A 229,438-nucleotide genomic window follows, 5' to 3' on the forward strand; every position below is an offset into this window, starting at 1 on the left:
CGCGAGTTGCATCGTCTCCTTGGCCTTCTCAATCGGGAAGCCGCTCATGGAACCGGAGGTGTCGAGCACGAACACCAGTTCCTTCGGCGTGACGTCTTCCTGCGTCACTCGTTCCGGCGGCTGCAGGATCAGCGAGAAAAACCCGCCGCGCTGCGCCTTGTGTGTCAGCACCGCATCCTGGATCTTCGCGCCGGCCACGTCGTACTTCAGGACGAAGTCCTTGTTCGGGATCACTGCATTCTGCTTGAGTGTGACCACCGCCTCATGCGACGACCGCCGGTCCAGCGCCACTTCGTGCGTCTTCGAGCTGAAGCTGTCGATCGCCACACCGGCGTCGAGTTTCACTTTCAACGAGACATCATGCCCTGCCCTGGTCTCCGGCGGAGCATACTTCGGCGTCACCGCCTGGGCCTCCTGCTGGCTCATGCTGGCCGGGCTGTAGCGCGGTCCCACCGTCATCGGGAACGAGAACTCGTAGGAACCTTCGTCGTACTTCAGCGTCTCGACATAGCTGATGACGATCTTGACTTTCGCGCCCGGCTCGATATTGGTGACCGACTGCGTGAAGATGTTCGGCCGCTGCTGTTCCAGCAGCGAAGCCACCTGGCCGCGATCGCGCGCCTGCTCGTAAATCTGCCGGGCTTCCTCCCGCCGCTTGATCTGCGCCTTCACCGTCCGGCTGCCCACCAGCATGGTCATATCGTCCACAGCCGCCATGCGCGGCAATGGAAACGTGTAGATCGCTTCGATCTTGTCCGGAGTGGAGTTCTCGAACTCCTGCGTCACGGTGACGCGGGCCAGGAAGCCGGAGATCTCCGCATTGACGTCGGTGTGTTTCAACGGGCAGAGCTCGCCCGTATGCTTGCTATACGGATCGACGCGGATCAACGATCCCTCGCTCACTTCGCCATTGGCAACCGCTCGATCCGCTGGTTTGGGTGGGGTGGGCCGGCCGCCGGCGCCGGAGAGAATCAGGGCGGCGCCCATCAGGGTGGCCGCGACGAGTGTGATGTCGGCTTTTTGCATCGGGCAAACTCCTCAAAGTGTCTTGCACCCGGGAAATGCCGTGTTGCCGCCGATCCTTTCAGCGATTTATTCGATTTTCAGGAGAATCGAACGCACCAGCGGCCCAGTGGCCGTCAACGCTCCCTGGGCCTGTCCGCCGGCAGCCAGCGCGGCAGGAGCCGGCGGAGGAGGCGGTGGTGGAGCCGGCATCGCCGAAACACGCCGCTTGGCGCGCGAACGCGTCTCGTTTGACCGGCGGTCCGCACGCGACGCAGACTCCTGTGACGGCGCGGCCTGCGTGTCGCTCACTGAAACCATAAGCGGCACTTCGCCCTTTTCACGGGGCGGCAGATACAACGCCAGCGGAGTCCCGCCCTGGATCGCCCTTGGCGGCGCCAGCGGTGGGGTCAGCGAGATCATCCCGCTACGCTCGCTCGTCACGGTCAGCCGCAAGCCGCGGCCCGAAGGAACCGCGGCCCCAACGGCCACATCGTGCCAGGTTCCATCCGGCTGGAGAAACGCCAGGGCAAGCTGCAACGGCTCGACGGCCGCCTTTGCCTTGGCCAGTTCGCCCTTCCGGGCGCTGACCTCCGGCACGGCGACCGTGGGCGAAATCGTGACACTCTCTGTCGCTGCTGTCGCACGTAGCGCCTCGTCAGCCGCCTTCTTCGCTTCCTGCTGCCGGATAGGCTGTGGCGAAGGTGGTGGAGGAGGCGGAGCCGAGGCATACGAGCGCTGTACGATGAGCGGCTCCACCGGATTAGTCGGAGGCGCGATGATACCGCCGAACACACCGCCAGGGGCACCGCCCGGGATGCCGCCGGCTACGCCCCGTGGCGCCTGATCCCGCTCCGCTCGTTCCCTCACAGGCTGTGGTGCATTCCCTGGCGTGGCAGGCTGCATCGTGCCTGTTCCGACGCCAACGCGCTTGTCCGCCAGGTCCTGTTTCTCCAACCGGTCGCTCACGCTGCGAGCCTCGGGCGTTGCCGTCAGGGTCTTCGGAGTTGCGACAGATGAGGCGACCGGCTCGGGCTTGGGCAGATTTTGGGCGATCTCCTGGACTTTCTCTTGCGCCGGCGCCTGCGCCAACTCCGTCGTGGGAGCAGGCTTCCGCACCACCAACAACACCAGCAGCGCCACCACGGCCGTCGCCGCCGCCGCCCAGGGCCACGGAGCCCGCCACCAGGCCCGGGCCTTTTCGACAGGACGCAGCGCCGCCAGCAGCGCCGCCCGCGTATCGCCATCGGCCAGGGTCTCGCGCAGGGCTTCCTCGTCCATCAGCGCATCGAACAGCCGCTGGTCGTGCAGGGCCGCATCCATCAGCGCCTTGTTTTCTTCGGGCGTGAGCGTGCCCGTGGCATAGCCGCCCAGCAGCATCTCAATCTGTTCGGGAGTGAAGCGTTGGTTCATCGCGATCTCTCCCAGCGCCCGCCCAGCCGCTCCAGCAACGACTTCCGGCAGCGCGAATCCCACGTATAGATCGTGTTAATCGAATCCACCTCGAAGTGGACCCGGATCTCCTCAAAATTGCGGCCCATCAGCTTCAGCCGGAAGATGTCCCGGCAGCGGTCGCCCAGGCCGCGAATCGCCTCCAGCAACTGACGGCGCAGCTCAGCGCGCGAGGCCGCCTGCTCCGGATCGTCACCCTGGCTGGGCAGCGGCAACTCGTCCACCGGCACCGCCGTGTGCTCGCCGCGCCGTACCGCTTTTCTGACCGCGCTGGACATCTTGAAGCGCACGATTTGGAAGGCCAGGGGCAGAAGTTCAGCGGGCTCCGCCACTTGCGGGTACTTTTCGTGGAGCACGAGCAGCGTCTCCTGCGTCACGTCTTCCGCGGCCTCCCTCGATAGACGTGATGCCGCGAAGTGGAAAATCCTTTCACGCAAAACGCCGAGAGTCTCGTCTGCTGGCACTGAAATGGCTCACTGCCAAGATAGTCGAAGCGGAGGCTCATGGTAAAGTTGGTCTGAGGTCCTATTGATGCCCGAAGCAGCCCACGGCGCCGGAACCGGAATAGCCAAAGACTCTTTGAAGCAGCGTGGAATCCGCCTGACCCGGCAGCGCCAGCTCCTCCTGGACCTGCTGGACAAGTCGGGCCAGCACCTGGACGCGGAAACGCTCTACCAGATGGCCCACCAGCGGGATCCCAAGCTCAATCGAGTTACCGTCTACCGCACTCTCAAGTTGCTGAAAGAAGGCGGACTCGTCGACGAGCTCGACCTCATGCACCACACCGGGGACCAGCACTTCTACGAGACCCGGACCAAGCAGGAACACGCCCACATCATCTGCCTGCGCTGCGGCAAGGTGGAAGAGTTCTTCGGCGATCCGCTGCAACGCCTGCGCCGCCAGGTGGAAGCGCACTTCGGCTTCCAGATCATCATCGCCCGCACCGAAATCGGCGGCTATTGCGCCCACTGCCAGGTGTTGAGGCTGCAGGAAGTGGATGCCGCCCGCCAGCCTGAAGTAGTAGAAAAAACCACAAAACGTAAGAGTTCCTGAAACTCTCTCTAGATCCCGCCATCTAAATAAGTGAGCCAGCGGGATGTTACACTGGTTCTGGAAGTAATGAAGCGTCTGATCTTTTGGGAGTTCCCGCGCGGGAGCCGTCCCTACGACATTGCCGTCGCGCTGATCTTGCTGTTCATCTTCGGCGTGCCCCGGGACGTCTTCAAGGATCAGCCCCGGCCCGCCAGCATAGTCCAGATGCCCTCTGAACAAGGGGCCATCATCTACTGGATAGAAACCGGACTCTTGGCCGATACCCCTGAAGCGATGCGCCCCAAAGTAGCGACTGACCTGCTGGCTGCCCGAACCGGAAAACGACTGAATGTGGCGCGTGTCGAGCCTTTCTACGACGCCGAGCAGGAAGTCCGGGGCTTCATGGTCATCGTGAAACAGTGAACTCCTACCATTCCTCTTCGCCCCTCCCCAGACTTGCCATCCCGTTCATGGCCGCACTCCTGCTTGGCGCTTCCGCCCAGGCGAATACCTTAGAAGAAGCGCTGGCCCGCATGGACAAGGCAGCGGTTGGCTTTCGCGGTCTCACCGCCTCGCTCAGCAAGACTTCCTATACCGCACTCATCAAGGAATCCACGGTCGAGAGCGGCACAATGACTCTCTTCCGGCCCAAGCCGCGCGACATGCGCGTGCTGATTGAGTTCAACAAACCAGAGGCCCACGCCGTTGGTTTTCAGAACAAGAAAGCCCAGATCTATATGCCCAAGGCCAATGTGGTCCAGGAATACGATCTTGGCAAGCAGAGTTCCCTCGTAGACCAGTTCCTCCTGCTCGGCTTCGGTACACCCGGCAGTGAGATCAAAAAGAGCTACGCCGTCAAGTACTTGGGCACTGAAACCGTCAACGGCGTCAAGTCGGACCATCTCGATCTCGTACCGAACTCGGAAGAGGCCCGCAAGGCCTTCCGCCATTTTGAGGTTTGGGTCTCCCAAGCCGATGGGGTTACCGTGCAGATGAAGGCGCACCAGCCGTCCAACGACTACGTCCTCTTCGTCTACACCGACATCAAAGTCAATCCTCCAATCAATGATGAATCGGTACGGCTAAAGCTGCCGAAAGGCGTAAAGAAGGAGACGCCGCAAAAGTAAGCGATGGGTAATTCGACTAGCAGGAGCGGCCAACGGCTCGCGTTTCTGGACTGGACACGAGGCTTCGCAGCCATGATCATGCTGCAGGGCCATGTCTTCCACTCCTTCACCAGCAAGGAGTTACGCGCAGATGGGCCGTATACGCTCTCGCAGTTCTGTGGCGGCCTCACACCCGCGGTTTTCCTCTTCCTCACCGGCGTCACGCTTGGTTTTCTGATGGATTCCGGCTGCCGCAAAGGCCTTTCGGGCTGGCAGCGCACCACCGCCGCCCTGCGCCGGGCCGGCTACCTCCTCGCCGTTGCCATCGCCTTCCGTTTCCAGATGTGGGCCTTCGCTTTCGGCCAGAGCCCCTGGACCGACATCTTCCGCGTCGACATCCTCAACTGCATGGCCCTGGGCATCGCAGTCCTGGCCCCCTTGGCCATCTTCGACACCCGCGAACGCATCCGCTTCGCCGCCATCAGTGGCCTGGCCATCGCCTGCGCCGCCCCGGTCATCAGCGCGCTCAACCTGGACTGGGTGCATCCCTTCGCCCGCCACTGGTTCGTGCCGGATTCCAATTTCTTCGCCTTCTTCCCGTGGGCCGCGTTTATCGCGTTCGGCCTCAGCGCCGGCTCCATCCTGCGCATGGCCGCCGACGCCGATATGCAGCGGGTCATGCAGTGGGCCGCGCTCGCCGGACTGGGTATGATCTTCGGAGCTCAGTACTTCTCCAATCTGCCCTATTCCGTATATTCCAACTCGGACTTCTGGGTGAACAGCCCCGGCTTGATCTTCATCAAGATGGGGGTCATTCTGTTGCTCGCCAGCTTCGCCTACCTCTGGACCACCTTCATGAACCCCGGCTGGAGCTTTGTCCGCCAACTCGGCGGCACTTCCCTGCTCGTCTACTGGGTTCACACCGAGCTCGTCTACGGCCGCTGGTTCGGCTTCTGGAAGGAATCGCTCACCGTCCCGCAGACCGTCGCGATGGCCGCCTCCGTCATCACGCTGATGATCACTCTCAGCGTCGCCCGCACCGGCTGGAAGGGTGGGCCCGGCTTCCATGTCTGGTTCCGCCAGCAGTGGAATGCCTGGCGCTCCATGACTCCGGACCAGGCAACCGGCGATTGATCTCAACTTCGCCGCAACGCTGCACCCCGCCTCGTCCGTCCATCCTTAGGAGGATCTCGCGCATGAGGAACCTGGATGCCCGCAAGTCCTAGAGATGGCTACAATTGGAAGGTGATCTCCCGCCTTCCGTGGCTCGTCCTTACCGGCGCGTCAATCCTGGCCTGTGCCGCACCCATGCCGCCCCTGGTCTGCCCGGCCGGCGCGCCCATCGGAAACGTCGACCTGCGCGTGATCTCGGCCGGCAATGCCGAACCGCTCCCGCTGCGCACCATCAACCGCGTCCAGGAAGGCGACCGCCTCCAATACCGCCCCATCCTGCGCTCCGGCGAGGAGCGCAAGGGCAAGGTGTCCATTGTCCTGGTCCCGGCCAACCGCCAGGCGACCGGCGGCAAGCTGCTCATTCTGGAGCCCAAGGACGCCAAGCAGGTTCAGGAATGGACCGTGCCGTGGCGCGTCAGCGTCGTGGCTTTCGTATATGGGCCATCCGGCCTGAACGAAGGCAAGATCAAGAACTTCCTCTCGCGCGACGACGAACTGGTGGCGCAGTTGGCCGAGTACGCCGAGAAGACCGCTCAAACAGAAGCCCTCATCTCCGCGCTCTCTTCCCCCAACTCGTCCTCCGCGCTCGTCCAGTCCGCCCTGCAGGGCTTCTCGTCGCAATTCGGCATCAACGTCCAGATCGACAAGAACGCGCCGCCCAACCAGCAGGCCATGGCTTTGTTTCGTACCTTGAACCCGGCCATCGCCAACTACGACCCCATCGCGCCGCGCGCCAGCCAGCAGGTGGGACAGACCGCCAGCCTGGCCACTTCCGTCGCCGCCCTGTTCTTCGGCAGCCCCGTGGGCCTGGCCGCCGGCGGCACCGCGATGGTCCTGGAACTGCGGTCCATCGCGTTCCCCAAAGCGGAATTCCGCTCCCTGCTTTCCCAGACGATGCCCGGCGATGCCATGGGTCTCTGTGGCCGCATCGATCCCGCCGCGCCGCACACCAAGGTCGCCTACCTCTGGGCCGCCCGCCTGCCCAACCTGACCCTTCCGGAAATCTACGTCAAGGAAGCCAATGTCCTGCCTCCGGGCGTCAAATCTCCCCTGCCGGTAACCGCCTCCGACGAGGAGTGGAAGTTCATCGACCGCGCCCGCACGTGGGCACTGGAGCCGGAGACTGGCCTGCCCATCCCCGTCACCGTCCACAAGCTCAACGATCCCAAGCAGTTGGAAATCGAGCTTCCCTCCAACCTCAAGCCCGGCAAGTACAAGCTGGCCGGCCGCTGGGATTGGGATCCGTTCCAGCTTCGCGGTGACGTCCTCATCCGGCCGCTGGCCGACTTCCAGGCCGCCCGGCTCACCCCCAGTTCGCAGGACCTGCTCGTCGCCCGAACCGGTAAAGTCCCGCTCACCCTGGAAGGCGCGGACTTCGAATTCGTGAACAAGATCGAAGTCGTGAAGGTAAACGACAAGTTCGCCTCCCCCTACGCCGTGCCGTTCGTCCTCCCCAACGGCATCCGACGCGGGCAGCAGGATCGCATGGACATTCAGCTCAACACCATCGACATGGATCCCGGCCCCTACAAACTGCTGCTCTCCCAGGTCGATGGACGCGCTCACCCAGTGCCGCTGCAGGTGCTCCCTGCCCCGCCCCAGGTGGAGAACTTCCCGGTCACCCTCAGCCAGGGCACGGGCTACACGGAGTTCACCCTGCGCGGCCACCGGCTGGACCTGATCACCGGCATCGAAGTCTCCCGCGGTAAGGCGGAACTGGCCCCGCCGTCGTCCGATTCCACAAGCCGCCGCGTGATTCTGCGCATGGCTACCGATATTGACGCCGGCACCAGCCTGGCCGTCCGGGCCTTCACCAACGGACGCACCGAGCCGCTCACCTTCGCCGATGCCGTCCGCATTGTCGGCCCGCGCCCGCGCATCAACGAACTGCGAGTGTCGCAGTTGCCCTCCACCGACGTTCAGCTCGATCGCGGCGAACTGCCCAGTTCCGTCCTGCTCAGCAGCATGATCAAGGCCGACCACCTGCAATCGAACAGCGTGGTGAAACTCACCTGTGCCCAACCCAACTCCGCCGTGGTCACCCTGCGCCTGGGCGAACGGTCTGGCCAGATGAGCCTACAGCAACTTGCGCCCGGCCAATTGTTTATGTCGTTCGATACGGGCATCTGGCTGAACGGGTGCGTCCTGGGCGCCACCATCCTGAACGGCAACGAGAGCGAATCCGAGGTCTATCAGATCGGCCGGGTGATCCGGCTGCCGCGGGTCGAATCGCTCACCGTCACCACCGAGGGTCTCACCCCCGGCGCGACGCTCTCCGGCCAGAACCTGGAGACGATCGAGAAAGCCGGCTGGAGCGACAAGGAGGGTGTCACCGTCCCGGGGCTCCCCCTTACCGTGAACGGCGAAGGGCTTAAGCAGACCCTGGAGATCCCGCTGCCGCCGCCCACTGCGGAACAAACCCAACTCTTCGTCTGGCTGCGGGGTGAGGAGAAAGCTCGGCCGACGCGCATCCGTCCGCCGGCCCAGCCCGCCAAACCGCCGCAGGCCGCGCAAACGCCGGCTCCTCCGGCCCAGCAGGCGCAGTCCCAAGCCATCAAGCCCGAGCAGCCGAACCAGTAGCACGGACGCTACTTGCCGTTCTTCTTGAACGGTCCCGGCGTGCCATTCGGCAGCACGGTCGTCTCGTCAGTACGTGCCTGTCCCAGTTGTTGCGGAGTCAACTCGCGCGCTCCGCGCAGATTCGCACCGCGGAAGTCCGTTCCAAACGTCTTGGCGCTCTGGAAACGCGCCCCCTCCACCTTCGTCCCCTGAAAGGCGCAGCCGCCCAAGTCTGTTTCGCGCAGATCCGCGCCGCGCATGCTGCAGGCGCGGAACGACGTGCCCCGCAGCGATGTCTGCGCGAATCTCACGTTGTCCAGCAGGCAGTGGTCAAAGGAGCAACGCTCGAGCTTTGAGCCCGTGAAGTTGGCCCCCAGTGCGCGCGTCTCGCGAAAGCGGCAGAATTGCAGGGATGCCTTGTAGAACAGCGCAGCCTCCAGGTCGCTCTCCACAAACGCGCACTCCATCAGCGAGACATGGTGCAGGGACGCCTGCCGCAGGACGCACTGCGTGAAATCGCACCGCGACAACCGGGCCTCCAGCCAGCGCGATCCGGGCGCCTTCACCTGCTGCAGGCTGGCCGTCTGCATCTCGGCCTCGCACAGATTGGCCGCCGACAAACTGGCATCGTTCAACCGCGACTTCAGCCACACGCTGCCCGTCAGGTCAGAGGAAGAGAGGTTCGACATCGACAGGTCGCACTCTTCAAATTCCACCCGCGCCAAGTTGGCGCCGTTGAAATCGGACCCCGGCATCTCCAGGTGCCGGAAGATGGCCGAGCGCAGCCGCACCAGCGGAGCCTGCAGGTCCACCAGGTTCAGGTGCTCCAGCACAGCCCGCGTTCCACCCGGCCGCTGCTCCAGCCACAGTTCGTGCGGCCCCAAAGCCTGTTGCCACCGCTCCATCGACACCGGTCGATCCTCGTTGTCCGTGCTGTGTCCCGCAATTCTCATTGGCATGCAAATTGCTCATCGGTATGAAGACGTACTTGTTGAACGCTTCTGGGAACAACAAACATGAAGAACTGGTTATCCGAATACGAAAGCCGCCGCCGCACCGCCGCCCAGGCGCTCGAAGCCGTGCAATCCGGCCAGCGCGTCTTTGTTCACATGGGCGCAGCGGCTCCCCTGCCCCTGCTGGATGCCCTGTGCGGCCACTCCGCCCGGCTGCGGGACGTGGAGGTGCTGCACTGCATCACCATCGGCAATGCTCCGTATACGGACCCGGCCTACTGCGGCAACTTCCGCCACAACGCCCTGTTCGTCAGCGGCAATACACGCTGCGCCGTGCAGCAGGGCCGCGGCGACTACATCCCCGTGTTCCTGCACGAGATCGAGGGCCTCTTCTCCAATGGAACCCTGCCTATCGACGTCGCCCTGATCCAGTGCACTCCGCCCGACCGTTTCGGCTACATGAGCCTGGGCACCGACATCGACATCTCCCTCACCGCCGCCCGCCAGGCCCGGCACCTCATCGTGCAGGTGAATCCGCGCCTGCCGCGCACCTGCGGCGACACCATGATCCATGTCGAGGAGTGCCACGCCATCGTCGAGGCCACCCACGAACTGCCGGACTTCCTGCAAGGCGAAGTCACGTCCGCCCACCGCGCCATTGCCACCCATGTTTCGGCGCTGATCCCCGACGGTGCGACTATCCAGATCGGAGTCGGCGGCATTCCCGAGGCGGTCCTCGCCAGTCTCTCGAATCACCAACACCTCGGCGTCCACACTGAGATGTTCAGCGACGGCATCATTCCGCTCTTCGAAGCGGGCGTCATCACCAACGACCGCAAGACGCTCCACCCGCACAAGGCTGTCACCAGCTTCGTCCTCGGCACGCGCGCCATCTACGACTACATCGACAACAACCCGGTCTTCGAGTTCCTGCCCAACCGCTATATCAACGATCCGTATGTGATTGGCCAGAATGACCGCATGGTCGCCGTCAACGCCGCACTGGAAGTTGATCTCTCCGGCCAGGTCTGCTCGGATTCCATCGGCTCCATTCCGTTCAGCGGTGTGGGCGGGCAGGTCGACTTCATCCGCGGAGCCGCGCGGTCCAAAGGCGGCGTGCCGATTATCGCCTTACCCGCGACCGCCAAGAACGGGGCGCTTTCGCGCATCGTCCCGCGCCTCAAGCCCGGAGCCGGCGTCGTGACTTCCCGCGCGGACGTGCATTGGGTGGCCACCGAATTCGGAGCGGTCAACCTGCATGGCCGCAACCTGCGCCAGCGCGCTGAAGCGCTGATCGGGATCGCCGATCCCAGGTTCCAGGCGGAATTGCAGCGCGAGGCCGCCGTTATGTTCCAGAAAAGCTAAACACTCACCACCGGGCAACACGACTGCCGGATGATCGAGTAGGCGTTTGCCCGCAGCCGTCCAAAGACGCCTGCCGCTGAGCCGCGTCCAATCACCAGGACGTCCGCTTTCGCCTCCTGCGCCAAATCGCACACGGTCGACGCGGTTTCACCACAGGCAACCAGCAGCGGAGCCTGCACGCCGACGCGCCCCATCAGTTCGGCCGCCTCTTCCCGCACGGCCGATTCCATGTGCTTCTGCCAGTTGGGGTCGAAGTATTCTCCGGCATAGCCCTCGAGGTTTGGAGTGGCGTGGAGCACGGTGAGCTCCGCGCCGGCCAGCTCGGCAAACCGCTTGCCCCACATGAGTGCGCGTTCACTCTGCGGCCCCATGTCGATGCCCACCGCGATCCGCTTCCACTGCAAGGCATCCACCGCGTCGCACTCCAGGTGTACGCCCGTCCACACAGGACAATCCGCGTCGTGCAACACCTTCGCGGTGACGGAACCCAGGATGAACCGGCGGAAGGTCCCGTAGCCGTGTGTCGGCATCACAACCAGGCCGGCGCCGCGTTCGTGCGCCAGCTTGATGATCTCCGTCGCGGGATCCCCCTCCTGCAGCAGCCGCTCTGTCGATTCCGGTGGGAGTTCTCCCACCAGAAACGACTTCAGATCCTGCTCAGCCTGTTCCACCCGGCTCCGGAACAAGTCCTCCAGAACACTGCCGCCCACTTCCATCGCTCCGAACTCGTAGTGCGGAGCGGGCAGCACGTGCAACAGGGAAACCTTGCTCCCAAAGCGGCGCTGCATTGCTTCGGCGTAGCGCGCCGCCCCTTCGCTTTTTTCCGAAAAATCGACCGGAACAACAACATCGCCGAGCGGCATAACGCGCCTCCCTGCTTCTTAATGACCCACGGCCCTGGGCTTGTCAAGCCCCAGATCCGCCAGCACCTTGGGCGATTCCTCGTCCTGCGCCAGCGTCTTGTGGCACGTATCGCAATCCTGCGGAATGGTACGGTTTCCCTTGGTGGAAGGACGCTCGTCATGGCACCGGAAACAACCGTCGAAATCCGTATGCCCGAGGTTCACCGGATAAGCGCCCCACTGCACATTCATCTCCGGGAACACGCTGCGGCTGAATACCGCCAGCACGTTCCTGGCGCTGCTCTCCACCGCTGCTTTGCGGCTGGCCCAAACCTGCGGATAGTTCTTCTCGTAATAGGCCTTGAACTTCGCGGGAATGTCGCGCTCTGAGTCTTCGGTCGTGGCGTACTTCGCCTTCAGGATCTCCAGGGCCACTTTGCGGACATAGGGCAGGTCGCGATCGAGGTCGCCCGCCGCCAGCGCGCGGTTCACTCCGCGCTCAGCCAGTTCATAGGTATGCGAGGGCCGGTTGTGGCAGTCCATGCAGTCCATGGTGCGGACATCCAGGTTGCCGGGTCCGTCGGCCTTATACCCATCCGCCTTGAACGTGAACGTCTGTCCATCCTTGCCCGTATACTCCACCCACGGGATCTTCTGCCGCTGTTTGTCGCTATGCGCGTAGCGCACTTTGACACCCGGCCCCATATGCGCGCCGTGGATGCCTTCATAGCCGTTGCCGCCGCCGATGTGCATCAACAGCACCGACTTCGTCCACTTCGACTTCTCGTCATCCGAGAAGTTGTTGAACACCCGGATGCGGTCGCCGCCGAACTTCTGCGGCCAATGGCAGACTTCGCACGTCTCGCGCGCGGGCCGCAGGTTCTCGATGGGCGTCGGGATGGGGCGTGGGTACAGCTTCAACGTGACCGAGATCACCTGCCACGAGCCGGAGATCTTGCTCTTCACAAACCAGTTGGCGCCCGGCCCGATGTGGCACGATACACACTCCACGCGGGAGTGCGGTGAATTCTGGTAGGCCGTGAATTCGGGCTTCATCACCACGTGGCAGGTCTGGCCGCAGAAGTTCACACTCTCCATGTAGCTGACGGCCTTGTACGTCAACTGACCGCCAATGATGAAGTTGGCCAGCGTCGTGGCACCGAGAAACGCCAGCAGGCGGCGGAAGCGCGGATTGCTGAAATCCAGAGGGGGGAAGACATCGGGCAGCTTGCCCTTATTCCTCTTCTTGAACAGCCAGACGCCGGCCGGGATCAAGCCCAGGCCGAGGAAGAATACGGCCGGCAGAACCATGAACTGCAGAATGCCGATGTAGGGATCCGGCGAGTGCCCGCGCAGGGTGCTCGGCAGAAGAAAAAGCCACAAAATACCGGATGTCGTGACCAGGACCACACCGATGAGGCTGATCCAGTTGCTGGCCAGATAGACTATGGGCGCCAACCATTCTTTCAGTTTCATAAGACCTTGTTAGCTTACTCGCTTTTTCTCCTCAATCACGCACGCTCAATGGCCGTGCTTCTTATCGTTTTCCGGACGCGGGCTGTGGCCGGTCAGCCACGCCGGGTCCATCGGGTAAACATCCGGGTCAAAGATTACCGAGTAGAAGTGCCATACGAAGATGGCCAGGGTCGCCAGCACGGCTTCAAAGAAGTGCACTGACCTTGCAAAGTCGATCCAGAGCTTGGGCAGGAACTTCATGGTCCAGTTGTTGGCCCACAGCAGGATGCCCGTCGCCGCCATCACCATCGTGCCCCACACCAGCGCCCAGTATTCGATCTTCTCGATGTAGGAGTGGGACGACTGATACGGCTTCTGCTTGCGCATGCCCAACCGCCACAGCGTGCCTTCCACCATCTCGCGCAGGTCGCCCACAACCGGCAGGAACTCTTTCCAGTGGTTGCGCAGGCGGCTGCTCACGAACAGGGTGATGATGTGCAGGATCGAGGTGAGCACCAGCACGGCGCCGGCAGTTCTGTGGATGACGCCGCGCACCGGATAGGCTTTCTCCCATGCCAGCGTCGGGCGAGCCCACCAGGAATCTGGGAAATGCAGCGCAAAGCCCGTATAGGCCAGCGTAATGAAACTCACCGCCAGCAGGATGTGCTGGATCCGCTCCCACTTATACATCCGTTCGTGCTTCGGCTGTTCGGGCCGCAGCATCTGCAGGGGAATCATCTTGCCCTGGAAGCGCATCCTCATCGTCTTCTGGACGAAATCGCCGCCATGGTGCAGCAACATGAACCCAATGGTGCCGGGGATGACCAGCACATAAAACAAGTTCGCCCACTGCAGCGGCAGCGGAGCCGTCTGGCCCTGCACCTCGTGAATACTGCCAATCACGAACCGCGATCCGGCTCCGGGGTGGCAGGCTCCGCAGGTGGTGGCCAGATTCTTTGCGTTCGTGCGGGATTTCGGATTGTCCGAGGGCAGAATATCGTGAAAACCGTGGCACGACGAACAGTCGGCCACGCTCTGGCTGCCCGCTTTTAGCGCCAGGCCATGAAAACTATCGTTGAACGAAGTGATCCGGTCGAGCGGCAAGCCGAACCGGGACATCAGCCGCACATCGCCATGACAGCGTCCGCAGGTATCCGGCACACTGGCTGAGAAAACCGTCGACTTCGGATTGTCCGGCTTGAGAATCTTGTGGCCGCCGTGGCAATCCGTGCACACCGGAGCGTCCTTTACTCCCGCCGCCACAGCCTTCCCGTGCACGCTGGAGTTGAATTGAGCCGCTTCCTTGTCGTGGCACATGCCGCACGTCTCAGGCACGCTCTTGTGGAACGCCTCTGAGAGAGCCGGAGCCAGTTCATGCACGCCGCCGTGGCAGGTGGAGCACTCCGGCGCGGCCCCGTTGCCCTTCTTCATCTGTTGCGCATGCTCACTCTGCGAATAGTCGTTGGCCGGCTGTTCGTGGCAGGTGACGCACGCCGGTTTCGGCAGGTTTTCCGGGTGAGGGTACTGGTCGTGCTTCAAGTGGCACGACGCGCAGGCAACCTTGTTATGTGCCGACTTCTCCAGCTTCGCGCCCTGATCGTGACAATCCAGGCACACGGAGTTCGGGCTGGTGGGCGCCGGAACGGGCTTCTGGCCCGCCCACAACCCGGCTGCCGCCGCCAGACACAACACTATTCTTCGCGTAGTTACAGTTATCCCCAGTCGCATCCAGTTATCCTTCGCCGCGGGCGCAATCGAACCCCTCTTCGCCGCGCCGGCGACCCTCAGCCCAATCCGTAGTCTTTCAGATCAGGCCGGCAACCGTGCGGCTGCCGGCCCATGGTCGATTACTTTTAACCCAAGCCGGCTTTCGAGGTGGCGTCCCACACCTGCATACCATACAGGATGGCCAGGACCAACCCGGTCACCGCAAGCACCACAGTGAGCAGCTTGCCCCACTTGTCGATGGCTTCCAGTTTCTTCGCCGTGGTCATCTGCTGATCAATCGCACCGCTGGCCGCCCCCAGGTGGATCGAATCGTCCTCGTTGGCAGAAACGCTCCTTCTCATGAGCGCCAACGAAAGCACAATGACACCTAAAACAGCCCAGACAATCGCAAAAGGCAGTAGGTTCATGATCGTATCTCCTTTACAGCAACTGCGGACAGCCCGGCTTCAATGTTCGTTCCGGCCACCCGCCGACTTCGGTCTCGTTGTCCCCGTGCGCAAACAGGCGGCCAGCACAGCCAGCACCACCGTGTTCATCGGATCCTGCTCAGAGAGCACGGAGTTCACACCCGCCTCCCAGGCTTCCCGGAGATGCCCGGCATCATTCCTGGTAATCAAAACGATTCGCTCTGGATGCCTCAGCGGCGGTGTCATCGCCCCAAACCGCTCGCCATCCATCACCACCACACACGCAGAGTCAAAATCGGGACATTCCACACACTGCACCGGCACGTGCGTACTGCGCGCCAGCATGGAGCGCAAGGCATCGGCCCGGGCCGTGTCGCACATCGCTACTTGAATGGATCCCATAGTTCCCGCCTGCTCTCTCGCCTCGATCCGGCTGGCCTCCGCGCGGCAATCGCGATATTCGTCTCCAAAACTATTTCCGTCCGGCCTACCCGCCGGAACCCGGTTCCTTTCCACTCCGGCTACTCGACCGGCTGCTTCCGCCGCCGTCCGAAGCCGCTGCCTGGCTCCGCTTCGCCTGATTCTTTCAAGAACTCTCTTTCACACCTGCAATCAAAAGGCCAATGCGGCAAATATAAGCAGACCCTCATATCCTTATTTCAATGTTCAACTTACAGACCTTGCCCCTCGCGCAATCTCCCACTGCGCTTCGCCCTCAATGGGGCAATTCCCCCACTTATCTGCGTGAGTCCCTTTCATCTCCCCCTCAAGAGCCATACAATAGGTCTTCACAGGGGCATATGGCCAAACTAACGGCAACCTGGCAGAACGCAAACGTTCTCAGCCACGTATTCGACCAACTCTCGGACGCTTTGGTGCTGTACGACACCAACCACCTCATCACTGGGGTCAATGCGGCCGCGGAGAAGCTGTTCGGTATGGGCGCGGAGGAACTCGTCGGCAAAGACTGTCACGAAATGTTCCGATGCCAGGATTGCGAACCCGGGTGCGGCATGCACACCGGCCTCACCCAACCCTCAAACGGCAATTCCACGGTGCGGCTCCGCACCCAGAACGGCATGGAAAGGCTGGTTGTCATCCGCACCAGCCAGATCCACAACTCCGAGGGCGAACTCGAAGGCGCCGTCGCCGCTATCAAGGATGTCACCGCCGAGGTGGAACCGCAGAAGCGCGAGATCATCTGCGAATCGCCGGCCATGCTCGAGATGATGCACTTCGTCCGCCGGGTCGCCATCAGCGAAGCCACCACCATCCTCCTGGAAGGCGAAAACGGCGTCGGCAAGGACCTGATCGCCAAAACCCTGCATTACCAGAGCACCCGCCAGGCGGAACCGTTCATCGCCATTAACTGCGCAGCCATCCCCGATACCCTGCTCGAAAGTGAGCTATTCGGCTACGAGAAGGGTGCGTTCACTGACGCACGGGCCCAGAAAAAGGGCATCTTCGAGCTGGCCGACAAAGGCACACTGTTTCTGGACGAAATCGGCGAGATTCCTCTCATGCTGCAGGCGAAACTCCTGCGCGTGCTGGAAGAGCAGTGCTTCCGCCGCCTGGGCGGCCTCAAGGACATCAAACTGGAGCTGCGCGTCGTCGCCGCCACGAACAAGAATCTGCGCGAAGCCGTCAAGGAAGGCGCGTTCCGGCAGGATCTGTTCTTCCGCCTCAACGTCATCCACATCACCATTCCCCCGCTGCGCGAGCGGCCGGAAGATGTCCCCCCACTGGCCAACTTCTTCCTGCAGCACTACAACAAGAAGTTCAAACGCCACATGGACGGCATCGCGCCCGATGCCATGCGGCTGCTGATCACCCACGACTGGCCGGGCAACGTTCGCGAACTGCGCAACGCGATCGAACGGGCCATGATTCTGGAGGATTCCAGCTACATCACCGCGCCCAGCCTGCCGATGAGCGTCAGCCACAGCAATGCCATCGCCGCGGCGGCCGCCCCCGCCGCGTTCGCACCCGGCTTCCCGGACGAAGGCATCTCGCTGGAAGATAGCGAACGCCGCCTGCTGGTCTCCGCCCTGGAAAAGACCAGCGGCAACCAGACGCAGGCCGCGCGCCTGCTGCGCATCACCCGCGACACCCTGCGCTATAAGATGAAGAAATTCGACCTGCGCTAGCCGTCCTCAGACCAGCGCCATTTCCAGGTTCTGCTGGACCAGGTCGAAGAAACCGCCCGTGTCGACGTTCAGCGCCACACGGTGCCGGGAACCGGTCCCCAGCGTGGTGCGGCCCCGTTCCGGCCCGGCACCCGCTTCCACGGCCACCGTCGCCTGTACGGTCTCATACAGCTCCGGCGATTCCAGATAGGCGAGGACATTCGGATCGTGCAGCGGCCCGCCCGCCGTTCCGCAGCGTGACCTTGTCCACGCCCCATACGCCCGCAGGGTCTCCGCCAACCCGCCGCCCCAGGTCTCCAACCCCGCAATCCGCACCAGCCGGTCTTCCGTCACCAGCGTACGGTGCGAAGTGTCCAGCGGAATGAAGACCAACTCCAGTCCGCTGTTGACCACCTCCTGCGCCGCCTCGGCATCGGCCCAGATGTTGAACTCAGCCCACTGGGTGACATTCCCCTGCGACACCAGTGCCCCACCCTGCCCCTGTACGGTGTACGTCCCGAAGCCGCCGCCCATCACCACGACGGGGCCCAGCAGGTCCACGATGCCCGGATCCAGGCGCAGCGCCAGCGCCACATTGGTCAGAGGACCCAGGCAGGCCAGGCGCAGGCTGCGCGGCGGGCACTTCCTGGCCGTACGGCAAATCAGCTCGGCCGCGGACCACCGGCCCGGCTGCGCCAGCGGGGCCGGCAACGCCAATCCGTGCAGGCCGTCATCGCCATGGACTTCCGACGCAGTCCGCAAGGGAACCGATAGCGGCCCTGCTGCTCCGGCATAGACCGGCACATCCGGACGACCCGCCATCGCCAGGATCCCGAGCGCATTCCGCGTCACCTGCTCCAATTCGACGTTGCCGCCGATCGTCGTCAGGGCCTTCACCCTCAGCCGCTTCGACCCGAGCGCCGAAAGAATGGCGAACATGTCATCGACACCTGGATCCGTGTCAATGATCACGCAGTCGTATTGTTCGTTCATTGGACCGTCAGAACTCCCAGATCGCCGTCTTGTCCGGCCTCAACGTCAGCACGGATCGGGCCCCAAACCGCACCGTCATCCGCTCCGCCGGCGCCTTTCGCAAGCGGAACGACACACTGCGCAGCCCGTGCGGACCCTGCCCCATGGGCAGAAACCGGATCGTCACCGCCGGTTTCACCTGCCCCATCCAGTGCATCATGCGCTCCATCTCGTCCGCCGGCAAGGCCAGCGTAAGGCCTGTGACATCATCAAGATACGCGTCCGCCGGAGTCTCCGCCAGGACGCTCTTGTAGCGTTTCAGCACCTCGGCCCGAGTCACACCCTGCCCCACGCCGCCTTCCGGCCGCCACTTCGCGAGAAACTCCGGCGTGTACTCCATGATCCAGGACTCCAGCCCCTTAGCCAGTTGCGGCACGGGGCTCAGGCGATAGAACCAGGGGATCTGTTGGTCGTTCCAGCCGCGCGTGATCAGGTCCCGATGCGCGCCTTCGATGTCCGGCATGGCTCCCACGGCGTCGACACCGAAGGCAACGGCGGTCTCCCCCACGGCGCGTTTTTCCTGTGCGGAATCGAAGAACTCAAAGTACGTTTTGGTGCCGTAGAAGTAGATGCCCGTGTAGCTGCGGTCCGCGCGCACGGTCGTGCGTTTCTCAAAATTGGCGAACTCCTGCTTCAGAAAGGAGCTCTGCTCGATCGCCGCATAGGTGGCCGAATCGACTGTCACATAAAAGTGGTTCAACTCTATCGAACTTTGGGCCATTGATGTCGACATCATTAGTATCAATAGATAGGGTTTCGTCAGAAGATTCATTGTATCTTTATGCGCACTTCACTGGCGCATGATCTTGTCCATCTTAAAATGGTTTCATGCCTAGATTGCTTCAACTCGCTCTTGGTGTGTTTACACTCACCGGAGTACTCTTCGCCCAGTCCGAGGCCGGTGGGGCAACCGTCACCGGCACCGTGACTGATCCCAGTGGAGCCGCCGTAACGGGCGCAAAGGTGACACTGAACAGCGACCAGACCGGCTACACCCGCGTCTTCGAAACCAACGCCAGCGGCCTGTACAACTTTGCCCGCGTCCCCGTCGGACGCTACAGCCTCGTGATCGACAAGTCTGGCTTCAAGAGCGTCAAGCGCACCGACATGGACCTGACCGTGGGCGCCATGCTGACCGTCGATGCCGCCCTCACCGTCGGCTCCACCTCGGAAAGCATTACGGTCAGCGGCGACCTGCCCCTCGTCGAGACTACCCGCTCCCAGACCTCCACGAATGTGGACGAGCGGGCCGTCAAGGATCTGCCCATCAACGGCCGTAACTTCCTCGATTTCACACTGTTGACGCCCGGTGTCAATCGCGACACGCGCGGCGGCGACCTCACCTTCGGAGGCCAGCGCGGCACCGCCAACAGCCTGCTGGTCGACGGCATGGACTCCAACAACCTCTTCTTCGGGCAGAGTTCCGGCCGCGCCGGTGTGCGCAATCCGTACTCTTTCTCGCAGGATGCCGTCGAGGAGTTCCAGGTGAACACCAACGGCTTTGCGGCGGAGATCGGCCGCGCCGGCGGCGGCGTCATCAACGTGGTGACGAAGTCGGGCACGAACACCTTCCACGGCAACGCCTTCGAGTTCTTCCGCGACCGCGAATTGAACGCCAACACGTTCATCAACAAGTCGCGTGGCATCGTGCGCCAGCCCTACCACTACAACCAGTTTGGCGGCACGGTCGGCGGCCCCATCAAGAAGGATAAGATTTTCTTCTTCCTCAGCTACGACGGCCAGCGCAACCTGAACCCGAATCCGGTGTTCTTCAACTTCACCGTTCCCACCGATTCGCTGTCCCAGGCCGGCGCGGCTGAGCTCTCGAAGTATCTGACGCCCTACACCACCGGGTATCGCAACGACATCGGCCTGGCCAAGGTCGACTGGAACCTTTCCAACACCCAGCGGCTCAGCGTCCGCGCCAACATCCACCGCTTCACCGGGATCAACTTCGAAAACGGCGGCAACCAGAGCGCCCAGGAGCACACCGGCAACTCGCTGGTGTCCACCAACAGCCTGGCTGTGAACTACAGCAAGGTGTTCGGCTCGGCGGTCGTTTTCGACTCCCGCTTCAACTGGGTGAAGGACGACGAACCCGGCGAGGCCAATTCCACCGCGCCCGAGACCGTCGTCAACCAGAGCGGCGGCAGTTTCACCTTTGGCCGCAACAACTTCTCGCCCCGCTACACCAACTCCAAGCGCTACCAGTTCATCGAATCCGTCAGCTACCTGCGCGGCAAGCACGCCTACAAGATCGGCGGCGACCTGAACTTCGAACGGATCGACAACTTCTTCCCAGGCAACTTCTCGGGCGTTTACCGCTACAACAGCCTGGCCGATTTTGCCGCCCGCAAGCCGTTCCAGTTCACCCAGGGCTTTGCCGGCGACGGCACCGACGGGCCGCTCACCAAGCCGAACATCGCCGAGTTTGCCTTCTTCGTGCAGGATGCGTGGCGCGTCACGGACCGCCTGACGCTGAACTACGGCTACCGCTACGACATCGCCTCGTACGCGCAACCCAAGGTGTTGAACCCCGACGCCGGCCTCGCCGCCCAGGGCCTGGCCACCAATCGCATCAACACCGACAAGAACAACCATGCGCCCCGCTTTGGTTTCGCCTATCGCCTGGACGACAAAGGCCGGCAGTTGCTGCGCGGCGGCTATGGAATCTTCTACTCGCGCACGCCGTCCATCCTCACCGGCACCGCGATGTCCCAGAACGGCATCCAGGTGCAGACCTACACGCTCAGCGCCAACCTGCCCACCTACCCCAACATCCTTTCGGCGCCGCCCACCGTTTCGCGCACCCCGGACATTTATGTGGTTGCGCCGAACTACGTGTCGCCGCTCACGGCCCAGTGGAACTTTAACTACGAAGTCCAGTTAAGCAAGGACTACGCCGTGACCTTCGGCTACCTTGGCCTGCACGGCTACCACCTGTCCCGCACGCGCGACATCAACCTGTTCCCGCTGTATGCCGACACGGCCACCTATGCCAACGGGACCCCCACGGTGATCTACACCCGCCTGGCCAACCGCCCGAACGCCAACTTCGGCCGCATCAGCCTGTTCGACTCTGGCGCCGACTCCATCTACCATGGAGCCTTTGTCCAGGGCACCAAGCGTTTCTCCCGCAACTTCCAGTTGCTGGCCAGCTACACCTTCTCCAAGGTCATCGATACCGTACCCGACGCCACCAGCGTCGTTGTCGGCAGCGATGACGGCAAGGTCGCGCTGGACACCCTCAATCCGAACAACGACCGCGCAGCGGGCGACACCAACGTGAAGCACCGCTTCGTGGCCTCCGGCGTGTGGGACCTGAACTACTTCCAGCGCTACAACAACGCCTTCGCCCACTACATCCTGAACGGTTGGCAGCTTTCCGGCATCTTCAATGCCCGCAGCGGCCAGCCTTACTCGGCCACGGTTGGCGGCAATGCGGATATCAACCGCGACGGCAACACGCGCAACGATCGTGCTCCGATGACGGGCCGCAACATCTACACGCTGCCCAGCGTCTACACGCTCGACGCCCGCGTGACCAAGGTGGTGCCGCTGTACAAGGAGAGTGTCCGGCTGCGCCTGGTCGGCGAAGCGTTCAACCTCGCCAACCGGGCCAATGTTGCCAACGTGAACCGCACTCCCTTCAACTACAACTCCACCACCAAGGTCTTCAGCCCGGTGGCGATCTTCGGCACCGCCTCCACGGCTGGTGATCCGCGCATCCTTCAGATCGCGGCCAAGATCGAGTTCTAGTTTCCGGTCCACTCCGAACGCAAAAAAGGCCGGGCATGGCGCCCGGCCTTTTTGCGTAGTTTGTGAGAGTTCGTCTAACCGGCGGATTTCTTTGGATCGGCGCCCACCGAGGAGTAGCGCGAAGGCAGGATGGAGAAGTACTCCACGAACCGCTTCTTGGTGTCGATTTCCATGGTCTTCTTCTCGAGGATGGCGTTCGCCAGGTTGGTGAACTGCTTGCCCAGTTCCGTGGTCGGATCCACGGCGCGGCCCGACTGCAGCGCGCGATGGACGCCCTGGTAGTCGTTCGAGAAGTTCATCATCACCGGCACGCCCAGCAGATCCTCTATCTGCGCCGGGCTCACGACGCTGCGTTTGTGGCCGCGGTTGAGCAGCACACTCACGCGGTCGCCAAGCTCCAACCCATTGAGGAAATTGAACTTCTCCCGGGCTAGGTGCAGCGAAGGAATCTCCGGTGTCACCACCAGGAAGATGCGCTTGGCCTCGTGCATGATTTCCAGCGAATAGCGCTCCAGGTTGCCCGACAGATCCACGCAGATGGCGCGGTAGTGGCGGCGGGCGAACTCCAGGAGATGCCGGACCTGGGAAGACTCGATGCGGAAGTCAGGATTCAACCGGCCGGAATGGAGCACGTCCATCTGGCCGACACGCGTCACCAGTTGAGGCCAAAGGGATTCGTCGAGAGTCAGGGCGTTCTCGGCGGCTTCCACGACAGAATGCGCATTGTTCAGCTTCAGCATGAAGCCGATGATGCCCGACGTCAGGTCCATGTCGAGAAGCAGGACCCCGGTTTCCGGATTGCGCGACAGTGCCACCGCGGCGTTTAAGGCGACCGTGGAGGTACCCACTCCCTGCTTCGAAGGCAGAAACGCGAAGAGCTGATCAGTCGCGTTCACCGCCGCCGGACGCTTCTGCGCCACCGCCTCGACTCGAGCCAGGGTGTCGTAAATGGCTTGATTCGCAAACGGCAGGGACAAAAACTCGCGGACGCCTGCCCGCATGATATCCAGCAGAACTTCAGCGTCGGTCGAACGATGCACCGCGACCAACTGCAATCCAGGGAATTCGCGATCCACCAGACGGATGATCTCGGTCGCTTTCGGCAGCGACTCGGTGCTGAGAAATACTACCTGCGGTGCATGCGCCCGGGCAAACCGCATGAACTCAAGTTCCGTCGGGTACCGATCCAGATCGCGAACGAGTACGATCTGGCCCGTTTCCGACAGAGCTTGTTCCAGCCGTTCCGCCAACTCGGAATCCGGACAGATGACAAGTCCCCTCAACATAGTCCAATATCCTAGATATCAAATTAGAGCGGATGCTCGATTTCATCAATCGAACGTTCCCCTTAGCCCTGCCCCCCAGAGTGATCCACACTCTAAGGTGCCAGCTAAGGTTTATGCCGGACTAACCCTGCTGCCGTTCGAACTTCTACACTCCACGCCGATTGCCGTAAATCAGCACATGCAGCCGCGGGCAGAACCGGTAACCGTTCTGCTTGCAGATCTCTACAAGCCATTCGGTACGCTCTTGCAGTCTATCGGCGGAAACACCTTCGGGCATAAGGAGGATGCGCTCAGGATTCGCATCGATTTCGGTGACGATCTTTCGGATCTCCTCCAGGTCGCCTGGCTGAGCCACCACAAACTTGACCTGGTAGTCGTAATCCGCCATCAGGCGTCGCAGCACATCCGGCCGGTAACGCAGCCGTTCGTGGCCCACCGCATACCGTCCGCCTTCCCGGTCCCAGGGCGTCGAATTGGCCAGCTTGGGACTCAGGCTCATCAGGTCGCATTCCACGGGTTGCCACACCGTGCCCGCGGTTTCGATGGTGATATGCCGGCCCAACGCCCGCAGTTGCCGCGTCAATTCGACGGTTTCGGCAAACAACATCGGCTCCCCGCCCGTGATCACCACATGCCGGTAGCCGGGCTCCGATTCGACCCGCCGGACCAAGGAGTCCAGATCCGCCTCTTCCCCCTCCGGCTGCCAGGAGGTATAGGGCGTGTCACACCAGGTGCATCGGAGATTGCAGCCGGACACGCGAAGGAACAGCGAAGGCACTCCAGAGAGGATTCCTTCTCCCTGAATAGTGGTGAAAATCTCGGAGACTCTCACCCCGCATACTCCAGCGGATCCCTCAGCCCGGCCTCCACGAAGCCGGCCAGCCGCAACTGGCAGGAATCGCAGCGCCCGCAGGGGCGGCCTTCCACCGGGTCGTAGCAACTGTGCGTCAACCCGTAATCCACGCCTAATGAGACACCTAGCTGGATGATCTCGGCCTTGGAGAGGCTGATGAGAGGGGTATGGATTTTGAGTGCGCCATGCCCTTCGACGCCCGCCTTGGTGGCCAGGTTGGCCATCTTCTCGAAGGCCTCGATGTACTCGGGCCGGCAGTCGGGATAGCCCGAGTAATCCACCGCATTGACCCCTAGGTAGATATCGGTGGCCCCGAGCACCTCAGCCCAAGCCAAGGCAATGGAGAGGAAGACCGTGTTCCGGGCAGGTACGTAGGTGATCGGGATGCCTTCCCCCATTTCGGCGGTGGGACGCCCCTTGGGGACGTCGATGTCCGCCGTCAAGGCGGAGCCGCCGAAGGCGCGCAGGTCAATCTTGATCACTTTGTGCGCGGCGGCGCCAAGTGCGTCAGAGACGCGCTGCGCGCATTCAAGTTCCACTTGATGTCTTTGGCCGTAATCAAATGAAATACTATATACTTCAAAGCCATCACGGAGTGCACAGGCGAGGGTCGTCGCCGAATCCAATCCGCCGCTCAACAGGCACACTGCCCTCATCGGCCAATATCCTCCGGCAACCTTCTCGTCAAGACAAAACCCAAGGCGGGAAACACCAGCAAACCGAACAGCGCCGTATGCAACGAAGCGTGGTCCGCGATCCAACCCGTCAGCGGAATAAACAGCATACCCGCCATACCCCAGGCAAAACCCATCAGCAAGGCCGAAACGGTAGCTGCCTGAGATGGAACAAGCTGTTGCGCTACAACAACATTCACAGGAATCGTAAACAAAAGGATGAACCCACCCAAAATCAAACTCGCCACGCCGACGGGTCCCGGCACCAGGAAGAAGACGGCCATGCAGGGCACCGACCAAAGGAACGAATGGACGATAATCCGCTTCGCCCCAAAGCGCTCCGCCAGGTGTCCGCCGAGGAATCCACCGACGGCTCCAAAGCTCAAGTACAACGTGACCAAATAGGCCGCATCGCTCAGAGAATAATGCCGTTCCCTGCTCAGGTAGAGAATCAGGAATTGGCCGTAGGTGACCTGCACCGCCGACCGGAAGAACACGCCGAGGTACAGAATCGTCATGGGCCCGCGTACCGCCTGAAGCGCCGCCCAATCGAAGCTTCGAACTTTGCGCGGCCCGGTCTCGCCGGGAGCCCGGACAATCACGAGCATGACCACGCTGAGGAGTACGCCCGGGACCGCGGCCCAGACCAGGTGGTCGACGCCGATGCGCTGGATCACTTCCTTGAAGAAGGCCGGCGACAGCGCCATGCCGAGGGTGCCCGCGCTGATGAACACCGCCATCCAGCCGCCGCGATCGCCGCGCATGCCGGAGGTGGACCACGACGAGCCCTGCGGATGGAAGGCGCTGACGCCCGCTCCGCCGAGCATCATGAGTGCCAGCAAGGCCCCGTAGCCCGGAGCCATGGTGGCCCCGAGGATGAACAATCCGGCCACGGCGGGCCCTAGACAGGAGAAGAGCTTCGACCGGTACCTATCCGAAAGGTAGCCATAAATTGGCTGCGTGACGGAGGAGCTGAAGACCAGGAGTCCGCCGATTAACCCCGCTTGCGACAGGTTGAGTCCGTAACGGGCGACCAGGAAGGGCTGCAGGACGCCCAAGGACCCGGAGTAGACGTCGACCAGAAAATGGGCGAGCGAGAACAAGGTCAACGTGATAGCGCCGGCGCGGAGCCGCGACCACGATGACGCCACGGGCCATGCTCCAGTGCCTGCGCTCATCGGTGAAAGGTGGGGTGAACTCTAAGTATAGCGGGGTACGGCGCCGGCCCCTTCTAAGGTTGCCCTCCCAGTGAGTCACCTCGCTACAATAGCCTCTGATGTCATTCTGGCGGGGTGCCGCGCTTTACGCCGCGCTGGTGCTGTTCTTCCTCATCGCAAACCGGGGTGCCTACAAGGGCTACTTCAACGACGACGACCTCGACAATCTGGTCCAGACGCGTGGCGCCGCGGTCTCCCTGTTCGCTGAAGGCCTGGTCAGCCCGCAGCTTTCGCCCAGCAACTTCCGCCCCGTGGGCCACTTCTTCTACAAGGCCATGGGCCCGCTCGCCGGCCTGCAATACGCCCCGTATGTCGCCGTGCTCCAGTTCGTGCACCTGCTGAACGTCCTGCTGCTCTGGTTCGTGCTGCGCCGGTTGGGCGCTCCACCCCTGCCGGCTGCCGCCGGTGTCCTCTTCTATGCGTTCCACATGGCCTGCTTCGACGGCTACTGGAAGCCGATGTTCATCTTCGACGTCGCTTGTGCCGCGTTCCTGCTGGTTACCCTGCTGCTGTACCTGCGCGGCCACTGGCTGCTGGCGCTGATTCCGTTCTGGATCGCATACAAAACAAAGGAGCCGGCCGTCGCGCTTCCGGCTGTTCTGCTGCTGTACGAATTCGTACTGGGGGAACGCCGCTGGAAGCGCGTGCTGCCGTATCTGGGCATCGCCGCCCTGTTTTCCGTCCAGGCGATCTTCCAGAACCATCAAACCGACAACGACTACACGCTGCGGTTTACCGCGCCTGCGGTGTGGACCACGTTCTCCTTCTATTCTTCCAAGATCCTGCTGTTGCCTTATGCCGGAGCAGCCCTGCTCCTGCTGCTGTTCCGCCGCGACCGCCGCATCCTTTTCGGGCTCGGCGCGCTGGTGCTGCTCATGGGCCCGATGTGGTTCCTGCCCGGCCGCCTGTTTGGGGTCTACCTCTACATCCCGCTGATCGGGCTGGCCGTCGCTTTCGCGTTCCTGACGGAGAATTGGAAGCCGGCCTGGATCGCCCTGTTCTTTGCCGTCTGGATTCCCTGGAACTACTACTGGCTGCGCGAGCAGCGCCGGACGACTCTGACCATCGCATTCGAGAACCGGCCGTATGTCGAGGCGCTGGGCCAGTTTCTAAAGGGCGAGAAGGACTTGCGAGCCGTACTCTACGATGGCGGCCCGTCCGGCATGCGAAATTGGGGCATCGAAGGCGCCATCCGCTGGTTCCTGCCGGATCCCGAGCTCAAGACCGGCCCGCTCGAAGACCAGCAGGCTCGGCAGTATTTGCAGTCGCCGCAATTGGCTTTGATCAGTTGGGACCCGGTGAAGAAGCACCTGATCACGAGTACCCGGCGGCAAGGGCAGCCGGATCCCTCGCAGATCGTGATGGCGACGGGCAATCCGGTCTGGCTGCTGGGCGACGGCTGGTTTCCCCTGGAGAACGGTTTCCGCTGGATCAAACCCACGGCCACCGCACACCTTGCGCATCCGGCCGCGGCGAAGGAGTTCTTCGTGCGCATCAACCTGGGGCCAGTTCAGTACAAGGACCAGGGCCGCGTCGAACTCGAACTGTTCCTGGACGGGCACTCGCAGGGCAGGCGCGTCTACGATCAGGTGGCCTGGCTGGAGCGCCGGTGGCCGGTTCCTTCCGGGCTGCCGGCGGAGGTCGAGGTCACGCTGCGGTCAGTGAATCCATACCAGCCTTCGAACGGCGACCCTCGGGTGCTGGGGGCGGCCATCGCGGGTTTTTGGGTTCGTGGAGTAACCGCGGCTCCCAGTTGGTGGCGGGTTTGGCTCTAGCGAGTTGGTTGGGCAGTTTGGCGGGCTGCCCGTTCGTTGACACTCGCGGCTCAATGGGGTGGTTCACGGTAGTGGGAGAACAGTCTCGCATAGAAACGATATCGGGGAAAGAATCACATAGCAGGGAGTAGAAGGAGGAGCGGACCGCACCGCCGCTAGCCTATGGCGAATCAATCCTCACTGCCCTGGGGCGTCGCGCTGATCCTGTTCATCGCTTACGCGCTTGTCAGTTCCGGCACCATCACGCCCGGGCCACCTGTCTCGGCGGGGGCCCAACCGGCCGCTGCCGCGCCCCCGCCGCCAGCGAATCCAAAGGAAGAAGGCGATCTCGCCTGCCTCGATGTTCCGCCGCCGCTGCGCCCGGCCTGCCGCCAACTGACCCCTGCGCGCACCGTCTCGGGTGAGTTGCTTTCCCCTGCCCAGCAAGCCCCCGACTGCAAGACGAAACCCTGTCCAGAGGCAACGAAACACTGGGAGAAACAACCCTGGGTGACACGCGCCCACAAGAACCTGAAGGTGGTGATCGCCCTGGTTCCTGATCCGGAGATGACCCGCCTGGCCCTCTACTACGGACGCGCCCTGGACAGCATCACGCTCGCCGCTGAACGGGCCGATTATCTCTTCGATTCCTATTGGGTGCCCTGGAAGACAGCAGGTTCGCGCAGCGCCGCCGACACGACGAAGGGGCTTCCTCCGTTGGTGCCCGCCGGCCTGGATCCTCCTTCCACCCTGCCTGGAGCACTCCTGTTCCGCCAATCGTCCTCTTCGTGGGAGCCGGCGGCACAAACCTCGGGCACCGCCTATCTGCTCGTGCTGCTGGTGGGGGAATCCAATGTCTCCGGCCTGTGCCGCGATCAGTTCAAGGAAGCGCTATACTACCGCTCCACGCTGACGCCAGACGCACCGGAAGTCCCCATCATCGGGCCCTCCTACTCAGGCACGTTTGCCTCCCTGCACAAGTGTCTGCGGGAGGACCGGCTGAGTTTCCCGGCGCACACCTACCGCATCGTGTCCTCCAATACGACCGTCAAGGAGGCGAGGCGCCAGATGCGCGAAAGTGACCTGCACGTGCAGCTCACCGCCATCCAGCGGGACGACGAGAGCACGATGAACGCGTTGCTGCACAACGTCAGGGGGCTAGGGCGCATCGCTACGCTGTCAGAGGGCGACACCGCGTTCGGGACCACCAAGCTGCCGCAGTGGGGCGCCAAACGCGGCGCGCCGGTGATCACGCGCATCTCGTTCCCGCGCGGCATCGCCCAACTGCGGGATGTGTATCCGGAAGATACTCCGTCCAAACCGGCGGCCGGCGCCGGCCCTTCGACGGAGCAGTTGCCGCTCTCGCTGCGCGGCAGTCCCGCCGGCAGCGATACGCCCGAGGTTTTCAACGTGAAACATCTCACCGTCGCCCAGGAAGCCCAGATGCAGACCATCGCCGGCATCCTGAACCGGGGCGGCTTCGAGACGGCCTTCATCTTCGCCTCGGATGTTCTGGACCTGACCTTTGTCACCGGCTACCTGCGCCAGTCGTGCCCCAATCTCAGGGTGATCGTGCAGGACTGGGATCTGCTCTTCGTCCAGACCACCACCAAGTGGTCGATGGACGGCGTATGGGTCGTGACCAGCCTGCTGCCCCCTCCACAGAATCTGCTTGTCCCCGAACGCCACCACTTCGACGTGCCCTCCTATTGGACTCCGTTGTTGGCCGCGAGCCAGTTTGAGCACGCCACTTACGACGCCGCCTATACGGTGTTGAGCGAGATGTTTCCGCCGCGCTGTAAGAACACGCCGGCGGACAAACCGCAGCCGCCGCCCGGGTGTCCTGACGAACACAGCCGCTCTTCGATCACGACGCTTGCCTCGGAGCAGCGTGAGCCCATTTGGCTCAGCATCGTCGGCCGCAGAAGTCTTTGGCCCGTACGCGATCTTGACGATGCCGCCCCATTTCTGGAAGCTGCATCCGACCAGGCGCAAAGCGAGGACTCCCCACCTGTCTCGGGCCGCCTCAGCCGGCTCACCGCGCTGCTGGTTTGCGTGATCTTCTGCGTGGCGGCCCTGTATCAATCCCTGGCCGCATACAGCATCCTCCATCCGTTGCTGCCCAGCCGAGTGTACTCGGTCGCCGTACCCCGGCCTTTCCGGAGTTTCCGGTGGTGGGAGGAGGGCTTCGAAGGCCGGGTCGGGTATCACGCCCTGGGGATCCTGCTATTGGGCGGAATGTCCTATGTGCTCACCGCCCCCTTTGCCCATTGGCGGATCGAGCATCTGCCGCTTGCCTCCCTCGAAAGTGTGGGTCTCGTGCTGGCGCTGCTGTCACTCCTGCTGGCTGCGCTGGGAGTGGTGCGCCTGCTGGGGCCAACGGTCCGCAGGCTGCTGCGCCACCCCGAACCAGAGCCCCGAGCCCAGCCGGAGGGGCTCTTCCAGTGGCTGGTTTCCGGCGATCGCCGCATCCCGATGCTGATGGCGATCCTCACGGCGATGGGCGTGGCGCTGTCGTTCCTCTACTACTGGCGCGACCTCATGGGTGATCCCACCACCGTGCGCAGCCATTTCCTGGGGCTCCGCGCGTTGGATGCGTTCAGCGGGGTGGCCCCTTCCCTGCCCGTGCTGCTGCTGGGCTGCGGCTTCCTGACGCTTGCCTGGACCCAAATGAGCCGCCACGAGCTGTACATGCGGGTCCGTCCCGACATTCCAGAGGTGTTTCCCGCTGCCTTGAGCGCCTTCCAACCCGGCGGACCCGCGGCTGGACCGCTCACCGTGGCGGGCTTCGTGGCCGCGGCCACCCTCATCGCCACTACCCTGCTGCAGCTCTTCGAACGCCAGTCGTTCGACGGCCCACGGTTCGACCACCTGTACTTCGCCGGCCTGTCCGTGCTGTGGGCGGCGTTGGTGGTCGCCGCGGTCCGTCTCTACCGGCTGTGGCGCCCCTTGCAGTGCCTGCTGCTGACGCTGGAGCGGTCGCCGCTGCGGCGCGCGTTCACGGCGCTGCCGCCAGAGTTCGCCAGTTCGCCGCTATTGCCGTCGTCGCGCCGCCAGGACCATCGGATCATGCTGGCCCGGTCGCTGGACACCCTGCGCGCGCTGGCCGTTGAAACGAAGTCGACCGAGTTCGCCGCACAATTGCGGGCGGCACTGCCGCCGATGACGAGGATCTGCGATCGCTACCTTTTCTCGGAGGCCTGCGGACACCGCTTCTCGGCCTTCTATTTCCGTTGGGTCCAGCGGGCTCTCGCCGAACAGGCAAGAGCGGCGGCCCTCCTTCTTCAACCCGTGTGGGCCAAGGGCATGGCCGTGAAGGAAGGCACCGAACCGCCACCCAAGGATTCCTCGAAGGAAACCAGCCTGGCCGAGGAGTTTCTCGCCTTGCGGTTCCTGGCCGTCATCCGGTACTCCGTCAGCCAGATGTGGTGCCAGATCTGGTTTCTGGCCCTCGGTTTCTTCTTCGCGGTTCTGTCCACTACCGCTTATCCGTTCCGGTCGCAGGGTTCCATCCGCTGGATGACGAATCTGTTCCTGGTCATCCTGGGCATTCCGGTGCTCATGATTGTCCTGCGCGCGGAACGGAGTTCCATCCTGCGCCGCCTGTCGGCCAATCCCGACGGCAAGCCGGGCGGTCAACTCGTTCAGTTGCTCACGCGCTTGCTGGTGCTGGGTGCGTTGCCCCTGTTGAGTGTGATCAACAGCTATGTGCCGCTGCTGGGGCGGTTCCTTTCCAGTTGGATCGAGCCCCTGGCCGCCGTCCCGAAATAATCCTTCACGCTCCCCTTGATTACCTACAAGAGCAGGTGTATGCTCCTTCTTGTAGATAACCAAGGGGGCGTAATGAGCAAGCCGACCGACCTCGTGCAGGGCACGTTGAATCTTCTGATCCTGAAGACACTCACGCTTGGACCGCAGCACGGGTGGTCGATCGCGCAGCTCATCAAGGAGCGGTCTGAAGAGGTGCTGCTGGTCCAGCAGGGATCGCTCTATCCGGCGCTGCACAAGCTGGAGACGCTCGGTTTCATCGAGTCCGAATGGGGCGGCAGCGAGAACAACCGCCGCGCCAAGTTCTACTCGCTCACGCGCAAGGGCAAGCAGTATCTGAAAGAGGAAGAGGCGAATTGGGAGCGTCTTTCCCGCGCCATCGGCCTGATTGTCAAGATGGCCTGAATTCATAAGGAGCAGCACCATGAACTGGATTCAGAGACTTCGCTTTCTCGTACGGAAGAACGAGACCGATGTTGAGCTCGACGAGGAACTGCGGTTCCATCTCGACCGCCAGATCGAGCTGAACCTCGCGAACGGCATGCCGCCCGCCGAAGCGCGCTATGCCGCAATGCAGGAATTCGGGATCGTTGAACAGATCAAGGAAGAGTGCCGTTCTTCGCGCGGGATGGACTGGTTGAACGGGATCGCTCAGGACGTCCGCTATGCCCTGCGCAACTTCCGGCGCAACCGGAGCTTTGCCCTCACCGTACTGGCGGTCACCGCCATCGGCATTGGTTCTTCGACGGCTGTTTTCAGCGTTGTCGACCGGATTCTCTTCAGAAGCCTGCCGTACGCGGATGCCAGCCGCCTGGTCTCGATGGGCATCTCGATTCCCTGGATGGATTACGACTTCCTGACTTGGTCCGACTATGCCGAGTTCAAGCGAACGCCCACGAAGCTGCAGAGTGTCACCTCATGGACCGGAGTGGTGGACTGCGACCTGACAGGCGATCGGCCGTTGCGCCTGGCCTGCGCCCGGGTCGAGGCGTCCTTCCTGCCCGTGCTGGGCATTCAACCGGTGCTGGGCCGGAACTTCGTAGCCGAGGAGGATCGCCCGAATGTGCCCGGGGTCGCACTGATTACGCATGCCATGTGGCAGAACCGCTTTGGCGGCCTGCCGTCCACGATCGGGCACAAGTTGACGATCGATGGAACTGAGCGCCAGATCATCGGCATCCTGCCGCCCGATTTCGAGCTACCCACGCTCGAGAAGGCGGATTTGGTCATCCCCCAGGCGATGCCGCCGCTGCCGGCCGGCGGAGGACGGCCCATGCAGGTTTACGGACGGCTGCAGGCCGGCGCGACACCGCAGCAGTTGAGGGACGCCGTGATGCCGCTGGCGGATCGCCTCTTCTCGTTCGCTCCGCCGGCCGCGCGGAAGCAGTTGAAGTTCCAGGTGAAGCCGCTGCAGGAGATGCAGTCCGGCAATATGTACCTGGCTGCCTGGACACTGCTGGGCGCCGTCCTCGCCATGCTGCTGATTGCCTGTGCGAATGTCGCTAACCTCCTGTTGGCGCGTGCCTTGGCGAGACAGAGGGAGCTGGCCGTGCGGGCCGCCCTGGGGGCCTCGCGGGGCCGCCTGGTCCGCCAGACTCTGACGGAGAGCATGCTGCTGAGCCTGTCCGGAGGCGCCGCGGGCATCCTGCTCGCCTACGGTTTGCTGCGCGTCTTTGTGTACATCGCCCCAGCGGGGTTGCCGCATCTGACCGGAGCCCGGCTGGACTTGCGGGTTCTCGGCTTCACAGTCGCCGCCTCGCTGCTCTGCGGGTTCATCTTCGGACTCGCGCCCTCGCTGCATACGCCGTCCGCTTCCACGATCTCCGGAACCCGCGCCACGCCGCGGTCCAGCATGATCACCCGGCACGCCCTCGTCAGCGCCCAACTGAGCTTCTCGCTGATCCTGCTGACCTGCGCCGGGCTGCTGCTGCAGAGCCTGTGGAACCGGCAGCGGCTCTCCCTGGGGATGAGGACCGACCATGTCGTGACGGCGGAGATGGCGTTGACCATCCGCTACTCGCAGCCGTCCGCCCGGCTGGCGTTCTTCGAGTCGCTGGAACAGCGGCTGGCCCGCCTGCCTGGAGTGGAGACGGTTGCCCTGAGCGATTCGCTGCCGCCCGGCGGTGTACCTCGTTCCCAGCCTTTGTACGCGCTGGAAGGCAGCGTCCGGACGCAGGCCGAGCCGAGCAGCGGCATCGTCGTCTGGCGGCATGTTTCCCCCGGCTATTTCAAGGCCCTGGGAATTCCCATCCTCAAGGGCCGGCCGTTCACGGAGGAGGATCGCGGTCCGAAACAGATGGTCGTGATCCTGAGCCAGTCGCTGGCGAGTCTGCTGTTTCCCGGTGAAGATGCGCTCGGCAAACAGATGCGCCGCTTTCCGAAAGGGCCACTCTACACGGTGGTGGGTATCGCGTCGAGCGTACGAAACGGCGGCCTGATCGATGCCAACCATCCGGAGTACTACATGGTGCGCCGGCATTCCGACGAAGATGCCCTGGCTGCGTCCGCGGTGATTGTGCGCGGCCAAGCCAAGCCGGAGTTATTGGAATCGTGGATCCGGTCGGAGGTGGCGGCGCTGGATCCCGTCATTCCGCCCCTGATCCAGACCTTTGACCAGCACATGGGCGAACTGGCGGCGCGGCCCCGCTTCCAGGCGCTGCTGCTGGCGCTGTTCGCCGCGATTGGCCTGATCCTCTCCGCCTCGGGCCTGTATGGCTTGATCTCGTACCTGGCCGCCCAGCGGGAGCGGGAGATCGGGGTAAGGCTGGCACTGGGCGCAACGCCCTCACAGATCCTGAGGATGATCCTGGCGCATGCGTTCCGCTGGACTTCGGCGGGCCTGGTTTTTGGGATCGCCGGTGCGGCCGCCGCCGCTTATGGATTGAGAGGGTTGTTGTTCCACATCCAGCCGGCCGATCCGGCGGCGTTTGCGTCGGCGGCCGTGAGCCTCGCGCTGGTGGCGCTGCTGGCGGCGCTGCTTCCGTCGCGCAGGGCATCGCGAGTGGATCCGATGACCACGCTCCGCCAGGACTAAACGGCGTGGGCACCGGGAAGGGCGTTTTCGTTGGGAAATGTGGCGATTCGACCGGTACACCCTCCTGGTGGTGGGCTATACCGCCATAAACGCATTTAATGGCGATCACATCTTGCATTTTCCGGACTAACACCCTAATCTGTAGAAGATGACTCTGACCGAACAGCTCTGGAACCACCAGCAACTGAGCGGCAGAGCCGTGCAACTTTTCGTAGTAGTAGGGATTATTCAGATTGGGGTCACCGTACTGGGACCTGCCTGAGTGAGCCTTACCTGAGTTACAAAAAAGGCCACCAGGCGGAAAGATCCCGCCGAGGTGGCCTTTTTCAATTCACCCCAGTCCCTGATAGACAAGAGAGGATTCCTCAGACCGATGTCCAACCTGATGAGTGGTGCACGCATTTTATTGGAGTGCCTGGCGCGCGAAGGCGTTGACGTGATCTTCGGCTATCCCGGAGGCGTCACGCTACCTTTGTACGACGTCATCTACGACAACCCCATTCGCCATGTTCTGGTGCGGCACGAGGAAAACGCAGCTTTTTCCGCCGCCGGGTATGCGCGAGCAACGGGCAAGGTGGGCGTGTGTTGCGCGACCTCCGGCCCCGGCGCGACCAACCTGACGACCGGCCTGGTGGATGCCATGATGGACTCCATCCCGGTGGTGGCCCTCACCGGCCAGGTGACCAGCAAGCTGATCGGCAGCGACGCGTTCCAGGAAGCCGACACGTTCGGCATCACGCGGCCCTGCACGAAGCACAACTTCCTGGTCAAAGACATCAAGGAACTGGCGCAGATCGTTCACGAGGCCTTCCACATCGCCTCCACTGGCCGTCCCGGGCCGGTGCTGGTCGACATCACGAAGGACGTGCTGCAAGGCCAGGCGCACTACACGCCGATCAACGAGATTCACCTGCCGGGCTACAAGGTGGTCACCGACGGCCATGCCGGCCAGATCCGGCGCGCGGCGCAGATGATGTGGGAAGCGCAGCGGCCTTACGTTTACGCGGGCGGCGGCATCCTGGCGGCGGGCGCATCGCCTGAGCTGAAGGAACTGGTCGAGACGCTGGACGCGCCGGCGGTCTGCACCCTGATGGGTTTGGGCGGCCTGCCGGGTTCGCATCCGAACTTTATCTCGATGCCGGGCATGCACGGCTCCTACACGGCCAACATGGGCATGTATGAGTGCGACCTGCTGATCGCCCTGGGTGTGCGGTTTGACGACCGCGTGACGGGCCGGCTGGCGGCGTTCGCTCCGCATGCCAAGGTGATCCACGTGGACATCGATCCGGCCGAGATCGGCAAGAACCGCACGGCGGATCTGCCCATCGTCGGCGACGTGAAGAAGGTCCTCGGCAAGCTGAACCGGAACCTGAAGGAACTGGAACCGGAGATGGCCTCGAAGAACTCGGAAGGCCGCAATGCCTGGTGGAAGCAGGTGCGCGGCTGGCAGGCGGAGCATCCGCTGGAGCCGGTGTTCTCGGCCGACGAGATCAAGCCGCAGCACCTGATGTACGAGATCAACAAGCTCTCTGACGGCAAGGCGATTGTGAGCGTGGATGTGGGCCAGCACCAGATGTGGGCCGCGCAGTTCATCAAGTTCGACAATCCGCGGACCTGGATCTGTTCGGGCGGCCTCGGCTCGATGGGCTTCGGCCTGCCGGCCGCGATCGGCGCGCAGATGGCGCATCCTGACCAGACCGTCTTCGCGATCTGCGGCGACGGCGGCTTCCAGATGGCCCTGCCGGAACTGGCGACCCTGGTGAACTACCAGCTGCCGGTGAAGGTGATCATCATGAACAATGGCTACCTGGGCATGGTGCGCCAGTGGCAGGAATTGTTCTACAACAACCGTTTGTCGTCGGTGGAGTTGAGCGCGTTCCCGAACGTGGAACTGCTGGCCGCCGCGTATGGAATGAAGGGGCGCATCGTGCACACCCCCATGGAACTGGCTTCGGCGTTGAAGGAAGCGGTGGACGAGCCGGGTCCTTACCTGATGGATGTGCGCGTGTCGCAGTTTGAAAACGTCTACCCGATGGTTCCGGCCGGAGCCGCCATCAACGAGATGGTGCTGGCCCCGCCGCAACCGGTGGCTGTGCCCCGCTAAGGAGTAATTGTCATGCTGATGACCATATCTATATTGATGGAGAACAAGCCGGGCGCCCTGATGCGCGTCACGGGCCTGATCAGCCAGCGCGGCTACAATATCGAGTCATTGACAGTGGCTCGGACACTTGATCCGACGTTGTCCCGAATGACGCTGATGGTGGACGTCGAGTCGCGGCTGCGGGGCCTGGTGATTAAGCAGATGAACCGCCTGGTGAACGTACTGCAGGCGGCGGATCTGACGGACGCACCGGCCGTGATGCGCGAGATGGTGCTGCTGCGGGTGCGCGCCACCCAGGAGAACCGGACGGCTATCTTAAAAGAGTCGGAGATTTTCGGGGCCCGCGTGGTGGATTCCTCCGTGGAGGGCTTCGCCCTGGAGGCGACCGGCGCCTCGGAGAAGATGGAAGAGTTTATCGCCGTCATGGAAACTTACGGCGAAATCGAAGTCACGCGATCGGGGATGGTGGCGGTGAGCCTGGAAGCCAAGAAGCTCCGGCTGGCGCCGCCGATCTCCAAGGGCCAACCGGAGACGGTGGGACAGGTTTAGCGGGGAAGATTCCGCTGAGGGGTGGGCGCTGCCCCCAGATCGAGGCGCGCCCCGTCCTGAAGAGGCGGAATCGGTGAGAGTCCCCTGGTTTTGAATTGGAAAGGAATCTGAGTATTCGTTATGGCAAATCGTTTTTATGAGAAGGACGGCTCGCTCGCTCCGCTCGCGGGCAAGACAGTGGCCATCGTCGGCTACGGCTCGCAGGGCCACGCGCACGCGCTGAACCTGCGGGATTCGGGCGTGAACGTGATTGTGGGCCTGCCGCCCACGTCGAAGTCCAAGGCGAAAGCCGAATCCGCCGGTCTCACCGTGGTGACCCCGGCCGAAGCGGGCGCCCAGGCCGACGTCATCATGGTTCTGGTCCCGGATCACATCCAGGCCGACCTCTACAACAACGACCTGGCGCCGTCGATGAAGCCGGGCAAGACGCTGATGTTCGCGCACGGTTTCAACATCCACTTCGGCTTCATCACTCCTCCGGCCGGCGTGGACGTTTCGATGATCGCGCCCAAGGCCCCCGGCCACCGCGTCCGCGAAGTCTTCACCGAAGGCCAGGGCGTGCCGGCGCTGATCGCCGTTGCCCAGGATGCCTCCGGCAAGGCCCACGAGAATGCCCTGGCGTATGCCCTGGCGCTCGGCTCCCTCAAGGCTGGTGTGATCGAGACCACGTTCAAGGAAGAGACCGAGTCGGACCTCTTCGGCGAGCAGGCTGTGTTGTGCGGCGGCGCCTCCGAACTGATCCGCGCCGGTTTCGAAACCCTGGTGGAAGCCGGCTACGCGCCGGAAATCGCCTACTTCGAGTGCCTGCACGAGCTGAAGCTGATTGTCGACCTCATCTATGAGGGCGGCCTCAGCTACATGCGCTACTCGGTTTCCGACACGGCCGAGTATGGCGACTACACGCGGGGTCCGCGCATCATCAACGAGCAGACCCGCGCCGAGATGCGGAAGATCCTCTCCGAAATCCAGTCCGGCGAATTCGCCAAGACATGGATGGCGGAGAACAAGAGCGGCCGTTCCGGCTTCCTGGCCATGCGGGAAGGCGCGCGCAAGCAGCGTATCGAGACCGTCGGCGCCGAGTTGCGCGACATGATGACCTTCCTCAAGAAGAAGAAGGTAGAAGAGTAAACTGCAATGCGTATCTGGACATTTGACACCACCCTCCGTGACGGCACGCAAGGCGAAGCCGTGTCTTTCTCAGTGGAAGACAAGCTGCTCATTACCCAGAAGCTCGACGAACTGGGTATCGACTACATTGAGGGCGGCTGGCCGATGTCCAACCCGAAGGACAAGGAGTTCTTCCTGAAGGCGCGTGAGCTGAAGCTGAAACATGCCAAGCTCACCGCCTTCGGGGCGACCCGGTTTGCCCGCAACCCGGTGGAGAAAGACTCCAACGTCCTGGCGCTGCTGGAGGCGGAAACGCCGGTCATCAGCATCTTTGGCAAGACCTGGGATATCCACGCCACGCGCGTTCTGGGAATCTCGCTGGAAGAGAACCTGACGTTGATCGCCGACACGGTGCGGTTCCTCAAGGACCATGGCCGCGAAGTGGTCTACGACGCCGAGCACTTCTTCGACGGCTACCAGGCGAATGCGGACTACGCCTTGAGCACGCTGGAGGCCGCAAAGGAAGCGGGCGCGGACGTATTGTGCTTGTGCGACACCAATGGCGGGACGCTGACGCACCGCCTGGCCGAGATCGTCAGCATTGTCCGCGAACGGTTTGACGGCATCCTGGGCATCCACTGCCACAACGATTGCGACCTGGCCGTGGCCAACACCATGGCGGCGGTGGATCAGGGCGTGACGCATGTCCAGGGCTGCATGAACGGCTATGGCGAGCGCTGCGGCAACGCGAATCTGTCCAGCGTGATTGCCAACCTGGAAGCAAAACTGGGCCACTCCACCATCGGCCCGGAGAAGCTGACTTCGCTCACTTCGGTGGCGCATTACATCGCCGAATTGGCCAACCTGCCGGTACCGGCGGGCCAGCCGTTTGTGGGCCGCAGCGCGTTTGCCCACAAGGGCGGCGTGCACGTCAGCGCGGTTTTGAAGGACTCGATCACCTATGAGCACATCCGGCCGTCCGTTGTCGGCAACCGCCAGCGCGTCCTGTTGAGCGATCTAAGCGGCCGCGGCAACATCCTCTACAAGCTGCAGCAGTACGGCATTGGCGACCGCCTGAAGGACGATGCCAAGCGCGAACTGCTCGACCGCATGAAGACGATGGAGTACCTCGGCTACGAGTTGGAAGCCGCCGAAGGGACCTTCGAATTGCTGGTGCGGGAAGCCCTGCAGCCCGGCATGCATTTCTTCGAAGTGGTGAGCTTCGAAGTGGGTACTCGCATGATCGGCAGCCGGCCATCAGAAACGACGGCGACGATCATTCTGCGGATCAACGAGGCGATTCATTCGGCCACCGCGTCGGGCGAAGGTCCGATGAACGCGTTGGACCTGTGCCTGCGGCAGTGCATCTCGGCCACGTATCCGGCCATCGCCAGTGTGCGGCTGACCGATTATAAGGTGCGCGTGATCTCGACAGAGAAAGGCACCGCCTCGAAGGTGCGCGTGCTGGTGGAATGGTCCGATCACCGGCGCTCCTGGGCCACGGTGGGGGTCAGCGACAACGTGCTGGAAGCGTCGTGGAATGCGCTGGTCGACGCCATCCGGTTGGAACTGATGCGGCTGGCGGACAAAGACGAGTCGATTGAGAAGGCCGTCGAGGATTACTGCTGGGGCGTGTAGGTTTAGATCGATTGCGTAAGATTGCCGGGGCTGCCTGCCGATGCGGGCGGCCCCTTCGCTTTGGAATGCGAGAATGGTTCGGATGCAACGGATTCCCAAGGAAAAGATCGTCCGGGCCCTGATGAAGGAGATTCAGAGGCCCAATGAAGAGCGGGATTCCGCCATCATGCGCGTGATCCGGTCGATTCCCAAGGGCAAGGTGGCGACGTACTCGCAGATTGCTGGCGCAGCCGGATATCCGATGTACCACCGGCTGGTGGCGCGCATCCTGCGGCACTCCGGCGGGCGCCTGCCCTGGCAACGCGTGGTTGGCGCCGGCGGCGAAATCAAACTCCATCTGGACGCCGCGCTGGAGCAACGCCTGCGGCTCGAGATGGAGGGCGTGACGTTCCGGGGCCGGCGCGTGAACATGGAGCAGCACCAGCACGTGTTCCGGATGTGGGAAGAGGAGTAAGACCGCGCCGGGATGGACAGGCGAACGAACAGTTAGAATTGTAGTTTGCGCTTATTCTTTTCACGGCATATCCCGCACTTCCGGCGCGTGCTGCTGGTTGAGAGCGGCTCGCGGTATCTGGTGGAGGGTCTGCTGCCCAGCCTCTACGCGAAGTTCGCTGAAGGGCAACAGGTGGATCTGGTCACCTGCTTCCCCGGCGTACCGAAGGGTTTCGACGCGTCGCGCGGGCGGGTCCACCGGGTGACCGACTATATCGGCTCCGAGGCGCGCACCCGCTTCTATTCGAAGCTGCGGGCGCAGGGCTACGAGATCACGGGGATCATCTGCTCGGGCGAGCCGATCATGACGAAGTGGAAGTGGGTGCTGGCCTGGCAGGTGCAGGCCAAGGTCTTCATCCTGAATGAAAACGGCGACTACTTCTGGTTCCAGAAATCCGAGTGGCGCACGATCAAGCACTTCATCCTGTTCCGGGCCGGCCTGAGCGGTTCTGCCGGCATCAGCACCGTCCTGCGGGTGCTACTGTTCCCATTCACGTTCACTTACCTGCTGCTGTGTGCAGCGTATTACCATCTGCGGAGGATCGCTCGAACATGAAAGCTGTATTTGTTACGGAATTCGGCGGCGTCGACAAGCTGCAGTATGACGATCTGCCCGTGCCGGAACCGGTGGAAGGCCAGGCGCTGGTACGAATCCATGCCATCGGCGTGAACTTCATCGACATCTACTTCCGCACGGGCCTGTACCCGGCGGCCCCGCCGGTGATTCTCGGCATGGAAGCGGCTGGCGTAGTGGAAGCCGTCGCCCCGGACGTGAAGAGTGTGAAGCCTGGCGACCGGGTGGCCTTCGGGACGGTGCGCGGCGCATACGCCGAGTACGCCGCCCTTCCGGCCTGGCAACTGGTGCCGGTACCGGACGAGGTGGATTTCCAGACGGCGGCGGGCGCCATGCTGCAAGGCATGACGGCGCACTACCTGACCCATTCGACCTACCCGCTGAAGCAGGGCGACACCTGCCTGGTTCACGCGGCGGCAGGCGGCGCGGGGCAATGGATTGTGGCGGCCGCCAAGCTGCGCGGGGCACGCGTCATCGGAACCACCTCCTCAGCGGCCAAGGCCACGGTGGCAAGGCAGGCAGGCTGCGACGAGGTGATCAACTATTCCGAGCAGCAGTTCGACACGGAAGTGCGCAGGCTGACCGAGGGCCGAGGCGTCGATGTGGTTTACGACTCAGTGGGTGCGGCGACCTGGGAGCGCAGCCTGAACTCGATCAAGCCGCGCGGCATGATGGTGACGTTCGGGAACGCCAGCGGCCCCGTGCCTCCGATGGCTCCGCTGGTGCTGAACCAGAAGGGATCCCTCTACCTGACGCGGCCCAAGCTGGGCGACTACACGTCGACGCGGGCCGAACTGGAATGGCGCGCTTCGGATATCCTCCGCTGGCTGAAGGACGGCACCTTAAAACTGCAGATCCACAAGGTGTACCCATTGGCCGAAGCGGGCCAGGCGCAGACGGACCTGGAGTCGCGCGCAACGACTGGCAAGTTGATCCTCATCCCTTAGAAATCGAGAGCGCCCTTGGCAGAAGTACGGCCGAAACGAGCGCTGGGCGTGTTCGACGCGACGATGATCGTCATGGGCGGCATCGTCGGGTCGGGCATCTTCATCAACCCTTACGTAGTCGCCCTGCACGTCCATACGCCGGTGCTGATCCTGGGTGCATGGCTGATGGGCGGCGGGCTGGCGATGATGGGCGCGTTCATCTGGGCGGAACTGGCCACGCGCCTGCCAGACTTCGGCGGACAGTACATGTACCTGCGGGAGGCGTACCATCCACTGGTCGCGTTCCTCTACGGCTGGGTGCTGCTGCTGGTGACGCAGACCGGCGGCATGGCTGCCGTGGCGATCACCTTCGCGCGCTACTTCCGGGAGATTTCGGGGCTGGACTTCAGCGACGGCGCGATTGCCGCGGCGGCGCTGCTGGGCCTGACGGCCATCAACTGCCTGGGCGTACGGGCCGGCAGCAATGCCCAGACGGTGCTGATGCTGCTGCGCGCCGGGGCGATTGCCGTGATGGTCCTGCTGGGTCTGTTTCTGGGCGGAGGTGAGCTGCATTGGTCGCCGGTGCTCGACCAACCGGTCTCCTTCGGGCTGATCGCCGCGATTGGCGCCGCGATTGTGCCGATTGCCTTCGCTTACGGTGGTTGGCAGACGGCGAGCTTCATCACAGGCGAGATGCGGAACCCCGGGCGAGATCTATCCCGTGGCCTGGTATTGGGCGTGACCGGCGTCGTGGTGCTCTACCTGTCGGTTAACTTCGTGTGCCTGAAGATGCTGGGCGCGCAGGGCCTGGCCGCGACAAAGACCCCGGCTACGGCGGTGATGCGCGCCATCCTGGGTGACCGCGGAGCGTGGTGGATCGCCATCGGCATTGCCACCTCGACGCTCGGCTTCCTGAGCCAGGGGATCCTGACGGCTCCGCGAGTCTACTACACGATGGCGCGCGACGGCCTGTTCTTCGAGAGCGTCGGCCGGCTCTCCCCCAAGTCAGGCGTCCCCGTGGTAGCCATTGTCCTGCAGGGCGTGATGGCGACGCTGATCGCGCTGTCTGGGCGGTATGAACAGATCCTCAATTACGTCGTTTCGGTCGACTTCATCAGTTTTGGGCTGACGGCGGCGGCTTTGTTCGTGGTGCGAGCCAAGCGGCGCGGCTTGACCGGCGAGGGTGTGTTCCACACGCCGGGCCATCCCTGGACGACCTCCGTGTTCGTACTGGCCTGCGCGGGCATCGTCGCCAGCACGGTTTCGAGTTCGCCGGAGAACAGCCTGGTCGGGCTGTCCATCCTGGCCGGCGGCATTCCGGTGTATTTCTATTGGGGCCGGTGGAAACGCCGGCCCGGCGGGAAGGAAGCATGATTCAAAAGCATTCTGATTACATGAACTGGGCCAAGACCCGGAGCCATGCAAAGTTCAATCTGGCCACCAGCGGCGTGGGTTCGTTTCCGCTGCGGGCGTTGCCGATTGGGATGGACGACCTGGAGATCAACGGCGATACCAAGTATGGGTTCCTGCCGCTGCGCGAGGCGCTGGCCGCGAAGTGCGGCGTCAGCGCCGAGTGCGTGGTGACGGCCGATGGCGCATCGCAGGCGAACTACCTGGCGATGGCCACGATCCTTAATCCGGGCGATGAGGTGCTGATCGAGCAGCCCGCCTACGAACTGCTGGTCTCGGCGGCGCAGTTCACCGGAGCCACCGTCAAGCGCTTCCTGCGCCGCGAAGAGGACGGTTACGCACTGGATTTCGAGGAGATCCGGCGCAACCTTACACCGAAGACGCGGCTGATCGTGATCACGAACCTGCACAATCCGACCAGCGTGCAGGCGGCTGCTGGTGTCTTCGAGCAGATTGGCGCGCTGGCGCGCGAGGCCGGGGCCCGGGTGCTGGTCGATGAGATCTACGTGGACGCGATCTACGAGAATACGCCGCCGAGCGTGTTTCACCTGGGGCCGGAGTTCGTCGTCACCAACAGCCTGACCAAGGTCTACGGTGTAAGCGGCCTGCGCTGCGGCTGGATCCTGGCCGAGCCGGAACTGGCTTGGGCAATGTACCGGCTGAACGATCTGTTCGGGTCCATCCCGTCGCACCCGGGCAACCAGATCGCGCTGCGGGTGCTGCAGCATTTGGATATGGTGCGGACGCGGGCCCGCAGGGTGGTGGAAGCGGACCGCGCACTCTTCAACGCGTTCCTCGATGAACACCCTCAAGTGGTGGCGCCCCGGACCGCCCACGGCACGACGGCCTTTGTTCGCCTGGCCGGCGGCGGCTCTGCCGAATTCGTCGACCGGTTACGAGCGGAGTATGAGGTCTCGGTGGTGCCTGGCAGATTCTTCGACAGCCCGGAGCATTTCCGCATCGGCATGGGCGTGAACACCGGGATGTTCCAGGAGGGTTTGCGCCGGATGGGCGAACTCCTGGCGCGGTTCCAGCCTGTCTAAAGTAGCGGTAACCGTTCGCCGTGCGGGTCCATATAATACCTATGGGGGCCTACAGTATGCGGCGTTTCGGTAAGCTTGCGGTTCGAGGGATGCTGGCGGTGTGGCTTGCCGCCGGAGCTGGCGAGGCGCTGGCGCAATACCCGCAACAGTATCCGCAGCAGTATCCGCCGGGCCAATACCCCCCGGGCCAATACCCGCCAGGGCAGTATCCGGGCGGTCAATACCCCGGTGGAAGCGGCGGTGGGCTGCCGATGCCGCGCATCAAGTGGCCGAAAAAGAAGTCCAAGGACGACAAGAAAGACGAGAAGAAGGAAGGTTCCGACCAGGAGCTGAAGATCGCACTCCGTTCGGTGGACGGAACACTGCGCAACTTTGGCGAGAAGGACCTGCTGCTGGAAACATCGACGACGCGGGTGCTGCGGTTCCGCCTGCTGCCGAAGACGCAATTCCGCAATCCCGAAGGCGAATCGATGCGCGACTCCCTGCTGCATCCGGGCGACCGGCTGATGGTGCAGGTGAGCGCCGATGACACCGAAACCGCCTACCGGGTGACCCAGGTCCGTGTAGGAACTCCGGACGAACGCAAGGAAGCGGAGCGGAAGGTGGAGGCGGCGCTGATCCACCCCCCAACCTCGCAGGATCTGGACGGGACGGCCCCGGCAGAGCCCGAAGCTGCCGCGGCAAAGCCGCCTGAAGACGAAGAGGGTCCGCCCAAGAAAGAAGCGCGCGGGGAGCCCCAGGCACTGGAAGATGCGCGTCAAGCCTCCGCCAGCATCCTGCAGGACATGCCCAATTTCGTGGCGGAACAAACCACGACCCGGTCCAGCGGCTTCACCGATCCGCCACGCTGGCGCGTCGTCGACATTGTGGCTGCGGACGTGTCGGTGGTGAACGGCAAGGAAGAGTACAAAAACCTGCGGATCAATGGCCGCCCCACACAGGATCCGATCGGCAAGACAGGTGCCTGGACGACAGGCGAGTTTGTCGTGACGCTGCAGGACATTATGTCTCCCGTCACGAATGCCAGGTTCACGCGGCATGGCGAGGAGCAGATCGGCGGCAGGACTGCCCTGCTCTTCGATATCAGTGTGACCGCGGCGAATTCGCACTGGATCCTGGTCAGCCAGGACGGCAGGCAGGTGCGGCCCGCATATACAGGCCAGGTGTGGATCGACAAGGCGACACACAAAGTACTGCGTATCGACCAGAAGGCCATCATCACGCGGGACATGCCCTACGAAAGCGCGGAGACGTCGGTGGAGTTCGGCTTCATCAAGCTTGATTCTGGCACCTTCCTTTTGCCGTCAAAGGGCGAGAGCGTGGGATGCGTGGGCGGGGACGCTCCGTGCTTCAAGAACCAACTGGTCTTCAAGGGCTACCGCAAATTCGGATCGTCTTCGACCATCACCTTCGATAAGTTTGCACAGTCGCGGTGAGCCGAATCCGGCGGTGAGCCGAATCCGGCGGTGAGCCGAATCCGGCGGTGAGCCGAATCCGGCGGCAAGCCGGCGCGCGATGCTTCCTCTCCGGTCAACTATATCGCGTTACGATATTATCGTAGTACGATATAAACATGATCACGACAGGCCGCAAGCCGTTGTCGGCGGTGGAGTATCAGGAGCTTGCCGAATTCCGGTACCAGATCCGCCGCTTTCTCCAGTTCAGTGAAGCCATAGCGAAGGCGGAGGGACTCGAGCCGCAGCATCACCAGGCACTGCTAGCCCTGAAGGGGCTGCCCTATGGCTTGGAGCCCACGATCGGGGCGGTGGCTGAGCGGCTGTTCCTGCGGCATCAGAGCGCCGTGGGTCTCGTGGACAGGATGGAGCGCGGCGGCCTGGTGCAGCGTGTCGCGGCCAAGGCCGACGGCCGGCAAGTGCTGGTGAAACTGACGCCGCATGGCGAAGAGGTGCTGGCCCATCTCTCATTGACGCACCGTGAAGAGTTAGAGGAAACGGCTCCACAACTTTCCAAGGCTCTGCGGGCGATCATCCGCCGGTCGGCGCAGGGCGGGCTGGCATGAGTAAGGGCGCCGGAGAGTTGGGCGATTTCACGGCATCGGCCCGCCTGGTGCCGATTTCGGCGCTGGCAGTGGTCATCGGGCTGGTGAGTTCGGTCGTAGCCCTACTGCTGTTGAAGCTGATCGGGCTGTGCACGAACCTGTTCTACTTCCAGCGCTGGTCGACGGAACTCGTGTCGCCGGCGGGACACCATCTGGGCGCCTGGTCGGTCCTGGTGCCGGTGGCGGGCGCGCTGGTGATCGGGCTGATGGCGCGCTACGGGTCGGAGCGGATTCGCGGGCACGGCATTCCAGAGGCGATCGAGTCGATTCTTTTGAACGGCAGCCGCGTACAGCCCCGCCTGGCCATCCTGAAGCCGCTGTCGTCGGCAATCTCCATCGGCTCGGGCGGACCGTTTGGAGCGGAAGGGCCCATTATCATGACGGGCGGCGCATTCGGCTCGATGATCGCTCAGTTGTTCCACCTGAGCAGTGCGGAGCGGAAGACGCTGCTGGTGGCCGGCGCGGCCGCGGGCATGTCGGCCACATTCGCGGCTCCGTTATCAGCCGTCCTGCTGGCGGTGGAACTGCTCCTGTTTGAGTGGAAGCCGCGCAGCCTGATCCCCGTTGCGCTGGCGAGCGCGAGTGCAGGCGCAGCACGGCGGTACCTGATGGGGCTGGGTCCGTTGTTCCACACGGCCGCGCATCCTGTGTTCATCGGCCCGGCGGGCCTGGCAGGCTGCGTCGTGGCGGGACTGCTGGCCGGGTTGCTGTCTGCGGCTTTGACCCGCGCGGTCTATGTGGCCGAGGACTCGTTCCAAAAGCTGCCGATTCATTGGATGTGGTGGCCGGCGATCGGCGGGTTGGTCGTGGGCCTCGGAGGACTCGTGTTCCCGCAGGCTTTGGGCGTGGGCTACGAAACAATCGGCGCGCTGGTGCAGGGCGATGTGCCGAAGGCCACGATCATCGGGATTCTGGTGGTGAAATCGATCATATGGGCCGTGTCGCTGGGCTCGGGGACGTCAGGCGGGGTGCTGGCTCCGCTGCTGATGATGGGCGGAGCGCTGGGTGGAGTGGAAGCCATGTTCCTGCCGGCCGTGGGCGCAGGCTTCTGGCCGCTGGTGAGCATGGGCGCGATCCTGGGAGGCACGATGCGGTCGCCGTTCACAGGGATCGTCTTCGCACTCGAACTGACGCACGACTTCAGCGCGCTGCTGCCGCTGCTGGTAGCCAACGTGATCGCCTATGCGGTGACGGTGCTGATGATGAAGCGCTCGATCCTGACTGAGAAGGTGAGCCGGCGCGGGTTCCACCTGAGCAGGGAGTACGAGGTGGATCCGCTGGAGATCCAGTTTGTCCGCGAGGTAATGCGGGCCAACCTGGTGGCATTCCCTGAGAGCGAGACGCTGGTGCAGATCGCCGGCTGGTTCCGGCCAGACCATTCGCCGCGGGGGCAACATCTGTTTCCCGTGGTGGATGAACAGAAACGGCTGCGGGGCGTGATCACGCGAAAGGACGTGCGGCTGTGGCTGGCGGACGGAGACGGAAAAGGCCGACAGACGGCGGGCCTGCTGGCACGGCGGGATCCGGTGGTGGCTTACACGGATGAACCACTGCGCGTAGCAGTGTACCGGATGGCGGAGAGCGGTTTCACGCGCATGCCGGTAGTGGACCCGGCCAACGGAGATCGACTCGCCGGCATGATTTCGCTGGAGGATCTGCTGCGGGCACGCTCGAGGAACCTGACCGAGGAGCGGCACCGCGAGCGGGTGCTGCGGATCCGGTTGCCGTTTGGAAGAAGGGCGGAGGAGGCGAGGCAGGGGCGCTGATGAAGCTTCCCTGCCCCGTGAGACTAGACGAGGATGGCGAACGTACTCTCGGTACGCTGGACGCGGTTGTAGGCGGTATCGCGCTCGACCGGTTCGCGGCCGGCGGCGCGGATCAGGCTCAGCAGCTCGTTGCGGCGCAGGCCCTGGCTGGTGTCGGCTCCGGCATCGTGGTAGATCTTCTCCTCCACCACGGTACCGTCGATGTCGTCGGCTCCGAAGCGCTGGGCGATCTGCGCGATCTTGGGCGTCATCATCACCCAATAGGCCTTGATGTGCGGGATGTTGTCGAGCATCAGGCGGGCGACGGCGATGTTCTTGAGGTCGTCGAAGCCGGTGGTCTTCGAGATGTGCTCCAGCGGCGTGTTGTCCGGATGAAAGGCCAGCGGGATGTAGGTGACGAAGCCATTGGTGTCGGACTGGACGGCGCGCAGGCGGACGAGGTGATCCGTGCGATCCTCCTCGTTCTCGATGTGGCCGTACAGCATGGTGCAGTTGGACTTCAGGCCCATCTTATGGGCGAGGCGGGCGATATCGAGCCACTCGTTGCCGTCGATCTTGTGATCGCAGATAATGCGGCGGACTCGCTCGGTGAAGATCTCGGCTCCACCGCCGGGCATGGAGTCCATGCCGGCTTCCTTGAGGCGGCGCAGCACCTCTTCAATCGGGATCTTGAAGCGCTTGTGGAAGTAGGCGATCTCCACCATGGTGAAGGCCTTGAGGTGGACCTGCGGATAGCGCTGCTTGAGGCCGCGCAGCATCTCGCAGAACCAGTCGACCGTGAGTTCGGGGTGGAGCCCGCCGACGATATGGAACTCGGTGACGGCTTCGCTGACCCCGTGCCCGGCACGAGCCCAGACGTCCTCCAGCGACATGGTGTAGGCGGTGGGATCCTTGGCCTTCTTGCCGAAGGCGCAGAGCTTGCAGGAGGCCACGCAGACGTCGGTGGGGTTGATGTGGCGGTTTACGTTGAAGTAGGTGACGTTGCCGTGCAGACGCTCGCGAACCAGGTTGGCCATGTGGCCGACGGCGAGGAGGTCGGGCGAGCGGTAGAGGGTCAGCCCGTCTTCGTAGCTGAGCCGTTCGCCGGCCTTGACCTTGTCGTAGATGGGCAGCAGGCGGCGGTCGTCGAAAGTGGGCTGAGAGAAATCAGGCAGCATAGGTGTGTCAGTTTCCCAGGAGATGCAGTCCGGGCATGGCGGAGAGGATGTCAAAGGCCCAGAAACCAAAGAATAACATGCCGACCCAGCCGTTCACGGTGAAGAAGGCGGCGTCGACACGGGAGAAGTCGTTGGCATGGACCAGAGAATGTTCGTAGAGCAGCAGGGCGGCCACCACGCCGATGCCGAGCCAGGACGAGATGCCGCCGCCCAGCGAGAGGGCCAGCAGCACCAGGCAGCCGATCATGGCGAGGTGAAAGAAACGGGCAACGATGAGCGCATTGGCGAGGCCCAGTTTGGCGGGCAGGCTGAAGAGGCCTTCGCGCTGGTCGAAGTCATAATCCTGGCAGGAGTAGATGATGTCGAAGCCGGCGGTCCAGAGGGTGACGGCAGCAGTGAGCCAGAGGATGCGCGGATTGAGCGAGCCGGTCATGGCGATCCAGGAGGCGGCCGGGGCGATGCCCAGCGCGAAGCCCAGGACCACGTGGGAGAGAGGCGTGAAGCGTTTCGTCCAGGAGTAGAAGAAGACGACGCCGAGCGCGACCGGGGCGAGGCGGAAGCAGAGCGGATTCAACATGCCGGCGGCCAGCAGGAAGACGGCCGAGGTGGCGGCGATGAAGCCCCAGGCAAAGGTCCGGCTGAGCAGCCCGGCCGGGATGTGGCGGGCCTTGGTGCGCGGATTGCGGGCGTCGATATCGGCGTCAAGGACACGGTTGAAGGCCATGGCGGCCGAGCGCGCACCCACCATGGCGACGACAATCCAGGCGAGCTTGGCCGCCATGCCGTCCAGCGGGTAGCCGATGGAGCGCCAGCCGAGCAGGGCGCCGGTGAGGGCGAAAGGCAAGGCGAACACCGAGTGCTCAAACTTGATCATGTCGAGCGTCAGGACGAGGCGGCGCCAGATGGCTGGGGGACTAAAAGTAGAGGTGGCTTGGTGCATTCCGGCTGGCAATCCAGCTACCATTTTAATCGATGCATGTAAGACGCTTCCGGATTTTCTGGCTGGCGACGGCGGCCCTGTCATTTCTGATGGCCGGCTGTGGCGGCGGCGAGAGCGGAAACGGAGTGGGTTACAACTCGCGCCAGGTGACCTTCCCGAACGGCACGAAGATCCGGGCGGAACTGGCGATTCAACCGGCGGATGTGATGCGCGGCATGAAGTTCCGCGATTCGCTGCCGGAGAACGAGGGCATGTTGTTCGTCCACCAGAAGGAGGGCAAGTACCCTTACTGGATGTTCGAAGTGAAGGTGCCGCTCGACATGATCTGGATGGATCGCCAGCATACAGTGGTTCAGCTGGTACACAAGGTGCCGCCCTGCCCCGGTCCGCAGGAGAAGTGCCTGTCGTACGGTGGGGGCTTCAACGCCGCCTACGTGTTGGAAGTGGCCGCCGGCGTGGCTGCGAAGAACAATATCAAGCCGGGCATGACGCTGGATTTCTAGAGAGGCGCAAACACCGAAATGGATCAGGATCACCTCAAGTCACTGTTGGAACAGGTGCGTTCGGGCGCGGTAGAGATTGACGCGGCGATCGAGCGCCTGCGGCACATGCCGTTCGAGAATCTGGGCTACGCCACGGTGGACCATCATCGCGCCATTCGCACCGGGATGCCGGAGGTGATCTTCGGCAAAGGCAAGACCACTGAGCAGATCCTGGGGATTGCGGAGCGACTGCTGGAGCGGGCTTCCAATGTCCTGGTGACGCGGACCAACGAAGAAGTGGCGGGCCGGATGAAGGCGTTGTACCCGGAGGCCGAGTATTTTCCCGCCTGCGGGGCGCTGCGGGTGTGGCGCGACCGGACCATGCACGGCAAGGGACCGCTGGCTGTGATCAGCGCGGGTACAACGGACATGCCCGTCGCCCTCGAAGCGGTGGTAACGGCCGAGGTGATGGGCAACGATGTGGATCAGATCCATGACGTCGGCGTGGCGGGGATTCACCGGCTCTTCGGAAACCTGGATCGCATCACAAAGGCGCGCGTGATCGTCGTGTGCGCAGGGATGGAGGGTGCCCTGCCCAGTGCCGTGGGCGGGCTCGTCAGTTGTCCAGTCATCGCGGTGCCGACCAGCGTGGGTTACGGCGCCAGCTTCCATGGACTGGCAGCGCTGCTGGGGATGCTGAATAGCTGCGCCAGCAACGTGAGCGTGGTGAACATCGACAACGGGTTCGGCGGCGGCTATGTCGCCAGCCTCATCAACCGTCTGTAGCGGCGCCAGCGGTTAGCCGGCGGCGCCCATTACACCTTGGCCAACAGCTTCGGCGAAGACGTACATTCCAAATAAGGGCGTCGGCTCTCCCCGGCCCCAGCGGCTGACTTTCCAGTCAACACGCAGGAAACGAACGTCCGGCCGGTCAGAGAGATCCACAATCAAGCTATACACACCGCAATAAAACTTCTGCGGAAAAGCGGCCAGAGGCTTGTCGCCCCAGTTTTCACCGTCCACTGAGCCGGAAATCGACAAGTCCAGGCTCTGTTGTTCAATGGTTCGATGAATCCCCAGCGTCAGGCTGATTACATCGCCTGCGGAATCGCCGATCTCGAGCGTGGGACCGGACCCGTTCTGACGGACTACCTGTTCCGGCAGGAGGAAATTCGGCAGCATCGTTTCTCCTTCAGCCAATCGAATGCACTTCAACTGCTATGACGCTTGTTAGCGTCAGTTAGTCGGCGGCACCACGGAACGCACGCTGTAAACGGCGCCCCGCCTCCTCCAGCGTCTCATACTTCTTACAGAAACAGAAGCGAATTAAGTGCGATCCCAAACCCTGCCGGCTGAAAAATGACCCTCCAGGTACACATGCAACTCCCACCGTTTCAACAAGATGACGGCTAAGGAGAACATCATCCGAATACCCGATGGATTTAATGTCGCTCATGATATAGTATGCGCCGGCGGGCCGATAGGGGGCCAATCCGGCAACTCGGAGCAGCCCCATTAGATAGTCTCGGCGCTCAGCATAATGCACTGCTAAATCAATGAAATACTTGTCAGGTAAAGATAGGGCAAACGCGCCCGCCTGCTGCAGCGGTGTGGCCGCGCCCACAGTCAGGAAGTCGTGTACCTTCCGGATGGACGTAGTGAGGTGGGGAGCCGCCAGTACCCAACCGACGCGCCACCCGGTCACTGAGAACGTCTTGGACATGGAGTTGACCAGGATGGTGCGGTCCCGCATGCCGGGCAGGGTCAGCACAGGAACGTGGACGGCGCCGTCGTACAGGATGTGCTCGTAGATCTCATCTGTGATGCAGAGGGCATCATGCTCCTGGCACAGTTCGGCAATCAACTCCAACTCCGTGCGAGTGAAAACCTTACCCGTCGGATTGTTGGGCGTATTGACGATGATGGCCTTCGTCTTTGAGTTGAAGGCAGCGCGCAGTTCGTCGGGATCAAACGTCCAGTCCGGCGCGTGCAGCGTGACATACCGCCGCTTGGCCGAGCAGAGATCCGCGTCGGGCCCGTAGTTCTCGTAGTAGGGCTCGAAGATCACGATCTCGTCGTCAGGATTCGTCGTGGCGAGCAGCGACGCGATCATGCCCTCGGTGGAGCCGCAAACGACGGTGATCTCGGTCTCGGGGTCCAGTTCCAACGCGTAGTGCCGGAGGTACTTCGCCGCAATGGCGTCGCGCAGCGGCTTGGCGCCCCAGGTGACGGCGTACTGGTTGAAGTCTTCCTCGATGGCGCGGGTGGCCGCCTCTTTGAGCTCGGCCGGCGCGGGGAAATCGGGGAACCCCTGGGCCAGGTTCACGGCGGAGTGGCGCAGGGCGAGGCGGGTCATTTCGCGGATGACACTTTCGGTGAAGTGCTCCACGCGGTGGGCGCGAAAGCGCTCAGTTGTTGGTTCGAGTGGCACTCGGCTTACCTTTTTTGGAGTTGGAGTGTTTCGACTTCCTGGTCGTCGCTTTGACTGGTGCTTTGGCGGTCTTCCTGGCCGGCGGGGCGGCAGTGATGGTGGCCGGCGGCGGGGGCGGCTCGGGCTCGATGGAATACGGTTCGTTGGCGTAGATCCGGCGGTACATCTCCGCGTTGCGCATGACGATCTGGACGTATTCGCGGGTCTGCGTAAACGGGATAGTCTCCACGAATTCGCTGGATTCGCGGAAGTCCCACCAAGAGCGCCAGACGGGCACGCGCGAGGGCCCCGCATTGTAGCCGGCGAGGGTGTCCTCGACACTGCCATTGCGGGCGGCCAACTGGTGCTGCAAATAGTAGGTCCCGATGTTGAGGTTGATATCCGGGACCTTCAGGGAGCTGGGCATGACGGCTTTGAGGCCGACGCGGCGGCCGAGTTCTCGGCCGGTGCCGGGCATCACCTGCATCAACCCCACAGCCTTGGCCACGGAGATAGCCGCCGGGTTAAACTCCGATTCCTGGCGGATCAGCGCGGCGACGAGGAAGGGATCGAGCGACCGCTCCTTCGCAAAGCGTTCGATCTTGGCGCGGTAAGGAAACGGGAAGGCGAGCTTCCAGAAGCTCTTGGGCGCGCCCTCCGCGGTCAGCCACAGGTAATCCGGGATGGTGCTCTTGATGTAGCGCAGGCCGACGTCGGGGGCTCCGCGGCGATGGGCGGTTTCGGCCAGTTCGACGGCCAGGGGGAAGCGCTTGCCGCCGTTGCGGATCCCGAAGCGCAGTTCGCCTTCGGCCCACTGGTCCAGGCCGGCACGGGCCAGCAGGCGAGCCCGCTCGATCCGGCGGCTGGTGAGTTCATCCGCGTTGAAGTCGGCCTGGCGAATGCGGTCGGGCCAGGCGATGGTGCCCAGCCAGCGTTCGGTCTCCGGCGAAGCCGCCGCGAGGGCGACCTGCGAGCGTTTCAACTGCTCCCGGGCCAGCGCGGTGTAGTAGTAGTTCGGGAAGCGGCCCAGCACCTCGTTGTAGAAGCGTTTGGCCGCCGGCAGGTCGGAAGCCGACTCGGCCAGGCGGCCCAGGTAATACAGCGCGGCGCCGGCCTTGTCGGAGGACGGGTACTGGGTGACGTGCTGGCGGAGCAGTTCGCCGGCGTTCGCCTTTCGTTCGAGATACACGCGCCAGGTGTACTTCCAGTGGCAGCCAGGCCCTTCCTCGGAGTTGGGGAAGGCCTCGGCGCAAGCCTGGAAGAGAGGCGTGAACTTCCTCCAGTCGTTGGCGACCAGGTAATTGTTAGCCGCGAGGATCAGTGCCTTCAGCCGCCAGGGTGAGGAGGGCGCCTTGGGGCCGATCTCCTGCACAGTGGCCAGCATCTCGGCATCGCGATCGAGACGGCGGTAGCAGGCGGCGAGGTAGTAAAGGCGTTCGGCTTCGGCCTCGGGATCGTCCACCTGCAGGCTGCGCAGGTAGGAGGCCGCTGTTTCCGTGCGCTTCATCTGATAGTCGGCAGCGCCCAGCCGGACGCGGGCCTGGTCTCGTTCCAGGCCGCCCAGCAGGGGGATCATGGCTTCGAGTTCGGACTTGGCGCGGGTCGCCTGGCCGCCATCGATCAGCTTTTGCGAGCGCTGCAGGCGGGCTGTGGGCATGGCCGGCGGATAACGCTCACCCAGTTCCCGTTCCAGCCCGGCCAGGGCCGTACCGGCGTCTCCAGCCTCGGCGGTCAGCGGGTAGTAGAAGTAAACAGTCTGGTACTGCACGGCTGCTGAAACTGAGTCGCCCGTGCCCGAGTAAGCCTGGGCGAATAACAAGGCGGCCTGCGGCATCGGCAACTGATCCATTGCGACGCGGCTGAGCGCCTGCAGGGCAGGTCCGAAGGAGTTCAGTTCGACCAGCGCGCGGGCCGCCATGATCGCGGCGCGGCCGGCCAGGGGCGATGCCGGAGTTTGCCGGAAGACGGGCTCCAATGCGGGCGCAACGGCGGCATAATTCCTGCTCTGCAGGTGCGCCTGGGCCGTCCAGAAGGCGAGGTAGTCGGCAATCTGGGGCAGGCGGGCAGGCAGTCCGGAAAACTGTCCCAAAGCCACCGCGGACGCATTCTTGTCCAGGGCTTCCACACCGGCTTTCAGGCGCAGGGCCGGGTCTGTCTGCGCGCCCGCGGTGAGCGCGCAGACTAAGAGCGGGATGAGCCCGCCGCCCGCGCGTTTGGCTTTAGACGAGTGGGCCCGGATATTCCGGCCCCAACAGCGAAGCATCGTCATTGGCAAGAGTACGGACCAGCTCCATGTGAAAGTAATCGATCATGGACGGGATGTGGAGAAACTCGTGCTTGAACTGCGCGCGGCCGCGATCCATCTCGCCGCGCAGGGCCACGTAGAGCCTGGCGTCTTCCCTGCCCTGGCGGACAGCCTGGGCCTGATACAGGCGCATCTCCGCGACACGGACGCGGGCGAAACGCTGTGCTTTGGCGTGGAGTTCCTGCTCTTCACGAGGCAGCTTGGACCAGTCAGGACCGGTGGCGGCGGGGGCGGCGACCGGCAAGGCAACCACCGGTGCGATGCTCATCAGGTTGCCGGCCGGCGCTGAGGTCGCCTGGCGCTGGGAGGCCTGGCGGGCGTCCAACGTGTTGCCGGCGATGGCGGTGATCACTTCCAGCACATTCACATCGATCGGTTCGGAATCGTTCTCAGCGTAAAGAATCGCGGCAACGCGCCGTTTGCCCTGGCTCTGGCCGACGATGACCGGCAGCAGGGAAACGCGGCGGTCTTCGCTGGAGCCGAGGACGTCAGCCAGGCGCGCCGAGATTTCGCCCGCGGTGGCCATGCAGATGACGGCATCCATGGTCTCCAGCACGCTGCCGAAGGCAGGCGCGTCGCTCAGCGCAATCCGGCCATCCAGGACATCGGCCAGACCCTGCTCTTCATTGGAACGATGGTCTTCGTACTGAAGTTCGCCATTGATCACGCTGAACAGGATGGCGCGGGAGGCGTAGGCGGCGGCTCCGTCCAGCAGCGCGGCAGCCCACGTGTGGCCGTCTTCCGCCTGGTCCAGCCGGCGGGCGGTCTGGTTGAGACGTTCGCTCATGACGCGCAATGAGGCGGCGCGGACACGGTCTGACGCCTCCGCCACACGGGCCGCGGTGCGAGTCTCGATCTCTGCCTCGAAGCCGGCACGCAGGGCCGCGAAACGCTCTTCGAAGACGCGCTCGATGTTCTCCTGCCAGCCGCGTTCGATCTGCTCCTGCAGCCGTTCGACATGCAACTGCCAGGCGGCGGTTATCTGCTCGCGCGCCGTGTCTCGTTCCGCATCAACGAAGTCGCGGGCGGGTGGCAGCGCTTGAAGTTCATCCATAGACAAATTCATCAACCCTCGCTCGAATTTTAGCGCGTTCGGCTGCTATCGCCTGTTGCGGACTCAAACTGTAGGGGCTGCAGGGTGCCCGTCAGCCGCAGGGCACGGTGAGCGCCCGTCAGATCCACGATGACTTTCTGGTCGCCTTTGGGATCGGCCGCGGCCCATCCCTGGCCCTGCATCCACTCGCCGCCATGCTGGGCTTCCAGGCAGCCGATCTTCAGTCGCTGGGCGCGTTGGCCGTCAAAATCGAGGCAGCCGGAGACCTGTTTCAGTGCATCGTCGCCCAGATCCACTGAACGGGCCGTGAACTGGCCCGTACCCCGAAGGTTTGGCGAAAACGGTGTAGCCAGGCTGGAGGCGCGAGCATCCAGCTCGAAGTCGAGCGTCCCCTGTTTCCATTCAAACCCATCCACGTGGCCCTTCAGCCGGTAATCGAACCGTTCCCCCCCAAGGTTCAGGCGGATCCGGCCGGAGACGGCTGCGTCATCCCAGCGGGCCGAGACGTCGGGCAGTTCCAGCGCGGCGCCGTCCCAATAGGCGTGGCCGGCAAAGTTGGAGAGCGTTTCCTCGCCGAGCTTGAGGGCTGCGATGTGGATGTCCCCCTCGGCGTGGCGGGCCCGCAGCCAGGCGGGTACGGGCTGGGCGCGGCGCAGGGTCCTGTCGATGAAACCGCGCCGGGTGAGGAGTGCGGGCCGCAGAAACTGATCGATGTCGGCACCCTGGATCTCATCGATTTTCAGGTTGAACTTGTAGGGGCGCCGCGCATTGACGAGCCCCGAATGGGCCAGTTCGAGTTGAAAGGGCTGTTTTCCGAAGAGGCCGCGAGCCTTCCGCAGGCTCCACTGGGTGGGCTTCAGCGCCAGGGAGCCAGCTTCGAGAACGACGGGCTGGGCAGCCCCATCCAGGGCGCACTGGACGCGGTCAAGCCCAACTTCTCCAGACCAGCCTCCGGCAACAGGGTGGTCGACATTCTGGGCCGTACGCTCGTAACTGAGCGCGCCGCGCAAGTCGCCTTCTGTGCAGGCCGCCAGCAGCGGGACGGAGGCGACGTCCTTCAGGCTGGAGATGGCCGCCTGGAGCTCAGTTAACGCCAACCCTTCGGAATCGATCTGGAAACTCAGCGCCTCGGAGGTCATCTCCCACGCTCCGGAGATCTCCGCCTGGTGGCCGCCGGGTGTGGCGACCTTGACCGGCGCGAGCGAGACGCCCTCGCCAGCGAGGGAGACCTGGGCGGTTTCGAAGGCCAGCGGGCCGGCCGCCCCCAGAGTGACTTTCCCCTCGCGCAGCTCGACGCTGCCTTCCAGCGGCTTCGCCTGGGAGTAGGTGATGGAGCCGACTACCTTGCCGAGCACCGTGAGCTCTTCCGGCAGTTTGGCGCCCAGGCGGCGGCCGAAGTCCAGCAGCGCGGGCGCGGGGATCTCGTCGAAGGCGAACGCGGCGCTCCATTGGGGATCCAGCAGCAGGCGGCGGCACTCGAGTTGAACCATCAGCGGCAGGGGGGCCTTCTCACGCGGCTTGCGGGTGGCGATCTGGAGGGTCTCGCCGGGCAGGTTCAAAGTCCCTTCGTAGGCCAGCGCCCACTGGTTGCCGCGGAGTCCGAAGAATGTGGAGCGGTCGACGTCTTCGAGTTCGACCGAACCTTTGACGGTCATGTTATTCAGCGGGCCGTCGAGGGAGGTGCGGGTGCTGAAGCGGCCCTGCACGCCCAGGTCGTGGCCGGTGAGCAGGGTGAGGAACTCGCCGATCGGGCTGCGGTCGAGTTCCAGTTCCACCGCGAGGGTGCCGTCGCCGCCGCCCGCGGCGCGCCATTTGCCGCTGCCGGTGAAGCGGCCGAAGCCCTCTTCGGCGCGGTCCGTGCGGGCAGGCGAGGCCTCATAACGCCACTGCAGCGAGCCCCCGGTGGCGTCCGGCGGGTCGATGTCGAGGTCGACCCCGTTCAGGAAGAGGGGCGACTTCAGCGTGCCGGTGCGGAAGTTGATGCGGCTTTCGCGGATCTCAACAGCCGGAGCGGACCCGCTTTGCTTGACGTTCGTGGCCATGCGGCTCAGCAGCCGGGCAAAGTTCCAGCCCAGGTCGTCCTTGCGGGCGAGGTTGACGCTGGCGTCGACGAGGCGGACAGAGGAGATGCGCAGGCGGCCCGTAAACAGGCTGGTGAAACTGATGCCGGCCTGCATCTCACCGACATAGGCGAGGGGCTCCAGGCCAAAGGCCGGTTCGTCGGGGATTACGAGGTCGGTCGCGGACAGGCCCGGCTTCGGGAACACCTGATAGCGGACTTCGCGGACTTCGACAGGCCGGCCGAGCGTCTCGCGCAGGGCGGATTCGAGCGGCGCGCGCATGCGGCCCGCGTCGAGCTCAGGCGCGACCAGGCCGGCCACTCCGGTCAGAACCGCAATTCCGGTGCAGATGAGGGCGACGCGGCCCCAGCGGATGGTCATGGGCGGACCTCCGCCAGCAGCGCCTGGTAGGCGGCCGGATCGTCGATGTCGAGGTGGATGGCGGGGTCGTCGACGTCCACGTAGAGCGTCGTGCCCAGGTGGGCGTGGACCACTTCGCGGGCGGTGGCGGACGGAGCGAGCGCGAGGAATTCAGGGATCAGGGTATAACGCATCAACACAGGGTGGCCGCGGCGGCCGGAATGTCTGGGAATCACGATATCGGATTCGGGCGAAGAGTGGAGCGCCGCGAGCAGGCGGCGTAGCGTGCCGGGCTGGACGCCGGGCGAATCGATGGGCAGAAAGAAAACGGACGAGCAGGGCGGCAGGGCGCGCAGGCCGCATTGGAGCGAACTGAGCTGGCCGCGGGCCGGCTGTGGGTTGAGGACCAGCGTCGCGAGGTCGGCGTTCAAGAGTCCGGCGGCGATCTCGGGCGCGGCGTGGCCCAGCACGGCAACTACGGGAGCGCAGACTGCGCGGAATAGCGCAATTTGGCGATCAAGGAAGGTCTCGCCATGGAATTCGAGCAGCGGTTTTGGGCGCCCCATGCGCGAGGAGGCTCCTGCGGCGAGGAGCACGGCCGCGGGCTGGAGTAAAGCGGGGTTCACTTCTGGAGCGCTCGCACTTCGTCGCTCGCATGCAGGGACTTGGACAGGGCGCGCCAGCCGGACTCGGAGTTCCGGCGGACGGCAATCATCTCGGCGGCCACGCTGACTGCGATCTCTTCCGGCGACTGGGCGCCGATATCCAGACCCATGGGGGCCGAAACGCGCTGGAAGCTTTCGGCGGGGATGCCCTCTTTTTCGAGCTCGCGGACCACGCCGATCACCTTGCGTTTGCTGCCGATCATGGCGATGTAGCGAGCCGGGGTGGTGACGGCCCAGCGCAGGATGCGCATGTCGTCGCGGTGGCCACGGGTGACGATCACCAGATAAGAGGAGGATGTGATTTCGAGCTGCGGGAAGAGTTCCTCGTACTCTCCGGCGAGGATGTCGTCGGCGATGGGGAAGCGCTCGCGGTTGGCGAACGACTCGCGGTCGTCGACGACGGTGGTGGCAAAGCCGATCAGCGATGCGACCTGGCAGAGGCTCTTGGAGATGTGTCCGGCGCCGAAGATGAAGGCGCGCGGCTGGGGCTCGATGGGTTCGATGAAAACCTCCAATTGGCCTCCGCAGATCAGGCCGTTGTCGTAAGCGGCATCCTGGCCCAGTGAGAAGTTCAGGCGGCGCGGCTTGCCGGTCTCCATGACTTCGCGGGCCGCGGTCCAGACTTCGGCCTCGACGCAGCCACCGCCGATGGTGCCGGTGATGGAGCCGTCCTCACGCACCAGCAGTTTGGCGCTGGTGTAGCTGGGGATCGACCCGTTGGCTTGTACGATAGTGGCCAGGGCGCACTTCTGGCCGGCACGGCGCAATCGCACCAGTTCTTCAAGTACGTCCATTCCCTAGAATTATATCGTGTGGGCGAGGAAAGGCAGGTTATTCCTCTCCGGGGGCGGGCGCGGGCTGGATTGGGCTGACGGAGACAAGCGTGGCTTCGTTCGGAGAATGTGCAGCGGGGGAATCCATGGCGCTCCTCGATTGCAGCCGGAGCCGGGGCGTGAGCGGGGTTCCTGCCAATCCTTTTGGGTTGTGGTTGACTCCACGGCAGAAGCAGGGTGAACTACGGCCGGGCCGCATCTCTCGCGCCGGAAAGGCCGTTCTCCAACCGGTGGTCGGCGATGATGGTTCGGCCAGACGGCTGCTAGCCTTAAGCAATGCGCGTGGATCTACACAGGCCGGCGGAAACGCGATGGCAACTCTCCACCGCCCAGCAGGATGCGGCACGCGAGCTGCTAGCTGTGTATCAACGCGATCTCGGATTGCAGCCAGCGGTTGTCGCCGGGATGGCGCGGCCCATCGTTCGGGCCGACTATTGGGCCGAAATGGAAGGCATCGCGAGCGCCGCCGGAGTGCCCGTCGACGTAGTGGTCACTGGGAATCTATACTACGACGCCCTGAAGGCCGTCCTGGTGGGATGCACCGCGTTTGCCGTGGACACTCCCAATGGGCCGCTCCACGCAAGGAACCTCGATTGGTGGAGTGAAAACGATGTCCTTCGCCGCCACACGCTGGAAACCGAGTTTGTGGGCGGGCCGGCCGGACGCTTCAGGACGGTCGGTTGGCCGGGTTTTGTGGGCGCATTCTCCGGCGTCGCGGAGAACCGGTTTGCCGTCACCCTCAATGCCGTGATCAGCGATGAGCCCCTGCAGGCGGCGGCGCCGGTGGTGTTTGCCCTGCGGCAGGTGCTGGAAGAAGCGGAGAACTTCGAAGCCGTGCTGCACACGCTTCGAACAATCCCCCTGGCCTCTGACTCGTTGTTGCTGCTGACTGGCGTTCGCGAAGGAGAGATGGTGGTCATCGAGCGAACTCCGACGCGCGCCGAGGTGCGCCGGCCGGAGAACGGAGCCATCTTCGTGACGAATGACTACAGAATGCTGCGAACAGGGTTGCGCGGGTTCGAATCCGAGTTGCAGGCGAGCGCCTGCCGGCGTTACGACCGGGCATCGGCATTGGTGGCATCCCAAAAACCGAAAGATGCAGCGGAGTGCTTCGCGTGCCTCAGCGATCCGGAAGTGCGGATGGGGCTGACGGTGCAGCAGATGGTATTCCAGGCGGGGACGGGGTTGTGTGCGGTGAAGTGAGGGGTTTTTTCGGCGGGTAGCTGGGCGGGGCGCTCAGTGATTGCCCGTGACGTGCCGCTGCCCTAGCAGATGGCAACTGGCCCTGGCCGGTGACCGGATGCGCCGTCCAGCGAACGGGAGCAGTTCCACGAGATGAGTGAGTGGATCGGCTCTCACCACCGATTTGGATACTCCGGAAAGGCGATGAGCATTTCAGAGCCCCGGTAGGGACAGACCTTAACCGGGTGGCCACTCCCGTGAAGCAACGTGGCGAGCCCAACTCTAAAGTGGGCAGCTAAATACTTGGCACATCCAGAGTCCCGCCCAAGTATTCACGCCATGACTGGACGACTTCCTTGGCGAACAGGCCCACGATGCACCCTTCGAGTCAACGAAGAAGACGTATCCATCAGCTTCTTCATCTTCATCCCCGACATCAGCAGTGATGCGCTCCGTTGTGCCGTCCTTATAGGATATGACAAACCGTTTTGGGGCCATGGATCGTCAGTCTGCAGCGGAGCGCCCCTGCGCTGGTGAGTTAGGTATACAAACGCCTTTATGGGACTGGGGCCGAACGTCTACCGGCCTCTGCTTTGGCGGCGCGGAGGGCACAGCGGTTTCTGCGCCCCCCCCGGCACTGGCGCACGATCCGTTCAGACTAGTTTTTGCGAAGGCGATAGCGCAACGGCAGCTTCCGTCGTCAGCACGCGGAAGACAAACGTCTCCTGAAGATAGAGCTGCACGGTGGAATCGTTGTGGCTGAGATAGCCGATCGAAATGTCCTGGCCGACGTTCAGCTCAAAGTCGCCGCCTCTGGTGGTCAGCACAAATGCGCCTTCAATCGCCGGAGCCCAGATCAGGTTGCCATCCACGATGCGCTTCACGTGCTCGAGCACAGGGTATCCGTGATCTCGGGTTTCCGCAAGCGCCGTATACTCTTCCGCGCCCAGCACCACGGAGTAGGGCCCGTTGACGCCCATCAGCCGTAACTGGCTCAGGGCATGCGCCACCACATCCGGATAATCCCGCACATCGGCGGGCAGCGTATCGATGGGATTGCTGGTGCACTCGCGAATGCCCCGGATGCCGGCGTCCGGGTAGCCGTTGAAGACGGCCCGGTCTTCCGCAAAGGCCAGCTTTTTCGCGGCGTCCTTCGCAGGCTGCCAGTCGGAGTCCTCGGAACCGCGCTCCACATCGTCGATATCCTGGCGGGACAATTCGAAGGGCACCCGCAGTTCCACCAGCGGCTTCACCTCACGCTGTTTGGCGAGGATCCCCTCAGCAGGAGCGGCAATCGTCTTCAGATGTCCGGTGGCCACTCCAGGCAAGGCGATTCCGCCCGGGGCGGGCACATCCACGACGCGCCGCGCGGCTAGATAGCGCTTCAGCGTTCTCGATGTCTCTTCCTCAATCTGAGCCCATGCGGCGTCGGAAATCGGCGCTAACTCCCGGTGGAGGTTATTCATCCTTCACTCCCTTCAGAGATCCTATTCCTAGTGATGAATCGCGCGGCGCGCTGGGCTCAGGTAAAGGTGCGGGCGGGGTTGGGCCGGTGGCCGGCGCCTCCGCGCTTTCCTCCACCAGCGGCGTGCCGTCAGTGACGTTATCCAGAAAAGACGCCGTCGGCACGAAGAACAGGCTGCCCGTCACGGCGCGGCTAACGTCGAGCAGCCGGTCGTAGTTGCCCGGCGGCCGGCCGACGAACATGTTCTCCAGCATGAGCTCAGTGGGCCGCGGTGTCCGGCTGTAGCCGATGAAGTACGTTCCGAATTCGCCCTGTCCAGGACGCCCGAACGGCATGTTGTCCCGCAGAATCTGGAGCTGTCGTCCGTTTTCTTCAATATTGGTGAGCGCGTTGTGCGCGTTTGTCGGCTTCTCGGCGTCGCTCAGTTCCACATCGGAGAGCTTGCGGCGGCCGATGATGCGTTCCTGCACCTCGACCGGCAGCGCATTCCACGCCTTCATGTCGTGAAGATACTTCTGCACTATGACGTAGCTGCCTCCCGAAAAGGAGGGATCCTCGCTGCCGACGATGGCTGCTTCGCGCGCCGCATCCGCACGCGGATTCTCGGTGCCGTCGACGAAGCCAAGCACGTCTCGATCGTCGAAATAGCGGAAGCCGTGCACCTCGTCGGCCACAGACACCACGTCCCCGATCCGGTCCATGATCTGCATGGCCAATTCGAAGCACAGGTCCATCCGTTTGGCGCGAATGTGAAACAGAATGTCGCCCGGAGTAGAGACGGCGTGGCGGGTACCGGAGCGAATCTCCCGGAACGGATGAAGTTCGGCGGGACGAGGCGCCCCAAAGAGCTTGTCCCAGGCATCGGAGCCGAATCCGGCGATGCAGGTCAGGCCCGCTTCTATGTCGCGAAACTCCACTGCGCGAATCAGCCCGGAGAGGTCCGCGCAGAAGGCGCGCAAGTCCGTATAGGCGGCCTCGTCCTGGCGGATGCACACCACCAGGAAAATCGCCGCCCGCGTCAGCGGACCCACCACAGGCTGTGGGAGAACGACCTCGTTCAGTTCGCTGGGAGTGTCCATAAGTGCAATTTCGATCTGCCCGGTCTTTCGTCGTATTATCGCATTTTCATGATGGGCAATCTCCGCGTTGGCACTCACCCGGACGAACGTTTCGCACCTGGAAGGCGGCCCCACAGCAGGATCCGGGGAGGAAGAGGAGTTGGGCCGGCGACCTCTGTCCGCGATCGGAGAAACCGGCCAGGCGATTCGGCCCTCCATGTCGATGCCTCCAGCCCTGGACACAGCCGTCGCCCGATGCTGCCTGCACTGGAGAACTCGGCCTCGCATTCGTCCGCGGGACCGCCGCCCGGCTATGCTATCATGCCCGCAAGTGTTCGAGAATCTACACGTTGCCCCGGGTCTCGCATTCCTTTTCGATATGGACGGCGTGATCGTTGAATCCACTGTGCTGCACACGCGCGCCTGGGAACTCTATCTTTCCAGGCTCGGCATCGATTCCAAAGGAATCATGGCGCGCATGTTGGGGAAGCGGAACGACCAGATTGTCCATGACATCTTCGGACCGGATCTGCCGGAGCACGAAGTTTTCCGCCATGGCGCGGACAAAGAACGGCTCTACCGAGAGATGATGGCGCCCGTGCTGCAGTCGCAGTTGGTGCCCGGCGTGGTGGAATTCGCCCGCGCCGCGCACGCCCTGGGCGTGCCCTGCGCCGTGGCCACCAATGCCGAGCCCTTGAACGTCGAATTCGTTCTGGAAGGCGCGGGCTTGGCCGGATGCTTCCAAACGATCGTCGACGGATACCAGGTGGCCCGGCCAAAACCGGACCCCGAAGTATATCTGACGGCTGCGGGCCGGCTGGGCGTGAACCCGGCCAATTGTGTAGTGTTTGAGGATTCGCCAGGCGGCATGCAGGCGGCACAAGCCGCTGGAGCCCACCTGGTGGGCCTGCTGACGACGCTGACGGAAGCGCCGCTGGCCGGCCTGGCTGTACCCGATTTTCTAGATGAGCGGTTGTTGCCATGGATTTCAGCTCTGGAGCCTCGTTAGACCGGACGACCGTCGGCACCGCGGTGGTGTCCATGCTGCTGGCGTCACTGGTATGGTGGCGGCGGCTGGGCCGGCTGACGAAACAGCGCCGCACCGTCGGACAAATCTACGCCTTGAGTGAGGAGGCCTTCCGCGCCCGCTCCGCAGCCGAGATCCTCAGCCAACTGGCGGGCAAACTGCGCGAATCCGCCGGACTGGAAGCCGTCACCATCTTCGTCGCCGAATCGGGCAGCGAGCAACTGGAAGTGGTTGCAGGCAAAGCAGTAGATGCGAAGGCAGCACAGCGCTGCCACGATTCCGCGGAAGCGGTCCTGACCCCGAACTCCTTGAGCCTCCCGATGCTGTCGCAGGGCGCCGGCAGCGGCGTGCTGCAGTGTACTGCCCACCAGGGCGTACATCCGCCGGCCGATGAGATGGCCGCCCTCCGGCATCTGGCCAATCAGGTGGGGATCGCCCTGCAACTGCTGGAGCAGCGTCAGTTGCGAGACCAACTGCTGCGCAGCGAGAAACTGGGCGCGGTGGGTCAGTTGATCTCCAGCATCGCCACCGAGTTGCAGCCTCCCCTGCAGCGCATCTCGGCTGCAGCCCGCGGCCCGGCGCTATCCGAGGTGGCGGGCGATGCAAACCAGGCGCTGGACACCCTGGAGCGGCTGATCTCCTTCGGACGTCCGGATCAGGCGCGCGTACGCCCCGTCGAACTAAACGAACTAGTCCGGAATCTGGCGGCTTTCCGCGCCCAGCCGTGGCGCCTGCAACTCGTGGCAGCCGACGTCAACCTGGCGCCTGGCGAACTGACGGTGCTGGGTTCCAGTGGTCAACTGGAGCAGGCCGTCTTGAGTGTGCTGGTGCATGCCGAACAGTCTCTCCAGCACGCGAGCACCAAAAACATCATCGTCACGACCACCCAGGTGGAGAGCCAGGCTGTTCTCTCGGTGGAGTTCTCGGCGGCCTCCAGCGCCTGGAATGAAGACACCGAGTCAGGAGCCTGGAGCCTCGGCGTAGCGCGCGGCATCATCGAAAGTCACGGCGGCGAACTGCGCCGGGATCCGGCATCAGATGGAACCCGGTTCGAGATTGAACTGCCATTGACGGAATCGGCCGCACGCCCCTCGGCGCGCCGCGTCCGGCAGCAGTCCAAGCCCTTGACCCTGCTGCTGGTTCATCCGGACACCAACGTGCTGCGGCCCGTGGTGGAGGCGCTGGGCAGGCTGGAGCATCGCGCCATCCCGGTGCTGACCGCGGCCGAGGCCCTGGAATACGCCTCACGCCTGAAATTCGACGCCGTCCTGGCCGCGGCGCAGCTACCAGACCTGGCCTGGAGCGAATTCGCCGAAAAGGCCCGTGCGCACGCCGCGCATGTGGGTTTGATCGCCACTGCGTCCGACACCGCGCAACCCGGAGCCCTGACGCTGCACCTGCCGGTGGACGAACTCGAACTGGAGCGAATTTTGACCGGTCTTGACGAAACCGCGTGACGGACACGTCCATCTGTAGTCAGTGAGACAATACAGCTTATGCGTATCCAGGTTTTGCGTCTTGCCGCGGCCGTCGTGATACTGGCCGGCGTGGCTTTGGCCCAGAAGAAGTACACGGGGCCCAGGCCGCCCAAGCCGGACGTGCCCTATATCGTCCATGCCGGAAAGCTGGTGGAGACGGAATCGAACACGGCCACCGAGTCGCAGGGCAAGGACGGCGCCATCTACACGGTGCCGGGCACAACTTCATCCGCGAAGACGCCGATGCCCGAGCCCATCATGATCTTCCAGTCCGACAAGATCAATCCGGACCGCCTCAGCCTGTACAAGATGGAAGTGAAGGGCGGCAGCCGTTCGCTGGTGATCCCACCGGCGGGCAAACGCGGCAAGAAGGACGCCGTGCGCCCGCTCTTCCTGATGGTGACGCCGCTGGCGCCCTCCCTGTTCAAGGTGGAAGTGAATGAGGTGATCGGGGACGGCGAATACTGCCTGTCCCCGGAAGGTTCCAATCAGGTCTTCTGTTTCACGACCTACTAAGCGAGAGCCGCGCGGCAGAAGTCCGCGCATTTCTTCACCTCGGCGACCGTATCGGGCGCCTTGTACTCATACTCGATCATGGGCGGATTGTCATAGCCCTTCGTCTTCAATAGCTGCAGCACCTGGCGGATCGGCGTATCCCCTTGGCCGAACGGCATGTTGTCGCCCTGATTCTTCTTGCGGTCCTTGATGTGCAGCGTCAGGATGCGGTCGTGGTGCTTGTCCAGATACTCCACCGGATCAAAGTTGGCGGCGCAGAAGTGGCCGATGTCGAGATTGATGCGGATGTACTCGCTCGTTCCGGCCATCGCATCGGCGAAGTTCTGCGGCGTGGCGAACTCATTGGGGGCGATGCGCGAGTGATTGTGCATACCCACCATGATCTTGGCCTTCTTGGCGAAGGGGTCGATGCGCTTGGCCGTGGTCACGTTCGAGGACGCGGTAATCCACTCTACGCCGAGCGCCTTGGCAATCTCGAAGCCGCGGGCAATTTCCGGATCGGTGAAGTCCTCCCGGAAGCTGTAGTTATACGCGACCAGCGTGAGCCCGCCCGCGCGAATCTTGGCGGCAGCGTCCTCGAAGTGCTTGAAGGGCGTTTCGAGCCGCCATTTGCGGATCTCGTCGCGGCTCACCGGCTTCTCCCGAGTTCCGGTGGGCTCGATATGGCCGGAGAAAAGCTCGACGTATTTCAGGCCCGTCGCCTGGTAGCCGGCGATGGCGCCCGCGAGATCGCGGTCGCGGAAGCTGTAGCTCTGCGCGCCGAGGCGCACTTCATTGGTCCTGGCCAGGGCGGCTGCGGGCAGCGCGGCCAAAGCTGTCTTTAGGAAGTCTCTGCGATGATTCATACTGAGTCCCAGTGGTTGCGAATATCCTATCATTTGTGACCTGGATTCTTGCAGGGGCAGTACTGGTGACGGCGGGTGCGCTGGGCGCGGGCAGAGCCGCGTGGCGGTGGCGCGAGCCGCACTGGGCTTACGCATTGGCCTGCGGGGCTCCGTTGCTCAGCCTGGGGGTTTTCCTCCTGCTCCTCTTCGGCCTGGCCTCCAAAGCCGCGCTGATCGCACTGTGCCTGGGCGGGGCCGCCCTGGGGACACCCGGATGGCGCAGGATCCCGCACTGGACCCGGCCCCCCTGGATCACACTGGTCTTCGCGCCGTTCGTGGTCCTCTATGCCGTAAACGCACTAGCTCCGCCGGTCCAGCCGGATGCGGTGACTTACCACCTGGGGCTGGTGGCGGAGTGGTTGCGGCTGCACGGCTTCGCGGCGCGCATTGGGTTCTACGAGATGCTGCCCCTTGGCCTGGAGACGCTGTTCGCGCCGGCGGTGGCAGTCGGCGGATACTCGTCCGCCAGTGTCTTCCACTTCTTCCTGCTATGCGCCACCGTTCCCCTGCTCTGGCGGATCGGCACGCAACTGGGCCTGCAGCGCGAGACCGCGGCCGGAGCCTCCGCGCTCTACGCGCTTTCGCCCATCGTCGGCATGAGCGGTACGGCCGCCTACAACGACGCCGCCGGAGTCTTCTTCACCGTGGCAGTCTTTGCTCTGCTCCTCGAAGACTGGCGCGAACCGGGCACCCACTGGTTGGCCTACGCCGGCCTGGCCGCCGGTTTCTGCTACGCGGTAAAGATCACGGGCCTGCATGTGGTGATCGTGGCGCTCGCCTGGATCCTCTGGAAACGCCGCTGGCGCGGCGCGGCCGTCTTCCTGACCGCGGCACTGGTCTCGATTCTGCCGTGGATGTTGCGCGATCTCCTGCTCACCGGCAATCCAGTCGCGCCTTTAGGGAACAACTGGTTCCCGAATGACGCGTTCCACGCGGCCACCGAGAATTCCCTCAGCTCCTATCTGCGCGACTATGGCGCCTCGTGGCGCCAACTGCCATGGTCCATCGCTGTGGACGGCGTGGCCCTGCAGGGCCTGATCGGGCCAATATTCCTCCTATTGCCGCTGGCCTTGTTCGCCTGGAAGAAACCAGCAGGCCGGGCGGTGCTGGCCGCTGCGGCCGTACTCACGCTGCCCTGGACGCAGAACGTGGGGGCGCGGTTCATCATGCCTGCCCTGGCGTTCTATGCGCTGGCGCTGGCGATGGTGCTGCCGCGCCAGTTGCTTGCTGTGGTAGTGCTGTTGCACGCTTTCTCTGCCTGGCCGGCGGTGATGAATACCTACACCAATCAGTGGGCCTGGCGGCTGAAAGGGCTGCCCTGGGAAGCAGCCTTCCGAGTGCAAAGCGAAGATTCCTACCTGACCGCCAATTTGTACGAATACAGCTTTCTGAAGAAGGCCGCGCAGCATCTGAAGCCGAACGAGCCGCTGCTGGATCTGTACGGGCTGCCGTATGCCTACCTGCCCACCGCTCCCCTGGGCCCGCTGCCTTCCGCCGCCTTCGACAACATCGCCGGCGCACTCGACCTCGCCGCGGGGCGACTGCCGGAGCAGTTGTACTCCATGCAGTGCGACTGGCCGCAGCAGTTCGTCCGGGCCGTGCGCATCCGCATGGAGAATCCCTTCCCTGCCGCGTGGAGCATCTCGGAAGCCGGCCTGCTCAGGGATGGCCGGGCCGTGAAGATCTCCAGGGATTGGTTCCTGCGCTCGTGGCCGGAACAGGGCGACGCCTGGCTGGCGGTGGATGGAAACCGGGCCTCCCGCTGGCAGTCGTGGTCAAGATCGAAAGCGGGCATGACCTGGGAACTGCGGTTCGACCGGCCCGTGCCGTTGGACGGGATGTGGGCCATGATGGCCAACGTGGATTCAAACCGAGTGGTGGCGATGTACGTTCAGCGCATGGACCGGCAGTGGAAAAAGGTGTCGGACCGGGCAGTGATGCAGGCTCCGGCGAATCGGATGTACCGGCGCTCGGCTATCCTGTTCGCAAAGAACTCGGGCTACCGCTGGATTGCGGTCAGAATCGGACCCGGCGGCCGCGGGAGTGTGGGCGAGTCGTTTCTGGCTTCGCCCGACGTGTGGGGCGTCGAACTGGTCGATCGGGTGGAAAGCATCGGCCTCTTTCGTATCCGGTAGCGAAGCGGCTACACGCGGTCGAGTTTCAACGCGACGTCGTCGGCGATCTGCTTGCCGTGAAAGCGCCCGTTCTCGATGAAGATCTCGTTGGTGTGCATGCCCGCCACCAGCACACCCGCCAGGTAAACCCCGGCCCGCTCGCTCTCCAAGGTCTCGGGATTCAGATTCGGCCGCTGGCTCTCAGGGTCGAAGCGGATGCCGTGCCGCGCCAGGAAATCGGTGTCCGGGCGGTAGCCGGTCATCGCAAAGACAAAATCGTTCTTCAGGCGGACCGGCCCCTCGGGTGTCATCAGATTAACCGCATCCGGTTCGATGCTCGCCACCGAGGAATCGAAGTAGGCCTTCACTTCGCCGGCCTTGATGCGGTTCTCGATGTTGGGTTTGATCCAGTACTTGATGTTGCCGTGCAGCTCAGGATGGCGATGGACCATCGTGACGCGGGCGCCGGTCCAGAATAGCTCCAGCGCGGCAATCGCGGCCGAGTTCTTGCCGCCCACCACCAGCACATCGTGCGCGTAATACGGATGCGCTTCCTTGTAGTAGTGGATCACCTTGGGCAGGTCCTCGCCGGGCACGTTCAGGTAGTTCGGCCGGTCGTAATAACCCGTGGCAAGGATCACTTTGCGCGCCCGGTAGCTGAGCTTTCGGCCCTGCCGGTCTTCCGTATGGATCGAGAAATCGCCGTCTGACCCTTCAAAGCCAATGACACGCTCGTACTGGTGGATGTCGATGCCGTAATGGTCGGCCACGCGGCGGTAATACTTCAGAGCCTCGACGCGCACCGGCTTCTCCCCCACGCTGGTCATCGGGATGTTGCCGATCTCCAGCAGCTCCGGCGTGGTGAAGAACATCATGTTCGTGGGGTAGTGGTAGAGCGAGTTGGTGAGGCAGCCCTTGTCGAACAGGACACACGACAATCCCCGCCGCTTCAGCTCGATCCCACAGGCGAGGCCGGTTGGCCCCGCACCCACTACGATGGTGTCCAGCACCTAGAGCATGCCCTCGACACTGGCGCTGGCCGCCGCAAGCGCAGCCGGCAGGGCCGCCGCATCCTTGCCGCCGGCTTCCGCCATGTCCGGACGTCCGCCGCCCTTACCGCCCACCGCCTGGGCAATCGAGCCGGCCAGTTTGCCGGCATGCACCTTGGCCGTCAGGTCCTTTGTGACCGCCGTGACAATCGCCACGTTGCCTTCTTCCCCCGAAGCCAGCAGGATCACCGCCGACTTCCAGCGGTTGCGGAAGTCGTCTGCGAGATTGCGCATCTGGGCGCGATCCATGCCCTCGGCCACGGCCGAGAGGATCTTCACCCCCTTGACCTCGCGAACCTGCGATTCCAGCCCGGCGGCGGCCGCATGGGCCACCTTCTCCTTCAGCGTTTCGATCTGCCGCTCCAGCGTCTTCTGCTGTGCCAGCAGGCGGTCGATCTGGTCGAGGAACTCCGACTCGGAAGTGCGCAAGGCCGAGGTCGCCTTGTGCAGCGTATCGGTCGTCTCCTGGAAGCGCTTCAGCGCGGACGCGCCGGTCACCGCCTCAATGCGGCGCACACCGGCCGAGATGGAGCCTTCGTAGACCACCTTCAGCAGCCCGATCTCACCGGTGCGATGGACGTGCGTACCGCCGCAGAGTTCGCGGCTGAAGCCCGGCACCGAGACGACGCGAACCTTCTCGCCGTACTTTTCACCGAACAAAGCCATCGCGCCGGTGTCGATAGCCTTGTCGAGTTCCATGACATCCGTGGTAACAGGCACGTCGAGCAGGATCTGCTCGTTGGCCAACCGCTCCACCTCGGCCACTTCCTGGGCGTCCACGGCCGTGTAGTGCGAGAAGTCGAAGCGCAGCCGGCCGGGTTCCACCACGCTGCCGGCCTGTTTCACGTGCTTGCCCAGCACCTGCCGCAGGGCAGCATGCGCCAGGTGCGTCGCCGTGTGATTGCGCATGGTGGCGAAGCGGCCGGTATCATTCACGCGGGCCGCGACAAGTTGATCGGTCTTCAGCTCCCCCAGGCTCCGCGCCTTGTGCACGGTGAGCCCGGGCACAGCCGGATAGGTGCGCGTGACGTACGCCAACGGTTCGCCGGTCTCAGGGCTCACCAGGATGCCCGTGTCGCCCACCTGGCCGCCGGATTCGGCGTAGAAAGGCGTGCGGTCGAGCACGATTTCACATTCGGTCTCGGGGCCGACGCTGTCGACGCGCTGCTGGTCGACCAGGATCGCCAGCACCTGGGAAGCGCCGTGCTCCAGGGTCTCGTAGCCCAGGAACTGGGTGCGGCCGCCGCCCAGCAATTCCTGGTAGATGGGCGCAATCTGAGCCTTCTCGGCGCCCTTCCAACTGGCGCGGGCCCGTTCGCGCTGCTTCTGCATCGCGTCTTCGTAACCGGCGACATCGATGGAGAGGCCAAGTTCGCGGGCCATCTCCTCCTGTTCGTCGAGGGCCATGCCGTAGGTATCGTAGAGCTTGAAGGCGGCCGGACCGGGCAGCACTCCACCGGCGGCCGACCTGGCTTCGTCGTGGAACACCTTCTCGGCGACCTGGAACGTGGTGGCGTAGCGGTGCTCTTCGTCCTTCACGACGCGGGCCACGCGCTGCACGCTCTCCAGCATGTCCGGATAGGGGCCCTTCATGAAGTCGGCCACAAACCCCGTCAGCTTATACAGGAACGGATCACCGGAGCCGATCATGCGGGCATTGCGCATCGCGCGGCGCATGATCTTCCGCAGAACGTAGCCGCGGCCTTCGTTCGACGGCAGCACGCCGTCGTTGATCAGGAAAGCGGTGGCGCGGGCATGGTCGGCGCAGATGCGCAGGACCGTGTCCGTGCGGGTGTCCTCACCGACGCTCTTGCCCAGCAGATTGCCGGCCTCTTCGACGATGGAGTACAGCAGGTCGCACTCGAAGTTCGAGAGCTTGCCCTGCATAATGGCGGCCACGCGCTCCAGGCCCATGCCGGTGTCGATGGAGGGCCGGGGCAGCGGAGTGAACTTGCCGCTGAGGTCGCGGTCGAACTGCATGAAGACGAGGTTCCAGATCTCGACGAAGCGCCCGCCGCCGTCGTCGGGGAACTTCTCGTGTTCACGGCCCGGGGCGGCGGTGTGCTCGCCCAGGTCAAAGTGGATCTCGGAGCACGGTCCGCACGGGCCGGTCTCGCCCATCTGCCAGAAGTTGTCCTTCTCGTCGAGGCGGAAGATGCGGTCCTTGGGGACCCCGGCGACCTTCTGCCAGAGCTCCTCGGCTTCGTCGTCTTCGCGGAACACGGTGACGTACAAGCGGTCCTTGGGCAGGCCGTAGCCGTTGGTCACCAGATCCCAGGCAAAGTCGATGGCGTCGGTCTTGAAGTAATCGCCGAAGCTAAAGTTGCCCATCATCTCGAAGAACGTGTGGTGGCGGCGGGTATAGCCGACGTTCTCCAGGTCGTTGTGCTTTCCGCCGGCACGGACGCACTTCTGGGCGGTGGTGGCGCGCGAGTAATCGCGCTGCTCCAGCCCGGTGAAGACGTCTTTGAACTGATTCATGCCTGCGTTGGTAAACAGCAACGTAGGATCGTTGCCGGGCACCAGCGAAGAACTGCGCACGACGCGGTGGTTGCGGGCGGCGAAGAAATCAAGGAACTTCTGGCGAATCTCGTGACCTGTCACAACATTATTGTGACACAGCGACCCGCGCGGGCTGACCAGTGGAGGGTGGATTGCGGAGAGGAAAAGGGCCCGCGCCACGGGGACACGGGCCTTTGACGGTATGTACTAATTCGTCCAGCTAATTGGCGGTCTCGAGCACGATGACCGAATCCACCGCGTCGGGCGCCTCGGCCGGCAGGGCGACGGACAACTTCGTGCCATCCTGCGTGACTTTCAATGACTTGCCGCGCTTCGACAGCAGATAAGCCTTCTTCACCTTGCCGGAGAACTGGTCCATCTCAAACTGGCCCGCGGGCCACTTGAAGAGGTGGATGTAGAGTTTGCCGGGCTTCGTCGTGCAGCGCCAGTCGGTCTTGGCATTGATCACAGGCTTCCCTTCCCGGTCTTTCTTCACCGGATCGGGCGTGCCGAGCTCGGGTCCGAAGGGCGTCGGGCCGGCGCCATAGATGGATTCGCCGTTCACTTTCAGCCACTTGCCGACGCCGCGCAGATTGTCCTGGCTGGGCTGGGGGATGACGCCTTCGGCCGTGGGGCCAACGTTCAGCAGGTAGTTCCCGCCCTTGCTCACGATGTCGACCAGCTTGAAGGTGAGGTCCGGAGTCGTCTTCCAGTCGTTGTCGTCTTTCTTGAAGCCCCAGGTGTGGTTCAGGGTCGCTGGGACTTCCCAATCCTCCTTGACGACAGTGCCCGGAATCACATTGTCGCCCATGGAGCGGTAGTCGCCGGAAGCGCCCAAACGGCCGTCGATCAGACAGGCGGGCTGCATCTGGTGGATGGCGTCGATGAAGGGCTGCGAGCGCTCCTTGGTCATCATGCGGGGCGTATCGAACCACACCAGGCACATCGGCCCGTAGTTGGACATCAGCTCCTTGAGTTGCGGCAGGGCCTTGTCGCGCAGGTACTGGTCGAAGTCCTTCTGGGGATCGGGGCCGAAGTCCCAACTATTCCCTGCGCCGTTCTTTTCGTGCCAGTCCTGCGCCTGGGAATAGTAGACCCCGAACTTCAGGCCGTGCTTGGCGCAGGCCAGCGCGAGTTCCTTGACCACATCGCGTTTGAACGGGGTGGCGTCGACCACGTTGTACTTGCTCACGGCCGACTGGTACATCGCAAAGCCGTCGTGGTGTTTGCTGGTGATGACGACATACTTCATGCCGGCATCCTTGGCCATCTTCACCCACTCCTCGGCATTGAACTTGACGGGGTTGAACTGGGTAGCGAGCTGTTCATACTCGCCCACCGGGATCTTGGCGCGATTCATGATCCATTCGCCGATGCCTGGAACGGGCTTACCCTTCCATTCTCCGGCGGGGATCGCGTAGAGGCCCCAATGGATGAAGAGGCCGAACTTGGCCTCGCGGAACCACTGCATCTTCGCGTCCTGGGACGCGGGAGCCGGCAGCGCGGGCGGCAATTTCTGGGCGGCGCACGTGGCGGCGAGGACCAGGCAGGCAGTAAGAGTACGTGTCAAATAGGGAATCCGGGGTTTCAACGGAGACTCCTTCCTTTCGATGCGTTAGCGTTAACATATCAGAAAAGAAGAAGGCCGTCATGCGCATTTTTTACGCAGGACGGCCCCACAATCCGGACCCGTTAGAACTTGTACGCCGGCGGCTTGATCCCCTTCACACGCAGGTAAACCTCGGCCTGCCCGCGATGGTGTGCCGTGTGCGTGAAGTAGCTCCACAGCCATTCGTAGCCGGTCAGGTTCCGCGCCGGAGGGCCCACTACCTTGTCCAGTTGTTCCAGCGTGACCCCGGCGATCGCCTTGTCGCAGAACGCGAAAGTCGAGGTCAGGAATTCGAGTGCGGCCTCGCGATCCACGTCCTTCTTCTGGTCCTTCGCCCACTCCGCCACACTGCCCTTCAACTCTGGCTTGGGCAGGCCACTGGCATTGGAGCACGCGTTCGCGTCCGCCATGGCAATGTGCGCCATCACCTGCCCGAAGTTCATCTCCTCAGGCGAGGGACGGAAGTTGTAGCCGTCGGCCGGCATCGCCGACGCGACGGCTACCGTGAATTCGCCGGAAACTTTCCAGTGCTTGATCAGTGCGTCTTTCACCGTCGACTGCGCCATGACGGGCACAGCCAACAGCCACAAAACAAAAAGCGTGAGTTTCATATGAGCCCCCAGGCTCACATTGTTAACCCACCACGACGCTCGGGCGCAACCAGTCTAGTTCAGGCGGGCCGCCTCGCCCTTCATCTTCTGCGCATTGTCGGCGGCCGGCTTGGCAAAGGGCCCCTTAATCGCCGCTGACTGTTCGCTGAACTTCACAGCCTCCAGGACCTTGGCTTTGCTCCCGGACGACACCCCGACATTGAAGTTGGCTACGCCGAGATGGTACAGGCTCGCCGCGGTGGCCTGCTCGTCGTCCTTGATCAGCGGCAGGGCGGCGCGCAGATCCTGGTCGGCCAGCGCAAACTGTTGCCGTTCACTGTGCGCCATTCCGGCGATGTAGTGGGCATGGCCCAGCGCCGATTTCTTTCTGGCTTCCCAATCCTCGGCGGACATGTTGTCTGGCTTGGGCTTCTTCTCCAGCACGGCGATCAGCTTCTCAGCGAAAATACCGGCCCGGCCGGTCTGGCGCTTGGCCATGGCGCTGTCGGCCACGATCACGAGGATGTCCACATTCTCCGGTTGGCTAAGGACCGCCTTCTCGGCGATGGGCGCAACCTTGGCGCCGTTTTCTGTCTGTTCCAGAGCCTGGAAGTACGGACCATACGCCTGATCCAGGAACTTGCTCTTTGGATTCTGCTTCTCCAGCACCGCAATGAGATCGATCAACTTGGGCGGTTCGGCCTGCAGCGCCGTGGTCGCCAGGGCGTTCTCCGTATAGAGATCGACTTCCTTGGCATAGGCGACCTGCTTCGTCCAGGCAGCCTTCGCTTCAGCACCCGCCGGAGCCGGCGTGGCGATCGTCTTCCGCGCCAGGGCGCTTGCTGCTGGGGCCAATTTCTTGACGGCCTCCACGTCCTTCGCCTGGACGGCTTGCTTCAGATTGTCGTGGGCGGTCTCCAGATCGCCCGCAACCATACGAGCGGCGAAGATGAGGCCCATTGCACTTAGGATCAGGAATTTCATGGCAGTCTCCAATATCACGCGGCAACATTATATTGCCGTTCGAGTGAAGATGGAAGGCCCCCATCGGATCCGAATCACTTTTTCTGGTTTGATTGCCGAAGCAGGCAGGCGGACAAAGCTTCGGCCGGCCCGGGCGCCCAGCGAACTGGGCCACCCGGACCGGCCTCGGCTAGAGTGCTCTACGTCCGTTGATAATGCCGATCAGCAGGCTGACCAGCGCGAGTACCAGCAGGATGTGGATGAAGCCGTACAACGTGTACGACGTCACCATGCCCAATAGCCAAAGAACCAACAGAACTACAAAAATCGTCCATAACATGAGGCACCTCCTTGTGCCGGACGGTAGCCGAGGCGGGTTGAGTTAAACAGTTTTCAGGTAGGCTCGTTTGCCGGCTTCCACAGCATTGACGATCCCGTCACGCTGCTTCAACGCCTGCTCCCGGCCTTGCTCAACGAGATTGGCCGCTGTCTCCTGCAGCTCTTCGGCCTGGTGCTTCAGGCGGCGCGCCTGGCCGCGGGCGCGGTGGGCAAGCCGCCCGCGCAGATGATGGCCCGATTCCGGCGCGAAGAGCAGAGCCAGGCCAGCGCCCACTCCCAAACCAACCATTGCCGCGAGGATGCTATCTCTGTTCATCTGTGCGTTCTCCTTTGACTCGTTTGTTTAGTCGCCCGACTTTTCGCGGGGCGAGAACCGGGTGAGCAGGGCCATCAGGCGAGCCGCGGCCGCCGGCGGAGTGCTCTTGTGCACCACCTCTTCCGTGGTCAGGCGCTTTCCGTAAAGGGTCTGGTTCTCTTCCATGTCCTGGCGCAGCGTAGCGCCTTGCAGGGAGATTCCGGCAAAGACACCACGCGCGCGGGACCAGGAAAGGATCTCAGCCCGCATGAACGCGTCGGTATCGGCGGTAGCCGTGCGGCCCACCGGTCCGGCGGCCACTGAACCTTCTCCACCCAGCGTGAACTGGCTGTCCAGAAGCTTCTTGGCGCCGCTCTCATTCATCACAAGCATAACGACATCGGTCTCCGACCCGCCAATCTGGAAGCCGACACTGCCGCCTTCCACGCGGATCGCGGCCGGCGCCGACCAACCCACCCGGCCGACCAGCCGGCAGGAAAGGAAGCCCTTGCCATACTTGCCGCCGACAATGAACGCGCCCTTCTTCAGGCCGGGCACCACCACGACGCAGTGCGCCTTTTCCATGAGGTCCTGGGGAATGCCCTTATCCGGCGTTCCCATGATTTCCGATAACACCACGGCCGATTCGTCCAGGCGCTGAACGGCGGGCGGTTCTTTTGCCATCAGCGGCAGAGCGGCCAAGAGTGTAATACCTAGAATCTGTTTCATTTAGAAACCTCCGTTTCTACTTCTGGCTTCTAAATCGCAATCTCCTTGCCATTTTCAGCAAGGAGACACTAACCGCTTTCATTTGTGCCGGATAGGGGGAATTGTAGACTCTCCGCACACACCGGCACGGAGGGCTGGCGGTGGGTAGACGGTAATTTTGACCGCCACGGTTCTGGGCGAAGAACCCGAAACCTCTCCAACCTGAGCGGAATCAGGCAGAAACGATTAGTGGCGGGGGCCGCCAATCCACGCCATGCCATCCGGACCGCCGCCGGTTTCAAACTGCCCCGTTTTCGTCATCGATTTGAGATCGATCACTGCCACATGATTGTCCCCCGCCACCGCCACATACGCCCGCGCGCCGCCGGGTTCGATGAGGATCCCCTCCGGCGCCTGCCCCAGCGGCACTTTCTTGCTCACCTTGCGCGTCGCGACATCCACGATCACCAACTCGCCGGAGTCGAGATCCGAGATGAGCACCGTCTTGCCATCCGGCGTGAACTTCAACCGGTTCGACCGCCTGGTGCCGAGCGGCAACGTCTCGATAACCTTCTTCGAAGCGATGTCGATCACCGACACCCCGCCGTCGCGCGAGTGCGCCGCCCACAACTGACTTCCGTCCGGCGAGACATCAAAGCCCTCGGGCCCCTTCCCCACGGGAACGACCGTCTGATTCCAGTTCATGCTGCCCGCCGTGCGTTCGAAAATCGAGATGGAATCGGAGCTGATGTTGGCGGTGAACAGCCGGTTCGTATCCGCGCTGAACTGCAGCATGTGCGTGGTGTTCTGGCCCGTCCCCAGCAGGTAGTCGAGGCGCTGCGACGCCGGATCGTAGCGAGCCACTACCTTGTTCACCTCTGCTGTAAACCAGACCTTTCCATCCATCAAGGCGATCCCGTGCGGCCGCAGCATGGGCGCCACCTCCAACCGCTTCAACTCCCTGGGACCTGAGAGGTCGATAATGGAAATCGACTTCCCTGGAGTCGGGCCGCTGCCGTAATTCGTGGCATAGGCGACGGTCCCCTCCGCATTCACCACCACTTCGTGCGGACCCTCACCCGTGGCCACCTTCCCCGTGATCTTGCCGGTCGCCGGATCCACGATCACCACCGTGGCATCGGCTTTGTTCAAGACCAGCAGCGCCGGTGACGGCAGTTCCGCGGCCCAAACGGAGACGGCCAGCAGAGTGACGGAAAGGGGGAGAAGCGCGCCCAGGGAAGTCTTCATGGGAATCCATTGTGCCGCGCTTTTCCCTGCCCTGCCGTAAATTCAGGCCGGATGTGTCTCATATTGCATGGCGCCGGCGATCGTCCCGCCCGGATCCTGGAAGAACAGCAACTGGCCCACCCCGGCCAGCGTGCAGATGGGCATCACAATCTTGCCGCCGTGCGCCTCGATCGCGTCGGCCGTGGCCGCGATATCTTCCACTGAAATCGTACATTCGAACCCAAACATGGGGACCCCCGGCACGATCTCCCGCCGCTGCTGCAGAGAGCCGAGCAACGGCGCCCCGGCCGCCGCCCCCATATCGATCATGTAAAACCCGGGCGGGCCCCAGGCGTTGAACTTCCACCCGAACACTCCCTCATAGAAAGCGCGGGAAGCAGGCAGGTCTGAAGTGTTAATGGAAAAGTGGGCTACTTGGTTTGGCATGTGGACATCCCTCCAACTGCGTCTGCGATCTACACGGATTCTAAGGCATGGCGTCCGGGGCAGGATCACGCTATATTGCCAGTTCATGCCGAAATCCCGCCAACTGTACCTGGATCCCACCGTCCTGGTCAGGAGCTTCGGTGTCACCCTCACCAACACCGCCCTCATCCCACCGCATGCGGCCGGCTGGCATGAGCTCATCTACGCGATCCAGGGTGTCCTCACCGTGCGGACCGACCAGGCCGCCTGGGTGCTGCCCCCTCACCGCGCCGTCTGGATCCCGCAGGGCATCCAGCACCGCCTGGAAATGACCGGCACCGTGGCTCTGCGCAACCTCTACGTGCGAGCCGACATCCGCCCCTCCGGTTGGGCGCCTTCCGGCTGTTGCGTCGTCAACGTCACCGGCCTGCTGCGCGAAATCATCGTGCGCACCATCCACTGGAGCGTGCTCGACACCCGCCAGCCCGAGCAGCGCCGCCTGATCGGGGTCCTGCTGGATGAGTTGAAGGTCCTCCACTCGGTCCCGCTGCAGTTGCCCGCACCCAAAGACGAACGGGCCGTCCGCTTCGCCGCGCTGGCTGCCGCGGACGGCGGCGCGCGTACTCCGGTCCCCAAACTCCTGCGAGCCTGCGGAGCCAGCCGCCGGACCATGGAACGCATCTTTCACGAGGAGACCGCCATGAGCCTCGGCCAATGGCTGCGCCGCCGCAATCTGCTGCACAGCCTGAAACTGCTGGCGGCGGGCCAGGGCGTCCAGGCCATCTCCGAGGAACTCGGCTACCAGAGCACCAGCGCGTTTATCGCCATGTTTCGCCGTGAGTTAGGAGAAACACCGGGCCGCTATTTCGACCCGCGGTAGAATCCCTTCCCACTCGCGCGTCCGGGCTGTCTATCATGTCCCTATGGCCCTGAACCCCCTCGCCGGCTTCCCGGCTCCGGCTGAACTGCTCGTCGACACCGCTCAATTGGAGCGCGATTACTACGCCAACAAGCCCGACATGGGCGACCAGCAGCAACTCGTCAGCTTCGGCACCAGCGGCCACCGGGGAACTTCCTCCAACAGCACTTTTACCGAATCGCACATCCTCGCCATCACCCAGGCGATCTGCGAATACCGCCAGATGAAGGGCTATACCGGGGCCCTCGTCATGGGCAAGGACACCCACGCCCTCTCCGCCGCGGCCCAGCGCACGGCCCTCGAGGTGCTGGCCGCCAACGAGCAAACCACGCTGATTCAACAGGATGACGGCTTTACCCCGACACCGGTGGTCAGCCACGCCATCCTGGAGCGCAACCGCGGCCTCAGCGCCGGCTGGAGCGACGGCATCGTCATTACGCCCTCGCACAATCCCCCCTCCGACGGTGGCTTCAAGTACAACCCGCCCAACGGCGGCCCGGCCGACACCGACGTCACCAACTGGATCCAGGACCGCGCCAACGAGCTATTGCGCGAGAACAACGTCGGCGTCCGCCACGTCCCGTTTGAACGAGCCATCCGCGCCGATTGCATCCATGAGCGCGACTTCATCCCCGGTTTCGTCCGCGCCCTTGCCGCCGTCATCGACATGGAAGCCATCTCCAAGGCCGGCCTCAAGATCGGCGTCGATCCCCTGGGCGGAGCCGCCGTCCACTACTGGGCCGAGGTCGCCTCCCGCTTCAACCTCGACCTGACCGTCGTCAATCCCAATGTAGACCCGCAGTTCGGTTTCATGACCGTCGACCACGACGGGAAGATCCGCATGGACTGCTCCAGTCCCTACGCCATGGCCGGCCTCGTCCAGCTCAAGGACAAGTTCGACATCGCCTTCGGCAACGATCCCGACGCCGACCGCCACGGAATCGTCACCCGCTCCGCCGGCCTGATGAACCCCAACCACTTTCTGTGCGTGGCCATCCGCTACCTCCTCATCAACCGCAAGAACTGGAGCACCGGCGCCCGCATCGGCAAAACCCTGGTCTCCAGCGCGTTAATCGACCGGGTAGTGAACAAACTGGGGCGCGGAGTCTACGAAGTGCCCGTCGGCTTCAAGTGGTTCGCCCCTGGCCTCTTCGACGGCAGCGTCGCCTTTGGCGGCGAGGAGAGCGCCGGTGCCAGCTTCCTGCGTCAGGATGGCTCCGTTTGGACGACCGACAAGGACGGCCTCATCATGGGCCTGCTGGCCTGTGAGATCACGGCGCGCACGGGCCGCGATCCGGGCGAGCACTACCAGGACATCACGCAGGAGTTCGGAGCCTCGTATTACACCCGCATCGACACCCCCTCCACACCGGAGCAGAAGGCCAAGCTCTCCCAACTGTCCCCTGCGGCCGTAACGGACGAAACGCTGGCCGGAGCCCACATCACCGCGAAATTGACCACCGCCCCCGGCAACGGCGCTTCCATTGGAGGCCTGAAGGTGGTCACCGATCAGGGCTGGTTCGCCGCCCGTCCTTCCGGCACGGAGAACATCTACAAGTTATACGCCGAGAGCCTGGTCAGCGAGCAGCATCTCGAAAGCATCGTGTCCGAGGCTCGGGACCTGGTCGCACGTTCCCTCTAGGAATCCGGGCGTCGTCTCGCCCCACGGATAGCCGTTCGCGGCCGGAGGTGTGCCCGCTTGAAACGAACGCGCTCCGTGATTCACTATCTGTTTGCCTCCACCGGGCGCGCTCAGTACGGCAGGAAATAGTCCTCATAGAAGCCAAGTAACGCTTCTCTTCGCCTTTGCGCCGTTGTAGATTGGCAACAGTACTTCCGCCTTTTCTTCTATGAAACTCCTACTCGTCCTAGGATTACTATTGGCGTCTCCCTACACCTCCAGCGGGTGGCAGCCCCGGTTGCGCCGGAATCCGGTCACGCGCGACGAGCAAACTCCGCCGCAGCCACGCACCGCAAGCGAGAAGCTCATCCTCAGCGTGCTCGAGGAGGCGGTCCAGGCGGACGAGGTCTGGGCCAATGTGCCGGAGATCGATGGCCGTATGTTGCGCCTGCTGGCCGAATCCACGGGAGCCCGCAACATTGTCGAAATCGGTACCTCGACAGGACTCTCCGGGCTCTGGTTCTGCATGGCCCTGGACCGCACGCGCGGCCACCTCACCACCTTCGAGCTCGATCCGCGCCGGGCCGCCATTGCGCAGGAGCACTTCCGCAAAGCGGGGGTGGAAAAGCTGGTCACGATAGTCCAGGGCGACGCCCATCAGAACGTGAAGCAGTTGAAGCTCCCCATCGATATCGTCTTCCTTGACGCTGACAAGGACGGGTACCTCGACTACCTCACCAAGCTCCTGCCCCTGGTACGGCCCGGAGGCCTGATCCTGGCCCACAACGTGGAAATGGTGCCCGAGTACATGAAGACCGTCACGGCCCGGCCAGACCTGGAGACCATCATCTACGCCCAGGGTGGCGGGCTGGCTGTCACGCTGAAAAAGCGATGAAAACACGGCAGGCCGCTCGCCCTGCCTGCACTTAACAATCCTTTACCTGGGCGAAAGCAACCCATTTTCGAAAACTGGCGTTCTATGGTTGTGAGGTTCAACGCAACCAAATGAACAGACTCACCCGATTCATCGCCGCTGCTGCCATCAGCTCGGCGTTCGTCTTCGCGCAGCGGCCGGGCATGGGCCGCATGGGCGGTGGCAATCCGCCGGACGCAGCCACCCGCATCCAGTTCCGCGTCGAGATGCTCACCAAACGACTCGGCCTCAGCGACGCGCAGCAGGCTTCCGCCACCACAATCTTCACTGAAGCGGATGCGGCCACAACCAAGGCCCGCGCCAACGTCTCTACCATTCACGACACCCTGGCGGCGGCGGTCAAGAAGAACGATGTCGTCGCCATCGACCAGGCGGCCACGCAATTGGGCACCATCAACGGCCAGGTGACCTCCATCGAGAGCAAGGCGGAAGCGGCGTTCTACGCCGTCCTGACGCCCGACCAACAGACGAAATTCGATTCAATGCCTCACGGACCCGGCGGCATGGGCGGCATGGGTATGGGCCGCGGTGGTCCGCAGGCGATGCGCTCCCAGACCAACCAGTAAGCCTGCCCCTACGCCCTCCCAGTGTAGAGCCGGCGCCTGAGCTGTTCTGGAGTAGATCCGGCCGCAGGGTGACATGCCCCCAACATGACCCACCCTGCGGCTCCGGTCTTGCCAGCCTGTGCTACCCTGCCCGTTTGAAGCCCCTCGTGCTAGCCCTGCTCCTCGCCGCTGTCCCACCCGCGCCTTTCGTCCTCCCTCTCTCCAACGGCCTGTATCTCGTGCTGGATGAAGCCCTGCACGTGCGCCGCGTCGCCGCCACGCCCCAGCAGGCCGAAGCCGACCTGCAGGCCTGGACCACCGGCCGGGACATCTACACCTCCCTCTGCAGCCGCTGCCACGGAGCCGATGGCGCGGACCGCTCCTACGCCGGCGGCAACGTGAAACCCATCAACGGCCTCGGCCGCCGCTACTCCGAAGACGAACTGCTGGAGCGCACCGAGCGTCCCGGCACCGTCGATCTCAGCAATCTCGACGCCCGCCTGCGCCACGCCCTGGCCGTCTACGTCTCCGGCCTGTAAGTCCCGGCCCCTCACATCGGATACGATGTCTCTGGCCCCATGTCTCGAATCTTCTTACTCACTCTTCTGGGCGCGGCTACCCTCGCCGCCGCCGACAAGCCCTTCACCCCACTCTTTGACGGCAAGACCCTCAAGGGCTGGGAGGTCTGCAACGGCAAGGCAACTTATGTTGTCGAGAAAGGCGAAATCGTCGGCACCACCGTGGAAGGCAGCCCCAACAGCTTCCTCTGCTCCAAAAAGGAGTTCGGCGACTTCGTACTCGAGTTCGACACCAAAACAGATCCGCTGCTGAACTCGGGCGTCCAGGTCCGCGCCCACCGCTACCCGTCCGACACTGTCGTCACCACCTTCGATGGCGCCAAGAGCGCGCAGCACACGGAACCCAAGGGCCGTGTCTACGGCTACCAGGTGGAAGTCGCGGACGAGAAGTCCGGAGCCTCCGGCGGCATTTACGACGAAGCGCGCCGCGGCTGGCTCGACAACATCTCCAGCAATCCCACCGCCTCCAAGGCGTTCAAAGACAATCAATGGAATCACTACCGCGTCGAGGCCGTGGGCGACTCCATCAAAACCTGGATCAACGGGATCCCCTGCGCCAACCTCACCGATTCCGAGGACCTCTCCGGCTTCATCGGCCTCCAGGTCCACGCCTACAAGGGTGACAAGCCCGTGCAGGTCCGATGGAAGAACATAAAGATTCAGGACAACGGCAGCCACATGTGGAAGCCGCTGTGGGACGGCAAGACCCTCACAGGCTGGACCCCGCGGGGCGGCGGCAGCATCACGGTGCAGGACGGCACCATCTACGCCCATTCCGTCGAGGGCGACGAGAAGATCGGCATGCTCGTCTCCGACCTCTCGCTCACCGACTTCACCGTCCGCCTGAAGTTCAAAATCCAGCGCGGCAACTCCGGCTTCTTTGTCCGGACGGATCCCAAGAACCTCGCTGCCTACGAAGTGGAGATCGACGAGAAGAAAGGCACCGGCGGCTTCTGGGAGACCGGCCCTGGCGGACGCAAATGGGTCACCGGCCCAGAGGACAACGGCACCGTGAAGCCGAACGACTGGAACCAGCTCACGGCTTCCCTGCACGGCCACCGCATCGTCTTCCACGTGAATGGCGCCCGCACGCTCTATCTGCCCGACGACACGCCCGGCCGCACAGAGGGCGTACTCGGCCTGCAGACCCACGGGGCAAAGAAGCCTACAGACGTCTGGTTCAAGGACATCGAACTGCTGGTGCCGAAAAAATAGTAAAACGGCTTGACCCGTCTATCGCTTCACGCCTCAACGTGGATTGCAGGAGGTCATATACACATGACGAAAGACAAGTTCGTAGCCATCCTGCGTGCCGCCGGCATCACGGAAGACCAGATGCACAAGCTGCACGTTGAGTTTGAGCGCACCGATCCGAAGGAGCACCAGGGCTTCCTCGAGTACCTGGGCATCCCGCCGGCCGAGATCACCTCGATCCGCGCGCAGAGCGCCAAGGGCTAACCCCAGACACAAGAAAGCCCGGATTCGCGCCATTCCGGAGGGCGCGGATCCGGGCTTCTTTATTTCCGTTAGCCGCGCGTGCTGGACGCCGGGATCTTCTTCGTCAGTTCCATCATCTCGTTGACGTTCTCGCTGCCGATGGTGAAGCAATCGAGCACGTCCTGCGACAGCGCATACTGCAGGCACTCATCCGTCTTGTTCCGCAGCTTCCCTGCCCCGAAAATCTTCATCCCGATGATGCCCTTGCCCGAAGCCTTCATCTGCTTCAGCACCGGAATCACTTCGGCGGGCGAAGCGTCCATCGCGACGCCGGCCGGATTCAACCGGGCCAGATCAACTTCCACCCAGGGCGAAGCGGCCGAAGCCTTCAAGGCTCCCATGGTGTGGCAACTGACACCCTTGGTGCGGACGATGCCGCGCTCCTGCAGTTCGTTGATGTACTCCATGGCGCCCTTTTTACGCTGGGGCCAGTCGGCGTCCATCATGCAATGCAGCAGCAGGATGTCGATGTAGTCGGTACCGATCTCGCGCCGGAACCGGTCAATGTCCGCCTTCATCTCAGTTTCCGTGGAAGCGTGAGTCTTGGACATAATGACAACCTTCTCGCGCGGCGTCTTCTTGAGAGCCTCTTTGAGATGGGCATGCGTACCGTACTGGTCGGCCGAATCCCAGAAGTTGACACCGTTGTCGACGGCGGCGCGCATCATGTAGGCGACGCCTTCCAACCCAAGCTTCTTCGTCTGGTTCGAGCTACCGCCCGCGCCGTTGGTGCCGGTGCCCATGGCCAGCCGGCTGAGTTTGATCTTCCGGGGACCCAGCGTCACGACATCGCTGGCCAGTTTCTGTGTTGTACCAGCAAAAAGGTGGTACGGAAAAGCGCTCAGACTGACTGCGCCGGCGCCTGCTGTCAGGAACGATCGTCGTTTCATGGGACCTCCCAGTCGATGACGTGACAATACCATACCAATCCAGGATGGTGCAGCGGCCAGATGGCGTAAGCGCGAAAAGGTTACGGAAGTAAGCCCTCAGCCATCGGCCGCACAGCTCGGAACCCGGCAAAGTCTCCTGGCAGCGCAGGACACCGCAATCATTGGGACGGCGGACCCCCTGGTCCGCGCGGGGTCCCCTGACCCCGCACCCGTCGACAAACCAAACGAACCCGCCTACCCGCGCATCTCCGCCCGAGCCTTCGCCACCACTTCCAGGAACTGCTGAGCCCGTTCCGTAAACACTTCGTACGTCCCGGCTTTGATCGTCTTCGCGTCCACCAGTTCGCCGCCCACGGCCACCGCACACGCGCCCGCCTTCAGGAAGTCGCCGGCCGTTGTCAGGCTCACCCCACCCGTCGGGATCATTTCGATCTGCGGGAACGGTCCCTTCAAAGCCTTGATGTACTTGGCGCCGCCCACGTTGTCGCAAGGGAACACCTTGACGATATCGGCGCCGGCCTGCCAGGCAGCCAGCACTTCGGTCGGCGTCAGCGCGCCGGGGCAGATGGGCCGCGAATAGCGCTGCGCCATCTCGATGGTCTTCAGGTTCAGAGCCGGCGTGACAAAGAACTGCGCACCAGCCAGCATGCAGATGCGGGCCGTCTCCGGGTCGAGCACCGTCCCCGCGCCCAGCACCATCTTGTCGCCGAACTCATCGGCCAGCTTCTCAAGCACCTTCACCGCGCCCGGCACCGTCATCGTCACTTCGGCCGCGCGGATTCCGCCCTTGTAAATGGCCTCGATCGCCTTGTAAGCACTGTCAGCGGTAGGAGTACGTACGACCGGAACGATGCCGATCTCTAGCATTGCGGAGAGGATACTCTCTTTTTTCATGTATTCAATGTATCAAAGGCGCCGGAAATCGGGCAGCACCGTGCCGTGCCACGACGCCAAACGCTCCAAAGTCGCCTCGTCGCCCGAATGCTGGCGCATCAGGCCGATCATGGAGCCCAGGCCGCGGTGCACCTCGTCCACCGCATCGCCCACTTCGGCTCCGGTCGAAGCCGGCCGGGTTGGGGGCGGCGGCGGCGTGCCCGGCTCCACCGGACCCTTCGCCGCTTCGGCCAACAGCGCGTAGAGCACCTGCGGCGCATCTCCACGCGCCCGCCCTTCGTGGGCAATCCGGGCCAGCTCCGCCGTCACCTCCGCCGTGTGCACCACGCGCCCCCACAGCCCAGCCTGGTCCGGACCGGCGAACGTCCCATCGACAAAGAACACACCATCCAGCACTAACGTCGTCCGGCGCAGCATGCTCCAATCCATCGGATCATCGCCGCCACGCCCGAAGCCAAAGAGCATTCCGCCCGATCTCTCCTCCTCCGCCGGCTGCCGCACATCGGTATTGCTGCCCACCACGCGGCCGCCGCCCACCCATCGCTTCGAGCCCGCCAGCATCACACTCGAATAACGCAACTTCCGCCGGTAGTCCTCGCTGAGGCCAAATGGGTGCAAAAGCGAAGGCGTCGCCGTCCCACCCGTCGAGACGGTCCTCGACGTGACCCGCCCGTTGAGGTCTTCATACCGCCAGACAAACGACCAGGCCGCGACATCCTTGCCACTTCCGTTCACCCAAATGGCCGACCCCGGCCTTTCAGATTCGTCGATGAAATCGTCCGGGACCGCTGGCAGCCCGTCCGGGCGGCTGCCGATCTCCGCCAGCCACTGGTCGTAGTAAGGAGAACTCGGCCCAATCAACCACAAGCCGTGTTGCGGCAGGTCTTCCAGCAGGAGCTCCATTGCGCCATTACACCACTCCGGCGGCGGACTGCGCGCGCTCCGCCACCGCCTGCGCGCCGGCCCGCCCCAGATAGCGTTCCAACTGCTTCTGCTCACACCGCTCCAGGTCCACCACGATCAAGCCGTCCAGGCAATCGCCAAATCCGCGATCCAAATGGAACCCGCACAGCTTTCCACCCAGCTTCAGGTACTGCCGCACCAGCACCGGCACGCCCTTGCCGTCCGGCTCCAGTTCCCGGATCAGGCGGTCCAGGTCATCGACATCGGCCGGCTGCGGCCATTCCGGCGACGGCTTCCCCCGATACGGCGACCGCGCCGCCGCCCACTGCGAAAGCTGCCCGTCGAAACAGTGCTCCGCCAGGAACCGCGCCAGCAGCGCCCGCGAAGCGGGACAGTAGTCGGCGCTGACACTCACCGGACCAAACAGGAACCGGTACCTCGGCCTCGCCACCACATACTGCCCAATCGCCTTCCACAGCAGCAGCAGCGGCTGGAAACCGCGTTGAAACTCCGGCGCAACAAACGACCGCCCCAGTTCCAGCGCCGGACCCAACCGTTGAAAAAACGCGTCACTGAACCGAAACAGCGTTGAAGTATACAGCTCCCGGCCCGCATCGGCGCCGCACAACCGGTAAGCGCCCGCCACCTGCCGCTTCTCCGCGTGCCACAGAATCAGGTGGTCATACCAGGAATCGAAACGATCCAGGTCATAAGGCCGCCCCGTACCTTCGCCCGCCGCCCGGAACGTCTCCTCCCGCAGCCGCCCCACTTCGCGCAATGTCATCGAAGCCTCGCGCGCCTGGACACAATACACCCGCAGCGCCCCAGAGCTGGCCAGCAACCGCTCTGGCGGCAGGGCCGTCAGCTCCCGCTCCATCCACTCGGCCGGCACCGCCGCGCCCACCGGCTGCATCCGGCGCACCACCCGCGGCTTCCCGGCTTTGCGCTCCGCCAGCCAGTAGGTCCGCCGGCGCAGCTCCGCCGTCGAATGCTCCTCACTGCTCACCGCATGGCCCACCCGCGCCTCAATCTCCCGGTCGCGCTTGTTCAGCAGCTCATGCGGCAACAGCGCCGTCCTCAGCCGCGGATGCACCAGCCCCGCGATCTGGAACAGCGCGCTGTTGCACCCCGAAAAGTACACCGGCACCACCGGAGCCCCGCACTGCCGCGCCAGCCGCGCCGCGCCTTCATTCCAGGGCGGATCCACGATCTCCTTCTGCCCCCAACCGGCATGCGAAACCTCGCCCGCTGGAAACACGATCAGCGCGCCTCCTCCGCGCAGCCACTGCCGCGCCTCGCGCATCCCCCTGGCATTCTCCCGAGCCGCTCCTCCGAACGGATCCACCAGAATCAGGCTCTCTCGCAGCTCCGGCACCATCCCCAGCAACGAATTCGCCAGCAGCCGCACATCCGTCCGCACCCGGGCCAGCATCGCCTGCAGCACCGCACCCTCAATCAGTCCATACGGATGATTCGCCACCACCACCAGCGGACCCGTGGCCGGAATGCGCGCCATGTCTGCCGCCTCCACCCGGATCGTCACCCCCAGCGCGCGCAGCATCTCCTCTGGAAACGCCCCCGCGTTCTGCCGCGCGCGCACACCCCGGACTACCTCCTCCAGGCGCTCTATCCGAAGTAGCTTGCCCAGTGCTCCGGCCACCGGTTCCGGAGCGAACCGCCGCAGGGCGCTTTGAAAGACGGGTGTAGGCTGCATCTACCCCGACACGCTAGCCTTTGTATTTGAATCCGGCGTGACGCCGCCGTGAATACTGGAAAAACGCCGGTTAACCCGCCAATTCCCCTTGCACCGCGTTGGTACGATGGGAGTATGAGGATGTTCTCAGCCCTATTTTCGACTTTGGCCCTGGCTGGCGCGCTTGGCGCCCAGACTCCGGCCCCGGCCGCCGCAGCCCCCGCCGCCCCTAAACCCGCGCGGGAAAATGGCCTCTACACCACCATCCAGATCACCCAGGGCGGGCAGCCCTTCGGCACCGTCGTCCTGAAGATGTACGAAACCGAATCGCCCGTCACCGTGAAGAATTTCGTGGACCTCGCCCTGGGCCGCAAGCTCTGGACCGACCCCAAAACCGGAACCCGCGTCCGCCGGCCCCTCTACAACGGCCTCATCTTTCACCGCGTGATTCCCGGCTTCATGATCCAGGGCGGTGACCCCACCGGCACCGGCATGGGCGAAACCGACGTCATCAAGGACGAGTTCCATCCCACGCTGAAGTTCGACATCCCCGGCCGTCTGGCGATGGCGAATGCCGGCCTCGGCACTGGTTCCTGCCAGTTCTTCATCACCGATGCCCCCACGCCGCACCTGAACGGCAAGCACACCATCTTCGGCCAGGTTTTGGAAGGCCAGGATGTGGTCACCAAAGTGACGCGCGTCCCCAAGATGGGTGAGAAGCCCGCGACGCCGGTCGTGATCGCGAAGGTCACCTTTGAGCGCGTCGGCCCAGTGCCGCCCGGCGGCGTCATCCTCGGACCCGCAACCCCGGCCGCCAAGCCCGCTACGAAGGCCCCGGCCACCAAGGCGCCCGCCACCGGCACGCCTGCCACGAAGGCTCCGGCCACGAAGGCCCCGGCGACCAAGGCTCCGGCCGCCGCTACGCCCGCCAAGAAGTAGCTCTACTCCGGCGTCGGCTCATCCAGCGGCACCTCGGCAAAGAAGACTTCTTTGTTGGTGATGGCTTCGCGGATGCCGGTAATGTAGATGACCGCACTTTTGCGATAGCGCGTCTCGAAGTAGAAAAATCCGGACGCGCTATCGTTCTTGATGATCGACTTCGCCCCAAACGCACGCGTCTGCAGTTCGATCGCCGCCAGCGGGTTCTTCTTCTTCGGCAGCGGGATGGGCATCGGATACTTGGGGCCGGAGCCGGGCCGCTTCACACCCATCAGATACGGCAGATCAGTGGCCGCCATCGGCAGAACCTCATTACCTGGATACTGATACGCCACCTTCATCCGGTCCAGCAGCAGCGTCTGGTCGCCCGCGTTCTCAAAGATCAGCAACACCGGCAGAATGCCGTATTCATTGGGGTTCACTTTGCCGAACGCCTGCTTCGTATCCGTGTCGCTTTCATAGCGCACAGCGGCGATTTTCAGCTTCCCAATGGTCTGTACGGAGGGGTAGGACGAAGCCGGACCATGTTTGAAAGTATTCTGCCCTAGCAGGAAAGCCGCCGCGGCGACTCCACAAAGGGCTAAAATCAGGGGTTTGCGGGCCAAACTCATTTATCTCCTCTACTGGACCCTACAGGCCCTCGCCTTTCCATTTCTCTTACTGTATCTCGCACTTCGCATCCACCGGAACGACGCCTATGCCAATAAGGTGCTGGAACGCTTCGGGTTCCTGCCGCGCTCCCTGCACCGGACGGTGCCCGGAGCCATCTGGTTGCACGCCGTTTCCGTCGGCGAAGCCATCACCGCCGTGGGTTTGTTGCAGCGCCTGAAGCAGGAACTGCCCTTCGCCCCCATCTACGTCTCCTGCACTACCCTGGCCGGACGCGCCATGGCGGAGCAGAAACTCGCCGGCCTCGCCGACGGCGTCTTCTACGCCCCCATCGACTACCGTTTCGCCGTCCGCCGCGTCCTTCGCGCCCTGAAGCCCTCGGTAGTCATCGTCATGGAGACCGAGATCTGGCCTAATCTCTATCGGGATACCTGCCGCAGCGGAGCACGGCTCCTCGTCGTCAACGGCCGCATCTCCGACAAGGCCCTGCCCAAGTACCTCCGCTTCCGCTGGTTCTTCCGTGCCGCCCTCGCCTGGCCGGACGCCATCCTGGCCCAGGACGCCATCGCCAGCTCACGCTATGAACAACTCGGAGCTCCCCACGCTGTCGCCTCCGGCAACCTGAAATACGACTTCTACCCCGACTCCACCTCCATCGCCCCCGCCGTCCACGCCTGGCTGAAACGCAACGATCCCGAACGAATCTGGATCGCGGCGTCCACGATGCCGCCCGCCGAACCCGGTGATCCCGACGAAGACGACATCGTCCTCGATACCTTTGAACTTCTTCGCGAACGCTTCCCCCGCCTGCTGCTCATCCTGGTCCCCCGCCGGCCCGAACGTTTCGACGAAGCCGCCGCGAAGCTCACCGCCCGCCGCATCCCGTTCCAGCGCCGGTCGAAACTGACCGACGAAGCGGTGTCCGTCCTGCTCATCGACACGATTGGCGAGTTGAGCGGACTCTTCCGGGTCGCTGACGTCGTCTTCATGGGCGGCACCTTCCCCCATCGGGGCGGGCACAACATTCTGGAGCCCGCCGCTTTCGGCGTGCCCGTGGTCACCGGCCCACACATGGAGAACTTCTCCGAAATCGCCGCCGCTTTCCGCGCGGCCGGCGCGGTCGTCACCGTGAAAGACCCGGCGGACCTGGCCATCACCGTGGGCCGCCACCTGTACGACCGCACCATCGGCGAGATCGGCCGCCAGCTCTCCGACGAACGCCGCGGAGCCACCGGCCGTGCCGTCAGCGCCGTGGTCCGTGCCTACGAGGCCGCGCTGGTCCGTCCGCCCGGCGCGAACCCGCTGAGTTGGCTGTGGCGGGCCGGAGTCGCCATCGATCGCTCGTTGAAGAGTCTCCGTCTGGACCTGCCGCCTCAACCGGTGATCAGCGTGGGCAACCTGGCCATGGGCGGCAGCGGCAAAACCCCCTTTGTTCTCTGGCTTTGTGAACGTCTGGCGGAACAGGGCCGCCGTCCGGCGGTGCTCACCCGTGGCTATAAACGCACCAGCCAGGAGCCCGTGATCACCCTGCTGCCCGGAGAACGCGCCCCGGTCGAACGAACCGGCGAAGAGGCCCAGTTGATCCTCCGCGCCGGTCATGCCGCCCTCGGCATTGGAGCCGACCGCCAGGCCGCCCGCGAGGCCCTGTCCAAACAGTACCTGTTCGACGTGATTGTCCTGGACGACGGCTTCCAGCACTGGCGCATGCGCCGGAATCTGGACATTGTCCTCATTGATGCGATCAATCCCTATCGCAACGGCCTGCCCCCGCGCGGAACCCTGCGCGAACCGTTCTCGGCTTTGGAACGCGCCCAAGCGGTGGTCATTACCCGCACCGAACCCGGCCGCACTTACGAGGGGCTGATCGGCGAGATCCAGCGCCACAACGAGCACGCCCCGATCTTCCTGGCGCACACCAAGGCGGAGGCGCCACCCATTCCACCGGGCACCACCATAGGCGCCTTCTGCGGCCTGGGCCAGCCGGAGGGCTTCCGGAGAACTCTGCAGGAACTCGGCCTAACCGTCTCGTTCTTCAGGGAATTCCCTGACCATCACCACTACACGGAGCAGGATCTGCGTCCGCTCGCCATGCGCTCCCAAATGCTGCTGACGACGGAGAAAGACCTGTTGAATATCGACCCGGACCTGGCCCGGGCCTGCAAAGTGGAAGCCGTGAAAATGACCCTGATATTGACGGACGAACCCAATTTGCTCGAACTGATCGGGCGCATCCTGCCGCCGGTCGAGTAGGCGGCTACTCCTCGCCGAGCGGCAAACCCTGCTGCACGGGAGCTCCTTCCAGCGCCAACAGAGCCCGCTTCACTTCCAGGCCACCCGAAAACCCGGTCAGCGACCCGTCGCTGCCGATCACCCGGTGGCAAGGCACGAACACCGGCAATGGATTGCTCCCGTTCGCCGCGCCCACGGCCCGTACCGCCTTGGGCCGGCCGATCGCCTGGGCGACGCTCGCATAGCTGCGCACCTCGCCGCACGGGATTTCGGTCAATTGCTGCCAGACTTGCTGTTGGAAGGCCGTCCCATCTAACCGGAAAGGTACAGTAAAATGCCGCAACCGGCCGGCTACATATTCCCGCAATTGCCGCCGTGCCTCCACCAGCACCGGCAGCGCGTCGTCGCGATCCTCGGCCTGCCAGCCCGGAGGGGTGTCGTCCTCGCGCTTCGCAAACCACGCACGGCGCAGCACTTCGCCTTCGGCTTCGACAAAAAGAACCAGCCGGCTTCCCAGGGGGACACAAGTCCACTTCGGCATGCCTTCAGTATAGAGCGAGCTCAAACCGGGTTTTGACGCGCAGCGGCCGGGCGTTCATGCGCCGTGCCAGCTTGAGGGTGTCGCGGTTGTCGTCACGCGATTCGAAAAGGATAATCGACGCCTTGTGCTCCATCGCCAGATCGACGGCCAACCCCAGCAGCATCGCATTGGCTACGCCGCTCTGGTGCCCCCGGACCACAAAGCGCCCTTCGACATGCCAGATATCAGCCCGCTTCTCGGCGACAAGCGCCCCGACGGGCCGGCCACTCTCCAGAATCACCGGAGAGGTGTCATAGCGCCCGCCTTCCCGGTCGAGCCGCAGCGGAGCTTCCGCCAAGTCCTCGCGCTGCGCGATGTACTCCGCAAACAATCGGCCTACCGCCTCCAGGGGCACGTGCGCCAGGGTCGTCAGTACCCAATCCCGCGGCACGCGGTTGCGGGCCACCAGTTCGTCGCGCACTCGGAGGAGCGGCTGCCCGCAGGCCGGGAATTTGGCTTCGAACGTCGTAATTCGAGTGACGGCCGCAAAACCGTGCTTCTCCAGGAACGGCGCGGCGGCGGGTTCGGCCAGCGTGTCGCAAGCGGTCACCATGCGCCGGGCGCCGCCTGCCAGGGCGGCCTCCACGGCAGCTTCCAAGACGTACGAACCCAATCCCAGGCGCCGCACCGGCGGCACCACCGTCAATCCCAGCCAGGCGTCCTGCCCATCGAACCGCAGCACGGCAGCGCCCCCAACGCGCGGCCCGGCCTCCGGATGCAGGATCAGACCCTCAATGGGGCAATCGGTCCGTCCACACGCTTCCGGCACCAGCGCCCGGCAAATCGCCCAATCCGCACCCTGCGCCCGCCGGATCCGCCCCGTCATGACTTGCCAGCCAACTCTGCCGCGCGCTTGCGGTGGAACAGAGCCTTCTGCGGGTTGACGATAGCCTTCTCGCTCAAGAACGCCAGCCAGCGGTGCGCGGCGGAGGTGGGCCGGTAGCGGACCGAGGTCTCCAACGCCTGAATCGCCCGTACCGCCTGCCCTTCCTGGGCCAGCGCAACGCCCAGCAGAAGGTGCGCCGCATGATCGTCATAGCGCAGGTTCACGGCGTCCAGAGCCATCGACGCCGCCTCGACATTGCGCTTCAATTCCAGCAGCGCACGAGCCCGGCCCATACAGGCCGGCTGAAACTGCGGATCCAACTCCAGCGCCCGAGCCTGGCACTCCCCGGCGTCACTCCAGCGGCCCAGCTTCTCGTAGACAAGACCCATGCGGTGTTGCAGTTGCGCGTTCCCTGCCCCGCGCCGGCCCGCCTCCGCCAGCAGTTCCAGCGCAGCCTCGGGCTCGCCCGCCGCCAAGGCCAGATTCGCCCGGATCAGCCAGCCATGCGAATGGTGCGGGTTTGCCGCCAATACGGCGTCCACCACCGTTCGCGCCTCGCCCAGCCGTCCAACCATCTGATAACAGTGAGCCAGCGCCATGCGCGCCGTTGCCGACGGCTGCACGGCGAGGACTCGCTCCAGCAGCGGAATCGCCTCGGCGAAACGGTTCGCGGCCACATGGACATGCGCCAGCGTAGCTTCGTTCTGGGCCGTGACCCGCACGTACTCAGCGGTCGGCCCCGGATCCGCAAAGCCCAGATCCGCCAACTCCGCCAGCGCGCCGGCGCGGTCCCACTCGTCTTCCGCCTGCCCGACTCGCGCAGCTTCCCACGTGGGAATGCGTACATCGTCCGGAAGATTCACAAAGGCATCGGGCAGAAGCCGGCCAGGCATATCCTGTCCGGCCGGCAACCCGAGCAGTTGCAGGACAAACGGGGCGATATCCAGCAGCCCGGCTCCAAACACCAGTTCATCCTGGCGCAGCCCCGGTCCCGCCGCAACGAAGACGCCATGCCCGCGCTCCCACCCGCTGGCAGGGTCGTCCAGTGTGGGCGCACCCGAAGGCCGCAGCCCATCACTCTGAAACCCATGCTCGGAGACGAGCACAATCGCCGCTTCCGGGCCCGCCAATTCGATCAGCCGGCCCAGCAGGGCGTCGTGATAGCAGTAGACGCGTTCCACCACCGCCTGGTAGATCTCGAAATCGGCCTCGGAGACATGCTCCCTACGCGGCGGATGAAACGGCATGAACGTGCGGCAAACCGCATCCAGCGAGGAGTAATGAACAGCCAGCAGGTCCCAGGTTTCGTGCTCCATCAGCCAGGTCGCCGCCCCGTGCACGCTGAGAGCCTCGGCCAGGGCGATGGCCAGCGTCAGCGGGCGAGTGTCTGAGACCTGGTCCACCCGCTCCAGCGCGGGGATGAAGGCCTTCAGGTCGTCTCCGGTCAAATCACCGGCGTGGATGCGGTATTCGGAGAGTGGGTCACTGAGGGATCGGGGATGAATGCAGCCACCGGGGAGCGCCCAGGGCTGGCCATACGCTGCCCTTGCCTTGGGGTACAGATTCGAGACGACGACCCCTGAAACAGATTCCGCCGGCTGGCTGGCACACCAGTTCACGGCCAGCGAGCGCAAGCCGGATTGCGCCAGGATATTCCAAAGGGCTTTGACTTTGCGGGAGGTGGACGAAGCCACGCGGGTCGCCCCAGTGGCTGCATCCGGTTCGAGAGGACCCAAAATGCCGTGACGTTCGGGCGTATGTCCCGTGACGATCGAGGTCCACAACAGCGGCGAAAGCATCGGGCTCAGGGAGGCAAGGTCGCCCTTGACGCCCTGTTCCACGACAGCCTGCAGGGCCGGCAGTTTTCCAGCGTCCAACAGCGGATTCAGTACTTTCCAATCCGCCGCACTCCAGCCAACCAGGACGACCCTGCGAGCCAGACGCTCCGCCATTTCTGCTAGGCGGCCTTACGGCGGCGCATCGCGGCAATGCCGGCGGCACCGAGGGCGAACAAAGCCAAAGTGGAGGGTTCGGGCACGGCAGTCTGACCGACGGCAATGGCCCCCCGGTTGTTCGTCTCGTAGGCATACTCCATCAGCCGGATATCCAACTGGCCTTGCGCCAACAAACCATTCGCCTCAGGAGTACCTGTGCCGTAAAGTTCCAGCCTCGCCCAGCCATAGTGGGCAACTCCACCTATATCAAAGGTCAGGCCCATATACTGATTGGGCGCAATGGCGTAAGGTCCGCTGCTGGAGGTCACCACACCCGCCGAATCGACGAAGGCTTTGGCGAGCTTATACGGTGAGGAAGTGGCGAATGTTGTAGTCGCATTGACCGGTGCACCGAGCGCGAGCGGGCCGGTCACGCCTCCGGCGGGGAAGCTAACGAACGCCTCGATCGTTGCGGTTGAGTCACCTGCTCCGGACTGGAAGGTGAAATCGGTAGTCAAATCGCCGTCCAAGTCCAGATTGAAAGAGCTGCCAGCTGTGTCGAGCGTCGGCCCACCGTAGTGGATCACCGCCGCATTGGCGGGCGTTGCGCTGGCAAGCGCCGCTCCTCCGGCCAGAGCATAGGCGAACAGCCTGGCATTGAGCGACTTGGGTTTTTGACCGTCCAAGCCGTGTAATTTGTTCATTCCGCAGTCTCCTCTCCATCTGCCCCGCGGGGCAGCACCCAGTCAAGATAGAGGTAAGTGTAACAGATGAATCTGATTGGAGGCCGCGCCATCCCGCCTGGACGCCCCGTATAATCGGAGAACATCGATGCCGCGCGGATTTCCACTCTTCATTTTGGCGTTCTGCCTGCTCGTCTTCCTGACCTGGATCGGCTTGACCATTACTCAACAGGACCGGACCATCGAAACCGAGATCGCCATCGCCGCCCCGCCTGAGGCCGTTTGGCGCATCCTTACCGATACCGGCAATTACGCGATGTGGAACCCGTTTATCCTGACTCTTTCCGGAAATTTATCCGAGGACGAGAAGCTGCACATCACCATCCGCCCGCCCGGTGACAGTGAGACGGATTTTGTGGCCCGCATCATTACCATTACGCCGAACCGCGAACTGGCCTGGCGCGGCGGCCTCGCCATACCCGGCTTCTTTACCGGCGACCATCGCTTCGTCCTGGAGCCCACCGGGGACGGACACACCAAGTTGAAGCAATCAGAACACTTCTATGGCCTACTGGTGGGTCCGTTGTTCGCCGGCATGCTCGACCGCACCGAGATCGGCTTCCGTGCCATGAACGAAGCCTTGAAGGCCCGCTGCGAGTCGCACCCCTAGCGGGGCATCGCACAGGACCGTAACGATTTTCCGCATGTCGCCCGGCGGTGCGGATTGCTACAATTGATTGAAATCCCATGGCTGTCAGTCAAGAACTGTTGGAGATTCTGGTGTGCCCGGTCTGCAAGGAATCCGTGGCGCTTACCGAGGACAAGAGCGGTCTGAAATGTCCGGCGTGCCATCGGGTGTACCCGATCCGCGACGACATCCCAGTGATGCTGGTGGACGAAGCACGGGTTGAGGAGTAACGCCCGCTAGCGGCGTTCCCATGGCCACCGTCGTCGAGCAGTTGCCCCCCGGCGCACGGGTCCTGGTTGTGCGGTTGAGATCGCTGGGCGACTGTGTTCTGACGACGCCGGCGCTTGCCCTGCTCAAAAACCACAGGCCGGATCTGGAGATTGGGGTGGTGGTCGAAGATCGCTTCGCCCAACTGTTCCAAGGCAATCCAGACGTCTCGGCCATCCTGCCACCTTCCAAACGGGCCGTTCTCGGCTTTCACCCCGCATTGACCTTGAACTACCACGGCGGCTCGCGCAGCGCCGCGCTGACCGGGCTTTCGCTCGCCCCGCAGCGTGCCGGGTTCGGCCATTTCCGCCAGCAGTGGGTTTATAACCTTCACATTCCACGGGCCCAAGAGATTCTGGGCGAAGAAAGAACGGTTCACACCGCGGAGCATCTCGCCTCGGCCGTGTTCTATCTGGGAGTGCCTATTACCGACATCCCCCGTGCCCGGCTGTTCTGCGCGGCTCCGGCGAGGCGGCCCGCCTACTCCGTGCTGCATCCGATGGCGTCCGCGGCCGATAAGACCTGGCCCGCCGCGAATTTCCTCAAAGTGGCCCGGCATCTGCGCGAAGCCGGGTTGCCGCCCGTCATCATTGGCGGTCCTGGCGACGATCTATCCGCCTTTGCGGAGTTCGAAAGGTTGGAAGGCGCCCCGCTGGAAGGGGTGAAGTCCCTGCTTTCCGGAGCGGAGCTCTTCGTTGGAAACGATAGCGGTCCGGCCCACATGGCCGCCGCCTTCGGAGTACCGGTGGTGGTGCTTTACGGAACTTCCGATCCCATCATCTGGGCTCCGTGGAGGACACGCAGCCAGGTGCTCTCGAGTCCGTCGGGACTGGCTGGAGTCCCGGTCGAGCAGGCCATTGCGGCGGTGGAACGGCTGCGGGGGGTGGCGCAGTGAAGGAATTGATCCGCCTGCTGGGCTACGCCAGGCGCTACACCCCGGCGCTCCTGCTGGCCGTCTTCCTGATGCTGGTTTCAGGCGTGGGCCGCACGATGCTGCCCATCCTGCTGAAGCCGATTTTCGACCGCGTGCTGCAGCCCGATACCGTGGATACCCGTGTCGCGCTGCCCATCCCCGAATGGACAGGCATTCACCTCTATCTCGATCAACTGATTCCGTTCCCGATCCACAACGTCTGGACGCTGGTCGCGGTCGCCATTCTCGTCGTGTTCCTGCTGAAGGGCATTGCGGACTATTTTGGCAACTATCTGGTGAGCTACTCCGGCCTCTCCGCCGTCACAGACCTGCGCCAGCAGGCTTTTGACAAGGTGGTGGGCGAGGAGCACGAGTTCTTCGGCAGCCACTCCACCGGACGGCTGATGTCATCCCTGATGAGCGACATCGAGAAGATCCAGCTGGCGGTCTCCCAGATGCTGGCCGACTGGCTGCGGCAGGTTTTCGCCGCGCTCGGCATGATCTACGTCCTGTTCCAAAGCGACTGGATCCTGGCGCTGGTTTCGACCACCGTGCTGCCGTTCGTCCTGCTGCCGACCGCCCGCCTGGGCAAACGCATCCGGCGCTCGACGCGCAGTGCGCAGGACCATGCCGCGGAGATGAGCGAGATCCTGCAGGAAGCCTTCAGCGGCCACGCCGTGGTGAAGAGTTTCACGGCGGAGAAGATCGAGAGCGACCGCTTCCGCCTGGCCGCCACCAAGTTCAAACGCTCGTCGCTGCGCTATATCTCGTTCCAGGCGCTGCCGTCGCCCATCATCGAGTTTTTCGGCGCGGCCACCATCGTGGGCCTGCTCACGTACGCCCGGACGCAAATCAAAGCCAATCACATGACCAGCGGCGACTTCATGAGCTTCGTGGTCGCCCTGCTGCTGCTGTACGAGCCCGTGAAGCGGCTCACCGGCATCCACAACATCTTCCAGCAGGCCGAAGGCGCCAGCCAGCGTGTGTTTGAGTACATCGACCGCCCGCAGCAGATCATCGAGAAACCGGCGGCTCCGAACATGCCGGAGTTCCGCGAGTCGATCCGGTTTGAGGACGTCAGTTTCCGTTATCCGAATACGCCCAATGGGTTTGCGATCCGCGACCTGAACCTGGAAGTGCGGCGCGGCGAAGTGGTGGCCCTGGTGGGACCCAGCGGCGCCGGCAAATCGACCATCGCCGGACTGTTGCCACGGTTCTATGACGTCGACGGCGGCGCCATCAAAATCGACGGCCGGGACATCCGCGACGTGCGCCTGCACAGCCTGCGCCAGCGGATCTCGGTGGTGAGCCAGGACACGTTTCTGTTTAACGATACGGCCGCCGCCAATATCCGCTACGGCCGGCCGGGCGCGACGCTCGATGAGATCAAAGATGCCGCCCAGAACGCCATGGCGGCTGAGTTTATCGAGGCGCTACCGCAAGGTTACGACACGCTGGTGGGTGAACGCGGAGCGAACCTGAGCGGCGGACAGCGCCAGCGGTTGTCCATCGCCCGGGCACTGTTGAAGAACGCGCCGATCCTGATCCTGGACGAAGCTACTTCCCAACTGGATACGGAAAGCGAAGTTCTGGTGCAGCACGCGCTGGGCAACCTGATGCGAAACCGGACGGTGATCGTGATCGCCCACCGCCTTTCGACCATCCGCCGGGCCGACCGCATTGTCGTCATGGACTGCGGCGCCATCAGCGAGATCGGCACGCACGACGAACTCATCGGGCAGGGTGGCATTTACCAGCGCCTGCACGACTTACAGTATGTTGATTTGGAGCACTGAGCTATGAGTCTCCGCAGTATGACGGGCTTCGCGCGAGTCCGCAAAACGAACGAACTGGGCGAGATTACGTCCACTGTGAAGAGCGTGAATCACCGTGCGCTCGACCTGCACACGCACATTCCGGGCGAATTGGAGCAATTCGAACCGCTGCTGCGAGGCGTGGTGAAGAAGTACGTCTCGCGTGGGCACGTCGATGTGCGCATCAGTTTCACGCCGGCGCATGCGACGGCCGCCGCGGCGCTGAACCGGCCGCTGTTCGAAGCCTACCTGACGGCGCTGAAGGAAGCGGAGAGCGTTTACCAGGTGGTGGCGCAGCCCGACGTCCACATGGCACTGCGCATCCCCGGCATGCTGGCCCAGCCGACGGGCGAGGAAGACGCTCCGGCCGAACTCGAACAACTGGTGGTTTCGGCCCTGGAAGACTCGCTGACGGCTTTGAACGTGTTCCGGGAACGCGAAGGCGCGGAGATCCGGCAACTGCTGAAGAGCCACAACGCCGACATCCGGCGGGATGCGTTGGAGATCGAGAAGCTGAGGGCTCCGGCGGTGGAGCACTTCCGGGCGCGGCTCGAGGAACGCCTGGCCGAGTTGCTGAAGGGTGTCTCGATGGATCCGCAGCGGCTGGCGCAGGAAGCGGCGGTGCTGGCTGATCGCAGCGACATCACGGAAGAGCTGGGCCGGCTGCAGGTTCACTCCCGGGAATTGGACGTGCTGCTGGACAAGGGCGGCGAATTGGGCAAGAAACTCGACTTCCTGATGCAGGAGATGAACCGGGAGACGAACACGATCCTCTCGAAGACGTCCGGCGTGGGCGAACTGGGGCTCAAGATCACCGGGTTGGGGCTGGAAGCAAAGGCGAACATCGAGCGTATCCGTGAACAGGTGTTGAATCTGGAATGAGCCAAGTTATTATCATTTCCGCGCCTTCGGGCTCGGGCAAATCGACGCTGGTGCGGAACCTGCTGGAGCGGGACCCGAACCTGATCTTCTCGGTTTCGTACACGACCCGCGCGCCGCGCGGCCAGGAAGCGCACGGCCGCGAGTATAACTTTGTGAGCCGTGAGGACTTCCAGTCGATGATCGAGCGCGGCGAATTCATAGAATGGGCGCAGGTTTTCGACGACTTCTACGGCACCCACCGCTGCTATGTGGAGCAGGGGCGCCGGGAGGGCAAGGACGTGGTCCTCGACATCGACGTAAAGGGTGCGCGACAATTGAGGGAGAAGATCCCGGAAGCGATCAGTGTCTTTATTCTGGCCCCCTCCCGCGAGGAACTGGAAAAACGGCTTCGAGCCAGGGGGGATGTGTCGGAAGAGGTCATCCAGAAACGGGTGGCGGAGGCGGCCCGGGAGATTCAAGATTTTGGCCGGTACGATTATGTCCTGGTCAACGACGATGTGGAAGTCGCTTCGAGTCTGCTGTGTTGTATCGTGATGACAGCTCGCGTCCAGCGCAAAAACGCTGGGATGCAATCACGGGTTGAGCAGATTCTGGCGACGTTCGAGAAAGAATAAGAGGTCGCAAGATTATGGCCGATAGAGTCAACCGCACGCCGATCCACGCAATTCCGGACGATCCGGAAGGAAGCGCCTACCGGTTTATCATTGTGGCTGCCAAGCGCGCCCGGCAGTTGCAGGGTGGCGCGCGCTCGTTCCTGCCCAGCACGTCGAAGAAGCCCACCATTGCCGCCATGGAAGAAGTGCGCCGCGGACTGGTGAGCTACTACGACGCCGCGCTGCAGACGCCTAATCCGGAAGGCGAGCCCGAAGCCTAAACAAGGGCCGACATGGCGTCCTATTCTGCGATTTTGGGCGTAGGCGGGGGGATTGCGGCTTACAAGGCCGCCGAGCTCGCCCGCGCCCTGATGGAACGCGACTTCGGCGTCACCACGGTGATGACCGAATCCGCCCAGGAATTCATCCGTCCCCTCACCTTCGCCGCCCTGACCGGGCACAAAGTGATCACGGAGATGTTCGGCAGCGGCTCCGCCGACGACGTGCTGGCGTCGAGTGTCGAGCATATCCGCGTTGCGCAAGAGCATCAGGTGCTGGTGGTCGCCCCGGCGACAGCCGACCTGCTGGCCCGCTTTGCGCACGGTCTGGCCAACGATTTCCTCACCACGCTGTATCTGGCGTTTGAAGGACCGGTCGTGCTGGCCCCGGCGATGAATACGGCGATGTGGCAGCATCCGGCCACGCAAGCCAATCTCGAGACGCTGAAGGCCCGCGGGCATGTGATTCTCGATCCTGATGAAGGGCGGCTGGCTTGCGGCACCACCGGTCCCGGGCGATTGCCGGATCCACAGCGCATCGCGGACCGTGTGCTGCGCGCGCTGACGCAGCGCCACGATCTCGATGGAGAGACCGTCCTGCTGACCGCCGGCCCGACGCGCGAACCGCTGGATCCCGTACGCTTCATTTCGAACCGCTCGTCCGGCAAGATGGGCTACTCGCTGGCCGAGGCGGCCGCATTGCGTGGAGCCCGGGTTGTGCTGGTGAGTGGTCCGGTGAACCTGCCCGCTCCGGAGGGCGTCGAACTCGTGCCGGTGCAGACCGCGCAGGAGATGTACGACGCCGTCATGGTCCACCTGGAAGCCAGCAGCATCGTCATCAAGACCGCCGCCGTGGCTGACTATCACGTAGCCAACGTGCCCACGCAGAAGGTCAAGAAGAGCGCCATGCGTCTGTCTTTGGAACTCGACCCGACGCTGGACATCCTGGCCGAAGTGGGGCGCCGGAAGCAGGATCGGCTGTTAATCGGCTTCGCCGCCGAGACGGAGAACCTGATCGCGGAAGCGCGCCGCAAGATGCAGACCAAGAACTGCGACATGGTGGTGGCCAACAACGTCTCCGCCGATGGCGTGGGTTTTGAAAGCGATCAGAATGAAGTGGTGCTGGTGCTGAGCACCGGCGAGATCCAACCGCTGCCGCGCGCCTCAAAACGGGCGCTGGCGGATCAGATTCTCGACCAGGTGTTGAGGTTGCGGCTGGCGCTACACCAGCGGCAGTAAAGGCCTGAACGGACCATGGACCGCGACCTGCTCAAGCAGTATCTGGAGTTTTACCGCGACCTGGGCGTGAAGAGTGTCTTCGTGGAGCCGAATGCGGCTCCGCTGGCGGCGGCACCCCCAGTGGCGGCACCGGCTGCAGCGCCGGTGAGGACGCCCGCTCCGCCGCCTCCGCCCCGCATGGAACCGCCTGTCCTCCGGCCAACCCCTCAGATCGACATGAGTAGATCCACCGAGCCTTCTAAGCTGTTTCCCTCTGATTTCCCCGTATCTCCAGATAATGACACTCTCGTCAAGATTCGAGAGGATATGGGTGACTGCCAGCGCTGCCGGTTGTGTAAGGACCGGAAGACGATTGTCTTCGGGTCAGGGAACGAGCATAGCCGGTTAGTGTTTGTCGGGGAGGGGCCCGGTGCAGACGAGGACGAGCAGGGATTGCCGTTCGTCGGCCGGGCCGGCCAACTGCTGACACAGATGATCGACAACACCGCCGGCAAGGAGGGCTTCTCCATTCGCCGGCCGGATGTCTACATCTGCAATGTGGTGAAGTGCCGTCCGCCGGAGAACCGCACTCCGGAAGCAGACGAGATGGAGATTTGCGGGCAATTCCTTTCCCGCCAGTTGATGGTGCTGAAGCCGCGCGCGATCTGCGCCCTGGGCGGCACCGCCGCGAAAGCCCTGCTGGGCACCAAGGAAGGCATCACGAAGATGCGCGGCAAGTGGCACATGTGGCGCGAGATTCCGGTGATGCCCACTTACCATCCGTCGTACCTGCTGCGCCCCACCAGCGGCCAGACCGCCAAGCGCGAAGCCTGGGAAGACCTGAAGAAAGTTCTGCACTATGTCTATGACGACCCGCCGCGGCCTCTTTCTGACTTTTGAGGGCCTGGACGGCTGCGGCAAGACCACGCAGATGCGGATGCTGGCGGAGCGCCTGCGCGCGTCGGGCGAGACCGTGATTGAAACCGCCGAACCGGGCGGCACGGCCATCGGCGGGGCGATCCGGCGGATCCTGCTCGACCCGGCCAACGACCACCTGAGCTCGACGGCGGAGATGCTGCTGTACTTTGCGGCTCGCGCGCAGAACCTGGATGAGATCGTGAGGCCGGCCACGGCGCGCGGCGAGATCGTGCTCTGCGACCGCTGGACGGACTCCACGTGGGCGTACCAGGGCTATGGCCGGGAGTTGGGGGTCGACGTGATCCGCTCGCTCGACCGGATTGCCTGCCGCGGCCGGCAGCCGGATCTCACCCTGTGGATCGACGTCGATCTGGAGACCAGCCTGAATCGCGCCAAGTGCCGCAACGAGGAGACCGACTCGTCCGACCGCATGGACGATCAGAGCCGGGCCTTCTACGAACGCGTGCTGCGCGGGTACGAGGCGCTGGAAGCGGAAGAGCCGGGGCGCGTGGTGCGTGTCGACGGCCGCGGCGATCTCGACACTGTGGCCGGGCGCGTCTGGCGCCTCTTCCACGATTACCGGGAGATCCATGTTTAAAGACTTCTGGGGCAACCCCATCGTCGCCGGCGCACTGTGGAAGATGATCGAGACCGATCGGATTCCGCAGACCATCCTGCTGGCCGGGCCGGAGGGCGTGGGCAAGGCTACGCTGGTGCGCCGCTTCGCCGCCCAACTGCTGGGCGACGCCGAGAAGATCGAGCACGACGACCTGAGCCGCGAAGAGAACCGCGCCATCATTGCCGACCGCGAGAAGTGGCCCAGCGAGAAACGCTCAGAGGATCCGCTGCTCTTCGCCTCGCACCCTGATTTCCTCACCTTCCCGCCCGACGGTCCGCTGCGCCAGATCTCCATCCAGCAGATGCGGCAGGCGAAAGAACGTGCGCAGATGCGGCCGCTGAAGGGCAAGTGGCGCGTCTTCCTGATCGACCAGATGGACCGCGCCAACATCCAGGCCGCCGATTCTCTACTGAAGACGCTGGAAGAGCCGCCCAGCCACATGATCCTGTTCGTGACGGCGGAGAATCCGTATGATCTGCCGTCCACCATCCGTTCGCGCTCGGTGATCTTCTACCTGACTCCGGTGGCCGAAGAAGAGATGAAGGCCTTCGCCAAGGCGAAGCAGTTGAAGGATGCGGAACGGCGCGTGTCGCTGGCGGGGGGCTGTCCGGGATTGGCGTGTTCGCTGGACCTGGCCGCCTATGAGAAGCGCCGCGGAGTGATGCTGGCCCTGATCGAAGCCGCGTCGGGCCACACGAACTTTGCCGCCTGGGCGCAGAAGTCGGAGTCTTTTCTGGCCAGCAAATCAGAGAAGCTCGACTATCACTTCAAGCCCCTGTATTCGCTATTGGAAGACCTGGCGATCCTGCATGGCGGGGGCAGCCACATCCGCAACCGGGACCTGCGCGAGACGCTCCAAAAGATTGCCGGCCGCATTACTTTCGACTGGCTGAGGCAGGCTGTCGAACAGGCCGATCTACTGGTCAGCCTGCAACGTCGCAACGTACAGAAGGGTCCTTCCGTCGACAACTATGTAGTGTCGCTTCGTGGTATTTAGCCGCCCGCACGGCTAAAAAATCGGCGTGCCGGACATAGCCGGCACGCCGATGCTTGCAACAAAACCATTCAACGAAACAGACTGCGTTACGCGCTGAGAATTTCGACCGGAACGGGCTCCGGCAGCAGGTTAGGGATCGCCTCGCGGAACACATCGTCGATCCGCGTGGCGAAGAAGAACTGCATCTCCTCGCGCACATGCTTGGGCAGGTCGCGCAGATCCTTGCGGTTCGCTTCCGGCATGATCACGCGGTTGATGCCGGCGCGGCGAGCGGCCAGCACCTTCTCCTTCAGGCCGCCGATGGGCAGCACGCGGCCGGTCAGGGTAATCTCACCGGTCATGGCCGTATCGTGCCGGGCCTTCTTCTTCGTATAGAGCGAAGCGAGAGCCACGGCCAGCGTGATGCCGGCCGAAGGACCGTCCTTCGGGATGCCGCCCGACGGCACGTGGATGTGCACGCCGAAGTCGGAGAACGCCTGGGGATCGATGCCATACTCCTCGGCATGCGCCCACAGGAAGCTCTGGGCCGCCTTGGCCGACTCCTGCATCACCTCGCCCAGTTGCCCGGTCAAGGTCATGCCCTTGCCCTTCGGCAGCAGCGTCGCCTCGATGTAGAGGACATCGCCGCCCGCCGGAGTCCAGGCCAGGCCCGTGGAGACACCGGCCGGCAGATTCTCGCGTGCCGGTTCGGGCACGTAGAACTCCGGTCCCAACAGCTCCACCACCATGGCTGAGTCCATGGCGATCGCCTCGGTGCGGCCCTCGGCGAACTTCAAGGCCGCCTTGCGGCAGAGGCGCGAGATGCCGCGCTCCAGGTTCCGCAAGCCGGCTTCCCGGGTGTACGACTCGATCAACTTGCGCAGACCGTCGGCCGGGAACGTCAACTGCTCTTCCGTCATGCCCGCTTCGGTCATCTGCCGCGGGATGAGGTATTTGTTCGCGATTGCGACCTTCTCCTCTTCGCTGTAACCGGCCAGCCGCAGCACTTCCATACGGTCGAGCAGCGGTTGCGGCAGGCTGTCCAGGGTGTTCGCCGTCGTGACAAACATCACCTTCGAGAGGTCGAACGGCAGATCCAGGTAGTTGTCGCGGAACGTCGAGTTCTGCGCCGGATCCAGCACTTCCAGCAGCGCCGCCGCCGGATCGCCCCGGAAGTCGCGGCCCAGCTTATCCACTTCGTCCAGCATCAGCACCGGGTTGTTCGCACCCGAGCGCCGGATGGCCTGGATCAGCCGGCCGGCCATGGCACCGATGTAGGTACGCCGGTGGCCGCGCAGTTCGCTCTCATCGTGCAACCCGCCCAGGCTCATGCGCTCGAACTTGCGGCCGAGGGCACGGGCGATGGACTGGCCCAGCGATGTCTTGCCGACGCCGGGCGGTCCGACGAAGCAGAGGATGGGCGCCTTGGCTTTGGGGTTGCGCTGCAGCACACCCAGGTGTTCCAGGATGCGCTCCTTCACGTCCTCCAGGCCGTAGTGGTCGTCGTTCAACACCTGACGGGCGCGAGCGATCTCGAGGTTGTCCTCGGTCTGCTTGGTCCATGGCAGGTCGAGCACGAGGTCGAGCCAGGTGCGCAGGACGTGGCGTTCCGGCGACTGGTCCGGCAGGCGCTCAAAGCGCTTGAACTCGCGTTCCGCTTCCTTGCGGGCTTCGTCCGGCAGCACCGTCTCGGCCAGCCGCTTGCGCAGCTCCTCGGTCTCGGCCTTGGAAGGATCGTCCTCACCCAGCTCCTGCTGGATGGCCTTCATCTGGCGCCGCAGCACGTAGTCGCGCTGCTCTTTCGACATCTCTTCCTGCGCCTCGGAGACGATCTTCTGGCGCACTTCCAGGACACGGATCTCTTCCGTCAGGTATTGCACGGCGAGTTCCAGCGCTTCCTTCAACGTGGCGGCAGAGAGCAGCGTCTGCAGCTTCTGCATGTCGAGGTTGAAGGCCGTCGACAGCAGCCACATGAGCTGCTGCGGGTCGTCGGCGTTGGTCATCAGATTCGAGATCTGCTCCGCCGCCTGCGGATTGATGCGCTCGATGGCCTTCGCGGCGACTTCGAACAAGGCGGTCTGCAGCGCCTTCTCTTCCGTGGAATGATCGGCCGCGAGCGGCATGGGCGATGCCTTGGCGGTCAAGTAGCCGCCCGTCTGCTCCACGCCGATGATTCCGACGCGGTCGAGTCCGGCGACGACAATTTCAATCAGGGCCGGAGAGGTCCGCAGTACTTTGCGGATTTTCGCGCGGGTCCCGAAGTTGTGCAGATCCGAAGCTCCGGGGGCTTCATTGGCGGGATCGCGCTGGGCGAGCAGGATCAGCTCGCCTTCATGGTCCTTGATGGCGGATTCCACCGCGGCGCGAGAGGCGTCGCGGCCCACCGACAGAGGGAGCACCAGCTTCGGAAAGAGCACGATGTTCTTCAGGGGAAGCACCGGCAATGTGACGAACTCGATTTGGTCTGGCATTGGGCTCCTTAGAAAAGCTCTCAGCTGTCAGCTCTCAGCTTTCAGCCTGTTCAATTACAGTGTTCTCGTTGCTGCTTCTTTGATTGCGGCCGGCGGGTTTTGGGTTCCGCGCCGGCACGCAATTCGACTTACTACTGAGCGGCGACCGGCTCCCGTTGTTCGAAAACCAGTTCGCCCCGTTGGGCGGATACATAGATGTGCTGGCCGTCCTTGATCTTGCCTTCCAGCAGGGCCCGCGCCAGGCGCGTCTCCAACTCGCGCTGGATGGCACGCTTCAAAGGACGGGCGCCGTAGTCGGGTTCGTACCCCACGCGCACCAGGTGATCCTTGGCTTCGTCCGACAGATCGAGCGAGATGTGCCGGGCCGCCAGGCGCTTGCGCACCAGGCCCAATTGGATATCCACGATGCGCCGGATGTGCTCGCTCCGCAAGGCATGGAAGACGACAGTCTCATCCACACGATTGAGGAATTCCGGCCGGAACGACTTGCGCAGTTCTTCGAGCACGGCGAGCTTCATCATCTCGTAGGCCGTACCCGCGGTCTCGCCCGAGTAGTTCCGGATGCGGTCGCTGCCCAGGTTCGACGTCATGATCAGGATGGAGTTGCGGAAGTCCACCGTGCGGCCCTGGCCGTCGGTCAACCTTCCGTCGTCCAACACCTGCAACAGCACGTTGAACACGTCCGGGTGCGCCTTCTCAATTTCGTCCAGCAACACCACGGCATAGGGACGGCGCCGGATGGCCTCAGTCAACTGGCCACCCTCTTCGAAGCCCACGTAGCCGGGCGGTGCGCCGATGAGGCGGGCCACCGTGTGCTTCTCCTGATACTCCGACATGTCCAGCCGGATCAGGGCTTTTTCGTCGTCGAACAGCGTCTCGGCCAGGGCGCGGGCCAGTTCGGTTTTGCCGACGCCCGTGGGCCCCAGGAACAGGAAACTGCCGATGGGCCGGTTCGGATCGCTCAGGCCGGCGCGAGCCCGCTGCACGGCCTCGGCCACCACCTGAACGGCTTCGTCCTGCCCGACCACTCTCGTATGGAGCTGGCTGGCCAGGTGCAACAGCTTGTGCAACTCGCCTTCCAACAACTTCGTGACCGGAATGCTGGTCCAGCGCGCCACAACGTGCGCGATATCCTCTTCGTCGACAACCTCTTTGAGCAGGCGTTTGTTGCTCTCCTGCTCATGCAGGCGCTGCTCTTCCTCGAAAACAGACTTCTCCAGCCCGATGAGGGTACCGAACTTCAGCTCGGCCACCTTGCTGAGATCGTAGGCCCGTTCGGCGATATCGATCTCCCGCTTCGTGTCCTCGATCTTTTCGCGCAGGGAGCGCAGCCGCGAGACGGCGTCCTTCTCGCTGGTCCACTGCGTCTTCAGCGCGTTGGTCTCTTCCTTGAGGGAGAAGATCTCCTCCTCCAGTTTGGCCAGCCGCTCGCGCGAGGGATCGTCGGTCTCTTTCTTCAGCGCCTGCCCTTCGATCTCGAGCTGCATGGTGCGGCGCATCTTCTCGTCCAGCTCGGACGGCATCGAGTCGATCTCCGTCCTCAGACGGGCGGCCGCCTCGTCGACAAGGTCGATGGCTTTGTCAGGCAGAAAACGGTCCGTGATGTAGCGATTGGACAGCGTAGCCGCGGCCACCAGCGCGGAATCCTTGATTCGCACGCCGTGATGGACCTCGTAGCGCTCCTTCAAACCGCGCAGGATCGAGATGGTGTCCTCGACGCTGGGCTGGTCGACGACCACCGGCTGGAAGCGGCGCTCCAGGGCGGCGTCCTTTTCGATGTACTTGCGGTATTCGTCCAGCGTCGTGGCGCCGATGCAGTGCAGTTCGCCGCGCGCCAGCATGGGCTTCAGCAGGTTGCCGGCGTCCATGGCGCCTTCGGCCTTCCCCGCCCCGACCACGGTGTGCAGCTCGTCGATGAACAGGATGATCTGGCCTTCGCTGGAGGAGACTTCCTTGAGCACGGCCTTCAGCCGCTCTTCGAATTCGCCGCGGAACTTGGCTCCGGCGATCAGGGCGCCCATGTCGAGGGCGACCACCTTCTTGGACTTGAGGCCTTCCGGCACGTCGCCGCGCACAATGCGCTGGGCGAGGCCTTCGGCAATGGCGGTCTTACCGACACCGGGTTCACCGATGAGCACCGGATTGTTCTTGGTGCGCCGGGACAGGACCTGGATGACACGGCGGATCTCTTCGTCGCGGCCGATCACCGGGTCCAGCTTGCCCTGGGAGGCCATGATCGTCAGATCGCGGCCGTACTGCTCCAACGCCTGATAAGTGGTTTCCGGATTCTGGGAGGTGACGCGCTGGCTGCCCCGAATGTCCTTGATCGCGGCTTCCAGCTTCGTGCGATCGCCCACCACCTGCCCGGCTACGCCGTTGCCGGCCTGCAGGGCCAGCAGGATGTGCTCCACCGAGACGAAATCGTCCTTGAGCTTCTTGGCTTCCTGCTCGGCATTGCCGATGACCGCGGCCAGACGCTGGGTCAGGTACATGCCCTGGCTACCGCCCCCGGAAACCTGAACCTTGGGCAGCTTGTCCAGCTCGGCCATCAGGCGGCGGTGCGCCGACTCCAGGTTCACTCCTGCTTTCAAGAGGATAGAAGGCGCGAGGCCGTTCTCCTGCTCCAGCAGGGCCAACAGCAGGTGTTCATTGTCGACCTGTTGGTGCGACAACCGCGCGGCGAGAGTCTGGGCGCCGCGGATGGCTTCCTGTGACTTTTCAGTGTAGCGATTGAGGTCCATAGTTGAGTACCGTACGAGCTCAAGGCGAGTCTATCACACTTGAGCAAATCCTTATATGAAAACGTGAGCGTTCAACTGTCAGATGTAGAAGCCCACCCCAAAGTTTCAGCTTTCCAGATGATTCCCGGGAGATGGCGATCCTGGTCGAAGAGATGGCTCCGCCTGCCTTATCGGCGGATCCGAAAGGGACCTCCGGCTCACGCAGGGGGGATTGTCGATGAACGGAAGCTAATTTTTGGCGAGGACTCGGAAATCCCAGATCTGGATCTCGCCCTCGCCCTCGGCGTACTGAACCATGGCGTACTCGCCGGGCGTCAGGGGCTTCGTCGGCCAAACCTTATACAGGTCGTCGCTCAACTGCTGGCGGAAGACCTCCACCAGATCCATCTCGAAGCTGACGAGATTGGTCACCGGCTGGCGGATCCAGACGGCTACCTCGCGGGTGCCCTTGCCGGGCTTCAGCCGCACGATGGAGAAGCGCTGGACATTGGCGATGCGGAAGTAGAAGTTCGGGACCAGTTCAGGGACCGAAACGGCGGAGTTCTCGCCGGGCAGTTCCAGCACGGCCTTGTTGGAGATGATGGGCAGGGGCGACATGGCTTTGAGGATCGAGCGCTTCTTGTCGCCGCGCATCTTCATCTCAGCGGTCTTGACCTCGACGACTTTGTCGTTCTCGACGAAATAGACTCCGGAATCGACCGGGATGCGGCTGATCTCGCGTTTCAGCGCACGGTCGAACTTCTCTTCGGCGTCCTCGATGGCGGCGTCTTTCTTCTCAGCCTCGACCCGTGATTTCCGCTCGCCCTCGGTCTTCTTCAGGTCCACCAGGTCCAGCGGGATCTCTTCCCAGTCTCCGCGTTCGGCGGAATAGTAACGGACGCGGTCTTCCAGTACCTTATATTCGGTCACGGAGTGGTAGCCGCCTTCTTTGAGATACAGCTTGAAGGTGTCGGCCCAGGCCAGGGCGGCCAGGAAAATCAGAGTGAGTACGACGCGCATGGCACTCCCTTCCTCTATTATGGGAGTCGTGATTCATAGACGCACGCTTGGACGCACAGGTTGGCAGATTTCTGAGATCGGTTACGGAGCCTGGGGGCTTGGCGGCAACCAGTGGCGGGGCCACGCCGAAGACGACGCGCTGGCCGCCCTGCGCCGTGCCTTGGAACTGGGGCTGAACTTCATCGATACGGCCCTCGCCTACAACGAAGGCCACAGCGAACAGCTCATCGCCCAGACTTTGAAAGAGACCGGCGCCACGCCCTATGTGGCGACCAAGGTTCCGCCGAAGAACCGGATCTGGCCGGCGCAGCCCGGCATCGGCCTGGATGACGTCTTCCCCTACGACTATGTGGTGGAGTGCACCGAGACCTCGCTGAGGAACTTGGGTGTCGAGACGATCGACCTGCAGCAGTTCCACGTCTGGAACCCCGAATGGATCGCCCGCGACGAGTGGAAGAAGGCGATCGAGGACCTCAAGAAGGCCGGCAAGGTGCGGTTCTGGGGGATCTCGATCAACGACCACCAGCCGGACTCCGCGCTGGAAGCCTGCCGGACCGGACTCATTGATACGGTCCAGGTGATCTACAACATCTTCGACCAGACTCCGGAAAAGAATCTTTACCCGCTCTGCCAGGAACTGAACATCGGTGTGCTCGCGCGCGTTCCTTTAGATGAAGGCGCCTTAACGGGAGCGATTACCCCGGAAACCGAGTTTGACCCGGCCGAATTCCGCGCCTGGTATTTCCGCGGCAATCACAAGCAACTGGTATACGACAAAGTAAATTCATTGCGGGCCGATTTGGAACCTGCCGGACTCAATGAGACCCTGGCAGAGACGGCTTTGCGCTTCTGTATCTCGCACCCGGCGGTCTCCACGGTGATCCCCGGAATGAGGAAGATTCGAAACGTAGAACAGAATATGGCCGTCTCAGAGAAGGGGGTCTTACCCGCCCCGGTTCTCGAAATCTTACGACGCCATGCCTGGGAAAAGAATTTCTACTCTTAGCCTCCTTGCGGGAGGCATTTTGCTGTTCAGCGCGGCGGCCCGCGCGCAAACCGACTATTTCCCATTGCAGGCCGGAAATCAGTGGATTTACCGCTCCACCGCCGGTACGTTCACTTTGCAGGTCGTGGAATCGCAGGCCGCCGGTGACAAGGAGCACTTCCTGGTTCGCGGCCTGCCCTCCCAACCCGAAGTTCTGCTCCGCAAGGACGACGCCGGCCGCATCCTCATCTGGGATGCCGCTACGAAGAGCGACAGGATCTGGCTCGACACCACAACTAAGGAAGGCGTGGAAACCGAAACCGGCGTCGACCCCTGCAATAAATCCAGCGTGATCACCTCCCGCCAAGCCGCCTACAAAGGCCCGGTCGGCCAGTTCGACAACGCCCTCACGGTCCGCTACACCATCGCCAACTGCGCTGACGCCGGCATCGAATCCGATGTCTGGCTCCCCTCCGTCGGCCTGCTACGCCGCACCTGGCAGACTTTCACCGGCCCTCGCCCCTACGAGCTTGTCTATGCCAAACTCGGCGGCCGCACGGTCATCTCCGAGCCCGAACTCGCCTTCGGCCTCTCGCTGGACCGCGCCGTGTACATCGCCGACCTCATGCCGCCCGTGGATCCGAACAAAGCCGTACCACTGATGCTGGTGCGCATGACGCTGCGGAATACCACGAAAGACAATTTAACCTTGAATTTCCCCTCCGGGCAGGTCTACGATTTAGTCATTCGCGACGCAGGCGGCAAGCAGATTTACCAATGGTCGGCCAATAAGACATTCGTGGCCGTGCTGCACAGCGAAACGGTGAAAGGCGAGGCCAATTGGGTGGTCAGCCTGCCGCTGGGTGAACAGACCGGCGCGGCGAACCAGCCCTGGCCCGACGGCCGGTATACGGCGGAAGCCTGGCTGACGACGGATGGCGGCAAGTTGTATGGGGGGACCGTTGCTTTTGAAATCATGGCGGTGCACTAATCTCCTGATCGCTCTGGCCTGCGCTCCGGCGCTGCTGGCGGCAGACTGGCTGCCCCTGCAAACGGGCAACCAGTGGATCTACCGCGGCAGCGGTACGCACGCCCAGGCGCCGCTGGTCCTGCTTGTGGGGGAAGCGCGTGAGTTCGCGGGTCATACGTACTATCAACTGGAAGGTCTGCCCGAGGGCACCTACTGGCTTCGCAACGACGGCGATCGTGTCGTGCAGTGGAAGGAAGACACCAGCCAGGATGCGCTCCGGTACGACTTCTCGCGCGGCGTAGGCGAAGCCTATGCCACCAACCTTCGCGGCCTGGCGGCCATCGCCACAGTCAGTAAGGCCCAATCATCGCTCAGCACCCCGGCGGGCAGTTTTTCCGATGTCGTATCCCTCACTTACACCTACGCACCCGTTCGCGAGGGCGACTTCACCACACGGAACGTCACCGGCGAGGCGTTTGCTTCAGGTGTTGGCGTGCTGCTCCAGGAGTTCTCCGATCGCAACGGCGTCAGCGCGAAATACGAACTCGTCTACGCCCGCCTCGGCTCCTCCACCGTCCTCAAGGGTCCCGAGAACGGCATCCAACTCTCCCTCAACGAAGACAAAACCTGGGCCCGCCTGCAGGTGGACGCGCAACCGTCCTCGATCAAGATTTTGCGCCTCTACGATGAGACCGGCAGCGAAGTCTGGTCCTGGACGAGTGCACAGAAGTGGTTCAATGTCACGGGCGATCCCAACGTGGAGCTCCCGGCGATGAAACCCGGCCAGTACGTCCTGACCGCCGAAGCTGGCGACGCCCGCATCAGCCTGCCCTTCACCGTCCAGTAGCTCAGTCCGCCGTATCAATCCGCAGTTGATGGTTCAGCCGGATCAGGCGCAGCACCTGCTGCATGCCGCCGGCCCGTTCCAATCCCGGAATGAACAACGGCCCGGGCTGGTCGTTCAACGCCGCGATCTCGGGATCCAGCAGGTCCACGCTCAGCGGCACACCGGCCGGAGTCACCGCCGCCGCCACGACACACCACGACCCCGCTTTCCCGTTGCACGACATCGTGATTCGCGTCGGCCGCGTCGAATTTAAGTATGACAGCGCCGTCAGGATATCCGAGACACGGTTCGCATCGTCACTCCTCTGGAACGTCAGGCACGTCCGCCCGCAACTGATGCCCGGTGTCACGGCGCTACCCGTCTGGTAGACATCCACGGTGAGAATCGAAGCCCCCCGAGCCACGAAATGCGCGGCCGAACGGCTGTGCCGCGCGGCCTCCGACCCGCCTGGATCGATCAGCAAGGCGGCCTCGGATACCCGACCCGGCGCCCAGCGCGCAGGCACTCGCTCGCCGGAGCCGGCGCGCTCCAACAGCACCAACTGGCCTGCCGGAATCGCCTCTACCCGCCGCGGCCATGTGGCGCCTACGGTCGAGGCCAGCAACCGGCGGGCGTCCTGATCGGACAGCCCCTTCACGCGCTGCCTGGACAGGTCGCGCCAACTGGCGAATACCTCGTCCTGGGACAGTGGATGCAGGTCGGCCGGCAGCGGGCCCACCAGCAGATCCTCCGGCTTGAACTTCGCCTGGATGTTCTCGCGTGCGGCCGAGAATGGAATGTCCGGCTTCAACACATTGAAAAGGAAGCGGTAAGCCTCCTCCCGGCTCTTGTGGTTGTAGTTGTGGCCCGAATCGATCTGAATGGAGGATACGGCGTCCGGATTCCCATACAGCCGGTAAATCGACTGGATCGCCGGGTACTCCTCGTCGGGCGTCCGCTTGGTCCAGTCCTTCTTCGAAGAGAGCAGCAACATCGGCTTCGGCGCCATCAGTGCCGCAATCTCCATGTTGTTGGTGCCCAGCCTCAAGCCCGGAGCCTCTTCGCACGTGCAGTCGCCCTGGAACGTCGCCGATACCATGCAGACGGGGATGGCCGCCTGCAGCCGGTCGTCCACAGCGGCCACCAGCAGCGACTGAGTTGCGCCACCGGAGGCGCCGGTGACGGCAATGCGCTTTCCGTCCACCATCGGCAGGGACTCCAGGAAGTCCAGCGATCTGATGGAGTTCCAGAGCTGAAGACCCAGCGGACTGAAGCCCCACTGCTCTTCCTGCTCCGATTTCCCGAACGTATGGGAGGTCTGCCGCGTGTCGTTGTAGCCCACCATGTCGTAGGCGAAAGCGGCGTAGCCCTGGGCGGCCAGGTTGGCGCACAGCGCAGGTACGGAATAGTCGGCGGCGTCGTGGATGCGGCCATTCTTCCAATGGCCATGCGGAACCAGTACGGCCGGGACCTTATTGTCGCCTACATTCTTTGGGAGATAGAGATTTCCGGCAAGGAAATAACCGGGAATTGTTTCGAGCAGTACTTTTTCAACGACGAAACTACCCTTATCCAGGGAATCGAATCGGCGCGCATGCAGGTCCGATTTCGGCAGCATCGGTTCCAGCCCCGCCGCGGTCAGGATCTGCGTTCTCAGGTGGGTCCGGCGCAGCTTCCATTCGTCGAGGCTGCGGTAACTGGGGATGGAGTAGTGCGTGCCGACATCCCTGCGGAACATGGACCGGATGTCGCCCCAGCGCGATTGCCCCCAGAGCAAACTGAGCAGACAGAACCCCAGCAGGGACGCACCCATCATTCTCCGCATTTTGCAGAATCCATTCGGCTCTAACCTGGTTCCATTACGGCGCAGAGGGCCTTGGAAAAAGAAAACGCCCTTACCGGATTAGACGATTCAGGCCTATCCAAGGGTTACAAAATCTTCATTCAAACGATAACCATCCTTGGACTGGCCAAACAGGGCTATCGCCCTTTACTCCCTTTACAATTCCATCCGTCCCGGTCGCGATACACTCTGAGGAATGCGAATCGGGATCCACTGCTCCACGTCGGGTGCGCTGGTCAACGCGGCCAAAAAAGCCCAGGAACTGGGCGCCAACTGTCTCCAGATCTTCTCCGCCAGCCCACGGATGTGGCGCGCCTCGATGCCGTCGGAAGAGCAGACCAGGGAAATGAAGGACTTCCGCGCCGCCAACGACCTCACCCCCCTGGTGATTCACGACAGCTACCTCATCAACATGGCCGCCGCCGATGAGGGGATCCGCGAGAAGTCCATCGCCGGTTTCCGCGGCGAAGTCGAACGCGCCATCGCCATTGGAGCCGAGTATCTGGTCATCCACCCTGGCAGTTCCAAAGACCACACGCTCGAACTGGGCATCGAAACGCTCGCCCGCTCGCTGGAAACGGCATCGAAAGGTCTCAAGCCGGAGGTCCTCACGCTGCTGCTGGAGAACACGGCCGGCGCCGGCAATACCATCGGCCGCACGTTTGAGGACCTCACAGCCATCCGTGACCTCGCCTTGAACCAGGTGCCCTACCCCATCGGCTACTGCCTGGACACCTGCCACCTGTACGTTTCAGGCTTCGATGTTTCCACCGAAGCCGGGCTGAATCAGACAGTTAGCGATGCGGAAAGGATCCTGGGCCTGGAGAACATCCCAGTCATCCACACCAACGATTCCAAGGGGGCCTTCGCCTCCAAACTGGACCGGCATGCGAACATAGGAGAAGGTCACATCGGGTTGGAAGGGTTTCGCAGGATTCTGAACCATCCGAAACTGCGGGATAAGGCGTTTGTGCTGGAGACCCCCATCGACCAGCCGGGCGACGACCAACGCAATGTGGACGCACTGAAATCACTATGCCGGAAAAGCCGTACAACCACCAGGAAATCGAGCTGAATTGGAGCCAGCGCTGGACCGCCGACCCTGAGCTCTACAAAGCCGTCAACGACGGCACCAAGCCCCGCTACTACGTCCTTGAGATGCTGCCTTACCCCAGCGGCCGTCTCCACATGGGCCATGTGCGGAACTACTCGATTGGAGACACGCTCGCCCGCTACCAGTGGATGCGCGGCTTCGACGTGCTCCACCCCATGGGTTGGGACGCCTTCGGCCTGCCCGCCGAGAACGCGGCCATAAAGAACAACCGCCACCCCAGCGAGTGGACCCACTCCAACATCGCTCACATGAAGAAGCAGCTCCTGCGCATGGGCTTCGCCTATGACTGGGACCGCGAAGTCTCCACGTGTGAGCCCGAATACTACCGCTGGAACCAGTGGTTCTTCCTGCGCATGATGGAGCGGGACCTGGCGTACCGCAAGGTCTCCCTCGTCAACTGGTGCCCGGAGTGCGCCACCGTGCTCGCCAACGAGCAGGTGGAGAACGGCTGCTGCTGGCGTCACGAAACCACACCCGTTGAACAGCGCGAACTGGTTCAGTGGTTCCTGCGCATCACGGCCTACGCCGAGCAGTTGCTCGACGACATGAAGCAGATCGAGGCCGGCTGGCCGTCCCAGGTGCTCACCATGCAGCGCAACTGGATTGGCCGCAGCCAGGGCACCGAGGTCGACTTCGGCCTGGCCGGCACCGACCAGAAGATCCGCGTCTTCACCACCCGCGTCGACACCATCTACGGCGCCACCTGCGTCATCCTCGCGCCGGAGCACCCGCTCTCCAAGCAGCTCTGCGAGGGCGCGCTGGCCGTCCAGTTGAAGGCGATGGTCGACGACCAGAGCCGCAAGGATCCCGAGAACCTCGTCAAGGAAGGGTTCTTCACAGGCCACTACGCCGTGAACCCTTATAACGGAGCCACGGTCCCCATCTGGATCGCCAACTTCGTGCTGTGGGGCTACGGCACCGGCGCCATCATGGCGGTGCCCGCTCACGACGAACGCGACTTCGAGTTCTGTACGAAGTACGGCATCTCCATCGTGCCCGTCATCCGGCCCGTCGACGGTCCGCTGGCGATCATCGCCACCGAGCCGTTCACCGAATACGGCATCGTCGAGAACTCCGGCGAATGGTCCGGCCTGCCCAGCGCCGACGCCCGCAAACTGATGAGCGCCCGCGCGAAGGAGAACGGCTTCGGCGAAGCCGCCATCACTTACCGCCTGAAGGACTGGGGCGTCTCCCGCCAGCGCTACTGGGGCACGCCGATCCCGGTTGTGCACTGCCCGGCGTGCGGGGTCGTGCCCGTACCGGACGACCAGTTGCCCGTCCTGCTGCCTTCCGACGTCGAACTCACCGGCCAGGGCAAATCGCCGCTCGCCAACCATCCCAGCTTCCTGAACACCACCTGCCCCAAGTGCGGCGGGCCGGCCCAGCGCGAAACCGACACGATGGACACGTTCGTCGACTCCTCGTGGTACTTCTTCCGCTACGTCGATCCGAAGAACGACAAGCTGCCATTCACGCCGGAGACCGTCCAGCCCTGGTTCCCGGTGGACCAGTACATCGGCGGCGTCACCCACGCCATCCTGCACCTGCTGTACTCGCGCTTCTGGTGCAAGGTGATGCGCGACATCGGCCTGGTGAAGGTCGACGAGCCCTTCAAAAACCTGTTCACCCAGGGCATGGTGCAGTTGAACGGGCAGACGATGTCCAAGTCCAAGGGCAACATCGTCGATCCCGACGAAATGGTGGAAAAGTACGGCGCCGACACCTGTCGCCTGTTCACGCTGTTCGCGGCTCCGCCCGAGAAGAACATGGACTGGAACGAGTCCAGCGTCGAGGGGCAGTACCGTTTCCTGACGCGCCTCTTCAAGTGGGTCACGCGCAATGCCGACGCCACCGAGGGTAGCGGCGAGACCGACGCCCAGGCCCTGCGCAAGCTCCACCAGACCATCCGCAAGATCACGTCAGACTTCGACAACCGCTGGCACTTCAACACGTCCATCGCGGCGTTGATGGAGCTGCTGAACGCGCTGCAGGCCGCCGAAGCGGGCATGTCCCCAGCCGTCCGGCAGGAAGTGGCCGCCAAGCTCACGCTGCTCATCGCGCCCTTCGCGCCCTATGCCGCCGAAGAGCTCTGGGCCACCATCGGTAGAACCGGACCCGTCTTCCGCCAGTCCTGGCCGGCCTTCGATCCTGAACTGGCCAAGGAAGAGGCGCTGGAGATCCCGGTGCAGGTCAATGGCAAGCTGCGCGGCCGCATCACCGCCGCCCACGGCTCCACCAAAGAGGAGCAGGAAGCGCTCGCCCTGGCCGACGAGAAGGTGCTGGCGTTCATCGCCGGCCGCCCCATCGTCAAGGTCATCACGCTACCCGGCAAGCTGGTGAATATCGTGATCAAGGGCTGAGAAACCAGCCCTTCCGTGAGACAGGAGAGCCGGCCGCCCGGCTCTCCCTCCTCTATTTCCTAGTTCTGCCCGGCGCTCTGGTAGATCGCGTTCAGCAGGAACTTGAAGGTCCCGAAACTCTGACCGCGGAACTGCGCCCGGAAACCGATCAGCACGACCCGCCCCTGCCCCATGCGTGCCGAAACCACCGCGGGCTTGCCGGCCACGATGCGCTCGCCCGCGATCCAGCCGCTGGCCAGCAGATTCTGTTTAGCATAGCTGGCCACGACCTTCACTTCGCGATCGCCCTGGTTGAACTCCGGCAGCATCGTGACATCGAACGCCTGGCCGCCGGTGGAGGTCGCAATCGCGTCCTTCGCCACGCCCGCCGCCAACGGGTGCGAGGTGTCGACATTCAGGTGCAGTAGGGACCCGGGGCACGACCAGCCGCCCGAGGTCTCCTCTTCCCCGCTCCGCAGAACGCCGCGCACTCCAATGGGAAACAAAGCCAACGGCAGCTCAGTCGCCGTATCCAGCGCCACCAGCGTGCCACCCTGCTTCACGAATTCCTGCAGGCCGCGGGCGCCTTCCACGCCAATGCCGCCGGTGAACTCGGCCCGCTGCACGTTCGGTGCCGCCTCGACTTGCGGTTCGCCGCGGCCGCTGCGCTCGCCCTCCCGAGTCCCATGCAGAATCGAGTTCATCGATTGCTGCGCCAGGATGATCGTGTCGAAGCGGGACCGCAGATCGGCGGCGCGCAGATCTGCGTTGTGGACCACGGTGTGGCCGACATGGAAGTAGTCGAGCATCCACTGGGTCCAGCCCGTATCGCTGTTCGCCAGGAACGGCTCATACAGCGCCACACGCGCCTTCGGAGCGCCGGGTTTCGGCAGCCACGATGCAGGAGGCTCCTGCGCCGGCAGGTCGCCGATCAGTTCTGACCCGATCGCCGACGGCTGCTCGATCCGCGCATACTGCACGCCCATCTGGTAAGGCAGCGTCCAACCGGCGAGATCGTACGGCCGCTTCACGGGACCATTCGCGCTCGACCGGATCTCCGGATACTTCTGCGGCTCCATCAGGTCGACGATGTAGCCGCGGAACGGCTGGGCGGTCAGCACCAGATACGAGCCGGCGGCATAGCTCTTGCCGTTCACCTCCACCGGCGCCGTCGTTTTGCGCACTTCCACGCCCGCGCCCTGCAGCCGCCGCAGCATCTCCGCTGCCTGCCACGCATTGCCGGGATCCGCTGGAATCACATACGCGTACGGCCCGCCTTTCTGCCCAGCCGCAATCTGCTCCTGCGCCATCTCCCAGGCCTTATGCAGGAACTGGCGCGGCCGCGAAGCCGCGAGTTCGAGAATGGCAAAATCCGCCGTCAGCATGTAGTCGACCGCGTCCATCAGTGCCCAGCGTCCGCCCAGCCAGGGCTTCTCATAGAACACCGATGGCTCGCGCGCCGGGATGCCGTTCGCGAACCGCTCAGGAATCTCCGTCAGCTTATAGACCTTCGGCGTGGCGTACTGATACAGCGCGGTCTCTGTGAGGATGCCGTGCATGTTGTGGAACGCGGGAGCCGAACGCAGCCCGCCGTTCCACCAGGCGTCGAAGCCGTTGTACGACATCGCACCGGCTTTGTTCTCTCGCGCGAAGCGCTCGCGCATCGCCGCGCCGATCCCGCTGATCCCCTCCATCACCGCCGCCGGAATGTTCGGATTCAACGGCTCAGCGTAAGGGGGAATGAAGATGCGCGCCGGGAACGGAGCCACCTGGTGCTGGTTGTAGACGATCTGCGGGAACCACTCACGGAACAGCAACCGGCAGACGTTGCGGGTCTCCGGCAGGTTCAACATGAACCAGTCGCGATTGTTGTCGTGCCCCGAGTACTTCTGATACAGCGTGGGCAGCGGCGCCAGCTCATGCGGCGTCCCCACATTCTTCCGGTACCAGCCCGCCGTCATGTCCAGGCCGTCCGGATTGATCACCGGCACCTGCATCAGGATTACGTTGTCGCGGATGCGCCGGATCTCGTCGGTCTCGCCCGTGATCATCTTGTACGCCAGGTGCGGCGCCTGCTGCACCGGAGCCACCTCCGTCGCGTGCAGTCCCGAGTCGATCCACACAATCGCCTTGCTCTCCGCCGACAGCTTGGCCGCCTCTTCGGGGGTCGCCAGGCCCAAAGCGAGGCGCCGGTTCATCTCTTTGTATTGATCCAGCCTCTTCAGGTTCTCGGCCGAACTGATGAAGGCCACATACGTGGCGCGCCCTTCCGAGCTTTTGCCGAACTCCACCAGCTTGATGCGGTCCGACGAAGCGGCCAGCTTCTGGAAGTACCCGATCACCTCCTGGTAGTTCGCCAGTTTGTAATCGTCGCCCGGCGTGAAGCCGAAGTGATCCTTGGGAGACGGGACAGCACCCAGGGAGGATAGAGCGCAAAGAATGGCAAGGACTGCCCGCCGGCGAGTGACCTGAGACAAGACCATATGGAACAATCGTAGTATGCCTGGGGAATCCCAAACCAAGTTCCGCATCGGGCTGGTCCAGACCTCGTGTTCGCTTGATCCGCAAGAGAATCTCGACAAGGCGGCCGCCAAGGTGCGTGAGGCCGCTGAACGCGGCGCTCAGATCATCTGCCTGCAGGAGCTGTTCCGCTCCCAGTACTTCTGCCGCGACGAGAGCGCGGACCTGTTCGACCTGGCCGAACCCGTGCCCGGCCCGTCCACGGATGTGATGGCGAAGCTCGCGAAGGAGCTTGGCGTGGTCATCGTGGCCAGCCTGTTTGAACGCCGGGCCGCGGGCCTGTATCACAACACGGCCGCCATCCTGAACGCCGATGGCACGCTGGAAGGCATCTACCGCAAGATGCACATCCCGGACGACCCGCTGTTCTTCGAGAAGTTCTACTTCACTCCGGGTGATCTGGGGTTCAAGAACTTCGAGACCCCGTTCGGCCGCATCGGCGTGCTGGTCTGCTGGGATCAGTGGTACCCGGAAGGCGCCCGTCTGACCGCCCTACAAGGCGCCGACATTTTGTTCTATCCCACCGCCATCGGCTGGCATCCGGCGGAGAAGGAACAGTACGGAGCCGCGCAGCTTGACGCCTGGCGCACCATCCAGCGCGGCCATGCCATCGCCAACGGAGTCTACGTGGCCGCCGTGAATCGCGTCGGCTTCGAAGGCACGCCGGAACGCGGCCTGGAGTTCTGGGGCAACAGCTTCGTCGCCGATCCGTTTGGAGTGCTGGTGGCCGAGGCGTCCAACGACAAGGAAGAGATCCTCGTCGTCGAGTGCGACCGCCGCCGCATTGAGGAAGTCCGCCGCAACTGGCCCTTCCTGCGCGATCGCCGCATCGATTTTTATGGGGGGATCACCGAACGGTGGCTGGGCAAAAAGTAACTCACCGCATGCCGCCCGAATGGGCGCAGCATGAGGCCACGTGGCTGGGCTGGCCGCACGAGACGACGGACTGGCCCGGCAAGTTCACTCCGATTCCTTTCCTGTACGGCGAGATTGTACGAATCCTCAGCCGCCGCGAGGAGGTGCGCATTCTCGTCCCCGCGGCTCAGCAGAAACGCGCCCGCGCCGTGCTGGAAAAGTGCGGAGCCTGGAACGGCAATGTCCGGCTCATCACCGCCGAAACCAATCGGAGCTGGACGCGCGACTACTGCCCGCTGTACGTGAAGACCAACACGGGCGAGAAGGTCGCAACCAAGTGGCGGTTCAACGGCTGGGCGAAGTACCCCAACTGGAAGAACGACGATGCAGCCGGAGAGAAGGCGGCGAAAGTCTCCAAAACCACACTCGTGAAACCCGAGTGGAACGGCCGCCGCGTTGTGTTGGAGGGTGGCAGCATCGACGTCAATGGATCCGGCCTGATGCTGACGACCGAGGAGTGTCTTCTGAGTGACATACAGTCGCGGAATCCCGGACTGGAACGCGAACAACTGGAGGCACTGTTCGAAGGCTACCTTGGCGTCGAGAAGGTCCTCTGGCTGAACCGCGGCATCTCTGGTGACGACACCCACGGGCACGTGGACGACCTCGCCCGCTTCACCGATGAACGCACTATCGCCATTGTGGTGGAGGAAGACCGCGAAGAGGCCAACTATGAACCGTTGGCCGAAAATGTCCGCCTGCTGCGCCGGATGAAGCGCCTCGACGGCCGCGCTCCGCGCGTGGTCGAACTGCCCATGCCGCGTCCCGTGTCTTACAACGGGCAGCGTCTGCCGGCCTCCTACGCGAATTTCTATATCGCGAATGGCGTCGTATTAGTGCCGGTGTTTCATGACTCTAACGACCGCATCGCGCTCAATATCCTCGCACGCCTCTTCCCGACGCGCGATGTCATCGGTTTGTATAGCGTCGACCTGGTACTCGGACTCGGAACGATCCATTGCGGGACGATGCAAGAACCCGCTTAATGTGTCGCCGAACCAACAATTCCGCCGAACTTTCCGGAATAACGGCAATTTAGGGTAGACACCACCAACGCATCGAATTATACTTCCTGCACCTGCCGAAGAAGTGTTCTGGGCGGAGTCCACTTGGGGAGGCTGGTTCGATGGCTCAAGAATGGGGCCGCGCCGTAGGCACAGCCTATTCCGGCGCAGCACCTGCGGATGCATTTGAAACGCCGTTGCGGACAGTCTTCGAGGCCGCTCCGCAGGCGATTCTGCTGGTTGATTCCAAAGGCTTGATCCTGCAGGCGAATGGGGGGGCGGAGAGTCTATTCGGTTACACTCGCGCCGAGATGGAAGGCCATCCCGTCGAGATGCTGCTGCCCGGCCGCGACGACGACGCCAATCCGGATTCACGCATTCACTACTTCCTGACGGGAGAATATCTCCAGCCGGAGCAAGGCGCCGACTACGCAGGAAGGCGCAAAGGCGGCACCGAATTTCCCGTAGCCATCGAACTGCGCCGGTCGTCCTGGAAAGGGACGCCAATTGTAATTGCTTTCATTTCCGACATCACGCAGCGCAAAAAGCTCGAAAGCCGCCTCATCGAGGTGCAGCGCATTGAAGTCGCCGGCCACCTGGTCGCCAGCATCGTGCACGACTTCAACAACCTGCTCACGATCATCAACGGGCACAACCACATCCTGCTCGATCAATTGCCGCGGATCGACCCGCTCAGCGAGAACTCGCGCGAAATCCAGAATGCCGTGCAGCGTTCCTCCGGCCTGGTGAAGGAACTGCTTTCGTTCAGTCGCCGCCAGTGCGCTCCCGCACAAAAAACTACACCCCTCAACGGTGCGATCTACGACATGGACGGCATGATCCGCCGCCTGTTGCCGCCCAATCTCGAACTGACTTTCCGCCTTTCCCCACGTGCCGGGTTCGTCGCGGCGGAGCGTGGCCGCATCGACCAGGTGCTGGTCAATCTGGTCCTGAATGCGAGGGACGCCCTGCGAGGCCGTGGCGGGAAAATCCATATATCCACGCGGCGTGCGTGGCTCAACCCAGGAGAGTCGCACGCCCGCTCCGGCCCTTACGCCGTACTTTCCGTGACAGACAATGGCTGCGGCATGGACGCGATCGCCCAGGCCCGCCTGTTTGAGCCCTTCTTTACGACAAAACAGGGAGGCACCGGACTGGGGCTGGCTACGGTCCAGCGGATTGTTCACCAGGCCGGGGGTCTCATTCGGGTGAAGAGCAGCCTGAATCGTGGTACAACATTCACCATCTGCCTTCCACGCGTGGAGGGTGAGGTGGAGACTTTGCCCACAACCGCTGCTAACGCTTCGTCCGGCACCGAAACCATCCTGCTTGTCGAGGATGAGGAGGGGATCCGGCGGCTGATTACCAGCATCCTGCGCAAACGCGGCTATCGGGTGCTGGAGGCGGCCGGCGGCAAAGAGGCAGAGAAGATCTTACAGGCCCATAACGGGATCATCGATCTTCTCCTTACAGACGTGAATCTGCCCGATTCCGCTGGAGGTGCGATCGCCGAACGCCTGCTGGCCCTGCAGCCCGGGCTCAAAGTTCTCTACATCTCCGGCCACTCCGAAGAGCAGGCACTCAAGCGCGGCCTGGTCGCCCCGGGCGCTCGCTTTCTGCCGAAGCCATTTACCGTGGATGAGCTGGCGCGCCGCGTCCGTGGCACCTTGGACGACGCCTAGCGCCTGATGGCGCGCACCTCGGCGACAGACCGCCGCCATGGGAATTGGGCCGGGCTCACTCCACCGGGCCGTCACCAGCGCCGCTGCCTCCCTGCTGGGTCTTCTCCACCAGCCGCAGCACCGACTGATCCGTATTCAGCAGCCGCACCTCATCGAGAGGCACCCAGGCCACGTCACGTGACTCCTCACTCACCACCAGCGGGATGGCCCGGTCCGCCACCAGCAGAAAGCGGACATCGTAATGAACATGCGCCGGCTCCTTTTTCCGGGCGGGAATATCATGGGCATCCACATCGAAAATCCCACTGCCCGCTGGCACGGCCGCCACACCCGTCTCCTCCAACACTTCCCGCATCGCGGAACCCAGGACGTCCGGATTCCCGTCGCAATGTCCGCCCGGTTGCAGCCACTTGTCCAGCCGCGCGTGATGCACCAGCAGCGTCTCCTTCCGGTCCTGGCTCAGCACCCAGGCGGACGCCGTCACGTGGCCGATCAGCAGCGACCGCTCAAAGCAATCGGGATGCTGCTCAACGAACGCCAGGATACGCACACGCATCGTCTCTTCGTGCGGGTTGAAGGCGCTGTACGCGCGCAGTTGACTGATCAGGTTTTCGCGGGTGGTCATGGTGGGCAGGTTAGGGTTCCTCCATTGTTGCAGGAGGCCCGCCGCGTTGGTAGTCTCACAGCAATGCACTCGGGCCAATTCGATGCGATCGTGATTGGCGCAGGCCACAACGGCCTCACCTGCGCGGCATACCTGGGGAAAGCCGGCAGGCAGGATGGCCGGAAGACCCTCGACGAAATCGTCAGATTCTCAACACACGATGCCCGGAGGTTCCCCGCCTACGAGGCCCACCTGGAGAAGCTGGCCCAGGTGGCCGAAAGCCGCCTGTTCACCACGCCGCCGCCATTCCCGCCAGGCGGGTTGGGCGCGCTGCTGGAATGGCTGCGCCTGGCCGGCTGGATCCGCGGCCTCAGCACCGCTGAAATGACGGGCCGGGTGAAGATCTTCTCGATGAGCGCCAGCGACTTCCTGGATGAGTGGTTCGAATCGCCCGAGGTAAAGGTCACGCTCGCGACAGACGGGGTGATCGGCGCCAACGGCGGCCCTCGCTCGCCCGGCACGGCATACATCCTGCTGCACCACTGCATGGGCGGCGTGGCCGGCCAGCGCGGCCTGTGGGGCTTCGTGCGCGGCGGCATGGGCGCTGTTGCATCGGCCCTCGCCGCTTCGGCAAAGGAGCACGGCGCAACGATCCTAACTGACGCACCGGTGGCGCAGATTATTGTCCGGTACGGGAAAGCCCGGGGCGTCGTGCTCCATAGTGGTGACGAGTGCCAGGCGCCCGTGGTTGCATCCAACCTCGATCCCAAGAGAACCTTTCTCGAACTCCTCGATCCCGCGCTCCTGCCCCCCGATTTCACCGCCTCCATCCGGCAATTCCGCTGCGAAGGAACCTCTCTCAAGATCAACTTCGCCTTGCGCGGCCTGCCCCAGTTCACCGGCTATCCCGGAGCGCCGCTCCCCCTGCATGGCGCCACCATGCACATCTGCCCTTCCATCGAATATGTGGAGCGCGCGTGGGACGACGCCAAATATGGCCGCCCATCGCAGCGGCCGCTGATCGAACTCACCATCCCGACGGTGTACGACCCATCGCTGGCGCCGGCCGGCCATCACGTGATGGGCGCGTTCCTGCAGTACTCTCCTGATACGCTGCAGCCGCCCACGGCTACGCGCGGCGGCTTCGACGACGGCAGCGGCTCAACATCCTGGGACGACTTGCGCGAGCCTTACGGCAGCCACGTCCTCGACCTCATCGCCGAGTACTGCCCCAACATCCGCGATGTCGTCGTAGACATGCAGGTACTTACTCCGCTCGACCTGGAGCGCCGCTTCGGTCTCACTGGAGGTAATATCTTTCATGGTGAAATGAGCTTTGAACAGATGTTCGTCATGCGTCCCGTGGCGGGGTGGGCCCGATATCGGACGCCGGTCCCTGGGCTGTATTTGTGTGGCTCCGGCGCCCATCCCGGCGGCGGAGTCATGGGCGCGCCCGGCTACAATTGCGCTCGCGAGGTATTGAAGCACGCATGAGACTTCGTTGGGTGGCATTGCCGGTTGCCGCTGCAGTCGTGGCGGCCGGCGCCTGGTACCTCATCGGACCCAGCCGGCAAGTTGAACCGCGCGACACCGGCGCCCCGGGCCGGACAATCGTGCTGCACGACGGACGCCGCGTCGGCGTTGTCGAACGCGGCGACCCAGGCGGCCGCCCGGTCTTTTACTTCCACGGCTTCCTGGGCTCCCGCCTGGAGATGATCGCCAACGAGCAACTGCTGCGGCGCTTCGGCATCCGCTGGATCGGCATCGACCGGCCCGGCGTTGGCCTATCTCCGATCGATGATGTCGGCAATTACGCGGATTGGGCCATCGACGCCGGTGAACTCGCTGAACAATTGGGGGCGCCAAAGTTCAGTGTCCTCGGCTGGTCGGCCGGCGCGCCCCTTGCCCTGGCCATCGCCGCCCGCCTGCCGGACCGCGTCGACCTCGTAGCCATCGCCGCCCCCATCACCGTCATGGATGTCGAGGAACTGCGCCTGGAAGCCCCACGCGGCTGGATGTTCCAGGTCCGCCTCGCCGGCTGGATGCCCGGCCTCATGGGCCGCCGCCTGCAACAACTGGACGCGCGCCGGCAGTTGAATCCACGCCAGTTCGAGTTGGATCGCGCCGCGGAAGAAGTGCCCTCCGATGCCAAGGCGCTCAGACAGGAGGAAATGGTGGAGATAATGATGGCCGATCGCGCCGAAGCGTTCCGCCAGGGCACCTCCGGCCTGGTTCACGACATGCTCCTGATGAGCCGCGACTGGGGCTTCGAATATGAATCCATCCGGGTTCCGGTGCGAATCTGGCACGGAGAACAGGACCGCATCGCTTCCATCAAGAACGCGGAATACCTGGCGGGCGTCATTCCGGGCGCCGAGTTCGTCCCCGTCAAGAACGCCGGCCACTACGTCGCACTGACTCAGGCCGAGGCCATCATCAAGTGGTTGGCCCGTCGTTAGCCCTGGCTCGGGACCTGCGCCGCCACCACCACCAGCCGTAACCCGCGGCTGCCGCACCCAATACGAGACCGGCCACCAGCCCAAAGCGATGCGCGGCCTCCAGAATCGTGCCCCAGCGTTCGCCCAACAGGTAGCCCAGCGTCAGGAAGGTGCTCGCCCACAGCAGCGCTCCGCCGTAGGCAAAGGCTGCGAAAATCGGCCACTCCAGCTTCGAGGCTCCAGCGACATACGCCGTCAGGTGGCGCACGCCGGCGATGAAGTAGCCGAAGGTGAGCGCCAGCCCGCCCGTCCGGTGGTAGAAGTCGTGGACCTTGTCGATCTCCTTCTGCGAGATCCTGACATAGCGTCCATACTTGTGCAGCAGCGGATACCCGGTCGTCCGGCCCAGGACGTAGCTGATCGTGATCCCGGACATACTGCCGGCCAGTGCAGCCAGCCCGGTGGGCAGCGCCTTCAGTTCGCCCTTAAAGATCAGGTAGCCGGCGAACGTCAGTAGGGTTTCGTCGGGAATCGGCAAGCCCACAATGCCCAGCGCCAGCAGGGCTGCGATGCCGAAATAGCCGTATTGCGTGATCCAGTGCTGAATGATCTCCATGCCGCCGCCAGCTACTCCGTGCGGTTCAACACAAAGTCCGCTTCGAACATCTGATACGCCGTACGTTTCATGCCGCAGCGGACATAGGTACCCTGCGCCCGCTCGTTGTCCTGCTCGACATAGAGCCGCAGCCCGCACACTCCGGCATCGGCGCGCGCCAGTTGCTCCACATGCGCATACAGCGCCTTGAAGATGCCCTGTCCGCGGAACTCGGGCTCCACCCACACGCTCTGGATCCACCAGAACATGCCGTTGCGCCAGTCCGACCACTCGTAGGTGATCATCATCTGGCCCACCCGCCGGCCCTTCACTTCCGCCAAGTAGTAGACCCCGCGCGAAGTATCTTCAAACAGCGCGTGGACGCCATCGCGCAGGCGGTCGAGATCCAGCGACAGATGCTCGGTCTCCAGCGCCATCGTCGCGTTGCCGCGCACCAGGAATTCTGCGTCGGCCGGATCGGCCAACCGGATTGTGATCGGATCCATGTTTGAGTTGCAGGCCCGCCCTAAGCCACTCGCCGCAGCTTCGTGACCCGGCCGACCTCAACCCATTCGACCACAAAAATGTTCCCGTCTCTGTCGAAGCACGCCGAATGCGGACAGATGAACTTGCCGGGGATGAATTTGTCGCGCGGCTCCTTGCGCAGTTTGCTCCAGGTGTTCGTATCGTCCTCGCCCAACTGCGCCACCGCCTTGTAGCTGGTGTCCATCAGCGTGACGCGCGCTTCCAGGTCCGGCACCAGCAGCAGGCCCTTGCGCTGGTCGAAGTGGCAGGGCATCTTCACGTCGCCCTCGCCGCCGAAACCCAGGTGCTTGCCGTCCAGCGAGAAGTACTGCAGCCGCCGGTTGCTGCGATCCGCCACCAGAATCCGCGGCTCCTTCGCCTGGTGGTCAAAGGCGATGCCGTGCGGGCAATCCAGCTGCCCCGCCGCCTTGCCCTTGCCGCCGAACGAGAACTTCCACTCGCCCTTCGCGTTGTACACGTTGATGTAGCTCGACCCGTACCCGTCGCCTACATACACGTCCCCGTTGGGCGCCACCGCCAGGTTGGTCGGGCTGAACTTCTGCTTCTTCCCGTCCGCCCCCGGCTTGTAGCCCGGCGACTCCGACGGATAGCCCGTCTCCCACACCTTGTCGCCCTTCAGCGTGTACTTGCCCACCAGGGCGCGCTTGGTATCGCAGAGGTAGAGGAACTCGTCGCGGCCTTCCTTACGCAGCGTCAGGCCGTGCGCTCCGCCCTTGAACTCCTTGCCCCAGCTCCGCACGAACTTACCCTTCTTGTCGAAGACCACCATCGTGTCCTCCGACTCAGAGGTCGCATGCACCGTGTGGTGCACATACACATGTCCCTGCGAATCGACGCCTACACCGTGCGTGTTCCCGTACTTGATCGTCCGCGGCAGCTCGCCCCAGTCGTGGATCACCTCGAACATGTACGCGCCATTGCCCGTCATGGGCCTCTTCAGGCCCGATTTATCGCCGGCCAGCACGGCGGGCGCCGCCGCCAGGGCGGAAACAAAAACACGGCGGGTGATTGGATTGGACATCCGGTAAGCTCCTCTTCGTTTGAATACTTTACCAGACTGGCAAGGAGAGCAAAACGGCCCAGCCTCGGAAACTGCTTCCGGGGCTGGGCCGTAGGGAGAAGAGATAGAGATTGTCTACTTGGAGCCGCTGAAAGAGCCCTTCGTGCCGTTCGGCGTCTGGAACGTGCCCTTCACCGCCGTGCCCTCGATCTTGCCGCTCACCGAGAACGAACCTTCGCCCGTTGGGATCTTAAACGAGAACGCGCCGGCGTCCACCGTACCGTCGGAGATCGGAGCTTCGTCGCCGCTCTCGAGGATGATGTTGCCGGTCAGCTTGGAGCCGTCCTGCTTCAGGTCCAGCGTGCTCTTCATCTCGCGGCCCTCGGCATCCTTGGAAACGATCTTCCACTTGCCGGTGGCGTCGCTGGCCGCGGTCGGAGTGGCGGCGGGGCCGCCGACGCACCGTCACGGCTGCCGGTCACCGGGCCCGTGCTGCCGTCCGGCAACACCAGGTTGCCCTTCAACGCATCGCCGTCCTGCTTCAGCTTGAACGCGATCTGGCCAAAATCCATCGTGATCTTGAAGGCAACATCTTCGCTGGTCACAGCCAGGTCCTGCAATGGCAGCGTACCCTGCTCCGACACCAGCGAGCCATCAAACTTGCCGCCAGCTTCCTTGATCACCAAATCGAACTTGTGAGTATTGCCGTCCGGCGCCTGAGCGGACATCTTCCAGGTGCCGGTGACGCCGGCCGCGAAAGCATTCAGACTCAGCACCAACAGTGAGGTCAGTGTAAAAATCGTTTTGAACATCGGTTGTGCCACCTTGCGAGAGGTTTGTACAGCAACATCATACGACATGAGCCCATACCCTGATGTGAACAAATAGGCCCGGGTGGGCATACCCCGGGCCTGTCATTCAATCGCCATCAGATGGCAACGTGAGGTGGAGTGGGTGCCCCCATGGGCGCCCGATGGAACGGCGGACCCGGTCTACTTCTTCGGCATAATCACGGTGTCGATCACGTGAATCACGCCATTGTCGCAGGCAATATCTGTCTTCACCACATTCGCCTGGTTGACCATCACCTTCGAGCCGGCCACCGTGATTTTGACGTTTTCGCCTTCCACGGTTTTGGCGCTTTTCAGCTTGACCACATCCGCCGCCATGACCTTGCCGGCCACCACATGGTAGGTGAGGATTTTCTTCAGCTTCTCCGGATCCTTCAGCAGCCCCTCCACCGTGCCCGCCGGCAGCTTGGCAAAGGCCTCATCCGTCGGTGCGAACACCGTGAACGGTCCGGGGCTCTTCAAGGTCTCCACCAGGCCCGCAGCCTTCACCGCGGCCACCAAAGTCTTGAAACTGCCCGCGCTCACCGCGGTATCGACAATATCGGCCGCCTGCGCGGCGAACGCCGAGACAGCCAGCAGCCCAAATACAGACAGAAATCGCTTCATGCCAAGTCCTCTTTTCGAGATCGGAGTCGAATAGGAAAACTAGCGCGCCCGATATAACGGATGTGCCGTTTGCACACTAATGTTGCGGAGTGAATATCCGCAATACCGCATATCCGCCGCAAAGTTCTCCTGGACGAAAGATATTCCGTCCACGTAAGAGAAGATGAAAAACGATTCTTGACTGAGTTAGTTTTTTTGCTTGCGGGCGGGAGGCACCATCTCTGGTGTCACCGGCAGCATGGAGGCAACCGCGACACCGGCACCGGCGATCTCTGTCGTCTCGTCGAAGCTGCCGCCGCCTTCGCCCTGCAGCACCAGCTTGGCCAGCATCCCCGCGGTCCCCTGCTTCTGCTTGAACCGGAACTCCCCGGAGAGCATTTCCTTGCGGGACAGCGGGAGGACGACAACCTTGCCGTTCGTGTGCAGCTCCAACGAGGCCCCGCTTGCGTACCGTACAGAGGCAGAGGTCCCATTCCAGGTGATGACAAATTCGCCATCATGGTGCGTCGCGTGCAGCGAAAGCATCTCCATCGGCGGATCAGCCTTCACCGAGACAACCTTCATGGCAGGCGTCCGAGGCCGGACAATCATCATAAATCCAGCCACGCCCAAGCCCATGAGCACGACCGAGAAGGCCAGTAAGTAGGGGATCGCCCGGGGATTAGGCGCCCTGCGCGGGGTCTCGGCCTCAGCCGGTTGAGCGGCTTCCTGCGCGTTTTGCGCAACCTGCGGCTCGACTGGCTCGGACGGCTGCTCGCTGTTTTCGGGCTGCAGCCTGGCCGGTTCCAACTGCTGACCACTCAGGGCAGCCAAAACCGCCGGAGCCTCGAGTGTCTTCTTCTGGCGCCGCTGGCCCAGGTCGCGCTTGGCGATCGGCTGCGGCTCGATGATCAACTGCGGCTCCACCGCATCCATCTGTCCGGGCGTTTCGCTCGAGGGCAGGTAGATCTGCACTTCTGCGTCGCCTAACCGGTCGGGCCGCACAATCATCAGGAAACCCTGGCCCAGCCAATAGTGGCTGTGAAGCTCCAGCTCCACGTCCGTCGCTTCCAGGTCGCCCTTCGGGTGCGAAACAAACCAACCCAGGATTTGCAGCGGGGACTGTGTCTCTCCGCCCTCGTCCGGGACGGCGCAAATGCCTTCCAGAAATGGACTTAAAGCCGCCTCATCGCGCGCCGAAAGCAGAAAACCAGGGCCTCGGGAATGATCGCAGGCGATCGTCTTCCAGGCCTCCACCACGTCGCCATCCGCACTTCGCCGTCCCAACAGAACTCCGCCCATGCCGAGACACGCGTACCCGTTCATGGCGCGCGACGTCTCGAAGCGAAGGTCTTCTAGGATGTTTCCGGTGAATTCAATGCGGTAGCGGCCGGCATCCGCCTGCCAGCTTTGATCTGCCGAGCCTCCCGTCAGTATGCGGGGCGGCAGACTTTGAAGTGAAAGTCCCACGGCCAGCCTCCTCCAACCATGCGATCCAAGCCGGACTTCTACGAGTCACTTGCTGCTCAGCTTCGCTGCAACCAACGGCCAGCTTGAGTGAACCCCTCCACCCCGGGGCTGGCGTTGTCCGAACGCTTAGTGGCTGTTGGAAATCTCCACAGCCTTCTGCTTTTATTCACTGATGGTCGGTCAAAACCGCCACCAGATCATTTTCATTGTACCCTGTTATGCAACCCCCGTTCTGCCGATGAATCATAATCTATGAAACATCCGACCCAATGAGATTTACCTACACCGTCACCACGGCGGCATCCCTGGCTGTCGCCTCGCTTCGTGCCCACAAGCTGCGCAGTTTCCTGACTCTCCTCGGGGTCATCATCGGAGTCAGCAGCGTCGTCATCGTCGGCGCAGCCATCGAAGGACTCGGCAATTACGCCGAAGAGACCACCTCCAAGGTCTTCGGCAGCGACGGCTACCAGATCGGGCAACTCCTCCAGGTCGGCCGCATGTCGCGCCGCGAACGCATCGAGAAGCTCAAGTACAACCACCAGATCCGCCAGGACGACTACGCTTACCTCCGCCAGACCACCGGAGATCAGGTCCTCTATAGCCCCTACCGCCTGCGCGCCGAAGACATCCACTTCGAGAGCCGCCTGCTCGAGAGCACGTCCATCATCGGCGTCTCCGCCAACCTGGCCGAAATCCGCGAGGTGAACCTCACCGACGGCCGCTTCTTCACAGAGCAGGAAGAGCACAACAAAATAGCCGTCGCCGTCATCGGCGAGGACGTCCGCACCGAGTTCTTCCCAGACCGCTCGCCCCTCGGTAAGATCATCAAGATCAGCGGTTACGAGTTCACCATCATTGGCGTCCAGGAGAAGATCGGCAGCGCCGGAGGCCAGTCGCAGGACAACGTCGCCTTCATTCCGGCCACCGTCTTCAACCGCCTCTACGGACCCGAGAAGTCCATCCTGCTGTTCGCGCGAGCCCGCCCGGAAACCGGCCTCACCCTGGAACAGGCCCTCGATCTCTCGCGCGTCGCCCTCCGCACCCGCTTCAAAGCCCGCCCAGGCAAACCGGACAACTTCGACACCATTACGCCCGATTCCATCCGCGAGTTCATCGGACGCATCATGGGCCTGATCGGAGCCGTGGTCGTGCCCATTACGTGCATCTCCCTGGTCGTCGGCGGCATCGTGATCATGAACATCATGCTCGTCTCCGTCACGGAACGCACCCGCGAGATCGGCGTCCGCAAATCCCTCGGCGCCCGCCGCACGGACCTCATGCTCCAGTTCCTCCTGGAAGCCGTCTTCCTCTCCGCCATCGGCGGCCTCATCGGGCTCGGCATCGGAGCCGGAGTCGCCCGCATCGCCTCCCTCATCGCCGGAGTCCATCTCGCCGTCACCTGGCCTTACGTCTTCCTGTCCCTTTTCGTATCCAGCGCAGTGGGGATCCTCTCCGGCTGGTACCCCGCCTCCCGCGCCGCCCGTCTCGATCCCGTGGAAGCACTGAGGGCCGACTAGCCATGGTACGCATGCATCTTGGCGAGAACGTCAACATGGCCCTCGATGCGGTCTGGACCCACCGCTTCCGCAGCAGCCTCACCATCCTGGGCATCGTCATCGGCATCACCACGGTGGTCACCGTCGGCAGCCTCACCAGCGGACTGCGCGCCGGCATTGTCACCTTCTTCGCCGAGTTCGGGCCCAACAACATCTTTATCAACCGCTTCAATCGCGACCCCAGCGCCCCCGGCTCCCTCAAGGAGATGAAGCGCCGCGTCATCCTGCCCGAATACGCCGAGTACATCAAGCTCAGCGTGCGGGCCGTCGAGGATGTCAGCCTCCAGCTCTATGTCACCTCCGAAACCAGCGGACTCATCACCGCCCGTGTGCCTGGCTTCGAGACCGAAAACATCAGCCTGGTGGGCTACAGCGGAAACGCCTTCACCCTGCAACCACGCGAGGTGAAGGAAGGACGCGTCTTCACACCCGAGGAGGCGGAGCGCGGAGTCCGCATCTGCGTCATCGGCCCGCTGGTGGCCGAAGCCCTCTTCCCCGACGGCCGCTCCGTCGGCCGCACTCTCAGCGTCGCCGGCACCGAATACACGGTCATCGGAGTCTTCGCGGAAGCCAAAGGCGGCTTCTTCGGCCAGAACGGCCAGGACACCCAGATCGTCATCCCCTACCAGACCGCGCGGGCCCGCTTCCCTACCGAAGACCGGCTGATCCTCGTAGCCCAGGCCCGCCCGGGCATGCGCGACGAGGCCTTTGAGGAGATCCGCCAGTTGCTGCGCCGCGTGCGCCGCACCCCTGCCGGAGCCGACGATGACTTCGGCCTCACCACCGCCGATCAGATCATCAATCGCCTGGACGGAATCCTCAGCGTGATCGTGGTCGTGTCCGTCGCTCTCTCCAGCCTCGGCCTGCTCGTCGGCGGCATTGGAGTCATGAACATCATGCTGGTCTCGGTGACGGAACGAACCAAGGAGATCGGCATCCGCAAAGCCATCGGAGCTCGCAAAGGCGACATCATCGCTCAGTTTCTGATGGAAGCGGTGACCCTGACCGGCCTGGGCGGAGCGTTAGGCGTCCTGGTCTCGGTCCTGTTGACGCTGATCATCGGCAAGCTGGTGCCTTCCCTGCCCTCGATCGTGCCCGGTTGGGCGATCACGCTGGGCTTCGGAGTTTCGGTAACCATCGGTCTCTTCTTCGGAACGTGGCCCGCGTTGAAGGCAGCCAACCTGGACCCGGTAGACGCCCTCCGCTACGAGTAACGGGCGGAGGTGCGAAGTCGTACTGAGGTCGCACAGGGCGAACGGTCAGTACCCCTGCTCCAGCAGCCCCTCGAGAGTAATCGTGGACCGCTTCACATCCAACTGCCCCAGCATCTTCTCCACATACTTCGCCAGCACATCCGTCTCGAGGTTCACCGGGTCCCCCGGCTTCCTCTCCTTCAGCGTCGTATGCGAGTACGTATGGGGAATCACCGCCACGGACACTTCGCAGTTCTCAATCGAGGCAATCGTCAAACTGATCCCGTCGATCGCGACCGACCCCTTGAACGCCAGATACCGGTCCAACTCCTGGGGCGCCCGCACCCGCAGCAGCCAGTTGTCATCCCCCAACAGATCGATGGAAACAATCGACCCCACCCCATCCACGTGCCCTTGCACGATATGCCCGCCCAGCCGTGTCGTTGGCAGCAGCGCGCGCTCCAGATTCACCGGAGCGCCCACCTTGGCCAGCCGCAGGCTCGTCCGGGTCAAGGTCTCCGGCGACACATCCGCGCCAAAACTCCCGGGTTTCAGGTCCACAGCGGTGAGACACACGCCGCTCACGCAGATACTGTCGCCCTCTTTTGCATCCGAGCACACCAGCGGAGCCCGCACGCGCAGCCGGCTGCCCGTCGATCGCGGCTGAATCGCCTCAACAATCCCGAGCTCTTCGATGATCCCTGTAAACATGCGTCAGCTCTTCTTGAGCCAGGCTTCCACCGCGAACTCATCCGGCGGAATCACGTGCAGCTTCGTGCCCGTGAACCGGATCGCATCGGCCCGCCGCCGCTTGCCGATCCCGCCCGCTACCGGCAGCGACTGCAATCCGCCCAGAATCTTTGGAGCGTAGTAGAAGAAGATCCGGTCCGCCACGCCATACTCCAGCGCCGACCAGTTCACCTTGCTGCCCGCTTCGATCATCAGCGACAAGTACTTGCGCGTACCCAGCACCTGCACGATCTTCTTCAGATCCGTGCGCCCGCCCGGTCCGTCGGCCGCCAGCACTTCCACGCCATGCTTCTCCAACTCATGCCGCCGCGCCGGAGAGGCTACCGAACTGGACACCACCAGCAAGTCATGCTGACAGCTCTGCACCATCTTCGAAGTCAGCGGAATGCGCAACTGCGAATCCACCACAATGCGCAGCAAAGGCCGCGACCGCTCCAACCCGCTGCGGTCCGTCAACAGACAATCGTCGGAAAGCACCGTGTCGATCCCCGTCAGGATGGCATCATGCAGGTGCCGGATCTGCTGCACATGCGCGCGCGCCCGCTCCGACGTGATCCACCCGGAGTTGTCTTCCGGAGCCGCAATCTTCCCGTCCAAGGTCAACGCCGACTTCAGCGTCACCAGCGGCCGGCCCGTCTTCATGTAGTGGAAAAAGGCCAGGTTGAGGTCGGTGGCTTCCTCGGCCAGCGACGGCTCGATCTCCACCTCGACACCCGCGGCCCGCAGCCGCGCAAAGCCCTGCCCCGCCACCTGCGGATTCGGGTCTTCCTGGATCGCCACCACTTTCTTCACGCCGGCGGCAATCAGCGCCTCCACGCACGGCCCCGTCCGCCCCATGTGGCAGCACGGCTCCAGGTTGATGTAGAGCGTCGCGCCGCGCGCCTGGTCGCCCGCGTCTTCAATCGCCAGTACTTCGGCGTGCTTCACGCCCGCCCAGGTATGATAGCCCTGCCCCACAACAGCGCCATCCCGCACCAGGACAGCGCCTACCGATGGATTCGGAGCCACCCGGCCTTGGCCTTGTTTGGCCAAATCAAGAGCAATTCGTAAGTAGTCCATGCTTATGCCTCAAACAGCGAGGAGATGAACTTTTCGGGCTCGAACGGCAGCAGATCCTCAGCCTGCTCGCCTACGCCGATGAAGCGGATGGGCAGATTCAGCTCACGTGTAATCGCCACCACGATGCCGCCCTTCGCGGTACCGTCCAACTTCGTCAGGATCAACCCGGTCACTCCGGCCGACTCAGTGAACTTGCGCGCCTGCTCCAGCCCGTTCTGGCCCGTCGTCGCGTCCAACACCAGCCAAACCTCGTGCGGAGCCCCCTCAATCACCCGGCCCGCTGTCCGCCGCATCTTTTCCAGCTCGACCATGAGATTCGACTTCGTGTGCAACCGCCCCGCCGTGTCCACCAGCAGGACATCGCTCTTGCGCGCCCTCGCCGCGTGCAGCGCGTCAAACACCACCGCGCTTGGATCGGAGCCCTGCGACTGCCGGATAATGTCGCTCTTCGTGCGCTGGCCCCACACTTCCAACTGCTCGATCGCCGCCGCCCGGAACGTATCGGCCGCACACATTAGTACGGTTTTGCCTTCGCCCGAAAACCGCGCCGCCAGCTTGCCCGTCGTCGTCGTCTTGCCCGACCCGTTCACCCCTACCATCAGCACCACCGTCGGAGCCTCGGCCGCAAAGTTCAACGGCCGGTCACTCGCCTCCAGTACGCCCAGCAGGTGCTCGCTGATCAACTGCCGCAGCTCTGAAGGATCGTTCACCAGGTGGCGGTCCACCCGCTGCCGGATCCCTTCCAGGATTTCATTGGCGGTCCGCACCCCGATATCGGCCGAAATCAACGTGTATTCGAGCTCTTCCAGCAGATCGGCGTCGATCTCTTTCTTGCCGAGAAGAACGTCTTCCACCTTGCTGACCAGGCCGGTGCGGGTCTTCTGTATACCTTGTTTCAGTCGGTCGAGGAGACTAAGCATGTGAATTTACTTGGGGCTCCTTTGATTGTAGCGACAATGGGACGAGCGATCCTTATGTGGTACCGTCGATCCTTCCTATTACTCGCCTCTGCCGCCCTCGCCGCGGCCCAAACCGCCACCCCCGCCACCCCTCAGCGCCTGGAGGAACAGATCCGCGGCTACACCAGCCAGGACCGGTTCAACGGGGCGATTCTCGTCGCCAAGGACGGCAAAATCGTCCTCAGCAAAGGCTACGGCATGGCCAATTTCGAATGGAGCGAGCCCGTCACCCCAGACACCAAGTTCCGCCTGGGCTCCATCACGAAACAGTTCACCGCCATGGCGGTCCTGCTGCTCTCCGACCAGGGCAAACTGAAGCTCGACGATCCCGTCTGCAACTATGTCGCGCCCTGCCCCGATGCCTGGAAGCCCATCACCATTCATCACTTACTCACGCACACCTCAGGCATTCCCAACTTCACGAATTTCCCCGAATACGCGAAGACGATGACCCTTGCCTCGCCGCCCGCCGAGTCCCTCAAGAAGTTCCTCGACAAGCCATTGGACTTCGCGCCCGGCTCGAGCTTCAACTACTCCAACTCCGGCTACGTCCTGCTGGGCTACATCATCGAGAAGGTGACCGGCGGCAGTTACGCGGACTACCTCCGCAAGAACATCCTGTCCCCGCTCGGCATGAATGACACCGGCTACGACGACACGGTGACGGTGTTGCCGCGCCGCGCCGCCGGCTACGAACGAACCGGAACCACGCTCCAGAACGCGAAGTTCCTGGACATGTCCATCCCGCACGCCGCCGGTTCGCTCTACTCCACGACACTCGACCTCATGAAGTGGGACGAAGCCCTGACCGCCCACAAGATCCTGTCGACGGAGGCCTACAAGCGCTACTTCACGCCAATCCGGAAGAACTACGCCTATGGCTGGACCGTGAAGACGGAAGACGGAGTGGAGCAGATCAATCACAGCGGCGGCATCAACGGCTTCAACACCCGCATCGTCCGGGTGCCCAGCCAGCATCTGGTGGTCGTCGCGCTGAACAACGTAATCCCGGGACAGCCCGACAAACTGGCCCAGGAACTGGTGAAACTGATGCTGGGCCTGGACCTGCCTGTGCCGGAAAAGCCCGCCGAGCTCAAGCTCTCGAATGAGGCGCTGGAGAAGTTCGTGGGTAACTACTCAATCGCCCCCACGTTCATCCTGGCCGTCACGCTGGAAGGCGACCAGCTCATGACGCAGGCGACCGGTCAAGGCAAGATCCCGATCTTCGCCAAGTCCGCCAATACCTTCTACCCGAAGGTAATCGAGGCGGAAATCGTCTTTGACCTGGACGCCGAAGGCAAAGCAACGGGCCTGACGCTCATCCAGAACGGCCGCCGCATGCCGGCCAAGCGGCAATAATAACCGAGCCGCATCCTGCCAAAAAGTCCAAGGTCGCATCAACCCGAACCGCCACCCCCAGCCTTACCCCCGTCGGAGCCGCAGGCGAAGGCGGGGGCCCGCCCCAACCCAGCAACCAACTGAACCCCAACCCCAACCATTCCAACAGCCAACAGCCCCTAGCTCAGCACCACCCGAGCCCCCAACTGCTCGACCCACAGACCCCGTTTCTCTTTCAAGACGTCAGCCACCGCGATCGGCAGCAGATCCTCATCGAGCTTCTCCAGGACCTCATAAACAAACGCCTCCGCCCCGTACCCATTCCAAGCCTCCTGCAGCGCCCGATCCCGATGCGACCCGTGCCCCAAAGCAAACCAATGCGAGTTCTTAGCGGCATCCAGGTTTCGGGTGGACCCCACCCAAACCAGGCCGCCCGCCGCACACCGCACGGCGAAAATCCCCATGTTGGGCTTCTGCTCTTTATACTTCCGGTTGATCTCTTTGCGTTCCGCGCTGGACAGCATCGTAGCCTCCTGAAATGGATCGAATGGTAAAGGTTCAGAGGGCCGAATCTTCGTGCGCCTCAAAAGCAGGGGCGGCCAACTTCCTCGCATGCGCCCCAATGTCGCCAGGCCACGCGGCCACCAGCGCGGCAAACTGCGCCGCCTGATCGGCGAACAGCGCCCGGGTAGCCTCTTCAAATCCCGGCAGATTGCCGGCCATCGCCGACAAGAATCGATACGTCGAATCCTTGGCGTGGCGCCGCCGGTCCCGGCCCTGATTCGCCCGGCTGGCCTGCTCCACCAGCTTCCGCAAAGCCACCGAGGCGCCCCCAGGCTGGCTCGCCAACCAGGCCCAGTGACGCGGCAGCAGCGTGACTTCCCGCGCAACCACCCCTAACCTGGGCCGGCCCGGCCCCCGGGCAGTCTCCCCCATGGCTTGGTCGTCCACCTTCGCCACGACGCGCTGGTCCTTCTCAACGATCCGGGCCACGACGTCCGAGACATCGCCGCGGAAGTCCACATCCACCACCTCGCTGGTCACGTCGTCGAAGATCAGCACCTGCGCCCACAGATTCTCATCCAGGGCGATCTTCGCCGTGGCCGCAACCTCAGCCAGGCTTCCGCCCGCGATCCAACGGGCACCCGCAAAGGCGGTGTAGGTTCTGTTGTTAGCTGGAATCACGGAGAAGTCTCGTTACTCCGAGCACTTCTACCCGGATGTAATAATATTACCCGGATACAATCACTAAGTCAAGGCAAACCCGGCTCGAAACAGGAATGCCCCAGCACGGCCCAAACGTCTCGCACGAGGTCTCCTACCCCAGCGGCCAGCGCGCCAGTGAGCAGCCGTCTACCGCGGCCGGGCGTTCATGATGTTGTGGAACCGTGTACAACTGATCTGGTGATCGGCCAGCAACACGCCATCCCGGATCAGGGCGAACACGGCGTACGGCGTCGGAGCATTCTGCGCATCCCGGTGCGATTTGATCTGGACGATAGTCGGCTTAATCCCGTAATCCTGCTCCGCCGTCTGCGCAATCTCATCGGCGAACTTCGCGATATGCGAGCACTGATTCGAGCGGATAATCGTCAGCCCCTGACCGTACTTCTTCAACCGGTCTTCCCAACCACTCTTGAAGCGCGGATTGGCGGCATCGGAATTCAGCTTCCGGATCAGCAACTGGTAGTCGGGCGGAGCCGTATCCACTACCTCGAAACCGTTTTTCAGAAACACTGCCGCCGACGCGAGCCAAGGCTCCTCCCGAGCCACCACCGCCACGCCGTGCATGCCGGCCGCCGCGGCATCTTCCACACAAGCCTGGATCATCCGGCTGCCGTAGCCCTGGTGCTGGTTGGCCTTGTAGTGCGTCCACAGGCAGTGGATGAACAGATATCCACGAGCCTCCACACCCCGCCAGGCATACTCTCCGGGCAAGTACTCGATATAGCCGCACTGACGCCCGTTGGCGCCCAGCATGACCTTCGCCCGAAGCCCCTTCTTGAGGTAAGTCTTGAGCCATTTGTTCTTGTCGCATCGTCCGGAATGCGATTCGTTCACGACGCCGCAACACGGCAGAGACTCGAAGTTTGCCGCATCCAAATCAACAAGGACAGGCGGTTGAGCCATGGCAAGTTTCCTCGTGGCGGCTCCAGTGTAGCACCGCCCCGCAAGAACTGCTCATACCTAAAGGGACAGATAATTCACGGCAATCCCCTATGGATTGCACGGCTTCATTCGCCGATAATCTTCACCAGGACCCGTTTCCGCCGCCGCCCGTCGAACTCCCCGTAGAAGATCTGCTCCCAGGGCCCGAAATCCAACCGGCCCTCCGTAATCGCCACCACCACTTCCCGCCCCATCACCTGCCGCTTCATGTGCGCATCGGCGTTGTCCTCGCCCGTCCGGTTGTGGTGATACCCCCGTACCGGCTCATGCGGAGCAATCTTCTCCAGCCACACCTCGTAGTCGTGATGCAGCCCACTCTCGTCATCATTGATGAACACGCTCGCCGTGATGTGCATGGCGTTCACCAGGCACAGCCCTTCGCGAATCCCGCTGTCGCCCAGGCAGCGCTCAATCTCTGGGGTAATATTCACAAACCCGCGGCGAGCGGGGACCTCGAACCACAGTTCCTTGCGGTAGCTTTTCATCCTGCCGCTATTCTAATCGCCCGGCCGCCTCGCCCACGAGCCTCTTTCGCTTCTGCGCGCGCCACAACCACGGCGGCTCCGGATCCGCGTCCGCCCACAAACCCAACCCCGACTCGCGCGCCCGCTCTTCCAGATCAGCCAGCACCGCATCCCGCGGCGCATACCGCCGGTACCACCATGCCAATCCTTCCGCCACCAACACCCGGTTCAGGTTCCGGCCATCCGGCAGGATCACCTGCCCGACAACCCGCCCGTACCGGTCCCGCCCTGACGCCACATTGCTCTCACGCACCACGACCACGCTCCCAAACACCAGCACCGACACCCGCTCCCGGGCCTTGCCCCCGAACGCCTGTCCCAACTCCGGACAGTCCACTCCGTCCAGACGCACCCGTACCGGCCGTCCCACTCGTAAGATCGTGATCGTGTCGCCGTCCTGGATCCCGACTACTTTCCCGGTCCAGGTCTCTCCGTTCGCCAGGGCAATGACAGCCAGCAGAACAGGGGCGAGCCTGCGCAGCACGCCCCCATTCTATCCCGAGCAGTCTGTGGCGGAAGTCCAGCTGGCCGGCAACCCCCAGCCGCGCCGTCACTTCGTATAACTGAAGATCAATACAGACGTGAACGCCACCGGCTGGCCTTCTTTCGTGAAGGGCGTGAACTTCCACTGCTTCGCAGCCGCCACACTCGCGGTTGTGAACATTGCATTGCCCTTCAACACCTTCGCCTCCGTCACGTCGCCCTGCGGACTCACAACAATCGCCACCTCCTGCTGACCCTGGATGTTCAACTGCCGCGCCGCAATTGGGTACTCCGGCGTCACCCTCTTCGCCGCTCTCGACAAGGCGTTCGCGGTCGTCAGGCTCGTTCCATCCTGCGCCGGACACGCCGGCCCCAACATCACAAACAATGCAATGACCGATAGCATTACCCGCATATTTTGTTGTCTCCTGTTCCAAGACGATCCATCGCTCGCACGATTCATCCGCGCGGGCTGACCATGCCGCACTCATCGGTTCGAGGGCAGCCGCCTTGAAAGGAAATATTTGGGAGTCTATCGGGCCCGCAGAACCCGGATCCACTCGTCGTACAACCGCGCCGCCGCCTCGCCCCCCAGCGGCGTCGCATACTCCGGCAGACTGAACACCACCGGAGCATTCTTCGAATACCGCCCCGCCAGCTCCACCTGCCGCCTGATCCGCTCGAGGCCCGCCGGCCGTGCCTGAAACCCCTGCGCACCCGGCACTGCCTCGAAACTCTCGACGACTACCGTCAACCGCCGGCCCAGGCTCCGCTCCAGCGCCTGCAAATACCCCGGCCAGTTCTCCAACGTCAGCTTCCCTGCCCCGATCCCGTCCTGAAACAACACCCGGTCCAGTCCGCCGCCCGGCACCTGCCGCCAGAACCGCCCCAACTCCGCCGGAGCCATCCGCCCATTCGAAAATCCGCTCATCGCCAGGGGCCGCAACCGCCGCCGCAGCCCTTTCACATGCTCGTGCAACCCGGCCGCCGCAGCCCCCTGCCAGTGCACATCATCGATCTCCTCCGGCAGATACCACCCGCGGAACGCCCGCTGCCGCCGCACGACACTCTTCAACTCAGCCGCGAGAGCCAGGTGCGCCTCCGCCGTCCTCCGCAGCAGCGCCTCACCAGCCCCCTCCTCCAACGCCCGCCACCACGCCGGCTCATACGCCAACCCGACCCACACCCCCATCCCCGCCCGGTCCGCCAACTCCAAAACCCGCCGCGTCACGCCCGAGTAATCGATCCCGTCATACCGCGTCCACTGGATCACCACCTCGCGCACCCGCAGCTCCGCCAGATACCCGAACAGCGCCTGCCACCGGGCTCCATCCCAATCTTTATGGAAGTTCCAGAACTGAAGAAACGTCCCGCCCACCAGCGGAGCACCCTGCCCGGCTGCCCATCCGGCCGCCAGCGCCAGCATCGCCCGGCGGCTTTTGTTCGCCAAAGTCACGCCTGCAGAATATCAGCAGAAATTTTTCCTCGCCGGGAACCACATCGCCAGACCGGTGTCCATATTGACAGCCGCGCGGAGCGGTGCTAGTTTTCTAGCAGGCTGGCAGAAAACCCGCATATGAACGCAACCCGTAAAACACCTCTCAATCTCAGCCGCCGCGAGCGGCAGATCATGGAGCTTCTCTACCGCCTCGGACGCGCCACCGCCTCCGACATCCACCAGGCCATGCCGGACCGCCCCAGCTACTCCGCCGTCCGCGCGCACCTCCGCACCCTCGAGGACAAAGGCCACGTGCGCCACGAAGCCGAGGACCTGCGCTACGTCTACTCCCCCACCACCCAGCCCGCCCAGGCCCGCAAAACGGCCCTGCGCCACATGGTGGATACCTTCTTCGGCGGATCCCCGGCCCGCGCCGCCGCGGCTCTCCTCGACAACCGCTCCGCGCGCCTCACCGACGCCGAACTGGACGAACTCTCATCCCTCATCGACAAGGCAAGAAAGGATGGACGCTGACATGACACCCACGGCCGCCACCATGCTGCTGTTCGCGCTGAAGGCCTCACTGCTCATCGGACTCGCCGCCCTGGCCGCCCTCGCCCTGGCCCGAGCCTCGGCCGCCGCCCGCCACCTCGCCTGGCTCGCCGGCTTCAGCACAGCCCTCACCTTGCCGGTCGCCTCCACCCTCTTCGCCCTGCTGCCGGTCGCCTGGTCGCCTCATCTCGCGCCGGCCATCGCACCCGTAGCCGCCACCGCCCGCACCGTCCTCACCATCACCGCCGAGGCCCCCGGTTGGGCCGCCGCCGGACGCATCGTCCTCTGGATCTGGGCCGCCGTCGCCGCCCTGCTCATCCTCCGCATCGCCTTCGCCCAGTACCGCGCCGGCCGCCTCGCCCGCCAATCCAAACCCTGGCGCGGCTTCGAGAATCAGCCCGTCCGCATCTGCCCGCTCATCGACGTCCCCGCCGTCTGCGGACTCGCCCACCCCGTCATTCTTCTGCCCGATTCAGCCGCCACCTGGCCGGCCGACCGTCTCGAACTTGTCCTCCGGCACGAAGCCATGCACGCCCAGCGCCGCGACACGCTCTCTCAACTTGTCTCCAACCTGGTCTGCGCGCTCTACTGGCCTCTCCCCTGGGTCTGGTTCGCCGCCGGGCGCCTGCGGGTAGAGGCTGAACTGGCCTGCGACGACGCCGTCCTCCGCTCTGGTGAACGCGCGTCCGACTACGCCGGCCACCTGATCGATATTGTCCGTGGCCTCTCCGGCCGCGAACGCGTCCCACAAGGAGGGATCCCCATGGCCCGAATCTCTGACCTCGAGCGCCGCCTTCGCGCGATGCTCAACCCCGAAATGAACCGCCGCCCGGCAGGCCGCCGCATGGTCCTCACCGCCGCCGTGGCCGCACTCTCCATCCTCGCCCCACTCGCCGCACTCCGCCTGCCGGCCTCGGCCGCCGCCCCCGGAGGCATCACCGGAGTCGTCCGCGACGTCAGCGGAGCCGCCGTCCCCCACGCCCGCGTCACCCTCACCTTCCCAGGCTCCGACCGCAAAGAAGTCGCCACCTCCGACCCCGCCGGCCGCTTCACCTTCGAGCCCCTGCCCGACGGCAACTACGCCGTCCGCGCCGCCGCCCCAGGCTTCGCCCTCTCCGCGATCAAACAGCTCTCCCTGTCTGGAGGCGCTGGAACCGACGTCGAGATCCTGCTCCAGCCCGGCCAAGTCAGTGAATCCCTCACTGTCACCGGAGAAGGCACACCCAAAGCTGCACCCGCGCCATCCGGCCCGCCCACCCGCATTCGCGTCGGTGGCAACGTGCAGGCCACGAAGATTGTGAATATGGTGCGGCCCGTCTACCCGCCCGAGTGCAAAGCCGCCGGCGTGGAAGGCACAGTCCTGATGCGCGCGGTCATCTCCCGCGAGGGCGACATCCTCTCCCTGCAGCGCATCAACCAGATGGTGGACGACCGGCTCGCGCAAGCCGCCACCGAAGCGGTCTCCAAGTGGAAGTATCAGTCGACGCTACTCAACGGCCAACCCATCGAAGTGATCACGGAAATCGAAGTGAACTTCGTCCTCAGCCACTAGTCCCCATGGGGACGTTCCAGCGGCCCCAAAACGCCGCATGGGGACGTTCCTGTCTGGCCCAAGACACTGCAAATCCGGGAGTCTCAACGCCCCCCGCACGTGGCCAGACCGGAACGTCCCCCAAAACCGAAAGCCCCCACCAACCCCGTCTACGGCCGTGTCGCCAACGCCTCCGCAATCACTGCCTTCGCCTCCGCCAGTTCCGCCCCGGTCAACTCCAACCGAGGACCCCGCACCCGCGCATTCCCCATCCCCACCATCTCCTGCGCCAGCTTGATCAACTGCACAAACTTCGGCACCGTATCCATCCGCAGCAGCGGCAGGAACCACTTGTATATCTCGAACGCCCGCACCTTGTCCCCGCGAATCGAGGCATCGAACAACGCCACCGACTCCGCCGGAAACGCATTCACCAAGCCCGCAATCCACCCCGAAGCCCCAGCCATCGCAGCCTCGAAAATCAGGTCATCGACGCCCACCAGGATCTTCAACCGGCTGCCCGCCAACGCCCGCAGCGCGGCCACCCGCCGCACATCCGCGCTCGATTCCTTAATCGCCACCAAAGTCGGATACTCGGCTAGCAACTCCATCACCTGCTCCGGCACGAAATCCGTCTTGTACGCCACCGGATTGTTGTACAGCATGCACGGCAGCGGAGTCGCCTGGAACACGGCCGCCACATGCGCCTTCATCTCGCGCCAGTCACCGCAGTACACATACGGCGGCAGCACCATCAAGCCGCTGCAGCCCGCATCGGCCGCCATTTTGGCGATCCGCACCGCCTCATCCGTGCTCAGCGCCGACACCCCGGCCACCACCGGAGAATTCGGCCCAATCGCCTTCACGGCCGTCTTCAGCACGGCCTCTTTCTCTTCAAATGTCAGCGTCGCGCCCTCGCCCAACGACCCCAGCGCCACCACGCCGGAGCACCCGTTCTCGATCTGCCACTGGCAGTGCCGCGCGAAAAACTCGTGATCCACGCTCATGTCTTCCAGAAATGGCGTGGTAATGGCCGGAATAACTCCGTTCCAGTTCATGATTGCCTCGTTTCTATCAAGCTCTCGACCTTCACCGGGAACACCGGCGGGCGCATCGAATCCGCGCCCCAGCCAAACAAAAATCGTGTCGCTCCACCGCACACGCGCCCCTGGCACGGACCCATGCCGCAGCGCGTCTGCAGCTTCGCCTCGCGCCAGCTTTTCATGCCCGCCAGCGCGCCGCGCGTCACATCCTCACAGCGGCACACCAGCGTCTCCGCCTGCGCCAGCTTCCGCAGTTCGGCCCGCGGTTCAAACGCCCGCGCCAACCCGTCCGCAAATGCATGCGTCCGCGCCCGTTCCGCAAACAACTGTTGCGCCAGCCCCTGCAAACCCGCCGCCGCCAGCCCGGCGATCTCGCCTTCCACCCGCGACTTTTCCACCCCGCCGATTCCGGTCACCTCGCCCGCCGCGTAGACACTATCGACGCTCGTCTCCTGCCACTCATCGACGACCACCGCGCCCTGCGTCAAATGGCACCCCAGCAGCGCCGCCAGCTCCGTATTCGGTGTCAGCCCATAGCCCACCGCTAGAGCGTCGCAGTCCTGTTCGACCACCCGCCCGCCGCAGCGCATTCTGACCCGCTCAACACTACCGCGCCCCGTAACCGACTCCACCCAACTCCCCGTATAGAACGGCACGCCCAGCAGCGACATCATCAGGCCCGCGCCCTGCGCTAGCTTGCCAGGCTCCAGCAGCAGTCGCGCGCCGAAGCCAGCCATGCGCGTCCTGTCCGCCTGTTCGACCACGGCCGACACCGCCGCCCCGCGCTTCCGCAGCAGCGACGCCACCGCCAGCAGCAGCGGACCCGAGCCCGCCACCACCACCCTCTTCCCCGCCACATCCAAGCCCGACTTCACCAGCGCCTGCATCCCGCCCAGCCCGAACACGCCAGGCAGCGTCCAACCCGGGAACGGCACAAACAACTCCCGAGCTCCCGTGGCCAGCACATAGCTCCGGGCCTCCGGCAATGTATCCGTGGCCACACAGCCCGTCCGCAGCTCCGCACCGGACTCCGCAAACCGCTCCAGCCAGGGCTGCGCCGCATCGTTCCGCCAGATCTGCCCGCCCGCCGACGGGTTGTCGTCCAGCACCAGGACCCGCGCACCCGACTCCGCCGCCCGGCACGCCGCCGCAATGCCCGCCGGACCCGCGCCCACCACCACCACTTCCCAGCGCCTCATGAGGTCTTCACCTGCATTCCATCCGCGCACAGCGTCTGGCAGCTCCGGCAATGCTCCACGCCGTCAATCGTCACCCGGCACTCAAAGCAAATGCCCATCCCACACAGCGGAGCCCGCTCCTCGCCCGTCACCGAATGCCGGAACGCCGTGACACCCGCATTCCACAGCGCCGCCGCGACCGTCGTACCCGCGTCCACCTGCACCGGCCGCCCGTCCACCATCACTGTCAGCCGTTTACTCATGCATGCACCGCCCGGGCAGATACGGCTCCACCGGAATCGGAGGCGTGCGCTTCAGAATCTGGTCCGCCAGCAGCCGCCCCGTCCCCAGCGAAGTCGTGATGCCCAAGCCTTCGTGGCCCGTCGCCAGCCACTCCCGCTGCGTGCCCGGCACCGGACCAATGAGCGGCAGCTTGTCCGGAGTCGCCGCCCGGAAACCCGTCCACGTCCGGATCGCGGTCAAACCCGTGATCTCCGGCATATACTCCGCCGCACGGCTCAACATGCGGCTGAGAATCGGCCGGTCCACCCCGCTGTGCTCCACGCCATACTGCCGCGACGACCCGATCAGCACCTGGCCCGTCTTCCGGGGCTGCGCGTTGAACGCCACCGAGTCCCCACTCAAGGAGTGCGCACTCTTCAGGTACCCCAACTCGATCAACTGATGCCGCACAAACCCGGGATACCGGTCCGTAATCACCAGATGCCCCTTCCGCGGAGCCACCGGGATTCCCGGAGTCAGCCGCACCGCCTTCGCGCCCGCTGCATTCACCACGACCCCGGCGTCGACCACCTCACCATCCGACAGCGTCACCCCACCGTCGCGCAAGGTAATCACGCCTACACCGGAGACCAATGTCGCGCCGCACGCGCGCAGCAGCCAGCTCGCCGCCACCGGAGGATACACCACGGAATCGCCCGGCACCAGCAACCCGCCCGCCATGCCCTTCCGCAGGTGCGGCTCTGCTTCTTCCAACTGCCGCCGGTCCAGCACCTCCACCGGCACGCCGCGCTCTTCATAGAACGCCTGCTTGCGCCGTACCTCGGCCATCTCTTCCTCGTCCGCCGCCACCCACAAGGTGCCGCAGGGCAGGTGTTCGACGCCCGCCGGCATCGCGCCCACCCGCTCCTTCCACATCCGAGCCGAGAGGGAAGTGAGTTGGAACTGAGCCTCGGAATCGTCCATGACGACGACATGCCCCATGCCCGCCGCGGTCGCGCCGCCGCCGATCACCGACTCCTCAATCACCATCACCGACAAGCCGCCGGCCGCGCACTCATAGGCGCACGCCGCCCCCACGATCCCTCCGCCCACAATCACGACATCGGCGGAGCGCCTGCTCATCCCCGGATCCCCCAACAAAACGGATCATCCTCGTTTAAAACAAGCCGCGCCTCCGCGTTCACAAAGGCGCTGCCGCGAATACTCGGATAAACCTGCCCGTCCGCCGCCCGCACGGTGCCTTCAAACACGGAGCCCACGATGCTCTCCTGCCGCCAAACCTGCCCCTCGGCGAGCTTCCCGTCGGCATGCAGACAAGCCAGCTTCGCGCTGGTGCCGGTCCCGCAGGGCGACCGGTCATACGCCTTCCCGGGACACAGCACGAAGTTCCGGCTATCGGCCACCTGGGAAGAGCCAAACACTTCGATGTGGTCGATCTCCTGACCATTCGCACCGGTAATCCCGCGAGCCGTCAGGGACTGCCGCACCTTCCACGTGAATTCGGTAAGCGCCTCGAGATTCCGGAACTCGACCCCCACCGGAGACGAGCCAATCAGGTAAAACCAGTTCCCGCCCCAGGCGATATCGCCCACAACGGTCCCATAGCCCTTCACATCCACCGGCACGTCTTTCGCTAACCGGTAGCTGGCGACATTCGACACCGTGACGTCCCCCGACTCATGCAGCTCCGCGCTCACTTCCCCCACCGGAGTCTCGATCCGCACGGTCCCGGGAACAATCCGTTCGAGATAGGCGAGCGTGGCGACGAGCCCGATGGTCCCGTGGCCGCACATCCCCAGGTATCCGACATTATTGAAGAAAATGACGCCTGCGGCGCATTCGCGATCCACTGGATCGCACAGCAGAGCCCCCACGACGGCATCAGAGCCGCGCGGCTCATTCACAACGGCCGACCGGAACGCATCGTGGTCGGTCCGGAACACAGCCAACCGTTCCGCCATGGACCCCGTGCCCAAATCCGGTCCGCCGCCAATCACCACCCGGGTCGGTTCCCCGCCCGTGTGCGAATCCACCACATGCACTTCCCGCCGTATTTTCATCGCTTCCTCTTCAGTATCCAACGACCCGCGGTAACCCACGCAAAGGAATCATCCCGAGGCGACGTGCCCGTGGGGACGTGCCAGTGGGGACGTTCATCCCCTGTCCCGAAACGCAAACTATTCCGACCAGCGAAGCCGCCGAAGGTGGACAGGGCGTGAACGTCCCCCACCCCCGCGTCCTCCGCCAGTCCTCCCGAACAACACCATCGCATTCAGACAACTCCGCAACCTCAACCACCCCCCCTCCAGCATTACCCCCGGCGCAGCCGAAGGCGAAGCCGGGGCCAATCCCAACTCGAACGTAACCCCCACCACCCATCAACACCCCCATCCCAACACCGCCAACTGCCCCCCCAGCATTACCCCCGGCGCAAGCCGGGGGCCCGCCCCAATCCCAACGTCACTCTCCACCACCCAACAACTCCACCTACCCTCCATCCCTCAACCAACTCCCCCGTCACTCATAAAACCGCCAACTCGAACGAAACTCCCGGCTCAAAGCCCCCCCCGTCAAACTCGCCCGCACCAGCTCAATCGGAATCGAATTCTCCTGCAGAATCCGGTCATGGAACGCCCGGTTCGTCATCTTCCCGGAATCCACCAGCTCCTTATGCAGCGCCCGAATCTGTAATCCACCCAACAGATACGCAGCCTGGTACAGCGGCCCATAGTCATCGCTCTCAAACGACCGCCGAACCTCCCCCGCCGCGTTATCCCGCTCATGCCCCACCCGCTCCACCAGAAAATCGATACACTCCTGGGCCGTCATCTTCTCCAGGTGAAAACTCAGCGAGAAGATGATCCGCGCACACCGGTGCATCCGCCAGAACAGCGCGCCCACCCGGTCCTCCGGGCCTTGCTGGAACTTCATGTCCCACAGCAGCATCTCCCAGTACAACGCCCAGCCTTCCACCCCGAACGGCGTATTGAACCCTTGCCGCCACGGCCGGTACCGGTCACTCATAAACAACTGCAGATGATGCCCGGGAATCAGCTCATGGAACACCGTCGCCCGCGAGAAGTGAATATTGTTCCCCCGCATCGACATGAGCTTCTGTTCCTGCGTCATGTCATCTGTGGGATAGGAAACACTGATCACCTCCCCACCGGTGAAGAACGGATTCACCAGTTGCCGCGACGGAGTCATCATCTCCATCCGCCAGATCTCCTTGGCCAGCGGCGGCACGGTCACCAGATCATGTTTCTCGACAAACGTTTCGGCCTCAAGAGCCAGTTGCCGGATCAGCTCCGGCTGCTGACCCGGCTCCACATGCAGCGTTTTGACCTTCTCCAGCGCCTGGTGCCAGTCGTCGCCGAACCCCATCGCCCGCGACGCCCGTTTCATCTCGTTCTCGCACCAGGCAAACTCCTTGTTCGCCAGAGCAATCAACTCCTCGGGCGTGTAGGGAATCATCTCGGCCTGCAATTCACTGATCAGGGCCTCCCGTCCAATCGGAGAACCCACCACGGTAGTCTTGTCATCCGGCTTGACGCCGACGATCTTCTCGCGCAAAAACACGGCATACCCGTCCAATGCCTTGTCCGCGCTTTTGTAGGGATCAGCGGCCCACCACGTAAACACGGGATCGTACCCCGCGTAGAACGTATACCAGTGCTCCAGAGTCCGCCGCAGCGTCTGCACAGCCGTGGCCGCCCGATTGGCAGTCGTTTTCTTGATCCCCGAAACCCCCGGCTTCAACTCTGCCTCAATCGACTTCCGCAGCGCCTCAATCTGTTTCCGCACGGCATCCAGCGTAGCCGCCGACTTCGCCGAATCCACCTTCTCCATGCGCTGCCGAGTCTCTTCCAGGTCCACAATTGCCGCCCGGAACGGCAGCAGTGCGGCGGTCTCGGCATCGATCTTTGCGCGGAATTCCAACTGCCGTTGCGACCGCAGGATGTCATTCCGCAGCAGCAGCCAGTCGATGCGGCTCTCCTGGTTCAGCTTCTCGAAATCGAACGCCTCCACCCGAGCCAGCCATTCGGTATTGAACTTCTGGAACCGCGCCCGCCGAGCCTCGGAAGACTCCACGCGATACCGCCGTTCGAGCGCCGCCCGGTCGTTCTGATACCGCTCGATCGCCGGCCGCAGCGCACTCTGATTGCCATCAAACTCAGGATCCGCGCCAAAAACGGCGCCAACGGAAACACTCCACAGGCCAAAGACCAGGACGCGGAGAAGCAAAGGGACCTCCATGCAAGCGCTTTAGTATTTCTACCGCGCAAGCCGCCCCCAGCGCCAGTCCCGGCGCCATCCGGCCCGCACGCTAATCCCCTGTCCCCCGCGATGGGGACGTTCATCCCACCGGTTCCCTTCATCCCCGATCCCAAAGCGCTGCGGACGTTCATCCCACGAATGCCCTTCACTCCCAGTCCCCATGGGCTGGGGATGCCCATCCCCATGCCCCCCTCGCTGGGGACGTTCATCCCCTGTCCCAAAACGCAAACTGTTCTGAGAAACGAAGTCGCCGCAGGTGGACAGGGCGTGAACGTCCCCTACGCCCCCAACTGCCCCCCCAGCATTACCCCCGGCGCAAGCCGGGGGCCCGCCGCAACACAGAAAACGCCACCACCCCCAGCAGCGACCATCGAGCCAACCAACAAAAGGAATCGCCGAGGAGCAATCTCCTACTTCCGCCGCAACTTCAAAGTCATCCCCACCGTAATCGTCCGCCCATACCCCGGAGTCGCATGAATCCGCGCCATCGGCTCCTCCCCCTGCAACCGCGACTCAAAGTAATTCTGCGTCTCGTAGTAAAACCGCCCCAGCAGATTATCCACCCCAACATGGAAATCGATATTCCGGCTCACCCGCCGCGACACCCACAGATCAAACACGGTGTGCCCGGACGCCACCACGGAAGCATCCTCCCCATCCAACCGGTAGTGATCGATCGCCCGCATCCGCAACGACCCGCTCCAACTCCGCCAGCCCGACAGCGTCACTCCCGCATTCGCCACAAAATGCGGAGCGCTATCCACATACACCCGCGGCGTCCCCAGGTAAAACGCGTTCGTTACCTTGGTGATCCCGCCATTGAACGCAACAAACCGGTTCAGCTCCACCGAAGCCTTCGTCTCAAACCCATACGACCGGCTCGGCCCCTTGAACTCAATCGTCCCGTCATCCGGGATATACACCTGCTCGTTCGAACGCGCGATGTGAAACCCGGCGACCTGCGCTCCAAACCGCCCCGACCGGAAAGCCACGCCGGCCTGGGTGAAGTCAGTCGTGGCGACCCGCTCCATCTGCGGATTCTTCACAATCGCCCGAGCATCCGAAGTGGAAATCCCCCGTCCGTAATTCGCAAACACCGTCAACGGCACGCGATGCGAGGGCGTATACGAAGCACTAGCCTTCGGCTGCCACCGGCCCGCACTTTGCACTCCGCTTCCCAACGGATCCACCCGGTCCGCCAGGTCAAACCGGAACGCATCAAACCGCAGCCCGCCCCCCAGCAGCAGTTTCCCCTGCAGCAGGCTGAAATTCTCCTGCACATACCCGGCGCCGTTCGTAATATCCGCCTGCGCCCGCGACGCCACACCCGTTGGCACCCGGTCCACCCGCGGATACAACCCGACGTTGATCTGGTTCGCGTGGAAGTTCGCGCCCGTCGACAGATACCCGGTCATCCCCAGGAATTTGTGCGGCCGCAGGTACTGCACATTGGCGCCCTGCTGCAGCCGCGAGTCGTGCTGCTGGAACGCATCGCCATTCACGGGATCATTCAGATAAAACGTAAAGTCCATGAAATGATCGAACAGCGACCGTCCCACAAACGCATCCACCTTCCACACCTGCCCGTTTTCGCCCTCCTGCCGCAGATACCCCGCCAGCGTCCCGTTCCATTGCTTGATTCCATTCGTCGGATTCACCGCGCCATACGGACTCAGCCGCCCCGCGATGATCTCATCCACCGGCAACTGCCCCGAGGAGTATGAATCCGCCCGGCCCGCGTTGAACTTCATCGCCACCTGGCGCCGCTCCCCAATCCGCTGCGTGACGTTGGCCGTCACATTGTCCCGCCGGTACCCCAGCGGATTCAAAAAGGGACCATTCGAGAACGACCCTTCATACGCAAACAAGGCATCCGTATTCTGCAGCGTAGGGCTATACGAGAAGAACCCGCGAGCGGTGTCATACGACCCGCCCTGCATCCGGAACGTCAGCTCATCCGGCATCGTGTCCCGAGTCAGAATGTGCACCACGCCCAGCCCGCTGAAATCGCCATATTCCGCGCTGAACGGCCCGTTGATCAGGTTCACTTCCTTGATCAGCTCCGGCGACAGGCTCTTCAGGCTGCCCAGGTAGCCCTGCCCGTGCCCCTGCGTCGCCTGGTTCTGCCCCACGCCATCGGTCAGCACCTTCAACCCGCCGCTCACCCCGCCATGATCCAAATTGAAGCCGAACCGCCGGATCTCCACGCTCTTCGCGCCGCCCTCGTGCTGCCCGGCATTGATGCCCGCATCCAGGATGTGAAAGATTTGGTCGTCCCGCGAAAACAGCGTCTTCTGCACCACCTCGCCGTTCCGCCGGTCGATCGTCACCTCCACCGGACTGCCCTGCACAACAACACTCTGATGCAGCACCGGAATCACCGGAGCCTCGTCCTTCGGCTTGGCATCGTCCTGCGCCGCCGCAGCCGCGGCCAGCGTCAACAGGCATATCGAAAAGCGGTACATCGGAGTCCTTTGAGGCATGGTAGCACGAACATTAAAATCGTATGCGTAAAATCCAGGAGGCTTCTCTCACTCCTACGACATCCAACTGCAATCGGATTCCGTACATCTCCCTGAAAGGCAAAAACAGCACGTGAGACCGTTTGTTTGGATGTGTGTCTGGATCCTCGTCCCGCTCGCCACCGCCCTGCTGCGGACCCCGGAAGATCGCGCCTTCCTCGAGCGCCTGAAACGCCGCGAACCCGATGCCGCGGCCGAGCTCTACGACCGCTACGGTCGCATCGTCTACTCGCTCGTCTTCCGCATGGTGCGCAACCAGGCGGTCGCCGAGGAACTGGTGCAGGAGGCCTTCCTGCGCGTCTGGCATCGTTCGCAGTTCTTCGATGCCGACAAGGGCGGCTTCACCACCTGGATCCTCGCCGTGGCCCGCAACCAGGCCATCGACTACCTGCGCTCCGTCACCGGCCGCCAGTGGAAAGGCGAGGTCGCGATGGACCGCATGGACGAGCCCGCCCTTTTCCAGGGCATCGAAGAGGATCTCATTCAATCCGATCGCATCCACCAGGTGCGCGCCGCCATCACGAAGCTCAAGGACACCCACCGCCAGGTCATCGAACTGGCCTACTTCGAGGGCCTCTCCCAAACCGAGATCGCTGAACGCATCAGCCAGCCCCTGGGCACTGTCAAAACCTGGCTGCGCACCGGCCTCAAGCTCCTGCGCGATGAACTCGACGCGAAGGTGCCCGCATGAACTGCGACAAGTACATCGAGGAGTTTGAACTCTACGCGCTGGGGCTGCTCGAACCCGCCGAGCAGTCCGAACTCGGCGCCCACCTCAACACCGGCTGCGAAACCTGCCAGGCCCGCCTCCGCCGCGCCCTGGCGCTGAACTCCATGATTATGCGAAGCGTCGAAGAACTCGCGCCGCGCCGCGGCCTGCGCGGCGCGGTCATCCGCACCCTTACAGGCCGCGATCAGTCGCCCGCCTGGACCTTCCTCTGGGCCGGGCTCGCTGCCGGACTGTTGCTCCTGACGGTTTGGATGGGCAACCAGAACCACGAACAGAAGACCCTGCTGGCCGACGCCCGCCATCAGCTTGAATCGCAAAGGGTTCGCTCCGCCCGCATCCAGCAGGCCCTGGCGGTTCTAGGGGATCCCGGCACGCGCCTCGCGACAGCGGGCCGCGAAGAGGTCAAACCCCGCGCAACCTACTTCCTCAACCCGAAACGCGGTGTAGTCATGATCGGCGCCAACCTGGCGGGCCTCGATCCCGCGCATGTCTATCAGATGTGGATCATCCCCAAGGGCCAGAATCCGAAGCCCGCCGGCCTGTTCCGGCCTGACGAAGCGGGCAACGCCGTGCACCTGTTCGAGACCCAGCTTCCACCCGGAAGTACGGCAGCGCTGGCACTTAGCGTGGAACCAGAAGCCGGTTCAGCCGCCCCCACCACCACACCCATGCTCGTCGCTCCTGTGACGGGTGACTAAGCGGGAAGGGCGGGCCGCCGCAGCCCCCTGCGGTGCGCCCGCCATACCAGAATCGACGTGACCCAATAGTTCCAGACAGAGGAGAGGGTAACCCCGGTCAGGCCAGACAGCCAAAGCGGGAACCCCTTCTCCCTCAGGCTGTTGGCGATGCCCAGATTCACCACCAGGCCGATCAGGCAGGCCAGGTAGAACAGCACCAGGCCCACGATCAACCCCGCGCCCTGCAGCCTTCTCGATCGAAACGTCAAAGCGTTGTTCAGGAAGAAGTTCACCGCAATCACGAGCGACGAGGACCAGATGAACGCCTGCGAGAACTCGATGCCAAAGCGCAGCAGCAGGAAGATGATGGCCAGATTGACCAGGACGCCGAACGCACCCACCACCCCGAAGATCAAATAGGTCACCGGCACATAAGCGCCAACCCATTTATCCAGCAGCAGGCGCAGGTACTCCAGGCTGACGATGATGTTCAGCTTGCTCTCGCCGCGCTCCCTCAGCCGGAAAGTGTAACCCACCTCACCCAGCTTCACCGGGCGGCGGGCACTGGCCAGCAAGTCCAATAGAATCTTGAAGCCGGTACTGGAGAGTTCCCTTACGACGTCGTCCAGAAAGCGGCGATCCAGCAGGAAGAAGCCGCTCATCGGATCCGACACCGGCGTCTTCGAGATCGAACGGCTCAGGGCCTTGCCGGCATTCGAGAGCAGGACGCGGGACTTCGAAAAATCACCCATCCCGCCGCCTTCCACGTGACGCGACCCGACAACAATATCCAGCTGCTGTTGCTTCAACTTAGCCAGCATTTGGGGCAGCACGCGTTCGTCGTGCTGCATGTCGCCGTCGATCACCGCGAGGTAAGGCGCACTGGTCGACATCATGCCCTCGATCACAGCTGAGGCCAGGCCTTTTCTGTTGATTCTTTGGAGGATGCGGACCCGTGGATTTGCCTGGGCCACAGCCCGGACGTGTTCAGATGTGCCGTCCAGAGAGTCGTCGTCAACGAATACGATTTCGTACTCGATGCCGGCCAGCGCCCGGTCTACCGCTTCAATCAGGGGTAGAACGTTCGCTTTCTCATTGAAGGTGGGCACGATGACTGCAAGTTCCGCCATTGCGGGGAGAATACCACACTAAAAAGCCCCGGCGAGCCGAGGAGCGTCGCCGGGGCCTTCAGTCGAAATTTATAACGCGCACCAGATGCTGGCGAGCTGAGTTCAGGCTACCTGCGTAGCCCGGTGCCGGTTCATGATCTCCTGCATCTGATCCTTGATGTGGAGCTTCAGTTTCTTTAGCCGGTGTTCCTCAATCTCGTCTTGATCAGTCAACGGCGACTTGTGTTCGATCGCATCGATCTGCCGCTTATACTCAGCATGCTTCTCAGCGAGGGCTCGAAACTCGTCGTTGGCTTGCATCAGGTACGCCTTGAGCTCTTCCTGCGAGAATTTCTCCATATGGGTGGTTCTCCTTGGTATCGGGATCCACGCCGAGTCGGGTTGACTTGGACACTGGCTCGGTGTGCTCTCAACAACTGCATCATAAGGTTCAGCGGAGCCCCTCAGGGCCGCTGACACCACGACACTATCATTTTTGCCGGCATCTTACAATCCCATGAACGCCGTACGATTGGAGGCTCTCCAGACCCCTTGAAAACAGGGGCTTTTGATCCTGTTATCCGCGGGTCATCATGATGGAATCCTCTACCGGGTAGTTGTAGTACTTGCGCCGGTGACCCGTTTTCTTGAAACCGTGCTTGCGATAGAACTCCAGGGCCGGCTTGTTCGTCTCCCGCACATCGAGATACAGCACCTGAAAGTCAAGGGTCGCCAGCAGTTGCGTGGCCACCCCGCGCCGCTTGTGCGCCGGGTCGATGGCCAGGTTTAGGATCTCCACTTCCGTGCGCCCATCCACCCCATTCGGTAAAGGATGAACGCATAGGAAGCCGATCACGGCACCGTCCTTCTCGGCCATTACGGTGCGATAGGCCAGATAGTCGATGGGGTTCCACTGGGCCCCGGTCGGGTTCGCCTTCTGGATCCGTTCAATCACGTCCAGATCGGACATCGTCATCGGCCGTATCGTCATTGCTTCCGCCATACTTGCACCTGTCTCAAGGCTAGCGCGGGCCAGCCGTAACGGTCCTTCGCCAGTTCGTACGCGGCCTGCGCCAACGCAGTCCTGCGCTCTTTATTTTCCAGCAGATACTGGATGCCTTCCGCGAACGCCCGAGCCGTGTCGGCGATCCATACGCTCTTGCCATGTTCCAGGCCCAACCCGGCCACACCCGATGGAGTCGACACGATCGCCCGCTGGGTGGCCATCGCTTCCAGGGCTTTCAGATTGGTTCCGGCCGACACGACCGTGGGAATCAGCACCAAATGAGTGTCTTTGTAGAAGGGGCGCACGTCCGAGACGAAACCATGCAACCGGATGCGCCGATCGCCGGGCGGCTGGCTCCAGTACAGATGCGGGTCCGGCCCGGCGACCACGTCTACTTCCAGGTCAGCTAACTGCTTCGAAAGAAGGGGCCAAACCTGTTCGCGGAAGAAGCGGTAAGCGGCCACGTTCGGGAAGTGCCGGAAGCTGCCGATGAACAGCAGGCGTCTCGCTGGACCTTCTTCCGGAGCCGGCTGGAAGCGGTCGAGGTCGACCCCGTTCGGAATCACCACGGTGCCGGGATGGCCCAGCAGGCCGGCATCTTTGTCGCTCATGGCGACGACCCGCGGAAACGACTTCAGGACGCGAGTCTCATACAGGCGCCAACGGTACAGATCCCACCAGGAGCGCAGCGACTTCTCCTGGGCATGGAGCTGCTCGAACAGGTCCCAGGTGACGTCGTGCTCGACGAGGACGTCGCCGCCGTAACGGCCCAGCATTGTGTACTCCACTTGCAAGATTTGACCGTTCAGCTCGCGGCGGAGTTGCTCGTGCAGTTCCGGCGTGTAAAACTCGCAAGCCTCGGGCGGCAGAAGGGTCGACCAGCGCGGTTCGCGATAGCGCGGTTTCTTCGCAATATACAGATTTGTACAGAATTCAGTGAGCTGCGCGAAATCCGATTCCGATTGCCCGTCTTCAAAGGCGAATATCGTCACATCGCAATATGACGATGCGTTGCGCAGTAAATTGTAGATCCGGACGGCTCCGCCATGCGATAGAGGATAGGGGCAATAGGGGCTGAGGACAGCCACTTTCGGCGCGCCAGGCCGCGCCGGCCGGCCTTCGATTCTGCGCCAAACCCTAGGCAAATCAGAGACTTCGCGCTTCCGTCCGGGCCACCATGACGGCCTGAGCCAGATTCGATCCAGGGGCACTCCGGCGGCAAAAAGGGCCGATGCGAGGGGTGTCGACCAGTGCAAATGGTGACGGTCCAAATTACCGTGAAAAGCGAGCACTTTGCCGGCACAAACGGTGCACGCCGCCGTCAGAATTTTGCGGTTAGCAACGGGGGCGGCGGCGAGGCCTACCCGGTAAGGAGCCAGCGCCCGTCTCGCCCTAAGCCAGATTTCGCCGGTACTATCCCCCTCCTCGACGGGGATATATACCACTCGCCGATCGGGGACTAGTTCACGCAGCTTGTCACCATGCGGACCCGGGCCGAAGATGGCGATCACCGCTTCGGGTTCCTTGCCGAGCAGCGAGAAGAAGGCGCGTTTGAGAAACTGCTTCATGCTTTCGGGCGGAGAGCGAGGTGGAGAACCAGCCACGAGGCCATGGGCAACACGGCGACTCCGAGGCAGACCGGAGTGAAGCCGTAGCGATCGACCACGCGGCCGACCCCACTCGAAAAGACGCCTTGCAGCAAACCGTAGACGCTGGTCAGCCCCGAGACGGCGAAGGCGGCATGACCCGCTCCAAAGAGGTCGAGGGGCAAAGCGTAGATGTTGACACTCGAGGCGACGCAGGCAAAGAACGACAGGCAGATGAACGCGGTGGCAAGGCCCGGGGTGGGCATGAAGGGCACCAACGCTCCGATCAGCAGCAGCAGCGAGCCGCAGAGGATGACACGCAAACGGGCGGGGGTCACATCGGCTTTCCGGCCGGCCCAGCGCATGGTCAACCAACCGCCGAAGAGGCCGCCGGCCGTGGCAAAGATGGGCGGGATCCAGGCGAGTTGGAAGTTGGCTTCGTGCTGCGGCATGTGGTGAACGCGCACGAGGAATACTGTAGTCCAGTTCACCCACAGCGAGTAGACCGACATGAGGAGGACGTTTGAGGCGAGCAGGGCCCAGTAGCGGCGGTCTTGCAGGATCGCCCGGGCCGGCGACGGCGGTTTCGTTTCGGGCAGGCGGGGCACGCGCTTCGAGACGACGATCCAGAGCGGGATCCAGAGGAATCCAAATGCCCCGAGCATGACGAAGGCCATGCGCCAACCGTAGAGCCGGGAAATTGTTTCGGCGGCCAGGGGGGCGGCGATCGCGCCCAGGGTGAGTCCGATTTGAAACACGGCTGCGCCCATGGCGCGTTCGCGGGGCGGCAGGTAGATGGCAGAGGCCTTGCCGGTGGCCGGGATGCCGCCGGATTCGCCCAAGCCGAGCAGTCCGCGTGTAGTCATGAGGCCGGTGAGCGAACTGGTGAAGCCGGTGGCCATGCCGGCAAAGGACCAGAGCCCCACGGAGAGCGAGGCGCCGAAGGGCAGGCCGAGGCGATCGATGAGCAGGCCGGCCACTGGCGCAGCCAAGGCATAGGTGAGCGAGAAGACGAGGATCACGTCGCCATAGCCGCCGGCGGTGATGTGGAACTCGCGCATCAACTGGGGCGCCAGCGCGGCCAGGATCTGGCGGTCCATGAAGTTGAGGGCGTTAGCCAGCGCGAAGACGGCGATCGCCAGCCAACGTAGTTGGGAGACCATTACTGGAGTTCGACCGTCACGACTTCCTTGGGCCCTGGCTTGTCCACATATTCGATTTTCACACGGCGAGGGGGGCGCTGCGGTCCGCAGGAGAGTTGGATCTGTGCCTGGTTGGCTCCGAAGACCGCGATTTTGCCGGGGTCGTTGATGATGAACGAGACGGGCTTGCCATCGGTGCCTCGTGCGGTGAGGGTGGCCTTGCCCCCGGCCCGGCAGGTGACGGCATCGAGCGTTCCCGAGAAAGCGACAGCAGGGGGGCCGTCCCACCACTGCTCCACCTTCCTGTTGCCGACTCCGCCGCCCTTCGCGTTGGCGGCGGCTTCGGCGGCGCGGATGCTGGCCAGGCTTTCGTTCTTCACGCGCTCGATCTCGTCCTGCTCTTCCTTCTTCAAGCGGGCCTTTTCGGCGGCCTGCAGGTCGTAGCGGTTCTGCTCGAACTGTTCGCGGGCGGCCGTGAGGACGGCGCGCTCTTTCTCATTGGGAGCGACGCGCTCGGCTGCGCGCCAGGCCTTTTCCGCGTCGTCGTACTTCTTGCCGTCGAATTGGGCCTTGGCGAGTTCGGTCCAGTATTTGGGGTTGCGCGGCGCGAGTTCGGTGGCCTTCCTGTAGAGAGCCGCTTTGCGGATGGGGCCGGGCTCCATTGCGGCGAGTTGGGCGTAGGGTTCGGCCCAGCGCGGGTTGCGGGTGGCGGCGCGCTCCAGGAGCTTTTTGTCCTTCTCGAGGAGGCCGAGTTCGAAGAGACCGCGGGTTCCGGCGTTCTCGGTGTCGAGCGCCATCTGGTGGAGGGCTTTCTTTGCGTCTTCGGGCTGCTTTTCTGCGAGCAAGGCAAGGCCAAGGCCCTCGAAGCCTAGCGGGCCGGGGCGCTCGTTCTGGGCGTTCTGATAGGCGATGCGTACCTTGTCGGGCGGAGCTTGCTGGGCCATGAGTTCGTCGCCGGGCAGGACTCGGAGGCGGGAGGGCAGCATGGGGACAAAGGTGAAGGCGCGATCCTGGTCGAGCGGGCGGCCGGGCAGGGTCACTGTGAGGAAGTTGCCGGTCTTGAGATATTGCTCGACTTCGGCGTCGATGGCGGCTTTGGGCTTGCCGAAGGCGTTGCGGAAGGCGGCGTCGGGTTCGGCTCCGTTGGCGAGGTTGGAGAGGAGGACCTTGGTGCGGACGGCGGATTCGGGGTTGGTGAGCAGGTATTGGAGCAGCGCCCAGGTTCTGGTGCGGGCATCCTGCGGTGGCGGCACACCCAGGACGACTTTGCCGCCCTTGAGTTCCATGGTGGAGAAGAGGTCGGCCATGGCGGCTTCGTATTCGTCGGGGATGCGGCCGGCGAGGTTGTCCTCGATGAACATGACGGCGAGTTGGCGGAACCAGGCGACGGGCGGCGTAGTGCCGGCGGGCCAGGTGACGAGCCAGCCGTCGCGGGTGAAACCGATGCGCGGGGGCAGCGGGTTTTTCGAGGGTTTTGCCACGATGACCGTGATGGGCCAGACGGAGGTGAGTTCCTTGCGGCCGATGGCTTCCCCGAAGATGAAGCGGAACTGTTCCAGGTGGTAGAGGGCGGCACGGGCGCGGTCGTCTCCAGCGTCGGTGTAGACGATGAAGGGTCCGGATTTCGATTCGTTCCAGGCGGCGTGGAGGGGGAGGGTGAGGAGGAGGAGGGCTAGCAGAGGGAGGAGTTTGCTGGCTGGTTGGAGTATTGCGGTGACTCCTCCGCTCCCTGACGGTCGCGGCTCAACTTGGGCACGTTTCGAGGCGTCGGCAATGACGCCTTCACGGCTCGGATTGGGGAGTGAGGAACGCGGGCGCATGGCTTCAGGAGATGGGTCCTTCGCCGCTGGACAACGCGGAGAGGATCGCCTCTCTTCTTTTATCGGCGGCTTCCACCGAGGCGTCAAGCGATACCCAATAGGTCATGCCCGCCACGACAAACGCGCTGCTGAGCACGATGTAGAACGCCCAGTGGGAATCGAAGGCGTAGCGCGCCAGATACGCCAGCGCCACGGGGATGGCGAGGATGGGATAGAAGAGCAGCAACATGCCTTGCACTTTGCCGCTGGACGAACGGCGCCATGACTGCGAGGCATCCACCGGACGCGGGAAGTGAGTGGAGGCCAGATTGCCCATGGCCAGCAGGAAGACGCACAACAGCAGGGTGACGGCGTAGGCTTCCGGAATCTTGTAGAGCGGGAACTTCAGCCGCAGCGCCAGGACCACGCAGGTGACGATGGTGACCTCCAGCAGCAGAAAGAAGACAGCAGTGATGTTCTTGGCGATCAGCACCGTGCTGAGGGTCACGGGCATGACGTAGTAGGCCTGGGCGGCGGTGCGATCGAAGCCGAAGCAGTTCCAGAAGAGCACTTCACCCAGCAGCAGGGCCGCGTAGAGGCTGACCCAGACGAGGATGTTTTCGCCGAAGACGCCGCGAGTGCCGTTGCGGCCGAGGATCATGGGCAGCCAGATGACGAGGCCGAAGCTGAAGCCCATGAAGAAGACGAGGCGGAAGCGGGGTGCGCGGATGAGGGAGCGGATCTCCTTCTCCACCAGGATGCCCAGGGGATCGGGCAACAGGCGGCTGGGCCACTGGTAGAACGCTTCGGCCAGGGAGACGACCCGGACGGACGAGGTGGAGCGTTCCTTCGAGATGACCTCGGCGGCGTCCCAGCGCAGGCCGCGCTGAAACTGCGAGTAGCCGAACCAGGCTGCGATGGCGACCCAGAGGAGGAGGGCGAGCAGGGGCAGCAGCGCGAAGCCGCCGGCGGCCAGTTGGGCGGTGGCGCGCCAGGGCCAGGGGAAATCGGGGATGCGGCTGCCGTACTGCTGGTAGAGGCCTTTCCATTTGTCGGGCGGGAAGAAGGTGACGATCAACTGCGGCAGGGCGCTGAGCAGGACAAACCCGAAGACCACCACTTCGCGGACGCCGCGTCGGGCGAGGAGGCGGGTGAGGAGGTCGCGGATTCCGGCGGAGAGCAGGAGGTTGAAAGCGCAGAAAGGAATGAGGGCGAGGGCGCCCCACCAGGGGACGATGGGGCTGCGAATGAGGCCGACGGCTCCGCCGATGATAATGAGGACGACTTCAGCGCCGGTGGTGAGGCGCAGCAGCACCTCGATGACAAAGAGCTTGGCGGGCAGGATGGGGTAGACGATGAGGCGGCGCAGGTCGAGAGAGACACCGGTGGTGGCCAGCATGACGGGGACGAACTGCCAGTAGACGGTGGCGGCCAGGAGTCCGGTGGTGACGACGGTGGCGAGGGTGGTGGTGGTGGAGATTTCCGGAATGCCGGTGGCGGCCAGGAAGGCGAGGAAGCAGACTCCGCCGTACCAGACGAGCGAGGAGATCCAGTAGACGGCGCGGCCGGAACTGGAGCCGCCGCCGGAGAACTTATTGTAGATCCCTTTGAACTGGGCCCAGAGAATGGCGCGGACCTGGTCGTTGAGGAAGTTCATCGGCGTGTCACAGCCAGTCGATGGATTCGGAGGCGCGGGCCGGTCCGCCGACGACGCGAACAAAGATGTCTTCCAATGTTTCGGGGGTGCCGGGGCGGTCGGGATCGGCGGCGACGCCGGCGCGGAGTTCGGAGAGAGGGCCGTCGACCGCGATGCGGCCCTGGTTGATGATGGCGACGCGGTCGCAGAGGCGTTCGACGACCTCGAGGACGTGCGAGGTGAGGAAGATGGTGGCGCCCTGGCGGACCTGATCGAGGAGGATGTCCTTCATGAGGCGGGCGCCGACGGCGTCGACGCCTTCGAAGGGTTCGTCGAGGAGGTAGAGTTCAGGCCGGTGGATGAGGGCGGCGGCCATGGCGACGCGTTTCTTCATGCCCTTGGAGTATTCGCCGATGAGTTTACGGCCGGCGCCGTGGAGTTCGAAGAGTTCGAGGAGTTCGGAGGTGCGCTGGTGGGCGAGGGGGCGGCCGAGGCCATACATGCGTCCGACGAATTCAATGAACTCGCCGCCGGTGAGGTGATCGAAGAGAAGGGTGTCGTCGGGTACGAGGCCGATTTTGCTTTTGATGGCGACGGCATCGCCGGGCATATCGTGGCCGAGGATGCGGATGGTGCCGGAGGTGGCGGGCGCGAGGCCCATCAGCATGCGGATGGTGGTGGTTTTGCCGGCGCCATTGGGGCCGAGGAAGCCGAAGAAGCAGCCGCGTTCGACGCGGAGGGTGAGTCCGTCGACGGCGGCTTTCTCGCCGTAAACCTTACGCAGGTCTGTGACTTCGATGGCGGGCCCGGGTTCTGGAAGCACTCGCAACTATCGTAGCTGGTTAGTCAGGGGATTGACATTAGGGCCCGGGGTAGGTGGTTCGTTCTAAGATGCCGTCATGACCGCCGGATAGGCAAAAAGAGATTAAAATCCCGATTTGGGACTGGATGGGCAGCAGAAAGCGGCCGATAGAGAAACCGTGAGCCCGAGTATCCTCCACCGCGTGTCCTACCGCGAACTGGCGTTGCGCAGCCTCGACAAGCTGCCGCCGTTCTCGCCAGTGCTCAACCATCTGATTGCGAGCCTGGCGGATGACGATGTGTCGTTTGCGCGGCTGGCGGATGTGATTGAGCGGGATACGGTGCTGTCGGGCAATATTCTGCGGCTGGTGAACTCGGCGTTGTATGGGCGGCGGGGGACGATCAGCAGCGTGCGAGCGGCGGTGTCGATTCTGGGGATCAACAAGCTGCGGAACTACCTGCTGGGGCTGTCGGTGTCGCGGATGTGGGCCAAGGTGGCGACGCCGCCGGGCTGGTCGACGGCGCGGTTCAACGACCACTCGGTGTCGGTGGCGATCCTGTCGGACCTGTTGGTGCAGAAGACCAAGGTGGACTTCCCGGAAGGGGCGTTTGTGGCCGGGCTGCTGCATGACCTGGGTCGCATGATGATTGCGATCGCGCTGCCGAAAGAGTTCGTGATGATCCAGAACGAACACCGGGAGACGGGTCAACCGCTGGAGTATTGCGAGCACAAGTTGCTGGACGTGACGCATTCCGAGCTATCCTCGGCGGCGTTGACGCGCTGGAATCTGCCGGTGCTGATCCAGAAGGCGGTGTTGTATCACCACCGGTCTGCGATTGACCCGACAGTGGGGGCGCAGGGTCCGCTGACGTTGAGTGCGGTGGTGGAGACCGCGAATTCGCTGGCGAATGAGGCGAAGCACGGGATTACGGATACCGATGAGGAGCTGGCGGAGCCGACGGCGGAGGCGCTGAAGCGGATCGGGCGGGTGGATCTGGAAGAGGGGCTGATGGCGCAGTTTGAGGCGGAGTTGCAGGCGGTAAGATCGCAGTTGTAGGGGGGGTGGGGATACCCACAATGCCTCGAGAATCCGGAGACCAGGCGACCCCAGGAGCTACGAATCCGCTGACGGGCGTCAGACCGGATTACGATCAGGCTTCGAAGTACCTGGTGGGTGTGTCGGTGGGTTCACCCAGTTCTGCGTTGAACACATTTTGAATCTCGGCAAGTGTTGCTGACGCCTCTTCACCGTGCAATTCCTGGACCGCGTTCGCTATGTGCCTTGCGACATCCGCCAGTACTATGCCCCAGTTTGCCGCGTCGTCCCAGGTCTCCGGGCGGAGAGCGCAAATCAGCCCTCCATTAGCGACCCAGGCGCGGAGCACTTCTCTCGCTTTCGGATCAGTCTCCACCTCCGAAGGTGCTGTGAGATCGCGGTCAGACTTGGGCTTCCTGCCAAACATTCCCTATATTACTCCGTTAGCGGCCACTGATATCCTGCCGCCTGGTTACCGTTCGACGCGCCTTACCCAGTAGCTGGATTGTCTGGTTCGCGGCTCCTGTTCCGAGCCCAGCCGTGCGGGTGCATTGCTCGCTGATGAGCATTTGCCGGCCAATGGGCAGGGCGCCTTTCCATCGATCGGGCCACTCGACATCGCGGCCTTCCACCCGAATGGTGAAGCCTTTCGTTACTTTATAGCTCCGCGCGAATACGACGTAATCCTTGCCTAACTCAAAGCCCCAACCGCCACAGTCGCCTGCGGGGTTTTGGTCGTAAACCGTGAGTTCCTTCGAGTCAGCACCCTTCCATATTTCCGCGACTGAGAAACGGATCTGATAGCGGCGTCGACCGAATTCGGAGGGAGCCAGCTCTCTTCTTTCAACGACCTTGCCGGTGAAGACCGCCGACGCCTGACGTGCTGCCTCGGGCACGGGTGGGGCTTTGCAATCACAGGCATAGACGGGTGATAGGGAGAGGAAGGCGATCAGGGCGACGTGAGTTCCGAGCCTATTCGATGAGCGGGCACAAGACGACAGGCTGCCACCTCCATGAGGTCTACGCATGGAAGAGCAGTCGTCCTAGATGGTCCCCGAGCCGCGCTATTTCGTCCGGATTAGTGGATTCGCGGAAGCGCTCGGCGAGTTCGCGGAAGGCATGGGTTCCCGGGTCCGGCCCGTCGATCTCTGGCTCGGCGGGATTGAGGCCGGAGGATTGCGGCACAGCTTCGGGAGAAACGCTCATGCCACCAGTTTGCTACAGCGGATCGGCGATTGCGTAGCTACCTCGTGGCCGCGATCGGGCCCGGCTTGGTGATCTCTGCCAGGCGCTGCATCTGGTTGGGCGTCAGGGCGCGGTCGAACACCGCGACTCCTCCGATGTAGCCCGTGAACCCCACGCTCTTCGACGTGTGGATCACTCGCCCTATCGTGAAGGGGCCGCCTTCCTCCTTCGTCCTTGGGTTGTACAGGTCGTGGCCGAACCAGAAGGGATTCGCCTTCAGGGCTACCAGTTCGCGTTGGACTACTCGCCAGGGGCCTTTCCCTTCCCTTTGCCACGTGACTCGCACTTTCGTGTAGCGAAAGGTCTGCAGTTCCCTACGGCTGGCCGGCGTCGATTGCTCGACTTCGCGGTGGAGGAGTTTGGTCTCCGGCGGCTCGTAGTACTGGTCCGCTGGGAAAGACGGGTCCTCGCCTTCCTGTAGGCCCGGCTGACGGTGGAACTGCGCCTGCTGCCAGCCCTTGGCCGGCCATTGGAAGAACGGGTGCTTTTGCGGATTTTCGATCCAGTATTCCGTCGCCTTGCCGTTCAAGTACGCCGTCACCTCGTGCTTCCGGTTGTCGAAGGTGAAGCCGGCTAGCTGCCACGACTGGTCCAGGACCTGCGCCGGCGCGTCCGAGGGGACGGCGGGTAGGACCTCGGGCGTCACCGCCAGGTTGCGGGCGTAGCGGTCGCCGAACGAATTGCGGCCGTTTTCGGAGACGTGGACGGCTGCCGCTCCGGCGTTGGCCGCGAGTCCGGCGAAGAGGGCGTACTGGCGCTTGCCGCGTTCCACACGGGCGGCTCCGTTGCCCAGGTCCGTGCCTTCGTGCCAGATGCCGGCCAGCGCGTGGTTGCCGCTTTCGCGGATCAGCCAGACCAGCATGGAGACGGAACGGTTCGGGCCTTTCACGTCGAGGGCGGTGTCGTGGAGACGTTCTCGCGGGAGGATCAGGCAGGGGCGGAAGGTGGGGTCGGTTTCCTGGCGGAGCTGGATGGCCTGGCCGAACGGGCCGCGGCCCAGCAAGGGGAAGTCGGCATAGGTGGCGGGACGGCCCTGCTGCCAGTAGTCGTGGACGTAGTTGATGGCGTCGAGGTGGAAGTCGGCTGTCGCGCCGGGCGGCTGATGGGCCGTGAAGCGGCCTTGCGGGTCGCGCTGGACGAAGTCCCAGAGGGCTATGAAGCCGGGGGTGCGGGTTACCTGGCGGATTCGGGCTTGGGGGTCGGCGGCAGGCATGAGGGCGGCGGAGGCCAGCAGGGCTACGAAGGGTTTCCACATTCCAGGTTTATTGTTTCACCTGGGCGTTGATGGATTGGGGGACGTTCCGGCCATGGCCACATGGCAAGCGCTCAGAACTTGCGGACTTGCGGCGTTTTGGCCACGGCGGAACGTCCCCACTGGATCAGTTGTGCGCGGACACCGCCACCACGGCGTCGTATTGGAAGCGCAGGAAGCGGTAGAGCTCGTCTTCCAGGATGCGCTCCTGGTCGGAGTGGGCGCCGTAGCCCTTCTCCAGTTCCTCGACGTCCAGCAGCGGTCCTACTCCGTAGCACTGCATGCCTTTGGCCCGGAAGTAGGACATGTCCGTGGCTCCGGTGAGCATGCTGGGCAGGGTCACGGCTCCGGGATAGTGCTTGCGCTGCATGGCTTCGAGCGTCTTGAACATCTCGGTGTCGAGCCGCGAGACAGGAGACGCCGGACGGCCCAGCGGTTGGCGCTGGATCTCCACCTGGTCGTCGCCGATCTTGCGTTTGAGCTCGGCGAAGAAGGCGTCGAGATCCTCGCCGGGCAGGGCTCGGATGTCGAGCGTCGCTTCGGCGGCGGCCGGGATCACGTTGTTGCGGTAGCCGGCGTGGAAGATGGTGGGCGAGATGGACGTGCGGAGCATGGAGTAGTGGGCGGGTTCGTTGGCGCGCATGTACTCCTGGATGGCGGCGGAGCGGTCGGGATTGGCGAGGCCGTTGTAGCGCGCGGCCTGCTCGGGTCCACTCACCGTAGCCAGGCGCTCGAAGTAGGTGCGCGTGGTGTCGTTCAGCTTCATGGGCGGCTGCCAATTGGCGGCCTTCTCCACGGCGCTGGAGAGGCGGGCGATGGCGTTGTCGAGGCGTGGGACGGAGCCGTGTCCGGCGGTGCCGCTGGTCTTGAGGACGGCGCGGGCCGGGATCTTCTCAGACGTCATGATGTTGACGGAGATGAGCTTGCCGCCGCGGCGCATGGCTCCGCCGCCTTCGGCAAGGCAGAATTCGGCGTCGATCTCGGCCCAGTGCTCGTCGGCGATGAAACCGGCTCCGATGGAGGAGTTGCCCTCTTCGGCGGCTTCGGCGAGGAAGATGACGTCGCGGTCGAGGATGACGCCGAGGCGCTTCAAAGTGACCATGGTCATGAGGCAGGAGACGAGGTTGTCCTTGTCGTCGACGGTGCCGCGGCCGTAGATGTAGCCGCCGGCGCGGTCGGCTGAGAAGGGGCCGTGCTCCTTCCACTTGGAGGGGTCGATGTTGACGACATCGGTGTGGCCGACGATCAGGATGGGGCGCTTGGAGCCGTTGCCTTTCAGGCGGGCGACGAGATTGGGGCGGTTGGGTACCTTGGTGAAGGTCTTAACGGGGATGCCTTCGGCTTCCAAGACCTGCCTGACGTAGTTGGCGGCCTCAGACTCGTTGCCGGGCGGGTCGCTGGTGTCCATGCGGATGAGGGCCTGGAAGTGTTTGAGGGTTTCGGCCTGGATCTTCGGCCAATCGGGCTCGGCGGCGAGGGCGGCCAGGCAGAAGGGCAGGAGGAGAAGGAGCCGAAGGGTCATTCGGCGAGTATAACAACAGGGGCTGGAGGGGGTTGCGGCTGCCGGGCCCAGCCCAGGACTGGACCAGGCAGCCGCTTGTCACGGGTTTACGGCCTGACTGCGACCGGGATCGACGTGAAGCTCAGCGTGGGGCTGAAGCGCAGGCCGAGGGCGGTGATGCCGGCGGTCTGGTCGCTTTGGAACTCGACGACGCCGCGGCGGCCGGCGAGGGACGGGTAGCGGTCTGTGACGGAGAACGACGTGTGGCCGTTCGCGGGCAGCAGGATGGTGTCGCGGGAGAGTTCGGCTCCGGAGTCGTCGCGCTGGATGGCGGTGATCGAGGCCTGGCCCGTCGATAGATTCACCAGGGCGATGCCGGTCGAGAAGCCGATGGAGTTGTCGTAGGTCACCAGAACCCCGGTGCGGCCTTTGGACTCCAGTGGCGAGGTGCCTTCGGAGTCGCGGCCATCGCCGCCGCGCTGGCGGAAGATGGCGTAGCCCGCCAACGTGCCGGTGCTTTGGACATCGGCCCAACCGACGGTGGTGGTCGAGATGGGCGCCTCGGTTTCAATCAACAGGGTAGCGTTGGGCGCCAGGGTGGTGGTGACGGGGCCGCTGGCCTGCGTGACGGAGGCGCCGGCCTGGGTGACGGTCATGGGCAGGTCGAGCAGGGTGCCGTCTTCCGCCATGAACTGCACCTTCACGGGGGCCGCGGCGGCGCCGACGTTCAGCAGGCTGAGGGTGGTCTTCCAACCGCCTCCGGAGGCGACCTGGGAGATGACACCCGCGCGCGGCGCGACACCGGCGGGATCGACCGTGAGGGTCATGGAGGCGGTGGCGAAGACTCCGGTGGAGTCGCTGACGCGGACCGAGAAGAAGAAGTTGCCGGTGGTGGTGGGCTGGCCGGAAAGGACTCCGGCGGTGGTGATCATGAGGCCGGGGGGCATGGCTCCGGAGTTCAAGGCCCAGGTGAAGGGCGCGGTTCCGCCTTGCACCGTGAGCTGGGTGGAGTAAGCAGCGCCGACGGAGCCGTTGGGCAGTGCGGAGGGAGTCGTGATCTGAATGACCGCGCCCACGGTGATGATGTAGTTCGCCGTGGCGCTGCCGCCCGCGGCATCAGTGACTCGCACGCTGAAGGTGGAGGTGCCGGCGGCAGTCGGGACTCCGGTGATGGCGCCGGCCGCTGAGAGCTGCAGTCCGGGAGTGAGCGTGCCGGAGGCAAGCGACCAGGTATAGGGCGTCGTGCCGCCGGAGGCCGCCAGGGTTTGGGAGTACTGGATGCCGGGCGTGCCGTTGGGCAGCGAGGCGGTGGTGACGGTGAGGGCGGCTCCGCTGATCACCAGTGTGAAGGCCTTGGTGGTGGAGGCGGAGATGGCGTCAGCCACGCGCAGGGTGAAGTTGAAGACGCCGTTGACCGTGGGCGTGCCGCTGAGGACGCCGGAGGGGGAGACGCCGAGGCCGGGCGGCATGGTGCCGGCGAGCAGGGTCCAGAGGTAGGGGGCCGTGCCACCGGCGGCGGCGAGAGTCTGGCTGTAGGCAGCGCCAACAGCCCCATTGGGGAGCGAGGCGGTGGAGATGACGACGCCGGCGGCTACGGTAAACGCGTAGGTCTGGTAGGCCTCATGACCGGCGGAATCGACGACACGGACGGTGGGCCCGTAGTTGCCGGCGGCGGTGGGCGTGCCGGAGATGACGCCGGTATTGCTGAGCGAGAGGCCCGGGGGCATGACGCTGGCGACGATGGAGCCGGAGTAGAGATTCCAGGTGTAGGGCGGAGTGCCGCCGGCGGCGGCGAGGGTTTGGAAGTAAGCGGCCCCGAGCGACGCGGTGGGCAGGGTGGTGGTGGTGATGGCCAGCCCGGAGGCGGTCGAGATGGAGAAGCTGCGCGTCGTCTGGAGTCCAGTGCTATCGGTGGCGCGCACGGTGAAGCCGTAGGAACCGGCCGTGCTGATGGTGCCGGTGAGGGTGCCGTTGGGATTCAGAGTCAGGCCGGGCGGGAGGCCCGAGGAGGCGAGGGTCCAGGTATAGGGAGGAGTTCCGCCGGTGGCGGCGAGAGTCTGGTTGTACGCACCGCCGACCACGCCGTTGGGCAGGCTTGCCGTGGAGATGGTGAAGACCGGCACGGTGCCCTGGACTACGAAATTGAACAGGACCGTGTTGGTGCCGACGGCCAGTTGGACCTGGAAGGAGCCGGGCGTAGAGCCCAGCAGGACGTTGGCGGAGACATAGCCCGACGTGTCGGAGGTGGAGACCGTGTTCGTCAGGGAGGCCGAACCGGGCGTGACGACGGACCACTGGACGGCCTTGCCGGCGACGGGATTGTTCAGCGAATCGGTGATGCGCGCCACCAGTTGGACGGGCAGCGGCTGGCCGGGCAGGCCGGACTGGTTGTTGCCCTGCGTGATGGTGGGCGTGGGATCGCCGGGCAGCATCGTGAGGTGGATGGTCTGGGTGCGGTAGGCGCCGACGTCGATGATGAGATCCGTCGTGCCGGGTGTACCGCTGGCCAGGATCTCGCAGGAGGCGACGCCGTCGGCTCCGGTGAGGACGGTGCCGCCGGTGCACGAGGCTACCGGGCCGGCGAGAGGATCCTGGTTGACGGTGCGGACGGAGAGCCCGACTCCGGGCATGGGCAGGCCGGCGGAGCCGCCGTTGGCGCCGCTGGTGGAGACGACGATGCGCGCGGCGTCGGCCACGCGTTCACCGGCCTTCAAGGTAATGGGCGCGCCCTGCAGGGGCTTGAGGAAGTCGACCAGGGGCTGGTAGTTGGCCGCGCCGGTCTGGAAGGGGTACGACACGATGGAGAAGTTCGTGCTGCCGATATCGGTGGTGGCGGTGACGGTGTAGGAGAGGAAGCCGACACCGGCCGAGAAGGATCCGCCGGCGACGAACTGCAGGGACGCCAGTCCGTTCGAGTCGGTAGTGGTGGTGCTGGGGCTGGCATAGCTGATGCCGCCAACGTCGGTCCACTTCACGCTTTTTCCGGCTACGGGCCGACCCGCGCCGTCCACAACCTGGACGACCAGCGGCTGGGTGGGGGAGTAGAAAAGGAGGACCAGCTGCCCGTCACCGGAGACCTTCTGGATGCGTGTCTGGGCCACGGCGGGCCAGGCAGCACAAAACATTGCGCAGAGGATTAGGAAACGCGCGGCGAAAGATTTCATTGATCCCAGGATACGCGAGGGGGCTAATCGGGCGATCCCGAGGCCATTCGCTGCGTATTTGCCCAGGGGGTTGCGAGAGGGCTTACTTCTTACCGGGCCGGACGTTACTGCCCTTGCTCTCGATCATCTTGACGTCGGAGGAAAGGGTGAAAAGTTCGTCGGTGAGGCCCTGGTTGATGCTGATGGAATCGGCGTACATTTCGAAATTCCGTTCGCCATTCCGTTCGCGGCGGATGACGAAGGGCCACATGACGCCGCCGCCGATATCGCGGAACTTGTCGAAGATGGTGACCTCTTCGATGCGGTCGCGGGTCTTGGGGTCGCGGCGGAACCAATACTGCTTCACGGGCAGTTTGGTGGACTGGTGGAACCAGACCTTGGTGACGCGGTTGTCGCTATCGACGATCTCGACGACATTGCAGGGCTGGTTCTCGACGATGTCCACGCCGGCCGGGTCGAACGTCAGGCCGGGCTCCTTGAGGCGCATGCGGAGGGTGTAGAGGACGTTGTGGAACAGGGTCTCCTGGTAGGTGTCAAACACGGGCTTGTCCAGCGGTTTGGCGCCCTTGTAGGTGATCTCGTAGCCACCCAGCTCGTTGTAGACGACGAAGTAGTCCTCGTTCTTCTTACCGAAGGCGCGACGCTCGCGGATGCCAAAGAAGTTGGGCTTCATCGGCTCCGGCCCCAGCAGGTAGCGGGTGTAGACCTTGGCGCGGGACATGCCGGAGAGGTTTTCGCGATAGAAGGCGTAGAAGCGGCCCTCCTCCGTGCGGTCCTGCATGGCGAGGAACTTGTCGCCGCCCAGCGCCTGCAGGGCATCCTGGACGACCTTGGCGGCGGCTTTCGGAGTGCGCTCCTGTTGGGCGGTGGCCAGGGTCGACGCAAGGGCGGCAAAGGCAAGGGAGAGGCGGATGACTGACCAGCTCATTAATTCGATTGTAGCGGGGCCGGGAAGGCGGCTGGCGCGGCGGCCGGGCGGGGCCGGCTCCAGAGGGTCCGCAGGGAGACGAGGGAGCCCTGGCGCTGCACCAGAACCCGATCGGTCCAGCGCGAACCGTCGGACTGGCGGCTGAAGACGGAGAGGACGTCGGCGGTGATGCGCCGCCCGCGGGGCTGGCGGTAAGCGGGCATGGCGAGGACGCGGCTGATGCCGTGATCCCGCACCTCTTCGACGAATTCACAGAACGTACATGCGTTTGTGACATTCAGTAGCACGTTGGGCTCGCAGCCGTGACGGTCACCGCCGGCTACGGCGGGCAGGCCGCTTTCGCGCGCCCAGCGCAGGACCTGGCGGTTGTCGCTCCAGGGGCGCAGGCCGTTCAGCTCCAGGGCGTGGATCCAGGGCCGGTGCTGGCGGAGGAACTCGCGGGCGGCCCGCTGGTGCTCGCCGGGCGGCAGGCCCTTCTCATCCCACAGGGGGTGGTTGAAGACGATCAGGACGGACGGATCCTCGGCCAACCAGTCGAGGATGCCGGGCAGCTCCCGGACGTCAGGACGGGCCGTGTAGCGGGCCAGGAACCGCATGCGCTCGGCCGCGCGGCGCGGCGGCAGGTTGTGGAGGCCCAGGTGGAAGAATGTCGGCCCCCAGGGCACGGTCCATTCGACGCTGACGGGCACGTCGCGGCTGCCGGGCTGGGTGCGCAGCAGCAGGGGCGCGTCGATGTTGTCGTGGTCAGTGATCGAGACCAGCGGCAGCAGGCCGAGGCTCTCGATCTGGGCGCGCTCCAGTTGCAGGGCGGGCGCGGCGGCCAGCGGAGGGGTCCACCAGAGGCCGCGAAACAGGGCCGCGATGCTGCGGACGTGGTCGAGGCGTTCGACCGAATGCGAAGTGTGGCTGTGAAGGGAGACGGCCGCGCGGAAGGCGCGAAGCCGGGGGGAAGTGGGTCGGGCGATGATCTGCGTAGAGTGCGGCATGGCGGTTTCTTCCGCGGTCGCACCCAGGGTGACCGGGCTGGATGACAGCCCGATGCACCCTTTATGAATTCTCAGTCAAACAGGATGACTGGCAAATGTTTGATCAGGCGGCGCCGCCGCAGCACTTCTTGTACTTCTTGCCGCTGCCGCAGGGGCAGGGGTCGTTGCGGCCGATCTTCTCTGTGCGCACGGTCTCCAGCGGAGTGACCGCGGGAGCGTGCGTGTGAGTATGATCGTGCCCTTCGTGATCGTGGTCGTGCTCTTCGTCGTCGGGGAAGAACACGGGCTGGTAGCCTTCGCGCTCCAGGCGGCGGTCGATGGCCATGCAGACGGACTCTTCTTCGGAGTCGTTGAGGCCGTCGGCGCGGTCGGAGATCATGTCCAGCAGCTTGCCGGCGCTCTTGGGCGTGGTGTTGTGACGCACGCTGAGGGCGTAGGCGAACAGGGCCTCTTCGCGGACCTCGTCGTCCTTGAACATCGGGACGAGTTCCAGGGAGAGGTCGGGCATGGGGAACGCGCCGACGCCCTGGATGGCCTGGCGTCGGATGTCGAGATCCTCGCTCTTGAGGTTCGAGGAGAAGTACTTCTTGTAGCGGCTGTCGAACGAGCGCCACATGGTGTGGAGCGCGGCGGCGCGGCAATCCGCGGTGGCGTAGGCCTCCATCAGGGCGTCGTGGACCTCGGGCTCGCCGGTGGCGCCGGCCAGGCCGATGAGCGCGCCCAGCCATTCGTCCTTGTGCTCGCGTTTGGTCTCGAGCGCCTTGGTGAGAAGTTCGCGGACCTCGGGCTCGGCCACACGCTCGCCGAGGGCGCGCAGGGCGGCGCCGCGCACCTTGGGGTCGGAATCGTTGGCGGCCAGGGGCAGCAGGCGGTCGCGGATGTCGTCCGGGTAGTCGTCGTCAGAGAAGCTGGCGGCGGCGCGGGTGCGGTAGGCGGGATCGGCGCAGGCAAAGAAATCGACGACATGCTCGGGATCCATCTGGTCGAACAGAGGCATGGCCTCGTCGGGGTAGAGGGCGAGGATGTCGAACTCTTCGGGCTCGTGCGCGCCGCGCTCATTGTTGAGGGCCTCGACGCACTCCAGCAGGACCTTGCGTTCTTCGCTCTTCTCGTCCGCCTTTTCGGCGCAGGCGTTGACGGTGTCGCGCAGGCTGGGGTCGCCGTAGAGGCCGGCGCAGAGGGCGCCTTCGTAGGGGTCGCGCGCCAGGGTGTCTTCGACGAGGGCGCGGATGCGCGGGTCGTGCACGCCGAGGGTGACCAGCAGGAAGACGACGTCGGGGCGGTCGTCGGCGGAACTGGTCTCGTGGAAGTCGAGCAGCGGTTCGACGGCGGGGGCGCCGAGGTCGGCAAAGGCCTCGACGAGCTCGTCAGGGATGGAATCGCCACGCTTGGCCAGCAGGGTGAGGTAGAAGGGGATGGCGGCGGGATCGCGGAACTGGCGGAAGAGGTCGAAGGACTGCTCAGTGAGGTCGAGCAGGACTTCCTCGCGCGGTTCAGCGGCAAAGGGGACGAGTGCGGCCAGGGTTTCCTCGCGGCGGGCGAGAAGGGACTTCAACAGGCGCTGATCGAAACCGATCAGGCCCTGCTCGGCCTCCAACAGGAGCTGCGAGACGGGGGTGGCGTCGAACTGTTCGGGAAAAGTAGGCACGTTGGGAAAAGTAAAAAGGCCCGCCGCTGCCCATGCCTTGGCATGGCTGGCGGCGGGCCCGCTGAACGGGAAGCTACTGAGCTTCTTCTTCCTTGTTCACCGACAGGCTGACCTCGGCGGTCACCTCGCGGTGGAGCTTGATGGCGATCTTGTGCTCGCCCAGGGTCTTGATGGGAGCGTCGAGCTGGATCTTCTTGCGGTCGATCTGGTAGCCCTGCTTCTCAAGCAGATCGGCGATGTCCTTGGCTGTGACGGAACCGAACAGGACGTCCGATTCGCCGGCCTTCTGGGTCGACGTGAGCTTGAGCGCGCCCAGCAGGTTGGCCAATTCCGTGGCCGAAGCCTTGTCCTTGGCTTCACGGCGGAGAGCCGCGTCGCGTTCCTGGGCAACGATGTTCTTGTTGGATTCAGTGGCGGCGACGGCCAGCTTCTTGGGCAGCAGGAAGTTGCGGGCGTAACCCGACGTGACCTTCACGACCTGCCCACGCTGACCGAGCTTTTCTACGTCTTCGCGGAGGATGACATCCATGGGCGTTATCTCTCCCTCTCGTTGCCGCCCGCGAAGGGCAGCAGCGCGATGTTGCGGGCCAGCTTGATGGCCTCGGTGATGCGGCGCTGGTTCTGGGCGTTCAGGCCGGAGATGCGGCGGGGTACGATCTTACCGCGCTCCGTGATGAACTGAGACAGCAGCCGGGTGTCCTTGTAGTCGATGTAATCGATCTTCTCGATACAGATACGATCGACCTTTTTGCGGCGGAAATACTGGCGCTTACCCGTGGCGATGGCCTTGTCGGTACCGGTCGGCCTCTGGGAAGCGGCGATGGGGCGTCCACCCTTTTGTTCAGCCATGGTGATTTATGCCTCCTGTTCCTATTCCTGAGTCTCGGTCACAACAGCGGCTTCGGGCGCCGGGGCGACAACTGCTTCGGCAGGAGCCGGAGCGGCAACCACGGCTTCGGCAGGCGCCGGAGCACCCGGCATGGGCGCACCCGGAGTGGCGGAGGCAGCGGGAGCGGCAGGCATCGCGGCGGTCGGCGCCGGACGTTCCACCACGGGACGGCGCTTGGCGCGCTTTTCGCGCTGCTTCGTCCGCTTCTCCAGCTTCTTCAGCTTCTCGTCGATGCGCACGGTGATCCACTTCATCACCAGATCGGTCACGCGCATGCGGCGTTCCACTTCCTTCACCGTCGCGGCTTCCGCCGAGAACTGGATCAGGGTGTAGAACCCTTCGTTGCGCTTGTTCACGCGGTAGGCGAGCCTGCGCACGCCCCACTTGTCCACCTTGTCGATGGTCCCGCCGGCGGAAGTGATTACCTGCTTGACTTGCTCAATGTAGGCATCAATTTCTTCCTCGGTCACGTCGGGACGAACGATGAAGAGCTCTTCGTAGATCCTCATTCTTCCTCTCTTATTGGCCCCTGGGCGCGGCGGTTGTAAGCCGCCATGGCCTTATCGACGCCCTGGGCGATAATGGACTCCACTGCCGTGCTTGCGGCATCCAGCAGCTCATCCAGTTCCTTCATCTGCGCGCTCTTAAACGGAGCGAGCACGAACCGTGCAGCATCGCTCACCGGATGGTCCGGACGGATACCCAACCGCAAGCGGGTAAATTCGTCCGTGCCCAGACACCGTATGACATCCTTGACGCCATTGTGTCCCCCGGCCGAGCCTCTGGGCCGGACCCGCACGTGAGTCCACGGCAGATCCAACTCATCAAACACCAGAATCAGGCGGTCCGGCTTCAGGCTGTATTTTTCCAACAGGCCCTTCACCGACTGTCCGCTGAGATTCATGAACGTCTGGGGCTTGGCCAGCAGAGCCGGCTTGCCTTCCAACGTCCCGAAACCGACCACCGCCCGGCATTCCAGCCGGCTGAGGCGGATCGAATGGCGCGCGGCCAGACGGTCCAGCGACAGAAACCCGAGATTATGGGGTGTCTGTTCATACTCGGGACCAGGGTTGCCCAGCCCCACCACCAAAATCTCCGGATCCGGCATTCTGCTTTCGACTCAAGGCGGCTGCCCCGGCGAGCGGAACCTTGCGGATCCAATCGCCGGAGCATCAATACCCGGTTGGGCGGCTTACTTCTTCTTCTTCGCGTCGGCCGCCGGCGCTGCTTCGTCTTCCTTCTTGCCCTTCTTGATCACTTCGGGCTCGGCAGTCTTGGCTGCGTCTTCCTCAGTGGTCTCCGCGCCGCCACGAGCCGCGACAACGTGGGAAACGACCTGATCGGCCGCGTTCACCAGCTTCATCGAACCCGTGAGGGGCAGATCGCTGGCGCGCAACGCGTCACCCAGCATCAGGTGCGTTACGTCGATATCGAACTTCTCCGGAATGTCGTCCGGCAAGCACTCGATCTCGATTTCACGGGACACGATCTCGTGCAGGCCACCCTGGGCCTTAACGCCCTTGGGATCGCCCAGCGGATGGACCGGAACTTTGACCCGGAGCCGCTTGTTGAGATCGATGCGCAGCATGTCCACATGAAGCAGGTTGTTCTTCACGGGATCGTGCTGCCAGTCGACCACCATCACGGGCGTGCTTTCCACACCAGAGATGTCGACGTTGAAGATCGTGTTGACGCCCGAACCGGAGTGCAGAATTTTGTTCACTTCCTTGGGGCTGACCGTCACGGCCACGGCGTCTTTGCCGGTGCCATACACCACGGCGGGGATTCGCTGCTGGACCCGCAGCCGCCGGGCCTCGTTCTTGCCCCGCGACGAGCGGGGTTCGGCGGCAATGGTGATGTCCTTTCGCATATTACGCTCCTATCGATTCAGACAAACAACGAACTGACGGACGTTTCCTCGTGAATGCTCTGGATGGCTCGGGCCAACAGGCCGGCCACCGAAAGCACCCGGATCTTGCCGCACGCGGCGGCTTCCGGACGCAAAGGAATGGAGTCCGAAAAAACGACTTCTTTCAGCGGAGAATTCGTGATGTTCTCCACAGCCGGCCCGGAGAGCACGGCATGAGTGGCGCAGGCCGAAACACTGGCGGCCCCGCCGCGTTCGATCAAGGCCTTGGTGCCCTTCACGAGCGTCCCGGCCGTATCGATGAGATCGTCGATAATCAGGCAGTCGCGGCCTTCCACGTCGCCGATGATGTGCATGACATCGGCTTCGTTGGGCTGCTCGCGGCGCTTGTCGATGATGGCCAGCGGCACTTCCAGGCGCTTGGCGATGGCGCGGGCGCGTTCCACACCGCCGGCGTCGGGCGACACCACGGTGAGACGGTCCAGGTCGCCATAGGCGCGGAAATGGTCGATCATCACCGGGGCGGCAAAGAGGTGGTCCACCGGGATGTCGAAAAAGCCCTGGATCTGGGCGGCATGCAGGTCGAGCGACAGGATGCGGTCCGCCCCGGCGCGTTCCAGCATGCTGGCCACGACCTTGGCGGAGATGGGGACGCGCGAACGGTCCTTGCGATCCTGGCGGGCGTACCCGTAGTAAGGGAGAACGGCGGTGATGCGGTCAGCCGAGGCTCGCTTCAACGCGTCGATCATCAGGATCAGCTCCAGAAGATGGCGGTCGGCCGGCGTACACGTGGATTGCACCACGAAGACGTCGTTGCCGCGCACGTTCTCCTCGATCTGGACCCAGATCTCGCCGTCCGAGAAGGTCTTGACCTTGGCTCCGCCCAGCACGGTGCCCAGTTCAGTGCACAGTGCGGCGGCGAGGGCCGGGTTCGAATTGCCGGTCAGTATTTTCAGTCTCTCAGATCTCATTACGCGTACCGGCTTTGGGGAGGCCATGTATGTTCTAATGCGTGTTCTCGCAGGCTCCGCCACAAACGCGCGCGATATTGCACGCGCGTCAACATTGTCGTCGAGAAAACCTTGAGAGGCTCCGTGTGAAACTGCGGAAGGGCTCCCTGAAGCTTGGCCTGGTTTGGAAACACCCCGAAGAGTGCTGCCCCGCTGCCGGAGAGCCGTGCAACATGAGCCCCAAGCCGTTCGAGTTTTCTCCGCCATCGTTTCAGCTCCGGATGAAGCTGAAAGACAGCTACCTCGAAATCGTTCTCCGCGTCAGACGCAAGATACGCCTGCCAGACAAACGACTGGAAAGTATTTAGTTTAGGGGACGCGGCGGGTGAAGTCAACGTGGGGCGTCCGAGGGCTTTAAAGGCTTCGGGGGTCGACACATGAATGGGCGGCGCCAGCACGATCATGGGCTGCGGTTTGGGCTCCGGCAGAGGGTAGAGCTCTTCGCCGCGGCCCAGGCCCAAGGCCGCTCCGCCCACCAGGAAAAACGGGACGTCGCTGCCGAGTTCCGCGCCCATCTCCATCAAATCAGGTAGGTTGGTGTTTTTGCCGGTCAGCGCGGGCAGCGCCAGCAGGACGGCCGCCGCATCACTGGACCCGCCGCCCAGGCCGCCGCCCATCGGCACCTGCTTCTTCAGGCGCATGCTGAGCCGTCCGCGGACCTTCCTGCGCTCGAAGAAAAGGCGAGCAGCGCGCGTCACCAGGTTGTTGTCGATGGCCAGCGCGTCGTCGAGTTCCACCACCGCGCCCTTGCCCGGAGTGAACTTGAAATCGATGGTGTCGTGCAGTCCGATGGTCTGGAAGACGGTCCGGAGTTCGTGGAAGCCGTCCGGCCGTTTATACAGTACCTTTAGGCTCAGGTTTACCTTGGCGTAGGCCCGGACCGTGGCTGATCGGGAAGACACGTTAGTAGTGCAGCACCGAGTAGACTTCCCTGCCCTCGAGCTTCGTCTTCCCGTTCAGGAAGTCGAGTTCGATGAGGAAGCCCAGACCCAGCACCTGCCCGCCCAGCCGCTCAATGAGTTGGGCGACCGCCGACGCCGTGCCGCCGGTGGCGAGCACGTCATCAATGATCAATACTTTCATGCCCGGCTGGATCGCATCCTTATGGACCTGCAGCTTGTCGGTGCCGTATTCGAGGGCATATTCCACGGTCTCGGTCTCGGCCGGCAGTTTACCCGGCTTGCGCACCGGAACGAAGCCGGCGCCCAGGGCATAAGCGATCGCTGGAGCGAAGAAGAAGCCGCGGGCTTCAATCCCGACCACCACGTCGACCTGGATGCCTTCATAGCGGGCCTTGAGCGCGTCGATGGTGGCCTTCCAACCCTCGGGATCCTTCAGCAGAGTCGTGATGTCGAAGAAATTGATCCCGGGCTTGGGGAAGTCCGGCACTTCGCGGATGAGTGACTTCAAATCGGTCATAAGTATGTGCGGAAACTAGTGTTTGATGGAAAACCCATCCGATTGTAGCAGAGGCGCTTCGATCTCCTCGAGGCTGCGCACCTCGCCGAATCGGGGCCCCATGCGGAGCCGTCCGCTGTACTCCGCCAACTGAGCGGGGGTACCGGTGGCGTAGCTCTCCACAGCGCCGTCGTCGCGATTGCGCACCCAACCGGTGACGCCTGCCTGGGCGGCCGCCGTCTGGGCGAAATAACGGTAACCGACGCCCTGTACGCGGCCCTTCACTACATAGAGGCGGGAGATTCGCTGTTCGTGGTGTCTTTCTGTCCTGCTTGCCATGCTACATTCATTATCCGTAGGTGTTCCATCCGCTCCAACTCGTGCCTCACCGGACCCGGCCGAAGCTGATGTGGCCGGTCGCCCTGATCGCCTGCGGACTCGCTTTGGCGCTCACCTGGCAGGGCTTCGAGTTAAAGTCGAAGTCCGCACCGCAAGGCATTGTCAGCTTGGAACTTGCCTCTTCCGGCAAGGCTGTGCAAACAATCCTCGACGAGTGGCGCGGCGACCATCCGGGCATCTCGATGGAAGACAATCTGGACAAGATGGTCCAGGCGGTACCCAAGGGGAAAGACGAACTGGCGCTGCGGCTCACCATGTTTGACTTTATCTTCCTGTTGGCCTACGCGACGGCGCTGAGCATGTCGTGCGTGTGGCTGGCGCGGCGCGCGGGATTGGCGGCGCTGGGCACCGGATTGGGTTGGGCCATCTGGCTGGGCGCGCTGCTGGATGCGGTGGAGAATACGCTGCTGCTGCGGCAGATGAACGGCGCCACGGAGAACTCCACGGCGCTGGCCACCCTGTGCTGTGCGCTCGGCAAGTTCGCCATTTTCCTGGCGGCACTGGGCTTCACGAGCTACGCTCTCTGGAAAACGGACAGCAAGGTTCTGGGCGGGTTGTTCGCCTTGGTCTGGATCGCTACGCTGTATAGCGTCGTGGCTGCCCTTTTGATGTAAAGGGCGGATTGCAGAGTCTGGGCTAAGATGGCAATTGAGCCTATGCCCTTCCCCATTCAACGTCCCCGCCGGCTTCGATCGTCTGAGTCCATGCGCCGCCTGGTGCGCGAGACCATTCTGGAGCCAGCCGACTTCATCCTGCCTTTGTTCGCCGTGGAAGGCGAGGGCATCCGCAAAGAGATCAGCTCGATGCCGGGCAACTACCAGTTATCGATAGAGGAGATCGTCAAGGAGTGCGAGGAATGCGCAGCCCTCGGGATCGGCGGAGTGATCCTGTTCGGGATTCCGGACCACAAGGACGAGGAAGCCTCCGGGGCGTATGACGATGAGGGCATCGTGCAGCGAACGGTGCGGGCGATCAAGCGGTCGGTGCCGAACCTGCTGGTGGTGACCGACGTCTGCAACTGCGAGTACACGAGCCACGGGCACTGCGGGAAGATCGTCGACGGCGATGTGGATAACGATATCTCGTTAGGCTGGCTGGCGGCGGCAGCGGTCTCCCACGCGCGCGCCGGAGCGGACATCGTGGCGCCGTCCGACATGATGGATGGACGGGTGGGCGCGATCCGCGCTGGTTTGGACCAGGCCGGTTTTCCGAAAGTGCCGATTTTGAGCTACGCCGCCAAGTACGCCAGCGTGTTTTACGGACCGTTCCGGGAGGCGGCCGAATCCGCTCCGCAATTTGGGGATCGCCGCAGTTACCAGATGGATCCGCCGAATGCGCTGGAGGCGATGCGGGAAATTGCACTCGACCTGGAAGAGGGCGCGGATATGATCATGGTCAAGCCGGCGATGCCCTATCTCGACATCATCCGGATGGCCAAAGATCGCTTCGATGTGCCGCTGGCCGCTTATCAGGTTTCCGGGGAATTCAGCATGATCATGGCCGCGGCGCGAAATGGGTGGATCGACGAACAGCGGGCGATGATGGAATCTTTGGTGGGGATCCGGAGGGCGGGCGCCGACTTCATTTTGACGTATTTTGCAAAACCGGCGGCACGTCTGCTGGGCTGAGTTTTACAAAGTAAAAAGGCTCCCTCCGCCAGGCGAAGGGAGCCTTTCATGTTGAACTGAGCAGGAATGATCAGGCAGACTTGCGGCGGCGGGCGAAGCCGATCAAACCGAGCAGACCGGCGCCCATGAGGCCCCAGGTGGACGGTTCGGGAACAGCTTCGATCGTCACAGTGGCGCTGTTCAGCTTGCCACCGGTGATGCCCGTGAGCCAACCCAGCGACGTTTTGAAGAGGCCCGTGGGCGCGATCGCCGCGTTCAGAGCCGGGAACTCGAAATCACCATTGGTGAAAGCGCTGTTCGCGGCGTGATTGAACGAGCCCTGCGCCACCACGACGTCGACGGTCGTGGCACCCTGCGTGTACAGCACCAACTTGATGGGACCACTGTTTGCGCCAGTGACATCCAGCCAGAAGGTGATCTTCGAAATGTTGAGCGGGATCGTAACGAACGGATCGTTCGAAAAATCCCAGTTGATATCGTAGGTGTCGCCGGCGGTGAGCGATGTCAGGCCCATCGTTGCCGAGCACACATTTCCGACACACGTTGATGCCGGTGCAAACAAGTTAACAGTTGCAGCGGATGAAACCGCGGCACCCAGGACGAACAGCAGTACTAATTTCTTCAATTTAACCTCTCCTCCATAACCCGCAATGCGCCCGAATACAGGTTTCCCGCGTACAGGGCCACACCTAACCCTATGCAATTCCTTTGATTTGAGCAAGACTATCGAATACGGCGAGCGAACTATCTTTCTACCATATACCTATCGAAGGATATGGTACTGCGACACCTACCGCCGTTTCGCACCGAAACCGAAATACAAACAGCGAAGTCGAGGTGGCCGTTGGATTTTGCGGGGCCCGGCACCCAAAACTGAATCAGCGTGAAACAATCTGCACTTCGAGGGCAGCTTTGCATCGGGAAGCAACGCCAAGCTCCAGGAAGTACGCGTATCCATAATCAACTGGAGCGGATATGAATCGTTCCTATCGGGAGTGGCAGGACGCCGCGCTCAATCGGCGGCCGAACCGAACGGCGAAGTGCGGCGCGGGGTGGACCAGTCATGAAATTTCCGGACAGCTCACCCTCGAATCGCTGATTCAAGGCACCACTGCCTGGGGGTTCTGAAAAAACCTACACATCCAATGGTGTTGTGGATTTCGTCGGCAGATTGCGGAGGGTGGCTGGCCCGCCAGCTCGACAGCATTTCAGCGGGTGCGATCCGATGCCGTCCTTCCATGTTGGCCACCAAATTGCGGCGCTCAAGTCTATGATTCACCTCTGAATGCGCAGAAATGCGCATAGGACTCTAGATCTAGTCGCAATCTCGGCTTGAGGTTCTTGCGACCTAGCCTCGAGTTGTGGTGGTACACTAGTCCTATGATCGTCGCGGGTGGCTGTTTTCCGCAAAGTGTTGAATTTCAGACACTTCGGGAGACGTTCCCAGGCGCATCCTATCGAAAGATAGGCTGTGAGAGTACTCCATAGCTGTAGTATTCTCTCAGAGAAAGTCTTTCGGGACTTTTTCAAGTTTTGAGGAGGAGATTGTTACATGAGAATTTTGCTTGCGACCGTAGGCACGGTGCTGCTCAGCACTGCGTCCTTCGCTGCGCCGATTTTTCTGACCGACACGTTTAGCGTCGGCAGCGCCCAGGCCCAGAATGGTAACCTCGGCAGCCCGATCACCGTGGCGGCATCCCAGAACAACACCCCGATTGCCGGCTACTCACGCACTGTCTTCGTTAAGAAGCTCGGCATCCCGGGCAGCGACCCCAGCAATGTGGGCGGTCTTGTCAACCTGGGCGTGTTCAAGGTTTCGACGGATTCCGACGTAAACGGTATCTCGGGTGCGTACTACGAACCCACTTCCGCTCAGGATCTGACCGGCGCCGCTGAAGCTTTCGCCATCGATTGGGTGAAGGCTGACCTCGCCGGCGGTTCTCTCACGTTCTTCGTCACCAGCAGCACCGGTGGCACCGTGACGGCCCGCATCACTGACGTCCTGAACTCGGCCAGCACGGCATGGTACACCCAGCCGACGAACGTTGCTCCGACTCACACCTATGCGGCTACCCTGGCTCAGATCCTCTCGAACCAGAACGGCTTCAACATTGGCGCAGTCACTGGTTTCGGGTTCTATCACACGACGGCCCTCGACCAGGATTCCCAGTACGACAACTTCGCAGTGTCGACCCCTGAGCCCGGCACCTACGCCCTGATGGGCGCTGGTCTCGCCGCTCTGGCGTTCCTCCGCCGCCGGAAGTAGTTGACTGGTTCTCTCAAAAAGGCCCGGGACCTCGGTCCCGGGCCTTTTTTTATGTCCACACGACCGCCATCCGGCAGCGCGGGCTATAATAAGAACAATTTTTATATGCAGCGCACGCAGAACCCCTCAGAGCTGTCCTCCATAGCGCGCCAGGTCAGGCGTCACATCCTCACAATGATCACGGCTGCCAAGTCGGGCCACCCGGGTGGATCCCTTTCGGCCGTGGAGATTCTGGTCACCTTATATTGGGACGTGCTACGCCACGATCCGGCCAACCCCAAGTGGCCCGAGCGGGACCGTTTCATCCTTTCTAAAGGACACGCCGCTCCGGTGCTTTACTCGGTGATGGCCGAGTGCGGATACACGCCGGTCGAGACATTGAACACGCTCAGGAAGCTGGGCTCCATCTATCAAGGTCACCCGGATGTGCGCTACATCCCCGCCCTGGAGGCATCCACGGGCTCGCTGGGCGAAGGCCTGAGCCTGGCCCTCGGCATGGGCCTGGCGGCGAAGCTCGACAAGTCCCCTTCCCGCGCCTATGTGGTACTGGGCGACGGTGAGATCCAGGAAGGCCAGATCTGGGAAGCAGCCATGTTTGGCTCCTTTCATAAGGTGGATAACGTCTGCGCCATCGTCGACAACAACGGCATCCAGCTGGACGGCTTCGTAAAGGATATCCTCGACCTGTCGCCGCTGGCCGAGAAGTGGAGAGCGTTCGGGTGGCATACTCTTGAGATTAACGGCCACGACATCAGCGCTGTCCAGAAGGCCTTTGCGGAGGCTGCCGAGACGAAGGGTAAGCCCACCTGTATTGTGGCCCACACCGTGAAGGGCAAGGGCGTCAGCTTCATGGAGAACAACCCGAAATGGCATGGTGTTGCTCCGAAGCCGGAAGAACTGGAACTCGCATTGAAGGAGCTTGCCTAACATGCCGGCAAACGTAAAATACGAACTCAAACTGGGCGCTGCCACGCGCGAGGCGTTTGGCAAGACGCTGGCCGAACTGGGCCACGAGAACGCGAATATTGTCGTCGGCGACGCCGACCTGACGAAGTCGACGATGACCACCTACTTCGCCAAGGAATTCCCTGAGCGTCTGTTCGAGTGCGGCATCGCCGAGGCGAACATGGTCGCCATCGGCGCCGGCCTGGCCCTGTCGGGCAAGATTCCGTTTGTGTCCAGCTTCTCGGCCTTCGTCATGACGAAGGGCTTTGAGCAGTTGCGCTGCCTGGTGGCCTATCCGAACGTGAACCTGAAAGTGGTGGGCACGCACAGCGGCATTTCGATCGGCGAAGATGGCCCGTCGCAGATGAGCATGGAAGATCTGGCCCTGGCCTGCGCCCTGCCCAATTTCACGGTGCTGTGTCCGGCCGACGAAGTGGCGACTGCCTGGGCTGTCCGTTGGGCGGCCGAGCATGTGGGTCCGGTCTTCATCCGCACGGGCCGCGTCAAAGTTCCGGTGATCTACCCGGCCGGAACGAAGTTCGAGATCGGCAAGGCAGTTGAGCTCGTGAGCGGCACCGATGTGACGCTGATCGCCACCGGCCTGGTGGTGGCGGAAGCCATTCGCGCCGCCGAGCAGTTGGAAGCCGAAGGCATTTCGGCCCGGGTGCTGGACATCCACACCATCAAGCCGATTGATGAAGAAGCGATTGGCAAGGCAGCCGCGGAGACGGGCGCGCTGGTCGTCGCGGAAGAGCATCTGGTGGATAGCGGGCTGGGTGTGCGCGTGGCGCAGGCCGCGGCCAAGACCCACCCGGCTCCGATTGAATTCGTAGGCTTGACGGAGTTCGCGGAATCGGCCACTCCTGACGAATTACTGGATAAGTACGGTATGCGCGCCGATAACATCGCGGCGGCAGCCCGCCGCGTCCTCGCCCGCAAGAAATAGCCGGCGTTCCGCCGTTTTTCCCACTCGAAATCGCCCGCCATTTACCTTTGGCGGGCGATTTCGTTTATGATGAGCGCGATGGATGTGAACGGGAAGCCGCCGTCGCCGGTCAATCTGGCATGGAGTGGAGCAGATGCAGTCCGCCAGCAGGACAGGCGCCGTGTGAGCCGGAGGCTGCACGACGACCTGGGCCCGACGCTGTGCTCGGCAGGCCTCATGGTGGGTTTGTTGCGCAGCAACTGGCCGGAGCTGAATCGGGAATCCCGGGAACTCCTCGACACGATCCAGGAGGCTTTGGAATCGGCTGTCGATTCCGTCAGGGTTCTGAGCTACCAGTCGGACCCCGGAATCGTGGCTCGTTGCGGCCTGCGCAAGGCGATCGAACTGATTGCCCAGGGCAGGCCGGTGGATTTTACCTTCGAAGCAGGGACCCCCGTATGGTCTTTGGAGCAGGCCGAGTCGCTTTGCCGTATCATTGGTGATGCACTCCTGGCTTGGGACGCATCGGAGCGTCCTGGCCGGTTGCAACTTAATCTTGGGCAGTGCGCAGTGCAACTGCGAGCGCCGGCCGGTGAACTGCTCACAGAAGCAGCGCTGGAAGCCGTCCGCCAGATAGCTGCACGCGCCAACCTTTGGGTGGAGTACCGGGATTCCTCGGTAACGGAGCTCTCCGTTACTCCCGGCAAGGAACCTTGATAGATGCATACCCTGCTGTTGGTGGACGATCACAAGATCATGCGCGACGGTCTGCGCGCGATTTTGAAGAACTCGGGTGAATTTGATGTGGTGGCTGAGGCGGAAACGGGCACGGATGCCATTGCACTCGCGCGGTCATTGCGGCCCCAATTGATCCTGATGGATATCAATTTGCCGGGCATCAGCGGAATTGAAGCGACCGGCGAAATCATGCGTCATACGCCGGAGACGAAAATTGTCATACTCTCGATGCACGATGACGAGAGTTCAGTGATCCGGTCAATCCGCAGCGGCGCGCGTGCCTTCGTGCTGAAGAAGGCCAGCGATCGCGATCTGCTGGACGCCCTGCGGACAGTGGCCCGCGGAGGCTCCTACCTGAGCCCCCAAGTGTCCGATACCTTCCTGGCCCGCGTACAGCGCGGCAATCTCAACGACTCGCAGGGACGTACCCCGGTCCAGGCACTCACCCCGCGCGAACAGCAGGTGATGCGGATGGTGGCGGAAGGCCAGACCAGCAAGGAGATCGCCGTCGTGCTCAACCTGAGCCTGCAGACGATCCGAGGCTATCGGAAGACCCTCATGAAGAAGTTGGGTGTCAGCAATGTGGCCGGGCTTACCCAGGTCGCGCTGGCCAATGGTCTGTCAAATTCGCACGGACCCACCGGCCGCGGCGCCGTAGCCGGGTAAACTGTCTGAATGCAGACTCTCTGGGGCCAGATCGCCGTCGCTGACGCACATGTCCATTTTTTCTCCCGGAGCTTCCTGCGCCAACTGGCGGTCCAGAAGGGTGGTTCGGCGACGCCCAGCGACCTGTGCGTGACCCTGGGCTGGGAACCACCGCCGGAAACCGCTGAGCAGTGCGCCGCGCAGTGGGCGGCTGAACTGGTCCGCAACGATGTCTCGCAAGCCGCCCTCATCGCAAGCCTGCCGGGGGAAGAGGATTCCGTCATGGCGGCGGTGGCGGCCATTCCCGGACGCTTCTTCGGCTGGTTCTTCCTGAATCCGATGGCGCCCGACGCCCGGGACCGCTGCGAGCGCGGCTTCCGCAACGGCCTGAAAGCGGTATGCCTGTTGCCGGCGATGCACAATTACTCGCTGGGCGACGTCCGGGTGGAGGAGATCTTCCGCACAGCCGCGAACTGCCGCGGCACCGTCTTTGTGCATTGCGGGGTGCTCTCCGTGGGCTTCCGCCAGAGGCTGGGCCTGCCCTGCCCCTTCGACATGCGGTATTCGAATCCGCTGGACCTGCATCCCCTGGCGCTGAAGTACCCCGCGGTCAACATTGTGATCCCGCATTTCGGAGCCGGCTTCTTCCGCGAAGCGCTGATGCTCGCCGACATGTGTCCCAACGTCTATATGGACACGTCGAGCAGCAATGCCTGGACCCGCTATCTCACGCCGCCGCCGACCCTGGAGCAGATCTTCCGCCAAGCCCTGGCTGTTGTCGGGCCGCGCCGGCTGCTGTTCGGCACGGATTCGTCCTACTTCCCGCGGGGCTGGCACAAGCTGGTCTTTGACGACCAGGTGAACGCGCTATGGAAAGTGGGCATACGCGGTGACGATGCGGCCGACATCCTGGGCGGCAACCTGCGCAGCCTGATGCGCGGCCGTTAATTCCGTTCAAACTGTTTGAGAGGACTCGCGGGCGGGCGCTACTTCTTTACGAGAGGTCTGCCGCCAACATGCGCTTTTCCCTGTTCAGACACGCCCCGGCACTCGCCGGCACAGGCCAGGAATGCTCGTCCACGCGTTTGCCGAGCCTGGAGTACCCTCTCGACCTTCCGCCGCGTGTCGCAGTCCTGGGGCTCAGCGTGCGCCAGCAACAGGGCATCCACATCTTCCCTGAATGGAACAGCCAGAACCTGAACAAGCTTCGGCCTACCACTCTCGCCGGATGGCAGCAGGACCTGGAGCAGGTGGGCCGCTTGTGCGACTCGGGCCACTTGGCTTTGAGTGACCTCAACTACCCCCTGCTGGTCTTCTCCACACCCGAACAGGGCCCGCTGGGTGAGGTCGCCCAGGCGGAGATGTGGCGATGGTCCGGCGTGCCGGTGTACGAGCAGATCCGCACCAGGGAGGGACGGCTGGTGGCCGTGGAATGCGACACCAGAAACGGCTTCCATCTGGCGGAGGGCAGCCAGGCTGAGGGCGGCGACGCGCCGTGCAATTGCGGCCGGGGGGTGCGCTGGCTTCCGGCACTGGCTGAGTCGACGGCCGCGACACGCTCCATCGAGTCCGAACAGTACATGGCCGCGGCTGCCGGCGACTGACGCCTCGCCTGCCGGCGGTGGCGCGCTGTCGATTCCACCTGCTAGAATTTTAGTCGCTGTGCGGACGTGGCGGAACTGGCAGACGCACTGGATTTAGGTTCCAGCGGGGAAACCCATGGGAGTTCGACCCTCCCCGTCCGCACCACACCTTTGAGACTCCTGGCCGAGTAACTGCCCCGGGCTCACTCCTGGCGATCCGTACTTCCAATTATCCTCTACAGCCTCTGGGGCTGCGCCTGCCGCCTCCCGCCAATCGTGTAGGCTACAACAATGAACCGGCGGGAATTCCTCTCCACCAGCGCGGCGCAAGCCCTGGCGCCCACGCGGCGGCCCAACGTCCTCTACCTGCATTCACATGACACCGGCCGCTATGTCCAGCCTTACGGACATCCTGTCGCCACTCCGAATCTGCAGAAGTTCGCCGAGCAGGGGGTCCTGTTCCGGCGCGCCTACAGCGGAGCGCCGACCTGCAGTCCCAGCCGCGCGGCGCTGCTGACCGGGCAAACCGCGCACGGCAGCGGCATGCTGGGCCTGGCGCACCGCGGCTTCAGCCTGAGCCATCCCGAACGGCATCTGGCGAACTTCCTGCAAGCCCACGGCTACGAGACGACTCTCTGCAACGTCCAGCACGAGACCAAGGCCGGCACGGTGCCCACTCTCGGCTACCAGCGCGTGTTGAAGACGGCGAGCAACCGCGGGCCGGATGCCGCGGCCGCCGCCGTCGAGTATCTGAACTCCAAACCGAAGGCCCCGTTCTTCCTCTCCTGCGGCTTCTTTGAGACGCACCGTGAGTTTCCCGTCGCCGGCCTCAAGGAAGATGCGCGCTATACGCTGCCGCCCGCTCCGTTGCCCGACACGCCGCAGGTCCGCCAGGACATGGCCAATTTCAAGGCCGCCGCGCGCGTGCTGGACGGCTCCATGGGCTCCATCCTGGAGGCGCTGGCCCGCAACGGGCTGGAGGACAACACGTTGGTCGTGCTCACCACCGATCACGGCATCGCGTTCCCGGCCATGAAGTGCAATCTGACGGATCACGGCATCGGCGTGATGCTGATGATGCGTGGGCCGGGCGGCTTCCTGGGCGGCAAGGTCTCCGACGCGATGGTCTCGCACCTGGACGTCTATCCCACGCTTTGTGAGACGCTCGAACTCCCCACGCCGGCCTGGCTGGAGGGGCGGTCGTTAACCCCGCTGGTGAAAGGCGCCGCCAACTCCATCCGCGACGAGATCTTCGCTGAGGTCTCCTACCACGCGTCCTACGAGCCCAAACGGGCACTGCGGACAGCACGCTACAAGTACATTCGCAATTTCGGCGACCGCAAACTGCCCGTCCTGCCTAACTGTGACGACGGCTACAGCAAATCGTACTGGCTAGAGCAGGGATGGAAAGACCGCTACGTCCCGCGCGAGGAGCTCTATGACCTGGTTTTCGATACGAATGAAACCAACAATCTGGTCGCACACCAGATGGTCCCCGCTCCGCTGGAGGAGCTACGCGGGCGGCTCGATCGGTGGATGAAGGATACGGACGATCCGCTGCTGCGTGGACCCGTGGCGGCGCCGCACGGCGCGCAGGTGAACGATCCGGCGGGATTATCACCTCGCGAGCCGGTAATCGTGGTACCTTAACCGGCGGGCAGTTGGAGCCGAAGAGGCTGCCGGCCCCAGGTGAGGCATTCCACGGGGCGATTCCGCTTTCCTGGGTATGTCCGGGAAAGGTGTGTGGTGCGATCTCCGTCCCGGAATCCTTGGAGGAGTCTGAATGTTCAATTGCGATCTGAGAGTCGACATTACGCTTTCTGAGAAAGCCGCCAACGGGCGCAGCCAGGCGTTCAAGGCTGTGGTCAAGATCCGGCTGATGCAGGGCGAGGGTGATGGGGGCAAGTGGGCTCACATGGATACGCGGGATTTCCGGCTGCCGCAAGGCGGAAACTTCGTCATCCTGCCCACTGGGATCCTGCTCAAGGACGGTGGAGGCTGTTTCGCGCTGCTGCTGGGGCTCGGCGTGCCGCCCTCCATCGGCGCTCGGGGTGACCTGAAGATATATACGCCGGGCCAGCGGGACTACAACTCGCCAACGGTCCAATGGCGCGGCAACGGCAAGTGGGAGGTGCTGGCCAAACAGGCCAACCTGCCGCTCAAGGAATGCCCCACCACCTGGGGCAACATGAAGAAGAACTTCAGCAAATACGGCAAGGGCCTGGGTTGGGAGCTTTGCTCTTCCAGCGGCCAGTCGCTCTCCGGCGGAATGGGCGGTCGCGGCATCGAGATCTCGATCATGAGCCGGCTCTATATGAAGCCCGTAGACGACGAGAAGGGCAAGAAGATGGTGGTGTTCAGCTACAACGGCATCGGGGCGGGCTACATGGTCCCTGGGTTTGCCGCCTCAGGCTCCACCTCAGACTTCACGAATGTCGGCACGGAGCTGACGCAGGGCAACCTGCCCCTGGATGAGCCGCTGCGGCCCGAGGAGTTGAACGGGATGTGCCAGGTCCTGTCATTGACTTTCGGAGCCATCGCCGGCCCGGGCGCGGGCTTTGGCGGCGCGGCCAGCGCGATGGGCGTGATCTTCGGCGTGCCGGCCGGCCTGGCCGTGGGCGCCTTCAAGGCCTGCGCCTGGATCGCCGGCCCGGTGGCCTCTGTCGGCAAGGCGGGGGCGAACATCGGCGCCGTGCTCCAGGTGGGCTCAGTTTCCCTGCTCTGAACAAGGCTGCTAGCGGCCCACGGTCCGTTCCAGTTCCGCCACGGCCAGCCGCAAGCCCAGCCGCGCCTCCATCAGTTGCGACTCGGCTTCCGCCAGGGCCGCGTCGGCCTGTTTGCCCGCCAGGATGGTGGTGAGTCCCAGCTCGACCTGATCGCCGCCGATGCGCCGCGCCTCGCGCCGGACAGCGACGGCTTTCTCGGCCACCTGGACCAGGTCCTGCAGGCGCTCCACTTTACGGCGCGCCTTCTCGACGTCGATGGCGTTGCGGTTCCGCAGCCGGGTCGCGTTCAGTTCCGCCTGCTGCAGCAGCGTCTGGCGCTCGCCCACCACAGCCGCACGCTTGCCGCCGTCGAAGATGCTCCAGGTCATCCTGGCGCCCACGGCTGCGTTGTTGGTGGGCAGGAACGGCACGCCGTTCTGGTAGGTGTGCATCCCGAAGAGGCTGATGTCGGGGATGAATTCCGCCTTGGCCGCCGCCACGGCGTGGCGGGCCTTGGTCACCGTTTCGTCCGCTTCGCGCACCTCGGGATTGCCGGCCGCAGCCTGGCTCGTCAAGGCCGTCAGCGGAGCCAGTTCCACCAGCGGAGCCTCGGGGGGCACCAATTCCAATTCCGAGTTCAGGGCCAGGCCGAGCAGGTCGTTCAACTCCGTCCGGAGGTCCGCCACCTGGATCTCCGCATTCAGCACGGCGTTCTTCTGCTGCAACAGCAGGGCCTCGCCCTCCAGCGCCTTCACCTCCAACGCGGCGCCTGTCTCGACGGCGTCGCGAGCCTCTTTCCGGCCCTCCTCCGCCGCCGCCACGCGCGCCTTCGCCGCCGCGATGCGGTGCTCCAGAATCAGGATGCCGAAATACGCCTCACGGGTCTTGAGCGCGATCTCGTTCTCGGCCTGCCGCTGCCGCTGTTCGGCGATGTGAATATCCTGGTCGGCTACATGCGTGCCGGCCCGGATCTTCACAAGTTGTGTGAGCGGCTGGCCCACGGTGGTCATCATGAGGCCCAGGGTGTTGTCGCCCTGGAACAGCTTCAGATCGGCGGCCGGCAGCGCGCCCAAGCCGGGGATCGTACCCAGAAAGCCGGCTGGAATCGCCAGATTCTGCAAACCGCTTGTGTAGACGATGCTCGACTCATTGGAAACCACGGGCAGATAGTTCGCCCGCACCTGGTCGCGCTTCTTCTCGTTCTCCTTCACCTTCAACTGCGCCAGCTTGACTATCGCGTTCTGCGTGCGCGCCAGGGACACGGCCTCGTCCAAAGTGATCTTTCGCGGCTCAGCCTGCAATGATCCCGCGCCCAGCAGGCACAGGGCCAAGAGGGCGGCTACGGGCGCACGGCCCGCGCCGCGGCGCTCGCACACGACATACAACACAGGCACCACCCCGAGCGTGAAGAACATCGAGCAGATCAAGCCGATGGCGATCACGCTGGCCAGCGGGGACCAGAGGCTCGAGCCCGACAGGATCATCGGCGTCACGCCGACGGCCGCCGCAGCCGTGGTCAGGAAGATGGGCCGCAAACGGCGTTCGCCCGCCTCGAGCGCAGCCGCCTCCAGCTCGACCCCGGCATGGCGCCGCTCGTTGATGTACTCCACCAGGATGATCGCGTTTCTCACGACAACACCAGACAGGCTGATGACGCCCATGAAGGCCGTGAAGCTGAACGGATTCCCGGTCAGCAGCAGCCCCAGCACCGCGCCCGGCATGGCCAGCGGGATCGACATCATGATCACCAGCGTCTGCACCGGCGAGCGGAACTGGAACAGCAGGATCAGGAAGATCGCCACGATGCTCAGCGCCATCACCATCTTCATTTCGCCGAAGGTCGTCTGCTGTCCTTCTATCTCGCCGCCATAGTCGAGGCGATAGCCGGGCGGCATCGACATGGCGGCCAGCTTGGGCCGCGCCTGTTTCAGGATCTCCGACGGCAGATGATGCTCACCCGCAATCGCCATCGCCGTCAGCGTACGCACGCCGTTGCGATGCAGGATGCGGTTGGCGCGCCACTCCGGCTTGAGGGTGGCCACGCTGCGCAAGGGAACACGCGCTCCCGTGATGGAGCTCACCACGTAGACATCCGAGACGTCCTCGAAGCGCCGCCGGTAGGATTCGTCCAGCCGCAGCACAACCGGCACGTCGCGGTCGCCTTCCCAGAACGTCGTCACCGGCAGGCCGCTGAACGCCCCGGCCAGTTGCATGGCGATACTGGCGTTGCTGAGCCCCAGGCGGTTGGCCACCTCTTCATCCACGTGCACGCCGAGATCGTAGGCATCCTCGTGGAAATCGTCATAAACGTACTCGGCGCCCGGCGATTCCCGCAGGATGGCTTGGGTCTTGATCGAGATCGCCTTCAATCGCTGCAGATCCTCGCTGCCGTCATCGGAGCTGACGATACGCACCTCCACCGGAGCCTGCATGGAGGTGCCCTGCTCCAACTCCCGAACGAAGATGCGCGCTTCCGGCGCCTGTTGCGCCAGCTCTTTTCTGAGCCGGAACACCAGCGCCGGCGTCTCCTCCGCCGTCTTCGTATTCACCAGGACCTGGGCATAGTTCGAAGCCGTGAACTCGGGCGCCACGTTGTAGTAGAAGCGCGGCGCCGACTCGCCCACAAACGTGGAGTAGTTCTCCACCAGCGGATTGGATTTCAACTGGCCCTCAATGCGCCGGATGGCCGCGTCGGTCGCCTCCAGGCGCGCGCCTTCCGGCAGCCAGACATGGATCACAAACTGGGCGCGCTCCGCCGTGGGGAAGAAGCGCTCCGGCACAGCCGTACCCAGCAGCACGATGGAGACTAAAAACGCCACCACACCGCCGGTCAACGTCAGCGCCTTGTGGCGCATACCGATGACGATCCCTTTGTTATAGAGCCGCTGCATCGCGTCCAGCAGATTGAAGCCGTGTTTCTTCTCCGCTTCCGGATCGTGCAGGCCCTTCTTGATGAAGAACTGGCACAGCCAAGGCGTCAGCAGCATGGCTACGACGAACGAACACGTCAGGGCCACGGCGACGGCAATGGGCAGCGCGCGAATGAACTCGCCCACCGCGCCGCTGATCATCAGCATCGGCAGGAACGCCGCGATGATCGTCGCCGTGGCGGTCAACACCGGCACCACCAGTTCCGTCGCGCAGCGCGCGGCCGCTTCGGGCCGCGGCACACCGCGATCCAGCAGTTCCACATAGTTGTCGGCGATCACGATGGCGTCGTCCACCACCATGCCCAGCACGACAATCAGGGCTGCGATCGAGACCTGGTGCAGTTCCACGCCGATCATGTCCATCACGCCGAAGGTCGCGGCCACGGTGACGGGAATCGCCAGGGAAGCAATCAAAGCCACGCGGAACGGCAGCAGCAGGATCGTGACCAGAATCACCGACCCAATGGCGATGCCGAACTCCCGGATGAAGTGGCTGATGCGCTCTTCCACCACATGCGGCTGATCGGCCACGATGTCGACCTTCAAATCCGGGGGCAGCGTCGCCTTCACGCGTTCCAGCTTGCCGCGGAGTTCGTTGCCGAAGTCGACAATGTTGTTGCCCTCCAGCATCTCCACCGAGATCATCAAGGCCCGCTCGCCGTCGAACCGGCATAGGGTGCGCGGATCCCCTTCCACCCGGTTCACATTCGCCAGGTCGCCCAGGTACACAGGCTGGCCCGTCGGCGACATGTCGATCATCAGCCGGCGGATCTCATCCTCGGTCTGGAACAACCCCGTCGCCTTCAACGGCACGTCGCTATCGGGGGTCTTGAAGTTCCCACCGGACTGCACCACATTGCGGCCGCGCAGCGCCTGGATCACTTTCAGCGGCGACAGCGTGTACTGCGACACGCGCTCAGTTGAACTCGTGATGCGGATCTCTTCCTTCTGCTCGCCCACGCGCGAGAGCTTGGCCACCGAACGCGTCGTGCGGAATTCGTCCTCGATGTGCCCGGCGTAGTCCTTCAACTGCTGGTAGTTGTAGCCGCCGCCATGCAGCGCCAGCAGCAGCGCCACCGTATCGCCGTAGTCGTCGCGCACGATGGGTCCCTGCACGCCTTCCGGCAACTGCGTCAGCTTCAGCTCGATCATCGCGTGGCGCAGCTTCGACCAGAAGACATCCGGCTGGCGGACATGGTCTTCCAACTCCACATTGATCACGCTCACGCCGTTGCGGCTGGTCGACCAGGTCTTCGCTTTGCGCACCTCTTCATAGCGGAACAGGCGGTCTTCCAGCTTGCGCGTGACCTGCTTTTCCACCTGCTCGGCGGTGGCCCCGGGATACAGCGCGATGACCAGGCCCGTACGGATGGTGATCTTCGGATCCTCGCGGCGGGGCATGGTCGAGAGCGCGTAGATGCCGCTCAGGAACACCGCCGCCGTCAGCAGCAGCGTCACCTGGGGATAGTGGAGGGAGGCTTTGACGGGATTCATTGCGCCGCTCCGGTGAGTTGCACCAGGCCGCCCTCACGCACGTTCTGCTGGCCCGCCACGACAATCAGGTCGGCGGCCGTGATGCCGCTGGCGATCTCGATCTCCGCGTTCACCGCCCGCCCCACTTGGACGCGCCGCGCGAACACGCGCTGCTTCTCGGGGTAGTAGACATAGACCAGCGTGGCGCCCTGCGGATCGCGCACAATGGCCTCGCCCGGCACGGTGATCACCTTCACCCGGCTGTCGCCCTCGATCTCCGCCTCGGCGATCATGCCGGCCCGCAGCACCAGCTTCGGGTTGGGCACCAGGATCCGGACGGCGAACGTGCGCGACTGCGGTTCGGCCGCGAAGCCGACCAGCTCTACCTTGCCCGGAAAATCCTGTCCGCCCATGGAAGGGATCCGGATCATCGCCGGCCGGCCCGCCTGCACCTTGGCGATCTCCGCCTCCGGCACGCCCACGCGCACACGCACGGGATTCAGATCCATCACGGCAAACACCGGCATGCCCGCCGCCACCATCTCACCGGGATCCGTTAGCCGCCGCGCCACTACACCGGTCAGGGGAGCAGCCAGGCGGGTATCCGCCACCCGCTTGGCATTCAACTTGACGTTCGCCTGCGCCTGGCGGGCCTTGCCCTCAGCGGCGGAGCGATCCTCCACGCGGGCGCCTTCCTTCGCCTCATCCAGCCGCTGCTGGGCGACGCGCCACTGGGCTTCAATCTTTTTGAAGTCGTTCGGAGCCAGGCTGTGCCGCTCGTACAGCGTCTTCATGCGCTTGTACTCGTCATCCGCCTGCTCGAAGGCAGCGCGCGCCTGCTCCAGGTCCTGCTTGCGAGTGCCGGCCGTTGCCTTGGCGGCCATCGCTGCGGCCGCATCCGACTCGCCCGAGGCAATGTCCATCCCAAATTGGTAGTCTCGCGGATCCAGTTCCGCCAGGATCTGCCCGCGCTGGACAGCCTGCCCCTCTTCCACGAAGACGCGCGCCACGCGGCCCGCCAACTGGAAGCCGATCTCGGCGGACTCACGCGCTTCCACGGTCCCGCCGGCCCGAATCGCGGTCTGGCGGTCGACGCTGGCCGGCTTGCGCACGCGCACCGGCACCGCAGTCTCCTTTGCCGCAACCGGCGCTTTTGACCCACAACCGGAACTCAAACCGGCGGCCGCCAGGAGGGAGACGGCCCACAAGGACTTGGAAATCATAGAGGCTCCCAAAAAGGATGTCAAAATCCTATTTTAGGAGCCTCAGAATGGAAGTTGTTGTAGAGATTAGCGAACAGCCGTACTATTTCCGGCGGCGTGAGTAGTTCGCCGTGATGGTCGAGTACACACCGCCGCGCGGTGTAAACTCGCCCGACACCACAATCTCCCTGGGCGCGCAGGCCTTAATGCAATCTTCCAGGATGCGGTTCACGGCATTCTCCTGGAAGATGCCCAGGTTGCGGTAAGCCAGCCAATACATCTTGAGCGACTTCAGTTCCAGGCAAAGCTTGTCTGGAATGTAGCGGATCGTGATGGTGCCCTGGTCCGGCAGGCCGGTGCGCGGGCAGACACTGGTGAACTCCGGCGTCGTCACCTCGATCCAATAGTCGTTCGAAGAATACTGGTTGGGCCAGCACTCAATCGCCGGCAGAGCCGTATCCAAACCACTGGCGGCATGCTCGTCCGTATAAACCCGCTCTGCTTCGGCCTTGGCCGCCTTTTTCTTTTTGTCTGCCACGTCTACTTCCCTTCCCCCAGATTCTTATCGAGCAATTCCAGGAACATCCCCACGTCCGTCACCACACCCAGAGCCTGCCCCGTACCGCGGTCGCTCAACTTGGTCGCGACGGCGGGATTGATGTCGACACACACGGTCTTCACCCAACTCGGCAGCATATTGCCCACCGCGATGGAATGCAACATCGACCCCAGGCATAGCACCAACCCGGCGCCCCGCAGGTGGCCCGCATAAGCATCCTGGGCCACATTCATGTCGGTGATCGTATCCGGCAGCGGACCGTCGTCGCGCAGGCTGCCCGCCAGCACGAACGGCACGTTGCGGGTCACGCATTCAAACAGAATGCCCTTCTGGAGCTTGCCGCTCTGCACCGCTCCGGCGATCGAGCCGGCATGGTAGATCGCGTTGATGGCCCGCATGTGATTGCGATGCCCGTGCTCTTCCTGGCGGCCGTCGCTCAACCGCACACCCAGCGACGTGCCAATCATCGCCGCCTCGGCGTCGTGGACGCCCAGGGCGTTGCCCGCCAAGACCGCGCTGACGTAACCCTTGCGGATCAGCCCGGCAATCGATTTGGCGCCGCCGGTGTGGACCACCACTGGTCCGGCCACGATCACGATCTTCTGCCCCGCCTCTTTGGCGAGGCGCATCATGGCCGCGGTTTGCCGCACGGCGGTATCCACCTGCCGCTCGCTGGAGATGCCGTTGGACATGAAGGCGAAGGCCAGGCGATCGCGCTCTTTGGATTCGGGAATGACACGGATGCCGCGCATCCCCACCACCACCTCGTCGCCGGCCTTGATGTCGCGCAGGCGCCGGGCCCACGGCTTGCCTTCCGACCAGACGAGCAGCGCGTCCATGCGCTGGTTCTCCACCGCCAGCCATTCGCCATTGCGGCGCACCAGCGTGCGGTGGTTGGTGGTGGAGTAAAAATCTTCCGGGGCGCAACGGTCCCGCTCGACGGTCTCGAAGACCGCGTCGCTGCCGTCGGCCGGAGTGCAACCCAGGCCGATCAACTGGCCCAGCATCTTCTCCAGGTCTTCCGGAGTGGGCGCTTCCACCCTCAGCCGCAACCGGGACGGATCGGAGTTTGTTCGGCCAATGTGGAAGTGCTCCACTTCAAACCGGCCATGGTATTCGACGACGGTGTCGAAGATCTGCTCCATGATGTGGGAGTCGATCAGGTGGCCTTCGGCCTCCACAACCTCCTGGAGCGAAGGCTTCACGTGTTTCTTGGTCATTGTCTATGGATCAATTCGGGGCGTTCTCCCAGGATACCAACACCTGCCGTCTGCCTACGTCGCCAGGAAGGCGCGAACCCGTTCGCGCTCGCCGTCCAACTGCTCCGGAGTCGCTCCAAGTTGTTGCAGAATATACTCCGTCATGGCCAGGGCCACCTCGCCTTCACCGGAGAAGACGTGCGTCGCACCGGCGGAGCGGATGCCTGCGGTTTCGCCATGGAATGCCGAGCGCGCCAGCACCTGGATGGTCGGGTTGATCTCCCGCGCCAGGCGGATCATCTCGGTGGATTCCGCCGTCGCCGGGGCGGTCAGGATCAGGCTGAACGCCCGCTCCAGCCCGGCGCTTTCCAGAATCTCGCGCTGGCTGGCATCGCCGTAAATGGCATGGACACCCTCCGACCGCAGGCGGCGCGCCGTGTCGACGTTCAGCTCGATCACGGTGGGTTCGATGCCGCGCTGCGCCAACAGGCGGGTGACCGTCTGGCCAATGGGGCCGTAGCCGACCACCACTGCCTGGTGCGCGGGGCTCGCCTTCCGCCCGGAATCGTCATCCGCCGGCAGATCCTCTGGATTGAGCCTCCGCCAGAGCCCGGGATGACGGCGCAGCCAGGCCTCGGCCGGCCCGACCAGACGGTAAAGTACAGGATTCAAGGCGATCGAGGCGATAGAAGCGGCCACCAGGATATTGGCGGCGTCTTCCGAGAGGATTTTCAGGCTCTTCCCGACAGCCGCGAGGATGAACGAGAATTCGCCGATCTGGGCCAGGGCAACCGCTACCCCCAAGGCTACCTTCGAGCCGTGATGCATCAGCACCACAATGACAAACGCGGCCAAGGGCTTGCCGATGAGCACGATGCTCAGAGCCACGGCGGCGACACCGGGCGAGTGCAGCAACTGGCGTGGATCGAATAACATACCGACGGACACGAAGAACAGGACGGCAAACGCGTCACGCATCGGCAGCGCTTCGGAGGCGGCCCGCTGGCTGAACTCTGACTGGCCCACCACCATGCCGGCCAGGAACGCGCCCAGCGCCATGGAAGCGCCAAACCAGTAGGCCGAGGCCACCGCAATGCCCAGCGCAATGGCGAGCACCGCCAGGGTGAACAGTTCCCGTGAATGGGTTGCGGCGATTCCGGCCAGCAGCCTGGGGATCAGCCGTCCACCCACGACAAACGTAAAAACGGCAAGGACCCCGATCTTCAGCATCGCCAGGCCGAGGGCCATCGGCAAGCCGGAAGCGTCCTGCGCACCGGGACCGAACAGGGCGGGCAGCAGAACCAGGACCAATACGGTGAACAGGTCTTCCACCACCAGCCAGCCGACCGCGATGCGCCCGGTGCGGCTGTGCAGGTCACCGTTGTCGGAGAGAACACGGGTCAGGACAACGGTGCTGGCTACGGAAAGTGCCAATCCGAAGACGATACCGGAGGGCCAGCTCCAGCCAAAGGCGTGAGCCGTCCATGCTCCGAGGGCGGTGGCGGCGATGCTCTGGCACAGCGCGCCGGTCAGGGCGACCGCTCGCACGGCCAGCAGGTCCTTCAAATGGAAATGCAAACCAACACCGAACATCAGCAGGATGACGCCGATCTCGGCGAGTTGGTCCGCCAGATGACGGTCAGCCACGAAGCCCGGGGTGTGCGGGCCCACGATGAGGCCGGCCAACAGGTACCCCACAATCGGGGAGAGCCCGATCCTATGTGTGAGGTACCCCAGCAGGAGGGCTGCGGAGAGGCCTCCGGTGATCGTGAGAATCAGTTCTATATCGTGAATTCCGGGCCTCCAAGAATCGAATTCAGGGATTACGGCCGCATCGGCCGGTCCCTGGGGACACCACGCCCCTCAAAGAAAAGCGAGGGGGCTGTTTTCAGTCTATCAGGCCCTCCGCCCGCAACTCCCTGCGCATTAAGCGTATGAGATCCTCTCCGGCGGCCGAAGAGAGGTGACAGCGAGCGTAATGCATGACAACACGTTGGAGCATTCAAGCACGAATCTGGTCGGCCTTTCTGGCTGCGCTGATCCTGGGACTGCCATTCGGAGCCATGGCGGTCTGGCAGATGCTGGACTCATCCAGGGACTTATCCATATTGTCCGAGCGAGCTTTGCCGGAGGCGAAGATTGCATTAGAGTTTGAACGCCATATTTTGAACGCCCGCGTACACCTGATCTACTACATGACCATCCAGAAACAGGGGGCCATGGAGAAGGCATGGGGACGGCTGGCGATGGCGGAGAAGGAGTTGCGACAGCTGCGTGCCGTGGTCAAGGCGAACGGAGACCCCGCAGACGACACTAAGGTGGAGGGTCTGGCGCGGGACTATGCCAGGTATATGGCCTGCCTGCGTCCGATGCTGGACAAAGTGGAAGCGGGCAGGAACAAGGATCAGGAGTTCAGCCAGGATCTGGACCGCTGGGCCTCAATCGGGGCGCAGATGGTGCAGGATGCGGGCGAGTTCAGCCGAGCCAACCTGGACTCCGCACAAACGTGGACCTTCGACACCCAATCCCTTGTGAACCGTGTCATCAGGCGAACCACCGTTGGCATCGGCTTGTCATTCCTGTTGGGCTTCGCGATCTGCTTTGTCACGCTGCGCCACGTGAATCGCGCCTTGAGGGAGATCGCGGGTAATCTGGCGAGCGGTGCGGCACAGGTCACCCAGGCCTCGTCGCAGTTGGCCGCCTCGGCGCAATCCCTATCGGAGGGCGCTGTCTCCACAATCGATTCCCTGCAGGCGACCTCCACATCCTGCCACGCCATCGGCGCCATGATCGAGACGAACACAGGCAATGCCCAATCGGCGTACCAGATTGTGGAACAGACTGACCAGACATGCACGCTGGCCGGCGCCTCCATCAACCGGATGATGCAGGTGATGAATGAGTTGCGGGCCGCCAGCGAGAAGAGCTCAAGGATCATTCGGGTGATCGACGAGATCGCCTTCCAGACGAACATCCTCTCCCTGAATGCGGCGGTGGAAGCGGCAAGAGCCGGCGAATCCGGCCTGGGCTTCGCGGTGGTAGCCAACGAGGTCCGCAGCCTCGCCCAGCGCTGTGCCGGCGCGGCGAGCGAGATCTCCGGCCTCATCGGCGACTCGGTCCAGCAATCCAACGCCAGCCAGCAGGAAGCCGCCCACGTCTCCACAGCCATGGGGTCGCTGGTGAGTTCCATCGCCCGCATCAAACCGCTGGTCGATCAGGTCAGCCATGGCGGACAGGAACAGACGAAAGCCATCCAGCACGCCACCGGCTCGCTGGGGGAGATTGAGCGGGTGAGCCACACGAACGGCGCCGCGGCCGAGGAGAGCGCCGCCGCTGCGGAGCAACTGGCCGCACAGGCTCGGACACTGCAGGAGATGGCCGTCGGGCTCAATCGACTCGTCGAAGGCGGCAGTGCTGGGCGGGGTGACTGAATTCGTCTGAAACGAGTCCGCTCCTGACTGCACTATTGCGTATTGCATGTACTAGACGAGGAGCGGACCGATGAAAGACGCATCCAAAGTAAAAGACGTCAGCAACCCCGCCGCTGAAAGCGATTGTTGCCCTACGTTGTCCAAAGATCCTTGCTGTGATGTACTGGACTTCCGCTACCGGCTGCCACACCGCGTGACAGTCAACGAAGCGGCCGGCCGGCCGGCTACGGTCACCGTGGAGGTTACTCTCCATGTCCGCCTCACACGTTGCCCCGGACCTCTTTTCCTGGGGGATCCCGTTCATACCATGACGCTGCTGCCCGGCGAGCAGGTGAAACTATTCACCTCCGACCGGCGGTCGCGTTTCACCTTCGACAGCACCACCAAAGTGAGTTACCGGAATGAACAACTATCGGAAGACCGGTATTTCATGGCGGCGATGCAGAACTCGATGTCCGACCTGTCCGTGACCGATTCGAGCCACGCTTCGAACTCGGAGAGCGGCAAGTGGGACTTCCATGGAGACGCCAGCGGCTCCATTGGCTTCTTCTCCGCCAGCGCGGATACGAATGCCAGTGGCTCGCACAGCGGGTCGTCCACGTCGGACTTCCTGCGGCAGCTCTCCACGCACGCCTCGGCCTCGGCCAACCAGTCCGTGCAGGCCACCCACGCCGCGGCGTCGCTGTCCATTGGGGAAGTCAACTCGCGCACGCACACAGAGGGGGAGTCGGAGGACCACTTCGAATCGTCGTCGCGCACGTTTTCCAATCCCAATCACTGCCACGCCGTCACGTTCTTCTTCTACCGCCTCAACCGCAAGCAGATCGTCAAACTGACGCTGGAGCGGGTGGAACGGCGCATAGACGACCCGGCCGCGCCCACGCGCGCCTCACTGAATCCGCCCGTCTCCCGCGGGCAGGTCTCCGTGGTGCCCACCAGTGTGCTGGCCACCCAGCAGGATCGCCTGGCCGTCGAAGCCATCGGCCGCCAGAGCGTGGCGGCGCAGGATGCCGGCGCGTCCGGCACGACTCTCAGCACCAACCGCGTCTCGCTGGCCGTGAACTCGGCTGCCTTCAACAGCCCGGCGCCGCTCTCGGCCGCCGCCCGCAAGGCTGCGCTGGACCAGGTGGACAAAGACCTGGCCGCCAACGGCCTCATTACCGCTCCGGGCGGTACGGTTTCGCCCGAGGCGCAGAAGCTGTTTGAGGTCACGGTCGAATCCTGCCTGCCCACCCCGGGCCTCATCGTCAAAGGCTGCCTCGACGACTGCGACGTCTGCGAACCCGAAGTGCAGCGCAAGATCCAGTTGGACCTGGACGAGCAGGAACTGCGCAACAAGCTGCTCGCGCGCCAGATCGAACTGCTGGAGAAATCGCAGGAGTACCGCTGCTGTCCGGCTCCCGCGGCTCCGTAACCCTTTCACCCCCGCAACCAACGACAAACCGGGCCCGGACACTCACCAGTGTCCGGGCCCGGTTGTTTCGTTCGCGAGGATCTACACCGCGTCGCTGATGCTGGTGAACGGGAACTCCTTCACCACCAGGGGCGGAGCGATCATGCCCTGCCCTTCTCCGCCGCGCACCCGCACCGGCTTGCCCATCGCGATGGTGTTCTGCAGCAGCCGCACCGGGCTCTCGTTGAACCGGAAGTTCACCACCGGCGAGGTCACCTTGCCGTTCTCGATCAGGAACAGCCCGTCGCGCGTCAGCCCCGTAAACTGCACCGTCTTCGGATTCAAGTTACGGATGTACCAGAAGCGCGTCACCAGCAGCCCGCGCTCCACCGACGCAATCATCTCCGACAACGACTTGTCGCCGCCATCCAGCACCATCTGAAACGGGAACGGCGTCGGAGCCTTGCCCGCCTTCGCGGCCCAATAGCGGTCGTAGAAGAGGTTCTTCACGACACCCTTCTCGATCCAAGCCATGGGCGCCGCGGGCAACCCGCCTCCGCCCCAGGGTAGTCCGGAGTACAGGCTGTTGAAGGGATCGGAGTGCAATGTAATCGACTCCGGAAACAGCTTCTCGCCCACCAGCGTCCCGCCGCCGGGCTTGCTGAGGAAGCTGCGCCCCTCTTCGGCCGAGCGCGCCTGGAAATTGAAGCCCAGCAACTGGATCAGGTCGCCCACCGCGGTCGGCTCCAGCACGACGGTGTACTTGCCCGGATCCAGCCGCTTGGGATTCTTCCAGCGCACGCACTTGTCGATCGCCGTCTTGCCGATGGCCGCTCCGTCGATCTGATCAATGCGCACCGCGGGCTGGGAAGCCCAACCCGAACTGGAGCCATCCTGGGTTCGTATCGTGGTCGAGAGGCTCGCGTCCGTCTGCCGGCCGAAACCAAAATTGCCCTGCTTCGTGGCCGTGGCCACGGCGCTGGCTTCGCGTTCAAAGAACCCGGCCGCCACCAGACCCTGCGCCTTCGCGCCTTCGATGATCGCCCGCACATGCGGGATCATCACATCATTGCGCGCCTTGGCCGTCGACTCCGCAAAATTCTCATACGGCGCGTACTTCTGCGGCCCCAGCGGCGGCACGCGCTCCGGGTTCGGAGGCGAGATCAGCGCCAGGGCCTCGGTCCGCTTCACAGCCTCGCGAATCGAGTTGTCGTCGAACTCATCGATGGACGTATTGCCGGTCTGGCCATCCTTGGCCGACGAGATCGTCATCGATTGCTCGATCGTGTAGCCCGAGGTTGTAATGCCGTTCAGCGCAAACCGAATCGACGCGCTCTCTGAGCTGTTGAGATTGATATTGCACTCCGGAAACGTGGAGAACGACAAAGCCTTGTCGATGAGCTTCTTCGCTTGTTCCTTGGTCATCATGGTGCCTGTCTCCTCGCCCCTAATCGGTCACAATGACATTGATCTGCCGGAAGCGCGCCGGCGAGCAGCCGTGGCTGACTGAATTGATCTGGCCCGGCTCGCCCTTGCCGTCGTTGGCCGCGCCCCACTGCTGCCAGTAACTGGGGCCGGCGATCAGGTCGCACGCCTGCCAGAAGTCCGTCGTGCGCGACTGGTAGGCCACCTGCGACACCATGCCCTGCTTCTTGCCTCCCTTGATCGCCCAGAACGCGTCGCCGCCGAACTGGAAGTTGTAGCGCTGCTGGTCAATCGAGAAACTGCCGTCGCCGTCAATCAGGATGCCGTCTTCCACGCCGCTGATGAGGTCGTCCAGCGAAGTGCCCTGCTTGCCCGGCTCCAGCCAGACATTGGGCATGCGCTGGAACGGCACGCTCGACCAGCTATCGGCATAGCAGCAGCCCCGCGACTCCTTCTCGCCGATCAGCGACGCCTGGTCGCGAATCGTCTGGTAGTGCTTGAAGATGCCCTTCTCGATGATGGGGAACTTCGTAGTCTTCACGCCATCGTCGTCGTAAGCCGTGGTCGCCAGCCCGCGGTCGTTCGTGCGGTCGCCCCACACATTGACGATCTCGCTGCCCACTCGCTCCTTGCCCAGCTTGTCCGGAGTCAGGAAGCTCGTCCCGGCATAGTTCGCCTCGTAGCCCAACGCGCGATCCAGTTCGGTCGAATGACCCAGGCTCTCGTGAATCGTCAGCCACAGGTGGCTCGGCAGCAGCACCAGATCCTTCTTGCCCGCCGTCACGGCCGGAGCGTTCAGGTGCTCGATCACCTCTTCCCTGACGCGCTGCGCGTTCTCGACGAGGTTCATGATCGGGATGTATTCATACCCGGCCGTGACCTGCGGCGGCTGGAAGCGGCGCGACCGCGAGATGCCGCGCTTCATATCCACGGCCGTCCCATTCACCTGCCCATACGTCTGCAGATTGAGCTGCTGGATCGATGAACCCTCGGATGAGGCGAAGTACTTATCCTCGCTGCGGAACGACAGGTTGCAGCCCGCCGCGAAGACGCCCTTGCCCTTCTTCACTTCCGCGGCAGCCGAGCGGATCAGCTCCAGCTTCTGCTCCAGCGGCACGGCGAACGGATCGCTCTCATGCGGAGTCTGCCAGCGATCGCGATACGCGCCCACCGGCGCCAGAACCAGCGGCCGCGACTGCAGCACTGCATTGGCCCGCGCCACGGTGATGGCTTCCCGCGTAATCCGAGCAATCTCGTCTTTCGTCACAAACGGCGAAGCGGCGAAGCCCCAGGCGCCATCGGCAATCACGCGGACGCCAAAGCCGAACGAACCCGTATCGGCGACGTTGGGTACTTCGAGAGTCTTGCCGGTGCCGCGCTCCGGATTCAGCCGCACATTCACAAACTGCCGCCGGTAGCGGATGATGCGAATGTCGCAATAGGTGGCCTTCTGCTTCTTGGCTTCGTTCAGCGCCACCGCGCCCAACGACTCGAGTTCCGCATTCGGTTTGTTGGAACCCGCCGGAGCGGCAAACAGGCGGGTCGCCAGAGCCGTGGCAGCGGAGGATTCCAAAAACGTACGCCTGGTGAGCATCGTGTGTCCCCTCGTGGATTCCAAGAGTATAACCCGTACACCCACCTCTGCGAGGGGCTGACCGTGCTAGCATTCAGCGCTCAGCGATCATCCCCTATCCACTGGCCACCGACTAATTCAAGAGCTGAAAGCTGTCAACCTGCAGTACCCCAGCGCTGCAGTACCCCAGCGCTAGCCATCCAGACGGGAATCCGTGTGCATCTGTGTGAATCTGTGGCCAATGAATGAGGGCCACAGATGGACACGGATCCACACGGATAGCTCAGCACCATCTGTCCTAAGTTACGCACACTGAAAGCTGATAGCCGAGAGCTGACCGCATCCAGCTGCTGGCTCCTAGCTCCTAGCCACCTACTGCAACAGCGGCGCCGTCTGGCTCGCGTCCGTCACACCCGGAGCCAGTTCCATGATCCGCAGATTCTTGAAGTGGATCTCCGCGCCTTCCGACTCCATGCAGAGATAGCCCTTCTTCTGCGTCGACTTTGCGATGCCGTTCACAAACGTGCCGTTCACCGCCAGCTTGATCACACCATCCACCGCCACCACCGTATAGTGATTCCACTGCCCGCGCGGCTTGCACAGGTTGAGAATCGACTTGCTGCGCTCGCCCCGCGGATTGTCGGGCAGCGTCTTCACACCGCCCACACCGAACAGCTCACCATGCACATACGCGATGGGCGGATCGAAGTCCGGCTTCTTGTTGATCTTCACCCAGTCGAGCTCCAACATCTGGATCTCCACGCCGTTCGGCAAGCGGTTGGAGCCCGGAGTCGCGTTGCTCCACGCGAAGATGCCCGAGTTCCCGCCAGGCTCGATGTGCATCCAATCCACTTCCAGGATGAAGTTCTCATACTGGCGGTCGCTGCGCATCACGCCGATGGGATGCCCGGTGCAGATCAGTTCGCCGTTTTCCACTCGCCAGGTGTCCTTTTCGGTATTCACATTCACCCAGCCGGTGAGATCCTTGCCAATCAGGTCGCGCCATTGCGGAGCGGCGGATTGAGCCGTCAGCCACGGCGCGGCGGCCACCAGCAGCAGCGATGCCGAGCGAAGAATGTTCATGAACTTCTGACCTCCGAAGATGAAATGCGGGATTCGTTCATCCAGCATACAATCCAGCGGCGGCCCGGCGTGCCGTTCTTTGCGTCCGCTCTTGACGCCATGCCGCAAATCCAGCAAATTAGAGCAGCGGCCCGCGTCTGGGCCCATCCCTGTCGAGAGAGGTGATCCCCCATGAAGCGGTTCCTGATGACATTGGCCCTATCCTCGCTCGCGGCCTTCGCCGCGGACGTCAGCGGCAATTGGAAAGCGACGGCCGAAGGCCCCAACGGAGCAATGGAGCGCACGTTCGCGTTCAAAGTCGACGGCGACAAACTCAGCGGCGAAACCGTCAGCTCGATGATGGGCAAATCCGTCATCGAAAACGGCAAGGTGGAAGGCGACCAGATCTCGTTCACCATCACCATCAAGTTCCAGGACAACGAGATGAAAATGAACTACAAGGGAAAGCTGTCCGGCGATACCTTGAAGCTCACAGCGGAACGCGCCGGGGGCGAGGCCGGACAGGCCATCGAGTGGAACGCCAAGCGCGGCTCCTAATACCTGGTCAGCGCCGGAATCCCCCAGAGAAACACGGCAAGCCCAAACAGCAGGAACGCGGCGCCCGCGCCCGGCAGGTAGTACGCTTCATTGTCGATGCCGGGCTCCAGCGCCGCCGTCTCCGGATCATCGGGCTTGTACGACACCTCGACATCCTTCCCCATCGGGTACTGCGCCGCGATCTCTGACGCCCACTCCTCACTCGACCCCGCCAGTTGCCCAAACCGCCTTACATTGTTGAACAACGTCTGCCCCTTCACCTGATACCGGTAGATGACGCGCGTGGAGTAGGTCGTGGTGGTCGTCGAATGCCCGTCGTCGTCATGATCTGTCGACGTGCTCGACCCCTCCTTGTGATACAGGATCCGCCCCGGCACAACAGGCCACTTCACGCTTTCCCTCGCGTTCCACAAAGACATCAACCCCGGAGTCAGCAGCGCCGCGCCGATGGCCATGAAGATCGCCGCGAAGATGCCGAGTCCAATGCCCAACATGCCGTTGCCGCGATCCATGCCGTAGTACAACACCACAAACATGATGGCCGGAATGATGAACGCCAACGCCCCGCCCGGCAGCAGCAGCGCCTCACTGTGGAAGCCCGGCCGCGCCGCCGCCACCCACGGTTGCTTCGGGTCATAGACCACCGTCGTCTCGTAGCCCAGCGGGAAGCGCAAACGCCGCAGTTCGGCCTCCGACGAATCGCCCGAGCCCAGCGTCTCGCCGAAGTGCAACGTATCGGTCGCGTACTCCTGTCCGCCCACTGAGTAGCGCAACTGGATGTGGGCGGCGTACATCAGGCTGCGGTCCCGCGACGACCGGCCGGTCGAGACGGACTCGCTCGTGCCGGAGGTCACCACCATGGCCGGCGCCTTAGGCCAGTGGCTGCTGGCAACGCTCCGCGACAGGTTTCGAATACCCGGCACCAGCATCGCGAGCCCGATGAGCGCGAACACTGAGGCTCCGCCGACTACCGCAAAGTCGAAGCCCTTGATTTGCATGACTGTCTACTATATGACAATCCGCGGCTACTTCCGGTAGACCCGGAAATGCGCGGCACGCTTCTGCGAAACCGAGTCCTGCTTCACCTCGATCACGGCTTCATACTCCCCTTCATTGAACGAAGCGTTGCCGATCCTCGCCAGATAGGGGAACTTGCCCTTCTGCTCACCCGCGAAGGCCGAACCGGAGCCCGATCGCGAGTCATCTCGCAACTTGTCTGTAAACGCCAGCGTGGTGATCCCGTTCGACTGACCCTTGCTCAAGATATCCAGCGTCAGCACGGGCTGCTTCCCATTCATGTCCGGGAAGAACGTGAAGAAGAGCTCCAGTTGGAACGGCTCATTGGCGGCAAACGCCGGACTCAACATCGGGGCCAGCCCCTCGCCCTCATAGCTGATGACCGAGTCCCCTTGCATCGCATCAACCGAGCGGTCAAACTTCCGGACGAACATCAGATCGCTCGCGCCCAGCCCGGGTAGGCTATTGGCGCCTTCCGCCTCGCCATTGACCACAGCGGACTTCTCGGCAATGAGATCCTCCACTTTGGCCTCCAGTGCGTATTTAGCGGCGGGCAGTTGGAGTTCCCGGACGTAGTACATCGCTCCGGCTTTACGCGGCTCCAATTTGGCGGCAGGTCCCTTGACGGAATAGTCTTTCGTGCCAGTCCACACGACGGTTCCGTTGGCGTCCTTGATATTCGCCGTCAGCCGCGCTTTGGCCTCGTAACTCCCGCCGCTCGACTTGAAGGCCAGGCTGCGCATCGGAACCTCCAGAATCAGCAGGCCCGTCATGGGGCCCAGCTTGGCACTGATCTTGGCAATCTGGATCGGAGCGGTCTTCACCAGCCGGGCGTAAACCTGCAGCTCATTCGAGGGTGCGTTCGAAGCCGCGGCCGTGGGTTTCGCCGCTACGGCAGCCGCTTCGACCTGCGCCGGCACAAGTGCGCCAAGGGCTTTGTCGAGATCTTCGAAGTTGCGCGCCCACTGCCCGCCGCTGCCCGTCGCCAACGCGTCCAACGCCTGTCCGCCTTCACCCGGAGCTTGTCCGCCGAGTTCCAGCACAAAAACGGCAATTGACTTCGATTTGCACTGCTCCAGGATCTGCTGCAGGCGCGCTTCCCCGTCGCGATTGAACTTCGGCGGGTCGAGAAAAGTTACCAACACCCGTGTGCCTTTGGCTCGGGCCAGGGAATAGGAAGCGACCTCCAACGCGTTTAGATAATCGTTCTGCGTCTCGGCCTGCGCTTCTTTCGCCGCCGCCAACAGGGTCTTTTCCAATTCCGGCGGCTTCATAAACTTCAGCAATTCCTGACCGTCGCGGCTGCCGGCGCGCCGTACTTCCACGGCATGTCCTGCTTGAGAAAGCCAGGTAGTCACCCGCTGCGCCGCGGCGGCAGCGGCCGTCTCAGCAGCCGTTCCACTCGATGGACCAAATAGCAGGGATACAGTCTGGGTTTGTGCCTGGAGCGACGCCGCAATTGGAATTGCGCCGAAAAGGAATAGAAACAGAGGCCGCCATTGCATACCCATAGCCAGGAAGTCCCTCTTGGCCGTCGAGTATTTCACATTTTCCGCCGCGCCGAAAGCCCGGCATCCGGCGATCCCTTATATCGGCACACCAGCCATCCGGGCAATGGCCAGCGCATTCGACTCTTTCGTCACGCCCGGCTTCACCAGGTAATCGAAATCCATCGGATCCGTACCATCGCGGCTGCCCATGTGGACGTTCCGCCCCAGCGTCTCGTCCGCCATCGCCGTCAATGCCAAGTCATGCGTCGACAGCGCACCAATCGCACCATACCCCGTGAGCGTCTTCACCACCGCCGCCGCCGCGATCCCGCGATCGTGCGAATTCGTCCCGCTGAAGATCTCATCGATCAGGAACAGCACCGGCTCGCCGGCCCGCGCATGCTCCAGCGTCAGCTTCAGCCGCTCCACTTCGGCCAGAAACTTCGACCTCCGGTTCAGCAGCGAATCGCCTACCGAGATCGAAGCACAGACCCGCAGGCCCGATAGCCGCAGCCGCCGCGCCCGCACCGGAGCCCCCGCCATCGCCAAGACACTGTTGATCCCCACCGTCCGCAGGAACGTACTCTTGCCCGCCATGTTCGAGCCGCTGACGACATAGAACGAACCCGGTCCCGGCAGCGCTACATCGTTGCGGACACAGATCTCCTCGGCCAGCAACGGATGCCCCAGCGCCTCGCCCTCGAACACCGGACCGCCGCTCACCAGCTCCGGGAACGGATCGCCAGGATGCTCATAGGCATAACCGGCCAGCGCGTTCAAAACCTCGAACTCCGCCCAGTCGTCGAGCCACGCCTTCATCGCGTCCTGGTGGCTCGCGCGCCAGCCCTCGATCGCCATCGTCATCTGCGTCGCATACAGCAGGAACATCGACGGCCCGTAGAACCAGTCCTTATTCCGCTCGTTCAGCCACAGGATCATCCGCTCAATCCAGCGGATCGACGAAGACGCATTGCCCTGCCGCAGGGTGTCCACAATCCGTCTCAGCTTGGCGCTCTGGAACTCCGACTTCTGCAGCAGCTCCAGCCCTTCCCGGAACACGCTGATCTCGACACCCACCGGCTGCAGCGCCTCCACCACGCGCCGCACATCCGGCTGATACGCCAGCCCCAGGCCGCAGTTCACCGGCACGCAGATCAGCACAATCAGGATGACCAGCGACCAGGGCAGCACCATCGCCAGGCCCAGCAGCGCTGAAATTACGCAGACCGCCGTCGACACCACCGCCACAACGCGCACCACCGCCGGAGCCTTCATCACCGGCATCGCAAACCAGCGGTCGAACGTCTCGCGATTCGACTCCTGTGCCTCAAAGCGGCCCAGCAGGCCAATCTGCTCGCGCAGTTCCGCCAGCGGCCGCAGCTCGCGCACGGCGTTCTGGCGTTCGACCGACTCCTCCAGGGAGACATGCTGAGTCAGGTACTCGGCCAGCCGCCGCCTTCCGATGGACGTGCGCGCCGTGGCCATCAGCTCAAACAGGCTGCCCTCTCCGAACAGATCGAGATCGCGTTGAAAGACGTGATCCGCGTTGTCGAACTCGGCGCCCGCATAGCCCTTGCCCGCCCATTCGCCAATCAGCCGCGACAATCCGGACGCCCGCCAGCCCAGCAGCCGCACCGCCTGCGACGCCTCGCCATGACCGCGTGTATAGCGCCTCACGAAGTACGCGACCACCGGCAGCGGCAGCAGCGGATACCAGGCCGGGAACGCCTTCTCTTTCCAGGCCGCCCAGCCCAGGCCCAGCATGAGCACGCACACCGCCAGCAGCGCGGTCAGCGCCGTACCCTGGCGGTCGCGCACCGTCATGAGTGCCCGTTCCGCATCCTCAAGTTTTTTCTGATACTCCGCAACAATCGGCGAACCGTCCATCGCACCCCTTCCGGCCAGCCTATTTGACGGCCAGCCATGCCAGGAACATGCCGTCCGGCTCGACGTCCTCCCAGTAGGAGACCGGTTTCGACTCGACGTGGCGGCAATGCCGCCGCAGCAGCTTTTTGAGCTCCTCGTCGTGGAACCACTTCTCCCACTGCGGGGTCTCCAGCCGCCCCCAGTGCGCGGCGTTCTTGTCGATGATCACCAGCTTCGCGCCCGGCTTCAAGACCCGGCACATCTCGCCCACGGCGCGCTCGATGTCCACCGCGTGCTCCAGGGACTCGGTGGCATACGCCGCGTCGAAACTACCGCTGCGAAACGGCAGGTCGAGCATCGAACCGGCTACGCGATCCAGATTCGCATCCGCGAACCGCAGCATCGCCACGGCCAAGTCCATCGCCGCGACTTCCGCCTCCGGATTCCGTTCTTTCAGGATCCGCGCAAACCGCCCCTTGCCGCAGCCGATGTCCAGCGCCCGGCCCGTCCCCAGGTCGCCGAAGTAGTCGACGATCAGCTTCACGTGGTAAATGCGCGGATCGATCGTGGACGGGAAATGCTCTTCATCCCCCGCCGACTCCTCAAACGAACGCCGGATCTCGTTAGCGAGATCCGGCGTCAGTTCACTTGGCTTCTTTTTCGAAAACAGCTTGTCGAAGAAGCCCATTAGGCGCGGCACAGGAAGATCGGCAGGCCCCGCTTGTTGGAGTAGTTCGGGCGGTACCGCTCGGTGTTGTACATCGAGCCCAGTTCCACCTTGCGCGGTCCCAGCTTCGGATCGGGGATCTCCACCATGTCGAAACAGCCGTTGACGATACCCGTCATCAGGCCGCTGTTGCCTTCGGCCAGGGCGTCCATCGCCATGTTGCCGTAGGTGCACGCCACCAGCTTGTCCGTGAAGTCCGGATCGCCCGAGCGCAGGTCGTAGGTCAGGTCGCTGACGATCGTCTCTTCCTTCGTCTTCGCCTTGATCTCCACCGCCAAGTCGTCACCGACATTGGCCTTCTTCTGGTGGCCATAGGCGTCGGCTTCACCAAAATGCTTCACCTGGTAGCCTTCCCACTCGGCGCCTTCCGACAGCAGCACCAGCGAGTAGTTGGAAGGATTGCTCTTCTTGTCCTGCACCAGCAGGTTGATGAGGTTGTCCAGGTCCACCTTGAACTCGGGGATGACGCAGCGGATGTTCGTCACATACGCGGTGTAGAGCGCCGTGTAGCCGGCATCGCGGCCGAAGATGCGGAAGATGCCGATGCGTTCATGCGAACCCACCGTCGTGCGCTGGCGCTGGATGGCGCTCTCGGCGCGCGTGATGGCCGTCGAAAAGCCGATGCAGTACTCGGTGTGCTGCACGTCGTTGTCCATCGTTTTCGGAATCGCGATGACCTTCACGCCTTCGTCATGCAGACGCCGCGCGTAGCTCAACGTGTCGTCGCCGCCGATGGCAATCACCGTGTCGGCGCCCAGCGCTTCCAGGTTCTTCAGAACCTGCGTCGTGACGTCGAAAACGGTGGAAACCTTGCCGCCCTTCTCAATGTCCTTCGTGGGGAAGGTCAGGCCCTTCAGATGCTCCGGCAACGACTTCATCTTCGCCGGATTCGTGCGCGAGGAGTGCAGGAACGTGCCGCCGGTGCGGTCGATGGTGCGGGTATTCAACGGGGTGAGCGGCAGGATGTAGCGCGACTTGCTGTCGGCATCGTCCAGGTTCAGGTGGGTGAGACCCTCCCAGCCGCGACGAACACCAACCACTTCATAGTCCATGCCGACGCCGCGGTAGGTTACTTGCTTAATAACGGCATTCAAACCGGGGACGTCGCCGCCGCCTGTAAGGATCACAATACGCTTGGGCATTCTCTCTCCTGGGTCTTAAAGATCTAAAAGAATGGGATGGATGAGTCCAATTTCAGTATAGCTGGTCTGCTTTAGGGTTTGCCGCTTGCTTTCACCAGCTCTTCCACGGCCTGCGCGATCACCGGAGCGGCCTCCGGACCCACCGAATTCACCTCGCCATACCAGCGTTTCCTGGCGCCAAAGGTGAACGGCGGCTTCTCGTCCCACTGTACCTTCGGGATGATGTAGCCTATCTCGTCGTTCGCCAACCCAAACAACATCTTATACGGAGCCGTCAGCATACTTTTGATCGGCCGCTCCACGGGAGCCTCCGGAAAGTCCGCCCCGGGGTCCTTCACCACGCCCCCCACGCTCAATTCCGGGTACATCTCGCCTGGAATCAACGCCACTTCCAACTGCGGAACGCCCTGACCACTCAAACGCAGATACCCCACCGGAGCCTTCGTATTCCCTCCGTCCATCGACTGCCGCCCCTTGAACAAACCCGCCTGCGCGGCCATCAGGAACCCCGCATTCGCCACAGGAATCTGTACTAACTTTTCCCGATAGGTAATCGTGTCCAGCGTCACCGCCCTCGCGTCGTGCAGCGCACTATGGACATGCTCGGCCACATACTCGCCCACCGCCTCGGCAAACCGGAACGTCTCGGCCGGAGCCGGCTTCTTCGTCTTCGGATCCACGATCTTCGCGCCCAATGGCGACTGCATCCCGCCCACCGCGCCGTTCACATAGACCACCAGCCCGCCCTCCAGGCTCTCCAGCCGTGCCGTCAAACCCGCGGGCCAGTCCGCCGTGATCAGCGTATTCTTGCTGCCCAGCGTCTCCGGATGGTTCGTCCAGTTCACCAGCGTCGCGATCCGTGCCCGCCGCATATCGTTCACCGCCAGGGCCAGGATCTGCGGATCGTGCACCACCGGCGGCCGGCTGTCGTCGAAATACCCGTCGACATCCTTCGGCGTCACCCCCGCCAGCGTGGCCGTGGCCGGCCGCAGCGTGGACAGGCACTCCTGGATCGCCTCCACCGCGCGCGCCACCAGCAGCGCGTTATACGCCTCATCGATCCCGCTGACACCCTGCTTCGGGCCCCACAGGCCCATCGTGTCGGGCCCCTCGTGGACGTGCGTCGCCGCCACAATCACCGTCGCCCGCGGCGCGCCCGCGCGGATCTTTTGAACATCCTCCCACAGCAGCCCGATCGAGTCCGCCGCGCAAATCACCAGCGGCTTCTCGCCGGTCGATAGCGCGACGCAACGAACCCAAAGGTCGTCGTGGACCCCCGTGGCCGCCCGCCCGGTCCCGAATCCGGCCATATACACAGGCCGGCCGCTCTTCAAATCGGGCGTGATACTGCGCTTGGCCGCACTGGCCATCAACTCGCCGCCCTGCGCCGAACAGGCGCACGCGCACAACAAGGCGGATGCCATCAGGGATCTCATCGAGGTTTACTCTATCGCACCCTGGCCGCCCGCCCAAGCGTTATTGGCCGATTTTATGGATCAACAACGGCAGCGGATCGCTCTCCGGCACCGGCGTCGTGCAGGTCTGCTGCCGGCTGCGCCACAACGATTGCGCGAAATCCAGCAGAACCTCGGCCGACTCATTGTCCGTGGAGCGCATCTGCCGCTCCTTCAACTCGACATCGTCCAGCGCCGGCTGCAGCTTCGCCGTAGCCCCTTTCAACTGGGCGCAGATCCGCAGGTCCGTCTTGGCCAGTTCCAGTACCTTCCTGCTCCGCTCAAACTTCTCCTTCGACGCCAGGCGCCGCGGAGTGGGGTCCAACTCGCTCAACTGGGACGCAAACTCCAGCCGCGCCTCAATCTGGGCATCCCCTGAGCGCAACCGCTGCGCCCTTCGCAGGCTCTCCAGGGCGGCGGAGAACTCGCCCAATGCCATATCCGCCTCAGCCAACCCCGACAGGGCCTCGACATCATCCGGATTCCGCCGCAGCAGCGACCGGTAACTGTCCGCCGCGCGCGCCGGCGCCCCGGCCACCACCAGCAAATGAGCGATCTGCCGCTCCCGCGCCGGGGCCACCTTCGCATCATTCTGAATCAACAGGACCTCGGCCAGCAGCTTCTGCGGTTCGCCGGCCTCGGCCAGGAACTCCGCCAGTTCCATCCTGACCTCGTCCGCAGGACCCGCGCCGGCCCACTTCCCATACACCGCGCGGTGGTAATAGGCTTCCGCTTCCCGGTCATTGCCCAGCTTCACCTGCAAGCGAGCCATCGCCAGATTGGCGTCGCCCGCGTTGGAATCCGCATTCAGCACCGGCCTCAGTTGGGCCTCGGAATCGGACAGGCGTCCGGCCGCCAGCAGCGCTCCGGCGAGCGCCAACTGATACCCACGATTGCCCCGTTGCAGCACATGCGCCCGCTCAATCAGCCGCACCGCACCCGCCGAGTCCCCACGGTTCAGCAACTGCGTGCCTTCCCGGTAGTGGGCCGCCGCCTCGCCGAGAATCTCGTTCCGCTCCAGCCGCGCCAGGAACTGGTCGACGACAATCAGCCCCAGCACGATCGCCAGGACGGACAGGATGAACCCGGGCTTCATCGCGGCCCCTCCTGCGCCACCCCAAACGCCTTGAGGATCGCCGGCAGCCGCACCACGCCCAGCAGTTGCGAGACATTCGCACGGCTCACCACGGGCAGCACGCCCAGGTGATGGTCGCCCATCTTCTCCAGGGCCAGGCTCAGCGGATGGTCTGGATGAACGAAGGGACGCTCTTCGTCCGCCGCCGCAGCCCCCGGTAGCGTCTGCCGGGCTGCCAGCAGTTCCTCAGCCGTCATGCTCGCCGCGTCTTCCAGGACATCCGCGACGCTCAGCCGCGCCATGTGCTCGCGCTCCTCCCCGGTCGGCAGCGATACCCCCTCCTGCTGCGCCAAAGCCTCATAGATGGGTTGCCGCTGCAGCCGGTACGACACGAAGAAACTGATCAGGTTCGAGATCATCAGCGGCACGATGATCGAGTAGTCCCTCGTCATCTCGAAGATCATGATCACCGAGGTCAGCGGAGTCCGCACAATCCCGGCAAACGCCGTACCCATGCCGATCAGCGCATATGCACCGGGATTCGCCGTTACCCCCGGCAGCAGCGCATGGGCCACGCTGCCCACCGTACCGCCTACCATCGCGCCGATGAACAGGCTCGGCCCGAAGATGCCGCCCGCGTTGCCCGACGAGTAACACACCGCCGTCGCCACAATCTTCAGCACCACCAGCAACGCGATGGTCCGCACCGCCATATCCCCGCCAAGTACACGCTCCACGTAGTCATACCCGACGCCGAGCACTTCCGGCAGAAACCAGCCCATCAGGCCCACCAGCAATCCGCCTACGGCCGGCTGCAGCCACACCGTCTTCGCCGGCAAGCCGCGGAACCAGATCCGCAAGCCCAGCAGCAGCTTCACGAAGGCCACCGAAGCCAGGCCGCCCACCACGCCCAGCACTGCGTAGACGACAAACTCGATCGGGCTCACCAACTGGTACGCCGGCACATGGAACAGCGGCTCGTCCCCCAGGATCATGTGCAGCACCATCCACGAGGTCGCCGAGCTGATCACGACCGACCCCAGCACCGGAGCGTGCAGGTCGCCCAGAATCTCTTCCAGCGAGAACAGCACCGCCGCAATGGGTGTATTGAAAGCCGCCGCCAGTGCGGCCGAGCAGCCCACCGGAATCAGCGCCTTCACGTCGTCGCCCTGCAGCCCGCAACGCCGCCCCAGCACGGAGGCGATGCCCGCCCCAATCTGCACCGAAGGCCCTTCGCGGCCCAGCGCAATGCCGCTCGCCAGCGACGTGGAGCAGCACAGAAACTTCCCCAGCACCGTCTTCAGTGAGATATAGCCGTCGTGGATGAAGATCGCGAATTTGGTCTGCGGAATGCCGCTGCCGCGCGCGCCGGGAAAGTACTTCGCCAGCAGCCAGCCCGTACTCAGCGCCCCCAGCACCGGCACCAGGACCCGCCGCCACGCCGCGCCGCCCGGAGGGTACATCCTCGCCGCCAGGCGTCCGGTGAGCAGGATAAACGCAACCACCACCAGCCCCACAACCGCGCCAATGACGAAACTCAGGATCAGGTGGGTCTGTGCGGACTTGCCCGGTTCACGGTCAGACCATCGCCGCATCCAGCGCCCAATGGATTGAAACATGCACTTAACAGGATAGGCACATTCCGCTGGCCTTGCCTGCCTGACACCCTTCGCTGAACGTTCCTCCATCACCCCGGGCGCCAAACAGAACGGGCCGGAAAGGCGCCCATGCCCGTCCGGCCCGTTCTTCCAACTTCGCTGCGGGACTATTCGTCTTCGTCCACTTCGCCAGTAGCCGAAGCCTTGTACGCCGCGATGATCTTATCGGCGTTCAAGGCCGGCACGTAGTCGTAGTGCGAAAACTCCATCGAGAACGAGGCCCGGCCCTGCGTCATCGACGTCAGGTCGTTCTGGTAGGTCAGCATTTCCGACATCGGCACCACGGCGCGGATGATCTGCGTCCCGCCCTTGGTGTCCATGCCGCTGATGCGGCCCCGCCGCCCGTTCATGTCGCTCATCAGGTCGCCGGCATACTCCACCGGACCGGCCACTTCCACCTTCATGATCGGCTCCAGCAGTGTCGGCTTGGCCGCCTCCATTGCCAGTTTGAAGGCCTTGCGGCCGGCGATCTTGAACGCCATTTCCGACGAGTCCACATCGTGGTACGACCCGTCATAGAGCGTCACCCGGAAATCTACCACCGGGAAGCCGGCCAGGTAGCCGCGCGCAGCCGCTTCCAGAATGCCCTTTTCAATCGCCGGGATGAACTGCCTGGGCACCGCGCCGCCAAAGATGTTGTTGACGTACTCGAAGCCGCCGCCGCGCTCCATCGGTTCCATCTTGATGCGGCAGTCGCCGAACTGGCCGTGGCCGCCCGTCTGCTTCTTGTGGCGTCCGTGCACATCCGCAAACCCGCGAATCGTCTCGCGGTACGGAATCTTCGGCTGCCGCAACTCCACTTCGACGTTGTAGCGCTTCTTCAGCCGGCTCACGATCACTTCGATGTGCTGCCCGCCGCTGCCGGCCAGCAGGAAGTCCTTCGTCTGCGGATCCCGGTAGAACCGCAGCCCCTGGTCTTCTTCCAGGATCTTCGCCACCGAGTTGCCCATGCGGTCTTCGTCGTTGCGCGATTTCGCAGCAATGGCATACGCGATCGACGGTTCCGGAATCTCCACCTTCGGATACTCCACCGAATCGCCCTTTTCACACAGCGTGTCGGCGGTCAGCACTTCCTTCAGCTTCGCCACCACGCCGATGTCACCCGCGTGCAGCTCGTTCACCGGCTGCAGCGTCTTGCCCATCGGCACGCTGATGTGCGCCAGCCGCTCCTGGCTCTTGCTCCGCATATCCACCAGGGTCATGTCGTTCTTCAACACACCCGTGCAGACCTTGAAGAAGCTCAACCGGCCCGAGAACGGATCAGCCACGGTCTTGAAGACATAGGCCGTCACGTGGTCCTTGTCCGTGATCGCCTTGAACTCCTCGTGGTCGCCCACCATCGCCTTCAACGACGGATGCTCCGTCGGATTCGGGCAGAACTCCTGCAGGAACTCCATCACCAGATCCGTGCCGATGTTGCGCAGCGCCGAACCGCACATCACCGGGAAGATCTTGTCTTCCTTCACCGCGTCGTGCAGACCGGCCATGATGTCTTCGACCGGCAGCGTGCCGTTCTCGAAGAACTTCTCCATCAGCTCGTCCTTGCCTTCCGCGATCATCTCGATCAGGGCATCGTGCGCGGCCTTCGCCTCATCGGCCATCGACGCCGGAATCGGGATCTCCTTGCCCTGGCCGTCGCCATCCGGCGTATACGTCCAGGCCTTCATCGAGATCACGTCCACAACGCCCGTGAAATCCCGCTCCTTGCCGATCGGCAGATAGATCGGGACGCAATACCGTCCGAAAATCTCCTGGATATTCGCCAGCGCCCGGTCAAAGTCGCTGCGTTCGCGATCCAGCTTGTTAATCAAAAAAGCTCGCGGCAGCGCATACTGCTCCGCGTACTCCCAGACCTTCTCCGTCATCACTTCGACGCCGGCGACGCCATCCACCAGGATCAGTGCGGCATCCGCGGCGGCCATCGAAATCTTCGTGTCGTACATGAAGAGGTTGAAGCCTGGCGTATCAAAAACGTTCAGCTTCTTCTTCTTCCATTCCACGACCGCGAGAGAGGTGGAAATCGTCAGCTTTCTGTTGATCTCCTCATCGTCAAAATCCGTGATCGTGTTGCCCTCGTCAACCCGAGTCAAGCGATTGGTCGCACCGGTGGCAAACAGCATGCCGGCCGCGAGCGACGTCTTTCCGCTATGCCCGTGACCGACGAGGGCCACGTTTCGGACTTCAGTGCTTTCGTATACCTTCACTTGGCACACTCCAAGAGTGGATTGGGCGCCGATTAACAGGACAGGCGTCCGTCTGAGCGGAATCGTATCACAATTGAAATAGAGGAATTGGGACCCGATGCTCCACTATGCCGCAAGGCCCGCCCCGCCGTGCTATCAAGGTGTTTTACCTTCATTCAAATAGGAGGCTGGACCCATGGTTTCCAAAGACACCCTGCTCGCCCACATCGACTACGCCGCCTGGGCCTCACGCCGCCTGGTCTCGGCCGTCGCCGAACTCTCCGATGACCAGCTCCAGCACGACTTCGGCACCTCCGACAAGAGCATTCTCGGCACCCTCGTCCATCTTTACCGCGCCGACAGGATCTGGCTCTCCCGCATGCACCAGGCCGCCGACAAGCTCGTCCTGGGCGACTCGGATTTCCAGCTCAGCGTCGTGCGCGAGCAGTGGCCGGAGGTCTACGATGGCTGGCGCCACTTCCTCGCCGGCCTCAGCGATGAACAGATCCTGGAATCAATCAGTTACCACGACCTGAAGGGCAACGCCTGGTCCACGCCCGTCTATCAGATCGTGCTGCACCTGGTGAACCACGGCACCCACCACCGCGGCCAGGTCTCCGGCTTCCTGCGCACCCTGGGCCAGAAGCCGCCGGTCCTCGACCTCATCGCCTACTACCGCAGCCTTTAAGCTGCTCGCAGCCAGTACAGCCGGCACTCGTAAACTATCCGCACCAGTCCATCCATTTGGTGCCGGTCGTAGATCGCCCGCAACCGGTCCACAAACGCGTCATCCCCCACAGGCACATACGACGCCGACAGCAGCCGCCCCTTCAACCCGGCCCAATCCAGTACCTGTTCGTTCGGCGCCGTCCAGCGCTCCACCGGCGTGGGCGCAAACACTGCCGCGACATTCACCGTCTCTTCCTTATCGGCCGAGAACCGTGCCGCATACTCCGTGCTGCTCTCCACCAGCAACCGCTCCAGCTCCACCAGAAACGGGCTGGCGTTCCGCAGCCGGATGTTCCAGACGATCGCGATCAGCCCGCCCGGCTTCACGATCCGCAGAAACTCCGTCCGCGCCGCCGGCAGGTCCACCCAGTGGAACGCCTGCGCGCACACCACCAGATCCGCGCTGGCCTCGGGCAAGCCCGTCGCCTCGCCCCTGCCTTCCCGCACATCGAAGCCCTGCTGCAACGCCGCCGCGCGCATCGCCGCATTCGGCTCAATCCCGATCACAGAGTACCCATTCCGGACGAACAATTCCGTGGAGATACCCGTCCCACAAGCCACATCCACCACCTGCGCGCCAGGAGCCAGTCCCTCGCTCTCCAACTTCCGCACCAGCGCGTCCGGATAGCCCGGCCGGTACTTCACATAGTTGTCGACTCTGTTGGAAAACCGCTCTGTAGGTTGCATAGTTATCGGAATAGCGTGATGCCCGCCACGCCCGCGGCGCCCGCCTCGACACACGACCCGGCGTTCTCCCACGTGATCCCACCCAGCGCGTACACCGGAAGCTCCACTGACCCGGCCGCCCGCCGCAGCCCCTCCAGCCCCCAGCACGGCCGGTCGTCCTGCTTCGACAACGGCCGGAACACCGGGCCAAACACGGCGAAATCCGCCCCGCCCGCTTCCGCCGCCTGCAATTCATCCAAATCGTGACAGGATACGCCGATCAGGAATCCAGCCGGAGTAATGGGCCGCCACGCCGACGGAGCCATCGACCCGCCCGGCAGATGCGCTCCGTGCGCTCCGCAGGCCAGGGCCACGTCCACTCGCGAGTTCACCAACACCCGGGCGTTCCGGCAGACCGAGACCACTCGGGTCACCAGTTCGCACAGCGCCCGCGCCTCCAGGTCTTTCTCCCGCACCTGGATCATCTCGACCCCCGCCGCATCGCTTCGCGCAATCGAAGCCAGCAGGGCGTCGAGACTACCGGCGCTCTTCCGGTCCGTGATCTGATAGCGGTTCATAGTAGCGCTGCCCCGCGCAGCTCCGGCACAAGGTGCGCCCGTCCACCACGACCTCCCGTTGGAAGCTGATGCCCTCGCCGCACTCGCAGCACGAAACCCGCGGTCC

Annotated in this window: 208 protein-coding genes, 1 tRNA gene and 1 pseudogene (2 of these 210 only partly in view); 86 read left to right on the forward strand and 124 right to left on the reverse strand. The window is 63.5% G+C overall.

Going from position 1 to position 229,438, the window contains the following annotated elements; translation table 11 throughout:
* The 3 genes from IRI77_RS06590 to IRI77_RS06600 form a co-directional block, all read right to left on the reverse strand.
* Positions 1-1,026, reverse strand: partial view of a VIT and vWA domain-containing protein gene (locus tag IRI77_RS06590; RefSeq protein WP_194451276.1) — the 5' portion only. The gene continues 1,371 nt to the left of window position 1, outside the view; only the first 1,026 of its 2,397 coding nucleotides appear in the window; it begins with the start codon at positions 1,024-1,026; its stop codon lies off the left edge, out of view.
* A gap of 66 nt (positions 1,027-1,092) precedes the next feature.
* Positions 1,093-2,415, reverse strand: coding sequence for a hypothetical protein (locus IRI77_RS06595; RefSeq protein ID WP_194451277.1), 1,323 nt, complete (start codon positions 2,413-2,415; stop codon positions 1,093-1,095).
* Complete coding sequence (locus IRI77_RS06600; RefSeq protein ID WP_228486626.1) at positions 2,412-2,891, reverse strand: RNA polymerase sigma factor; 480 nt, start codon at positions 2,889-2,891, stop codon at positions 2,412-2,414. The genes IRI77_RS06595 and IRI77_RS06600 overlap by 4 nt, the downstream gene beginning before the upstream one ends.
* Before the next feature lie 94 nt (positions 2,892-2,985).
* Between IRI77_RS06600 and IRI77_RS06605 the strand changes: the two genes are divergently transcribed.
* The 5 genes from IRI77_RS06605 to IRI77_RS06625 all read left to right on the forward strand — a co-directional run bounded on the left by IRI77_RS06605 (position 2,986) and on the right by IRI77_RS06625 (position 8,345).
* Entirely contained in the window at positions 2,986-3,507 is a 522-nt protein-coding gene (locus tag IRI77_RS06605) for a Fur family transcriptional regulator (RefSeq protein ID WP_194451279.1), read from the forward strand.
* A gap of 66 nt (positions 3,508-3,573) precedes the next feature.
* Positions 3,574-3,909 (forward strand): hypothetical protein, encoded by a 336-nt coding sequence (locus IRI77_RS06610; protein ID WP_194451280.1) that lies wholly within the window; start codon positions 3,574-3,576, stop codon positions 3,907-3,909.
* Between the two features lie 47 nt (positions 3,910-3,956).
* Entirely contained in the window at positions 3,957-4,613 is a 657-nt protein-coding gene (locus IRI77_RS06615) for a LolA family protein (protein ID WP_194451281.1), read from the forward strand.
* A 3-nt stretch (positions 4,614-4,616) separates the two neighbouring features.
* Positions 4,617-5,726, forward strand: coding sequence for a heparan-alpha-glucosaminide N-acetyltransferase domain-containing protein (locus IRI77_RS06620; protein WP_194451282.1), 1,110 nt, complete (start codon positions 4,617-4,619; stop codon positions 5,724-5,726).
* 111 nt (positions 5,727-5,837) lie between these two features.
* Positions 5,838-8,345, forward strand: a complete 2,508-nt coding sequence (locus tag IRI77_RS06625) for a hypothetical protein (RefSeq protein WP_194451283.1) — start codon at positions 5,838-5,840, stop codon at positions 8,343-8,345.
* Positions 8,346-8,353: 8 nt separating this feature from the next.
* Here the strand turns inward: IRI77_RS06625 and IRI77_RS06630 are convergent, their stop codons facing one another.
* Positions 8,354-9,283: a pentapeptide repeat-containing protein gene (locus IRI77_RS06630; RefSeq protein ID WP_194451284.1), complete on the reverse strand. Its 930-nt coding sequence runs from the start codon at positions 9,281-9,283 to the stop codon at positions 8,354-8,356.
* Positions 9,284-9,340: 57 nt separating this feature from the next.
* Here IRI77_RS06630 and IRI77_RS06635 point away from each other — a divergent pair, with 57 nt between their 5' ends.
* A complete protein-coding gene (locus tag IRI77_RS06635; RefSeq protein WP_194451285.1) occupies positions 9,341-10,642 on the forward strand; it encodes an acetyl-CoA hydrolase/transferase family protein in 1,302 nt (433 codons plus the stop codon).
* Here IRI77_RS06635 and IRI77_RS06640 read toward each other — a convergent pair.
* From IRI77_RS06640 to IRI77_RS06660, 5 genes are all read right to left on the reverse strand, one after another.
* Positions 10,639-11,505 (reverse strand): universal stress protein, encoded by an 867-nt coding sequence (locus IRI77_RS06640; RefSeq protein ID WP_194451286.1) that lies wholly within the window; start codon positions 11,503-11,505, stop codon positions 10,639-10,641. The two genes, IRI77_RS06635 and IRI77_RS06640, sit on opposite strands and share 4 nt — an antisense overlap.
* A gap of 18 nt (positions 11,506-11,523) precedes the next feature.
* Entirely contained in the window at positions 11,524-12,960 is a 1,437-nt protein-coding gene (locus IRI77_RS06645; protein ID WP_194451287.1) for a NapC/NirT family cytochrome c, read from the reverse strand.
* Positions 12,961-13,005: 45 nt separating this feature from the next.
* Positions 13,006-14,631 (reverse strand): cytochrome c3 family protein, encoded by a 1,626-nt coding sequence (locus IRI77_RS06650; RefSeq protein ID WP_194451288.1) that lies wholly within the window; start codon positions 14,629-14,631, stop codon positions 13,006-13,008.
* Between the two features lie 161 nt (positions 14,632-14,792).
* Positions 14,793-15,074, reverse strand: coding sequence for a hypothetical protein (locus IRI77_RS06655; RefSeq protein WP_194451289.1), 282 nt, complete (start codon positions 15,072-15,074; stop codon positions 14,793-14,795).
* A 39-nt stretch (positions 15,075-15,113) separates the two neighbouring features.
* Positions 15,114-15,476, reverse strand: coding sequence for a hypothetical protein (locus IRI77_RS06660; RefSeq protein ID WP_194451290.1), 363 nt, complete (start codon positions 15,474-15,476; stop codon positions 15,114-15,116).
* 398 nt (positions 15,477-15,874) lie between these two features.
* On the opposite strand from IRI77_RS06660, the gene IRI77_RS06665 reads away from it, so the two are divergent.
* A complete protein-coding gene (locus tag IRI77_RS06665) occupies positions 15,875-17,221 on the forward strand; it encodes a sigma-54 interaction domain-containing protein (protein WP_194451291.1) in 1,347 nt (448 codons plus the stop codon).
* Between the two features lie 6 nt (positions 17,222-17,227).
* Here the strand turns inward: IRI77_RS06665 and IRI77_RS06670 are convergent, their stop codons facing one another.
* Positions 17,228-18,193: a nucleoside hydrolase gene (locus IRI77_RS06670; RefSeq protein WP_194451292.1), complete on the reverse strand. Its 966-nt coding sequence runs from the start codon at positions 18,191-18,193 to the stop codon at positions 17,228-17,230.
* Between the two features lie 7 nt (positions 18,194-18,200).
* Positions 18,201-18,953 (reverse strand): DUF5829 family protein, encoded by a 753-nt coding sequence (locus IRI77_RS06675; RefSeq protein WP_194451293.1) that lies wholly within the window; start codon positions 18,951-18,953, stop codon positions 18,201-18,203.
* Positions 18,954-19,060: 107 nt separating this feature from the next.
* Here IRI77_RS06675 and IRI77_RS06680 point away from each other — a divergent pair, with 107 nt between their 5' ends.
* Positions 19,061-21,991, forward strand: a complete 2,931-nt coding sequence (locus IRI77_RS06680; RefSeq protein ID WP_194451294.1) for a TonB-dependent receptor — start codon at positions 19,061-19,063, stop codon at positions 21,989-21,991.
* Positions 21,992-22,065: 74 nt separating this feature from the next.
* Here IRI77_RS06680 and IRI77_RS06685 read toward each other — a convergent pair whose 3' ends face one another.
* The 4 genes from IRI77_RS06685 to IRI77_RS06700 form a co-directional block, all read right to left on the reverse strand.
* The gene (locus tag IRI77_RS06685; RefSeq protein ID WP_194451295.1) at positions 22,066-23,277 is read right to left on the reverse strand and encodes an AAA family ATPase; all 1,212 of its coding nucleotides are present in this window, start codon (positions 23,275-23,277) and stop codon (positions 22,066-22,068) included.
* Positions 23,278-23,422: 145 nt separating this feature from the next.
* The gene (locus IRI77_RS06690) at positions 23,423-24,109 is read right to left on the reverse strand and encodes a 7-carboxy-7-deazaguanine synthase QueE (protein ID WP_194451296.1); all 687 of its coding nucleotides are present in this window, start codon (positions 24,107-24,109) and stop codon (positions 23,423-23,425) included.
* Entirely contained in the window at positions 24,106-24,786 is a 681-nt protein-coding gene (queC, locus tag IRI77_RS06695; RefSeq protein WP_194451297.1) for a 7-cyano-7-deazaguanine synthase QueC, read from the reverse strand. The genes IRI77_RS06690 and queC overlap by 4 nt, the downstream gene beginning before the upstream one ends.
* A complete protein-coding gene (locus IRI77_RS06700; protein WP_194451298.1) occupies positions 24,783-25,955 on the reverse strand; it encodes an MFS transporter in 1,173 nt (390 codons plus the stop codon). Before IRI77_RS06700 ends, queC begins: the two co-directional genes overlap by 4 nt.
* 125 nt (positions 25,956-26,080) lie before the next feature.
* Between IRI77_RS06700 and IRI77_RS06705 the strand changes: the two genes are divergently transcribed.
* The 16 genes from IRI77_RS06705 (at position 26,081) to IRI77_RS06780 (ending at position 48,245) form a co-directional block, all read left to right on the forward strand.
* Positions 26,081-27,796 (forward strand): hypothetical protein, encoded by a 1,716-nt coding sequence (locus tag IRI77_RS06705; RefSeq protein WP_194451299.1) that lies wholly within the window; start codon positions 26,081-26,083, stop codon positions 27,794-27,796.
* Positions 27,797-27,958: 162 nt separating this feature from the next.
* The gene (locus IRI77_RS06710) at positions 27,959-31,546 is read left to right on the forward strand and encodes a hypothetical protein (RefSeq protein ID WP_194451300.1); all 3,588 of its coding nucleotides are present in this window, start codon (positions 27,959-27,961) and stop codon (positions 31,544-31,546) included.
* 72 nt (positions 31,547-31,618) lie between these two features.
* The gene (locus IRI77_RS06715; RefSeq protein WP_194451301.1) at positions 31,619-31,948 is read left to right on the forward strand and encodes a PadR family transcriptional regulator; all 330 of its coding nucleotides are present in this window, start codon (positions 31,619-31,621) and stop codon (positions 31,946-31,948) included.
* A gap of 19 nt (positions 31,949-31,967) precedes the next feature.
* Positions 31,968-34,577: an ABC transporter permease gene (locus IRI77_RS06720; RefSeq protein WP_194451302.1), complete on the forward strand. Its 2,610-nt coding sequence runs from the start codon at positions 31,968-31,970 to the stop codon at positions 34,575-34,577.
* A gap of 373 nt (positions 34,578-34,950) precedes the next feature.
* Positions 34,951-36,681 (forward strand): biosynthetic-type acetolactate synthase large subunit, encoded by a 1,731-nt coding sequence (gene ilvB / locus IRI77_RS06725; protein ID WP_194451303.1) that lies wholly within the window; start codon positions 34,951-34,953, stop codon positions 36,679-36,681.
* A 12-nt stretch (positions 36,682-36,693) separates the two neighbouring features.
* The gene (gene ilvN / locus IRI77_RS06730; protein WP_194451304.1) at positions 36,694-37,230 is read left to right on the forward strand and encodes an acetolactate synthase small subunit; all 537 of its coding nucleotides are present in this window, start codon (positions 36,694-36,696) and stop codon (positions 37,228-37,230) included.
* A 120-nt stretch (positions 37,231-37,350) separates the two neighbouring features.
* Positions 37,351-38,358 (forward strand): ketol-acid reductoisomerase, encoded by a 1,008-nt coding sequence (gene ilvC / locus IRI77_RS06735; protein WP_194451305.1) that lies wholly within the window; start codon positions 37,351-37,353, stop codon positions 38,356-38,358.
* Positions 38,359-38,364: 6 nt separating this feature from the next.
* Positions 38,365-39,975: a citramalate synthase gene (cimA, locus tag IRI77_RS06740; protein ID WP_194451306.1), complete on the forward strand. Its 1,611-nt coding sequence runs from the start codon at positions 38,365-38,367 to the stop codon at positions 39,973-39,975.
* Between the two features lie 82 nt (positions 39,976-40,057).
* Positions 40,058-40,429, forward strand: coding sequence for an MGMT family protein (locus tag IRI77_RS06745; protein WP_228486627.1), 372 nt, complete (start codon positions 40,058-40,060; stop codon positions 40,427-40,429).
* Between the two features lie 45 nt (positions 40,430-40,474).
* Complete coding sequence (locus tag IRI77_RS06750; RefSeq protein ID WP_194451308.1) at positions 40,475-41,023, forward strand: hypothetical protein; 549 nt, start codon at positions 40,475-40,477, stop codon at positions 41,021-41,023.
* A complete protein-coding gene (locus IRI77_RS06755) occupies positions 41,020-41,988 on the forward strand; it encodes a quinone oxidoreductase family protein (protein WP_194451309.1) in 969 nt (322 codons plus the stop codon). The genes IRI77_RS06750 and IRI77_RS06755 overlap by 4 nt, the downstream gene beginning before the upstream one ends.
* 15 nt (positions 41,989-42,003) lie before the next feature.
* Entirely contained in the window at positions 42,004-43,341 is a 1,338-nt protein-coding gene (locus IRI77_RS06760) for an APC family permease (RefSeq protein ID WP_194451310.1), read from the forward strand.
* Positions 43,338-44,420 (forward strand): pyridoxal phosphate-dependent aminotransferase, encoded by a 1,083-nt coding sequence (locus tag IRI77_RS06765; RefSeq protein WP_194451311.1) that lies wholly within the window; start codon positions 43,338-43,340, stop codon positions 44,418-44,420. Before IRI77_RS06760 ends, IRI77_RS06765 begins: the two co-directional genes overlap by 4 nt.
* A 56-nt stretch (positions 44,421-44,476) precedes the next feature.
* A complete protein-coding gene (locus IRI77_RS06770; RefSeq protein WP_194451312.1) occupies positions 44,477-45,856 on the forward strand; it encodes a hypothetical protein in 1,380 nt (459 codons plus the stop codon).
* Between the two features lie 137 nt (positions 45,857-45,993).
* The gene (locus IRI77_RS06775; RefSeq protein ID WP_194451313.1) at positions 45,994-46,440 is read left to right on the forward strand and encodes a MarR family winged helix-turn-helix transcriptional regulator; all 447 of its coding nucleotides are present in this window, start codon (positions 45,994-45,996) and stop codon (positions 46,438-46,440) included.
* The gene (locus IRI77_RS06780) at positions 46,437-48,245 is read left to right on the forward strand and encodes a chloride channel protein (protein WP_194451314.1); all 1,809 of its coding nucleotides are present in this window, start codon (positions 46,437-46,439) and stop codon (positions 48,243-48,245) included. Before IRI77_RS06775 ends, IRI77_RS06780 begins: the two co-directional genes overlap by 4 nt.
* Before the next feature lie 23 nt (positions 48,246-48,268).
* Here IRI77_RS06780 and mqnE read toward each other — a convergent pair whose 3' ends face one another.
* Together mqnE and IRI77_RS06790 are read right to left on the reverse strand one after the other, a co-directional pair.
* Positions 48,269-49,402, reverse strand: coding sequence for an aminofutalosine synthase MqnE (gene mqnE, locus IRI77_RS06785; protein WP_194451315.1), 1,134 nt, complete (start codon positions 49,400-49,402; stop codon positions 48,269-48,271).
* 7 nt (positions 49,403-49,409) lie between these two features.
* Positions 49,410-50,342 carry a UbiA-like polyprenyltransferase gene (locus tag IRI77_RS06790; RefSeq protein ID WP_194451316.1) on the reverse strand — a complete coding sequence of 311 codons (933 nt, stop codon included), beginning with the start codon at positions 50,340-50,342 and terminating at the stop codon, positions 49,410-49,412.
* Positions 50,343-50,374: 32 nt separating this feature from the next.
* Between IRI77_RS06790 and IRI77_RS06795 the strand changes: the two genes are divergently transcribed.
* The gene (locus IRI77_RS06795) at positions 50,375-50,845 is read left to right on the forward strand and encodes a DUF192 domain-containing protein (protein ID WP_194451317.1); all 471 of its coding nucleotides are present in this window, start codon (positions 50,375-50,377) and stop codon (positions 50,843-50,845) included.
* An 18-nt stretch (positions 50,846-50,863) separates the two neighbouring features.
* Positions 50,864-51,610 (forward strand): nickel pincer cofactor biosynthesis protein LarB, encoded by a 747-nt coding sequence (gene larB / locus IRI77_RS06800; RefSeq protein ID WP_194451318.1) that lies wholly within the window; start codon positions 50,864-50,866, stop codon positions 51,608-51,610.
* Between the two features lie 12 nt (positions 51,611-51,622).
* Here larB and IRI77_RS06805 read toward each other — a convergent pair whose 3' ends face one another.
* The 7 genes from IRI77_RS06805 to IRI77_RS06830 are packed head-to-tail and all read right to left on the reverse strand — an operon-like array spanning position 51,623 to position 60,472.
* Positions 51,623-52,006 carry a hypothetical protein gene (locus IRI77_RS06805; RefSeq protein WP_194451319.1) on the reverse strand — a complete coding sequence of 128 codons (384 nt, stop codon included), beginning with the start codon at positions 52,004-52,006 and terminating at the stop codon, positions 51,623-51,625.
* 58 nt (positions 52,007-52,064) lie between these two features.
* Positions 52,065-53,180 carry an aminotransferase class I/II-fold pyridoxal phosphate-dependent enzyme gene (locus tag IRI77_RS06810; RefSeq protein WP_407674105.1) on the reverse strand — a complete coding sequence of 372 codons (1,116 nt, stop codon included), beginning with the start codon at positions 53,178-53,180 and terminating at the stop codon, positions 52,065-52,067.
* A 52-nt stretch (positions 53,181-53,232) separates the two neighbouring features.
* Entirely contained in the window at positions 53,233-55,497 is a 2,265-nt protein-coding gene (locus tag IRI77_RS37900; protein WP_228486629.1) for a lytic transglycosylase domain-containing protein, read from the reverse strand.
* A complete protein-coding gene (locus tag IRI77_RS06815; RefSeq protein ID WP_194451321.1) occupies positions 55,454-56,593 on the reverse strand; it encodes a hypothetical protein in 1,140 nt (379 codons plus the stop codon). Before IRI77_RS06815 ends, IRI77_RS37900 begins: the two co-directional genes overlap by 44 nt.
* A gap of 29 nt (positions 56,594-56,622) precedes the next feature.
* The gene (locus IRI77_RS06820; RefSeq protein WP_194451322.1) at positions 56,623-59,034 is read right to left on the reverse strand and encodes an AsmA family protein; all 2,412 of its coding nucleotides are present in this window, start codon (positions 59,032-59,034) and stop codon (positions 56,623-56,625) included.
* Positions 59,031-59,639, reverse strand: coding sequence for a nucleotidyltransferase family protein (locus IRI77_RS06825; RefSeq protein WP_228486630.1), 609 nt, complete (start codon positions 59,637-59,639; stop codon positions 59,031-59,033). The genes IRI77_RS06820 and IRI77_RS06825 overlap by 4 nt, the downstream gene beginning before the upstream one ends.
* Positions 59,636-60,472, reverse strand: coding sequence for an XdhC family protein (locus IRI77_RS06830; protein WP_194451324.1), 837 nt, complete (start codon positions 60,470-60,472; stop codon positions 59,636-59,638). Before IRI77_RS06830 ends, IRI77_RS06825 begins: the two co-directional genes overlap by 4 nt.
* Before the next feature lie 315 nt (positions 60,473-60,787).
* Here IRI77_RS06830 and IRI77_RS06835 point away from each other — a divergent pair, with 315 nt between their 5' ends.
* Entirely contained in the window at positions 60,788-61,714 is a 927-nt protein-coding gene (locus IRI77_RS06835; protein WP_194451325.1) for a C45 family autoproteolytic acyltransferase/hydolase, read from the forward strand.
* Positions 61,715-62,346: 632 nt separating this feature from the next.
* Here IRI77_RS06835 and IRI77_RS06840 read toward each other — a convergent pair.
* On the reverse strand, positions 62,347-63,159 hold the full coding sequence (locus IRI77_RS06840) for a family 1 encapsulin nanocompartment shell protein (RefSeq protein WP_194451326.1): 813 nt from the start codon (positions 63,157-63,159) through the stop codon (positions 62,347-62,349).
* Positions 63,152-64,237: a Dyp-type peroxidase gene (locus IRI77_RS06845; RefSeq protein WP_194451327.1), complete on the reverse strand. Its 1,086-nt coding sequence runs from the start codon at positions 64,235-64,237 to the stop codon at positions 63,152-63,154. The genes IRI77_RS06840 and IRI77_RS06845 overlap by 8 nt, the downstream gene beginning before the upstream one ends.
* Positions 64,238-64,529: 292 nt before the next feature.
* Between IRI77_RS06845 and IRI77_RS06850 the strand changes: the two genes are divergently transcribed.
* Genes IRI77_RS06850 through IRI77_RS06860 form a run of 3 tightly spaced genes read left to right on the forward strand, consistent with a single transcriptional unit; the run spans position 64,530 to position 67,237 of the window.
* The gene (locus tag IRI77_RS06850) at positions 64,530-65,225 is read left to right on the forward strand and encodes an HAD family hydrolase (RefSeq protein WP_323745323.1); all 696 of its coding nucleotides are present in this window, start codon (positions 64,530-64,532) and stop codon (positions 65,223-65,225) included.
* Positions 65,198-66,700, forward strand: coding sequence for a hypothetical protein (locus IRI77_RS06855; protein WP_194451329.1), 1,503 nt, complete (start codon positions 65,198-65,200; stop codon positions 66,698-66,700). Before IRI77_RS06850 ends, IRI77_RS06855 begins: the two co-directional genes overlap by 28 nt.
* A gap of 39 nt (positions 66,701-66,739) precedes the next feature.
* A complete protein-coding gene (locus IRI77_RS06860) occupies positions 66,740-67,237 on the forward strand; it encodes a hypothetical protein (RefSeq protein WP_194451330.1) in 498 nt (165 codons plus the stop codon).
* Here the strand turns inward: IRI77_RS06860 and IRI77_RS06865 are convergent.
* Entirely contained in the window at positions 67,234-68,082 is an 849-nt protein-coding gene (locus IRI77_RS06865) for a sugar phosphate isomerase/epimerase family protein (protein WP_194451331.1), read from the reverse strand. The genes IRI77_RS06860 and IRI77_RS06865 overlap by 4 nt on opposite strands.
* Positions 68,083-68,117: 35 nt before the next feature.
* Between IRI77_RS06865 and IRI77_RS06870 the strand changes: the two genes are divergently transcribed.
* Entirely contained in the window at positions 68,118-70,256 is a 2,139-nt protein-coding gene (locus tag IRI77_RS06870; protein WP_194451332.1) for an ArnT family glycosyltransferase, read from the forward strand.
* A gap of 8 nt (positions 70,257-70,264) precedes the next feature.
* Here IRI77_RS06870 and IRI77_RS06875 read toward each other — a convergent pair whose 3' ends face one another.
* The 10 genes from IRI77_RS06875 to IRI77_RS06920 form a co-directional block, all read right to left on the reverse strand.
* Positions 70,265-71,245 carry a YpdA family putative bacillithiol disulfide reductase gene (locus IRI77_RS06875; protein ID WP_194451333.1) on the reverse strand — a complete coding sequence of 327 codons (981 nt, stop codon included), beginning with the start codon at positions 71,243-71,245 and terminating at the stop codon, positions 70,265-70,267.
* The gene (gene alaS, locus IRI77_RS06880) at positions 71,246-73,888 is read right to left on the reverse strand and encodes an alanine--tRNA ligase (protein ID WP_194451334.1); all 2,643 of its coding nucleotides are present in this window, start codon (positions 73,886-73,888) and stop codon (positions 71,246-71,248) included.
* Between the two features lie 118 nt (positions 73,889-74,006).
* Complete coding sequence (locus tag IRI77_RS06885; protein ID WP_228486631.1) at positions 74,007-75,356, reverse strand: alpha-L-fucosidase; 1,350 nt, start codon at positions 75,354-75,356, stop codon at positions 74,007-74,009.
* A gap of 122 nt (positions 75,357-75,478) precedes the next feature.
* Positions 75,479-76,006: a DinB family protein gene (locus tag IRI77_RS06890; protein WP_194451335.1), complete on the reverse strand. Its 528-nt coding sequence runs from the start codon at positions 76,004-76,006 to the stop codon at positions 75,479-75,481.
* Positions 76,007-76,060: 54 nt separating this feature from the next.
* Positions 76,061-76,969 (reverse strand): hypothetical protein, encoded by a 909-nt coding sequence (locus IRI77_RS06895; RefSeq protein ID WP_194451336.1) that lies wholly within the window; start codon positions 76,967-76,969, stop codon positions 76,061-76,063.
* Between the two features lie 169 nt (positions 76,970-77,138).
* Positions 77,139-77,288: a lmo0937 family membrane protein gene (locus IRI77_RS06900; RefSeq protein WP_194451337.1), complete on the reverse strand. Its 150-nt coding sequence runs from the start codon at positions 77,286-77,288 to the stop codon at positions 77,139-77,141.
* A 42-nt stretch (positions 77,289-77,330) separates the two neighbouring features.
* Entirely contained in the window at positions 77,331-77,603 is a 273-nt protein-coding gene (locus tag IRI77_RS06905; protein ID WP_194451338.1) for a YtxH domain-containing protein, read from the reverse strand.
* Between the two features lie 27 nt (positions 77,604-77,630).
* Positions 77,631-78,311, reverse strand: a complete 681-nt coding sequence (locus tag IRI77_RS06910) for a lipid-binding SYLF domain-containing protein (protein WP_194451339.1) — start codon at positions 78,309-78,311, stop codon at positions 77,631-77,633.
* Positions 78,312-78,536: 225 nt separating this feature from the next.
* Positions 78,537-79,538 (reverse strand): YncE family protein, encoded by a 1,002-nt coding sequence (locus IRI77_RS06915; protein ID WP_194451340.1) that lies wholly within the window; start codon positions 79,536-79,538, stop codon positions 78,537-78,539.
* 42 nt (positions 79,539-79,580) lie between these two features.
* Complete coding sequence (locus IRI77_RS06920; protein ID WP_194451341.1) at positions 79,581-79,964, reverse strand: VOC family protein; 384 nt, start codon at positions 79,962-79,964, stop codon at positions 79,581-79,583.
* Positions 79,965-80,049: 85 nt separating this feature from the next.
* Between IRI77_RS06920 and IRI77_RS06925 the strand changes: the two genes are divergently transcribed.
* From IRI77_RS06925 to IRI77_RS06955, 7 genes are all read left to right on the forward strand, one after another.
* Complete coding sequence (locus IRI77_RS06925; protein ID WP_194451342.1) at positions 80,050-80,823, forward strand: AraC family transcriptional regulator; 774 nt, start codon at positions 80,050-80,052, stop codon at positions 80,821-80,823.
* 43 nt (positions 80,824-80,866) lie between these two features.
* Positions 80,867-82,504 (forward strand): phosphoglucomutase (alpha-D-glucose-1,6-bisphosphate-dependent), encoded by a 1,638-nt coding sequence (gene pgm / locus IRI77_RS06930; RefSeq protein WP_194451343.1) that lies wholly within the window; start codon positions 80,867-80,869, stop codon positions 82,502-82,504.
* Positions 82,505-82,742: 238 nt separating this feature from the next.
* Positions 82,743-83,378, forward strand: coding sequence for an O-methyltransferase (locus IRI77_RS06935; protein WP_194451344.1), 636 nt, complete (start codon positions 82,743-82,745; stop codon positions 83,376-83,378).
* Between the two features lie 110 nt (positions 83,379-83,488).
* Positions 83,489-83,983, forward strand: a complete 495-nt coding sequence (locus IRI77_RS06940; RefSeq protein WP_194451345.1) for a Spy/CpxP family protein refolding chaperone — start codon at positions 83,489-83,491, stop codon at positions 83,981-83,983.
* Positions 83,984-84,129: 146 nt separating this feature from the next.
* Positions 84,130-84,501: a c-type cytochrome gene (locus IRI77_RS06945; protein WP_194451346.1), complete on the forward strand. Its 372-nt coding sequence runs from the start codon at positions 84,130-84,132 to the stop codon at positions 84,499-84,501.
* Between the two features lie 39 nt (positions 84,502-84,540).
* Positions 84,541-85,755, forward strand: a complete 1,215-nt coding sequence (locus IRI77_RS06950; protein ID WP_194451347.1) for a 3-keto-disaccharide hydrolase — start codon at positions 84,541-84,543, stop codon at positions 85,753-85,755.
* A 63-nt stretch (positions 85,756-85,818) separates the two neighbouring features.
* Entirely contained in the window at positions 85,819-85,998 is a 180-nt protein-coding gene (locus IRI77_RS06955) for a MerR family transcriptional regulator (protein ID WP_194451348.1), read from the forward strand.
* A gap of 68 nt (positions 85,999-86,066) precedes the next feature.
* On the opposite strand, the gene IRI77_RS06960 is transcribed toward IRI77_RS06955, so the two are convergent.
* From IRI77_RS06960 to IRI77_RS06975, 4 genes are all read right to left on the reverse strand, one after another.
* Entirely contained in the window at positions 86,067-86,927 is an 861-nt protein-coding gene (locus IRI77_RS06960; protein WP_194451349.1) for an aldo/keto reductase, read from the reverse strand.
* 234 nt (positions 86,928-87,161) lie between these two features.
* Entirely contained in the window at positions 87,162-87,821 is a 660-nt protein-coding gene (locus tag IRI77_RS06965) for a bifunctional 4-hydroxy-2-oxoglutarate aldolase/2-dehydro-3-deoxy-phosphogluconate aldolase (protein WP_194451350.1), read from the reverse strand.
* Between the two features lie 12 nt (positions 87,822-87,833).
* On the reverse strand, positions 87,834-88,724 hold the full coding sequence (locus IRI77_RS06970; protein ID WP_194451351.1) for a hypothetical protein: 891 nt from the start codon (positions 88,722-88,724) through the stop codon (positions 87,834-87,836).
* Between the two features lie 7 nt (positions 88,725-88,731).
* The gene (locus IRI77_RS06975; protein WP_194451352.1) at positions 88,732-90,438 is read right to left on the reverse strand and encodes a lysophospholipid acyltransferase family protein; all 1,707 of its coding nucleotides are present in this window, start codon (positions 90,436-90,438) and stop codon (positions 88,732-88,734) included.
* Positions 90,439-90,558: 120 nt separating this feature from the next.
* Here IRI77_RS06975 and IRI77_RS06980 point away from each other — a divergent pair, with 120 nt between their 5' ends.
* A complete protein-coding gene (locus tag IRI77_RS06980; RefSeq protein WP_228486632.1) occupies positions 90,559-91,356 on the forward strand; it encodes a peptidylprolyl isomerase in 798 nt (265 codons plus the stop codon).
* A 2-nt stretch (positions 91,357-91,358) separates the two neighbouring features.
* Here the strand turns inward: IRI77_RS06980 and IRI77_RS06985 are convergent, their stop codons facing one another.
* Positions 91,359-91,961 (reverse strand): hypothetical protein, encoded by a 603-nt coding sequence (locus IRI77_RS06985; RefSeq protein WP_194451354.1) that lies wholly within the window; start codon positions 91,959-91,961, stop codon positions 91,359-91,361.
* On the opposite strand from IRI77_RS06985, the gene lpxK reads away from it, so the two are divergent.
* Positions 91,951-94,215 (forward strand): tetraacyldisaccharide 4'-kinase, encoded by a 2,265-nt coding sequence (gene lpxK, locus IRI77_RS06990; protein ID WP_194451355.1) that lies wholly within the window; start codon positions 91,951-91,953, stop codon positions 94,213-94,215. The two genes, IRI77_RS06985 and lpxK, sit on opposite strands and share 11 nt — an antisense overlap.
* Before the next feature lie 4 nt (positions 94,216-94,219).
* On the opposite strand, the gene IRI77_RS38470 is transcribed toward lpxK, so the two are convergent.
* The 4 genes from IRI77_RS38470 to IRI77_RS07010 are packed head-to-tail and all read right to left on the reverse strand — an operon-like array spanning position 94,220 to position 98,238.
* The gene (locus IRI77_RS38470) at positions 94,220-94,735 is read right to left on the reverse strand and encodes a methylated-DNA--[protein]-cysteine S-methyltransferase (protein ID WP_194451356.1); all 516 of its coding nucleotides are present in this window, start codon (positions 94,733-94,735) and stop codon (positions 94,220-94,222) included.
* 4 nt (positions 94,736-94,739) lie between these two features.
* The gene (locus tag IRI77_RS07000) at positions 94,740-95,600 is read right to left on the reverse strand and encodes a GNAT family N-acetyltransferase (RefSeq protein WP_194451357.1); all 861 of its coding nucleotides are present in this window, start codon (positions 95,598-95,600) and stop codon (positions 94,740-94,742) included.
* Positions 95,597-97,552 (reverse strand): alkaline phosphatase family protein, encoded by a 1,956-nt coding sequence (locus tag IRI77_RS07005; RefSeq protein WP_194451358.1) that lies wholly within the window; start codon positions 97,550-97,552, stop codon positions 95,597-95,599. The genes IRI77_RS07000 and IRI77_RS07005 overlap by 4 nt, the downstream gene beginning before the upstream one ends.
* 5 nt (positions 97,553-97,557) lie before the next feature.
* Complete coding sequence (locus tag IRI77_RS07010) at positions 97,558-98,238, reverse strand: PEP-CTERM sorting domain-containing protein (protein ID WP_194451359.1); 681 nt, start codon at positions 98,236-98,238, stop codon at positions 97,558-97,560.
* A 127-nt stretch (positions 98,239-98,365) separates the two neighbouring features.
* On the opposite strand from IRI77_RS07010, the gene IRI77_RS07015 reads away from it, so the two are divergent.
* The 11 genes from IRI77_RS07015 (at position 98,366) to IRI77_RS07065 (ending at position 107,404) form a co-directional block, all read left to right on the forward strand.
* Positions 98,366-98,887, forward strand: a complete 522-nt coding sequence (locus tag IRI77_RS07015) for an SRPBCC domain-containing protein (RefSeq protein WP_194451360.1) — start codon at positions 98,366-98,368, stop codon at positions 98,885-98,887.
* A 77-nt stretch (positions 98,888-98,964) separates the two neighbouring features.
* Entirely contained in the window at positions 98,965-99,135 is a 171-nt protein-coding gene (locus IRI77_RS07020) for a Trm112 family protein (protein WP_194451361.1), read from the forward strand.
* 20 nt (positions 99,136-99,155) lie between these two features.
* A complete protein-coding gene (locus tag IRI77_RS07025) occupies positions 99,156-100,067 on the forward strand; it encodes a glycosyltransferase family 9 protein (protein WP_194451362.1) in 912 nt (303 codons plus the stop codon).
* Positions 100,064-101,881 carry an ABC transporter ATP-binding protein gene (locus IRI77_RS07030; protein WP_194451363.1) on the forward strand — a complete coding sequence of 606 codons (1,818 nt, stop codon included), beginning with the start codon at positions 100,064-100,066 and terminating at the stop codon, positions 101,879-101,881. Before IRI77_RS07025 ends, IRI77_RS07030 begins: the two co-directional genes overlap by 4 nt.
* Before the next feature lie 3 nt (positions 101,882-101,884).
* A complete protein-coding gene (locus IRI77_RS07035) occupies positions 101,885-102,781 on the forward strand; it encodes a YicC/YloC family endoribonuclease (protein ID WP_228486633.1) in 897 nt (298 codons plus the stop codon).
* On the forward strand, positions 102,778-103,395 hold the full coding sequence (gene gmk / locus IRI77_RS07040) for a guanylate kinase (RefSeq protein WP_194451364.1): 618 nt from the start codon (positions 102,778-102,780) through the stop codon (positions 103,393-103,395). The genes IRI77_RS07035 and gmk overlap by 4 nt, the downstream gene beginning before the upstream one ends.
* 14 nt (positions 103,396-103,409) lie before the next feature.
* Positions 103,410-103,655, forward strand: coding sequence for a DNA-directed RNA polymerase subunit omega (gene rpoZ / locus IRI77_RS07045; RefSeq protein WP_194451365.1), 246 nt, complete (start codon positions 103,410-103,412; stop codon positions 103,653-103,655).
* A 12-nt stretch (positions 103,656-103,667) separates the two neighbouring features.
* A complete protein-coding gene (coaBC, locus tag IRI77_RS07050; RefSeq protein WP_194451366.1) occupies positions 103,668-104,891 on the forward strand; it encodes a bifunctional phosphopantothenoylcysteine decarboxylase/phosphopantothenate--cysteine ligase CoaBC in 1,224 nt (407 codons plus the stop codon).
* Positions 104,892-104,906: 15 nt separating this feature from the next.
* The gene (locus tag IRI77_RS07055; RefSeq protein ID WP_194451367.1) at positions 104,907-105,770 is read left to right on the forward strand and encodes a uracil-DNA glycosylase; all 864 of its coding nucleotides are present in this window, start codon (positions 104,907-104,909) and stop codon (positions 105,768-105,770) included.
* Positions 105,730-106,386, forward strand: coding sequence for a dTMP kinase (gene tmk / locus IRI77_RS07060; protein ID WP_228486634.1), 657 nt, complete (start codon positions 105,730-105,732; stop codon positions 106,384-106,386). Before IRI77_RS07055 ends, tmk begins: the two co-directional genes overlap by 41 nt.
* Positions 106,379-107,404: an AAA family ATPase gene (locus IRI77_RS07065; RefSeq protein WP_194451368.1), complete on the forward strand. Its 1,026-nt coding sequence runs from the start codon at positions 106,379-106,381 to the stop codon at positions 107,402-107,404. Before tmk ends, IRI77_RS07065 begins: the two co-directional genes overlap by 8 nt.
* Before the next feature lie 86 nt (positions 107,405-107,490).
* On the opposite strand, the gene lon is transcribed toward IRI77_RS07065, so the two are convergent.
* The 3 genes from lon to IRI77_RS07080 form a co-directional block, all read right to left on the reverse strand.
* Positions 107,491-109,842 (reverse strand): endopeptidase La, encoded by a 2,352-nt coding sequence (gene lon / locus IRI77_RS07070; protein ID WP_407674106.1) that lies wholly within the window; start codon positions 109,840-109,842, stop codon positions 107,491-107,493.
* Between the two features lie 143 nt (positions 109,843-109,985).
* Positions 109,986-112,595, reverse strand: coding sequence for an ATP-dependent chaperone ClpB (clpB, locus tag IRI77_RS07075; RefSeq protein ID WP_194451370.1), 2,610 nt, complete (start codon positions 112,593-112,595; stop codon positions 109,986-109,988).
* Between the two features lie 228 nt (positions 112,596-112,823).
* Positions 112,824-113,594: a hypothetical protein gene (locus tag IRI77_RS07080; RefSeq protein WP_194451371.1), complete on the reverse strand. Its 771-nt coding sequence runs from the start codon at positions 113,592-113,594 to the stop codon at positions 112,824-112,826.
* A gap of 28 nt (positions 113,595-113,622) precedes the next feature.
* Between IRI77_RS07080 and IRI77_RS07085 the strand changes: the two genes are divergently transcribed.
* The 3 genes from IRI77_RS07085 to IRI77_RS07095 are packed head-to-tail and all read left to right on the forward strand — an operon-like array spanning position 113,623 to position 116,396.
* Positions 113,623-114,600, forward strand: a complete 978-nt coding sequence (locus IRI77_RS07085; RefSeq protein WP_228486635.1) for an aldo/keto reductase — start codon at positions 113,623-113,625, stop codon at positions 114,598-114,600.
* 19 nt (positions 114,601-114,619) lie between these two features.
* Positions 114,620-115,570: a BsuPI-related putative proteinase inhibitor gene (locus IRI77_RS07090; protein ID WP_194451372.1), complete on the forward strand. Its 951-nt coding sequence runs from the start codon at positions 114,620-114,622 to the stop codon at positions 115,568-115,570.
* Positions 115,548-116,396: a hypothetical protein gene (locus IRI77_RS07095; protein WP_194451373.1), complete on the forward strand. Its 849-nt coding sequence runs from the start codon at positions 115,548-115,550 to the stop codon at positions 116,394-116,396. The genes IRI77_RS07090 and IRI77_RS07095 overlap by 23 nt, the downstream gene beginning before the upstream one ends.
* A 1-nt stretch (position 116,397) precedes the next feature.
* Here IRI77_RS07095 and IRI77_RS07100 read toward each other — a convergent pair whose 3' ends face one another.
* Complete coding sequence (locus IRI77_RS07100; protein ID WP_194451374.1) at positions 116,398-118,200, reverse strand: alpha/beta hydrolase family protein; 1,803 nt, start codon at positions 118,198-118,200, stop codon at positions 116,398-116,400.
* Positions 118,201-118,414: 214 nt separating this feature from the next.
* Between IRI77_RS07100 and IRI77_RS07105 the strand changes: the two genes are divergently transcribed.
* On the forward strand, positions 118,415-119,293 hold the full coding sequence (locus IRI77_RS07105; protein WP_194451375.1) for a deoxyribonuclease IV: 879 nt from the start codon (positions 118,415-118,417) through the stop codon (positions 119,291-119,293).
* Entirely contained in the window at positions 119,254-121,692 is a 2,439-nt protein-coding gene (leuS, locus tag IRI77_RS07110; RefSeq protein ID WP_194451376.1) for a leucine--tRNA ligase, read from the forward strand. The genes IRI77_RS07105 and leuS overlap by 40 nt, the downstream gene beginning before the upstream one ends.
* A gap of 59 nt (positions 121,693-121,751) precedes the next feature.
* Here leuS and IRI77_RS07115 read toward each other — a convergent pair whose 3' ends face one another.
* Positions 121,752-124,154, reverse strand: coding sequence for a M14 family metallopeptidase (locus IRI77_RS07115; protein WP_194451377.1), 2,403 nt, complete (start codon positions 124,152-124,154; stop codon positions 121,752-121,754).
* Positions 124,155-124,170: 16 nt separating this feature from the next.
* Between IRI77_RS07115 and IRI77_RS07120 the strand changes: the two genes are divergently transcribed.
* The 3 genes from IRI77_RS07120 (at position 124,171) to IRI77_RS07130 (ending at position 127,792) form a co-directional block, all read left to right on the forward strand.
* The gene (locus tag IRI77_RS07120) at positions 124,171-125,067 is read left to right on the forward strand and encodes a carbon-nitrogen hydrolase (RefSeq protein WP_194451378.1); all 897 of its coding nucleotides are present in this window, start codon (positions 124,171-124,173) and stop codon (positions 125,065-125,067) included.
* A gap of 8 nt (positions 125,068-125,075) precedes the next feature.
* Positions 125,076-126,092, forward strand: coding sequence for an agmatine deiminase family protein (locus tag IRI77_RS07125; RefSeq protein WP_194451379.1), 1,017 nt, complete (start codon positions 125,076-125,078; stop codon positions 126,090-126,092).
* 140 nt (positions 126,093-126,232) lie between these two features.
* A complete protein-coding gene (locus tag IRI77_RS07130) occupies positions 126,233-127,792 on the forward strand; it encodes a hybrid sensor histidine kinase/response regulator (RefSeq protein ID WP_194451380.1) in 1,560 nt (519 codons plus the stop codon).
* A 55-nt stretch (positions 127,793-127,847) separates the two neighbouring features.
* On the opposite strand, the gene IRI77_RS07135 is transcribed toward IRI77_RS07130, so the two are convergent.
* A complete protein-coding gene (locus IRI77_RS07135; RefSeq protein WP_228486636.1) occupies positions 127,848-128,417 on the reverse strand; it encodes an NUDIX hydrolase in 570 nt (189 codons plus the stop codon).
* Positions 128,418-128,480: 63 nt separating this feature from the next.
* Between IRI77_RS07135 and IRI77_RS07140 the strand changes: the two genes are divergently transcribed.
* Together IRI77_RS07140 and IRI77_RS07145 are read left to right on the forward strand one after the other, a co-directional pair.
* On the forward strand, positions 128,481-129,890 hold the full coding sequence (locus IRI77_RS07140; RefSeq protein ID WP_194451381.1) for a phytoene desaturase family protein: 1,410 nt from the start codon (positions 128,481-128,483) through the stop codon (positions 129,888-129,890).
* On the forward strand, positions 129,887-130,855 hold the full coding sequence (locus tag IRI77_RS07145; RefSeq protein WP_194451382.1) for an alpha/beta fold hydrolase: 969 nt from the start codon (positions 129,887-129,889) through the stop codon (positions 130,853-130,855). Before IRI77_RS07140 ends, IRI77_RS07145 begins: the two co-directional genes overlap by 4 nt.
* Here IRI77_RS07145 and IRI77_RS07150 read toward each other — a convergent pair.
* The 7 genes from IRI77_RS07150 to IRI77_RS07180 form a co-directional block, all read right to left on the reverse strand.
* Positions 130,833-131,450, reverse strand: coding sequence for a DedA family protein (locus tag IRI77_RS07150; protein ID WP_194451383.1), 618 nt, complete (start codon positions 131,448-131,450; stop codon positions 130,833-130,835). The two genes, IRI77_RS07145 and IRI77_RS07150, sit on opposite strands and share 23 nt — an antisense overlap.
* Positions 131,451-131,461: 11 nt before the next feature.
* Complete coding sequence (locus tag IRI77_RS07155; protein WP_194451384.1) at positions 131,462-131,935, reverse strand: GNAT family N-acetyltransferase; 474 nt, start codon at positions 131,933-131,935, stop codon at positions 131,462-131,464.
* Positions 131,936-131,955: 20 nt separating this feature from the next.
* Positions 131,956-132,996 (reverse strand): NHL repeat-containing protein, encoded by a 1,041-nt coding sequence (locus tag IRI77_RS07160; RefSeq protein ID WP_194451385.1) that lies wholly within the window; start codon positions 132,994-132,996, stop codon positions 131,956-131,958.
* A 114-nt stretch (positions 132,997-133,110) separates the two neighbouring features.
* Positions 133,111-133,347: a hypothetical protein gene (locus tag IRI77_RS07165; protein ID WP_194451386.1), complete on the reverse strand. Its 237-nt coding sequence runs from the start codon at positions 133,345-133,347 to the stop codon at positions 133,111-133,113.
* The gene (locus tag IRI77_RS07170) at positions 133,344-133,835 is read right to left on the reverse strand and encodes a hypothetical protein (protein WP_194451387.1); all 492 of its coding nucleotides are present in this window, start codon (positions 133,833-133,835) and stop codon (positions 133,344-133,346) included. Before IRI77_RS07170 ends, IRI77_RS07165 begins: the two co-directional genes overlap by 4 nt.
* Positions 133,836-133,967: 132 nt before the next feature.
* Positions 133,968-134,432, reverse strand: coding sequence for a fasciclin domain-containing protein (locus IRI77_RS07175; protein WP_194451388.1), 465 nt, complete (start codon positions 134,430-134,432; stop codon positions 133,968-133,970).
* 186 nt (positions 134,433-134,618) lie between these two features.
* Positions 134,619-135,881, reverse strand: coding sequence for a hypothetical protein (locus tag IRI77_RS07180; RefSeq protein WP_194451389.1), 1,263 nt, complete (start codon positions 135,879-135,881; stop codon positions 134,619-134,621).
* 269 nt (positions 135,882-136,150) lie between these two features.
* Between IRI77_RS07180 and IRI77_RS07185 the strand changes: the two genes are divergently transcribed.
* Positions 136,151-137,398, forward strand: coding sequence for an ABC transporter permease (locus IRI77_RS07185; protein ID WP_194451390.1), 1,248 nt, complete (start codon positions 136,151-136,153; stop codon positions 137,396-137,398).
* 2 nt (positions 137,399-137,400) lie between these two features.
* Complete coding sequence (locus tag IRI77_RS07190; protein WP_194451391.1) at positions 137,401-138,651, forward strand: ABC transporter permease; 1,251 nt, start codon at positions 137,401-137,403, stop codon at positions 138,649-138,651.
* A 45-nt stretch (positions 138,652-138,696) separates the two neighbouring features.
* Here the strand turns inward: IRI77_RS07190 and IRI77_RS07195 are convergent, their stop codons facing one another.
* From IRI77_RS07195 to ftsY, 3 genes are read right to left on the reverse strand one after another with little or no spacing between them, the layout of a single operon-like run.
* Positions 138,697-139,341, reverse strand: coding sequence for a riboflavin synthase (locus IRI77_RS07195; RefSeq protein WP_194451392.1), 645 nt, complete (start codon positions 139,339-139,341; stop codon positions 138,697-138,699).
* A 3-nt stretch (positions 139,342-139,344) separates the two neighbouring features.
* The gene (gene ribD / locus IRI77_RS07200; RefSeq protein ID WP_228486637.1) at positions 139,345-140,439 is read right to left on the reverse strand and encodes a bifunctional diaminohydroxyphosphoribosylaminopyrimidine deaminase/5-amino-6-(5-phosphoribosylamino)uracil reductase RibD; all 1,095 of its coding nucleotides are present in this window, start codon (positions 140,437-140,439) and stop codon (positions 139,345-139,347) included.
* A gap of 2 nt (positions 140,440-140,441) precedes the next feature.
* Positions 140,442-141,359, reverse strand: a complete 918-nt coding sequence (ftsY, locus tag IRI77_RS07205) for a signal recognition particle-docking protein FtsY (protein WP_194451393.1) — start codon at positions 141,357-141,359, stop codon at positions 140,442-140,444.
* 54 nt (positions 141,360-141,413) lie between these two features.
* Here ftsY and IRI77_RS07210 point away from each other — a divergent pair, with 54 nt between their 5' ends.
* Positions 141,414-142,757, forward strand: coding sequence for a serine hydrolase (locus tag IRI77_RS07210; RefSeq protein ID WP_194451394.1), 1,344 nt, complete (start codon positions 141,414-141,416; stop codon positions 142,755-142,757).
* A 158-nt stretch (positions 142,758-142,915) separates the two neighbouring features.
* Here IRI77_RS07210 and IRI77_RS07215 read toward each other — a convergent pair whose 3' ends face one another.
* From IRI77_RS07215 to IRI77_RS07245, 7 genes are all read right to left on the reverse strand, one after another.
* Positions 142,916-143,260 (reverse strand): GIY-YIG nuclease family protein, encoded by a 345-nt coding sequence (locus IRI77_RS07215; RefSeq protein ID WP_194451395.1) that lies wholly within the window; start codon positions 143,258-143,260, stop codon positions 142,916-142,918.
* Positions 143,261-143,294: 34 nt separating this feature from the next.
* Entirely contained in the window at positions 143,295-143,921 is a 627-nt protein-coding gene (locus tag IRI77_RS07220; protein ID WP_194451396.1) for a DUF2239 family protein, read from the reverse strand.
* 168 nt (positions 143,922-144,089) lie between these two features.
* Positions 144,090-144,866 (reverse strand): GNAT family N-acetyltransferase, encoded by a 777-nt coding sequence (locus IRI77_RS07225; RefSeq protein ID WP_194451397.1) that lies wholly within the window; start codon positions 144,864-144,866, stop codon positions 144,090-144,092.
* 104 nt (positions 144,867-144,970) lie between these two features.
* The gene (locus tag IRI77_RS07230; protein ID WP_194451398.1) at positions 144,971-145,390 is read right to left on the reverse strand and encodes a secondary thiamine-phosphate synthase enzyme YjbQ; all 420 of its coding nucleotides are present in this window, start codon (positions 145,388-145,390) and stop codon (positions 144,971-144,973) included.
* 7 nt (positions 145,391-145,397) lie between these two features.
* Positions 145,398-145,913 carry a thermonuclease family protein gene (locus IRI77_RS07235; protein WP_194451399.1) on the reverse strand — a complete coding sequence of 172 codons (516 nt, stop codon included), beginning with the start codon at positions 145,911-145,913 and terminating at the stop codon, positions 145,398-145,400.
* A gap of 66 nt (positions 145,914-145,979) precedes the next feature.
* Positions 145,980-146,327: an energy transducer TonB gene (locus IRI77_RS07240; RefSeq protein WP_194451400.1), complete on the reverse strand. Its 348-nt coding sequence runs from the start codon at positions 146,325-146,327 to the stop codon at positions 145,980-145,982.
* Positions 146,328-146,444: 117 nt separating this feature from the next.
* Positions 146,445-147,362, reverse strand: a complete 918-nt coding sequence (locus IRI77_RS07245) for a DUF4434 domain-containing protein (protein WP_194451401.1) — start codon at positions 147,360-147,362, stop codon at positions 146,445-146,447.
* A gap of 126 nt (positions 147,363-147,488) precedes the next feature.
* On the opposite strand from IRI77_RS07245, the gene IRI77_RS07250 reads away from it, so the two are divergent.
* A complete protein-coding gene (locus IRI77_RS07250) occupies positions 147,489-147,884 on the forward strand; it encodes a BlaI/MecI/CopY family transcriptional regulator (RefSeq protein WP_194451402.1) in 396 nt (131 codons plus the stop codon).
* A gap of 1 nt (position 147,885) precedes the next feature.
* On the forward strand, positions 147,886-149,454 hold the full coding sequence (locus IRI77_RS07255; RefSeq protein WP_194451403.1) for a M56 family metallopeptidase: 1,569 nt from the start codon (positions 147,886-147,888) through the stop codon (positions 149,452-149,454).
* Between the two features lie 149 nt (positions 149,455-149,603).
* On the opposite strand, the gene IRI77_RS07260 is transcribed toward IRI77_RS07255, so the two are convergent.
* The 7 genes from IRI77_RS07260 to IRI77_RS07290 all read right to left on the reverse strand — a co-directional run bounded on the left by IRI77_RS07260 (position 149,604) and on the right by IRI77_RS07290 (position 158,658).
* Positions 149,604-150,491, reverse strand: coding sequence for a dihydrodipicolinate synthase family protein (locus IRI77_RS07260; RefSeq protein WP_194451404.1), 888 nt, complete (start codon positions 150,489-150,491; stop codon positions 149,604-149,606).
* Entirely contained in the window at positions 150,488-151,675 is a 1,188-nt protein-coding gene (locus IRI77_RS07265; RefSeq protein WP_194451405.1) for an NAD(P)/FAD-dependent oxidoreductase, read from the reverse strand. The genes IRI77_RS07260 and IRI77_RS07265 overlap by 4 nt, the downstream gene beginning before the upstream one ends.
* On the reverse strand, positions 151,672-151,917 hold the full coding sequence (locus tag IRI77_RS07270; RefSeq protein ID WP_194451406.1) for a (2Fe-2S)-binding protein: 246 nt from the start codon (positions 151,915-151,917) through the stop codon (positions 151,672-151,674). The genes IRI77_RS07265 and IRI77_RS07270 overlap by 4 nt, the downstream gene beginning before the upstream one ends.
* A complete protein-coding gene (locus IRI77_RS07275) occupies positions 151,910-153,019 on the reverse strand; it encodes an NAD(P)/FAD-dependent oxidoreductase (RefSeq protein WP_194451407.1) in 1,110 nt (369 codons plus the stop codon). Before IRI77_RS07275 ends, IRI77_RS07270 begins: the two co-directional genes overlap by 8 nt.
* Entirely contained in the window at positions 153,016-153,957 is a 942-nt protein-coding gene (locus IRI77_RS07280) for a 4-hydroxyproline epimerase (protein ID WP_194451408.1), read from the reverse strand. The genes IRI77_RS07275 and IRI77_RS07280 overlap by 4 nt, the downstream gene beginning before the upstream one ends.
* A gap of 457 nt (positions 153,958-154,414) precedes the next feature.
* Entirely contained in the window at positions 154,415-156,142 is a 1,728-nt protein-coding gene (locus IRI77_RS07285; protein ID WP_228486638.1) for a DUF885 family protein, read from the reverse strand.
* Between the two features lie 443 nt (positions 156,143-156,585).
* On the reverse strand, positions 156,586-158,658 hold the full coding sequence (locus IRI77_RS07290; protein ID WP_194451410.1) for a TonB-dependent receptor: 2,073 nt from the start codon (positions 158,656-158,658) through the stop codon (positions 156,586-156,588).
* A 112-nt stretch (positions 158,659-158,770) separates the two neighbouring features.
* Between IRI77_RS07290 and IRI77_RS07295 the strand changes: the two genes are divergently transcribed.
* On the forward strand, positions 158,771-159,388 hold the full coding sequence (locus tag IRI77_RS07295) for a sigma-70 family RNA polymerase sigma factor (RefSeq protein ID WP_228486639.1): 618 nt from the start codon (positions 158,771-158,773) through the stop codon (positions 159,386-159,388).
* Positions 159,385-160,125 (forward strand): anti-sigma factor domain-containing protein, encoded by a 741-nt coding sequence (locus IRI77_RS07300; RefSeq protein ID WP_194451411.1) that lies wholly within the window; start codon positions 159,385-159,387, stop codon positions 160,123-160,125. Before IRI77_RS07295 ends, IRI77_RS07300 begins: the two co-directional genes overlap by 4 nt.
* Here IRI77_RS07300 and IRI77_RS07305 read toward each other — a convergent pair.
* The 8 genes from IRI77_RS07305 to IRI77_RS07340 all read right to left on the reverse strand — a co-directional run bounded on the left by IRI77_RS07305 (position 160,122) and on the right by IRI77_RS07340 (position 169,205).
* Positions 160,122-161,234 (reverse strand): glycosyltransferase, encoded by a 1,113-nt coding sequence (locus IRI77_RS07305; RefSeq protein ID WP_194451412.1) that lies wholly within the window; start codon positions 161,232-161,234, stop codon positions 160,122-160,124. The two genes, IRI77_RS07300 and IRI77_RS07305, sit on opposite strands and share 4 nt — an antisense overlap.
* 102 nt (positions 161,235-161,336) lie before the next feature.
* On the reverse strand, positions 161,337-161,573 hold the full coding sequence (locus IRI77_RS07310; RefSeq protein ID WP_194451413.1) for a YdcH family protein: 237 nt from the start codon (positions 161,571-161,573) through the stop codon (positions 161,337-161,339).
* A 217-nt stretch (positions 161,574-161,790) separates the two neighbouring features.
* Positions 161,791-162,189 carry a GNAT family N-acetyltransferase gene (locus IRI77_RS07315; RefSeq protein ID WP_194451414.1) on the reverse strand — a complete coding sequence of 133 codons (399 nt, stop codon included), beginning with the start codon at positions 162,187-162,189 and terminating at the stop codon, positions 161,791-161,793.
* An 11-nt stretch (positions 162,190-162,200) separates the two neighbouring features.
* Positions 162,201-163,787: a glycosyltransferase gene (locus IRI77_RS07320; protein ID WP_194451415.1), complete on the reverse strand. Its 1,587-nt coding sequence runs from the start codon at positions 163,785-163,787 to the stop codon at positions 162,201-162,203.
* Complete coding sequence (locus IRI77_RS07325; protein ID WP_194451416.1) at positions 163,784-164,968, reverse strand: MFS transporter; 1,185 nt, start codon at positions 164,966-164,968, stop codon at positions 163,784-163,786. The genes IRI77_RS07320 and IRI77_RS07325 overlap by 4 nt, the downstream gene beginning before the upstream one ends.
* A complete protein-coding gene (locus IRI77_RS07330; protein WP_194451417.1) occupies positions 164,968-166,767 on the reverse strand; it encodes a tetratricopeptide repeat protein in 1,800 nt (599 codons plus the stop codon). Before IRI77_RS07330 ends, IRI77_RS07325 begins: the two co-directional genes overlap by 1 nt.
* 4 nt (positions 166,768-166,771) lie before the next feature.
* Positions 166,772-168,403, reverse strand: a complete 1,632-nt coding sequence (locus IRI77_RS07335) for a hypothetical protein (RefSeq protein ID WP_194451418.1) — start codon at positions 168,401-168,403, stop codon at positions 166,772-166,774.
* 7 nt (positions 168,404-168,410) lie between these two features.
* On the reverse strand, positions 168,411-169,205 hold the full coding sequence (locus IRI77_RS07340; RefSeq protein ID WP_194451419.1) for an ABC transporter ATP-binding protein: 795 nt from the start codon (positions 169,203-169,205) through the stop codon (positions 168,411-168,413).
* Positions 169,206-169,362: 157 nt separating this feature from the next.
* Between IRI77_RS07340 and IRI77_RS07345 the strand changes: the two genes are divergently transcribed.
* Positions 169,363-170,241 carry an HDOD domain-containing protein gene (locus IRI77_RS07345; protein ID WP_194451420.1) on the forward strand — a complete coding sequence of 293 codons (879 nt, stop codon included), beginning with the start codon at positions 169,363-169,365 and terminating at the stop codon, positions 170,239-170,241.
* Between the two features lie 20 nt (positions 170,242-170,261).
* Complete coding sequence (locus IRI77_RS07350) at positions 170,262-170,402, forward strand: hypothetical protein (protein WP_194453947.1); 141 nt, start codon at positions 170,262-170,264, stop codon at positions 170,400-170,402.
* On the opposite strand, the gene IRI77_RS38570 is transcribed toward IRI77_RS07350, so the two are convergent.
* The 19 genes and pseudogenes from IRI77_RS38570 to IRI77_RS07440 form a co-directional block, all read right to left on the reverse strand.
* Positions 170,336-170,647 carry a DUF5076 domain-containing protein gene (locus IRI77_RS38570; protein ID WP_194451421.1) on the reverse strand — a complete coding sequence of 104 codons (312 nt, stop codon included), beginning with the start codon at positions 170,645-170,647 and terminating at the stop codon, positions 170,336-170,338. The two genes, IRI77_RS07350 and IRI77_RS38570, sit on opposite strands and share 67 nt — an antisense overlap.
* A gap of 16 nt (positions 170,648-170,663) precedes the next feature.
* The gene (locus tag IRI77_RS07360) at positions 170,664-171,116 is read right to left on the reverse strand and encodes a hypothetical protein (RefSeq protein ID WP_194451422.1); all 453 of its coding nucleotides are present in this window, start codon (positions 171,114-171,116) and stop codon (positions 170,664-170,666) included.
* Positions 171,117-171,240: 124 nt separating this feature from the next.
* Entirely contained in the window at positions 171,241-171,426 is a 186-nt protein-coding gene (locus tag IRI77_RS07365) for a hypothetical protein (RefSeq protein WP_194451423.1), read from the reverse strand.
* Between the two features lie 37 nt (positions 171,427-171,463).
* The gene (locus tag IRI77_RS07370; protein ID WP_194451424.1) at positions 171,464-172,720 is read right to left on the reverse strand and encodes a LamG domain-containing protein; all 1,257 of its coding nucleotides are present in this window, start codon (positions 172,718-172,720) and stop codon (positions 171,464-171,466) included.
* A gap of 124 nt (positions 172,721-172,844) precedes the next feature.
* Positions 172,845-174,239: a M20/M25/M40 family metallo-hydrolase gene (locus IRI77_RS07375; RefSeq protein ID WP_194451425.1), complete on the reverse strand. Its 1,395-nt coding sequence runs from the start codon at positions 174,237-174,239 to the stop codon at positions 172,845-172,847.
* A gap of 86 nt (positions 174,240-174,325) precedes the next feature.
* Positions 174,326-177,382 (reverse strand): beta strand repeat-containing protein, encoded by a 3,057-nt coding sequence (locus IRI77_RS38310; protein WP_194451426.1) that lies wholly within the window; start codon positions 177,380-177,382, stop codon positions 174,326-174,328.
* A gap of 82 nt (positions 177,383-177,464) precedes the next feature.
* Positions 177,465-178,310 carry a hypothetical protein gene (locus tag IRI77_RS07385; protein ID WP_194451427.1) on the reverse strand — a complete coding sequence of 282 codons (846 nt, stop codon included), beginning with the start codon at positions 178,308-178,310 and terminating at the stop codon, positions 177,465-177,467.
* On the reverse strand, positions 178,310-179,296 hold the full coding sequence (locus tag IRI77_RS07390) for a PHP domain-containing protein (RefSeq protein ID WP_194451428.1): 987 nt from the start codon (positions 179,294-179,296) through the stop codon (positions 178,310-178,312). The genes IRI77_RS07385 and IRI77_RS07390 overlap by 1 nt, the downstream gene beginning before the upstream one ends.
* A 103-nt stretch (positions 179,297-179,399) precedes the next feature.
* Positions 179,400-179,621: an SEC-C metal-binding domain-containing protein gene (locus IRI77_RS38575; protein ID WP_407674107.1), complete on the reverse strand. Its 222-nt coding sequence runs from the start codon at positions 179,619-179,621 to the stop codon at positions 179,400-179,402.
* Positions 179,622-179,927: 306 nt separating this feature from the next.
* Positions 179,928-180,293: pseudogene (locus IRI77_RS38580) on the reverse strand (HEAT repeat domain-containing protein); the annotation flags it as partial.
* 724 nt (positions 180,294-181,017) lie between these two features.
* On the reverse strand, positions 181,018-181,473 hold the full coding sequence (gene rplI / locus IRI77_RS07400; RefSeq protein ID WP_194451430.1) for a 50S ribosomal protein L9: 456 nt from the start codon (positions 181,471-181,473) through the stop codon (positions 181,018-181,020).
* A gap of 5 nt (positions 181,474-181,478) precedes the next feature.
* A complete protein-coding gene (gene rpsR / locus IRI77_RS07405; protein ID WP_194451431.1) occupies positions 181,479-181,793 on the reverse strand; it encodes a 30S ribosomal protein S18 in 315 nt (104 codons plus the stop codon).
* Positions 181,794-181,814: 21 nt separating this feature from the next.
* The gene (gene rpsF, locus IRI77_RS07410) at positions 181,815-182,342 is read right to left on the reverse strand and encodes a 30S ribosomal protein S6 (protein WP_194451432.1); all 528 of its coding nucleotides are present in this window, start codon (positions 182,340-182,342) and stop codon (positions 181,815-181,817) included.
* The gene (gene pth, locus IRI77_RS07415; protein ID WP_194451433.1) at positions 182,339-182,941 is read right to left on the reverse strand and encodes an aminoacyl-tRNA hydrolase; all 603 of its coding nucleotides are present in this window, start codon (positions 182,939-182,941) and stop codon (positions 182,339-182,341) included. The genes rpsF and pth overlap by 4 nt, the downstream gene beginning before the upstream one ends.
* A gap of 84 nt (positions 182,942-183,025) precedes the next feature.
* A complete protein-coding gene (locus tag IRI77_RS07420; RefSeq protein ID WP_194451434.1) occupies positions 183,026-183,703 on the reverse strand; it encodes a 50S ribosomal protein L25 in 678 nt (225 codons plus the stop codon).
* Between the two features lie 17 nt (positions 183,704-183,720).
* Positions 183,721-184,671: a ribose-phosphate pyrophosphokinase gene (locus IRI77_RS07425; RefSeq protein WP_194451435.1), complete on the reverse strand. Its 951-nt coding sequence runs from the start codon at positions 184,669-184,671 to the stop codon at positions 183,721-183,723.
* Positions 184,671-185,612 carry a 4-(cytidine 5'-diphospho)-2-C-methyl-D-erythritol kinase gene (ispE, locus tag IRI77_RS07430; RefSeq protein WP_194451436.1) on the reverse strand — a complete coding sequence of 314 codons (942 nt, stop codon included), beginning with the start codon at positions 185,610-185,612 and terminating at the stop codon, positions 184,671-184,673. The genes IRI77_RS07425 and ispE overlap by 1 nt, the downstream gene beginning before the upstream one ends.
* A 1-nt stretch (position 185,613) precedes the next feature.
* Positions 185,614-186,129: an adenine phosphoribosyltransferase gene (locus tag IRI77_RS07435; protein ID WP_194451437.1), complete on the reverse strand. Its 516-nt coding sequence runs from the start codon at positions 186,127-186,129 to the stop codon at positions 185,614-185,616.
* 15 nt (positions 186,130-186,144) lie between these two features.
* Entirely contained in the window at positions 186,145-186,447 is a 303-nt protein-coding gene (locus IRI77_RS07440; protein ID WP_194451438.1) for an acylphosphatase, read from the reverse strand.
* A 20-nt stretch (positions 186,448-186,467) separates the two neighbouring features.
* On the opposite strand from IRI77_RS07440, the gene IRI77_RS07445 reads away from it, so the two are divergent.
* Entirely contained in the window at positions 186,468-187,121 is a 654-nt protein-coding gene (locus IRI77_RS07445) for a hypothetical protein (RefSeq protein WP_194451439.1), read from the forward strand.
* A gap of 42 nt (positions 187,122-187,163) precedes the next feature.
* Positions 187,164-188,135, forward strand: coding sequence for a porphobilinogen synthase (gene hemB / locus IRI77_RS07450; RefSeq protein ID WP_194451440.1), 972 nt, complete (start codon positions 187,164-187,166; stop codon positions 188,133-188,135).
* A gap of 70 nt (positions 188,136-188,205) precedes the next feature.
* Here hemB and IRI77_RS07455 read toward each other — a convergent pair whose 3' ends face one another.
* The gene (locus IRI77_RS07455) at positions 188,206-188,649 is read right to left on the reverse strand and encodes a PEP-CTERM sorting domain-containing protein (RefSeq protein ID WP_194451441.1); all 444 of its coding nucleotides are present in this window, start codon (positions 188,647-188,649) and stop codon (positions 188,206-188,208) included.
* Between the two features lie 1,038 nt (positions 188,650-189,687).
* Between IRI77_RS07455 and IRI77_RS07460 the strand changes: the two genes are divergently transcribed.
* From IRI77_RS07460 to IRI77_RS07505, 10 genes are all read left to right on the forward strand, one after another.
* The gene (locus IRI77_RS07460; RefSeq protein WP_194451442.1) at positions 189,688-190,401 is read left to right on the forward strand and encodes a PEP-CTERM sorting domain-containing protein; all 714 of its coding nucleotides are present in this window, start codon (positions 189,688-189,690) and stop codon (positions 190,399-190,401) included.
* A gap of 105 nt (positions 190,402-190,506) precedes the next feature.
* Positions 190,507-191,328 (forward strand): transketolase, encoded by an 822-nt coding sequence (locus tag IRI77_RS07465; RefSeq protein WP_194451443.1) that lies wholly within the window; start codon positions 190,507-190,509, stop codon positions 191,326-191,328.
* A gap of 1 nt (position 191,329) precedes the next feature.
* The gene (locus tag IRI77_RS07470; protein ID WP_194451444.1) at positions 191,330-192,292 is read left to right on the forward strand and encodes a transketolase family protein; all 963 of its coding nucleotides are present in this window, start codon (positions 191,330-191,332) and stop codon (positions 192,290-192,292) included.
* 66 nt (positions 192,293-192,358) lie between these two features.
* Positions 192,359-192,988: a histidine kinase gene (locus IRI77_RS07475; protein WP_194451445.1), complete on the forward strand. Its 630-nt coding sequence runs from the start codon at positions 192,359-192,361 to the stop codon at positions 192,986-192,988.
* 3 nt (positions 192,989-192,991) lie between these two features.
* Positions 192,992-193,675 (forward strand): response regulator, encoded by a 684-nt coding sequence (locus IRI77_RS07480; RefSeq protein ID WP_194451446.1) that lies wholly within the window; start codon positions 192,992-192,994, stop codon positions 193,673-193,675.
* A gap of 9 nt (positions 193,676-193,684) precedes the next feature.
* Positions 193,685-194,602, forward strand: a complete 918-nt coding sequence (locus IRI77_RS07485) for an amidohydrolase family protein (protein ID WP_194451447.1) — start codon at positions 193,685-193,687, stop codon at positions 194,600-194,602.
* 68 nt (positions 194,603-194,670) lie between these two features.
* Complete coding sequence (locus IRI77_RS07490; protein WP_194451448.1) at positions 194,671-195,258, forward strand: hypothetical protein; 588 nt, start codon at positions 194,671-194,673, stop codon at positions 195,256-195,258.
* A gap of 60 nt (positions 195,259-195,318) precedes the next feature.
* A tRNA-Leu gene (locus IRI77_RS07495) sits at positions 195,319-195,403 on the forward strand.
* A 125-nt stretch (positions 195,404-195,528) separates the two neighbouring features.
* Positions 195,529-196,887 (forward strand): sulfatase family protein, encoded by a 1,359-nt coding sequence (locus IRI77_RS07500; protein WP_194451449.1) that lies wholly within the window; start codon positions 195,529-195,531, stop codon positions 196,885-196,887.
* Between the two features lie 133 nt (positions 196,888-197,020).
* Complete coding sequence (locus tag IRI77_RS07505; RefSeq protein ID WP_194451450.1) at positions 197,021-197,962, forward strand: hypothetical protein; 942 nt, start codon at positions 197,021-197,023, stop codon at positions 197,960-197,962.
* 9 nt (positions 197,963-197,971) lie between these two features.
* Here the strand turns inward: IRI77_RS07505 and IRI77_RS07510 are convergent, their stop codons facing one another.
* The 5 genes from IRI77_RS07510 to IRI77_RS07530 all read right to left on the reverse strand — a co-directional run bounded on the left by IRI77_RS07510 (position 197,972) and on the right by IRI77_RS07530 (position 207,099).
* Positions 197,972-202,366 (reverse strand): efflux RND transporter permease subunit, encoded by a 4,395-nt coding sequence (locus tag IRI77_RS07510; RefSeq protein WP_194451451.1) that lies wholly within the window; start codon positions 202,364-202,366, stop codon positions 197,972-197,974.
* Positions 202,363-203,568 (reverse strand): efflux RND transporter periplasmic adaptor subunit, encoded by a 1,206-nt coding sequence (locus tag IRI77_RS07515; RefSeq protein WP_194451452.1) that lies wholly within the window; start codon positions 203,566-203,568, stop codon positions 202,363-202,365. The genes IRI77_RS07510 and IRI77_RS07515 overlap by 4 nt, the downstream gene beginning before the upstream one ends.
* A gap of 82 nt (positions 203,569-203,650) precedes the next feature.
* A complete protein-coding gene (gene queF / locus IRI77_RS07520; protein ID WP_194451453.1) occupies positions 203,651-204,085 on the reverse strand; it encodes a preQ(1) synthase in 435 nt (144 codons plus the stop codon).
* A 2-nt stretch (positions 204,086-204,087) separates the two neighbouring features.
* The gene (locus IRI77_RS07525; protein WP_194451454.1) at positions 204,088-205,326 is read right to left on the reverse strand and encodes an ornithine cyclodeaminase, nickel-pincer nucleotide-dependent; all 1,239 of its coding nucleotides are present in this window, start codon (positions 205,324-205,326) and stop codon (positions 204,088-204,090) included.
* Between the two features lie 54 nt (positions 205,327-205,380).
* Positions 205,381-207,099, reverse strand: a complete 1,719-nt coding sequence (locus IRI77_RS07530) for a cation:proton antiporter (RefSeq protein WP_194453598.1) — start codon at positions 207,097-207,099, stop codon at positions 205,381-205,383.
* Positions 207,100-207,287: 188 nt separating this feature from the next.
* Between IRI77_RS07530 and IRI77_RS07535 the strand changes: the two genes are divergently transcribed.
* Both IRI77_RS07535 and IRI77_RS07540 read left to right on the forward strand, forming a co-directional pair.
* On the forward strand, positions 207,288-208,736 hold the full coding sequence (locus IRI77_RS07535) for a methyl-accepting chemotaxis protein (RefSeq protein ID WP_194451455.1): 1,449 nt from the start codon (positions 207,288-207,290) through the stop codon (positions 208,734-208,736).
* A gap of 70 nt (positions 208,737-208,806) precedes the next feature.
* Complete coding sequence (locus IRI77_RS07540; protein ID WP_194451456.1) at positions 208,807-210,150, forward strand: hypothetical protein; 1,344 nt, start codon at positions 208,807-208,809, stop codon at positions 210,148-210,150.
* 81 nt (positions 210,151-210,231) lie between these two features.
* Here IRI77_RS07540 and IRI77_RS07545 read toward each other — a convergent pair whose 3' ends face one another.
* The 3 genes from IRI77_RS07545 to IRI77_RS07555 all read right to left on the reverse strand — a co-directional run bounded on the left by IRI77_RS07545 (position 210,232) and on the right by IRI77_RS07555 (position 214,210).
* Positions 210,232-211,557 carry a TldD/PmbA family protein gene (locus IRI77_RS07545; RefSeq protein ID WP_194451457.1) on the reverse strand — a complete coding sequence of 442 codons (1,326 nt, stop codon included), beginning with the start codon at positions 211,555-211,557 and terminating at the stop codon, positions 210,232-210,234.
* Positions 211,558-211,576: 19 nt separating this feature from the next.
* The gene (locus IRI77_RS07550) at positions 211,577-213,148 is read right to left on the reverse strand and encodes a TldD/PmbA family protein (protein WP_194451458.1); all 1,572 of its coding nucleotides are present in this window, start codon (positions 213,146-213,148) and stop codon (positions 211,577-211,579) included.
* 351 nt (positions 213,149-213,499) lie between these two features.
* Complete coding sequence (locus tag IRI77_RS07555; RefSeq protein ID WP_194451459.1) at positions 213,500-214,210, reverse strand: 3-keto-disaccharide hydrolase; 711 nt, start codon at positions 214,208-214,210, stop codon at positions 213,500-213,502.
* Between the two features lie 171 nt (positions 214,211-214,381).
* Here IRI77_RS07555 and IRI77_RS07560 point away from each other — a divergent pair, with 171 nt between their 5' ends.
* A complete protein-coding gene (locus tag IRI77_RS07560; protein WP_194451460.1) occupies positions 214,382-214,747 on the forward strand; it encodes a hypothetical protein in 366 nt (121 codons plus the stop codon).
* Here IRI77_RS07560 and IRI77_RS07565 read toward each other — a convergent pair.
* From IRI77_RS07565 to fusA, 9 genes are all read right to left on the reverse strand, one after another.
* Positions 214,744-215,745 carry a DUF3592 domain-containing protein gene (locus IRI77_RS07565; protein WP_194451461.1) on the reverse strand — a complete coding sequence of 334 codons (1,002 nt, stop codon included), beginning with the start codon at positions 215,743-215,745 and terminating at the stop codon, positions 214,744-214,746. The genes IRI77_RS07560 and IRI77_RS07565 overlap by 4 nt on opposite strands.
* A gap of 27 nt (positions 215,746-215,772) precedes the next feature.
* Entirely contained in the window at positions 215,773-217,089 is a 1,317-nt protein-coding gene (locus IRI77_RS07570; RefSeq protein WP_194451462.1) for a hypothetical protein, read from the reverse strand.
* Between the two features lie 261 nt (positions 217,090-217,350).
* Positions 217,351-219,078 carry a MutS-related protein gene (locus IRI77_RS07575; RefSeq protein ID WP_194451463.1) on the reverse strand — a complete coding sequence of 576 codons (1,728 nt, stop codon included), beginning with the start codon at positions 219,076-219,078 and terminating at the stop codon, positions 217,351-217,353.
* An 82-nt stretch (positions 219,079-219,160) separates the two neighbouring features.
* Positions 219,161-219,820 carry a class I SAM-dependent methyltransferase gene (locus IRI77_RS07580; protein ID WP_194451464.1) on the reverse strand — a complete coding sequence of 220 codons (660 nt, stop codon included), beginning with the start codon at positions 219,818-219,820 and terminating at the stop codon, positions 219,161-219,163.
* Positions 219,808-220,989: a 6-phosphofructokinase gene (locus IRI77_RS07585; protein WP_194451465.1), complete on the reverse strand. Its 1,182-nt coding sequence runs from the start codon at positions 220,987-220,989 to the stop codon at positions 219,808-219,810. Before IRI77_RS07585 ends, IRI77_RS07580 begins: the two co-directional genes overlap by 13 nt.
* A gap of 71 nt (positions 220,990-221,060) precedes the next feature.
* The gene (locus tag IRI77_RS07590) at positions 221,061-222,425 is read right to left on the reverse strand and encodes a hypothetical protein (protein WP_194451467.1); all 1,365 of its coding nucleotides are present in this window, start codon (positions 222,423-222,425) and stop codon (positions 221,061-221,063) included.
* 40 nt (positions 222,426-222,465) lie between these two features.
* Positions 222,466-223,539 carry a tetratricopeptide repeat protein gene (locus tag IRI77_RS07595; protein WP_194451468.1) on the reverse strand — a complete coding sequence of 358 codons (1,074 nt, stop codon included), beginning with the start codon at positions 223,537-223,539 and terminating at the stop codon, positions 222,466-222,468.
* Positions 223,536-225,137, reverse strand: coding sequence for a chloride channel protein (locus IRI77_RS07600; protein WP_194451469.1), 1,602 nt, complete (start codon positions 225,135-225,137; stop codon positions 223,536-223,538). The genes IRI77_RS07595 and IRI77_RS07600 overlap by 4 nt, the downstream gene beginning before the upstream one ends.
* Before the next feature lie 146 nt (positions 225,138-225,283).
* Positions 225,284-227,380, reverse strand: coding sequence for an elongation factor G (gene fusA / locus IRI77_RS07605; protein WP_194451470.1), 2,097 nt, complete (start codon positions 227,378-227,380; stop codon positions 225,284-225,286).
* A gap of 175 nt (positions 227,381-227,555) precedes the next feature.
* On the opposite strand from fusA, the gene IRI77_RS07610 reads away from it, so the two are divergent.
* Entirely contained in the window at positions 227,556-228,047 is a 492-nt protein-coding gene (locus IRI77_RS07610) for a DinB family protein (RefSeq protein ID WP_194451471.1), read from the forward strand.
* Here IRI77_RS07610 and IRI77_RS07615 read toward each other — a convergent pair.
* The 3 genes in view from IRI77_RS07615 to IRI77_RS07625 are tightly spaced (at most 2 nt apart) and all read right to left on the reverse strand, a layout consistent with a single transcriptional unit that may run on beyond the window.
* On the reverse strand, positions 228,044-228,775 hold the full coding sequence (locus IRI77_RS07615) for a class I SAM-dependent methyltransferase (RefSeq protein ID WP_194451472.1): 732 nt from the start codon (positions 228,773-228,775) through the stop codon (positions 228,044-228,046). The two genes, IRI77_RS07610 and IRI77_RS07615, sit on opposite strands and share 4 nt — an antisense overlap.
* A 2-nt stretch (positions 228,776-228,777) precedes the next feature.
* Positions 228,778-229,332, reverse strand: a complete 555-nt coding sequence (locus tag IRI77_RS07620) for a thiamine phosphate synthase (protein WP_194451473.1) — start codon at positions 229,330-229,332, stop codon at positions 228,778-228,780.
* Positions 229,292-229,438: the 3' portion of an FmdE family protein gene (locus IRI77_RS07625; protein ID WP_194451474.1), read on the reverse strand. It continues 462 nt past the right edge of the window; the window shows 147 of its 609 coding nt (coding positions 463-609); its start codon lies beyond the right edge, outside the window; it ends in the stop codon at positions 229,292-229,294. Before IRI77_RS07625 ends, IRI77_RS07620 begins: the two co-directional genes overlap by 41 nt.

Origin of the sequence: Paludibaculum fermentans (assembly GCF_015277775.1) — a bacterium.
Lineage (GTDB): Bacteria > Acidobacteriota > Terriglobia > Bryobacterales > Bryobacteraceae > Paludibaculum > Paludibaculum fermentans.

Excerpts from the sequence above, each read along its gene's own strand:
- IRI77_RS06595 (WP_194451277.1), bottom strand. The coding sequence starts at position 2,415 with ATGAACCAACGCTTCACTCCCGAACAGATTGAGATGCTGCTGGGCGGC.
- IRI77_RS06605 (WP_194451279.1), top strand. The coding sequence starts at position 2,986 with ATGCCCGAAGCAGCCCACGGCGCCGGAACCGGAATAGCCAAAGACTCT.
- IRI77_RS06610 (WP_194451280.1), top strand. The coding sequence starts at position 3,574 with ATGAAGCGTCTGATCTTTTGGGAGTTCCCGCGCGGGAGCCGTCCCTAC.
- IRI77_RS06615 (WP_194451281.1), top strand. The coding sequence starts at position 3,957 with ATGGCCGCACTCCTGCTTGGCGCTTCCGCCCAGGCGAATACCTTAGAA.
- IRI77_RS06620 (WP_194451282.1), top strand. The coding sequence starts at position 4,617 with ATGGGTAATTCGACTAGCAGGAGCGGCCAACGGCTCGCGTTTCTGGAC.
- IRI77_RS06630 (WP_194451284.1), bottom strand. The coding sequence starts at position 9,283 with ATGCCAATGAGAATTGCGGGACACAGCACGGACAACGAGGATCGACCG.
- IRI77_RS06635 (WP_194451285.1), top strand. The coding sequence starts at position 9,341 with ATGAAGAACTGGTTATCCGAATACGAAAGCCGCCGCCGCACCGCCGCC.
- IRI77_RS06640 (WP_194451286.1), bottom strand. The coding sequence starts at position 11,505 with ATGCCGCTCGGCGATGTTGTTGTTCCGGTCGATTTTTCGGAAAAAAGC.
- IRI77_RS06645 (WP_194451287.1), bottom strand. The coding sequence starts at position 12,960 with ATGAAACTGAAAGAATGGTTGGCGCCCATAGTCTATCTGGCCAGCAAC.
- IRI77_RS06655 (WP_194451289.1), bottom strand. The coding sequence starts at position 15,074 with ATGAACCTACTGCCTTTTGCGATTGTCTGGGCTGTTTTAGGTGTCATT.
- IRI77_RS06660 (WP_194451290.1), bottom strand. The coding sequence starts at position 15,476 with ATGGGATCCATTCAAGTAGCGATGTGCGACACGGCCCGGGCCGATGCC.
- IRI77_RS06665 (WP_194451291.1), top strand. The coding sequence starts at position 15,875 with ATGGCCAAACTAACGGCAACCTGGCAGAACGCAAACGTTCTCAGCCAC.
- IRI77_RS06670 (WP_194451292.1), bottom strand. The coding sequence starts at position 18,193 with ATGAACGAACAATACGACTGCGTGATCATTGACACGGATCCAGGTGTC.
- IRI77_RS06675 (WP_194451293.1), bottom strand. The coding sequence starts at position 18,953 with ATGGCCCAAAGTTCGATAGAGTTGAACCACTTTTATGTGACAGTCGAT.
- IRI77_RS06680 (WP_194451294.1), top strand. The coding sequence starts at position 19,061 with ATGCCTAGATTGCTTCAACTCGCTCTTGGTGTGTTTACACTCACCGGA.
- IRI77_RS06685 (WP_194451295.1), bottom strand. The coding sequence starts at position 23,277 with ATGTTGAGGGGACTTGTCATCTGTCCGGATTCCGAGTTGGCGGAACGG.
- queC (WP_194451297.1), bottom strand. The coding sequence starts at position 24,786 with ATGAGGGCAGTGTGCCTGTTGAGCGGCGGATTGGATTCGGCGACGACC.
- IRI77_RS06705 (WP_194451299.1), top strand. The coding sequence starts at position 26,081 with ATGTCATTCTGGCGGGGTGCCGCGCTTTACGCCGCGCTGGTGCTGTTC.
- IRI77_RS06710 (WP_194451300.1), top strand. The coding sequence starts at position 27,959 with ATGGCGAATCAATCCTCACTGCCCTGGGGCGTCGCGCTGATCCTGTTC.
- IRI77_RS06715 (WP_194451301.1), top strand. The coding sequence starts at position 31,619 with ATGAGCAAGCCGACCGACCTCGTGCAGGGCACGTTGAATCTTCTGATC.
- IRI77_RS06720 (WP_194451302.1), top strand. The coding sequence starts at position 31,968 with ATGAACTGGATTCAGAGACTTCGCTTTCTCGTACGGAAGAACGAGACC.
- ilvB (WP_194451303.1), top strand. The coding sequence starts at position 34,951 with ATGTCCAACCTGATGAGTGGTGCACGCATTTTATTGGAGTGCCTGGCG.
- ilvN (WP_194451304.1), top strand. The coding sequence starts at position 36,694 with ATGCTGATGACCATATCTATATTGATGGAGAACAAGCCGGGCGCCCTG.
- ilvC (WP_194451305.1), top strand. The coding sequence starts at position 37,351 with ATGGCAAATCGTTTTTATGAGAAGGACGGCTCGCTCGCTCCGCTCGCG.
- cimA (WP_194451306.1), top strand. The coding sequence starts at position 38,365 with ATGCGTATCTGGACATTTGACACCACCCTCCGTGACGGCACGCAAGGC.
- IRI77_RS06745 (WP_228486627.1), top strand. The coding sequence starts at position 40,058 with ATGCAACGGATTCCCAAGGAAAAGATCGTCCGGGCCCTGATGAAGGAG.
- IRI77_RS06755 (WP_194451309.1), top strand. The coding sequence starts at position 41,020 with ATGAAAGCTGTATTTGTTACGGAATTCGGCGGCGTCGACAAGCTGCAG.
- IRI77_RS06765 (WP_194451311.1), top strand. The coding sequence starts at position 43,338 with ATGATTCAAAAGCATTCTGATTACATGAACTGGGCCAAGACCCGGAGC.
- IRI77_RS06770 (WP_194451312.1), top strand. The coding sequence starts at position 44,477 with ATGCGGCGTTTCGGTAAGCTTGCGGTTCGAGGGATGCTGGCGGTGTGG.
- IRI77_RS06775 (WP_194451313.1), top strand. The coding sequence starts at position 45,994 with ATGATCACGACAGGCCGCAAGCCGTTGTCGGCGGTGGAGTATCAGGAG.
- IRI77_RS06780 (WP_194451314.1), top strand. The coding sequence starts at position 46,437 with ATGAGTAAGGGCGCCGGAGAGTTGGGCGATTTCACGGCATCGGCCCGC.
- mqnE (WP_194451315.1), bottom strand. The coding sequence starts at position 49,402 with ATGCTGCCTGATTTCTCTCAGCCCACTTTCGACGACCGCCGCCTGCTG.
- IRI77_RS06790 (WP_194451316.1), bottom strand. The coding sequence starts at position 50,342 with ATGCACCAAGCCACCTCTACTTTTAGTCCCCCAGCCATCTGGCGCCGC.
- IRI77_RS06795 (WP_194451317.1), top strand. The coding sequence starts at position 50,375 with ATGCATGTAAGACGCTTCCGGATTTTCTGGCTGGCGACGGCGGCCCTG.
- larB (WP_194451318.1), top strand. The coding sequence starts at position 50,864 with ATGGATCAGGATCACCTCAAGTCACTGTTGGAACAGGTGCGTTCGGGC.
- IRI77_RS06805 (WP_194451319.1), bottom strand. The coding sequence starts at position 52,006 with ATGCTGCCGAATTTCCTCCTGCCGGAACAGGTAGTCCGTCAGAACGGG.
- IRI77_RS06810 (WP_407674105.1), bottom strand. The coding sequence starts at position 53,180 with ATGACCCGCCTCGCCCTGCGCCACTCCGCCGTGAACCTGGCCCAGGGG.
- IRI77_RS37900 (WP_228486629.1), bottom strand. The coding sequence starts at position 55,497 with ATGCTTCGCTGTTGGGGCCGGAATATCCGGGCCCACTCGTCTAAAGCC.
- IRI77_RS06815 (WP_194451321.1), bottom strand. The coding sequence starts at position 56,593 with ATGGATGAACTTCAAGCGCTGCCACCCGCCCGCGACTTCGTTGATGCG.
- IRI77_RS06820 (WP_194451322.1), bottom strand. The coding sequence starts at position 59,034 with ATGACCATCCGCTGGGGCCGCGTCGCCCTCATCTGCACCGGAATTGCG.
- IRI77_RS06830 (WP_194451324.1), bottom strand. The coding sequence starts at position 60,472 with ATGGACGTACTTGAAGAACTGGTGCGATTGCGCCGTGCCGGCCAGAAG.
- IRI77_RS06835 (WP_194451325.1), top strand. The coding sequence starts at position 60,788 with ATGCGCGTGGATCTACACAGGCCGGCGGAAACGCGATGGCAACTCTCC.
- IRI77_RS06840 (WP_194451326.1), bottom strand. The coding sequence starts at position 63,159 with ATGAATAACCTCCACCGGGAGTTAGCGCCGATTTCCGACGCCGCATGG.
- IRI77_RS06845 (WP_194451327.1), bottom strand. The coding sequence starts at position 64,237 with ATGGACACTCCCAGCGAACTGAACGAGGTCGTTCTCCCACAGCCTGTG.
- IRI77_RS06850 (WP_323745323.1), top strand. The coding sequence starts at position 64,530 with ATGCTATCATGCCCGCAAGTGTTCGAGAATCTACACGTTGCCCCGGGT.
- IRI77_RS06855 (WP_194451329.1), top strand. The coding sequence starts at position 65,198 with ATGGATTTCAGCTCTGGAGCCTCGTTAGACCGGACGACCGTCGGCACC.
- IRI77_RS06860 (WP_194451330.1), top strand. The coding sequence starts at position 66,740 with ATGCGTATCCAGGTTTTGCGTCTTGCCGCGGCCGTCGTGATACTGGCC.
- IRI77_RS06865 (WP_194451331.1), bottom strand. The coding sequence starts at position 68,082 with ATGAATCATCGCAGAGACTTCCTAAAGACAGCTTTGGCCGCGCTGCCC.
- IRI77_RS06890 (WP_194451335.1), bottom strand. The coding sequence starts at position 76,006 with ATGAAACTCACGCTTTTTGTTTTGTGGCTGTTGGCTGTGCCCGTCATG.
- IRI77_RS06895 (WP_194451336.1), bottom strand. The coding sequence starts at position 76,969 with ATGAAATTCCTGATCCTAAGTGCAATGGGCCTCATCTTCGCCGCTCGT.
- IRI77_RS06900 (WP_194451337.1), bottom strand. The coding sequence starts at position 77,288 with ATGTTATGGACGATTTTTGTAGTTCTGTTGGTTCTTTGGCTATTGGGC.
- IRI77_RS06905 (WP_194451338.1), bottom strand. The coding sequence starts at position 77,603 with ATGAACAGAGATAGCATCCTCGCGGCAATGGTTGGTTTGGGAGTGGGC.
- IRI77_RS06910 (WP_194451339.1), bottom strand. The coding sequence starts at position 78,311 with ATGAAACAGATTCTAGGTATTACACTCTTGGCCGCTCTGCCGCTGATG.
- IRI77_RS06915 (WP_194451340.1), bottom strand. The coding sequence starts at position 79,538 with ATGAAGACTTCCCTGGGCGCGCTTCTCCCCCTTTCCGTCACTCTGCTG.
- IRI77_RS06920 (WP_194451341.1), bottom strand. The coding sequence starts at position 79,964 with ATGCCAAACCAAGTAGCCCACTTTTCCATTAACACTTCAGACCTGCCT.
- IRI77_RS06925 (WP_194451342.1), top strand. The coding sequence starts at position 80,050 with ATGCCGAAATCCCGCCAACTGTACCTGGATCCCACCGTCCTGGTCAGG.
- pgm (WP_194451343.1), top strand. The coding sequence starts at position 80,867 with ATGGCCCTGAACCCCCTCGCCGGCTTCCCGGCTCCGGCTGAACTGCTC.
- IRI77_RS06940 (WP_194451345.1), top strand. The coding sequence starts at position 83,489 with ATGAACAGACTCACCCGATTCATCGCCGCTGCTGCCATCAGCTCGGCG.
- IRI77_RS06950 (WP_194451347.1), top strand. The coding sequence starts at position 84,541 with ATGTCTCGAATCTTCTTACTCACTCTTCTGGGCGCGGCTACCCTCGCC.
- IRI77_RS06955 (WP_194451348.1), top strand. The coding sequence starts at position 85,819 with ATGACGAAAGACAAGTTCGTAGCCATCCTGCGTGCCGCCGGCATCACG.
- IRI77_RS06960 (WP_194451349.1), bottom strand. The coding sequence starts at position 86,927 with ATGAAACGACGATCGTTCCTGACAGCAGGCGCCGGCGCAGTCAGTCTG.
- IRI77_RS06965 (WP_194451350.1), bottom strand. The coding sequence starts at position 87,821 with ATGAAAAAAGAGAGTATCCTCTCCGCAATGCTAGAGATCGGCATCGTT.
- IRI77_RS06970 (WP_194451351.1), bottom strand. The coding sequence starts at position 88,724 with ATGGAGCTCCTGCTGGAAGACCTGCCGCAACACGGCTTGTGGTTGATT.
- IRI77_RS06975 (WP_194451352.1), bottom strand. The coding sequence starts at position 90,438 with ATGCAGCCTACACCCGTCTTTCAAAGCGCCCTGCGGCGGTTCGCTCCG.
- IRI77_RS06980 (WP_228486632.1), top strand. The coding sequence starts at position 90,559 with ATGTTCTCAGCCCTATTTTCGACTTTGGCCCTGGCTGGCGCGCTTGGC.
- IRI77_RS38470 (WP_194451356.1), bottom strand. The coding sequence starts at position 94,735 with ATGCCGAAGTGGACTTGTGTCCCCCTGGGAAGCCGGCTGGTTCTTTTT.
- IRI77_RS07000 (WP_194451357.1), bottom strand. The coding sequence starts at position 95,600 with ATGACGGGGCGGATCCGGCGGGCGCAGGGTGCGGATTGGGCGATTTGC.
- IRI77_RS07005 (WP_194451358.1), bottom strand. The coding sequence starts at position 97,552 with ATGGCGGAGCGTCTGGCTCGCAGGGTCGTCCTGGTTGGCTGGAGTGCG.
- IRI77_RS07010 (WP_194451359.1), bottom strand. The coding sequence starts at position 98,238 with ATGAACAAATTACACGGCTTGGACGGTCAAAAACCCAAGTCGCTCAAT.
- IRI77_RS07015 (WP_194451360.1), top strand. The coding sequence starts at position 98,366 with ATGCCGCGCGGATTTCCACTCTTCATTTTGGCGTTCTGCCTGCTCGTC.
- IRI77_RS07020 (WP_194451361.1), top strand. The coding sequence starts at position 98,965 with ATGGCTGTCAGTCAAGAACTGTTGGAGATTCTGGTGTGCCCGGTCTGC.
- IRI77_RS07025 (WP_194451362.1), top strand. The coding sequence starts at position 99,156 with ATGGCCACCGTCGTCGAGCAGTTGCCCCCCGGCGCACGGGTCCTGGTT.
- IRI77_RS07035 (WP_228486633.1), top strand. The coding sequence starts at position 101,885 with ATGAGTCTCCGCAGTATGACGGGCTTCGCGCGAGTCCGCAAAACGAAC.
- gmk (WP_194451364.1), top strand. The coding sequence starts at position 102,778 with ATGAGCCAAGTTATTATCATTTCCGCGCCTTCGGGCTCGGGCAAATCG.
- rpoZ (WP_194451365.1), top strand. The coding sequence starts at position 103,410 with ATGGCCGATAGAGTCAACCGCACGCCGATCCACGCAATTCCGGACGAT.
- coaBC (WP_194451366.1), top strand. The coding sequence starts at position 103,668 with ATGGCGTCCTATTCTGCGATTTTGGGCGTAGGCGGGGGGATTGCGGCT.
- IRI77_RS07055 (WP_194451367.1), top strand. The coding sequence starts at position 104,907 with ATGGACCGCGACCTGCTCAAGCAGTATCTGGAGTTTTACCGCGACCTG.
- tmk (WP_228486634.1), top strand. The coding sequence starts at position 105,730 with ATGTCTATGACGACCCGCCGCGGCCTCTTTCTGACTTTTGAGGGCCTG.
- IRI77_RS07065 (WP_194451368.1), top strand. The coding sequence starts at position 106,379 with ATGTTTAAAGACTTCTGGGGCAACCCCATCGTCGCCGGCGCACTGTGG.
- clpB (WP_194451370.1), bottom strand. The coding sequence starts at position 112,595 with ATGGACCTCAATCGCTACACTGAAAAGTCACAGGAAGCCATCCGCGGC.
- IRI77_RS07080 (WP_194451371.1), bottom strand. The coding sequence starts at position 113,594 with ATGCGCGTCGTACTCACTCTGATTTTCCTGGCCGCCCTGGCCTGGGCC.
- IRI77_RS07100 (WP_194451374.1), bottom strand. The coding sequence starts at position 118,200 with ATGCGGAGAATGATGGGTGCGTCCCTGCTGGGGTTCTGTCTGCTCAGT.
- IRI77_RS07105 (WP_194451375.1), top strand. The coding sequence starts at position 118,415 with ATGCGAATCGGGATCCACTGCTCCACGTCGGGTGCGCTGGTCAACGCG.
- leuS (WP_194451376.1), top strand. The coding sequence starts at position 119,254 with ATGCCGGAAAAGCCGTACAACCACCAGGAAATCGAGCTGAATTGGAGC.
- IRI77_RS07115 (WP_194451377.1), bottom strand. The coding sequence starts at position 124,154 with ATGGTCTTGTCTCAGGTCACTCGCCGGCGGGCAGTCCTTGCCATTCTT.
- IRI77_RS07120 (WP_194451378.1), top strand. The coding sequence starts at position 124,171 with ATGCCTGGGGAATCCCAAACCAAGTTCCGCATCGGGCTGGTCCAGACC.
- IRI77_RS07125 (WP_194451379.1), top strand. The coding sequence starts at position 125,076 with ATGCCGCCCGAATGGGCGCAGCATGAGGCCACGTGGCTGGGCTGGCCG.
- IRI77_RS07130 (WP_194451380.1), top strand. The coding sequence starts at position 126,233 with ATGGCTCAAGAATGGGGCCGCGCCGTAGGCACAGCCTATTCCGGCGCA.
- IRI77_RS07135 (WP_228486636.1), bottom strand. The coding sequence starts at position 128,417 with ATGACCACCCGCGAAAACCTGATCAGTCAACTGCGCGCGTACAGCGCC.
- IRI77_RS07140 (WP_194451381.1), top strand. The coding sequence starts at position 128,481 with ATGCACTCGGGCCAATTCGATGCGATCGTGATTGGCGCAGGCCACAAC.
- IRI77_RS07145 (WP_194451382.1), top strand. The coding sequence starts at position 129,887 with ATGAGACTTCGTTGGGTGGCATTGCCGGTTGCCGCTGCAGTCGTGGCG.
- IRI77_RS07150 (WP_194451383.1), bottom strand. The coding sequence starts at position 131,450 with ATGGAGATCATTCAGCACTGGATCACGCAATACGGCTATTTCGGCATC.
- IRI77_RS07155 (WP_194451384.1), bottom strand. The coding sequence starts at position 131,935 with ATGGATCCGATCACAATCCGGTTGGCCGATCCGGCCGACGCAGAATTC.
- IRI77_RS07160 (WP_194451385.1), bottom strand. The coding sequence starts at position 132,996 with ATGTCCAATCCAATCACCCGCCGTGTTTTTGTTTCCGCCCTGGCGGCG.
- IRI77_RS07165 (WP_194451386.1), bottom strand. The coding sequence starts at position 133,347 with ATGAAGAGCACGCTGGACCTGAAGCAGGACGGCTCCAAGCTGACCGGC.
- IRI77_RS07170 (WP_194451387.1), bottom strand. The coding sequence starts at position 133,835 with ATGTCGTATGATGTTGCTGTACAAACCTCTCGCAAGGTGGCACAACCG.
- IRI77_RS07175 (WP_194451388.1), bottom strand. The coding sequence starts at position 134,432 with ATGAAGCGATTTCTGTCTGTATTTGGGCTGCTGGCTGTCTCGGCGTTC.
- IRI77_RS07185 (WP_194451390.1), top strand. The coding sequence starts at position 136,151 with ATGAGATTTACCTACACCGTCACCACGGCGGCATCCCTGGCTGTCGCC.
- IRI77_RS07190 (WP_194451391.1), top strand. The coding sequence starts at position 137,401 with ATGGTACGCATGCATCTTGGCGAGAACGTCAACATGGCCCTCGATGCG.
- IRI77_RS07195 (WP_194451392.1), bottom strand. The coding sequence starts at position 139,341 with ATGTTTACAGGGATCATCGAAGAGCTCGGGATTGTTGAGGCGATTCAG.
- ribD (WP_228486637.1), bottom strand. The coding sequence starts at position 140,439 with ATGGACTACTTACGAATTGCTCTTGATTTGGCCAAACAAGGCCAAGGC.
- ftsY (WP_194451393.1), bottom strand. The coding sequence starts at position 141,359 with ATGCTTAGTCTCCTCGACCGACTGAAACAAGGTATACAGAAGACCCGC.
- IRI77_RS07210 (WP_194451394.1), top strand. The coding sequence starts at position 141,414 with ATGTGGTACCGTCGATCCTTCCTATTACTCGCCTCTGCCGCCCTCGCC.
- IRI77_RS07215 (WP_194451395.1), bottom strand. The coding sequence starts at position 143,260 with ATGCTGTCCAGCGCGGAACGCAAAGAGATCAACCGGAAGTATAAAGAG.
- IRI77_RS07225 (WP_194451397.1), bottom strand. The coding sequence starts at position 144,866 with ATGGCTCAACCGCCTGTCCTTGTTGATTTGGATGCGGCAAACTTCGAG.
- IRI77_RS07230 (WP_194451398.1), bottom strand. The coding sequence starts at position 145,390 with ATGAAAAGCTACCGCAAGGAACTGTGGTTCGAGGTCCCCGCTCGCCGC.
- IRI77_RS07240 (WP_194451400.1), bottom strand. The coding sequence starts at position 146,327 with ATGCGGGTAATGCTATCGGTCATTGCATTGTTTGTGATGTTGGGGCCG.
- IRI77_RS07250 (WP_194451402.1), top strand. The coding sequence starts at position 147,489 with ATGAACGCAACCCGTAAAACACCTCTCAATCTCAGCCGCCGCGAGCGG.
- IRI77_RS07255 (WP_194451403.1), top strand. The coding sequence starts at position 147,886 with ATGACACCCACGGCCGCCACCATGCTGCTGTTCGCGCTGAAGGCCTCA.
- IRI77_RS07260 (WP_194451404.1), bottom strand. The coding sequence starts at position 150,491 with ATGAACTGGAACGGAGTTATTCCGGCCATTACCACGCCATTTCTGGAA.
- IRI77_RS07265 (WP_194451405.1), bottom strand. The coding sequence starts at position 151,675 with ATGAGGCGCTGGGAAGTGGTGGTGGTGGGCGCGGGTCCGGCGGGCATT.
- IRI77_RS07270 (WP_194451406.1), bottom strand. The coding sequence starts at position 151,917 with ATGAGTAAACGGCTGACAGTGATGGTGGACGGGCGGCCGGTGCAGGTG.
- IRI77_RS07275 (WP_194451407.1), bottom strand. The coding sequence starts at position 153,019 with ATGAGCAGGCGCTCCGCCGATGTCGTGATTGTGGGCGGAGGGATCGTG.
- IRI77_RS07280 (WP_194451408.1), bottom strand. The coding sequence starts at position 153,957 with ATGAAAATACGGCGGGAAGTGCATGTGGTGGATTCGCACACGGGCGGG.
- IRI77_RS07290 (WP_194451410.1), bottom strand. The coding sequence starts at position 158,658 with ATGCCTCAAAGGACTCCGATGTACCGCTTTTCGATATGCCTGTTGACG.
- IRI77_RS07300 (WP_194451411.1), top strand. The coding sequence starts at position 159,385 with ATGAACTGCGACAAGTACATCGAGGAGTTTGAACTCTACGCGCTGGGG.
- IRI77_RS07305 (WP_194451412.1), bottom strand. The coding sequence starts at position 161,234 with ATGGCGGAACTTGCAGTCATCGTGCCCACCTTCAATGAGAAAGCGAAC.
- IRI77_RS07310 (WP_194451413.1), bottom strand. The coding sequence starts at position 161,573 with ATGGAGAAATTCTCGCAGGAAGAGCTCAAGGCGTACCTGATGCAAGCC.
- IRI77_RS07315 (WP_194451414.1), bottom strand. The coding sequence starts at position 162,189 with ATGACGATGTCCGATCTGGACGTGATTGAACGGATCCAGAAGGCGAAC.
- IRI77_RS07320 (WP_194451415.1), bottom strand. The coding sequence starts at position 163,787 with ATGAAGCAGTTTCTCAAACGCGCCTTCTTCTCGCTGCTCGGCAAGGAA.
- IRI77_RS07325 (WP_194451416.1), bottom strand. The coding sequence starts at position 164,968 with ATGGTCTCCCAACTACGTTGGCTGGCGATCGCCGTCTTCGCGCTGGCT.
- IRI77_RS07330 (WP_194451417.1), bottom strand. The coding sequence starts at position 166,767 with ATGCGCCCGCGTTCCTCACTCCCCAATCCGAGCCGTGAAGGCGTCATT.
- IRI77_RS07335 (WP_194451418.1), bottom strand. The coding sequence starts at position 168,403 with ATGAACTTCCTCAACGACCAGGTCCGCGCCATTCTCTGGGCCCAGTTC.
- IRI77_RS07350 (WP_194453947.1), top strand. The coding sequence starts at position 170,262 with ATGCCTCGAGAATCCGGAGACCAGGCGACCCCAGGAGCTACGAATCCG.
- IRI77_RS38570 (WP_194451421.1), bottom strand. The coding sequence starts at position 170,647 with ATGTTTGGCAGGAAGCCCAAGTCTGACCGCGATCTCACAGCACCTTCG.
- IRI77_RS07365 (WP_194451423.1), bottom strand. The coding sequence starts at position 171,426 with ATGAGCGTTTCTCCCGAAGCTGTGCCGCAATCCTCCGGCCTCAATCCC.
- IRI77_RS07370 (WP_194451424.1), bottom strand. The coding sequence starts at position 172,720 with ATGTGGAAACCCTTCGTAGCCCTGCTGGCCTCCGCCGCCCTCATGCCT.
- IRI77_RS07375 (WP_194451425.1), bottom strand. The coding sequence starts at position 174,239 with ATGACCCTTCGGCTCCTTCTCCTCCTGCCCTTCTGCCTGGCCGCCCTC.
- IRI77_RS38310 (WP_194451426.1), bottom strand. The coding sequence starts at position 177,382 with ATGAAATCTTTCGCCGCGCGTTTCCTAATCCTCTGCGCAATGTTTTGT.
- IRI77_RS07385 (WP_194451427.1), bottom strand. The coding sequence starts at position 178,310 with ATGAGCTGGTCAGTCATCCGCCTCTCCCTTGCCTTTGCCGCCCTTGCG.
- IRI77_RS07390 (WP_194451428.1), bottom strand. The coding sequence starts at position 179,296 with ATGCCGCACTCTACGCAGATCATCGCCCGACCCACTTCCCCCCGGCTT.
- IRI77_RS38575 (WP_407674107.1), bottom strand. The coding sequence starts at position 179,621 with ATGGCCATCGACCGCCGCCTGGAGCGCGAAGGCTACCAGCCCGTGTTC.
- rplI (WP_194451430.1), bottom strand. The coding sequence starts at position 181,473 with ATGGATGTCATCCTCCGCGAAGACGTAGAAAAGCTCGGTCAGCGTGGG.
- rpsR (WP_194451431.1), bottom strand. The coding sequence starts at position 181,793 with ATGGCTGAACAAAAGGGTGGACGCCCCATCGCCGCTTCCCAGAGGCCG.
- rpsF (WP_194451432.1), bottom strand. The coding sequence starts at position 182,342 with ATGAGGATCTACGAAGAGCTCTTCATCGTTCGTCCCGACGTGACCGAG.
- pth (WP_194451433.1), bottom strand. The coding sequence starts at position 182,941 with ATGCCGGATCCGGAGATTTTGGTGGTGGGGCTGGGCAACCCTGGTCCC.
- IRI77_RS07420 (WP_194451434.1), bottom strand. The coding sequence starts at position 183,703 with ATGCGAAAGGACATCACCATTGCCGCCGAACCCCGCTCGTCGCGGGGC.
- IRI77_RS07425 (WP_194451435.1), bottom strand. The coding sequence starts at position 184,671 with ATGAGATCTGAGAGACTGAAAATACTGACCGGCAATTCGAACCCGGCC.
- IRI77_RS07435 (WP_194451437.1), bottom strand. The coding sequence starts at position 186,129 with ATGACCGATTTGAAGTCACTCATCCGCGAAGTGCCGGACTTCCCCAAG.
- IRI77_RS07440 (WP_194451438.1), bottom strand. The coding sequence starts at position 186,447 with ATGGCAAGCAGGACAGAAAGACACCACGAACAGCGAATCTCCCGCCTC.
- hemB (WP_194451440.1), top strand. The coding sequence starts at position 187,164 with ATGCCCTTCCCCATTCAACGTCCCCGCCGGCTTCGATCGTCTGAGTCC.
- IRI77_RS07455 (WP_194451441.1), bottom strand. The coding sequence starts at position 188,649 with ATGGGCCTGACATCGCTCACCGCCGGCGACACCTACGATATCAACTGG.
- IRI77_RS07460 (WP_194451442.1), top strand. The coding sequence starts at position 189,688 with ATGAGAATTTTGCTTGCGACCGTAGGCACGGTGCTGCTCAGCACTGCG.
- IRI77_RS07465 (WP_194451443.1), top strand. The coding sequence starts at position 190,507 with ATGCAGCGCACGCAGAACCCCTCAGAGCTGTCCTCCATAGCGCGCCAG.
- IRI77_RS07470 (WP_194451444.1), top strand. The coding sequence starts at position 191,330 with ATGCCGGCAAACGTAAAATACGAACTCAAACTGGGCGCTGCCACGCGC.
- IRI77_RS07475 (WP_194451445.1), top strand. The coding sequence starts at position 192,359 with ATGATGAGCGCGATGGATGTGAACGGGAAGCCGCCGTCGCCGGTCAAT.
- IRI77_RS07480 (WP_194451446.1), top strand. The coding sequence starts at position 192,992 with ATGCATACCCTGCTGTTGGTGGACGATCACAAGATCATGCGCGACGGT.
- IRI77_RS07485 (WP_194451447.1), top strand. The coding sequence starts at position 193,685 with ATGCAGACTCTCTGGGGCCAGATCGCCGTCGCTGACGCACATGTCCAT.
- IRI77_RS07490 (WP_194451448.1), top strand. The coding sequence starts at position 194,671 with ATGCGCTTTTCCCTGTTCAGACACGCCCCGGCACTCGCCGGCACAGGC.
- IRI77_RS07500 (WP_194451449.1), top strand. The coding sequence starts at position 195,529 with ATGAACCGGCGGGAATTCCTCTCCACCAGCGCGGCGCAAGCCCTGGCG.
- IRI77_RS07505 (WP_194451450.1), top strand. The coding sequence starts at position 197,021 with ATGTTCAATTGCGATCTGAGAGTCGACATTACGCTTTCTGAGAAAGCC.
- IRI77_RS07510 (WP_194451451.1), bottom strand. The coding sequence starts at position 202,366 with ATGAATCCCGTCAAAGCCTCCCTCCACTATCCCCAGGTGACGCTGCTG.
- IRI77_RS07515 (WP_194451452.1), bottom strand. The coding sequence starts at position 203,568 with ATGATTTCCAAGTCCTTGTGGGCCGTCTCCCTCCTGGCGGCCGCCGGT.
- IRI77_RS07525 (WP_194451454.1), bottom strand. The coding sequence starts at position 205,326 with ATGACCAAGAAACACGTGAAGCCTTCGCTCCAGGAGGTTGTGGAGGCC.
- IRI77_RS07535 (WP_194451455.1), top strand. The coding sequence starts at position 207,288 with ATGACAACACGTTGGAGCATTCAAGCACGAATCTGGTCGGCCTTTCTG.
- IRI77_RS07540 (WP_194451456.1), top strand. The coding sequence starts at position 208,807 with ATGAAAGACGCATCCAAAGTAAAAGACGTCAGCAACCCCGCCGCTGAA.
- IRI77_RS07545 (WP_194451457.1), bottom strand. The coding sequence starts at position 211,557 with ATGATGACCAAGGAACAAGCGAAGAAGCTCATCGACAAGGCTTTGTCG.
- IRI77_RS07550 (WP_194451458.1), bottom strand. The coding sequence starts at position 213,148 with ATGCTCACCAGGCGTACGTTTTTGGAATCCTCCGCTGCCACGGCTCTG.
- IRI77_RS07555 (WP_194451459.1), bottom strand. The coding sequence starts at position 214,210 with ATGAACATTCTTCGCTCGGCATCGCTGCTGCTGGTGGCCGCCGCGCCG.
- IRI77_RS07560 (WP_194451460.1), top strand. The coding sequence starts at position 214,382 with ATGAAGCGGTTCCTGATGACATTGGCCCTATCCTCGCTCGCGGCCTTC.
- IRI77_RS07565 (WP_194451461.1), bottom strand. The coding sequence starts at position 215,745 with ATGCAAATCAAGGGCTTCGACTTTGCGGTAGTCGGCGGAGCCTCAGTG.
- IRI77_RS07575 (WP_194451463.1), bottom strand. The coding sequence starts at position 219,078 with ATGACGGTGCGCGACCGCCAGGGTACGGCGCTGACCGCGCTGCTGGCG.
- IRI77_RS07585 (WP_194451465.1), bottom strand. The coding sequence starts at position 220,989 with ATGCCCAAGCGTATTGTGATCCTTACAGGCGGCGGCGACGTCCCCGGT.
- IRI77_RS07590 (WP_194451467.1), bottom strand. The coding sequence starts at position 222,425 with ATGAGATCCCTGATGGCATCCGCCTTGTTGTGCGCGTGCGCCTGTTCG.
- IRI77_RS07595 (WP_194451468.1), bottom strand. The coding sequence starts at position 223,539 with ATGAAGCCCGGGTTCATCCTGTCCGTCCTGGCGATCGTGCTGGGGCTG.
- IRI77_RS07600 (WP_194451469.1), bottom strand. The coding sequence starts at position 225,137 with ATGTTTCAATCCATTGGGCGCTGGATGCGGCGATGGTCTGACCGTGAA.
- IRI77_RS07610 (WP_194451471.1), top strand. The coding sequence starts at position 227,556 with ATGGTTTCCAAAGACACCCTGCTCGCCCACATCGACTACGCCGCCTGG.
- IRI77_RS07615 (WP_194451472.1), bottom strand. The coding sequence starts at position 228,775 with ATGCAACCTACAGAGCGGTTTTCCAACAGAGTCGACAACTATGTGAAG.
- IRI77_RS07620 (WP_194451473.1), bottom strand. The coding sequence starts at position 229,332 with ATGAACCGCTATCAGATCACGGACCGGAAGAGCGCCGGTAGTCTCGAC.